The 230686-nt window shown below is 57.8% G+C and carries 188 protein-coding genes, 6 tRNA genes and 5 pseudogenes (2 of these 199 only partly in view); 97 read left to right on the forward strand and 102 right to left on the reverse strand.

All coding sequences use genetic code 11. The features are described from left to right. The 7 genes from ACVBEG_RS17555 to ACVBEG_RS17585 form a co-directional block, all read left to right on the forward strand. Nucleotides 1-511, forward strand: the 3' portion of a protein-coding gene (locus ACVBEG_RS17555; protein ID WP_322178349.1) for a DMT family transporter. It extends 416 nt beyond the left edge of the window; 511 of the gene's 927 nt are visible here — the last part of the coding sequence; its start codon lies off the left edge, out of view; its stop codon occupies nucleotides 509-511. A gap of 184 nt (nucleotides 512-695) precedes the next feature. Then, nucleotides 696-3614 (forward strand): monovalent cation/H+ antiporter subunit A, encoded by a 2919-nt coding sequence (locus ACVBEG_RS17560; RefSeq protein ID WP_447108151.1) that lies wholly within the window; start codon nucleotides 696-698, stop codon nucleotides 3612-3614. Beyond that, the gene (locus ACVBEG_RS17565) at nucleotides 3614-3958 is read left to right on the forward strand and encodes a Na+/H+ antiporter subunit C (protein WP_219061377.1); all 345 of its coding nucleotides are present in this window, start codon (nucleotides 3614-3616) and stop codon (nucleotides 3956-3958) included. Before ACVBEG_RS17560 ends, ACVBEG_RS17565 begins: the two co-directional genes overlap by 1 nt. Further along, nucleotides 3955-5634 (forward strand): monovalent cation/H+ antiporter subunit D, encoded by a 1680-nt coding sequence (locus tag ACVBEG_RS17570; RefSeq protein WP_322217123.1) that lies wholly within the window; start codon nucleotides 3955-3957, stop codon nucleotides 5632-5634. Before ACVBEG_RS17565 ends, ACVBEG_RS17570 begins: the two co-directional genes overlap by 4 nt. Continuing rightward, complete coding sequence (locus ACVBEG_RS17575) at nucleotides 5631-6119, forward strand: Na+/H+ antiporter subunit E (RefSeq protein ID WP_330200838.1); 489 nt, start codon at nucleotides 5631-5633, stop codon at nucleotides 6117-6119. The genes ACVBEG_RS17570 and ACVBEG_RS17575 overlap by 4 nt, the downstream gene beginning before the upstream one ends. Further along, complete coding sequence (locus ACVBEG_RS17580; protein ID WP_322178345.1) at nucleotides 6116-6394, forward strand: K+/H+ antiporter subunit F; 279 nt, start codon at nucleotides 6116-6118, stop codon at nucleotides 6392-6394. Before ACVBEG_RS17575 ends, ACVBEG_RS17580 begins: the two co-directional genes overlap by 4 nt. Then, entirely contained in the window at nucleotides 6391-6768 is a 378-nt protein-coding gene (locus tag ACVBEG_RS17585) for a Na+/H+ antiporter subunit G (RefSeq protein ID WP_322178344.1), read from the forward strand. Before ACVBEG_RS17580 ends, ACVBEG_RS17585 begins: the two co-directional genes overlap by 4 nt. A 25-nt stretch (nucleotides 6769-6793) precedes the next feature. On the opposite strand, the pseudogene ACVBEG_RS17590 reads toward ACVBEG_RS17585, so the two are convergent. Together ACVBEG_RS17590 and ACVBEG_RS17595 are read right to left on the reverse strand one after the other, a co-directional pair. Continuing rightward, nucleotides 6794-7449, reverse strand: a pseudogene (locus ACVBEG_RS17590) (glycine betaine ABC transporter substrate-binding protein); the annotation flags it as partial. 137 nt (nucleotides 7450-7586) lie between these two features. Next, nucleotides 7587-8054, reverse strand: coding sequence for a hypothetical protein (locus ACVBEG_RS17595; protein ID WP_322178343.1), 468 nt, complete (start codon nucleotides 8052-8054; stop codon nucleotides 7587-7589). 537 nt (nucleotides 8055-8591) lie between these two features. Here ACVBEG_RS17595 and ACVBEG_RS17600 point away from each other — a divergent pair. Both ACVBEG_RS17600 and ACVBEG_RS17605 read left to right on the forward strand, forming a co-directional pair. Continuing rightward, nucleotides 8592-8822, forward strand: coding sequence for a hypothetical protein (locus ACVBEG_RS17600; RefSeq protein WP_322178342.1), 231 nt, complete (start codon nucleotides 8592-8594; stop codon nucleotides 8820-8822). Between the two features lie 195 nt (nucleotides 8823-9017). After that, entirely contained in the window at nucleotides 9018-9254 is a 237-nt protein-coding gene (locus ACVBEG_RS17605; protein WP_322178341.1) for a DUF2789 domain-containing protein, read from the forward strand. A gap of 25 nt (nucleotides 9255-9279) precedes the next feature. Here ACVBEG_RS17605 and ACVBEG_RS17610 read toward each other — a convergent pair whose 3' ends face one another. The 15 genes from ACVBEG_RS17610 to ACVBEG_RS17680 form a co-directional block, all read right to left on the reverse strand. Further along, on the reverse strand, nucleotides 9280-9468 hold the full coding sequence (locus tag ACVBEG_RS17610; RefSeq protein WP_322178340.1) for a hypothetical protein: 189 nt from the start codon (nucleotides 9466-9468) through the stop codon (nucleotides 9280-9282). A 153-nt stretch (nucleotides 9469-9621) separates the two neighbouring features. Beyond that, entirely contained in the window at nucleotides 9622-11100 is a 1479-nt protein-coding gene (locus ACVBEG_RS17615; protein WP_322178339.1) for a T6SS phospholipase effector Tle1-like catalytic domain-containing protein, read from the reverse strand. 322 nt (nucleotides 11101-11422) lie between these two features. Next, on the reverse strand, nucleotides 11423-13120 hold the full coding sequence (locus tag ACVBEG_RS17620; protein WP_407074571.1) for a methyl-accepting chemotaxis protein: 1698 nt from the start codon (nucleotides 13118-13120) through the stop codon (nucleotides 11423-11425). A gap of 131 nt (nucleotides 13121-13251) precedes the next feature. After that, the gene (locus ACVBEG_RS17625) at nucleotides 13252-13656 is read right to left on the reverse strand and encodes a TraR/DksA family transcriptional regulator (RefSeq protein WP_219061387.1); all 405 of its coding nucleotides are present in this window, start codon (nucleotides 13654-13656) and stop codon (nucleotides 13252-13254) included. A gap of 266 nt (nucleotides 13657-13922) precedes the next feature. Then, nucleotides 13923-14945, reverse strand: a complete 1023-nt coding sequence (locus ACVBEG_RS17630) for an ABC transporter permease (RefSeq protein ID WP_322178337.1) — start codon at nucleotides 14943-14945, stop codon at nucleotides 13923-13925. A 41-nt stretch (nucleotides 14946-14986) separates the two neighbouring features. Then, entirely contained in the window at nucleotides 14987-16558 is a 1572-nt protein-coding gene (locus tag ACVBEG_RS17635; protein WP_447108152.1) for a sugar ABC transporter ATP-binding protein, read from the reverse strand. A 53-nt stretch (nucleotides 16559-16611) separates the two neighbouring features. Beyond that, nucleotides 16612-17538 carry a sugar ABC transporter substrate-binding protein gene (locus ACVBEG_RS17640; RefSeq protein ID WP_322178335.1) on the reverse strand — a complete coding sequence of 309 codons (927 nt, stop codon included), beginning with the start codon at nucleotides 17536-17538 and terminating at the stop codon, nucleotides 16612-16614. Nucleotides 17539-17672: 134 nt separating this feature from the next. Next, nucleotides 17673-18698, reverse strand: coding sequence for a Gfo/Idh/MocA family protein (locus ACVBEG_RS17645; RefSeq protein ID WP_322178334.1), 1026 nt, complete (start codon nucleotides 18696-18698; stop codon nucleotides 17673-17675). Nucleotides 18699-18845: 147 nt separating this feature from the next. Beyond that, nucleotides 18846-19856: a Gfo/Idh/MocA family protein gene (locus ACVBEG_RS17650; RefSeq protein WP_322178333.1), complete on the reverse strand. Its 1011-nt coding sequence runs from the start codon at nucleotides 19854-19856 to the stop codon at nucleotides 18846-18848. A 43-nt stretch (nucleotides 19857-19899) separates the two neighbouring features. After that, the gene (iolD, locus tag ACVBEG_RS17655) at nucleotides 19900-21837 is read right to left on the reverse strand and encodes a 3D-(3,5/4)-trihydroxycyclohexane-1,2-dione acylhydrolase (decyclizing) (RefSeq protein ID WP_322178332.1); all 1938 of its coding nucleotides are present in this window, start codon (nucleotides 21835-21837) and stop codon (nucleotides 19900-19902) included. 59 nt (nucleotides 21838-21896) lie between these two features. Further along, the gene (locus ACVBEG_RS17660; protein ID WP_322217136.1) at nucleotides 21897-22709 is read right to left on the reverse strand and encodes a TIM barrel protein; all 813 of its coding nucleotides are present in this window, start codon (nucleotides 22707-22709) and stop codon (nucleotides 21897-21899) included. A 36-nt stretch (nucleotides 22710-22745) separates the two neighbouring features. Continuing rightward, nucleotides 22746-24248: a CoA-acylating methylmalonate-semialdehyde dehydrogenase gene (locus tag ACVBEG_RS17665; protein WP_322178330.1), complete on the reverse strand. Its 1503-nt coding sequence runs from the start codon at nucleotides 24246-24248 to the stop codon at nucleotides 22746-22748. 43 nt (nucleotides 24249-24291) lie between these two features. Then, entirely contained in the window at nucleotides 24292-25101 is an 810-nt protein-coding gene (iolB, locus tag ACVBEG_RS17670; protein WP_322178329.1) for a 5-deoxy-glucuronate isomerase, read from the reverse strand. Next, on the reverse strand, nucleotides 25098-26033 hold the full coding sequence (gene iolE, locus ACVBEG_RS17675) for a myo-inosose-2 dehydratase (protein WP_322178328.1): 936 nt from the start codon (nucleotides 26031-26033) through the stop codon (nucleotides 25098-25100). Before iolE ends, iolB begins: the two co-directional genes overlap by 4 nt. Nucleotides 26034-26085: 52 nt before the next feature. Then, on the reverse strand, nucleotides 26086-28023 hold the full coding sequence (locus ACVBEG_RS17680; protein WP_323565723.1) for a bifunctional 5-dehydro-2-deoxygluconokinase/5-dehydro-2-deoxyphosphogluconate aldolase: 1938 nt from the start codon (nucleotides 28021-28023) through the stop codon (nucleotides 26086-26088). A gap of 287 nt (nucleotides 28024-28310) precedes the next feature. Between ACVBEG_RS17680 and ACVBEG_RS17685 the strand changes: the two genes are divergently transcribed. From ACVBEG_RS17685 to ACVBEG_RS17700, 4 genes and pseudogenes are all read left to right on the forward strand, one after another. Beyond that, complete coding sequence (locus ACVBEG_RS17685; protein WP_322178326.1) at nucleotides 28311-29219, forward strand: MurR/RpiR family transcriptional regulator; 909 nt, start codon at nucleotides 28311-28313, stop codon at nucleotides 29217-29219. Nucleotides 29220-29463: 244 nt separating this feature from the next. Further along, a pseudogene (locus ACVBEG_RS17690) lies at nucleotides 29464-30237 on the forward strand (PAS domain-containing protein); the annotation flags it as partial. A 108-nt stretch (nucleotides 30238-30345) separates the two neighbouring features. Beyond that, nucleotides 30346-30783, forward strand: a pseudogene (locus ACVBEG_RS17695) (methyl-accepting chemotaxis protein); the annotation flags it as partial. A 187-nt stretch (nucleotides 30784-30970) separates the two neighbouring features. Further along, nucleotides 30971-31477, forward strand: coding sequence for a DUF4142 domain-containing protein (locus ACVBEG_RS17700; RefSeq protein WP_322178324.1), 507 nt, complete (start codon nucleotides 30971-30973; stop codon nucleotides 31475-31477). A gap of 51 nt (nucleotides 31478-31528) precedes the next feature. Here the strand turns inward: ACVBEG_RS17700 and ACVBEG_RS17705 are convergent, their stop codons facing one another. The 13 genes from ACVBEG_RS17705 to ACVBEG_RS17765 all read right to left on the reverse strand — a co-directional run bounded on the left by ACVBEG_RS17705 (nucleotide 31529) and on the right by ACVBEG_RS17765 (nucleotide 45341). After that, nucleotides 31529-32176, reverse strand: a complete 648-nt coding sequence (locus ACVBEG_RS17705; protein WP_322178323.1) for a CGNR zinc finger domain-containing protein — start codon at nucleotides 32174-32176, stop codon at nucleotides 31529-31531. Between the two features lie 100 nt (nucleotides 32177-32276). Then, nucleotides 32277-32888: an adenylyl-sulfate kinase gene (cysC, locus tag ACVBEG_RS17710; RefSeq protein ID WP_322178322.1), complete on the reverse strand. Its 612-nt coding sequence runs from the start codon at nucleotides 32886-32888 to the stop codon at nucleotides 32277-32279. Nucleotides 32889-32930: 42 nt separating this feature from the next. Further along, nucleotides 32931-34139, reverse strand: coding sequence for an MFS transporter (locus ACVBEG_RS17715; protein WP_447108153.1), 1209 nt, complete (start codon nucleotides 34137-34139; stop codon nucleotides 32931-32933). A 47-nt stretch (nucleotides 34140-34186) separates the two neighbouring features. Then, complete coding sequence (locus ACVBEG_RS17720; protein WP_322178320.1) at nucleotides 34187-35011, reverse strand: class I SAM-dependent methyltransferase; 825 nt, start codon at nucleotides 35009-35011, stop codon at nucleotides 34187-34189. A 26-nt stretch (nucleotides 35012-35037) separates the two neighbouring features. Next, nucleotides 35038-36162: a hypothetical protein gene (locus ACVBEG_RS17725; protein ID WP_322178319.1), complete on the reverse strand. Its 1125-nt coding sequence runs from the start codon at nucleotides 36160-36162 to the stop codon at nucleotides 35038-35040. 26 nt (nucleotides 36163-36188) lie between these two features. Next, on the reverse strand, nucleotides 36189-36914 hold the full coding sequence (locus tag ACVBEG_RS17730; protein ID WP_322178318.1) for an SDR family NAD(P)-dependent oxidoreductase: 726 nt from the start codon (nucleotides 36912-36914) through the stop codon (nucleotides 36189-36191). Nucleotides 36915-36924: 10 nt separating this feature from the next. Beyond that, a complete protein-coding gene (locus tag ACVBEG_RS17735; protein WP_322178317.1) occupies nucleotides 36925-37653 on the reverse strand; it encodes a sulfotransferase-like domain-containing protein in 729 nt (242 codons plus the stop codon). Continuing rightward, nucleotides 37650-38900 carry a transaldolase family protein gene (locus tag ACVBEG_RS17740; protein ID WP_447108154.1) on the reverse strand — a complete coding sequence of 417 codons (1251 nt, stop codon included), beginning with the start codon at nucleotides 38898-38900 and terminating at the stop codon, nucleotides 37650-37652. Before ACVBEG_RS17740 ends, ACVBEG_RS17735 begins: the two co-directional genes overlap by 4 nt. Nucleotides 38901-38931: 31 nt before the next feature. Continuing rightward, the gene (locus ACVBEG_RS17745; RefSeq protein ID WP_322178315.1) at nucleotides 38932-39657 is read right to left on the reverse strand and encodes an HAD family hydrolase; all 726 of its coding nucleotides are present in this window, start codon (nucleotides 39655-39657) and stop codon (nucleotides 38932-38934) included. A gap of 340 nt (nucleotides 39658-39997) precedes the next feature. Further along, complete coding sequence (locus ACVBEG_RS17750; protein WP_443696475.1) at nucleotides 39998-42073, reverse strand: TonB-dependent siderophore receptor; 2076 nt, start codon at nucleotides 42071-42073, stop codon at nucleotides 39998-40000. Nucleotides 42074-42362: 289 nt separating this feature from the next. Continuing rightward, on the reverse strand, nucleotides 42363-42680 hold the full coding sequence (locus ACVBEG_RS17755; RefSeq protein WP_322178314.1) for an AtuA-related protein: 318 nt from the start codon (nucleotides 42678-42680) through the stop codon (nucleotides 42363-42365). Beyond that, complete coding sequence (locus tag ACVBEG_RS17760) at nucleotides 42677-44041, reverse strand: acyclic terpene utilization AtuA family protein (RefSeq protein ID WP_443690874.1); 1365 nt, start codon at nucleotides 44039-44041, stop codon at nucleotides 42677-42679. The genes ACVBEG_RS17755 and ACVBEG_RS17760 overlap by 4 nt, the downstream gene beginning before the upstream one ends. 1 nt (nucleotide 44042) lies before the next feature. Next, nucleotides 44043-45341 carry a CitMHS family transporter gene (locus ACVBEG_RS17765; protein WP_322183067.1) on the reverse strand — a complete coding sequence of 433 codons (1299 nt, stop codon included), beginning with the start codon at nucleotides 45339-45341 and terminating at the stop codon, nucleotides 44043-44045. Between the two features lie 133 nt (nucleotides 45342-45474). Here ACVBEG_RS17765 and ACVBEG_RS17770 point away from each other — a divergent pair, with 133 nt between their 5' ends. The 5 genes from ACVBEG_RS17770 (at nucleotide 45475) to efeO (ACVBEG_RS17790) (ending at nucleotide 50818) form a co-directional block, all read left to right on the forward strand. Beyond that, nucleotides 45475-46380 (forward strand): LysR family transcriptional regulator, encoded by a 906-nt coding sequence (locus ACVBEG_RS17770; RefSeq protein ID WP_447108155.1) that lies wholly within the window; start codon nucleotides 45475-45477, stop codon nucleotides 46378-46380. Between the two features lie 154 nt (nucleotides 46381-46534). Then, complete coding sequence (efeU, locus tag ACVBEG_RS17775) at nucleotides 46535-47392, forward strand: iron uptake transporter permease EfeU (RefSeq protein WP_322178311.1); 858 nt, start codon at nucleotides 46535-46537, stop codon at nucleotides 47390-47392. 8 nt (nucleotides 47393-47400) lie between these two features. After that, entirely contained in the window at nucleotides 47401-48609 is a 1209-nt protein-coding gene (gene efeO, locus ACVBEG_RS17780) for an iron uptake system protein EfeO (protein ID WP_322178310.1), read from the forward strand. Nucleotides 48610-48653: 44 nt separating this feature from the next. Continuing rightward, nucleotides 48654-49964: an iron uptake transporter deferrochelatase/peroxidase subunit gene (efeB, locus tag ACVBEG_RS17785; protein WP_323565721.1), complete on the forward strand. Its 1311-nt coding sequence runs from the start codon at nucleotides 48654-48656 to the stop codon at nucleotides 49962-49964. A gap of 29 nt (nucleotides 49965-49993) precedes the next feature. Continuing rightward, nucleotides 49994-50818, forward strand: coding sequence for an iron uptake system protein EfeO (gene efeO, locus ACVBEG_RS17790; RefSeq protein WP_322178308.1), 825 nt, complete (start codon nucleotides 49994-49996; stop codon nucleotides 50816-50818). 76 nt (nucleotides 50819-50894) lie between these two features. On the opposite strand, the gene ACVBEG_RS17795 is transcribed toward efeO (ACVBEG_RS17790), so the two are convergent. From ACVBEG_RS17795 to ACVBEG_RS17805, 3 genes are read right to left on the reverse strand one after another with little or no spacing between them, the layout of a single operon-like run. Beyond that, nucleotides 50895-51662 carry a molybdopterin-dependent oxidoreductase gene (locus ACVBEG_RS17795; RefSeq protein ID WP_322178307.1) on the reverse strand — a complete coding sequence of 256 codons (768 nt, stop codon included), beginning with the start codon at nucleotides 51660-51662 and terminating at the stop codon, nucleotides 50895-50897. Then, nucleotides 51655-52263: a cytochrome b/b6 domain-containing protein gene (locus ACVBEG_RS17800; RefSeq protein WP_322178306.1), complete on the reverse strand. Its 609-nt coding sequence runs from the start codon at nucleotides 52261-52263 to the stop codon at nucleotides 51655-51657. Before ACVBEG_RS17800 ends, ACVBEG_RS17795 begins: the two co-directional genes overlap by 8 nt. A gap of 43 nt (nucleotides 52264-52306) precedes the next feature. Further along, nucleotides 52307-52912: a hypothetical protein gene (locus tag ACVBEG_RS17805; RefSeq protein WP_322178305.1), complete on the reverse strand. Its 606-nt coding sequence runs from the start codon at nucleotides 52910-52912 to the stop codon at nucleotides 52307-52309. A 215-nt stretch (nucleotides 52913-53127) separates the two neighbouring features. On the opposite strand from ACVBEG_RS17805, the gene ACVBEG_RS17810 reads away from it, so the two are divergent. Continuing rightward, entirely contained in the window at nucleotides 53128-53823 is a 696-nt protein-coding gene (locus ACVBEG_RS17810; protein WP_322178304.1) for a heavy metal response regulator transcription factor, read from the forward strand. Next, entirely contained in the window at nucleotides 53796-55199 is a 1404-nt protein-coding gene (locus ACVBEG_RS17815; RefSeq protein WP_330200827.1) for a heavy metal sensor histidine kinase, read from the forward strand. The genes ACVBEG_RS17810 and ACVBEG_RS17815 overlap by 28 nt, the downstream gene beginning before the upstream one ends. A gap of 6 nt (nucleotides 55200-55205) precedes the next feature. Here the strand turns inward: ACVBEG_RS17815 and ACVBEG_RS17820 are convergent, their stop codons facing one another. Beyond that, on the reverse strand, nucleotides 55206-55874 hold the full coding sequence (locus ACVBEG_RS17820; RefSeq protein ID WP_322178302.1) for a polysaccharide lyase family 7 protein: 669 nt from the start codon (nucleotides 55872-55874) through the stop codon (nucleotides 55206-55208). A gap of 554 nt (nucleotides 55875-56428) precedes the next feature. Here ACVBEG_RS17820 and ACVBEG_RS17825 point away from each other — a divergent pair. The 6 genes from ACVBEG_RS17825 to ACVBEG_RS17850 all read left to right on the forward strand — a co-directional run bounded on the left by ACVBEG_RS17825 (nucleotide 56429) and on the right by ACVBEG_RS17850 (nucleotide 62402). After that, the gene (locus ACVBEG_RS17825) at nucleotides 56429-56881 is read left to right on the forward strand and encodes a MarR family winged helix-turn-helix transcriptional regulator (RefSeq protein ID WP_322178301.1); all 453 of its coding nucleotides are present in this window, start codon (nucleotides 56429-56431) and stop codon (nucleotides 56879-56881) included. Next, entirely contained in the window at nucleotides 56878-58962 is a 2085-nt protein-coding gene (locus ACVBEG_RS17830; protein ID WP_322178300.1) for an FUSC family protein, read from the forward strand. Before ACVBEG_RS17825 ends, ACVBEG_RS17830 begins: the two co-directional genes overlap by 4 nt. Continuing rightward, on the forward strand, nucleotides 58959-59168 hold the full coding sequence (locus tag ACVBEG_RS17835) for a DUF1656 domain-containing protein (protein ID WP_219061446.1): 210 nt from the start codon (nucleotides 58959-58961) through the stop codon (nucleotides 59166-59168). Before ACVBEG_RS17830 ends, ACVBEG_RS17835 begins: the two co-directional genes overlap by 4 nt. After that, a complete protein-coding gene (locus ACVBEG_RS17840) occupies nucleotides 59165-60055 on the forward strand; it encodes an efflux RND transporter periplasmic adaptor subunit (protein ID WP_322178299.1) in 891 nt (296 codons plus the stop codon). The genes ACVBEG_RS17835 and ACVBEG_RS17840 overlap by 4 nt, the downstream gene beginning before the upstream one ends. Next, nucleotides 60052-61491 (forward strand): efflux transporter outer membrane subunit, encoded by a 1440-nt coding sequence (locus ACVBEG_RS17845; protein WP_322178298.1) that lies wholly within the window; start codon nucleotides 60052-60054, stop codon nucleotides 61489-61491. Before ACVBEG_RS17840 ends, ACVBEG_RS17845 begins: the two co-directional genes overlap by 4 nt. 89 nt (nucleotides 61492-61580) lie before the next feature. Further along, complete coding sequence (locus ACVBEG_RS17850; RefSeq protein WP_322217171.1) at nucleotides 61581-62402, forward strand: aldo/keto reductase; 822 nt, start codon at nucleotides 61581-61583, stop codon at nucleotides 62400-62402. Between the two features lie 103 nt (nucleotides 62403-62505). Here the strand turns inward: ACVBEG_RS17850 and ACVBEG_RS17855 are convergent, their stop codons facing one another. The 3 genes and pseudogenes from ACVBEG_RS17855 to ACVBEG_RS17865 form a co-directional block, all read right to left on the reverse strand. Beyond that, a complete protein-coding gene (locus tag ACVBEG_RS17855; RefSeq protein WP_447108156.1) occupies nucleotides 62506-62790 on the reverse strand; it encodes a hypothetical protein in 285 nt (94 codons plus the stop codon). A gap of 22 nt (nucleotides 62791-62812) precedes the next feature. Beyond that, a pseudogene (locus tag ACVBEG_RS17860) lies at nucleotides 62813-63084 on the reverse strand (hypothetical protein); the annotation flags it as partial. Nucleotides 63085-63133: 49 nt separating this feature from the next. Next, a complete protein-coding gene (locus ACVBEG_RS17865) occupies nucleotides 63134-64222 on the reverse strand; it encodes a hypothetical protein (RefSeq protein ID WP_447108157.1) in 1089 nt (362 codons plus the stop codon). A 1341-nt stretch (nucleotides 64223-65563) separates the two neighbouring features. Here ACVBEG_RS17865 and ACVBEG_RS17870 point away from each other — a divergent pair. The 3 genes and pseudogenes from ACVBEG_RS17870 to ACVBEG_RS17880 all read left to right on the forward strand — a co-directional run. Continuing rightward, nucleotides 65564-65674, forward strand: a pseudogene (locus ACVBEG_RS17870) (hypothetical protein); the annotation flags it as partial. 228 nt (nucleotides 65675-65902) lie between these two features. Next, nucleotides 65903-66607, forward strand: a complete 705-nt coding sequence (locus tag ACVBEG_RS17875; protein ID WP_407074577.1) for a methyl-accepting chemotaxis protein — start codon at nucleotides 65903-65905, stop codon at nucleotides 66605-66607. Between the two features lie 101 nt (nucleotides 66608-66708). Further along, the gene (locus ACVBEG_RS17880) at nucleotides 66709-67728 is read left to right on the forward strand and encodes a transporter (RefSeq protein ID WP_322178293.1); all 1020 of its coding nucleotides are present in this window, start codon (nucleotides 66709-66711) and stop codon (nucleotides 67726-67728) included. A 45-nt stretch (nucleotides 67729-67773) separates the two neighbouring features. Here the strand turns inward: ACVBEG_RS17880 and ACVBEG_RS17885 are convergent, their stop codons facing one another. Both ACVBEG_RS17885 and ACVBEG_RS17890 read right to left on the reverse strand, forming a co-directional pair. After that, complete coding sequence (locus ACVBEG_RS17885; RefSeq protein WP_447108158.1) at nucleotides 67774-68970, reverse strand: HlyD family secretion protein; 1197 nt, start codon at nucleotides 68968-68970, stop codon at nucleotides 67774-67776. Continuing rightward, nucleotides 68967-70634 carry an MFS transporter gene (locus tag ACVBEG_RS17890; RefSeq protein WP_322178291.1) on the reverse strand — a complete coding sequence of 556 codons (1668 nt, stop codon included), beginning with the start codon at nucleotides 70632-70634 and terminating at the stop codon, nucleotides 68967-68969. The genes ACVBEG_RS17885 and ACVBEG_RS17890 overlap by 4 nt, the downstream gene beginning before the upstream one ends. Nucleotides 70635-70962: 328 nt before the next feature. On the opposite strand from ACVBEG_RS17890, the gene egtB reads away from it, so the two are divergent. From egtB to ACVBEG_RS17905, 3 genes are all read left to right on the forward strand, one after another. Continuing rightward, the gene (egtB, locus tag ACVBEG_RS17895) at nucleotides 70963-73110 is read left to right on the forward strand and encodes an ergothioneine biosynthesis protein EgtB (protein WP_443690369.1); all 2148 of its coding nucleotides are present in this window, start codon (nucleotides 70963-70965) and stop codon (nucleotides 73108-73110) included. A 156-nt stretch (nucleotides 73111-73266) separates the two neighbouring features. Beyond that, nucleotides 73267-74346 (forward strand): enoyl-CoA hydratase/isomerase family protein, encoded by a 1080-nt coding sequence (locus tag ACVBEG_RS17900; protein WP_323565845.1) that lies wholly within the window; start codon nucleotides 73267-73269, stop codon nucleotides 74344-74346. A 3-nt stretch (nucleotides 74347-74349) separates the two neighbouring features. Further along, entirely contained in the window at nucleotides 74350-75501 is a 1152-nt protein-coding gene (locus ACVBEG_RS17905) for an acyl-CoA dehydrogenase family protein (protein ID WP_323565846.1), read from the forward strand. A gap of 81 nt (nucleotides 75502-75582) precedes the next feature. On the opposite strand, the gene ACVBEG_RS17910 is transcribed toward ACVBEG_RS17905, so the two are convergent. The 4 genes from ACVBEG_RS17910 to ACVBEG_RS17925 form a co-directional block, all read right to left on the reverse strand. Beyond that, a complete protein-coding gene (locus ACVBEG_RS17910; protein WP_447108159.1) occupies nucleotides 75583-76422 on the reverse strand; it encodes a hypothetical protein in 840 nt (279 codons plus the stop codon). Between the two features lie 56 nt (nucleotides 76423-76478). Further along, nucleotides 76479-78827, reverse strand: a complete 2349-nt coding sequence (locus ACVBEG_RS17915; protein ID WP_447108160.1) for a dermonecrotic toxin domain-containing protein — start codon at nucleotides 78825-78827, stop codon at nucleotides 76479-76481. Nucleotides 78828-78944: 117 nt separating this feature from the next. After that, nucleotides 78945-80849, reverse strand: a complete 1905-nt coding sequence (locus ACVBEG_RS17920) for a hypothetical protein (RefSeq protein ID WP_447108161.1) — start codon at nucleotides 80847-80849, stop codon at nucleotides 78945-78947. A 144-nt stretch (nucleotides 80850-80993) separates the two neighbouring features. After that, a complete protein-coding gene (locus ACVBEG_RS17925) occupies nucleotides 80994-81554 on the reverse strand; it encodes an NADPH-dependent FMN reductase (protein WP_322178286.1) in 561 nt (186 codons plus the stop codon). A 316-nt stretch (nucleotides 81555-81870) separates the two neighbouring features. Between ACVBEG_RS17925 and ACVBEG_RS17930 the strand changes: the two genes are divergently transcribed. Next, nucleotides 81871-82083 (forward strand): hypothetical protein, encoded by a 213-nt coding sequence (locus tag ACVBEG_RS17930; RefSeq protein WP_219061461.1) that lies wholly within the window; start codon nucleotides 81871-81873, stop codon nucleotides 82081-82083. 201 nt (nucleotides 82084-82284) lie between these two features. On the opposite strand, the gene ACVBEG_RS17935 is transcribed toward ACVBEG_RS17930, so the two are convergent. The 4 genes from ACVBEG_RS17935 to ACVBEG_RS17950 form a co-directional block, all read right to left on the reverse strand. Next, on the reverse strand, nucleotides 82285-82839 hold the full coding sequence (locus ACVBEG_RS17935; RefSeq protein ID WP_322178285.1) for a GNAT family N-acetyltransferase: 555 nt from the start codon (nucleotides 82837-82839) through the stop codon (nucleotides 82285-82287). A gap of 28 nt (nucleotides 82840-82867) precedes the next feature. Next, nucleotides 82868-83626 (reverse strand): DNA polymerase III subunit epsilon, encoded by a 759-nt coding sequence (gene dnaQ / locus ACVBEG_RS17940; RefSeq protein ID WP_219061463.1) that lies wholly within the window; start codon nucleotides 83624-83626, stop codon nucleotides 82868-82870. Then, complete coding sequence (gene rnhA, locus ACVBEG_RS17945; protein WP_407074572.1) at nucleotides 83619-84086, reverse strand: ribonuclease HI; 468 nt, start codon at nucleotides 84084-84086, stop codon at nucleotides 83619-83621. Before rnhA ends, dnaQ begins: the two co-directional genes overlap by 8 nt. Nucleotides 84087-84157: 71 nt before the next feature. Next, on the reverse strand, nucleotides 84158-84916 hold the full coding sequence (locus ACVBEG_RS17950; RefSeq protein ID WP_322178284.1) for a class I SAM-dependent methyltransferase: 759 nt from the start codon (nucleotides 84914-84916) through the stop codon (nucleotides 84158-84160). 82 nt (nucleotides 84917-84998) lie between these two features. Here ACVBEG_RS17950 and gloB point away from each other — a divergent pair, with 82 nt between their 5' ends. The 8 genes from gloB to fabI all read left to right on the forward strand — a co-directional run bounded on the left by gloB (nucleotide 84999) and on the right by fabI (nucleotide 95647). Then, complete coding sequence (gloB, locus tag ACVBEG_RS17955; protein ID WP_323565848.1) at nucleotides 84999-85778, forward strand: hydroxyacylglutathione hydrolase; 780 nt, start codon at nucleotides 84999-85001, stop codon at nucleotides 85776-85778. 99 nt (nucleotides 85779-85877) lie between these two features. After that, a complete protein-coding gene (locus tag ACVBEG_RS17960; RefSeq protein WP_322178282.1) occupies nucleotides 85878-87311 on the forward strand; it encodes a lytic transglycosylase domain-containing protein in 1434 nt (477 codons plus the stop codon). Nucleotides 87312-87449: 138 nt separating this feature from the next. Continuing rightward, on the forward strand, nucleotides 87450-89276 hold the full coding sequence (locus tag ACVBEG_RS17965) for an extracellular solute-binding protein (protein WP_322178281.1): 1827 nt from the start codon (nucleotides 87450-87452) through the stop codon (nucleotides 89274-89276). Then, a complete protein-coding gene (locus ACVBEG_RS17970; RefSeq protein ID WP_322178280.1) occupies nucleotides 89273-91126 on the forward strand; it encodes an extracellular solute-binding protein in 1854 nt (617 codons plus the stop codon). Before ACVBEG_RS17965 ends, ACVBEG_RS17970 begins: the two co-directional genes overlap by 4 nt. A gap of 1 nt (nucleotide 91127) precedes the next feature. Next, nucleotides 91128-92201, forward strand: a complete 1074-nt coding sequence (locus tag ACVBEG_RS17975) for a microcin C ABC transporter permease YejB (RefSeq protein ID WP_322178279.1) — start codon at nucleotides 91128-91130, stop codon at nucleotides 92199-92201. Between the two features lies 1 nt (nucleotide 92202). Continuing rightward, complete coding sequence (locus ACVBEG_RS17980) at nucleotides 92203-93222, forward strand: ABC transporter permease (RefSeq protein ID WP_322178278.1); 1020 nt, start codon at nucleotides 92203-92205, stop codon at nucleotides 93220-93222. Nucleotide 93223: 1 nt separating this feature from the next. After that, the gene (locus ACVBEG_RS17985; protein ID WP_322178277.1) at nucleotides 93224-94834 is read left to right on the forward strand and encodes an ABC transporter ATP-binding protein; all 1611 of its coding nucleotides are present in this window, start codon (nucleotides 93224-93226) and stop codon (nucleotides 94832-94834) included. Nucleotides 94835-94852: 18 nt separating this feature from the next. Further along, complete coding sequence (gene fabI, locus ACVBEG_RS17990; protein ID WP_219061472.1) at nucleotides 94853-95647, forward strand: enoyl-ACP reductase FabI; 795 nt, start codon at nucleotides 94853-94855, stop codon at nucleotides 95645-95647. 164 nt (nucleotides 95648-95811) lie between these two features. Here fabI and ACVBEG_RS17995 read toward each other — a convergent pair whose 3' ends face one another. The 10 genes from ACVBEG_RS17995 to ACVBEG_RS18040 all read right to left on the reverse strand — a co-directional run bounded on the left by ACVBEG_RS17995 (nucleotide 95812) and on the right by ACVBEG_RS18040 (nucleotide 105041). Further along, complete coding sequence (locus ACVBEG_RS17995) at nucleotides 95812-97683, reverse strand: SurA N-terminal domain-containing protein (protein ID WP_322217201.1); 1872 nt, start codon at nucleotides 97681-97683, stop codon at nucleotides 95812-95814. Between the two features lie 97 nt (nucleotides 97684-97780). Then, nucleotides 97781-97857: transfer RNA gene (locus tag ACVBEG_RS18000), tRNA-Asp, on the reverse strand. A gap of 53 nt (nucleotides 97858-97910) precedes the next feature. Further along, a complete protein-coding gene (locus tag ACVBEG_RS18005) occupies nucleotides 97911-98183 on the reverse strand; it encodes an HU family DNA-binding protein (RefSeq protein ID WP_002552737.1) in 273 nt (90 codons plus the stop codon). Nucleotides 98184-98322: 139 nt separating this feature from the next. After that, nucleotides 98323-100719, reverse strand: coding sequence for an endopeptidase La (lon, locus tag ACVBEG_RS18010; RefSeq protein ID WP_322217203.1), 2397 nt, complete (start codon nucleotides 100717-100719; stop codon nucleotides 98323-98325). 156 nt (nucleotides 100720-100875) lie between these two features. After that, entirely contained in the window at nucleotides 100876-102159 is a 1284-nt protein-coding gene (gene clpX / locus ACVBEG_RS18015) for an ATP-dependent Clp protease ATP-binding subunit ClpX (RefSeq protein ID WP_322178273.1), read from the reverse strand. Between the two features lie 105 nt (nucleotides 102160-102264). Beyond that, entirely contained in the window at nucleotides 102265-102906 is a 642-nt protein-coding gene (gene clpP / locus ACVBEG_RS18020; protein WP_322178272.1) for an ATP-dependent Clp endopeptidase proteolytic subunit ClpP, read from the reverse strand. A gap of 91 nt (nucleotides 102907-102997) precedes the next feature. Next, entirely contained in the window at nucleotides 102998-104308 is a 1311-nt protein-coding gene (gene tig / locus ACVBEG_RS18025; protein ID WP_322178271.1) for a trigger factor, read from the reverse strand. A 390-nt stretch (nucleotides 104309-104698) separates the two neighbouring features. Continuing rightward, nucleotides 104699-104783, reverse strand: a tRNA-Leu gene (locus tag ACVBEG_RS18030). A gap of 56 nt (nucleotides 104784-104839) precedes the next feature. Beyond that, a tRNA-His gene (locus ACVBEG_RS18035) sits at nucleotides 104840-104915 on the reverse strand. Between the two features lie 49 nt (nucleotides 104916-104964). Then, nucleotides 104965-105041 (reverse strand) — tRNA-Arg (locus ACVBEG_RS18040). Between the two features lie 280 nt (nucleotides 105042-105321). Here ACVBEG_RS18040 and folD point away from each other — a divergent pair. Further along, entirely contained in the window at nucleotides 105322-106176 is an 855-nt protein-coding gene (folD, locus tag ACVBEG_RS18045) for a bifunctional methylenetetrahydrofolate dehydrogenase/methenyltetrahydrofolate cyclohydrolase FolD (protein WP_322178270.1), read from the forward strand. A gap of 60 nt (nucleotides 106177-106236) precedes the next feature. Here the strand turns inward: folD and cysS are convergent, their stop codons facing one another. Both cysS and ACVBEG_RS18055 read right to left on the reverse strand, forming a co-directional pair. Then, nucleotides 106237-107619, reverse strand: coding sequence for a cysteine--tRNA ligase (gene cysS, locus ACVBEG_RS18050; protein ID WP_330200811.1), 1383 nt, complete (start codon nucleotides 107617-107619; stop codon nucleotides 106237-106239). Nucleotides 107620-107628: 9 nt separating this feature from the next. Then, nucleotides 107629-109326 (reverse strand): glutamine--tRNA ligase/YqeY domain fusion protein, encoded by a 1698-nt coding sequence (locus tag ACVBEG_RS18055; RefSeq protein ID WP_322178268.1) that lies wholly within the window; start codon nucleotides 109324-109326, stop codon nucleotides 107629-107631. Nucleotides 109327-109458: 132 nt separating this feature from the next. On the opposite strand from ACVBEG_RS18055, the gene ACVBEG_RS18060 reads away from it, so the two are divergent. Then, nucleotides 109459-109959, forward strand: a complete 501-nt coding sequence (locus tag ACVBEG_RS18060; protein ID WP_322178267.1) for a peptidylprolyl isomerase — start codon at nucleotides 109459-109461, stop codon at nucleotides 109957-109959. Then, nucleotides 109956-110699 (forward strand): UDP-2,3-diacylglucosamine diphosphatase, encoded by a 744-nt coding sequence (gene lpxH, locus ACVBEG_RS18065; protein WP_322178266.1) that lies wholly within the window; start codon nucleotides 109956-109958, stop codon nucleotides 110697-110699. Before ACVBEG_RS18060 ends, lpxH begins: the two co-directional genes overlap by 4 nt. Nucleotides 110700-110778: 79 nt before the next feature. On the opposite strand, the gene ACVBEG_RS18070 is transcribed toward lpxH, so the two are convergent. From ACVBEG_RS18070 to miaE, 5 genes are all read right to left on the reverse strand, one after another. Next, nucleotides 110779-112311: a DHA2 family efflux MFS transporter permease subunit gene (locus ACVBEG_RS18070; protein ID WP_447108162.1), complete on the reverse strand. Its 1533-nt coding sequence runs from the start codon at nucleotides 112309-112311 to the stop codon at nucleotides 110779-110781. A 63-nt stretch (nucleotides 112312-112374) separates the two neighbouring features. Then, complete coding sequence (locus ACVBEG_RS18075; protein WP_322217215.1) at nucleotides 112375-113607, reverse strand: HlyD family efflux transporter periplasmic adaptor subunit; 1233 nt, start codon at nucleotides 113605-113607, stop codon at nucleotides 112375-112377. 15 nt (nucleotides 113608-113622) lie between these two features. Further along, complete coding sequence (locus ACVBEG_RS18080; RefSeq protein WP_447108163.1) at nucleotides 113623-115092, reverse strand: efflux transporter outer membrane subunit; 1470 nt, start codon at nucleotides 115090-115092, stop codon at nucleotides 113623-113625. Then, a complete protein-coding gene (locus tag ACVBEG_RS18085; protein WP_322178262.1) occupies nucleotides 115089-115577 on the reverse strand; it encodes a MarR family winged helix-turn-helix transcriptional regulator in 489 nt (162 codons plus the stop codon). The genes ACVBEG_RS18080 and ACVBEG_RS18085 overlap by 4 nt, the downstream gene beginning before the upstream one ends. A 249-nt stretch (nucleotides 115578-115826) precedes the next feature. Then, nucleotides 115827-116441: a tRNA-(ms[2]io[6]A)-hydroxylase gene (gene miaE, locus ACVBEG_RS18090; protein ID WP_407074573.1), complete on the reverse strand. Its 615-nt coding sequence runs from the start codon at nucleotides 116439-116441 to the stop codon at nucleotides 115827-115829. 242 nt (nucleotides 116442-116683) lie between these two features. On the opposite strand from miaE, the gene ACVBEG_RS18095 reads away from it, so the two are divergent. After that, nucleotides 116684-117547 (forward strand): universal stress protein, encoded by an 864-nt coding sequence (locus ACVBEG_RS18095; RefSeq protein ID WP_322178260.1) that lies wholly within the window; start codon nucleotides 116684-116686, stop codon nucleotides 117545-117547. 47 nt (nucleotides 117548-117594) lie between these two features. Here ACVBEG_RS18095 and ACVBEG_RS18100 read toward each other — a convergent pair whose 3' ends face one another. Further along, entirely contained in the window at nucleotides 117595-118068 is a 474-nt protein-coding gene (locus ACVBEG_RS18100) for a DUF1289 domain-containing protein (protein ID WP_219061501.1), read from the reverse strand. Nucleotides 118069-118473: 405 nt separating this feature from the next. Here ACVBEG_RS18100 and acnB point away from each other — a divergent pair, with 405 nt between their 5' ends. Next, the gene (gene acnB, locus ACVBEG_RS18105; RefSeq protein ID WP_322178259.1) at nucleotides 118474-121074 is read left to right on the forward strand and encodes a bifunctional aconitate hydratase 2/2-methylisocitrate dehydratase; all 2601 of its coding nucleotides are present in this window, start codon (nucleotides 118474-118476) and stop codon (nucleotides 121072-121074) included. Between the two features lie 133 nt (nucleotides 121075-121207). Here acnB and ACVBEG_RS18110 read toward each other — a convergent pair whose 3' ends face one another. Then, complete coding sequence (locus ACVBEG_RS18110) at nucleotides 121208-126070, reverse strand: NAD-glutamate dehydrogenase (RefSeq protein WP_322178258.1); 4863 nt, start codon at nucleotides 126068-126070, stop codon at nucleotides 121208-121210. 499 nt (nucleotides 126071-126569) lie between these two features. Then, on the reverse strand, nucleotides 126570-126788 hold the full coding sequence (locus ACVBEG_RS18115; protein WP_257604287.1) for an alkylphosphonate utilization protein: 219 nt from the start codon (nucleotides 126786-126788) through the stop codon (nucleotides 126570-126572). Between the two features lie 173 nt (nucleotides 126789-126961). Here ACVBEG_RS18115 and ACVBEG_RS18120 point away from each other — a divergent pair, with 173 nt between their 5' ends. The 12 genes from ACVBEG_RS18120 (at nucleotide 126962) to ACVBEG_RS18175 (ending at nucleotide 141460) form a co-directional block, all read left to right on the forward strand. After that, nucleotides 126962-127321, forward strand: coding sequence for a hypothetical protein (locus ACVBEG_RS18120; protein ID WP_322178257.1), 360 nt, complete (start codon nucleotides 126962-126964; stop codon nucleotides 127319-127321). Nucleotides 127322-127365: 44 nt separating this feature from the next. Then, nucleotides 127366-128115: an amidohydrolase family protein gene (locus tag ACVBEG_RS18125; RefSeq protein ID WP_322217218.1), complete on the forward strand. Its 750-nt coding sequence runs from the start codon at nucleotides 127366-127368 to the stop codon at nucleotides 128113-128115. A gap of 220 nt (nucleotides 128116-128335) precedes the next feature. After that, the gene (locus tag ACVBEG_RS18130) at nucleotides 128336-129295 is read left to right on the forward strand and encodes an AAA family ATPase (RefSeq protein ID WP_219061506.1); all 960 of its coding nucleotides are present in this window, start codon (nucleotides 128336-128338) and stop codon (nucleotides 129293-129295) included. 4 nt (nucleotides 129296-129299) lie between these two features. Next, nucleotides 129300-130244, forward strand: coding sequence for a DUF58 domain-containing protein (locus tag ACVBEG_RS18135; protein ID WP_322178255.1), 945 nt, complete (start codon nucleotides 129300-129302; stop codon nucleotides 130242-130244). Next, nucleotides 130241-130735, forward strand: coding sequence for a DUF4381 domain-containing protein (locus ACVBEG_RS18140; protein ID WP_322178254.1), 495 nt, complete (start codon nucleotides 130241-130243; stop codon nucleotides 130733-130735). The genes ACVBEG_RS18135 and ACVBEG_RS18140 overlap by 4 nt, the downstream gene beginning before the upstream one ends. After that, nucleotides 130728-131798 (forward strand): vWA domain-containing protein, encoded by a 1071-nt coding sequence (locus ACVBEG_RS18145; RefSeq protein ID WP_322178253.1) that lies wholly within the window; start codon nucleotides 130728-130730, stop codon nucleotides 131796-131798. The genes ACVBEG_RS18140 and ACVBEG_RS18145 overlap by 8 nt, the downstream gene beginning before the upstream one ends. Further along, nucleotides 131795-133534, forward strand: a complete 1740-nt coding sequence (locus tag ACVBEG_RS18150) for a vWA domain-containing protein (RefSeq protein WP_330200805.1) — start codon at nucleotides 131795-131797, stop codon at nucleotides 133532-133534. The genes ACVBEG_RS18145 and ACVBEG_RS18150 overlap by 4 nt, the downstream gene beginning before the upstream one ends. Then, a complete protein-coding gene (locus ACVBEG_RS18155; protein WP_330200804.1) occupies nucleotides 133531-135198 on the forward strand; it encodes a BatD family protein in 1668 nt (555 codons plus the stop codon). Before ACVBEG_RS18150 ends, ACVBEG_RS18155 begins: the two co-directional genes overlap by 4 nt. A 94-nt stretch (nucleotides 135199-135292) precedes the next feature. After that, nucleotides 135293-136537 (forward strand): exonuclease SbcCD subunit D C-terminal domain-containing protein, encoded by a 1245-nt coding sequence (locus tag ACVBEG_RS18160; protein WP_322178250.1) that lies wholly within the window; start codon nucleotides 135293-135295, stop codon nucleotides 136535-136537. Continuing rightward, nucleotides 136534-140190, forward strand: a complete 3657-nt coding sequence (locus ACVBEG_RS18165; protein WP_447108164.1) for an AAA family ATPase — start codon at nucleotides 136534-136536, stop codon at nucleotides 140188-140190. The genes ACVBEG_RS18160 and ACVBEG_RS18165 overlap by 4 nt, the downstream gene beginning before the upstream one ends. A 118-nt stretch (nucleotides 140191-140308) precedes the next feature. Then, nucleotides 140309-140821 carry a peptidylprolyl isomerase gene (locus ACVBEG_RS18170; protein WP_322217232.1) on the forward strand — a complete coding sequence of 171 codons (513 nt, stop codon included), beginning with the start codon at nucleotides 140309-140311 and terminating at the stop codon, nucleotides 140819-140821. Nucleotides 140822-140830: 9 nt separating this feature from the next. Continuing rightward, nucleotides 140831-141460 carry a glutathione S-transferase gene (locus tag ACVBEG_RS18175; RefSeq protein ID WP_416194624.1) on the forward strand — a complete coding sequence of 210 codons (630 nt, stop codon included), beginning with the start codon at nucleotides 140831-140833 and terminating at the stop codon, nucleotides 141458-141460. 1358 nt (nucleotides 141461-142818) lie between these two features. On the opposite strand, the gene ACVBEG_RS18180 is transcribed toward ACVBEG_RS18175, so the two are convergent. The 6 genes from ACVBEG_RS18180 to ACVBEG_RS18205 form a co-directional block, all read right to left on the reverse strand. After that, nucleotides 142819-143811 carry a tetratricopeptide repeat protein gene (locus ACVBEG_RS18180; protein WP_322217237.1) on the reverse strand — a complete coding sequence of 331 codons (993 nt, stop codon included), beginning with the start codon at nucleotides 143809-143811 and terminating at the stop codon, nucleotides 142819-142821. Beyond that, nucleotides 143796-144722 (reverse strand): hypothetical protein, encoded by a 927-nt coding sequence (locus ACVBEG_RS18185; RefSeq protein WP_447108165.1) that lies wholly within the window; start codon nucleotides 144720-144722, stop codon nucleotides 143796-143798. Before ACVBEG_RS18185 ends, ACVBEG_RS18180 begins: the two co-directional genes overlap by 16 nt. An 84-nt stretch (nucleotides 144723-144806) precedes the next feature. Next, a complete protein-coding gene (locus tag ACVBEG_RS18190; RefSeq protein WP_447108166.1) occupies nucleotides 144807-147116 on the reverse strand; it encodes a LysM peptidoglycan-binding domain-containing protein in 2310 nt (769 codons plus the stop codon). Beyond that, entirely contained in the window at nucleotides 147113-147934 is an 822-nt protein-coding gene (locus tag ACVBEG_RS18195; protein WP_447108167.1) for a hypothetical protein, read from the reverse strand. The genes ACVBEG_RS18190 and ACVBEG_RS18195 overlap by 4 nt, the downstream gene beginning before the upstream one ends. A 221-nt stretch (nucleotides 147935-148155) precedes the next feature. Then, nucleotides 148156-149325, reverse strand: coding sequence for a patatin-like phospholipase family protein (locus tag ACVBEG_RS18200; protein WP_322178243.1), 1170 nt, complete (start codon nucleotides 149323-149325; stop codon nucleotides 148156-148158). A 54-nt stretch (nucleotides 149326-149379) separates the two neighbouring features. Continuing rightward, on the reverse strand, nucleotides 149380-150312 hold the full coding sequence (locus ACVBEG_RS18205) for a lipid A biosynthesis lauroyl acyltransferase (RefSeq protein ID WP_322178242.1): 933 nt from the start codon (nucleotides 150310-150312) through the stop codon (nucleotides 149380-149382). Nucleotides 150313-150445: 133 nt separating this feature from the next. On the opposite strand from ACVBEG_RS18205, the gene minC reads away from it, so the two are divergent. The 7 genes from minC (at nucleotide 150446) to ACVBEG_RS18240 (ending at nucleotide 157163) form a co-directional block, all read left to right on the forward strand. Further along, nucleotides 150446-151186 carry a septum site-determining protein MinC gene (minC, locus tag ACVBEG_RS18210; protein WP_322178241.1) on the forward strand — a complete coding sequence of 247 codons (741 nt, stop codon included), beginning with the start codon at nucleotides 150446-150448 and terminating at the stop codon, nucleotides 151184-151186. A 201-nt stretch (nucleotides 151187-151387) separates the two neighbouring features. Then, nucleotides 151388-152203 carry a septum site-determining protein MinD gene (gene minD, locus ACVBEG_RS18215; RefSeq protein WP_219061520.1) on the forward strand — a complete coding sequence of 272 codons (816 nt, stop codon included), beginning with the start codon at nucleotides 151388-151390 and terminating at the stop codon, nucleotides 152201-152203. Continuing rightward, a complete protein-coding gene (gene minE / locus ACVBEG_RS18220; protein ID WP_219061521.1) occupies nucleotides 152200-152454 on the forward strand; it encodes a cell division topological specificity factor MinE in 255 nt (84 codons plus the stop codon). Before minD ends, minE begins: the two co-directional genes overlap by 4 nt. 93 nt (nucleotides 152455-152547) lie before the next feature. Further along, nucleotides 152548-153183: an RluA family pseudouridine synthase gene (locus ACVBEG_RS18225; RefSeq protein ID WP_322178240.1), complete on the forward strand. Its 636-nt coding sequence runs from the start codon at nucleotides 152548-152550 to the stop codon at nucleotides 153181-153183. A 99-nt stretch (nucleotides 153184-153282) separates the two neighbouring features. Then, nucleotides 153283-154572 (forward strand): M18 family aminopeptidase, encoded by a 1290-nt coding sequence (locus ACVBEG_RS18230; protein ID WP_322178239.1) that lies wholly within the window; start codon nucleotides 153283-153285, stop codon nucleotides 154570-154572. Between the two features lie 104 nt (nucleotides 154573-154676). Next, a complete protein-coding gene (locus tag ACVBEG_RS18235; RefSeq protein WP_322178238.1) occupies nucleotides 154677-154841 on the forward strand; it encodes a hypothetical protein in 165 nt (54 codons plus the stop codon). Nucleotides 154842-154979: 138 nt separating this feature from the next. Further along, the gene (locus ACVBEG_RS18240) at nucleotides 154980-157163 is read left to right on the forward strand and encodes a mechanosensitive ion channel domain-containing protein (protein WP_447108168.1); all 2184 of its coding nucleotides are present in this window, start codon (nucleotides 154980-154982) and stop codon (nucleotides 157161-157163) included. 36 nt (nucleotides 157164-157199) lie between these two features. Here the strand turns inward: ACVBEG_RS18240 and ACVBEG_RS18245 are convergent, their stop codons facing one another. Further along, nucleotides 157200-157916, reverse strand: coding sequence for a UTRA domain-containing protein (locus ACVBEG_RS18245; protein WP_322178236.1), 717 nt, complete (start codon nucleotides 157914-157916; stop codon nucleotides 157200-157202). 363 nt (nucleotides 157917-158279) lie between these two features. Here ACVBEG_RS18245 and ACVBEG_RS18250 point away from each other — a divergent pair, with 363 nt between their 5' ends. The 6 genes from ACVBEG_RS18250 (at nucleotide 158280) to ACVBEG_RS18275 (ending at nucleotide 163574) form a co-directional block, all read left to right on the forward strand. Beyond that, nucleotides 158280-159347 carry an ABC transporter substrate-binding protein gene (locus ACVBEG_RS18250; protein ID WP_322178235.1) on the forward strand — a complete coding sequence of 356 codons (1068 nt, stop codon included), beginning with the start codon at nucleotides 158280-158282 and terminating at the stop codon, nucleotides 159345-159347. A 91-nt stretch (nucleotides 159348-159438) separates the two neighbouring features. Continuing rightward, nucleotides 159439-160245: an alkaline phosphatase family protein gene (locus ACVBEG_RS18255; RefSeq protein ID WP_322178234.1), complete on the forward strand. Its 807-nt coding sequence runs from the start codon at nucleotides 159439-159441 to the stop codon at nucleotides 160243-160245. Next, nucleotides 160242-161087, forward strand: coding sequence for an ABC transporter permease (locus ACVBEG_RS18260; RefSeq protein WP_443690646.1), 846 nt, complete (start codon nucleotides 160242-160244; stop codon nucleotides 161085-161087). The genes ACVBEG_RS18255 and ACVBEG_RS18260 overlap by 4 nt, the downstream gene beginning before the upstream one ends. Next, nucleotides 161074-161874: an ABC transporter permease gene (locus ACVBEG_RS18265; RefSeq protein ID WP_219061530.1), complete on the forward strand. Its 801-nt coding sequence runs from the start codon at nucleotides 161074-161076 to the stop codon at nucleotides 161872-161874. The genes ACVBEG_RS18260 and ACVBEG_RS18265 overlap by 14 nt, the downstream gene beginning before the upstream one ends. Further along, nucleotides 161871-162860 carry an ABC transporter ATP-binding protein gene (locus tag ACVBEG_RS18270; RefSeq protein ID WP_322178232.1) on the forward strand — a complete coding sequence of 330 codons (990 nt, stop codon included), beginning with the start codon at nucleotides 161871-161873 and terminating at the stop codon, nucleotides 162858-162860. Before ACVBEG_RS18265 ends, ACVBEG_RS18270 begins: the two co-directional genes overlap by 4 nt. Nucleotides 162861-162920: 60 nt before the next feature. Then, a complete protein-coding gene (locus ACVBEG_RS18275; protein ID WP_322178231.1) occupies nucleotides 162921-163574 on the forward strand; it encodes an HAD family hydrolase in 654 nt (217 codons plus the stop codon). A 58-nt stretch (nucleotides 163575-163632) separates the two neighbouring features. On the opposite strand, the gene ACVBEG_RS18280 is transcribed toward ACVBEG_RS18275, so the two are convergent. Next, nucleotides 163633-164595 (reverse strand): zinc-binding dehydrogenase, encoded by a 963-nt coding sequence (locus ACVBEG_RS18280; protein WP_322217254.1) that lies wholly within the window; start codon nucleotides 164593-164595, stop codon nucleotides 163633-163635. A gap of 139 nt (nucleotides 164596-164734) precedes the next feature. On the opposite strand from ACVBEG_RS18280, the gene ACVBEG_RS18285 reads away from it, so the two are divergent. Both ACVBEG_RS18285 and ACVBEG_RS18290 read left to right on the forward strand, forming a co-directional pair. Further along, nucleotides 164735-166813: a carboxy terminal-processing peptidase gene (locus ACVBEG_RS18285; protein WP_330200797.1), complete on the forward strand. Its 2079-nt coding sequence runs from the start codon at nucleotides 164735-164737 to the stop codon at nucleotides 166811-166813. 144 nt (nucleotides 166814-166957) lie between these two features. After that, the gene (locus ACVBEG_RS18290; protein ID WP_322217257.1) at nucleotides 166958-168730 is read left to right on the forward strand and encodes a bifunctional diguanylate cyclase/phosphodiesterase; all 1773 of its coding nucleotides are present in this window, start codon (nucleotides 166958-166960) and stop codon (nucleotides 168728-168730) included. An 8-nt stretch (nucleotides 168731-168738) separates the two neighbouring features. Here ACVBEG_RS18290 and ACVBEG_RS18295 read toward each other — a convergent pair whose 3' ends face one another. The 5 genes from ACVBEG_RS18295 to ACVBEG_RS18315 form a co-directional block, all read right to left on the reverse strand. Next, the gene (locus ACVBEG_RS18295; protein WP_322217258.1) at nucleotides 168739-169203 is read right to left on the reverse strand and encodes a sel1 repeat family protein; all 465 of its coding nucleotides are present in this window, start codon (nucleotides 169201-169203) and stop codon (nucleotides 168739-168741) included. Then, a complete protein-coding gene (locus ACVBEG_RS18300; RefSeq protein ID WP_219061537.1) occupies nucleotides 169200-169565 on the reverse strand; it encodes a hypothetical protein in 366 nt (121 codons plus the stop codon). Before ACVBEG_RS18300 ends, ACVBEG_RS18295 begins: the two co-directional genes overlap by 4 nt. Further along, nucleotides 169562-169900 (reverse strand): helix-turn-helix domain-containing protein, encoded by a 339-nt coding sequence (locus tag ACVBEG_RS18305; protein WP_322178226.1) that lies wholly within the window; start codon nucleotides 169898-169900, stop codon nucleotides 169562-169564. The genes ACVBEG_RS18300 and ACVBEG_RS18305 overlap by 4 nt, the downstream gene beginning before the upstream one ends. A gap of 144 nt (nucleotides 169901-170044) precedes the next feature. Next, nucleotides 170045-170497 carry a YkvA family protein gene (locus ACVBEG_RS18310; protein WP_322178225.1) on the reverse strand — a complete coding sequence of 151 codons (453 nt, stop codon included), beginning with the start codon at nucleotides 170495-170497 and terminating at the stop codon, nucleotides 170045-170047. A gap of 371 nt (nucleotides 170498-170868) precedes the next feature. Beyond that, nucleotides 170869-171603 carry an FKBP-type peptidyl-prolyl cis-trans isomerase gene (locus tag ACVBEG_RS18315; RefSeq protein ID WP_219061540.1) on the reverse strand — a complete coding sequence of 245 codons (735 nt, stop codon included), beginning with the start codon at nucleotides 171601-171603 and terminating at the stop codon, nucleotides 170869-170871. Nucleotides 171604-172386: 783 nt separating this feature from the next. Between ACVBEG_RS18315 and arnB the strand changes: the two genes are divergently transcribed. The 5 genes from arnB (at nucleotide 172387) to ACVBEG_RS18340 (ending at nucleotide 179948) form a co-directional block, all read left to right on the forward strand. Beyond that, nucleotides 172387-173535: a UDP-4-amino-4-deoxy-L-arabinose aminotransferase gene (arnB, locus tag ACVBEG_RS18320; protein ID WP_322178224.1), complete on the forward strand. Its 1149-nt coding sequence runs from the start codon at nucleotides 172387-172389 to the stop codon at nucleotides 173533-173535. Beyond that, nucleotides 173532-174548: an undecaprenyl-phosphate 4-deoxy-4-formamido-L-arabinose transferase gene (arnC, locus tag ACVBEG_RS18325; protein ID WP_443691991.1), complete on the forward strand. Its 1017-nt coding sequence runs from the start codon at nucleotides 173532-173534 to the stop codon at nucleotides 174546-174548. Before arnB ends, arnC begins: the two co-directional genes overlap by 4 nt. Then, nucleotides 174545-176536 carry a bifunctional UDP-4-amino-4-deoxy-L-arabinose formyltransferase/UDP-glucuronic acid oxidase ArnA gene (gene arnA, locus ACVBEG_RS18330; RefSeq protein ID WP_322178222.1) on the forward strand — a complete coding sequence of 664 codons (1992 nt, stop codon included), beginning with the start codon at nucleotides 174545-174547 and terminating at the stop codon, nucleotides 176534-176536. Before arnC ends, arnA begins: the two co-directional genes overlap by 4 nt. A gap of 247 nt (nucleotides 176537-176783) precedes the next feature. After that, the gene (arnT, locus tag ACVBEG_RS18335; protein WP_322180511.1) at nucleotides 176784-178433 is read left to right on the forward strand and encodes a lipid IV(A) 4-amino-4-deoxy-L-arabinosyltransferase; all 1650 of its coding nucleotides are present in this window, start codon (nucleotides 176784-176786) and stop codon (nucleotides 178431-178433) included. Nucleotides 178434-178577: 144 nt separating this feature from the next. Beyond that, nucleotides 178578-179948 (forward strand): UDP-glucose dehydrogenase family protein, encoded by a 1371-nt coding sequence (locus tag ACVBEG_RS18340; RefSeq protein WP_322180513.1) that lies wholly within the window; start codon nucleotides 178578-178580, stop codon nucleotides 179946-179948. Between the two features lie 251 nt (nucleotides 179949-180199). Here the strand turns inward: ACVBEG_RS18340 and ACVBEG_RS18345 are convergent, their stop codons facing one another. Then, nucleotides 180200-180799 (reverse strand): phosphatase PAP2 family protein, encoded by a 600-nt coding sequence (locus tag ACVBEG_RS18345; protein ID WP_322217260.1) that lies wholly within the window; start codon nucleotides 180797-180799, stop codon nucleotides 180200-180202. A 487-nt stretch (nucleotides 180800-181286) separates the two neighbouring features. On the opposite strand from ACVBEG_RS18345, the gene ACVBEG_RS18350 reads away from it, so the two are divergent. Beyond that, nucleotides 181287-182837, forward strand: coding sequence for an ArnT family glycosyltransferase (locus tag ACVBEG_RS18350; RefSeq protein ID WP_447108169.1), 1551 nt, complete (start codon nucleotides 181287-181289; stop codon nucleotides 182835-182837). 271 nt (nucleotides 182838-183108) lie between these two features. Here ACVBEG_RS18350 and ACVBEG_RS18355 read toward each other — a convergent pair. After that, nucleotides 183109-183185, reverse strand: a tRNA-Asp gene (locus ACVBEG_RS18355). A 19-nt stretch (nucleotides 183186-183204) separates the two neighbouring features. Then, a tRNA-Val gene (locus ACVBEG_RS18360) sits at nucleotides 183205-183280 on the reverse strand. A gap of 161 nt (nucleotides 183281-183441) precedes the next feature. Between ACVBEG_RS18360 and rdgC the strand changes: the two genes are divergently transcribed. The 3 genes from rdgC (at nucleotide 183442) to sugE (ending at nucleotide 185836) form a co-directional block, all read left to right on the forward strand. After that, nucleotides 183442-184362, forward strand: a complete 921-nt coding sequence (gene rdgC, locus ACVBEG_RS18365; protein WP_219061542.1) for a recombination-associated protein RdgC — start codon at nucleotides 183442-183444, stop codon at nucleotides 184360-184362. Nucleotides 184363-184430: 68 nt separating this feature from the next. Next, the gene (locus ACVBEG_RS18370) at nucleotides 184431-185396 is read left to right on the forward strand and encodes a bile acid:sodium symporter family protein (protein WP_322180519.1); all 966 of its coding nucleotides are present in this window, start codon (nucleotides 184431-184433) and stop codon (nucleotides 185394-185396) included. A 125-nt stretch (nucleotides 185397-185521) separates the two neighbouring features. Next, nucleotides 185522-185836, forward strand: coding sequence for a quaternary ammonium compound efflux SMR transporter SugE (gene sugE / locus ACVBEG_RS18375; RefSeq protein ID WP_322180521.1), 315 nt, complete (start codon nucleotides 185522-185524; stop codon nucleotides 185834-185836). Between the two features lie 21 nt (nucleotides 185837-185857). Here sugE and ACVBEG_RS18380 read toward each other — a convergent pair whose 3' ends face one another. Further along, entirely contained in the window at nucleotides 185858-187729 is a 1872-nt protein-coding gene (locus ACVBEG_RS18380; RefSeq protein WP_447108170.1) for an MFS transporter, read from the reverse strand. 138 nt (nucleotides 187730-187867) lie between these two features. Continuing rightward, nucleotides 187868-189046 (reverse strand): TDT family transporter, encoded by a 1179-nt coding sequence (locus ACVBEG_RS18385; protein WP_322180525.1) that lies wholly within the window; start codon nucleotides 189044-189046, stop codon nucleotides 187868-187870. Nucleotides 189047-189315: 269 nt separating this feature from the next. Here ACVBEG_RS18385 and ACVBEG_RS18390 point away from each other — a divergent pair, with 269 nt between their 5' ends. The 4 genes from ACVBEG_RS18390 (at nucleotide 189316) to ACVBEG_RS18405 (ending at nucleotide 197110) form a co-directional block, all read left to right on the forward strand. Continuing rightward, the gene (locus ACVBEG_RS18390) at nucleotides 189316-192792 is read left to right on the forward strand and encodes a hybrid sensor histidine kinase/response regulator (RefSeq protein ID WP_447108171.1); all 3477 of its coding nucleotides are present in this window, start codon (nucleotides 189316-189318) and stop codon (nucleotides 192790-192792) included. A gap of 89 nt (nucleotides 192793-192881) precedes the next feature. Beyond that, nucleotides 192882-193550, forward strand: coding sequence for an ABC transporter ATP-binding protein (locus ACVBEG_RS18395; protein WP_322217272.1), 669 nt, complete (start codon nucleotides 192882-192884; stop codon nucleotides 193548-193550). A 1-nt stretch (nucleotide 193551) separates the two neighbouring features. Further along, nucleotides 193552-196032 carry an FtsX-like permease family protein gene (locus ACVBEG_RS18400; protein WP_447108172.1) on the forward strand — a complete coding sequence of 827 codons (2481 nt, stop codon included), beginning with the start codon at nucleotides 193552-193554 and terminating at the stop codon, nucleotides 196030-196032. Then, a complete protein-coding gene (locus tag ACVBEG_RS18405) occupies nucleotides 196022-197110 on the forward strand; it encodes a lipocalin-like domain-containing protein (RefSeq protein WP_447108173.1) in 1089 nt (362 codons plus the stop codon). The genes ACVBEG_RS18400 and ACVBEG_RS18405 overlap by 11 nt, the downstream gene beginning before the upstream one ends. A gap of 90 nt (nucleotides 197111-197200) precedes the next feature. Here the strand turns inward: ACVBEG_RS18405 and ACVBEG_RS18410 are convergent, their stop codons facing one another. Beyond that, nucleotides 197201-201826, reverse strand: coding sequence for an NEL-type E3 ubiquitin ligase domain-containing protein (locus ACVBEG_RS18410; protein WP_447108174.1), 4626 nt, complete (start codon nucleotides 201824-201826; stop codon nucleotides 197201-197203). A 243-nt stretch (nucleotides 201827-202069) separates the two neighbouring features. Here ACVBEG_RS18410 and ACVBEG_RS18415 point away from each other — a divergent pair, with 243 nt between their 5' ends. Further along, nucleotides 202070-202648, forward strand: coding sequence for a DUF4337 domain-containing protein (locus ACVBEG_RS18415; protein ID WP_322180538.1), 579 nt, complete (start codon nucleotides 202070-202072; stop codon nucleotides 202646-202648). A gap of 121 nt (nucleotides 202649-202769) precedes the next feature. Here ACVBEG_RS18415 and ACVBEG_RS18420 read toward each other — a convergent pair whose 3' ends face one another. Beyond that, complete coding sequence (locus tag ACVBEG_RS18420) at nucleotides 202770-203006, reverse strand: hypothetical protein (RefSeq protein WP_322180540.1); 237 nt, start codon at nucleotides 203004-203006, stop codon at nucleotides 202770-202772. A gap of 579 nt (nucleotides 203007-203585) precedes the next feature. On the opposite strand from ACVBEG_RS18420, the gene ACVBEG_RS18425 reads away from it, so the two are divergent. The 4 genes from ACVBEG_RS18425 to ACVBEG_RS18440 all read left to right on the forward strand — a co-directional run bounded on the left by ACVBEG_RS18425 (nucleotide 203586) and on the right by ACVBEG_RS18440 (nucleotide 208669). Next, a complete protein-coding gene (locus ACVBEG_RS18425; protein WP_447108175.1) occupies nucleotides 203586-205358 on the forward strand; it encodes an N-acetylglutaminylglutamine amidotransferase in 1773 nt (590 codons plus the stop codon). A 3-nt stretch (nucleotides 205359-205361) separates the two neighbouring features. Continuing rightward, nucleotides 205362-207110 carry an N-acetylglutaminylglutamine synthetase gene (gene ngg, locus ACVBEG_RS18430; RefSeq protein WP_443690846.1) on the forward strand — a complete coding sequence of 583 codons (1749 nt, stop codon included), beginning with the start codon at nucleotides 205362-205364 and terminating at the stop codon, nucleotides 207108-207110. A 25-nt stretch (nucleotides 207111-207135) separates the two neighbouring features. Next, nucleotides 207136-208332 carry an osmoprotectant NAGGN system M42 family peptidase gene (locus tag ACVBEG_RS18435; RefSeq protein WP_322180692.1) on the forward strand — a complete coding sequence of 399 codons (1197 nt, stop codon included), beginning with the start codon at nucleotides 207136-207138 and terminating at the stop codon, nucleotides 208330-208332. A gap of 109 nt (nucleotides 208333-208441) precedes the next feature. Then, complete coding sequence (locus ACVBEG_RS18440) at nucleotides 208442-208669, forward strand: YheU family protein (protein WP_322180694.1); 228 nt, start codon at nucleotides 208442-208444, stop codon at nucleotides 208667-208669. A 6-nt stretch (nucleotides 208670-208675) separates the two neighbouring features. On the opposite strand, the gene csrA is transcribed toward ACVBEG_RS18440, so the two are convergent. The 4 genes from csrA to ACVBEG_RS18460 form a co-directional block, all read right to left on the reverse strand. Next, on the reverse strand, nucleotides 208676-208870 hold the full coding sequence (csrA, locus tag ACVBEG_RS18445; RefSeq protein WP_322180696.1) for a carbon storage regulator CsrA: 195 nt from the start codon (nucleotides 208868-208870) through the stop codon (nucleotides 208676-208678). Between the two features lie 178 nt (nucleotides 208871-209048). Then, entirely contained in the window at nucleotides 209049-209381 is a 333-nt protein-coding gene (locus ACVBEG_RS18450; protein WP_322180698.1) for a YnfA family protein, read from the reverse strand. Nucleotides 209382-209480: 99 nt separating this feature from the next. After that, a complete protein-coding gene (locus tag ACVBEG_RS18455; protein WP_322180700.1) occupies nucleotides 209481-210296 on the reverse strand; it encodes an SDR family oxidoreductase in 816 nt (271 codons plus the stop codon). Between the two features lie 106 nt (nucleotides 210297-210402). After that, entirely contained in the window at nucleotides 210403-210780 is a 378-nt protein-coding gene (locus ACVBEG_RS18460) for a DUF2784 domain-containing protein (protein WP_322217357.1), read from the reverse strand. A 146-nt stretch (nucleotides 210781-210926) separates the two neighbouring features. On the opposite strand from ACVBEG_RS18460, the gene ACVBEG_RS18465 reads away from it, so the two are divergent. Beyond that, complete coding sequence (locus ACVBEG_RS18465) at nucleotides 210927-211085, forward strand: DUF3309 family protein (protein ID WP_322180704.1); 159 nt, start codon at nucleotides 210927-210929, stop codon at nucleotides 211083-211085. Nucleotides 211086-211207: 122 nt separating this feature from the next. Here ACVBEG_RS18465 and ACVBEG_RS18470 read toward each other — a convergent pair whose 3' ends face one another. The 3 genes from ACVBEG_RS18470 to ACVBEG_RS18480 form a co-directional block, all read right to left on the reverse strand. Then, nucleotides 211208-212866, reverse strand: coding sequence for a cation acetate symporter (locus ACVBEG_RS18470; RefSeq protein WP_322180706.1), 1659 nt, complete (start codon nucleotides 212864-212866; stop codon nucleotides 211208-211210). Beyond that, complete coding sequence (locus ACVBEG_RS18475) at nucleotides 212863-213174, reverse strand: DUF485 domain-containing protein (RefSeq protein ID WP_322180708.1); 312 nt, start codon at nucleotides 213172-213174, stop codon at nucleotides 212863-212865. The genes ACVBEG_RS18470 and ACVBEG_RS18475 overlap by 4 nt, the downstream gene beginning before the upstream one ends. A 252-nt stretch (nucleotides 213175-213426) precedes the next feature. Further along, nucleotides 213427-214281, reverse strand: a complete 855-nt coding sequence (locus ACVBEG_RS18480) for a glycine betaine ABC transporter substrate-binding protein (RefSeq protein ID WP_322180710.1) — start codon at nucleotides 214279-214281, stop codon at nucleotides 213427-213429. Between the two features lie 369 nt (nucleotides 214282-214650). Here ACVBEG_RS18480 and ACVBEG_RS18485 point away from each other — a divergent pair, with 369 nt between their 5' ends. Further along, nucleotides 214651-216204: a glycoside hydrolase family 17 protein gene (locus ACVBEG_RS18485; RefSeq protein WP_322180712.1), complete on the forward strand. Its 1554-nt coding sequence runs from the start codon at nucleotides 214651-214653 to the stop codon at nucleotides 216202-216204. A gap of 572 nt (nucleotides 216205-216776) precedes the next feature. Here ACVBEG_RS18485 and ACVBEG_RS18490 read toward each other — a convergent pair. Next, the gene (locus ACVBEG_RS18490; protein ID WP_322180714.1) at nucleotides 216777-217148 is read right to left on the reverse strand and encodes a hypothetical protein; all 372 of its coding nucleotides are present in this window, start codon (nucleotides 217146-217148) and stop codon (nucleotides 216777-216779) included. Nucleotides 217149-217387: 239 nt separating this feature from the next. On the opposite strand from ACVBEG_RS18490, the gene ACVBEG_RS18495 reads away from it, so the two are divergent. The 3 genes from ACVBEG_RS18495 to ACVBEG_RS18505 all read left to right on the forward strand — a co-directional run bounded on the left by ACVBEG_RS18495 (nucleotide 217388) and on the right by ACVBEG_RS18505 (nucleotide 220552). Next, the gene (locus ACVBEG_RS18495; protein WP_322180716.1) at nucleotides 217388-218686 is read left to right on the forward strand and encodes a serine/threonine protein kinase; all 1299 of its coding nucleotides are present in this window, start codon (nucleotides 217388-217390) and stop codon (nucleotides 218684-218686) included. Beyond that, nucleotides 218679-219482: an MlaA family lipoprotein gene (locus ACVBEG_RS18500; protein WP_322180718.1), complete on the forward strand. Its 804-nt coding sequence runs from the start codon at nucleotides 218679-218681 to the stop codon at nucleotides 219480-219482. The genes ACVBEG_RS18495 and ACVBEG_RS18500 overlap by 8 nt, the downstream gene beginning before the upstream one ends. Nucleotides 219483-219697: 215 nt before the next feature. After that, nucleotides 219698-220552 carry a pirin family protein gene (locus ACVBEG_RS18505; protein ID WP_322180720.1) on the forward strand — a complete coding sequence of 285 codons (855 nt, stop codon included), beginning with the start codon at nucleotides 219698-219700 and terminating at the stop codon, nucleotides 220550-220552. 126 nt (nucleotides 220553-220678) lie between these two features. Here the strand turns inward: ACVBEG_RS18505 and ACVBEG_RS18510 are convergent, their stop codons facing one another. From ACVBEG_RS18510 to ACVBEG_RS18540, 7 genes are all read right to left on the reverse strand, one after another. After that, nucleotides 220679-220861 (reverse strand): hypothetical protein, encoded by a 183-nt coding sequence (locus tag ACVBEG_RS18510; RefSeq protein ID WP_322180722.1) that lies wholly within the window; start codon nucleotides 220859-220861, stop codon nucleotides 220679-220681. A 169-nt stretch (nucleotides 220862-221030) separates the two neighbouring features. Next, nucleotides 221031-222197: a lactonase family protein gene (locus ACVBEG_RS18515; RefSeq protein WP_322180724.1), complete on the reverse strand. Its 1167-nt coding sequence runs from the start codon at nucleotides 222195-222197 to the stop codon at nucleotides 221031-221033. Nucleotides 222198-222308: 111 nt separating this feature from the next. Continuing rightward, nucleotides 222309-224738, reverse strand: coding sequence for a glucose/quinate/shikimate family membrane-bound PQQ-dependent dehydrogenase (locus ACVBEG_RS18520; protein WP_322180726.1), 2430 nt, complete (start codon nucleotides 224736-224738; stop codon nucleotides 222309-222311). A 92-nt stretch (nucleotides 224739-224830) separates the two neighbouring features. Continuing rightward, nucleotides 224831-225145 (reverse strand): DUF5629 family protein, encoded by a 315-nt coding sequence (locus ACVBEG_RS18525; RefSeq protein WP_322180728.1) that lies wholly within the window; start codon nucleotides 225143-225145, stop codon nucleotides 224831-224833. Nucleotides 225146-225250: 105 nt separating this feature from the next. Next, nucleotides 225251-226834: an aldehyde dehydrogenase (NADP(+)) gene (locus ACVBEG_RS18530; RefSeq protein WP_447108176.1), complete on the reverse strand. Its 1584-nt coding sequence runs from the start codon at nucleotides 226832-226834 to the stop codon at nucleotides 225251-225253. Nucleotides 226835-226846: 12 nt separating this feature from the next. After that, entirely contained in the window at nucleotides 226847-227839 is a 993-nt protein-coding gene (gene araD1 / locus ACVBEG_RS18535; protein WP_447108177.1) for an AraD1 family protein, read from the reverse strand. A gap of 25 nt (nucleotides 227840-227864) precedes the next feature. After that, a complete protein-coding gene (locus ACVBEG_RS18540) occupies nucleotides 227865-229202 on the reverse strand; it encodes an MFS transporter (protein WP_322180734.1) in 1338 nt (445 codons plus the stop codon). Between the two features lie 196 nt (nucleotides 229203-229398). On the opposite strand from ACVBEG_RS18540, the gene ACVBEG_RS18545 reads away from it, so the two are divergent. Further along, nucleotides 229399-230686, forward strand: partial view of an IlvD/Edd family dehydratase gene (locus ACVBEG_RS18545; protein ID WP_447108178.1) — the 5' portion only. The gene runs 455 nt beyond the window's last position; 1288 of the gene's 1743 nt are visible here — the first part of the coding sequence; it begins with the start codon at nucleotides 229399-229401; the stop codon falls past the right edge of the window.

The raw sequence follows: 230686 nt of genomic DNA on the forward strand, positions 1-230686 counted from the left end.
GCTGCTGTCCGGGCCCAATGGCGCCTCGCTGAATTTCAGCCCCGGTGAAATAGCCACCGTGGTCAGCGCTGTGGCAATTGCCGGCGAAATTATTCTGATCGGCGCCTACGCTGGCAAAGTCGACGTGCGTCGAGTAACGGTAGTGCAACTGGCAACCGCCTCGGTATTGTCGTTTCTGATGGTCGTCCCGACCGGAGAGCCACTTCCACCGTTCTCATGGTTGCTGGTGATCAGCGCGGTGGGCCTCGGGGCCGCCAGCGCGGCGATTCAAGTCGCAATGAACTGGGCGCAGAAAACCGTTTCGCCGACCCGTGCCACCGTGATCTATGCCGGTGAGCCGGTATGGGCCGGAATTGCCGGGCGTCTGGCCGGTGAACGCTTACCCGCCATCGCCTTGCTCGGTGCGGCATTAATCGTTGCAGGGGTCATTGTCAGCGAACTTAAAGTGCGGGCCAAGGCGGCAGTGAAAGACGAAAAAGATCGAGGTGAGGTGTTGAGCGAGGCCGATTGAGCCCAGCAACACCGAGTGCCTTCATTCGCGAAAGCGACAGCCCCGTCACAATAAATCCCTCGTAAAACCGGGCCCCCAACTACCCTTGCCTTTAGCCTTTGTAGGATTCTGCCACAGCTTGCGAGTTGGTGATCTGGGACCTGACACGTATGATTCCAGATAATTCCCAGCAGATTAGAAACCTATGTCCCTGATAGTTCTACTGCTTTTGCCTTTTATCGGCAGCTGTCTCGCGGCCCTTTTGCCGCACAACGCGCGTAATACCGAGTCCATCCTCGCAGGTCTGGTGAGTCTGATAGGCGCGATCCAGGTCGCCCTGTGGTACCCGCAGATCGCTGACGGCGGTGTGATTCGCCAGGAATTCTTCTGGTTACCAAGCCTGGGCCTGAATTTCGTTCTGCGAATGGATGGTTTTGCCTGGTTGTTTTCCATGCTGGTGTTGGGCATCGGTGCGCTGGTGTCCTTGTATGCACGTTATTACATGTCACCCGACGACCCGGTACCGCGCTTTTTCGCCTTTTTCCTAGCGTTCATGGGTGCCATGCTGGGCCTGGTGATCTCCGGCAATCTGATCCAGATCGTATTTTTCTGGGAGCTGACCAGTCTTTTCTCCTTCTTGCTAATCGGCTACTGGCACCATCGCGCCGATGCCCGCCGAGGCGCCTACATGGCGCTGGTGGTCACCGGAGCTGGCGGCCTCGCCTTATTGGTGGGGGTCATGCTGCTCGGCCATGTGGTCGGCAGTTACGACCTGGACAAGGTACTGGCGGCGGGTGACGTAATTCGCGCCCACGCCCTGTACCCGGTGTTGCTGCCGTTGATACTGATTGGCGCCTTGAGCAAGAGCGCGCAGTTCCCTTTTCACTTCTGGCTGCCCCACGCCATGGCCGCCCCAACCCCGGTTTCGGCCTACCTGCACTCAGCGACCATGGTCAAGGCCGGGGTATTTTTACTGGCGCGTTTCTGGCCGGTATTGTCTGGCACTGAAGAATGGTTCTGGATCGTCGGCGGGGCCGGCGCCTGCACGTTGCTGTTGGGTGCCTACACAGCGATTTTCCAGACCGACCTCAAGGGCCTGCTGGCCTATTCGACCATCAGCCATCTGGGGCTGATCACCCTGCTACTTGGCCTGAACAGTCCATTGGCCGCCGTGGCGGCGGTGTTCCATATTCTCAATCACGCCACCTTCAAGGCCTCGCTGTTCATGGCCGCCGGGATCATCGACCATGAAAGCGGTACCCGCGATATTCGGCGGCTCAGCGGCCTGATCAAGATGATGCCGTATACCGCCACCCTGGCCATGGTCGCCAGTGCGTCAATGGCCGGGATTCCGCTGCTGAACGGCTTTCTTTCCAAGGAAATGTTCTTCGCCGAGACCGTGTTCATCTCTTCTACCGCGTGGGTCGAGATGGCTCTGCCTGTCATCGCGACCATTGCCGGGAGCTTCAGCGTCGTCTATGCGCTGCGCTTTACCGTGGATGTATTTTTCGGTCCGAAAGCCACCGACCTGCCCCATGCACCTCACGAACCGCCACGCTGGATGCGCGCACCGGTGGAGCTACTGGTGCTGGTCTGCCTGATCGTCGGCATCTTCCCCGCACAGTCCGTGGGCCCGCTGTTGGCCACTGCAGCACGGCCGGTCGTGGGGGGCACGCTGCCCGAATACAACCTGGCGATCTGGCATGGCTGGAATACGCCGATGATCATGAGCCTGCTGGCCATGGTCGGCGGAATCGTGCTGTACCTATTGTTGCGCCCGGCCTTCAAACAGGAGCGATTTACCGGTGCGCCCCTGGTCTCCCGCCTCAATGGCAAGCATCTGTTCGAGCGCAGCCTGGTATTGATGGTGCGTTGCGCACGGCGTTTCGCGCGAAAGATCAGCACCCGCCGCCTGCAGGCCCAGCTATTTCTGCTGGTCCTGGTCGCATTCGTTGGCGGACTGATTCCGCTCTACCACAGTGGCCTGACCTGGGGTGATAGACCAAAGATTCCAGGCTCAGCGGTGTTCGTAACGCTGTGGCTGATTGCGATTGCCTGCGCACTCGGCGCCGCGTGGCAGGCCAAATATCACCGTCTCGCGGCACTGACCATGGTCAGCGTCTGCGGATTGATGATCTGCATCACCTTCGTCTGGTTCTCTGCCCCGGACCTGGCTCTGACCCAGTTGGTGGTGGAGGTGGTCACCACCGCGCTGATTCTGCTGGGCCTGCGCTGGCTGCCACGACGCAACGAAAACGTCGCGCCACTGCCGAGCACCCTCAGCCAGGCTCGGGCACGTCGTCTGCGTGACTTGCTACTGGCGGTGATGGTCGGTGGCGGCATGGCGCTGCTGTCTTATGCGATGCTGACTCGGCCAACGCCCAATACGATTTCCTCGTTCTATCTCAGCCGCGCCCTCCCTCAAGGCGGCGGCAGCAACGTGGTGAACGTGATGCTGGTGGACTTCCGTGGCTTCGATACCTTGGGCGAAATCACTGTATTGGCGGCCGTCGCCCTGACGATATTTGCGCTACTGAGGCGCTTCCGCCCCCCTAAAGAAAGCATTCCGCTGCCCGCTCAGCAACGCTTGCTGGCGCGTGACGTGGTCACCGACCTGGTTAATCCGCGCAGCGCCAGTGACACCGCACTGGGCTTCATGATGGTGCCAGCGGTGTTGGTACGCTTGCTGTTGCCGATTGCCTTGGTGATTTCAATGTATCTGTTCATGCGCGGGCATAATCTGCCAGGCGGCGGATTCGTCGCTGGGCTGGTGATGTCCGTGGCCTTCATTCTTCAATACATGGTGGCGGGAACGCAGTGGGTCGAAGCGCAAATGAGCCTGCGTCCACTGCGCTGGATGGGCATCGGAATGTTGTTTGCGATGTTCACCGGGCTGGGTTCGATGGCACTCGGCTACCCGTTCATGACCACCCATACCGCGCACCTGCAGTTGCCGCTGCTGGGCGATATCCACTTCGCCAGTGCGCTGTTCTTCGATATCGGCGTGTACGCCGTGGTGGTCGGCTCGACGCTGCTGATCCTCACTGCTTTGGCTCACCAATCGGTGCGAAGCCATCGTCCGACCTCGCTGCCCAAGCCCATAGCAACGCAAGGAGCCGTCTGATGGAAGAAGTCATCGCAATCGCCATCGGTGTACTGGTTGCCTCGGGCGTCTGGCTGATCCTGCGACCTCGAACCTTTCAAGTGGTGATGGGGCTGTGCTTGCTGTCCTACGGGGTCAACCTGTTCATCTTCAGCATGGGCAGCCTGTTTATTGGCAAGGAACCGATCATCAAGGACGGAGTGCCGCAAGACTTGCTCAATTACACCGACCCCCTGCCGCAAGCCCTGGTCTTGACGGCGATTGTCATCAGCTTCGCCATGACCGCTCTGTTTCTGGTACTGCTACTGGCCTCGCGGGGCCTGACCGGCACCGACCATGTGGATGGTCGGGAGCCTAAAGAATGACGTTGATGAATCAACTGATCGTCGCCCCCATTCTGCTCCCCCTGCTGACCGCCGCCCTGATGTTGATGCTCGGCGAAAAGCATCGTCCGTTGAAAGCCCGAATCAACCTGCTCTCCACCTTACTTGGGCTGGCGATCTCGATCAGTTTATTGATATGGGTCCAGCAGGCAGGTACCACGGGCTCTATCGGCGTATACCTGCCGGGTAACTGGGAAGCGCCCTTTGGCATCGTGCTGGTGGTCGATCATCTTTCCGCGCTGATGCTGGTGCTGACCGGGATCATCGGTGTCTGTGCGCTGCTCTTCGCCCTGGCCCGCTGGGACCGGGCCGGCGCCAGCTTTCACGCCTTGTTCCAGATCCAGCTGTTGGGCCTTTACGGGGCCTTCCTGACCGCTGACCTGTTCAACCTGTTCGTATTCTTCGAAGTGCTGTTGGCCGCGTCTTATGGCCTGATGCTCCACGGTTCGGGACGCGCACGGGTCTCAGCGGGCCTGCATTACATCACCATCAACCTGGTGGCCTCGTCGTTGTTCCTGATTGGAGCGGCACTGATTTATGGCGTGACCGGCACCTTGAATATGGCCGATCTGGCAATAAAGATCCCGTTAGTGCCCGAATCCGATCGCGGCCTGTTGCATGCTGGCGCCGCGATTCTTGCCACGGCGTTCCTCGCCAAGGCAGGCATGTGGCCGCTGAATTTCTGGCTGGTGCCGGCCTACTCGGCAGCCAGCGCCCCTGTGGCAGCGATGTTCGCGATCATGACCAAAGTCGGTGTCTATACCCTGTTGCGGCTCTGGACCCTGCTATTCTCGGGGCAAGCAGGCGCCTCAGCTTTTTTTGGCGGCGACTGGCTGATCTACGGCGGCATGGCGACGATTTTCACGGCAGCCGTAACGATTCTGGCCGCGCAACGCCTGGAACGCCTGGGCAGTCTGAGCATTCTGGTGTCGGCAGGTATCCTGCTGTCGGCCATCGGCTTTGCCCAACCCAGCCTGACCGCTGGCGCACTGTTCTATCTGGTCAGCTCGACCCTGACTCTCAGCGCCCTGTTTCTGCTGGCCGAACTGATAGAGCGCTCGCGCTCAGAGAACGAAATCCCCCTCTTTGAAGACGCGGAGCGGCCTCGTCCGCTGGAATCGTTGCAGCCACTGCCGGGTATAAACCTCGACGAGGAACAGAAAGCCGTGGTGGGTCAGGTGATCCCGAGGACCATGGCCTTCCTTGGGCTGAGCTTCATCGCTTGCGCCTTATTGATCATTGGCATGCCGCCTCTGTCCGGCTTTATTGGCAAGCTGACGTTGCTCAGCGCTTTGCTCAATCCACTCGGGCTGGATGTGGCCAAGGACGAATCGATTTCAGGTGCCAGTTGGGTCCTGATCAGCCTGTTGATCTTCTCCGGACTGGCCTCGCTGATCGCCTTTTCTCGCGTCGGCATTCAGCGTTTCTGGGCTCCGAGGGAGCGACCTTCGCCTAAGCTGCGCCGCAATGAGTGCCTGCCCATCCTGATCCTGTTGGGTTTGTGCATTGCGCTCACGTTCAAAGCCGAGCCGCTGCTGCGCTACACCCAGGACACTGCGGCGGCCCTGCATGATCCGCAGCAATACGTGCTGTCAGTCATGGCCACCCGCCCACTGCCCGGCCCGACCACGGCTGCTGCCCAGCAGGTGCAGCCATGAAGCGCCTGTTCCCTGCCCCGTTGCTATCGCTGGCGCTCTGGTTGCTCTGGCTGGTACTGAACCTGTCTCTCAGCCCCGGCAATCTGTTGCTCGGCGCATTGCTTGGGGTTGTCGCCCCCTTGCTGATGAAGCCGTTGCGCCCTCTGCCGGTACGGATTCGCAGGCCTGGCGTGATGCTGAAATTGTTCCTGCGGGTGGGATGCGACGTGGTGTCATCGAACATTGCCGTGAGCTGGACGGTGTGGAACGCTAAACGACGACCACCCCGCTCAGCGTTCGTCAAAGTGCCGCTTGACCTGCGTGATGCCAATGGCCTGGCGGCCCTGTCGATGATCACCACGGTCATTCCGGGCACGGTGTGGTCCGAACTGGCCCTGGACCGTAGCGTGTTGCTGATGCATGTGTTCGATCTGAACGATGAGGCGCAGTTCATCGAACACTTCAAGCACTGTTACGAACGCCCGCTGATGGAGATTTTCCAATGAGTGCCCTGCTCTCCAACGCCATTTTGCTCAGCCTGTTCATCTTTGTGATGGCGATGGTGCTGACCTTTATTAGGCTGTTCAAGGGCCCGTCTGCGCAGGATCGGGTCCTCGCTCTGGACTACCTGTACATCATTGCCATGTTGATGATGCTGGTGCTGGGCATCCGCTACGCCAGCGACATGTACTTCGAGGCCGCGCTGTTGATTGCGCTGTTCGGCTTCGTCGCCTCCTTCGCGCTGGCGAAGTTCCTGCTGCGCGGCGAGGTGATCGAGTGAATTCGCTCAGCGTGCTGCCATTCTGGGTCGAGATCATCACTGCGGCGCTATTAGTCGCCAGCAGCCTGTTCGCCCTGACCGGCGCTCTCGGTCTGCTGCGCATGAAAGATTTCTTTCAGCGCATGCACCCACCCGCACTAGCGTCCACCTTGGGCGCATGGTGTGTAGCGCTGGCGTCGATCATCTATTTTTCGGCGCTGAAATCCGAACCGGTGATTCACGCCTGGTTGATCCCGGTACTGCTGTCTATCACTGTGCCGGTCACGACCCTGTTGCTGGCCCGCACCGGACTGTTCCGCAAACGCATGGCGGGGGATGACGTACCGCCAGAGGTCAGTGGCGATCGCAACGAAGGTGATCCGGGCGGTAACTGATGGGCGGCATTTCAGCTATGCCGCCTCATTTCAAGCTGGCGCTGACCTTGGTCGCAATGTCTTCGGGCAGCCAGGCCTTCCAGACATCCGGGTGTTCCTTGAGGAACACTTGGGTAACATCCCGTGGGGCCAGGTGTTTTTCGCTCATGTCCGCCAACGCCTTGTTCAGCGGACCCATTGGCAGATCAACCTTCTCGAAGAACGCTACCGGTTGCGGATAGTGCCGCTTAAACGGTCTGGAAACCCCGATGCTCAGCGTAGACCGAAGAACGTCGGCTGCGGATTGAGATTTTTCGCATCGGTCAGGGTTTCCCAAGCGGATGCATCAAAGGCCGGCTCCTGAAGTTGAATCAATTTGTAGCGGCCCAACAGCGGCGTCGGCGACCAGTAATAGAACAATACCGGCCGGACTCGTTTCATGGACGAGGAGATTTCGGCATCCCGTGCTGCGCCCGACCCGCTTTGAAAATTCACATAGCTTTTCTCGAGCCCATACGCCTTGAGCTTCTAGCCGTTGACCACGCCAGAAGTCCAACCCATTGGGCTGTTCAAAATTCGCCCTTTGCCCGGTAACTCGGGGTCTTTGAACACATCTTTGTACCGAGGCAAATCCGACACACTACGCAGCTAGGGCGCCATCGGCTTGATACCGCGCTCAGCGTCGCCCGTGATGACGTATTCGGTTCCCATGGTTTCAAAATACTCTGTCAGCAGATCGGCGCAGAGGTTCCTTTTCGACGGAGCCCGGCTTCGAGGGGTTGCCTTATACGGTGCACACTCGTTCATTCGCGAGCAAAACGCAGCGTCTTGTTCTCGTATTATTCACTGGCCTTGAATGTCAGCTCACCCTTGCGCCATTTCGCGGCTTTGCCGGTAACGGCTTTCAGGGTCTTGCTCAACGTACCTTGCAACTGCTCGTTGGCGGCAAAGACCGTAACCACGGCACGGCCTTCCTTGAACACAATACCGTGGCCATCAGGCGTATTAACGTAGGCGTAATCACCCAGACCATAGACGGTCAACTTGATATCTCGAAACTTCAGTTCTAACTTACCGCCTTCACGGCTGGGCAATACTGCCGCACGAAAGTGATCGCCTACTTTGAGTTCCAGACGCTGCTTGTCGTCTACCACCAACGCGGTTTCGGTATCAATTTCAGCGATGTAGATGCCTTCGGCGGTTTGCTCGGTGACATAGACAAAACGGGATTGGAATTGCTTGACTAGCTTGGCACGAAGATCGCCAAGCACGAATAATGCGTGCATATCCAGATTACTTACTGCCAATGACGAGTCCTCTAACTTGAAAATTATCTTGCCCGACAACGTTCGAGCACCACACAAAACGGGTTGGATATAGCTATTTTCCGCCCCTGTTCGTCGCACAAAAAATATTGACTGACCTTGATCCAGTCTCCCTGACGTTTCGAGGAAGATTGTCAACTTGGAGCCTAGGCGTCTGCCAACAACCCGGCACAGAATATTAATGGATAACCGACTCGGCGTCTCGCCACCTGGGCGTCCAGCCTTGCAGGAAATCGCGCTTTCGGTTGCCAGAGAATAGCAGGCAACGTATTCAGGAATAAAAATACGATTCTACCGGTTAGCCCCCCCTACAGGGTATATACCTTTCGTCCGGCGACGACGCGGAGAGCAGAAATCCACTCGTTAACGTCCGACTCCCGATAACCTGTCATTCGTCATCGTGAGAACTAAACCCCGCCTGTCCACCTCAACAACTGCCATACTCGCCAACATCAAAAAAAACAGACGATACGCCTGCGTGCCGTAGCGTATTCACTCGTCATCCATGGGAAGGTAATAGTGATTGAATTTGATATTGGCGAGTTCTTCATCTGGGGCGAAGCCAAAGAAGTCGACGGCGAGTTCCAGGCTGTAATCGTGATGCGCGCCAAAGAAGCAAAAAACGCAATCAGCTACCACCAAGTCGAAAAAGACCGGTGGTTTAAAACAGCAGATGTTGCTGCGACTGCCGCAAAAGACGCTGCCAAAGCCTTGAAAGAAGCGGTCGATGCGGGTGCTTTGAGCCTCTAGCTCACTGCAGTCGGGAGGGCCAGTACTCGCCGGTTACCTTTGCTGGCCATCGGCGCTCAGGATCGAGTGTAAAAAGAATCTGTCACTGCCCGCTTATCCCGTCGAACTCTTGCCGAGCGCGGGCCTCAGATACGTTGCCACCGCTTTATTAACGGCTTCCACCACTGCACGGGTTTTTCCCGTCAAGGAGATCACATGGAATTGACTACGCCTACGCTGGCCACCCTCTTCGAACAACTGGGCCTTGAGTCCGACCCGGCCAGTATCGATGCATTCGTCTCCAGCCACTTTCTGCCAGAAAACATCAAGCTCTCCGAGGCCGAATTCTGGACACCGCAACAGGCGCGATTCCTGAAAGAAGAATTGCGCGAAGACGCCGAATGGTCGCTCGTTGTAGATGAACTCAATGAGCGGCTGCATTTGACCAAGTAGCACCCATACCGCATCCACACCATGATCAGGCCGCTATCGACAATTGAGCGGCCCATGCCGCGCGGCACTCTTCTGCTTCGCTGCGGGAGGAAAAAGCGGTTCCGCGCCGCTCCCCATTGAGCAGCACCACCCAACAAACGCGACGCCCCTGAGCACGCATTGAAGGCGGAACCCCTGTACCTATCATCACGGCGACATCGACTTTGCTGTGCATGAGCATTCTCCCCGGATTTAACAAGCAACCTAACGATATCGCCATCATAGAGACTTGCCCCGCCGGGAAAAAGCTATCGCCCGCATAGCTTCGTTACATAACCGGTAACAAAATCCCAGCACGGACCCTTCGCCCAGCGCCCTCGCTGATACCTCATCGGGGATAACCGGGCTGACTGACGTGGGGGTGATGAACACGCCCGCCAGGCTGTGGTGCATGGACGAAAACAGCGCCACTCAGACTGCCACCACTACCGACTGCGGCGTTCCAGTGAGCGGAGCGATGGATATAGCGCTGACGCAACATGCGCCGTTCACTTTCATCGAGCGTGTCGGGGCCGCCCTTGGCGTAGGCAATCAGCTTTTGCGCAACCACTTGCAACTCGGGTACAAGCCTCAACTCGGGGGTGTCAGGTATCGGCCCCAGAGGCACCCCTTCGGCACAGGCCAGCGCGTGCATCACGCGTAAATAGACCCTGGAAAGATGACCGAATACGCGACGTTCCAGACTCACAGCGGCCAGGATCGTTTTAACGCCGACCTTGTTACTGCCTGCGCCGGGATAGCTTTCACAACACTCGACGCGCAACGAAGCGCCTACATCCAGAGGATCGAGCCATTGACTGGCATCAATCGCCTGCAGATCCAAATCGCTTTCCAGCCAGGCACCGCTGGCGTGGCAGTGCGTATCGAGGCTTACGATGCTTCGGCGCGGCCGGGTCAGAAATAGCTTTTCCCGCACCTGCGGATGATAGCCACCGCCAACGTCCGAGTGCGCCCCAGGCACCACGACCTCCTTCGACCAATCCGGGGCGACGCTGTTCAAGGCGAAGTTACGCCGCAACTCGTCGCCGGCGACCAGGTGCAACACCTGCTGTGCCGACCTGGGAGGCAGATAGAGATTGACCCCACGGTTCGCGGCGTCCCGCACATTACCCCAATCTTCGATACTACCTATGGCCGCGACGGTGTCGAACAAGCCTATCACTTTCAATTTCACGCTTGCGTTATGCCAGGCGAAATCTTCACTCCATGGGATTTGCCTCTGATCGAGTAAGGGGCCAAGGGCGCCTTTTGCCTGCTTCAATACTTCATTGGCAAAGTGCCGGGCGGCTGCGGCACCGCGACTGAAGCCGAAAAGATCGAGTTCCAGCCCATCGATAACGCACCCTGGGTTCTCGGCCTTGAAAGCGTCAAGGACGGTACCAAGCTTTTTAACGCCCTTGGCAACCTTGGCGATGACACCCGTGCTGCCACGCCCGAAACTTTGGCCCGCCCACACTGAATCGCACTTACCGGACGTTGTGCCGATACCGCTTATATAAATCGGCCAGCACGCAGCCCCTCCATTCTTCGTCGCGCTTACCTTGAACTGCTGACAATACAGTTCATACAACCTGGCCACATTACTTAAATCATTGCTGTAACTACTGGCAGGCTGGGTATGGCGCCCCGCGCACTCTCTGATGTGTGAGTTATTTATCACGACCTGCGCACGGCAACGAGCCGCGATGTAGCTATTGACCCGATTGTTGCCTGTCCCGTCGAAAAACAGACCGATACGCAGCGTAACACGGTGCATTTCCGGGGCAGCGCTGCCCGCAGCCTGCTGGGTTGTCTTTATCCCGCTCATGGTATTTTCGCCCTGTATGGCACAACTGGAAGCCAGCCTGCTTAAATCAATAAATACTTCTGATTTAAAACAGCTTGCTCAGCCATACACAGACGTCAAGGCACTCAGGACGATTTCAGAATCGTCCCACACACCACAGAGAAGTTAGAGAGTCTATTAACTAATAAGTCTTACAACGAAGACTAATAGAGCCCATTAAGCGACATAAACGACTGCATTCACTTGAATGAAACCATCAAAGACCCGTCATCAACGGCAGACGTATTTCGAAGGCGATTCCTGGCCTTTGGGAGGTGGAATCGCCGGAGTACTCGGAAAGGTTTTACCCGCGTTTGGGTTGCGGTAGACCTTCGGGTTTGTAGCCCAGGCGCAGGCCACCCCAATGGCGCCCCTTGACCATGATCGGCACTGACAGGTCGTGCATCAGTTCGCCGGTATCGCGGGTGTAAGTTTGCAGCAGTACCGGCTGTTGATGGCTGCCACAACGAATACCCGTGCGGTCATCGAACTTGCGCTTGGTGCGGTTCTGCACCGTGTCGAGCTTGATGTCGCCGGTCAACGGCTGACTGAAGACCTTGTTATGCGTCGGCACGTAGCCTTGCTGCGTACAGGCAATGGCGAAGACCAGGCCCTCATGGCTCGGCAAGATCGGCTCCAGGATCGACGGCAGCACCTGATCGGTGTAACGATCAAATCGCGTCTGGAACTTGCTCGGCGACGTCTTGGGAATCAATTGATAACTGCGATCGAACAGGTCCTCGAGGCTGATGCGGTTCTGCTCGATATCCGCTTCGAATTGCGCAGAAATCTGACGGGCACCTTCGCGGGCAAGGTCATAGATACGCTGGTGATAATCGTCCAGCCCTACCTGGGCCAGGCGCTCACTGATGCTCTCTGCCTGCCCCTCCATCTGCACCGCGGCGCTGGCCAGTTGTCGAGTCTGCTCATCACTGATCGCCAAATCACTGCGCATTTGCTCGACAGCAGTAAACAAACCGCTCAGTTGCTCCTGATTGTTCTGTGCACCCGCAGCAATCCCGTTGACTTGCGCTTCTACCCCGGCCGCCAGGCGAGCGATGTTTTCCAAATGCTTGCCGGTGTGTTCGACCTGCTCCACGCCGCTGTCCAGATCAGTGGACAGCTGTCTGATTTGCTCCACCACTTGTCCGGTGCGCTGCTGAATATCAGCCACCATCTGCCCGACTTCCTCGGTGGCACTGGCGGTGCGACCGGCCAGACCGCGCACCTCGTCAGCGACCACGGCAAAGCCACGCCCGTGCTCGCCGGCACGGGCAGCTTCGATGGCAGCATTGAGCGCCAGCAGGTTGGTCTGACTGGCAATCGACTGAATAACCAGAGTGACACGCTGAATTTCTTCGCTGCGCTGGCTGAGGGCTTCAATCAGTTCACGGCTGCCAATGGCACGTTTGCTCAGTTGGTGCATGCGGGTGATGGATTCCGCCAGTACGGTGCGCCCGGCATCACTGCTCTGTCTGGCCTCGCTGGCCGCCGTGAGCGCTTGCTGGCTGAGCTGGGAGGTCGCCTGCTCGGTAGTGATCATCACATCGGCGCTGCTGACGATCTGCTCAGCGGCATCGAGCTGCGACTGAATCCTGGCCGCCAACTGGCGTACGGAAAAGGCCACGCCTGCCGCAGAGAGCGCGTTATGGCTGGTGGTGCGGGACAAGTCGCGGGTCAATTGGGCGATATCAGTGCCGCTGTTCTGAGCCACGACCGAAGTAGGCTCACGGGTCAGCAAGCGCGGCAGCCAGATCAGTAATACTGCCACTGGCAAGCACACGTAGACCGACAAACCGCTGAAGGCCATCGCCAGCAACAACAGGCACAGCGCCAGACTCTGCAATAACGGTGCGAGCCAGCGTGTTTTTTTGAGGGGGGTCAGTTCAGGGGACTGAGCCTGCGACGCAAGCGTCCCTACGAGAAATCCGTCTCCAGCCATGCTTATCACCCACCTGTACTTATCGTTATTTGTCTGCATTAAACGCCAGACAACAACCATTAGCCATGAGTCGTTAGTGCTAGATCGACAGGTAATATTGAACGGATGAAGACGTGCTCAGACGGATAGAACAACAGGCGCAACTCTACCGGGGCATTTGAATGCCCCTATAAAGCAAACGCCAGAATCGATCAGGCCTGACGTTGGTGCTTGTCGATTTGCTCGTGACGTTCTTGAGCTTCGATGCAGTACTTAGTGGTAGGGCTAATCAGCAGGCGCTTGAGGCCAATCGCCTCGCCGCTGTCTTCGCACCAGCCAAAGCTGTCGTTGCCAATTCGTTCAAGGGCCATTTCCAGCTGCGGAAGCATGCGCTGATCACGATCGATCACGTTGACCAACCAGTGACGCTCTTCTTCGACCGACGCCGCATCAGCAGGATCGGAAGGCGTGTCCAGGCTTTCGATAGCAATACGACTCTGCTCGATTCGCGCGTGGATCTCGACTTTCATGCCTTGCAGCAGCTCGACGAAGAAAGCATGCTGCTCGGCATTCATGTAGTCATCGGCCGGCATCGCCAGCAACTTGTCCTTTGTCATTGATTTCTCTATAAAAAATACGTGCATTAAGGCGAATTAAGGAGCGGTTCAGCGTTGCCGAAAAAGCGCCATCGTCTCCAAGGGCCACCTGACACTCAATTTATGAGGGGCGGCAGTCTAAGGCCGGCGTGTTGACTCAGCAACATAATTGACGCGGATTTGCTCAACTAGTCGCGTAAGGCAACAGAAAAGGGCCCAGAAGGGCCCGTTCGTCGGCGAAAGCACTGTACCTGACACACCACTGCGCCCCGTTCGCCAGTACTGACTCAGCGCTTTATTTTGCGTTTGTTGCGGTATTGGTCGATCACCACGGCGACCACGATGATCATTCCCTTGATGATGTCCTGGATGTAAGCGTCGACGCCGACGAACGTGAATCCGCTGGCCATGACCCCCAGGATCAAGGCACCGATCACGGTCCCGGTGATGCGCCCCACGCCACCGGCCAGGCTGGTGCCGCCGATCACCGCAGCAGCGATTGCGTCCAGCTCGTAAGACATGCCCATACCGGCCTGCCCCGTTGCCGCACGCGCCGAAGCCACCACCCCCGCCAGCCCGGCCAACAAGCCCGCGATGCTGTAGACGATGATCAAGTGCCGTTTGACGTTGATCCCCGACGTTCGCGCCGCCTGCATGTTGCCGCCAATAGCGTAGGTATATTTGCCGTATTTGGTATAGCGCAGGGCGATGTGGAAAATCACCGCGACTACCAGGAAAATGATGACCGGCATCGCCCCCTGACCGATGGAGGTGTACGGATCTGACAGCATGCTCACCGGCTGGCCTGACGTGTAGAAGCGCGCCACACCGCGAGCCGACACCATCATGCCCAGGGTCGCAATGAACGGCGGAATCCCGCTGAGGGCAATGATACTGCCGTTGATCGCCCCAGCCAGCAGCCCCACCCCCAGACCCGCTATCACCGGGATCCACACCGGCAAATCGGTGAGCGATGGAAACACGGCTCGGGCAAAGTCCGAGGTTTGCGCCAGACTGGCGGCGATCATTGCCGACAGCGCCAGAACCGAACCCGAGGACAAATCGATACCAGTGGTAATGATGACCTGAGTCACGCCGATGGCCAGCAAGCCAATGATCGACACTTGCAGGATCATCAACACCAGACGCTGAGAGTTAAAGAGAAAACTCTGATCGCGAACGATCCAGCCAAACACCTCAAAGACCAGGCCGATACCGATCAGCACCAGAAAAATGCTCAATTCGGTGGGCAAGCGCCGCTTCGATTTGACCGCCGCTACGGTGGGTTTATTGTCCAGAATCGCGTTCATTGCGGTTAATCCTCATGTTCTGCTGTGTGCTGACCGGCCCGCTAGTGAACAGAATGGCCAGAGGCGAGGTGCATCACTCGCTCCTGGGTCGCCTCGCTGCGGTCGAGTACGCCCATCATCTCGCCCTCATGCATGACCATGACCCGGTCACTCATACCCAGAACTTCGGGCAACTCCGAGGAAATCATGATCACCGCCATGCCTTCGCTGGCCAGATAGGAAATCAATCGATAGATCTCCACCTTGGCGCCGACATCGATGCCACGGGTCGGCTCATCAAGGATCAGCACCCGTGGATTGGTCATCAGCCAGCGTGCAAGCAGGGCCTTTTGCTGGTTGCCACCCGATAAGGTGTCGATGCACTGCTCCAGCGACGGAGTTTTCACCCGCAGTTTCTTGCACATGTCTTCGCACAAGGTGCGCAGGGCTTTTTGCTGGATAAACCCCCCGCCGGCATAGTGCGGCAACACCGCCATTTCCATGTTTTCCAGCACTGACAGACAGGGGAACAGGCCGCTGAGCTTGCGATCCTCGGTCAACAGGCCGAAGCCTTTTTCGATGGCCAGGTGCGGATCACTGATACGTACGCTGACCCCGTCAAGCTGAATATCACCACCGTCACTGGGGGTAATACCAAAAATGGTTTCTGCGATATTGGTCCGCCCGGACCCCATCAGCCCGGCGATTCCCATAATTTCGCCCGCGTGCAGATCAAACGAAACACCCTGGAATACCCCATCCAGACGCAGATCGCGCACTGACATCAGCAGGTCGCCAATCGGTTTTTCACGTACCGGAAACAACTGGGTCAGTTCACGACCGACCATCATGGAAATCAGGCTGTCACCATCCATGCTGTCAGCACGCTGCAGGCCGATATAGGCGCCATCGCGAAACACCGCCACTTCATCGGCAATGCTGAAGACCTCGTTCATTTTATGGGTGATATAGATGATGCCCTTACCCTGCGCCTTGAGGTCGGCAATGATCGAGAACAGGTGGGCGACTTCCTTGTCGGTAATAGCCGACGTCGGCTCGTCCATTATCAGAATGTCGGAGTCGTAGGACACCGCCTTGGCGATCTCCACCATCTGCCTCTCGGCGATGCTCAGGTTGCCCACCAACTCCTCCGGATCGAGGTTGATGCGCAAACGCTCTAGCAATACGGCGGTACAGCGGAACATCTCCCGGTGATCGATCATGCGCAGGCCATTGAGCTGCTCACGGCCGATCCAGATGTTTTCGGCGATGCTCATGTGCGGCATCAAGTTGAGTTCCTGATGGATCATCGCGATCCCGGCCTGCAACGCGGCCAGCGGTGTGTCGAAACTGACGGGGTTGCCACGCAGGCGCAGCTCGCCGTCGTCGGGCTGGTAGATCCCGGCGACGATCTTCATCAAGGTGGATTTACCGGCTCCGTTCTCGCCCATCAACGCCAACACCGAACCGGGGCGCACACGCAGTTGCACATTGGACAGGGCCAACACGCCGGGGAAGCTTTTGCTGACGTTGATGATTTCCAACAGATAGGGCACATCGGCAGTATCGGTCGCAGCAGCGCCAGCCGATCGATCGGTCCTGGCGGTACTCGAAGCAGTAGCTGAAGCGAACATGTGACAGGCTCCTCAAGCGACATTATTATTTTTGGGAAGAAGAAAAAGAGCTGCTATTTGAACGAATCGACATTTTCCGGGGTGATCAAGCGATAGGGTACCCAGACAGCGTGTTCCACGGGTTCGTGCCTGGCCATTTTCACCGCGGTGTCGATCGAGCCATCGGCCTGGCCCTTGGCATCCTGGAACACCGACATGGTCAGCGTCCCTTTCTTCACCGCGTGCAAGCCATCAGGCGCGCCGTCGATACCTGCGATCAAGACCGAACCCTGTTCAACGCCAGCCTGTTTGAGTGCCATGGAAGCGCCAATCGCCATTTCGTCATTGTTGGCGACAACCGCATCGAACTTTTTGCCCTGAGTAATCCAGTCGTTGGTCAGGTCCATGCCCTTCTGGCGCAGCCACGTGCCGGTCTGCTCTTGGGTAATTTTGATGTCCGGGTAGTTGGCGAGCACTTCTTTAACGCCTTTGGTGCGGTTCTGAGTAGAGTTGTTCGCCAGATCCCCCAGCAGGATCACAATATTGCCTTTGCCCCCCATCTTGTCGGCCAGGTACTGCATCTGCATCTGACCGGCCTCTTGGTCATTGGAGGCAACCGTGACCACGCCCTTGGGCAGGTTCAGATCATCGGGTCTGCGGTTGACATAAACCAGCGGGATACCGGCCTTGACCGCGGCGGCGGTAATTTTTTGGGTGGCGGCGGTGTCCACCGGGTTGACCACAATCGCGTCGACTTTTTGGCTGATGAAGTTCTCGACCTGACTCAACTGCTTGACCACATCGCTGCGGGCGTCTTCGAATTGCAAGTTGACGCCGCCTGGCATGGACCTGGCTTTCTTGTCCATTGACTCGCGCAAGTAGGTTAGCCAGGTATCGTCGAACTGCGACATGCTCACGCCAATTTTCAGATCGGCCAAAGCGGCCCCGCTACTGAGCATCAGCGCCAAGGCAAGAGAGGTGAAGCGAATCCTGGTCTTCATGATCGGTCTGTCTCCAACTGTTGCTTTTGTTTTATGGATAACCTGGAAACGACTCTATTGGAAAATAATTTCTATATCAATTAATTTTAGAATATTTTTCTATTTTTATTTTAACTGCAGAAGTAACCGGACTATCAAACCGATAGATCCACCACCCTCCCCTGTTCAGCACTTAAACGGGCTGCATCCAGCACTACTGCCGACGCCACCGCATCACGCGGATCGACCGGGTTTGCCCCCCTGCCCCCAACTGCGTCCTGTAGCTGGCGATAAAACGCGTCCCAGCAACCGCGCTCGGAGGGGATGCGCTCGCGCTGCTCGCCTTGCTCGAACCACCCCCAGCGTCGATGCTCCTCGACGCCCCAGCTGTCGCCTTCACTTTTGGGTGACAGACCGGCCAGCAAGGCCGCTTCCTGCCCGTCCAGACCTTCGACGCTGTAACAGCCTGCTGATCCACTGACCCGGAAGCGCGGCCCAGGGCAGTTCTGCAAACAGCTGCCCCACAGGTGCGAAACCACACCACTGGCATGGGTTAGAGAAACAAAAAAAGCATGATCGAGCGGTGTGTCCCGGGTGGCGAAATCCAGCTCGGCATAGACCCGTGATACCGGCCCAAACAACAACAGCGCCTGGTCCACCAGATGGCTACCCAGATCACGCAGCATCCCACCACCACTCACCTTGCCCACCGATTTAGGCGAGTAACGTTCGACCCTGGATTCGAATCGGCTGATTTCGCCCAACACGCCGTTGTCGATCAGTTTGCGCACCGTAAGGAAGTCGGAATCCCAACGTCGGTTCTGATAAACGCTAAGCAACACGCCTTTCTCCTCGGCGGCCAGGACCAATTCGCAAGCCTGCGTGGCATCGCTGACAAAGGGTTTGTCGCTGACCACCGCCACGCCCAGTTCAATAGCCTCAAGGATCAGCGCCTTGCGCGATGCCAATGGCGTGGAAATCACCACGGCATCGACCCCTGCGGAGACCAGATCGGCGAGGCTGTCGAACGCCACCACTTTTGGGTGATCCTGCGTCAGTTCCCGACGACGCTCTGGCGAACGGGTAACCACGCCGACAAACGTCGCACCGGGCAAACTGGCGATCAAAGGCGCGTGAAAATAGCGCCCACCCTTGCCATATCCCACTAATCCAATGCGCATCGGGCACTCCTGTTGTCTGGTGTTTCAAATTCAAATTTCTGGGGGTTTGTACCAACGTCTTCGCGGATAAGACTGCGCGTCCCGATTGCTCCTACAGAAGATTGAATTTCCTTCCGTGCGTGCCGATTCATTCGCGAAAGCCTTCTATCAGGCATAAAAAGCAGGGCGCTCCGGCAAGCTCACCGGGACGATAGCACCGCTGCTCTGCGCTTCGATGCACGCATCAGCGGTGACCGCCGCCGCATAGCCATCCCAAGCTGACGGCCCCCCGACCTGGCCTGCCTGTACGCCATCGATAAACGCCTGCAATTCGACGTCATAGGCGGCGATGAAGCGGTCCTTCCAGTCCATCAAGATCGAGGTGGAGAGCTTCGCCCCGCTACGCAGTTGCACTTGCGAAGGCTCCGGCAATCGGGCGATCCCGGTTTCACCCACGACTTCGCACTGGATGTCATAACCGTATTGGCAATTAACGAACACTTCGACATCAATGCGTGTGCCTTTGGCGGTTTCCAGCAGAACGATCTGCGGGTCCTTAAGGTGAGCGAAGGCCTTGCCAGACTTGCGTGGGAACACCACCTGCACTGACACATAGTCATCATTGAGCAACCAGCGCAGCACGTCGATCTCATGGATCAAGGTGTCGGTGATTGCCATGTCCGTCTTGTAATTCTCGCCGACAGTCGGGTTGCGGTGAGCACAGTGCAGCATCAAGGGTTCGCCGATCTGGCCACTGTCGATCACTGCTTTGAGGGCGCGATAGCCTTCATCGTAAGGGCGCATGAAGCCAACCTGAACCAGTCGTTTGCCGTGGGCGATTTCGGCCTCGACGATCCGCCGACAGCCCTCAGCGGTCACCGCCAGTGGCTTCTCGCAGAATACCGGCTTGCCAGCGGCAATCGCTGCCAGCACAAACGCTTCATGGCTCGGCCCCCAGGAGGTGACCAGCACCGCTTCGACTTCCGGCGACTGGATCAGTGTGTGCCCGTCGGCATATACCTCGGCAGTCAGGTTCAGGTCGCGGGCGACCTTGGCGGCCTGTTCCAGATTGATATCGGTCAGGGCCACGACCTGACTGCCCAGCAGGGTCTGGCTGCAGCGCCGGATATGGTCCTGGCCGATTGCCCCGGTGCCGATTACGCCTAATTTCAATGCCATGTCAGTACTCTCTTGGATGTGTTTCAGGTCGCTGGAGGGGTTCTCAGTATTTGCGGGCTTTCGCCAACTCTTTATTCAGCTTTTCGAAGACCTGGGCCGTCGAGCCTTTGGTCGACACTTCGGCCACCCCCACCCGCCACCAGGACAGGTATTTGTGGATCATGGTCTTGGGCAGGACCTTGATATCAATCAGCGTCGACACGGTTTGTTTCTGCGCATCGATCAGTGCCGCTTCCAGCTCAGAAAGGGTATTCACCTTGTAGGTCTTGCAGCCGTAGGCCGCAGCGCTCATGGCGAAATCCACAGGCACGAATTCGCCATCGAGCTTGCCGGTTTCCGGGTTACGGAAACGGAATTCGGTGCCAAAGCTGTCCATCCCGTGTTCCATTTGCAGGTTGTTGATGCAGCCGAAGGTCATATTGTCGAGCAGGATGACGTTGACCTTGCGTCGCTCCTGAATCGACGTGGCCAGCTCGGAGTGCAGCATCATGTAAGAGCCGTCGCCGACCAGTGCATAGACCTCTCGCTGGGGCTCGGCCAGCTTGACCCCCAACGCGGCATTGACCTCGTAGCCCATGCACGAATAGCCGTATTCGACGTGGTAGGTGTTAACCCCGGTGCTGCGCCACGCCCGTTGCAGATCCCCTGGCAAACTGCCCGCCGCAGCAACGATCACCGCGTCGCTGGGCAGGTTCTGATTCAGCACGCCCAGCACCCGACTTTGGGTCAGGCAAGACCCGGTCAGCTCGATAAATTCGCGCAACACCGCAGGGTCGAGATGGTCGTTGATTTCCGGGACGAAATCTTGAGTCTGGTATTCGACCGCGTAGAGACGGTTCACTTCGGCCTCCAACTGCGCCCGCGCCTGTTGTGGCTGGTCACCCCAGGCCGAGCGATAGCCGCTTTGTTCCAGCGCTTCGGTCAGCGCCTCCAGTGCCACTTTGGCGTCGGCCAGCACCTGCACCCCATCCAGTTTCTGCGCATCAAACGCACTGACGTTGAGGTTGAGGAACTGCACCTCGGGATTCTGGAACAACCATTTGGATGCGGTGGTGAAATCGCTGTAACGGGTGCCCACGCCGATGATCACGTCAGCCTCCTTGGCCAACAGGTTGGCGGCCAACGAACCGGTCTCGCCCAAGCCACCGAGGTTCAGCCTATGCGCCGAGACGATGGCGCTTTTGCCGGCCTGGGTTTCGGCGAACGGAATATCAAAGCGTTCGGCAAACGCCTGCAACGCCTCGGCCGCACCGGAGTAACGCACCCCGCCGCCGCACACCAGCAACGGTTTACGTTTGCCTTTGAGCAACGCCAATGCATCGCCGAGCATGGCATCGCTGGCCGGGCGACGGTCGATGCGGTGCACACGCTTTTGCAGGAAGCTGTCAGGGTAGTCATAGGCTTCGGCCTGTACATCCTGAGGCAGCGCGAGGGTGACGGCGCCGGTTTCAGCAGGATCAGTCAGCACGCGCATAGCATTGAGCGCCGCGCTCATCAATTGCTCGGGACGGTTGATCCGGTCCCAATATTTGCTCACTGCCTTGAACGCATCATTGGTGCTGATGCTCAGATCGTGAAACTGCTCAATCTGTTGCAGCACCGGGTCTGGCTGACGGCTGGCGTAGACATCGCCCGGCAACAGCAGCAGCGGGATGCGATTGGCGGTAGCCGTGGCGGCCGCAGTCAGCATGTTCGCTGCCCCCGGCCCCACCGATGACGAACACGCGTAGATCTTGCGCCGCAGGTTCTGTTTGGCGAAACCAATGGCTGCGTGGCACATGCCCTGTTCATTGCGGCCCTGATGGACGATCAACTGGCCGCTATCCTGCTCTAACGCCTGGCCGATGCCCAGCACATTGCCGTGCCCAAAGATGGTGAAAATCCCGGCGACGAATTTACTCTGAACCCCGTCGACTTCGACGTACTGGTTATCAAGAAACTTCACCAGCGCCTGGGCCATGGTTAAACGTGTGGTCTTCATGCTTGATTCCCTCGCGATCTACTGTGGGAGCAGGCTTGCCTGCGATGAGGTCAGCACAATCACCGCTGCAAGTAAGCCATGCTCGCCGAGACCGCCTGCTGGATGTCGGTCAGTTCATGCACGCTGTTGGCGAACGGTTCGAAGGACAAATGCCCGGCATAACCGTCTCCGAGCAAACGCTCGATCTGGGCGGCGTTGCCGAGAATGTCCGCCTCGCCGACCAGCACCCGATGCCCGTCACGAATGCTCGCCAGCGGCACTGCGTCATCTTCGACCCCTGAGATGTGCACCAGTCCGGTCAAGTCGGCAAAAAATTCTTGTTCACCCGCCAGATGGTGGTGAAAGGTGTCGTGTACCAGACGAAACACATCCAGCCCGCCGACCGCCTTGATCGCATCCACCGCTTGACGCTTGCGGCGCAACGAACACTCTTCAAAACCCAGCGGTTCGACGAACCCAAGAATGCCGTACTCGCGCAGGATCGGCGCCAGTGCGCTCAACGCCGTGCGCAAACCCGCAGCGCGCTCAGCAGCGTTGCGCTGATCGGCGCGGTCGTTCGACGGGCAGAGCACCACTGCTTCGGCCCCACACTCACGGGCATAGGCCGCCAGCTTCAGTGCCTGGGCACGGCGTTGGTCATTCCACACATCGAAGGGGTAAAGGGCATTGATCGACAACACGCGAATACCCTGTGCGGCGCACAGATCGCGGACGGTCTGTGGAGCAGTTCCGTCCTCGATCTCGATGCCTTTAAGGTCATTGCGAATTTCAATGGCATCGGCTTTCAAGGTCACTGCCAGCGCAACGAAATCCGCCAGTGACAAGCGTGGGGCAACCATACGGTTCAAGGCAAAACGCAGGGGATGGTTCATTGTTCTTGTTCTCCAAAATGTCCACGCGCACACGATTTATTTAGCGGTCGGCATACTGAATTCGGGGCCGTTGGCGATGCTGTCGGGCCAGCGCTGCATTACGCTTTTGTAGCGGCTATAGAAACGCATGCCTTCTTCGCCATAGGCGTGGTGATCGCCGAACAGCGAGCGCTTCCAGCCGCCAAACGAATGCCAGGCCATGGGCACGGGGATAGGCACATTGATACCGACCATGCCAACCTTGATCGTGCGGGCGAATGCGCGAGCAATGCCGCCGTCACGGGTGAAGCACGACACGCCGTTGCCAAATTCATGGGCATTGATCAGCGCCACCGCGCTGGCGAAATCTGCTACGCGGACGATGCCGAGCACCGGACCGAAAATTTCTTCTTTATAGATGCTCATTTCAGGCGTGACGTTATCGAACAGTGTGGCGCCGACAAAAAAGCCCTGTTCGGCGCCCGGCACCGTGAAGTGGCGTCCATCGACGAGCAGTTGCGCGCCCTGCGCCACACCCTGATCAATGAAGCCCTCGACCTTGGCCTTGTGCACGTCGGTCACCAGCGGGCCCATGTCGATGTCGCTCTGCATGCCGTTGCCGACCTTGAGCTGATCAATACGTGGCAGCAGCTTTTCAATCAGACGATCACCCACATCACCCACCGCCACCGCAATGGAAATCGCCATGCAGCGCTCGCCCGCCGAACCGTAAGCCGCGCCGATCAGTGCGTCGGCCGCTTGGTCCAGGTCGGCGTCAGGCATAACGATCATGTGGTTCTTGGCCCCGCCCAAGGCTTGTACACGCTTGCCCCGGGAAGTCCCTTGTTGGTAGATGTACTCGGCAATCGGCGTCGAGCCGACGAAAGAAATCGCCTCGATGTCCGGGTGTTGCAGCAAGCCGTCAACCGCCACCTTGTCGCCCTGCACCACGTTGAACACACCATCAGGCAGACCCGCTTCGGTGAGCAATCGCGCCATCAACAGGCTGGCCGACGGATCGCGTTCGGAAGGTTTTAGAATGAAAGCGTTGCCGGTAACCAGCGCCATGGGAATCATCCACAGCGGCACCATCACCGGAAAGTTGAACGGTGTGACCCCGGCACAAACGCCGAGTGGCTGACGCAGGTTCCAGTTGTCGATGCCGCCACCGATGTTGTCACTGAAGTCGGTTTTCAACAGGCTCGGCGCACCGCAGGCGAACTCGACGATTTCGATCCCGCGCGTCACTTCGCCCTTGGCGTCGGAGAACACCTTGCCATGTTCGCGGCTAATGATTTCCGCCAGCTCGTCGTGGTGCTGATCGAGCAGCTCCTTGAACTTGAACATCACCCGCGCACGGCGCAGGGACGACTGATCGGCCCAGGCCGGGAACGCCGCCAGCGCAGCAGCGACGGCCTCGTCCACGGTTTTCAAGGTTGCCAGCGCGACCCGTGCCTGCACGCTGCCGGTCGCCGGATTGAACACGTTGCTGTAGCGCTCGCTGGCGCCTTCTTGCACCTTGCCATTGATGTAATGGCCGATAACCGGGGACTCGCTCATGCCGCTGCTCCTCGCACTCAATTCAAACACTAAAAAAACAGAATCAAAGATCCAGCAGCCAGCTGTGCTGGGGATCGTTATGAAATTGCCAGGCGCGCTTCGGCCCGGCCATTACGTTCAGGTAATAGGACTCGTAGCCATACGGCACACTGACCGGGTGATAGCCCTTGGGCACGGTCACCAGATCGTTGTTTTCCACGGCCATCGACTGATCAAGGCTGCGATCATCGGTGTACACGCGCTGGAACACGAAACCCTGAGGTGGGTTGATCTGGTGGTAATAGGTTTCTTCCAGAAAACTTTCGTGCGGCAGGTCGTCCTGATCGTGTTTGTGCGGTGGATAACTCGACGAATGCCCGGACGGTGTGCGCACTTCCACCACCAGCAATGAATGCGCTGGCTCAGTATCGGGAAGGATGTCGCAGACATAACGGGTATTGGCCGCCTTGCCCCGCGTGCTGCGTTTCATGCTGCCGGGAGTGATCAAGCGCGCAGACAGATTTTTCGTGACATCGCCAGGGGCTGCGCAGACCGCGACCTGCACAGCGCTGAGCGCGGTTATTTGGGCTTGGCTATGGGGCGGCAGGTACACCGCGAACGGCGATTTATCTTCGAAGACCGACTTGCGATCTCCGATGTTTTCCCACTGAAAACCACCCTGCCCCGGCGCCTCACCCTTGATGCTAACCCGCCCGCTGAGCAGGACCAGACACAGTTCTTTGTCCCCGGCACTGACTGGCAGACTTTCGCCGACCGTCAGACGATAGGCGGCGAAGCCCACGTACTCCAAAACTCCAGCACCGAGTTCGACCAGGGTGCGGCCTTCAGGCTTGCTTTTGACCAACAGGCTCATTGTCCGGCGCTCCTTTTCTGAGCATGGGTCAGCAGACCGCGCAACGTTTCGTAGCCTTTTTTTGCGTAGGCGTAACTCGGCGCGACAGCCGGATCCTGCTCCGCCTCGACCACCAGCCAGCCGCTGTAGTCCGCAGCCAACAGCACGTCGAGCAACGCTGCGAAGTCGATATCGCCATCCCCCGGCACGGTGAATGTGCCGTTGATGATGCAGTCGGGGAAGCTCCACAGGTTGTTGCGCGCCAGTTGCACGACCGGCTTGCGCACGTCCTTGAAGTGCACATGGCAGATGCGCTGGAGGTGTGTTGTCAGCACCTGCAACGGCTCGCCTCCGCCCATATAGCAATGACCCGAATCGAACAACAGCCCGACTTCATTGCCGGTCAAGGCCATCAATTTATCGATGTCCTGCGGCGATTCGACGTAGGCACCCATGTGGTGGTGATAGGCCAGGCGTACACCTTGGGACAGGGTGAAACGTGCCAACTCGGTGAGTTTGTCGGCGTATTCCTGCCAGGCCTGATCGCTGTGAAAGCGCGGTCGTTCAACCAGCGGGATGCGCTGGCCTTGAATCGAGTCGGCGACCTCGCCGTACACTAAAACGTTGGCGCCGTTTTCGGCGAGCAACTGAACATGACCGGCAATGGCCTCGATTTCCTCCGCAACAGAACGTCGGGCCAGACGGCTGGAATACCAACCGGACACCAGTGCCAGATCGTAAGGACGCAGTACATCGCCGACACCCTTGGCGTCCTTGGGGAACTTGCCGTTGAGTTCGAAGCCTTCGTAGCCGATCTCCTTGCCTTCGCTGAGGGCCGTGCTTAAAGGTGTTTCGCCACCGAGGGCTGGCAGGTCATCGTTGCTCCAGGAGATCGGGTTGATGCCAATCCGGATCGCTGAAGGGCCGGTGGGAGAGAGCGCGGAAACGGGCATGGCTGCACCTTTTTTGTTTTCAACGGACAGGTTTCAAATCACAGCGGCGACGTCAGGTACGAGCCTCACGCCAGGACTCGATTAAGAACACGAAGGTGCTTTGCACGCGGCTGATCAAGGTCGCGTCATCGATTTCGCCAGCCATCCAGGCCCGACTCGGCGCCTGAAAGATCGTCCGCCCCACGGCAAAACCCCGGCAACTACTGCTGTGGCGAGCTTGCTTGAAGCCATTTGCCAACGCTTCGACAGGCGCGTTCAAGCCCAGCAACACCACTCCTCGGCAATAAGGATCACGCTCACGGATCAACTCATCGAGTTGCTGCCAGACCTCGGCGGTCTGCGCTTCGATCTTCCACCAGGCGGGGAAAATGCCCAGGTTGTACAGGCGTTTCAGCGCGCGATAGAGCACATCGGGATGGCGGGACGGGTGATCTTTGGGCGGAATTATTTCCAGTAGCAGCTCATGCCCGCTGACGTGTGCGGCCTGGTACAGCCCCATGAGCTGTGCCTCTTGCTCCAGACGCAACAGCGGCTCGTCATCGGGATGAAATTGCACCAGGCACTTGATGATGTGTTCCTGAGGCCAGCTCAGCAGATTGCTGCCGATGGAGCGACCATGTTCGAACATCAGCGGCCGTGAGCCCTGCACCTCCACTGGGCGGGCGACCCACCAGCCTCGACCGGTAGCGGCGTTTAGTGAATCCTGCCCAAAACGCTGATCAGCCAACACCCCGACATCGGCGTCGATGCCCCGCTGTTTCAAATCAATTTCGACCCGCTCCACTGCCTGAATAAATAGCTGTTTGAGCTGACTGATGCTGCTCAGGTCACGACCCGCCTTCTGGGCCAGTTCCACCAGTTGCCCACGATGATCGAAGGCAAAGATAAACAGCTGCTTCCATTGTTTACGCGGCACGCTGACTTGATGCAGGCGCTGCAGCATCGGGTCCTGGTCCGGGCGAGTAATCGGCACCGGGCTGTTGAACAGATAATCAAGTTCCGCCGGGGTCGGCATGGCGGGTGCGCAGGCATGCCGGGACACCACCAGACCACCGCAGGCATTGGCCAACTGGCAGCAACGCTCGTCGCTGGCATCGTTCAGCCAACCACTCAGATAACCCGACATGAAAGCGTCGCCAGCCCCCAGAACGTTCAGTACTTCAACCCGCACGCCGGGGTAGATCGCGCCATCTTCGAGGCAGGCCGGAATTACCCCGTGAATCACCGTACAGCCTTGCGGGCCGAGCTTGACCACCAGTGTCGCGGCAGTCAGTCCACGCACCGTGCGCAACGCACTGAGCAGGTCGCTGCAACCGCCAGCCATCAAAAACTCTTCTTCGGTACCGACGATCAGGTCGAAGCGCGGCAGAATTCGCTGCACATGCCGGCTGACCTTTTGATCAGCGACGAACCGGGTTTCGCCATCGGCTTTGCTTGCCAAACCCCACAACACCGGGCGGTAGTCGATATCGAGGATGCGTTTGACGTTGTGTTTTTCGGCGTAATCAAGTGCCTCGCTGCTGGCCTTGAATACCTGATCGGTGGAGAAATGGGTGCCGGTGATCAACAGCGCTTTACTGGAAGCAATCAGCGTTTCACTGATGTCCTCGCTGCGCAGCGCCATGTCTGCGCAGTTTTCGCGATAGAACACCAAAGGAAAGGTTTCGCGGTCCTTGAGACCCAGCAGAACCAGGGCGGTCAAGCGTTCCGGATCGACCTTGACCCCGCTGACGTCACACCCTTCCCGGACCAGTGACTCGAGAAGGAAGCGGCCCATATGGTCGTCGCCGACCCGGCTGAGCATGGCGGATTTGAGCCCCAAACGAGCCGTACCGAATGCGATGTTCGCCGACGAGCCACCGAGGTATTTGGCAAAACTGCTGACATCTTCCAACCGTGCACCGACCTGCTGCGCGTAAAGATCGACGCCGAGGCGTCCGAGGCAAATCAGATCCAGTTGACGCCCACTGGCAAAACGAGTCTGGCCCATGCTGGCTCCTGTTATTTTTATCAGCCTGCGTTGCGCGCCGAGGTTGCGCGAAACGCTCTTGGTGGGTGCAGACTAGAACGTCTGTCGACGCCGATCAATATTTATTCTATAAATTTTTTATTTAGAATGTTTTTTCCAATGCGCGTTAGTGTAAGGGCACTTCGTGCTAAACAGACGAGGATATAACTCACAACCCCTGTAAACTGCACAGTCTATTGTCAGGGGCACAGAGCCGGTTCTTTCGGCGCGCAATGCCTTATAAGAGCAAGCCAGAAGGATTGAATCGTATGCCCAGCACTGATCAGCACGCCTTGCCCGAAAACAGCGCCGACATGCCTCCAGCGAACGCCAAAAGTCTGCTCAAGCTGATCACCACTGAATACGAAAACTTGCCGCGTCAGCTCAAGCGCATTGCGGCCTACATGAGCCAGCAAAGCGACCGAATCATGGTCGACCGCATCAGCGATATCGCCCGCGAATGCGAAGTGCATCCGTCGGCCATCGTGCGGTTTTCCCAGCGGTTCGGTTTCAGTGGCTTCAGCGAAATGCAGGCGCTGTTTCGCGAGGCCTATACCCACAAGACCACTCCGGTTCAGAACTACCAGCAGCGCATCCGCAGCATGATCGCCAACAAGTCACAGAAAGCCAGCGGCGGCGACCTGGCACGTGACTGTGTGAATGCCACGCTGTCCGGGCTGGAGCGTCTGGGCGCAGAACTGGATGATGAAGCCTTCGATAAAGCGGTTGATCTGGTGGTCAACGCCGACAATATCTATGTGGTTGGTGTGCGTCGGTCCTTCGCGGTCGCCGATTACTTGGTGTACAACCTGCAGCACACCAACAAGCGCATCCACCTGATCTCAGGCCTGGGCGGCAGCTATCGCGAGCAAATGCGCAGCGTGCGCGCCAACGACCTGGTCATCGCCATCAGCTTCACCCCCTATGGCAAAGAAACCCAACACTGCCTGCGTATTGCCCAGCACAATCAAGCCAAGACCCTGATCATCACCGACAGCAACCTCTCCCCTCTGGCCAAACGCGCCAACGCAATACTGCTGGTCAACGAAGGCAGCTCCTTCGCCTTTCGCTCCCTGAGCGCAACGCTGTGCTTGTGCCAGGCGTTGTTCATCGCCGTGGCTTATCGGCTGGAGTTGAAAGTCGATCAGATACATGAGCAGGTAGGGTTTGAGGATTAGGCTCGAGCAACGGCCGACAGGTTCAGGGCGCACTTTATTCACGACCCCTCCAAAACAAAAGCATGCAATTCAAATGACTATAAGCTGTACAAAAATAAAATTTCGTACAACTAATTACAGCTTTTTAGACCAAAATACGTATGATGGCCTTCTAGCATAACCCCATGTAAGAGGGCTTCTGTTCGCCACATTGGCTACGGACCAGGCGCTTTTACCCATGCCTTTTTCCTGAGCCAGGTGCAGCATGCTATTTTCCTCACGTAAAAAAACTATACATGACTTGCAGCAAATCATTGCCCAGCAAGCCAGTCTGCTGCAGGCCATCGACCGCTCCATGGCGGTCATCGAGTTCGACTTGAATGGCACCGTGCTCAGCGCCAACGACAACTTTCTCAATACCCTGCGTTATCGACGAGAGAGTGTGATCGGTAAAGAACACCGATTGTTCTGCACTTACGAGTACGGTCACAGCGACGAATACACGCAGCTGTGGTCACGTCTGCGGGCGGGGGATTTCGTGTCCTCGACTTTTCGCCGCGTCGCAGGCGATGGGCAACCTGTCTGGCTCGAAGCCAGTTATAACCCGGTCAAGGACGCCATGGGCAAGGTGGTAAAAGTCGTAAAATATGCCCTGGACGTCACTCAGAAAGTCCAATTGGAAGCTGAGGCGCGAAACAAGCTTCAGGCCATCGACCGCTCCATGGCAGTGATCGAGTTCGATCTGGATGGACGCATTCTCGCCGCCAATGGAAACTTTCTGAAACTGGTGGGCTACACCCTGACTGAACTGCTAGGTCAGCATCACCGAATGCTGTGCCCGCCCGAACTGATCAACAGTGATGAGTACGCGAATTTCTGGCGATGCTTGAACACGGGTGAGTTTTTCAGTGGCCAGTTCAAGCGGGTTGGCAGGCGCGGCCAGACCCTCTGGATGGAGGCCAGTTACAACCCGGTATACGACGCCAGCGGCAAATTGTGGAAGGTGGTCAAATTCGCCTCCGATATCACCGCACGCGTCGAACAACATGAACAGGATGCGCGTAGCGCCGCGCAGGCATTTCACATTTCGGTCGAGACACAAAAAGTCACCGAGCAAGGCTCACAAGTGATTCAGCAGGCCGCCAGTGAGATGCGCCAGATATCCCTGAATATCGAAAATTCCTCCCGGATCATCACCCAGTTGGGTGAACGCTCGGACCAGATCAGCGCCATCGTCAATACCATCCGCAGCATCGCCGACCAAACCAATTTGCTGGCCCTCAATGCAGCCATTGAAGCCGCTCGGGCTGGAGATCAGGGTCGAGGATTCGCAGTGGTTGCCGACGAAGTCCGGCAACTGGCAGGGCGTACCAGTCGCTCCACCGCAGAAATATCAGACATGATTCAGGTGATCCAGAGCGAAACCCAGTTGGCCATAGACAGCATGAACAATACACGGGCCACCGCAGCCAAAGGTGTGGAACTGGCGGATCAGGCCGGCTCGGTCATTGTGCAAATCAGCGACGGTACAAGCCATGCCGTGGATGCAGTGAGGATGTTTGCTCATCAGGATGTGGCGCGCTGAAAACAAGCGCTTCAGCACCACTGAACAGCTCCGCTCATCGGTTGCTTATCTCATTCGTTAAACCTTTTAGGGTCCATGACTTCAAATCCTTTGTGAGGTGCCAAGACCTCGCCGCAGCACGCATTCATAGCGCGTGATCGGTTAGCCTTACCGAGCCTTGTTGTTTATCCGTCTGAGGTACTCAAGCATGAAGCGCTATTCTTCTATCCTTCGAGTGACCGGTTTTGCTCTGTTGTTCGGTATGGCCTGCGCGCCTGCCTATGCGGCTTACCCGGCGGTCTTTGTTGACCATGCCTCGGCCAAAAGCATGGCAGTAATCCAGACCAGCCAACTGGCGCTGGAAAAAAGCCAATCCGAGGATGTGAAAAACTTTGCTCAACTGATGATTAAGGACCACACCGACGCCAACCAGAAACTGGCCACCGTCGCTAAAGCATTGAAGGTACCGTTGGCGCGCGAAACCGAGCTGATGGATCGCACCAAGAACATGATTCTTCAGTACCGCGGTGCGTCGTTCGACAACGCCTACGTCAGCAACCAGGTGAAGGCGCATGAGGCCATCATCCAGTTGTTTGAAGATGAAGTAAGAACATCGCAGACGCCAGCACTCACTGCCTTCGCCAAAGAGACATTAATCACGTTGCAGGAGCACCTGAAAATGGCGAAACAGCTCCAGGCTAAATACAACGAGTGAACTCAACCCGCTGCACGCGCCTCACAGGCAAACCAAGCACTCCACATGGCCCTACTCAACAGGCTCATACGCGGTCGAAGCCCTTTTCGCCTTCTCTCGACTGCCGCAGATACTCATCTGGCACCAGCGTCGACGACCATTTTTCGAGGTATCGAGAAACAGCCAGTCGCAGGCAAGGGTTGAACAGAGCTTGAGCCGGGCCAACTCTGGAGATGTTAATAATGAGGCTGCCTGCACCGCCAAGCGACCGATCAGGCTTGCTATCACTTCTTCCAGCGTGTGGCTACGACACCACACCCATGTCGTAGCGCCCTCCACCAACGCCAATTGACGGTAAGGCGCTGCATCTACCAAGGCTTTATTAAGGGAATCAAGGGCTGCGGGAGTTATCCGGTGCCCCTCGGCAATAGGGAAAAATAACCCATATAGCTGTTCGCGAAACGCGATCATCTGCTGATAAGCATTGTTCTGCTGATAAGACGAAGCCGGGATCAATGCCAGAAGATGGTCGCGTTCAGCCGTACTGATCAAGTTCGCATGCTGAAACCAATAAATGACGTCCTCCAGGGTCAACAAGCTTTCGGCAACTTCGCCCAATGACGTTCCTGGTCGGCGGCCATTGCAACTGTTTAAAAAATCCAGCACCGCCATACCCCCCACCAAGCGAAGCGAATGTATGCTCATAAGACGAAGAGGCATGGCGAACTCCTGTCACTGTTTAAAAAACAATAATGACAGAGAAAAACGGCTTGCCAATTATTTTAGACGGGGCGTTCCAATGTGATGCCGAACGGTTCGGTCAGCCCCGCAGACGCGTGCACATCCATGACACGATGATATCCACTGCCTCCTCGACGGTCACACAATCAGACGGTATATACAGTTCAGGGCATACCGGCGCCTCATAAGGGGAGTCGATCCCTGTGAAGTCACGGAGTTGCCCGTTCCTGGCTTTGCGATACAGCCCTTTAGGGTCCCGCGCCTCGACCACGCTCAAGGGCGCATCGACAAACACTTCGACGAATCGATCATTGCCAATGATCGAGCGAGCGTGATGACGTGAGACCGAGGTCGGTGAGATCAGCGCCACAATCACCATTAATCCCGCATTGACCATGAGTGCAGCAACTTCGGCAACACGACGAATATTCTCAGCGCGGTCATCCAGGGTAAATCCCAAATCTTTGCACAGACCGGTCCTGAGCGAATCACCGTCGAGAACGCAAGAGGGGCAACCGGCGGACTGCAGCACGCTGTACAACGCACCGGCAATAGTCGACTTTCCTGAAGCCGACAAGCCGGTTAACCACACGACAACGGAGGCCTGTTTGAAGTCGGTAATGTCAGGCTCGCTAACGGTGGAAGAAAAAAAGTTAAACGTCGAAGTCGAGCCCACGCACTGAGTTTTCATGAAGCACCGTCCCTGGTTTAGAGGCCACTCATTGGTAATGGATCAGTCGCTTTGGCGCACGTTAGGCAGCATGGCGACCACCACCAGTTGCACCAACAGAAATATTGAAATGAACATGTAAAGGGGGGCGAACGAGCCCAGTACATCTTTGCAAACCCCACCCAGAAAGTTGCCGCACACCCCGCCTAGTCCAATCAGCACATTGGCGATCCCGAACGCTTGGGTCAGACGACTGACACCCACGATCTGGCCGATATACGTAGGCACCAGGCCGAAAACCGGATAGAACGCCAGGGCAAAAAGAAAGCCGGCAACATAAAAATAGCCCTCACTGTTGAAGTGATAGACGCAGAGGCTCGCCACACAGGCGCTGGTGAAACACAGGATCAACGCCAGACGAGCGCCGATTCGATCAGCGATCCAGCCCACCAGAAAGCCGGCCGCCATACCCACCGCTCCAATAGTCGACCAGACCAGGCCTGCGGTGGAGGCGGAGATGCCGAGTTCCTCGCGCATGAACGGGGCCAGGTAGGTTTGAAAGGGCAGCAGAGTCAGGCCATTGAGAAAAGCAACCAGCCACATCAAATAGAGGGAGCCGCTCAGCCATTCCTGATCGCTCGGCTCGACAACCGATTCCTTACTCGACGGAATGGCCGGTGATGGCGTGTTGCGCAGTAAGAAGTAAGCCAGGACGCATAACCCCAAGGACACCAGGCCAGCGGTCAGCCAGATATTTCGCCAACCACCCTGCAAGGTGAGTGAGCTGACCAGCAAACCGTTAATGAACACCCCGTAACTGGTGCCACTGGAAATCAGCCCCATGACGCGCGCGCGCTTGTTGGCCGAGAAGCTTTTGGTCACGATCTCTGCCAGCGGGATATAGGCCGATGCTGAACAGCCGCCGAGCAGTATCAACAACGCACCCGACAACCAGATGTTGTTGCTCATGGCCAGACCCAATAGCGACAGGGCTGTGACGAGGGTCGAATAGAGGCTTATTTTCCACCCCTGGAAAAATCTCCCGAGGTAGCTGGTCAGAACCGAAAAGCTCAAAAACCCTACCTGCGCGCCCCCGGTTATCAGGCCCACGGCGGTATAGCCGAACCCCAGGTCACGGCGCATATCGACCACCAGACTGGCGAACAGGTACACGCCAAAACCATAAGTGCTGGCGACAAAACCTGTCAGCACGATTGCCAGAACGACCCCATTGACGCCCGGAGCCCGTGCATCTATCGCGTAGGTTGTCATTGATCTTTCCTCTCGAAGTTGATGTTCTGCCGACGATTGAATGCCTGTTACAGCGCGATGGCCGTATGAACAATGAAATCGCTGTTCATGGCATCGTAAATCGGTTTGAAATCACCGTAGGATCGGGGCTGACTGAACGCTGCCTGCGCTATTTCATCGCTCAGTTGCTGGGGAAGAATGGGGTAAACCCGCAACCGGAAAGTGGCGCTATCACTGAAGGTGTACACGAACTCGCAAACATGGTCGTTCACCTCGCCGACGCTCACATGAGCGGTTTTACCGCAGTAGTAATACCGACCAGACGTCTTGAACTTACCAGCCCGTATAGCCTGAAAGTTGCGCTGATCAATGATCAGCAAACCACCCGGGTTCAATAGACTTCTGAAACGCTGAAGCACCTGATGTCGCGCCGTGTCATCGAACACGTGACACAGCGAGCTACCCAGACAGACCACGGCATCGAATTTACCCAGGACCTCGCTGTCCAGCTCCAGCCAATCGGATTGGCGAATAGGAATACTCAAACCATGCCGACGAAAATTGACTTCAGCGCGCTTGACCATCGTCGGGCTGCCGTCACAGGCCACCACATGAAACCCCGCCTTGCGCAACTGCACCGCGTGAAAACCGCTGCCCGTGGAGACATCCAACACCTTGAAAGCACCCGCCTTGCGCAGCAGATCGATGAAAAAAGTGCCCTCACCTTCGGATCGCTTTTGCCAATCGATCAACTCGTCCCAGCGACTGACAAAGTCATCGTCGTATTGATGAGCATAATCGGCGTCGGGATAGGCGCCGGAACCTGCTTTGGCTTTGGCGTCGGGAGCGTTAGTGCTGGCAGCATCATCATCTGTCACGGTAAACGTGGACATGGCTTGATTCCTTTCAAGGGGGGCGGTTACCAGGCTCTATCAGCGTAGGCTTTGTATTTGTGTGCCAGCTCGACGGACCACTGGCGTGCATCGTGAAGTTCCATTTTGGGCATGGAGAAGCCCAGCAGCGTCTCCATAACGGCCATCTGTTCCGACTCGAACGTCACACTGGCGTCGGCTTTTATCGATTCGATACCGTCTTGGCGTTGACAGCTTCGGTTGATCTCAATGGCGTCAGCCCGGGAAACACCGCGGGGCAGTGAAAGCTGCACCCGACCCAGGCCAATTCTCACTGGATAACCACCCGGCAGGCCGTTTGGGCCGGGCGCGTGTGCTTCCACTTCGTCAGTGGAGAGAATATTGCTGATTACCGTGACCGCCGAGGCTGCTGTCAGAAACTGTCCCGCTACCCCTCCCAAGCGCCGAAAGTCCGTACGGACACACCGGAAAATCTCGGCATCCTGGAATTTCCCCGTCTGGTCGACACCCTTGATGCGGTAGGACAACGTGTAGTTGGCCTCACTCGGCAAACCACCGCGGGGCACGTAATGACTAAAGTAATGCTGTGCGATGAGTTTGACCTGGACCTGATCCGCGGTGCACTCGTCGAGTTTGGCGATCGCTGAACGTATCGCCGGGACAAGATTGGCTACATTGCCTATGCCGACATCGGGTGCCATGCCGACCTTGTCCAGCACGACGTTGACCGCATCGGGAAACGCAGCATTGATGGTCACTGACCTGACACAGGACTGTTTCACCGCACGCATCAAGTCGTATGCGGGCACGAGGTGCATCGGTAGCCAGGGGCCAAACTGCGCTTGATCCAAGGCAACGAAAAAAGGCGTGGGCAGCTCGGTGATTATTCGCCATGACTGCAAGGTCGCGCAGTTGACGATGATATCGGGCCTGATCTGAGCGATGGATGCGGCCGTCCTGGAGATATCGCACAGATCCATCTCGATGGGAGTGATTGAACTGACCACGCCCAGTTGCAATGCACCGAGACGTATCAGGTTGCACAACCCCGTGGTTTTCTCCAGATTCCGGCTAGCAACGTAAACGTGAAACGTGTCACGCGGGGCCAGAATCTGCAGGATCTGCAGACACAAATTGCCACCCCCGACGATGAGTAATTTTTTCCTGTGCATGGCCGTCTCCTGTTGTTTTTTATTCGCTATCGAGGGTAGGCGCCGTTATCCACAGCAACGATTTTCCCGGTCAGGTGCCGGCTTTTTTCTGACAGCAAAAAAACGATCACATCGGCCACGCCAGCGGGAGTGATCGGGTCTTTGATCACCTCTTGGCGCTCGTATTCTTCTCGTCGGTAATCGGGGATCATGGCGTGAATTGCCGTTTCGCGAACCAGGGCCGGCGAGACGGCATTCACCCGGATGTAAGGAGCGAAGTTCCAGGCGTTGGCTTTGGTCAAGCCGATCACCCCTGCTTTGGTAGCACCGTATAACGCATCACAACTGCCGACCTCTCCCGCCACCGAAGTGATGTTGACGATACTGCGAAATGCTTTGGATTCCATTTCCCCTTCTGCAAAGTCTTTGGACAGGTACACCAGAGCTTTAAGATTGACAGTCCAGATTTCGTCGATTTCGCTATCGGTATAGTGATAAACACTTTTGCCGTGATACAGCCCCGCGTTATTGATCAGCGCGTACAGCGACGTGTGCTTCTTATACAAACCAGGAATGAACGATTTGATCGTGGTGAATTTGGAAAAATCCGCGAACTGAATCTCCAGCTGCTCACACCCGACTTCCGCGGCCAGGCACTCAAGCCCGCCCCGGTCCTTGTCTGCGGCAATCACGTAGAAACCTTCGGTAATGCATGCCTTGACCGTCGCTTTGCCAATGCCATTAGCGGCACCGGTGATCACTACCTTTTTCATCAGGATTACCTCAGTGGGTGAACTGATTCATGCGTTCATAAAACGGCCGGTGATAGTCGTAATACGCCATTAATCGAGGGATACGTTTTAGCGCGTCAGCATCAAAGTCCGAGGCCGGGGTCGCGGTTATCCCCGTGCTGTTTTCAGCGTCCTCATGCCAGCGCCTCCACGGTAGCCATTGGGGTGGGCAGGCCTTATTCCAGTTGAGGGCCTGAGGCAAATACTCAATTTTCAGGTGCTCGCACAACCTGCGTACTGTCGCCTCGGGGTTGCGGGCCAGGTCATCGGCATTGATGACGTAGGGGATTTTTCCGGTGAGTCTGGTCACCTCACAGAACACTTCATAAAGTGCTTTATGCCCAATGGCACTGAGGGGCATCTCCGGAAAAATAGCGAAATGCGAAAGAATTGAACGACCCGGCTCGCGAATAATGAATATGTTCTCTTGCTCGATCAAAAACTCCCGGTCTGTCTTTAGCTCACGGAGGCAGTGGTAGCACATGTCTTTATGGAAGACGTGGCTGCGCTCGCGTGCCGAACGCAATAGCGCTTTGATCGCGACATAGGTTGTGGGCAGCCCGCAATCGAGGTTGTCCGAAGGGATCGCGGAGTGGTCATCGAAAGCCATATGCGCAAAGGGTTCGTGAAACACTTCAAAATCCCTGCGTTCGATAAACACACGCTCCAGCACAGTTGAGCGTGATCGAGGGTGAGCCCAGAGCGCGATCATTTTGTTCATGCTGAAGCTCGCAACAAAACAGCCTGATCGGCGGTCTGTCCGGACCGAGACACGGCTCCGGTGAAAGGCACGCTCATCGGCAGCGCCTGGCTCGCCCCCTGGATGAAGTCCGACAGCCGCTGATGTGCAAAAACGGCTTCACTATGAGCGCAGATAAATGCCGGGTGACGGGCAAAATCGCGGGCAGCGATAGACTCTTCAAAACGAGCATCGCGGAAATAAGGGATCTTCATCAACTTATGGAGAACCGCGCGAGGGACGCGCGAAGCCGAAGGTTGTACCGAACAACCGATGTTTTCGCGCTGCACCAGAAACTCAATAGTTTCCGGCGTCAGCGTGTAGCAGGTTTCACGCTCCCCGGTTTTTTCCAGGTGCCAGCAACGACTGATTTCGCCGGGCATACGGTCAACCTTGATGCTGGAGATCAACAGTCGGGCCGGACTATTGGACCGCAACAAAAGGGCCTGAATAGCGTGATAAATCGCTATTTCTGCCCAGCGCTTATCCACAGGCGTTAGCTCAATCCCGCGCTCACGGGCTTGCGTGTCCAAGAGTGACTCGGCGCCAAACCGGCCGATCATGAATGTAATCACGTAGCGTGCGCCGCTCACGTCCGTACCGTTGTGCAAAGCAGCTGCCTGACCCAGACGAATGGCCCTCAGGCAGGCAGCAAACTGCGAAACGGTGAAACAAAACGTGTTGTTGATTGAGCACCCTTGCGCGACCAGTTGCTCAATGGCGTCGTAACCGGCCTGGCTACCCGGAACCTTAATCATTACATTGGGGGCGATTTTCGTCAGTGCCAGCCCCTGCTGGACCATACGTTCGGCGCAATGAATGTCATTGACGTCGACCTGAGCCGAGAACCAACCCTGGCGGTGCCAGGTTTGTTGCCACAACGGGTTCAACAAAGATGCACCTTGGGCAATCAACTCGGTATAGAGCCTGTCCTGAACGTGCGCGGCGCTGAGTGTCTGACTCAGTGCCTGAATGCGCGGCACCCACATTGACGATTCGTCGATAATAGCGGCGGTGACCAGCCGGGGGTTAGTGGTCACGCCACTGACCCCAGACGGACTGCAGGAAAACAGCTCAGGTAACAATTCATTGATGTAATCGCTAACAGTCGGATAGCGGTGCAATAACTGTTGTTTGAACGCCGAGTAGCCTGTTGGAGAAGAGTCCCACCACACTTCGGAGTTGGCATTAAAACTTTTTAGAAGGCGAACAAAATCCCGGTCGTCCATGCTAATGATCTCCTTCGTTATCGAAATGGATTCACGCCATCAAGCCATGCAGTTGATTCATTCTGGAAAAGGTCACGGCACCCGCCTTTTTCAGTTCGGGATGTCGATCAGGAGGACCGAACCCCAACACCCGTATCCCGGCAGCCACCGCGGCCTGAACACCGGGAATGCTGTCTTCTATGACCAATGCCCGATCAGGATTGACGCTGTTGCTCAGACACGCTGTCTGAAAAACCAGCGGATCAGGCTTCCAGGTACCCACGTCGTAACAGCTGAAGACCTTGCCTTCAAACCAGGGCCACAAGCGGGTCAATTTCAAACACTGTTCGATCTTCGAACGCGGTGCGCTAGAGGCCACACACAGGCGAGTATTGAGGCTCGACACCAGATCAATAATGCCTTCTGTGGCCTGCAAATCGGTTGTATAGAGACTTAAGGCCTGCTCCCTGAGCACGGTTTCAAAATAGAGTGGCAGCACGGTCGAATACTCATCCTGAAGTTCATCAAGACACGTATTGATCTTGCGCCCTCTAAAACGTCGGATGCAGTCGTTGATCTCCAGCGGAGGCCACTCGGGACGTCTATCGAGCAGGTGGGCATTGAATAACTTTGCCAATACGCTGAGGGTAATTTCTTCGCTCTGGACCAACACGCCGTCGCAATCAAAGATGATCAGGTCAGGCAGGTTTTCAATAGGTAAGGCGTCAATAATGCAAGGGGTTGGAGTGATGTCTTGAGCATGACCGTAAGTGTGCATGTCCATCCCCGTTGACCGTCAGCCAATGTAACCGTTTAGAAACACAGATTGGATCCAATATTAAAACCTGTCAAAGGTGTTTTAGTGGCTCTTTAAGCACGAATATGAATTAAAAATATATTTTAATTCCCATTATTCAATTAATTTGATTAAGCCACTGATATATAAAGCATTTAGCTTGGCGCGGAAAACTTCCAATTACCCATATGAATAGCATGGATATCGTAAAACACTCGTTCGCTTATGATTTATATCCCCGTATACGGTCTTAACGTTCAAAATAATTCATATACGACATGATCCACGGCCGTCTGCATGAATAGCCGGCCTGCTGCTTCGGTCAGAAATCCAGCGTGGCGCGAGCAATCAGCTGGCGAGGTTCGCCAATGACGATGGCTGGCGAACCGAGACCACTGCTGGACACGTAATAGCGTTCGTCGAACACGTTTTTCAGGTTGAGCTGCAGCGTCAGGTCACGGTCTTTAATCTTCATTTTGTAGCTGACAAACGCATCGGCCACGGTCGAAGACGGCAAGTAATACTCGATGCCAGCACCATCGTTCACCCCCCAGCGGCTGGCGTAACGGGCGCCCGCTCCAGCACGCAAGTCGCCCACACCGACATGGCCAAAGTCTCGGGTCAGGTACGCCGCCGCGGTGTGTTTCGACACACCGTCCAGGGGAGCACCTTCCAGGATCGGGTCTTTGAGCACCTCGGTGTCGGTGTACGCGTAGCTGCCAGTGATGCTCCAGAACTCGTCGAGCTGGCCGGTGATGTCTGCTTCAAGGCCACGGGACCGCACCTCGCCGGAGACCCGGGTGCAGATTTCAGTGCCGCAGGCTTCGCTGGTCTGCACGTTCTTCTTGTTGATCGTGAACAGCGCTACCGTAGTGGTGATCGCGTCATTTTCAAACTTGGTGCCAAACTCGTAAGCCTTGCCTTCTTCAGGTGGCAAGTCACCAATCGGCGTGGCGATCGAGGTGTTGGGGCGAAACGATTCGGTGTAGCTGCCGTACACCGACCAGTCAGGCTGAATCAGGTACACCAGCCCTACACGCGGCACGACGTTGCTGTCCTTGACGTCGGCACCGACCACAAACGGTCGGCCCTTGCCGGTGATTTCATCGAATGCGTCGTAGCGCAGGCCACCTTGGACAATCCAGTGCTCGCCCAGGTGCATCGAGTCCTGCACGAAGAACGCATGGGTTTGCAGATGGTCACTCTGGTCACTGTTTGCTGCGCTGACCTTGCTAGGCAGCGGCGCCATGCCATACACCGGGGCGTTGTAGTTGAAGTCGGCACTGGCGGTGTTACGCAGCAGATCACCCAGATCCCGCTGGTTATTCATGTAGTCGGCGCCAATCAATACTTCGTGCAGCGTATCGCCCCAGTACAACTTGCCCAAGGTATTGACGGTGGCGGTATGGGCCGCCTGCACCGCATCGCGGGTCGCATCGGCGCGCCGGGTCACCAGACCGGTGTCGTTATTGGCCGACATGAACCGCGATTGATTGTCGTTGTAATAGTTGCGGCTGTAGCCGTAACCGGTATTGAGCGTCCAGCTGTCGTTCAGGCGATGCTCCATACGCAGGTCCACCGAATCCGAACGCCCGGCGGTGACGTTGAAGGGTTCGTCCAGGCGTCGATTGCGCGGGATGTCGAGCACCTTGCCGGTTTTCGGATTGATCTGCGTGCCTCGGTCGAATGGCACCGAATATTCCATGTGTTCGTAGGCGATAGAGACCTTGGTGTCCTCGCCATACCAGGCCAGCGACGGCGCAATCACTGTCTGATCGATGCTGCCGAAATTGCGCCAGTAATCGACGTTCTGTTTGTCGGCGATCAACCGGTAGGCCAGACCGCTATCGCCCAATGGCCCGGTGAGATCTATCTGCTCGCCTCCGCCACCAAAGCTGGAGCCGAATGCAGAGATCGAGTGAGCGGCTTCCAGCTGTGGCTTTTTGGTCACCACGTTGATGATCCCACCGGGGTCCTGCACGCCATACAACATCGACGCGGGGCCTTTTAGTACCTCGATACGCTCGGTGGTGGGCGTGAAATTACGCGCCTGCACTGATTGCATGCCGTCGCGCATGATCGAGTTGTCCCGGTTGGTGCCGAAACCGCGTTTCTGGATCGCGTCCTGAGTGCCGCCCAGGGTGTTGCCCTGTTTGACCCCGCTGACGGCATTGATCGCTTCGTCCAGACTCGCCGGCTGGCGGTCTTCGATGACCCGGTTGGTGACCACATTTACCGATTGCGGGACCTCCACCAGGCGCTCATCGGTGCGGGTAGCGACCGTGGCGCGCCGTGCCTGATAGCTTGTGCGGCTGCGCTCAAGTTCCTCGGCTTCGAGCGATTGAGCCTTGGCATCGATGTTGACCGCCTCAAGCTGCATCTCCTCGGCAAAGGCCATCGGCGCACTCAAGGCGCACAGCGTGACTGTCGCCGTGTACAGATTGCGCAGTCGATACGACAGAGGCGCAACCGCTGTCGACACGGGCACATAACAACCGGCTTGATGCTTTGTCATGAATAAACCAGAACTCTCGAATAGTGCTTTCGTTACATGGTAACGAATCTTATTCTCATTACTGATTTACTGAAACGTTTTATCCCACTGAATTCCAAAATATTTTCTGATGATCACATCAATGCAAGTCATCCCCCCCTGCAGGAGCTGTGACTCAGATAAACCCGCCGCTCTAAACCTCCATGTCCAGCAACGCTGCCCCTAGCGCCTTCCCATGGGCATCCAGTGCCAGGGACCGGGTCACGCCGCCGCGCAGGATGCCGGGCAGGACGAAGTTCAGGGCATGGACATTGGGCAACTCATAGCGCCGAACGGGGCCTGCCGCCGGGTCGAGCAACTCGGCAAACCAGGCCGTGACGCGCTCGACGCTTAGCGCCTGACACAGGTGTGGATAGTCTTCGGCACGGTAGGCGATTACCGAAATATTTGAGGTGTCGCCTTTGTCGCCGGTACGGGAATGCGCCAACTCTCGCAGCTTGACGGTACTCATAAGGCATCCTCCAAATGGATTCGTGGGGTGACTGCATCACGGGGCAGGTACAGCGACGCAACTGCCACCACCTGACGAACGCTTTTGCTTGCCCCGCCACCGCCGCAAGGACCGTTGGTGTACAACGTTTCTACTTCATTGCCGACTCGCACCGCTTCGGCCCGATCAGTACAGCGCGCGGCCACCCGCAAACGCACTTCCCACGGTTCGCTGCTCGTACGTGAACCTAGCCCGGCCCCGTGCAGTGCATCGACGCCAATCAGTTCGGCGCGCACTTCGTCGTAGATCACGCCGGTCAGTTTCAACCGTTCGAGCACAACCTCACGGGCCAACTGTGCCCGGGCCACAGCCCCCGGCCCGCCATACGCGATCTGCCCTTCGCCGATCCAGCCATCGAGATAGCCCACCGACACCTTCAAGGTTTCAGGCCTTGGGTGCCCGTCTGCCCCTGCAATACGCACCCGGTCAACGCCCTCGGTGCTGAAGCTGACCGCAGAAAAATCAGCACTGACATCCGGCGTCAGGTACGCCGCAGGGTCGTGCACTTCATAGATCAGTTGTTCGGTGCAGGTGGCGGTGTCAATGCGGCCGCCCGTGCCCGACACTTTGCTGATCACTGCCTGCCCCAAAGCATCCACCTCGGCCAGCGGGAAGCCGAGCCGCGCCAGATCAGGAACATCCTTGTAACCGGGATCGGCAAAGTACCCGCCGCTGATCTGTCCGGCGCATTCGAGCAGATGCCCGACCAATGTGCCGCGACCCAACAAGGCCCAATCATCTTCAGCCCAGCCAAACTCGAACAACTGCGGTGCGAGGAACAACGATGGATCGGCAACCCTGCCAGTAATCACCACATCGGCGTCGGCCCGCAGCGCGTCGACGATGCCTGAAGCGCCCAGATAAGCATTGGCCGAGATCAGTCGTTCACCCAGCGAGCCCAGGCTTGCACCGTTGTCGAGTAACAAGGAAGGATCGGCCTGCAACGCATCGAGCACATCATCGCCGGTCAGAGCGGCGACTTTCAGGCTGTTCAACCCCAGCTCCGCAGCGATCCGCCTGACCTCACGAGCGGCCGCCATTGGGTTGGCGGCGCCCATGTTAGTGATCAGGCGCAAGCGCCGGCGATTGCCATCAATGCCACGACCGACAAAAGGCAGCACCCGGCGCATACGCTCGCTCAGCAAAGGGTCGTAACCCGCCTCTGGATCAGCCAGACGGGCCTGCTGTGCCAGAGCAATAGTGCGTTCGGCCAGGCATTCAAAGACCAGATAATCCAGATCGCCCTGCTCGGCCAGTTCCACGGCCGGCTCAATGCGGTCACCCGAGTAACCGGCGCCAGAGCCAATGCGTAAGGTTTTCATGTCAGAAGACTCCCAGGAGCAACGCAGTCAGGGTCATTAACACCGACGCGGCGAACATAAAGGGGATGGTGAAACGCTGGTGATCGGCCAACTCGATCTTGCACAGGCCGACCAACAGAAAGGTCGCCGGCGTCAGCGGGCTGACTGGGAACCCGGTGGTATGTACGCCGAGCAACGAGGCCTGAGCCACCTGCAGCGGGTTGACGCCCAGCGCCTTGCCGACTTCAGCGATCACCGGCATCACACCGAAATAGAACGAGTCTGGATCGAACAGCAGGCTCAATGGCATGGACAGAAAGCCCACTACCGCCGGGATCAAATGACCGTGGCCAGCCGGGATCTGTGCCACCGCCACTTCAGCCATCGCTTTGAGCATGCCACTGCCCTGCATGATCCCGGTGAACACCCCGGCTGCCAGGAGGATGCTGGCCATGGTCAAGGCCGTTTTGGCGTGCGCATCGACGCGCTCCCGCTGGGCGTCGACGTTTGGGTAGTTGATGCACAGCGCCAATACGGTACCGAGCATGAACATCACCACTGGGTCGACCCAGCCAGCAATCATCACGCCCATCACCAACACGGTCAGCAGCAGATTGAGCCAGAACAACCGTGGCCGACGCAGCCCTTCTTCTTCCGCGCTGAGGGTACGCTGGGGAACCACATCAACCGTGACGCCAGCGCCAAGGCCAAGGCCAAGCCGACGCTCTTCGCGGCGACCAAGCAGCCAGGCGCAGGTGAAGACAAACACCAAACCCACGATCTGCACCGGAATCAGAGGTTGAAACAGGTCCGATACCGGCACATGCAACGCCGCCGAGGAGCGCAGCACCGGGCCGGTCCAGGGCAGGAAGTTAACCCCGGCCGCCATCGCCGTGACGCACGCAAGGATGCGCCGGTCCATGCCGAGACGGTTATAGAGAGGGAGCATGGCCGGGATAGTCACCAGAAAAGTGACCGCCCCCGAACCATCCAGGTGCACCAACAACGCCAGTAACGCGGTGCCGGTCACGATCCGTGTCGGTCGCGTCCCTACCGTGTGCAGGATCCGATCAATGATGGGATCAAGCATCCCGGCGTCCGTCATCACCCCAAAGAACAAGATGGCGAACACGAACATGCCCACCACCGGGGCCACGTTCTTGATGCCGGTAATGATGAAGGCACTGGTTTCCAGGCCGAAGCCGCCGATCAATGCAGCAATGATCGGCAACGCAATAAGTGCAACCAGTGGCGAGAGGCGTTTGCTCATTACAGCGGTGAGCAAACAGAGGATGGTGATAACACCGAGCGTGGCGAGCATGGGCAGGGTCCTGTGTGTCATTCCTGACCGCCTGGGGCAGTGGAATGAACCGTTGTTGTTTTCAACGAGTATTGAAAATCGGGGTAATCTTTGTAAATTGAAATGTTCACCGCATCTCGTTCGGAAAAACAGAATGAAGAACTCAATTCAGCATATCCGTGCCTTTCTCGCCGTGGCCCATAGCGGCAGCTTTGCCAAGGCGGCAGTCGCCTTGCATCTGTCGCCTTCGGCGCTAACCGTGCAGATTCAACAACTCGAAGACTGGCTGGGGGTGACACTGCTCGAGCGCAGTCCGCGTCAGGTCAGCCTCACGGCGGCCGGGCAGAAGACCTTGGGGCCGATGGAAAAACTACTATTGGACCTGGACAACATTGTTGCCGGCTCGCGGGATTTGGCGGCGCTACGCCGAGGTGTGGTGACCATCGCGGCCCTGCCCTCGATCTGCTCAGGCGCACTGCCTCCAGTACTGAAGCTGTTTCGCGAACAGTTTCCCGGGGTCGAGATACGCCTGCGCGATGTGGTAGCGCAACGTATCGACGCACTTGTGCGTGATGGCGAAGTCGATTTCGGTCTTGGGGTGCGAGCCCGGCTGGGACACGGCCTGGACTTTGAGGTGGTGATGGTGGATCGGTTGTGCCTGTTTATCCCAAGCGATCATCCGCTGGCATCACGCCAATCAGTAAGTCTCTCGGCGCTGACAGGTCAGCCGATGATCCTCACCGGACGCGACAGCAGCGTGCGCGAACGGGTGGAGCAGCTGTTCGCCGAAGAGGGTCTGCACCTGATACCAGGCCTGGAAGCCAACTATATGTCGACAGTGCTGGCCTTGGTCCGCCAAGGACTGGGGATGACCCTGCTGCCGGAGTCCGCCGACGATGGCCGTGGCGATCTGGCGCGTGTGCCAGTCGATCACCCTGGTGTCAGCCGAGAAATCGGCCTTATCACCCGCGCAAGTCAAAGCCTGAGCCCGGCGCCACAGCGGTTTGTAGAGCTGATGAGGTCGGTGCTGGATCAATCAGACCCACTGCCCACGACCTGAACCTAACCTGTACGAGCCTGCAAAAAATCCGAAACTTGAAAAAAATGATATTCTCATTCGGTAATGAGTATCATTATGTTGCAGATTCTCAAACGCGCAACAGCCTCCGTTGCGCATCTGGTTACACGCCCAGCAGCTCTTATTTTGGTGACACATGCTCGTTCCTTTTTTGATCATGCTGCGCGAAGGGATTGAAGCCGCGCTCATCGTTGGCATCATTGCCAGCTACCTGAAACAGACCGGCCGCGGAGAATGGATGCCCGCCGTGTGGATCGGTGTTTTTCTCGCGGCAGCCTTGGCGCTCCTGGTCGGGGGCGGCCTGGAATTGGTCAGCGCCGAATTCCCGCAAAAACAGCAGGAGTTGTTCGAAGGCGTGATCGGCCTGGTGGCCGTGGGCATTCTCAGTTCGATGGTGTTCTGGATGCGCAAGGTCGCACGCTCCATCAAGCACTCATTGCACGCCTCTCTCGATGCCGCACTTGCCACCTCGAAAAATCAGGTTTACGCGCTGATCGCCATGGTGTTTTTCGCCGTCGCCCGTGAAGGGCTGGAGACTGTTTTTTTCCTGCTGGCGGTGTTCCAGCAGAGTGAGGGGACGGCAGCCCCGATGGGGGCCCTGCTCGGCCTGATCCTGGCCATCGGCGTGGGGTTTGCCATTTACAGCGGCAGCATGCGCCTGAATCTGGGCATGTTCTTCCGCTGGACCGGCCTGTTCATTCTGGTGGTCGCCGCCGGGATTCTCTCTACGTCGGTGCAAGCGCTGCATGAGGCCGGACTGTGGAATCACCTGCAAACAGTCGTGTTCGACATCAGCGCAGCGCTGCCAATGGACGGCCCATTAGGCTCGGTATTGGCCGGCATGTTTGGTTATCAAGATTCTCCGACCGTCAGCACCCTGAGCGTCTACCTGATCTACCTGATCGGCGCATTGGTGTTGTTCTTCCTGCCAGCGCCGGGGACTCAATCGGCTAAACCCGTGCTTCGCCAATCATCTTCCGCTACGAACGAATAAGGGTACCCATGTCGAATCTTCCCTCTGGGCTTCCTGAAAAAGCCAGGTCTCATAACGTCTTGCGATTGGCCGTAGTCGGCTCCGTGATCATCATGATCGCGGCCGGCGGGCTGTTCTACTATGCCTCCCGCGCTGCGATGCAAAAGCGCCAGGCTAATAACAGTGCCGAGACCCTCGTCAGCATTCATGCCCACAGCTGTGAGCCGAATGCGTTGACGGTACCTGCTGGACGCACCGCCTTTCGTATCGTCAACCGCTCCGAACGTGCCGTTGAGTGGGAAATCCTCGACGGTGTACTGGTGGTCGAGGAGCGCGAAAATATCGCGCCGGGGCTGAGCCAGGTGATCAATGCCAACCTGATGCCGGGCGACTACACCATCACCTGCGGCCTGCTGAGCAACCCACGCGGCACCCTGCATGTGACCCCCACCGCTGAATCCGACGCCAGCGCAAAGGCCCGGCCATCGATGGTCGCGTTTATCGGACCACTGTCCGAATACCGCGTTTATTTGAGCAGCCAGAGTTCAGCGCTGATCAAGGCCGTTACCGCCTTGCAACAGGCCATCGACGTAGCTGACCTGGATCAGGCACAAGCGGCTTACCTGCAGGCCCGAGTCGTCTATCAGCGGATTGCACCTGCCGCACAGCGCTTTGCCGATCTGGATAACGCCATCAACGCTCGTGCTGATTACTACGAAAAACGCGAACAAGACCCGGGCTTCAATGGCTTCCATCGCATTGAGTACGCCTTGTTCGATCAGCACAAAGTCGATGGCCTGGCGCTGACGGTGCAGCGTCTGCAAACCGACGTCACTGGCCTCAAGCAACAATTGATGGCGCAAACCATGGCCCCCGAGCAACTGGTTGGCATCATTACCCACAACATGCGCTCCCTGGCCGAAGTCCGCAGCAACGGCGAAGAAGAGCGCTACAGCCGTGCTGACCTGAGCGGTTTTGCCGCCAATCTGGAAGGTACACGCAAAGTCATCGACCTGTTGCGTCCGCTGCTGGCCAAGACAGCTGGCGAGCTGCTGCAAAGGATCGATGCGGCTTCAACGGCCTTTGGCGCTGAACTCGACAGCTTGAAAACCGAGAGCGGCTACCGCCCCTACGATCAAGTCGCGAATGGGCAGCGCCAACAGATAGCAGACAGCGCCAAAGCATTGGCCGACGCACTCGATGGAATCGATCCAGCCTTAGGCCTCAAGGGCCTCTAAGCAGTGTCCTTTCAGACCCGTAATAGAACGAAGACCTCATCACTATGAAAGATTCAGATATGTCCAACGCCCCGCTTTCAGCCCAACGTCGCCGCGTGCTTCTGGGACTCGGCGCGGCGGGTGCAGCATTGGCGGGTAGCAGCCTGAGCAGCAACGTTTTGGCGGCGTCCCAGGCGCAAGTCACCGAAGCGCCGCACAGCGAAAAGACCCAGGACCGTAACCTGTTCCATGGCCGTCACCAGACGGGCATTGTCACGCCTCGCCCGGCTGCGGGCATGCTCGTATCGTTCGACGTACTGGCTGCCGACCGCGAAGATCTGGAGCGTCTGTTCCGCACGCTGAACGAGCGTATTGCGTTCCTGATGACAGGAGGCGTCGTGCCGCAGGTCGATCCGAAATTGCCACCGGTGGATTCGGGCATCCTCGGTCCGGTGGTGACGCCGGACAACCTGACCATCACCGTGTCGGTCGGTGAGTCGCTGTTCGACGAGCGTTTCGGCCTGGCGTCGGTCAAGCCCACGCGCCTGATCCGGATGATTGGCTTCCCTAATGACGCGCTGGAGCCTGACCGCTGCCACGGTGACTTGAGCATTCAGTTCTGCTCCAACACCCCCGACAGCAATATTCACGCCCTGCGTGACATCGTCAAAAATCTGCCCGACTTGTTGTTGGTGCGCTGGAAGCAGGAAGGCACCGTGCCGGCTCAGGCCCCCGTCAAACCCGGGCAGCCCGCAGAGAGTGCACGTAACTTCCTCGGTTTCCGCGACGGTTCAGCCAACCCCGATTCCAACGATCAAAAAGCCATGGACTACCTGGTCTGGGTTCAACCCGGCAGCGATGAGCCCGCATGGGCTGTCAGCGGTAGCTATCAGGCAGTGCGGATCATCCGTAACTTCGTCGAGCGCTGGGACCGGACGCCGCTGCAGGAACAGCAAGCGATCTTTGGCCGGGTCAAGACCACCGGCGCGCCGATGGATGGCAAGCAGGAGACCGACGTGCCGAACTACGCTGCCGATCCCCACGGCAAGCAGACTCGCCTGGACTCACATATCAGGATGGCCAACCCACGCACCGCCGACACTGAACGCAACCGGATTTTGCGCCGCCCGTTCAACTACTCCAATGGCGTGAGCAAGAACGGTCAGCTCGACATGGGCCTGTTGTTCATCTGCTACCAGTCCGATCTGGAAAAAGGCTTTATCACCGTGCAAACCCGCCTCAATGGCGAACCTCTGGAGGAGTACCTGAAGCCCATTGGCGGTGGCTACTTCTTCACGTTGCCCGGTGTCGTCGGCGATCAGGATTACCTCGGTCGGTCGCTGCTTGCCGCCTCCACACCGACGAAAACGCTTTGACCCACACTAATTTCACCCGGAAAAGTCCCATGAAAAAGTCGCCTCTCGTTGTGATGCTTACCTTTGGCTTGCTCCAGACTCCCTTGGCCGCCTTCGCCGCGACAGCGCCGCTGGACCTGGTGGGACCGATCTCGGACTACAAAATCTACGTCACCGAACAGCTTGATGAGCTGGGTAGCCACACCCAACAGTTCACCGATGCCGTGAAAAAAGGCGACCTGGCCACCGCCAAAAAACTGTATGCGCCGACTCGCGTTTATTACGAGTCCGTTGAGCCCATCGCCGAGTTGTTCAGCGACCTGGATGCCTCCATCGATTCACGCGTTGATGACCACGAAAAAGGCGTGACCGCTGAAGACTTCACCGGTTTCCATCGCATCGAATACAGCCTGTTCTCCGAGAACAGCACCCAGGGCCTGGGCGAACTGGCCGATAAACTCAACGGCGATGTCAAAGACCTGCAAACACGCGTTGCCGGCCTGACCTTCCCACCTGAAAAAGTGGTTGGCGGTGCGGCAGTGCTGCTCGAAGAAGTCGCTGCCACCAAGATTTCCGGTGAAGAAGACCGTTACAGCCACACTGACCTGTATGACTTCCAGGGCAACATCGACGGCGCCAAAAAAATCGTCGACCTGTTCCGCCCGCAGATCGAAAAGCAGGACACGGTGTTTGCCGCCAAAGTCGACAAGAACTTTGCGACGGTCAACAAGATCCTGGCCAAATACAAAACCAAAGACGGTGGCTACGAGACGTATGACAAAGTCAGTGCAAATGACCGCAAGGCACTGATTGGCCCGGTCAACACCCTGGCTGAAGACCTGTCCACCTTGCGTGGCAAGCTGGGTCTGAACTGAGTGAAAAGCAGCTTCAGTATCCAGGAATCCTGAAGCTGCTCCCCTGAAGGCTGCGATCAACTGTGCAGCGGTTGCTTTAACTCCCGCTAAACCAGTTATAGCCCTGGTCTTCCCAGTACCCGCCCGGGTATTCATTGGTCACGAAGAGTTCGACGATGTGCTTGGGATTCTTGAACCCCAACTTGGTCGGCACCCGCACACGCAATGGATAACCATAATCCGGTGGCAGTGCTACTTGGCCGAAATCCAGCGCCAGCAAAGTTTGTGGATGCAGCGCGGTCGGCATGTCCAGGCTTGAGTAGTATTTGTCAGCACATTTGAACCCGACGAATTTTGCCGTGGTGTCCGCGCCAATGTGTTCCAGAAACGTGCGCAAAGGGACCCCGCCCCATTGGCCAATCGCGCTCCAGCCCTCGACGCAGATCAGCCGCGTGATGTCGGTGCGTTGCGGCAGCTTGCGCAAGTTTTCCAGGGTCCAGGGTTGCGTGTCACGCACCAACCCGGACACCGCCAGACGGTACGTGGAAAGATCGACCTCGGGCACATTGTATTCAGGGTAGAACGCATTGAACGGGAACGGACTGGTGACCTTTGCCAGATCGTAGGTCGGCGCCAGACGTTGACCGCTGAACAGCCAGGCCTGAACCCGGTCGTTCCAGCGCGACATGGCCCACAAAGTTTTATCCACAGCATCGTCACTCTCCAGGTTGCAGCCCGTGAGCATCGACATTGCACCGATCGTCAGCCCGGCGCGCAGAAACGAGCGCCGTTGAATATTGATCAATTGGGTCTGCTGCGCCGGTTCCAGGCGCAAACCAGGTGGCCGCTGTTTGGGTTCAGTCATTGGAATTCTCCCGAGTACCACCGGTAATCATCGGCACAAATGTACGTGGCACCAGCAGTACCAACACCAAATGGACGACGACGAATGCACCGATCCCGGCCATGGCGCCAAAATGCACGAAACGAGCGAAGTCGTACCCGCCCAGCAAGCTACACAGCACCTGCAACTGGACCGGCTTCCAGATCGACAGCCCGGACAAGACCACCAGCACGCCCAGCGCCAACACCAGCCAATACGACAACCGTTGCACGGCGTTGTAGCGCCCCTGTTGGTGAGCCAGACGCAAGCGCAGGGCATCCCCCAGATCACGCCTCACCGCGTCCACTGAAATCGGTAACAAATCGCGTTTGAAGTGCTGACTGAACACGCCGTACAACACGTATGCCAGGCCGTTGATCACCAGCAGCCACATCACTGCCAGATGCCAAGCGATGGAACCACCGAGCCAACCGCCCAGAGTTATCTCGCGGGGGAAGCGGAAAGAGAATAAAGGTGAAGCGTTGTAGATGCCCCAGCCGCTCATGAACATGCCAACCATGCCCAGCGCGTTGAGCCAATGCGTAAGCCGCACTGGCCAGGGATGGATATGTCGAGTGCTCATGGCGGTCTCCTGTGGTGTCTGAATCCGACGCCCTCGCTCTGCGTTACATCGGTGGCGTGAAACCATCCTTGCCCACGGCAATACCGCGCGCGGATTTACCGTCATCGGCCGGGAACAGAACGATCTTGGCACCGGCTTTCAGTGCGCTGCGCTCGCCAGGTTGAACGTAGGCGATCGGCACGTCTTCTGGCACGACCAGCTGTTTTTCGCCGCCCTTATAGAGCACGGTCAAGGTGCGACCATTGGTTTTTGCCAGCGTACCAACCGTGCCGTTGGTCATGGTGCCGGTACTGCCGTCGGCATTTTCCCAACCGTAGTGGCCTTCACCGCTGCCTTTGAGGCTAGCTTCGAACACGGTAACTTCCAATGCTTTCAACGTGCCATCAGCCTGCGGTGTGGCCGCCGAACCGATAAAGCTGTCAGTTTTGATCGAATCCAGGCTGGTTTTTGAAATCAAGCGAATCGTCGTCTTGTCGGTCAAGCCGATGCTCTGATGTTGACCGGCACGGTTGGTGAAATTCAACGTATCAGCCTGGAGGCTATCAACAGTGCCGCGCATGGGCTTGACCACTGGCATGTCGGCGGCCTGGGTCATGACTGCGGCGCTGAGCAGAAGCAAGCCGAACGTTGTGGACAGTGCATTCTTCATGTCGATACCTGGTTGAGTGAGTTAGCAGCCATCATCACCCTGGAACCCGCACGGCAGCATGACCGCCGAATGACATTTTTGTCATTCGGCGCAGGTAGATCGCGCATGACAAAAATGTCACCGACACCCTCATGGCACTTGGTTAAACTCCAACCCTGCCCAACGCTCCTCGTTGGAAACGCTCCAGCCTGTGTGAAGAACATGGAGACCCAACGGTGCACATCCTGCTCATCGAAGACGACACCAAGACCGGCGAGTACCTGAAAAAGGGCCTTGGCGAGTCGGGTTATAAAGTCGACTGGACCCAACACGGCACCGATGGCCTGCACATGGCCCTCGAACAGCGCTATGACTTGATCGTGCTCGATGTGATGCTGCCAGGCATCGATGGCTGGCAGATTATCGAAGTGCTGCGCGCCAAACAGGATGTGCCCGTGCTGTTCCTCACTGCGCGCGATCAATTGCAGGATCGCATTCGTGGCCTGGAGCTGGGCGCCGACGACTATCTGGTAAAACCGTTTTCCTTCACTGAGTTGCTGCTGCGCATCCGCACCGTGCTGCGTCGGGGCGTGGTCCGCGAGCCGGATCATTTTCATATCGCCGACTTGGAGCTGGACCTGCTGCGACGCAGGGTGACCCGCCAGCAACAGGTGATCGTCCTGACCAACAAGGAATTCGCGCTGTTGCATCTGCTGCTGCGCCGCGAAGGCGATGTACTGTCCAGGGCACAGATCGCCTCGGAGGTCTGGGACATGAACTTCGACAGCGACACCAATGTGGTCGATGTCGCGATCAAACGTCTGCGCAGCAAGATCGACCTGCCCTACCCGGTCAAACTCATCCATACCGTGCGCGGCATCGGTTACGTCTGCGAGGTGCGGCCATGCGGTCCCGACGCCCGCCATCCCTGACCCTGCGCACCACACTCGCATTCGCCCTGGTGGCGATGCTCACCGTGGCTGGCGCCGGCCTGTATCTTTACGTATCGATAGAACGGACCGTGATGCAGCGCAGCGACCATGCCGTGCTGGCCCGGCTCGATCATTTTCGCAAACTGCTGCGCTACGACCTGACCCTCGACAAACTTGAGAGCAGTCCGCAACTGTTCGAAAACATGCTCGACAGCGAAGAAGACATTTTCATCATCGGTGAACCGGGCAAGCCCCCGGTGATTTCGGTCAATCCGTCGCACGCGCCGCTGCCACAGGTACCGGTGGTCGGCCAGGATCAAGCCCTCAACGACACCGACCTGCGCAGTGGGATGAGCCTGGAAGGCGTGCCCTTGCGCGCCGCATCCGTGCAGGCGCTGTCGGGCAACACCGAGGTGCACCTGCTGGCCGCGCATGTAATGGTCAAGGAAATGGCCATGCTCGCCAGTTTCAGACAGCGCATCTACGTGGCCATGACCCTGGCTTTCGTCATCGCCGCGCTGCTCGGTTATCTGTTGTTACGCCGTGGTTTACGCCCGTTGCGGCGAATGGCGGCACACGCGGCAGACATCACCCCGGCGACGCTCGACAGCCACAGAGGTAGCCGCCTGGACAGCCACGACACACCCGTGGAGCTGCATCAACTCAGCGACGCTTTCAACGCCATGCTTGATCGCCTGGCCGACGGTTATCAGCGGCTGATGCAGTTTTCCGCAGACCTGGCCCATGAGATTCGCACACCTGTCGGCTCACTGATGGGGCATTGTCAGGTTGCGTTGCGCCAGACCCGCAGCGTGGATGAATACCAAGCGTTGCTGGCCTCGAATCTTGAGGAGTTGGAGCGGATTTCCCGACTGGTCGAGAGCATCCTGTTCCTCGCCCGGGCTGATGACGCACAAGCCGTGCTCGAACGTCAGCCACTGAATCTGGAAGACGAACTGCAGCGCGTCGCCGGTTATTTCGAAGGGTTGGCAGAAGAGCGTCAATTGCGCATCCAGACTTCTGGCGGCGGGACCTTGAACGCCGACCCGATCCTTCTGCGGCGGGCGTTGAGCAATCTGGTGGCCAATGCCATTCGCTACGCCGATGCGGACAGCGAGATTCTGGTGCGCGTCGACAGGCGCGATAGCGAATGGCTGATCCAGGTGGAGAATCAGGGTCCGGTGCTGGCGCCTGCGGCCTTGACCCGGTTGTTCGACCGTTTCTACCGCGGCGACGCTTCACGCCATCAACGCTCCGACTCCAATGGTCTGGGGTTGGCCATTGTCGCCGCGATCATGCATCTGCATGGCGGACGCGTCACCGTCGCGCAACCGGTTGCCGCACCGATTCGGTTTACCCTGGTCTTTCCGGCTTGACCCCACTCAAGCCTTCTTGTCATGGGTAATTGTCAGCTTGTAGAACGTCGCCGCCCCGCCTTCAGTGGTGTAGCCCGTATTGTCCTGAACGTAGACGCCTGCCTTGAAGTACAAAAGCCGGGTGCTCCAGGATGAATCCAGAGCTGCGGTCCAGACATGGTCGAATGCGTTGACGGTCAGGTTGCCGTTGGGCGTCAGGTGAATGGTGTAGGTGAAGCGCTGATTCATCGGCACCTGTTCGGCAATGATGATGACCTCAGGCTCCACGCCGGGTGCGCGTCGAAACTTGACAACGATGTTGCCGGTCTTGAGCTTTTCCTTGTACTGGTATTCGAGCTTGAGCAACGGCTCCGCGCTTTGGTAACAATGAATCTGACCAATCACGATTTTGCCCGTCGAGGGTACCTGACTGACCAACAGCGCGGCACGCAGGACGTTGTCTGCCTGGGGAAATTTCCAGTTGCTGACGCTGCCATCGGCCTTGGTCTCGCGCAGTTCGGTCCGGGGATATATCGCATTTTCAGTTCTGGAGCCGGTTACCGGCACCCAAAAGAACAAGGTGTCCCCCGAGCGGAAGTAACCATCCTGATAACCACCCACCAGTGTTGGCGTATCAATGGTGACGGCGGGAGGACCGACAGGGACGGAGAGGTTCCAGGTAGCGAGATCGATCATTCAAGACTCGAAGGGGTGCGGCTTGCGCACCAGCAAGGACGGATCGTTAAAGGTGGTGTGCAACCACCCAGCGGTGTTGTCCTTGCTATCGGCTGAATCGATGATTGTTGAAATTCAATCGCCGACCTAATGACGTCAAAAAACAGGCGATCCGCTGTAAGGCCACTATTACGGCATCATTTGATGACGACATCAGGATGAATAAAAGGTTCACCACAGACTGCATTAACAAAGGCGCCAGGTCCGAAACCTTGCGTCATTTTTTTGAATAAAAGCGCGATAAAGGCGCCCAATACCGTTTTTTATTACCGACAAACGGTAGTCATCTATTCAAACTCCACTGCTTTTTTTGCCAGTGAAAAGCTCTGCATCGGGCATCTTGCGTGTGGAAGGGAATGGTCACAGAGTCATGGAGATGGGCACTCACGGACTTCAGCCATGTGTGATTGCCTGGACAAGCAAGATGACGGTTGACGGCGCTGCAACAGTGTTACAAACTATTTATAGTTAGCAAGCTAATAATGTGATTTCAAACTATTATCACTGGCAACGCCATGACTCTCGATATTCTCCAAATGAGCATCAGCCGCGGCATCGTGGCAGCGTCCCGTCACTGGCGGCGCATCTGTCACACGACGCTCGTCGACTACGGCATCTCCGAAGCGTGCGCGATGCCTTTGTTGATGATTCTGCGCTTGGGCGACGGCGTGCGCCAAGTGACAGTGGCCCAGGCCGCCGGGATGGAAAGTCCATCGCTAGTGCGTTTGCTTGATCAATTATGTGCAGCTGACGTGGTCTGTCGCACCGAAGATCCCACAGACCGCCGCGCCAAATCCTTGAGCCTGACCGAGAATGGCCGCGCGCTGGCGTTGTCGATTGAAAATGAGTTGATTCGTCTGCGCAGGGACGTGCTCAAAAATGTCGACGTCGCGGATCTCGAAGCCACCCTGCGGGTGCTGAAGGCATTTGAAGATGCCGGCCATCACAGCACGGTATGGGCATCTTGAGCGGTTTTTTTACCGGGGTACCGCCGGCACGTGACTGGTTCTATGGCGTGCGTACCTTCGCCGCCTCAATGATCGCGTTGTATATCGCATTGATCATGGAAATGCCTCGGCCTTATTGGGCCATGGCCACGGTCTATATCGTTTCCAGTCCCTTTGTTGGCCCGACCAGTTCCAAGGCGCTCTACAGGGCGCTGGGGACCTTTGTCGGCGCGGCGGCGGCCGTTTTTTTCGTGCCATTGTTCGTGCAGACCCCGTTCTTGCTGGCCATCGTGATCGCTCTCTGGACCGGGACCTTGCTGTTCCTCTCGCTGCACCTGCGCACGGCCAACAGTTACGCGCTGATGCTCGCGGGCTACACCCTGCCGCTGATTGCCTTTCCGGTTGTGGATAACCCGCTGACAGTGTTCGACATTGCGGTGTCACGCACTGAGGAGATTGTCCTCGGGATCGTCTGTGCCGCCGTGGTGGGCGGCATGTTCTGGCCGCGCCGGCTGGCGCCCGTGATGCTGGGGGCGGCTGACAACTGGTTTGCCGACGCCAGCGCTTACAGTGAGCTATTTTTGGCGCGCACCCTGGCCCCGGAAGACATCGGCCGCCTTCGCACCTCGATGGTTGCTACTTTCAATACGCTGGAACTGATGATCGGTCAGTTACCTCACGAAGGTGCGCGCCCTCAGACAATGCGCAACAGTAAAGAATTGCGTGGACGGATGATTCACCTGTTGCCGGTTGTCGATGCATTGAACGACGCCCTTTTGGCACTGGAAAAACGCACACCCGAACAGGCCGAACGCCTCGCGCCGCTGCTGGCAGAGACCTGCGCCTGGTTGCATAGCACCCGTGAGGGCGCGCCGGTCGAACATTGGCAAGCGCTACGCGATCATCTGGAGCGCTTGCAACCCAGCTCGACGCAGCTGGATGATCGGCATCAGTTGCTACTGTCCAACGCCCTCTACCGACTCGGCGAATGGATCGATCTGTGGCAGGACTGTCGCAGCCTGCAACATGCGTTGCGCACTGACGACCAGTCCTCGTGGCGCGCGGTCTATCGGCACTGGCGGCTGGGCCGGCTGACGCCGTTTTTTGATCGCGGCTTGATGCTGTATTCGGTGTTTTCCAGCGTCACCGCAATCATCGTCGCGTCAGTGTTGTGGATTCTGTTGGGCTGGACCGATGGCGGCAGCGCGGTGATTCTGGCTGCGGTGGCGTGCAGCTTCTTCGCCGCCATGGACGACCCCGCACCGCAGATCTATCGCTTCTTTTTCTGGACCGCAATGTCGGTGCTGTTCGCCAGTCTCTATCTGTTCCTGGTGCTGCCCAACCTGCATGACTTCCCGATGCTGGTGCTGGCCTTCGCCATCCCCTTCATCGTCATCGGCACCTTGACCGTGCAGCCCCGCTTCTACTTGGGGACCTTGCTGACCATCGTCAATACGTCCTCATTCATCAGCATTCAGGGCGCCTACGACGCCGACTTCCTGGCCTTCGTCAACACCAACCTGGCGGGGCCAGTGGGGCTGTTATTCGCGTTTGTCTGGACCCTGGTGGTACGCCCCTTCGGCGTTGAATTAGCCGCCAAGCGCCTGACCCGCTTCAGTTGGCACGATATTGTCACCCTGAGCCAGCCGGCGACACTGGCCGAGCATCGGCGCATGGGCGTGCAGATGCTCGACCGCCTGATGCAGCATTTACCGCGCCTGACCATCACCGCTCAGGACACCGGGGTTGCCCTGCGCGAACTGCAGGTCGCCCTCAACTTGCTGGATTTGCAGGCGTATATCCATCGGGTACACGCAGTCCCCCAAGCGCTGCTACAGCAGGTGATCGATGAGGTCGGCGTTTATTTTCAGGCCTGCCTCAACGCCCGCCAACGCTTGCCCGCGCCCAAAGGTCTGTTGATGACCATGGACCGCGCACGGCGCTCATTGACCGCGCAATGGATGGACGACGATCCAACCCGCACTCACCTGCTGCATGCGTTGAGTGGCCTGCGCCTGGCGCTGCTGCCTGGCGTCGAAATAATGGCCACCGGTGAGGCCAAAGAACAACCGCCCTATGGCATCGACGGAGCGCCTTTATGATCGGTGATCTGGATATCAGCGGGGTGATCGTGCCCACGCTGATGGTACTGATGGGCATCACGTATTTGCTTTATCTAGTGGTGCACGCACTGCTGACACGCGCCCACTTCTATCGCCTGGTCTGGCACCGGGCATTGTTCAACGTAGGTCTATACGCTGTGTTGCTCGGCGCTGTGGATACTCTCAGTCGATACCTGATGAAATGAAAAAACCCTTACTGACATTGGGCCGAGTGGTCCTGACCCTGCTTATCGTGACCTTCGCCACTGTCGTGGTCTGGCGCATGGTGATGTATTACATGTTTGCGCCCTGGACCCGCGACGGTCGTATTCGCGCCGACGTGGTGCAGATTGCCCCAGACGTTTCCGGCCTGATTCAGAAGGTCGAGGTGACCGACAACCAGGTGGTGACCAAGGGCCAAGTCCTGTTCACCATCGACCAGGACCGCTTTCGTCTGGCCCTGCGTCAGGCCAAGGCGACGGCGGCCGAACGCCAGGAAACCTATGAACAGGCCCGTCGTGAAAACAAACGCAACCGGGGCCTGGGCAATCTGGTTGCCCAGGAACAACTCGAAGAAAGTCAGTCTCGCGAAGCGCGTGCATTGTCGGCCTTGAGCGAGTCACAGGTTGCGGTCGATGCCGCACAACTGAACCTGGACCGCTCGGTGATCCGCAGCCCGGTGGACGGTTACCTCAACGACCGCGCACCGCGTTCGCAGGAGTTTGTCACCGCTGGCCGCGCCGTTCTGTCGGTGGTCGACGGCACCTCGTTCCATATCGACGGCTACTTTGAAGAAACCAAGCTGTCTGGTATCCACATCGGCCAGGCTGTGGATATCCGCGTGATCGGTGATAGCGCACGCTTGCGCGGTCATGTGCAGAGCATCGTCGCCGCTATCGAAGACCGTGATCGCAGCAGCGGCACCAACCTGCTACCCAACGTCAACCCGGCGTTCAGCTGGGTGCGGCTGGCACAACGGATTCCCGTGCGAATCGCCTTCGACAGCGTGCCGGATGACTTTCGCATGATCGCCGGGCGTACCGCGACGGTGTCGATCATCGAGGACGCTCACCCTCGGGAGACCGCGCAATGAAACAAGGCGCACGTCTGGCGACCGTAGCCCTGGGTTTGCTGTTGTCCGCCTGCCAGATGGTGGGGCCGGACTATCATCTGCCCAAGGATGCCGCACTGAACCGCCCGGATTTGCAGGGCAAAATCGCGGGTCAGGGTGCCAATGCGATGTCAGCGCCGGTACCGGCAGATTGGTGGCGACTGTATCAGGACCCTCGGCTCGATGAGCTGGTACGTCAGGCCATGGCCTCCAACACCGACCTGCGGGTAGCGGCCGCCAATCTGGCCCGGGCCCGAATGCAAGTGGAGGAAGCCCAGTCTTTGGGGGGATTCCACAGCGGGGTAAAAATGGGCGCACAACGCTTGCAGGAATCGGGTGAAGCCTTTCTGTTAGCCGATAAAGTGCCCGTGGCCAATGTCGGCGACATCGGCATCAGCACCTCTTACCAGTTCGATCTGTTCGGCACCCTGCAGCGCGGCATCGAAGGCGCACAAGCCAGTGCCGATGCGACCCAAGCCGCAGCGGACACCGCGCGCATCACCCTGGTGGCCGACGTAGTACGCGCCTACACCCAGGTCTGCGCCGCCAATGAAGAGCAGAACATCGCCCTGCATTCGCTGGACCTGCAACAGCAAAGCCTGACCATGACCCAGCGCCTGCGCGACGCGGGGCGCGGGGATGAAACCCAAGTCACCCGCTCACAAACCCAATTCAAATCCCTGCGCGCCGAATTGCCCCGCTACAACGCCGCCCGTCAAGCCGGACTGTTCCGCTTGTCGATGCTGCTGGCCAAACCGCTGGCACAACTGCCTGCTGGCGTGACGACATGCGCTGAACTGCCCCACATCGCGCAGCTCATGCCCGTCGGCGACGGTGCCGCATTGCTCAAACGCCGGCCTGATATTCGTCAGGCCGAGCGTCGACTGGCAGCCGCCACCGCAGAGATTGGTGTCGCCACCGGCGCGCTGTACCCGGACATCAGCATCGGCGCGAGCATTGGCACCGTTGGTATTCTGAGTAACCTCGGCCAACCGGCCACTAATCGCTGGGGCTTTGGGCCCTTGCTGAGCTGGACGGTGCCATCGAACGGCTCCCGTGCGCGGATCCATGAAGCCGAAGCCTCGACCCAAGCCGCACTGGCGCATTTCGATGGCGTGGTGCTCAACGCGATCCGCGAAGCCCAGACCGGTCTGGCGCAATACACCGCCTTGCTGGAGCGGCGTGAGGCGCTGGCCGACGCCGAACAGTCGGCCCGGCAAGCGGCCGATCAGACTCACCGTTTCTTCCAGGCTGGCCGCGCCTCGTTCCTTGCCGACCTCCAGGCTACACGCACCTATACTGATGTTCGTGCCCAATTGGCTTCGGCTAACACCCAAGTCGCCATGGGCCAGATCGATCTGTTTTTGGCTTTAGGTGGGGGTTGGGAGAATGGCCGTACGGCGGTGGTGAATAAATGACCGATATCACCGCTTTTCCCGGTCCGGTTTGAACCTGCTCGTCATCCTGCTGCCAGAATAGATATCACCCACTGATTGTAGGAGATTACATGCAAACCCTCGAATTGGCTGGCGCATCCGTCCCCGTCATCGGCCAGGGCACCTGGCACATGGGCGAAGATCCGCATCAACGAAAACATGAAGTGGCCGCGTTGCGTTTGGGCATCGAACACGGCATGACCCTGATCGATACCGCTGAAATGTACGCAGAAGGCGGTGCCGAGGAAGTGGTCGGTGAGGCCATCGCCGGGCAGCGCGACCGCGTGTTTCTGGTGAGCAAGGTTTACCCACACAACGCAAGCCGCACCGGCATAGTAGAGGCGTGTGAACGAAGCTTGCGACGCCTCGGCACAGAACACATCAACCTGTACCTGCTGCACTGGCCCGGCCAACACCCACTGGAAGAAACCGTCGAAGCCTTCGAACGCCTGCGCGAAGCCGGCAAAATCGGTGGCTGGGGCGTCTCCAATTTCGACGTCACCGACATGGCGCACTTGGCCAACCCGGCCTGCGCGACCAATCAGGTGCTCTACAACCTCGAACAACGCGGCATCGAATTCGATCTACTGCCCTGGGCGCAGATCCACCTCATGCCGCTGATGGCCTACTGCCCCATCGCTCAGGCCGGGCACCTGCTGAAAAACCCGGTGCTGCAAGACATCGCTGCCCGGCATGACGCCACCCCCGCGCAGATCTGCCTGGCCTGGGTGCTGCGCAATAAAGGCGTCATCGCGATTCCCAAAGCCGTCAAGCCCGAGCACATACGCCTCAACGCTGCTGCCGCACAATTGACCCTGACCGCAGAAGACCTGCACGCCATCGACAGCGCTTGGCCTGCGCCCACTCGCAAGCGGGTGCTGGCGATGGTGTGAGCCGCTGCTTAAGCGGTCACGGACACACCCGACTATCCGCCGAACAGCCTCATCAGCGTGCGGCGGATTACCACGGGAGGAAGCACTACGCCATTGGGCGCGATCAGCTTCTTGGTAGCCCCCCCGCGATATCAGTATTGTCTGGCCGCGAAGGGATCATCGCCAGTTGCACTTTGACGTTATTCTCTTTATGAGCCCTCCAGCGCTTGAGGCTCGCCTCAAACGCTGGCGACTGCGCAGCATTGCCATAAACATCGGCCGGTTTTAGTTTGGTGGCGTTCAATTTCCCCAAGCGGCCAATGGTCGTATTGAGGCGACTTCTTTCTGCTGCAAGGCGGGTTGTTGTATGACTTGAGCCCTCATCGAAACTACGTGCATTACTGCTCACGGGCGTATTTGCATATCGCAGTGTCCTCAATGGATTCACAACCGAGGTCCCAGAGAATGGAAGACTTTTCGCCATCACTGAACGTCACCGGCATGAAATGCTGCTGTTTCCCATGATGCCGATAAGGCTCGCCACCCATACGTCCAAGCCCAAAACCGAACAGCAGCCAGCCGTAGGGAAACTTCCTCGGACGGCAATCAGAATGATTTCGTCATGATGGCTAACAAACGCCTGGGTTTCGGTACCCCCGATCAATTCCGGGTCGGTGTAGAAGTGCAGCCTGGCCGGATGCTCCTAATTAAAAGGGGGGGTCTCGAACTTAAAAGCACTTTCTATGCACAATTTAAGGACCCACTCCATCATAGTCTTTACGGGTAATCCACATTGCTTGAAAGGTGCTGAGCGAAGCGAGTATAGAACCACCAATCCAAACGCTGTATTTACGTTCAGGTGGTGCAACAACCTTAATTTTCATGGTGGCAGGTGCTAGCGCGACGATTTCCTTTTGCAGCCTTTCAGCCATGCCCGAAAACATTGTAGAGCCGCCAGTTAAAATGATATTGCTATAAAGATCTTTTCGAATATCAACATCGCACTTCATGATGCTGTTATAAACCACCTCATGAATTCCTGCGAATTTGAATCCAGTCAGTGAAGGTTTAAACAACACCTCCGGGCACCGGAAACGTTCGTCACCCACAGTGATTTCTTGGCCATCTGCCAGTTCATACGATTCCTGAAGACTGCTGGAGGTCGCTGCGCCTTCCATTTCAGCCTCAAAATCCATTGCGACGTAACACAGCTTTTCTTTGATCTCCTGAACAATTGAAGACTCTGCCGTTGTGGCAAAAGAGTAGCTGCGTTCTGACAGTATTTTAACCAGGTAGGCCGTCAGGTTTCGCCCTCCAATGTCCGTCCGCAAGACTGCGTGAGGTAAAGCATAGCCTTCGTAAATCGGAACAGCATGAGTAACGCTATCGCCCACCTCCAAAACTATCCCCGTTGTACGTCCTGAGGCATACAGAGCCAAAACCGCTTGAATCGAGACATAACAAGCGCGGCAATTAAATACCTCAAATAATATTTTAACCATTTTCTCCCGGCTACTACGTGGGTTAAGCGGCGGCTCCGTCAAGAGTATGTCATGCTCGGCAGGTTTCACTTTTAATACGTTGTCAAATACATGGTGTAGAATGAGCTCGAAATCGTCCCAGTCAGTGATGAAGCCATACTTTACCGGCCAGCTAAGTTTCAATGTATCTTTTTTAGCTAGCGCTTCCTCACCCACGTACACTGCCTTTTGGTTTGCATCAGCCGATTCTGGCCTGCCTACTACGGTGGGAAATACCGCTGGACTGGCGTCACCGGCGAAACCTACCTTCATCGTGCTACTGCCAATATCAATAACTATCGCGCAGACTTCTTCACTCATGATGTATTGCTCCTATTATTCAATAACAGCGGGCAGTCGCAATGATATTTGCATTAGCCCCAGTGATTGAGCGCATGGTCGTCATCATGCTGCCCGTTGCTCACGTACAGTTTCTCCAATAAGGTTTTTTCCGTCTACTGTCATATATGACAGTGATCTATTCTCTTTTCGAATACTTTCTTATCTTTTTATAGTCATATTTATGAATGCTTTCGAGCATTCCGAATTCCGTGATCTGATCTACCGCGGCCAGCGACCCGTCCGGTGGAAGCTTGAGTTAGGGAAACTCTGAAAAAGGTTTCCAAATATGGTTCATCTAAAAAAGCCGGTATTTCCGATATTTCAGTGAATTACTTTATTTCTGAGCGCTTGACGCACGATTTTCCGGCAAAAAGAAGGGCCTACTTCAGACCTTCCCTAGCAGGGTAAACACGCCGCGCTGATCAATCGCTTAAACGAAGATTTTATTCGCCACAAGAAGGAAAAATATGGCCTTCCGTTGGCGGTCTGGAGGGCGTGCGAGGTTCAGGATAGTTATTGCCGCTGCGAATTTTCTTGAAAAGTCGTACCGGGGGCGGAAAGAGATTGGCCGCAGCGTACTGTTCATCCGAACGAAAAACCGCATTACTCAAGAAACCCCGGCGTCCGCCGACCTCTAGGTACGACCTTCAAGTTCGGGGCAATCCCGGCCTTGAAGAACAGGGATGTCTTTGCCGCACCCGTTCCCACGTGGAATGCCTTCTTCTTGGCCATGAGAGACCCCCCATGTTCTTGCAAAAATCGCTGAGAGCCCAGATTCTGGCGTTGCTCGGTGGCAGCCTGTTGGCGATCCTGCTGATCGCGCTGGCCTGTTTTCATTTCCTCTCCAATAGCGTGCAGAACTACAAAGGCCTGATCGACGGGCCGTTGCACACATCCCAACTGATCGATGAGGCCAACCTCCAATTCAAAATTCAGGTACAGGAATGGAAGAACGTCCTGCTGCGTGGTAAGGAACCGGCAGAGCTGAATAAATACTGGGGACAATTCGAGGAGCGCCAACGTGAGGTGCAAGACATCCTTGGGCGCCTCGCCAACCAGACGCCCCCCGAGTTGAAAACCCGGATCGAGAAACTGCGCGAAGCCCATCAAGTGCTGGGCACCGCGTACCAGAAAGGCCGCGATGCATTTATAGCCTCTAACGGCGACCCTGTTGTAGGTGATACGGCAGTCAAAGGCATGGATCGGCCCGCCAGTGAACAAATGAGTGAGCTGGTCGCCCAATTACGCGAGCAGGGCAGCCAACAATCCGAGCACATCAGCGCAGACGCAAACCAAACAATTCTCCTGGGTATTGCGGTGATGCTGGTGTCCGGGCTGTTGATCGGACTGCTGAGCCTGTGGCTGGTCAATCGCAATCTGATCGATCCAGTTCGACGATTGATCGAATACGTCGCCCAGCTCAGCCAAGGTAAATTCGGTGACCGCGTCAGCACCGAGCGTCAGGATGAGCTAGGCCGTCTGGCCGTGGCCGCCAACACGCTTCGAGACTTTCTGGCAGAGACCTTCAACCGTTTGAAGGTCAGCGCTACGGACCTGGATAGCGCCAGCAGTGAGTTGAATGCGATTGCACAACTGATCGCTCAGGGCACCAACGAGCAGTTCGAGCGCACCGATCAGGTCGCCACGGCCATGAACGAAATGTCCGCCACCGCGCAAGAAGTGGCTCGACACGCAGAGCAGGCCGCCACTGCGGCAGACGCCGCCGACCACAGCGCCCAGCAAGGCGAACAGGTCATGCAGACAACCATTGCCGCGATTACTCACATGCGTGGCGAGATATCCAATACAGCCTCGGTCATCCGTCAGTTGGAAACCGACAGCGGAAGAATTGGTAAAGTACTCGAAGTCATTCGCGGTATCGCCGAGCAGACCAACCTGTTAGCCCTGAACGCGGCCATTGAAGCGGCGCGCGCCGGCGATGCAGGACGCGGGTTTGCCGTTGTCGCCGATGAAGTCCGCAGCCTGGCACAGCGCACCGCTGCCTCAACTGCCGAAATCAATCAAATCATCCACACCGTACAGACTGGCGCCCTCGACGCAGTGAAAGCGATTGAGGGTGGCCAGTCTCGCAGCGAAGAAAGCGTCGAGCAGGTCACCGAAGCAGGCCATATGCTGCATCGCATCACCGAAGCGGTCGAGGCGATCCGCGACATGAACCGACAGATCGCCACGGCGGCCGAAGAGCAAACCTCGGTCGCCGAAGATATCTCGCGCAATCTGGTAGAGATTACCCAAATCGCCAGCGCCAATCAGGACAATGTAAAACGCACCGAAACGGCCAGCCGTAACCTGCACAGCGTGTCGGGTCAGTTGAATGAGGTGACAGCACGGCTGAGTGCCTGAGACACCGATTGAACTGTAACAAAACTGTCAAAACAGATTGCCATGATGCGGTTTTAGCAATCCTGCGTCCCTGACAGGCGTATTCAGGTCAGCGAGCATCCATGAACAACAGCATCGTGCACGATCATCAGGATTCAGACTTGTTCGGCTTGATCTATGGGTTTCGTTTCCTCCCCGGTGAGCGGGGCCGGGAAATCGATTCGGCCGCCGCCCTGGAGTGCCTGCACACTCCGGGCGACCCCGAAGAATTCATCTGGCTGCACCTGAACCTGGCCCATGCAGGCTGCCAACGCTGGATGAAATCGCATCTGGAGCTACCGGAAGAGTTTTTCGAAGCCCTGCATGAAGGGTCGCGCTCGACACGCATCGAACACATCGACTCGTCGCTACTGGCAGTGGTCAACGATGTGGTGTTCAACTTCGGCATGGTGTCTTCAGACATCTCTACCTTGTGGGTCTGCACCCGCAGCCACATGATGATCAGCGTCCGCTTGCAGCCTCTGCATTCGGTAGACAGGCTGCGTCACTCGGTAAAACGCGGGGAGTTTTTCCGCTCGCCGCTGGAGCTTCTCGTGCATTTGCTGCGCGATCAAGGCGAAGTCCTCGAACAGATTGTGAGGAAAACCACGGTCAGCGTCGATCAAATCGAAGACCAACTGTTGTCTTCACGCCTGAGCGATAACCGCGCAGACCTGGGTGCAATGCGCCGGGTGCTGGTGCGCCTGCATCGGCTATTGGCCCTGGAACCCCGGTCCCTGTTGCGCCTGCTCAACCGCCCACCGGCCTGGTTCCAGAAAGAAGACGTGCAAGAGCTGCGTAAATCCACCGATGAATCCGCACTGGTGATCAGCGATCTCACCGCGCTGGGCGAGAGGATCAAGCTGCTGCAGGAAGAAATCGCCGCCAAGCTCAACGAGCAGAGCAGCCGCACCCTGTTCACCTTGACCGTGGTCACCGTGCTGGCGCTGCCGATCAATATCATCGCCGGCTTCTTCGGGATGAACGTCGGCGGCATTCCACTGGCCACTGACCCCGAAGGCTTTTGGGTACTGGTGGCGTTGGTCGCGACGTTCACCCTGCTCGCGGGTCGCTGGGCCTTTCGCAAACGCGACGACTACTGAAGCGCGCAAGCATTCAGCGCACGGCTCGCGCCAAGAGCCGTTCACTCAGCGGCGTTGATCGGCTCGTTCCGGGGCTGAATCGTCATCAACCTGATCAGGCGGTACTTCGCCGCTCTGGCGGGTGTCGATGCTCACCACCACTGACATCCCCGGTCGCAAGCGTTTGGCCTGGGGTTGATCGGGGTCAACGACGATCCGCACCGGTATCCGCTGGGCAATCTTGACGAAGTTCCCCGTGGCATTGTCCGCGGGTAGCAGGCTGAACTCCGAGCCAGCGGCGGGCGAGATTCGCTGTACCCTGCCCTGCATCTTCTGATGGTCGAGGGCGTCGACGCTGAAGGTTACCGGCTGACCGAGACGTACGTTGGCCATCTGGGTTTCTTTCATATTGGCGATGATCCACAGCCGATCCGGCACCAGCGCCATCAGTTGCGCCCCCGAATTGACGTAAGCGCCCAACCGCACGCCGATCTGCCCCAACTGACCATCACGCGGGGCTGTAACCCGCGTGTTGGACAGGTCGATACGCGCCAGTTCGATGGCGGCCTCGGCATTGGCCACCGACGCTTCCAGCGAGCCACGATTGACGATCACGGTTTGCAGATCCTGGCGGGAAATCTCCAGCGAAGCTTGCGCCTCGGCGACGGCGGCGACAGCTTGGGCATTGTCTGCGCGGCTCAGGTCCAGGTCGCGCCTGGACACTGAGCCATCGGCGACCAAATCCTCGTTACGGCGCAAATCAGCGGCGGTCTTGCGGCCCTGGGCAATAGTGTTGGCCAGAGCGGCCTGTCGCAGGAGGATGGTCGCTTCGGCACTGCGACGCTGCTGCAGGTTGTTGGCCCGCGCCGCTTTCTGCACCGCCAGTTGGGCCAGCGCCTGATCCAGGTGCTGCTTGTAGATCCGATCATCGAGACGCACCAACACATCGCCAGCCTTGACGAACTGGAAGTCCTGCACGGGCACCTCATACACATACCCGCTGAGCTGAGGCCCGATGATCGTCACCTGCCCCCTGACCAACGCGTTTTCCGTACTCTCGATGGCACTGCTGAACGGCGGTAGTTGCCAGGCGTAAAGCACGATCAATATGCCGATGAGCGCAATCGAGCCAAATATCAATGAAGAGAAAATCCGTACCCGCAACGGACGCGGCTGAGTACTCGGCGGTTCCGTGACGGGCGCCGGCGGTGGGCCTGAAGAGGCCGCTGGTGTGGCGTTTGCCGGAGTATTGGGCTCAGTCATGAAAGTTCAGCGCCACTGGAGGGGTCGGAGGACGTCGTTGTCGGGGCAGGAGCAATTTTTTCGGTGGTCATCTTCAGCCAGAGACTGCGCAGGAAAATCCAGATAAGGGTCAGCACCGCGATCAGCGCGATCATCATGAATACATCGTTGTAGGCGAGAACATTTGCCTCTCGGGTCGCCGCCGCTGCAAGGGTGCGAATCCCCTGGTTGGTACGCAGCGACGGGTCGGCAATGGCGGAGGCATAACTGCCACTGGCGATTTGCAGGCTCGATTGCACCTGGGCATTGATCAACGTCAGGTGTTCGACGATGTGACTGGAGTGAAATTTCTCGCGCACAACCTGCAGCGTGCCCAACGCCGCCGACCCGATCAGCCCGCCAAGGCTTTGGGTGATACCGAACAACACCGAAAAGCTCACCAGATTACGCGGGTTGCCAATCACCCCGCTCATCCCCTGTACCAGGGTCGGACCGAGGAAAAAGGTACCCCCGAAGGCCAGCAGAAACTGGCTCAGGTACATGTTCTCGGGCCGGGTCAGATTGGTCGAGCTGCTGTCCATCCAGGCACCCACGGCCATTGTCGCCAGCGAAATGATCACCGGTTTGAACAGGTGCTGCGGATCGATGGTCAGCGCACTGGCCGCCAGCCCCACCACGCTGCCCAGCAACATCACCAGATACAGGCTGTGCATCTGCTGGCTGCTCATGTTCAACACTTGCAAAAAGCCCACCGCGCCGATGGACTGTTCCGACAACACGATACGAATCAACATCACGGCCAAACCCAGACGAAGGATTCGGCCGCTGCCCAGCCAGCGAGTGATCAGCAAGGGGTTGGTGCGGTTATGTTCGATCGCCAAGCCAGCAAAGACCAGGGCGATCGATGCAGCCGAGGCGATACCGATCCATGGCGCCTCAAGCCACCAGTCAATCCGTCCCAACGACAGCACGGCGCACAATAAGGCAAAGCCGCTGGCGAGCAGGCCGAAGGTGAGAAAGTCGAGTGTTTCAAACGCCTTGAACCGGTCGCCCGGGGGCAGTTTCAGCAGGAGCACGCAGCCCAGCGAGAGCAACGCCATGCCCAGTTCAAAGAGATAAAGGCCGCGCCATTCGGCGATTTGCAACAGGTCTTCGGACACCAGTCGCGCCAGAGGAATCGCCAGCTGCGAAGTGCCCAGGCCAAGGACCAGCGCCTTCATTCGCCATTTCTGCGGGAAGGCCTGGATCATGTAGTACAGCCCCAACGAACTGAGTGCCGCGCCGACCATACCGTGGGCCGCACGCACGGCCACCGCCGACCCCAGGTCGTTGACGAACAGGTGCGCGAACGTCACCAGCGCATACAACACCAAAAATACTTCAGTGAATGCACGCAAGCCAAACTGCTGGCGAAACTTCACCAACAGCAGGTTCATCGACACGTTGGTCATGACATACGCGGCGGGCAGCCAGGCAATTTCCGCAGTCGTCGCACCCAGAGCGCCTTGCAGGTACGGTAGATTGGCAACCACCAGTGCATTACCCAGACCGCCGGTCAACGCAACGATCACACCGACGATTGCAAACGCCCAACGTTTGCCCGTCGAGTGCAACGGCGTGGACGGGGAGCCAGGCAGTACCGGGCGCTCGTGGGGCGCCCAATGGCGAGGGGTGTACTCGTTCATCGAGTGGACCTGATGGAGTATCTCCTCAAATGTTCATGAACCGAGCGAGTCCAGATCAGTAAAGCGCGCGGTCAAGGCGTAGTAAACCGTAGGACAGGAGTTCTTGCCAGCGTTGGGTGAAACCGATTGAAACGAGCCTTGGACTCGCTGATTTCAAGCGGACAGGAATACCCGGCAGCCTTTTATATTCCGCGATCCGACATTCGGTTTGAACATTACGCGCGCACTGCACATCACAGTTATTACCCCTGTCAGGGTGACCTTCAAAGCCGAAGGTGTACAGGGCTGAACAACGTGCCAGCCATTGAACTGCCAAAGAGAGGACCTGATGATCAGCACCTCAAGCGAGCGACGTAATATCCCCACCGGTAACGCACGTCTCAAGCGCTATCTGTCTATTCGACGCAGGACCGAGAACCTGATCGCACCACTGAGTGCCGAGGACATGGTCGTTCAGTCAATGCCTGACGCAAGCCCGACAAAATGGCACATGGCGCATACCACGTGGTTCTTTGAAACGTTTCTGCTGGCCGAGAACGTTGTCGACTACCGCCCTTTCGATCCGGCATTCGGTTACCTGTTCAACTCGTATTACGAAGCCGTCGGCCCGCGTCATCCCCGACCGCAGCGCGGGCTGATGACACGTCCGAGCGTGGACAGAGTACTGGACTACCGCAAGCATGTGGACGAACACATGCGCACGCTGCTTGAGGCAGACATAACCACCGCCACTGCCGATTTGCTTGAGCTGGGTCTGGCCCATGAGGAACAACATCAAGAGTTGTTGCTGATGGACATCTTGCACCTGTTCAGCACCTCCTCGCTCAAGCCGGCCTATGACCCACGTTGGCCCAAAGACCTTCCCGGGCGGCGCGGCCGGTTCAAGCCGCTCAAGGGGGGGCTGACGGAAATCGGCCACAAGGGCCAAGGCTTTGCCTTTGACAATGAAGGCCCCCGACACACCACCTACCTGCAACCGTTCGAAATCAGCGACCGCCTGGTGACCAACGGCGAATGGCTGGCGTTCATGGCGGACGGTGGCTATACCCAAGCCGGGCTATGGCTATCGGACGGCTGGGCCGCGGCCCAGGAACATGGCTGGAATGCCCCACTTTATTGGCAATACGACGCGCCCGGCTGGCGCCAGCTGACCTTGCGCGGGCTGGAAGCCATTGACCCGACAGCGCCAGTGATCAACATCAGCTATTACGAAGCGGCCGCCTTTGCCCACTGGGCTGATGCGCGCCTGCCAACAGAGGCCGAATGGGAAGCTGCCGCAGAGGCCGGACTGCTGGAGCAGGTGGATGACGTCGCCTGGCAATGGACGCAAAGTGCCTACAGCGCCTACCCGGGGTTTCGTCCGGCTGCTGGCGCGGTGGGCGAGTACAACGGCAAATTCATGATCAACCTGATGGTCCTTCGCGGCGGGGCCAGTGTCACCGCCCCTGGCCACACCCGCACGACCTACCGCAACTTTTTCCACCCGGAAAAGCGCTGGATGTTTTCCGGCCTGCGCCTGGCCCGTGATGCCCGCCAGCCTGGCGCAGTGAACAGCCACGACAGCGAGTTCGCCCGCGACGTGATTGCCGGGTTGTCGGCGTCGGTGAAAAGTCTGTCGCCCAAGTATTTCTATGACGCTGCTGGCTCCGAGCTGTTCGAGGCCATTTGCGAGACCGCCGAGTACTACCCGACCCGCGCTGAAACCGCCCTGTTGACTCACGTGGCCCAACAGCTTGCCAGTACCATTCCAGACGGTGCAGCGCTGGTGGAGTTCGGCAGTGGCGCCTGCGAAAAAACCCGTCTGTTGCTCGATGCAGCGCCGCAGCTTGCGCTGTATGTACCGATCGACATCAGCGCCAACGCATTAAAGAAGGCCGCCGTACGACTGAGGAAACGCTACCCGCACTTGAACATCGTGCCTCAGATTGACGATTTCAGCCGCGCCCTGCAATTGCCGACCGAGGTAGCCGGGCACACCTGTGTGGGATTTTTCCCCGGCTCGACCATTGGTAACTTCACTCACGATCAAGCCGTGAAGTTTCTGCGTTCAGCCCGGACCTTGTTGGGCGATCAGGCACATTTCATCGTTGGAGTGGATCTGCTCAAAGAGGCCGACATTCTGGTGGCCGCTTACGACGATGCCGACGGTGTCACCGCGCGTTTCAACAAGAATCTGTTGACCCGTATCAACCGCGAACTCGACGGCGACTTCAACGTCGAGGCCTTCGACCATCTGGCGCTGTGGAACGAAACCGAGGAGCGCATGGAAATGCATTTGGTGAGCCGCCGCGAACATGTAGTCAAGGTCGCTGGACACACGTTCCACTTCAACGCTGGCGAACGCCTGCACACCGAGAATTCACACAAGTTCAGCATCGAATCATTCACCGCGCTTGCGGCGGACGCCAACTGGTCGGTGAGTGCTTTCTGGGTGAGCGAAGCCCCCCAAGTGGCGCTGTTCAGTTTGAAGGCTTGAGGCCTATTTGGCATGTCCTCTCTTTGGCCCATGCAAAAATGCCCAACCGCACTGCAGTATTCTCGATTGTCATTTGCAAATTTGCACTGGTAGCATCCGTGGGTCATTTCTCGCACCAGATGAGAAGCAGAACAATAAAGCAGCAGGGAGATAGCCATGACTGCCCAGGAATTACCCGTTGGAACTGGCAACGCTGTACTCGCCACGGTGCGTAACCATATCGGCCATTTGACCCTCAACCGCCCCGCTGGCTTGAATGCCCTCTCCCTGGACATGGTCCGCATCCTGCAAAAACAGCTCGATGCCTGGGCTCAGGACGATGAGGTGTACGCCGTGGTCTTACGCGGCAGCGGCGACAAGGCCTTCTGCGCCGGTGGCGATATCCGTTCGTTGTACGACAGCCACAAAAATGGCCTGACTGTGCATCTGGACTTTTTCGTCGAGGAGTACGCCCTCGACCTGGCCATCCACCGCTACCGTAAACCCGTGTTGGCGCTGATGGATGGCTATGTGCTTGGCGGCGGAATGGGCCTGGCTCAAGGCGCCGACTTGCGGGTGGTCACCGAACGCAGCCGACTGGCGATGCCGGAAGTCGCCATCGGCTACTTCCCGGACGTGGGCGGCAGTTATTTCCTGTCGCGGGTACAGGGCGAGCTGGGGGTTTACCTTGGCGTCACCGGCGTACAGATTCGTGCGGCGGACGCACTGTATTGCGGGTTGGCCGACTGGTACCTGAACAGCGAAGTTTTACCGCAGTTGGACCAGCAACTGGACAGCCTGCTGTGGAATGACAACGCACTGAAGGATTTACAAAACCTGCTGGCAAAAAACGCCGTGCAGCAATTGCCCGATGCCCCGCTGGAAAAACTGCGTCCGGTCATCGACCATTTCTTCAGCCAGCCGAACGTGCAGAGCATCATCGAACAACTGCGTGAAGTCACCGTGGCTAACAGCCACGACTGGGCGATGAGTACGGCTGCCTTGATGGAAAGTCGCTCGCCGCTGGCGATGTCGGTCACCCTGGAAATGCTGCGTCGAGGTCGCCATTTACCACTTGAAGCCTGCTTCGCTCTGGAGCTGCACCTCGATCGCCAGTGGTTCAAGCGCGGCGACCTGATCGAAGGGGTCCGCGCACTGATTGTCGACAAAGATAAAAATCCACAGTGGAACCCACCCACCGTGCAGGCGCTCAGTGCCGAGCATGTCCAAAGCTTCTTTAACGGCCATGAGGGCTAAGCCATGCACGACCTCGAACTGACAGAAGAACAGGTAATGATTCGCGACATGGCGCGCGACTTCGCCCGTAATGAAATCGCACCCTATGCCCAGGCATGGGAAAAAGCCGGCTGGATCGATGACGCCCTGGTCGCCAAAATGGGCGAACTGGGCCTGTTGGGCATGGTGGTCCCGGAAGAATGGGGCGGCACTTATGTCGATTACGTCGCCTACGCCCTGGCCGTGGAAGAGATTTCCGCAGGCGATGGCGCGACAGGTGCGCTCATGAGTATTCACAACTCGGTGGGCTGTGGCCCGGTGCTCAACTACGGCACCGAGGCGCAAAAGCAGACGTGGCTGGCCGAGCTGGCAAGCGGTCAGGCCATCGGCTGCTTTGCCCTGACCGAGCCTCAGGCGGGCTCCGAAGCACACAACCTGCGGACCCGTGCTGAGTTGCAGGGCGACGAATGGGTCATCAATGGCGCCAAGCAGTTCGTCAGCAACGGCAAACGCGCCAAACTGGCCATTGTTTTCGCCGTGACCGATCCCGAATTGGGCAAGAAAGGCCTGTCGGCGTTTCTGGTACCAACCGACACTGCGGGCTTCGTGGTAGACCGTACCGAACACAAGATGGGCATTCGCGCATCAGACACCTGCGCCGTGACCTTGAGCAATTGCCGCGTTCCCGCCGCCAATCTGCTGGGTGAGCGTGGCAAGGGCCTGGCCATTGCCCTGTCCAACCTTGAAGGCGGACGCATCGGCATTGCCGCACAGGCACTGGGCATCGCCCGCGCCGCGTTCGAAGCCGCATTGGCGTATGCACGTGAGCGGGTGCAGTTCGACAAGCCGATCATCGAGCACCAAAGCGTCTCGAATATGCTCGCCGACATGCACACCCAACTCAACGCTGCACGCCTGCTGATCCTCCACGCGGCGCGCCTGCGCAGCGCGGGCAAACCCTGCTTGTCGGAAGCGTCACAAGCCAAGCTGTTCGCGTCGGAAATGGCTGAGAAAGTCTGCTCCAAGGCGATGCAGATCCATGGCGGCTATGGCTACCTGGAAGACTACCCGGTGGAACGCTATTACCGGGATGCGCGGATCACCCAAATCTACGAAGGTTCCAGTGAAATCCAGCGCCTGGTCATCGCCCGTGAGTTGCGGCACTACACGATTTGATTCGCCGGTATAAGAGCTAAGACGAGCCGCTTTAAAAAGCGGCTCTTTTTCAATGCAGCCTCGATGCACCCGACAAGCGAGTCAAGCGGCGAAGCGTTGGCGCCCCAACAACGTGACGAGAAGGCCCAAAGAGTCAGCATTTCCCAGGATGATTTCGCTGCGTTTTTCAGCATCGGCCAGAAAAACCGGGCGAGCGTCTGCCAGGGTTGTCTGTCCGGTGATGTTCAGAACGAATTGCTTACCCTCCCCTTCATCATTGATGTCTTGCCACTGGCCATTTTTAAAGTGCTTGAACAGCTGACTGATGGGGGTCCGATGCGAAAGATAGCGGTGATGCAACTCCTCCAGATCGGATTTGATCCGAATCTGGTCCGGCGTATCGATGGCCAACAAATCGAGGAAAGGGGCCGTGGCCTCCAGGTAAGCGATGTCGTGCGTGTCATTGCTCAGGTGAGACAGTTCGTGGATGAGTGCAGCCGCTCGATAGTGGGACCTCAGATTGAAACCCGCGCTGCCAACGGCTGAAGGCTTGAGGTGATATTTCGACGCTTCAAAAAACTGCTCGCTCAGGTAGATACGCTGGAGTGGATCAGCTTTTAGCGTGAACGCGACAGTGGTTTCGTACCCTGCCCGATTCACCCCCAAGACAAAACGGGGTGAAGAATAAGGTGCCAACGAGGCATCCATCACGGCGTTGAACAAGCCCGTTGTCGACTTTTTGATTGCATCGACAAGTCCGGCACTCGGCGTCTGTACACCGAAGAACTCACCAATGATTGTGTTGACCTGTGCATTGAGCGGTGCAGCGGGCGTTCGCACGTTCAGATTTTCCAGGCAGGTCTCGATATAGCGTTTGGTTTGCAGATGGGCGCGACCAATCCTGCGCGCGTGGTCTCGATACCCCAGACGTATCGCAGGCATTCCACTGGCCAGAACGTCGAACTCATGATTGACCGCTGCGTCGATCTCACTCGGGGTTAAAGCATCAGGAGATTTAGGCCGAGTAAGAAGCCCGCCTCCCCCCTCAACCCCCAACGCACATTGAGTTCCCATTGCTGATGGTCATTGAGTTTCAGGTTCGGCCCGACATTGTCACCACTGACAATGTGCCAGGCCCCCTCATCCTGCATCTGTACCTGATAGACCTTGCCAGCGACAGCCGCATACTTTTTCAGCGTCAAGGGCGCCTGGTAAAGGTTGTACAGCTCATCTTTCATCAAATCGCTCAATGCGATATCGGACACTTCGAACGCCTGCAAACGGACTTTTACGTCTGGGGGCAATTGGGCATTTCGCCAAGAGAATCCCAGCGGCGCGTCAAGGTCACTCAGCACCTCAGAGGCTGAATCGTCGACCTCCAGCGCCTTCAAGGCTGAATGTTTGGCCGACACAAAAATGGCCAAAGCAGCGGTAAACTCCGACACTGCCTCGCCCCAGTGTCGACTGGCGGCCGAGGTGGCTGATGAGTGAAACAACGATAGCCCTTGCCAGCCAGCAGCCATCAGGCCGAGATCGCCGGGCAGAAAAATAAGGACTTGCTCGGCCTGAAGCGTCATCAGGTACGTGAGCGACTCCCAATCAGCCTGGGCAGTAGTGACTGTCTGCGTTTTCGCTATTTCCTTGAATACGCTAACGGCATCACGGAACAGATACTGCAAAACATTGCCCTCAACAGGTTCGCTGTCCAGGGTGATAGGCCCCAATGAAAACATTGGGAAATCCGTATAGAACTCGGTACTCCACACCGGAGGCAGAAGGAAGCTGTGATGGCCATAACGCGTTTGCACGTCGGGCGTGACACGCTGCATGAGCTGAGTTTGCAGGCTGCTTGATGTACGTATGTCCTGCAGCAGGCTGGCGTTGTCGGCGTACTCCTTGAAGCAAAAATTCTGGTTAAAAATCGAATAAAGGATCACCGGCCCCTGAGATGGGTCCTTTGGGCCTATGACGTAAAAGCCGGGCACACTGTCCGCCATGGCGCCCGCCTGCGCGATCAGTCGAAGCGGACACAGGATAATGTCCTCTTCATGTACAGTTTGCCGGGCAAGACTATCGGGCATCTCCATGAGGCCCTCGATGTAATCGTAGGCGCTGGCACTGAGCTGCCCTTCAAGCTTTTTCTGAACAGCAGTTTCGATCATCAGCGCTGGCAACTGCTTGAAAAATAAACGTCTGCGAAGGCTGTAGTCTGAATGACTGCTGTCCAGCTTTTGCGTCAGCAGTTTTTGATAATGTGCTCCCACATCCAACGTGTGGATCAACCCACTCAGGTAGGCGGGCGTCAACAGAACGGTAGCCAGGCTCTCTTCAGCAGAACTCACCGCCAGGCTCGCCCCCTGGATCGTCGAAAAATGATTAAGCGAGTATTCGGTCAATGTTTCGGTGTTGACATCGGTCACTGCGGGCAAAAAAGAAGGCGTCTGTCCCGTGCCCACCGGGGCTCCAACGTATCGCGTAAGGGTTATTCGCAAGGTGTCCGGGTCAAATGACTGGCCGGGGAAGTCGATACTCAGCTGGTCGAGTATTTTTTCGCGGGCGTACGCCTTTAGATACGGAATGCCGAATAGAAAATCATTGATCGGATCACCGACCCGAAAGTAACGCTTGAGTACGTCGGCATAGCTCTGCAAGTCGTCAATCGAGGCTTTTTTTAACCAGGCCGGCATTTGCGCTTCGAACAGGGCACTCTGAATGGCCCCTGACATCGCATCCAGTGCTGCATCCATCTGGTCATTGGCCTGGGCAGCGGTCACGAGGTTGCTGAACAGTTTCGTCTCTAGACGGCAGTCCGTTGCGAGTTGAACCGCGTGCTCGACAGCCTTGCATTGCCGGTCCTGCTCGACCCGTTGCAACTGCTCAATGAAATGCTCATTCAGCGGAATAGTATCGATAGACAATAGATTGCCATCGGGTTGCTCCAGGTGTTTGCGGATCATGCACTTTTCAGGCTCGGGAAAAAGATCCAACCATTGCTCGCGGTGATGAGTGTTCGCCAGCTTCGCAATCAATAACCGCTTGAGACCAACAAGTGAGTCGAATCGTCGTACACCCAACAATGAAGACCAGAGCACTACACCCGTGGGGGCGAGTGAGGGTTGATGCAGCATGAAAAGGTTGGTCATCTGCACCGATGGGCGCTTCTCGTCATAGGTGCACGACAGGGCGCAGACTTCGACGATAGCGTCGCCAAATACCCGGCGCAGACTACGCACAGGGTAATCCAGTACTTGCTCAAGCATGACCTGCGCTGGCTGATCGAGGTCGTCCAGACGTCCCTTCAGGTTCAGCTCCAGGCGAAGCAGTGCTGCCGTTATCTCGCACGACAACGCCCGAGGGTCCAATCGGGAGTTGACCTGACGCAGAGCATGCGTGTGGAACCGCCTGGTCTGACGTGCCAGCGCTGCGGGAAACTGGGCATGCGCGTATTTCAGCAGATGATTGACCTACGCAGGCGTCAGCAGTGTGCTGGGGTCTGTCTGCGCAATCGTTGCCGGAGCAAGGATAATCTGATTGTCGACGTGCACATCGACTACTCGATGACCGCTCACCCGGTCGAGCAGCAGGGTGATCAGATCGACTGGGGGCATTGTCGGACTGACTGCGCCAGCTCGGGCTTCTGCCGTGTTTCTCAGCACCTCGACAGGCAATGCCTCAATGAGCTGCACGTGAACATCCTTCGCATCCAGACGGCCATCACACAGGATGGCCAACTGCCTGTTCAGCACATCGCGGGCGCAGGATTCGATACCCGGGTGCGCTTTCCAGATAAGCCGGGATGCATCATCAAGCGTCTGCATCCGCTCTAGCCAGGATGGACTGAGCGTGGCCGCCACGGCCTTGGCAGGTGGGAGTGCCAGTGGGATCGAAGGTGTCAGGCGCCATGCTTCACCGAACGTGCCCGGTACATCACGCCATCGACCACCGCCACCCAGCCGCGACAGGCGATGGTCAATCAGATGACGAATATCCAACGCATCGTCAATCATGACGGCTGCCAGATCGCGGTCTCTGCGAGGCTGATCGATAACGAAAGCCAGATTGCGGTTCTGCAAGGCGATGACCGAGTCGACTCGATCCAGAAACAAGGGCCGGTCGATGTTTTCAAACGCCAACTGCAACCTGGCCGCCGTGCGCACCCGAGCGTGATCATCCAGCGACAGGTAGTGAAGGAGTTCTGTGCGTCCTTCGCCTGTGGAGAAGTGATCGCTCAATTCCCTTCGATTTCGAAACGAACGCAGTCCCTTTCCCACTGAGTAAAGCAGCAGTTCCGACAGCGACGGCACAATCCACTCCACCAGAAATACGCCCGCCAGCTCCGACGGATCTCGATGATCAAGAGACAGTGTGAGCTTCCTGAGGCGAACCTGACCACCATCGCCCCATTGCTCAAGAGACGGATCTAACAGTGAGCTGACTCGTCGAAACTCATGAGCGTCGAGCTTAGCATCGTGCCTGCGTGCCAGCAGCGCCTGTCGGAAGCATTCGGACAACGCAGCGGCAACGTATTCACGACGCGTCTGGCCATGACCTACCGGAGACCACCAAAAATGACCCAGTCGATTATCAAAAGACGTTTTCAGTTCCTTGACCGTATCAGACAGTGCTTGTCGTTGAGGTTGCGCCTCCAGTGAGTCAAGGGTCGTACCCGACGGCCCCAGAAAGCGGTGCTCAGCGCCTTGCGGCAATTCCCGGTCGATGTACTCGTCCAGTGCCTCATCCACGAGCGACTGGACGGCCGTGACGTCTTTCATCGACGACCGCGTTGTTGACTGGATGATCTGCAGAATGTGCGTCGAAGGATCGATTGACGTCTCGGGTATTGCGGTCTTGATCTGCCCTTCCAAGCCGTATTTCAGTACCGATTGCAATGAGGGTGTTTGCTCAAAATGCTGGGCCAGCTCAACGAGTTCTTGTACTTGGTGATCGATGATCTTGAGCATCCGAAACTCAAACAACGGCTCATCGATCAATTGATTTTCGAACGCCGGCACGTCACTTGTTTGCGATCCGAAACGCTTTAGCAATTTGACCAGCAGTTGTTCCCTATCATCGAATCGCTCCAGGCCATACAGCAGGGTACTCAGGTAAACGGTGGTGTCGCTCGATGGGTAGCTGATTAACACGGCCGCAGCCAGTTCAACGTCAGTGGGCAGACCACCGGTTTTGATCACGCGGTCCAGCCGCGGTGGTATCACCGTCCCGTCCAGAGCAGAGGGACCCACCAGCGTTCGCAACCAGCGCGCTTCGTCCTCGTCTATACGTTCGGCGAGGACGGCGTCCGTCACGTCGCGGGAAAATCTTTCTTTGAGCGATTCGGTATGGAAGTACGGGCGGGAGGGGGATGTCATGGCAAGTTTCCTTTTGCGCTGAAAACCACCCCGCCGAACGAATTCCGCGACGGTGGTTGAACGTGAAAGAGAAACTTACCGAATTACCTCGCCTGCCCTGCGTTACATAATGCAAGGCAGGCGCTGACGCACCGCCTTTAGGCGTTAAACCTTCTTATGCTGCTCAACCCAGGCCGCAAACGCGTTCATGAACGTTTGCAGGAAGGGCTTGGTTTGCTCGGACACCGTACCGGCGGCATCGAAAAAAGTCCCCGCGTTGCCCAGGTAGGCTTCCGGCTGCTGCATGCACGGTACGTTAAGAAAAACCAGCGATTGACGCAAATGATGGTTGGCGCCAAAACCGCCAATGGCACCCGGCGAGGCACTGACTACTGCGCCTGGCTTGCCGTCCCAGGCACTTTTGCCATACGGACGCGAACCCACGTCGATGGCGTTTTTCAGGACACCCGGTACCGAACGGTTATATTCCGGGGTGACGAACAGCACGCCATCGGCTGCGCTGATTTGCTGGCGAAAGGCCGTGTAAGCGGCCGGAGGAGAGTCACTATCGATATCTTCGTTATATAGGGGCAAATCGCCAATTTCGACGATATTCAGCTTTAGGCTGCTGGGTGCCAACGCCACCAACGCGCGCGCGACCTTACGGTTGATTGAGTCCTTTCTCAGACTGCCAACAACAACAGCGATCGTATAGACCTGGCTCATGAAGATTTCCGCTCACTGATTAATGGAGGTGTAAGTTATAGATGAAGTCACCTATTTAGTCTGGTTTTCGGGTCCGACCATTACGATTGAACTGTTGAAAACGCCACGCACAGCCACTTGCTACCCGCAGTACCAACGGCTCAGACTATTTTTTCAGCACTGGAAAACTAGCCTGCAAAACAGCGGTCTGACAAATATAGGTGTAGCAGCTGAATCAATTCGTTCAGACTTACCTTACAAGCGGGCATCGATTGTCAGCGCGTGGTGTTAGCATGTCAGCGCAAATGAGCGGTTATCTCCAGAGGTTACAAAGCAAATGGCTTCAGTTCTCGTCCGACATTTTCATGCAAGAGATGCGGAAGGCCGCGTCTACTCGGTGCATGAATTCCAGGAATCACAGCCCGATGCGGCCAGCGGCACGGAGCCTGTTTCGACCTACCGTCTGGCCATTGGCGATCGAGTCAATCATTTGGGCGGAGATGACTTCGAGTTGCTTCAGTCCGGCGTAAAAATGACCCGCACTCCCTGATCCGGGAGCGTGCATCGTTAACTGTGCTGAATCGTCAGGTTACCTGTGCGCCGTTTTAACGCCCCGCACTGACGTGGCCGCAAGCGGCGATTCAGGTCCGTTTTTGGACATAATTAAATTGCCGCGCTTGCGCTTTCTGTAAATCCAAATCGCTACCCCCTCCCCGCACGCCCCAAGAATAACGTTCAGTAACTTCTGACGTTAGTCTTCAAACACCAAGTACCAGAAAATCGCGGCTTCCCGTGTTTCAGGGTCGATAGCCCGATACAGCATGTGATCGATGCCACCCATCACAAAACCGCAACGCTCGTAGAGCTTGCAGGCTGCCAGATTATTGTTTTGAGTTTCAAGCATAAGGCCCGGCAGGCGGTGCTTGCGGCTCCAGAACTGCGCAACATCCAGCAGTGACCTCGCCACCCCCTGGCGACGCGCCGAAGCGTCCACAGCCAGCTCGTCCACATGGGCAAAGCCATTCCAGTGAGTGCTGAGCACCACATGGCCCACTGCCCGCTCGCCTAGCCAGGCCACCAGTACCGTGCTGCCAGCAGCGTCCCGATAATGGCAAAACTCTTGGGAATCGATCCCGTAATTCTTGCGATAAGGCTCGACGGGGTCGATTTCCCAGGAGTCGACACGCTGACCAACCTGCGCCAACGCATAGCCGCTGACGGTGAAGGTGAACTCGCTGTTGAGGATGTAATCCTCGAAGCACTCATCCGCGACTCGAATGGACAGTGCCGGGTTTTCCTGAGTCATGACACCACTGCGCTATCTGAAAATGAGTTTACTGGGGAGTTTGCGCTTGAGCCTCTTGCAACTGCACCCACAACGCTGGCGCACCGGCAGATTTCGCGATTGCCGCCATGCGCACGTCGTGCTCAGCCATTTCGCTGTCGCTGGCCCGGATCACCCGCGCCGGTTGCCGATCCGCTGGCAAGCGGCGAATTTCACTGGCCGTGTTGCCCGATCCTTCTCCCGAGCCGTTGCCATCGGTCGCATTGCCTGCCAGAGACAGACTGGTCTGCCCGCCGGTCATGGTCAGATAAACGTCGGCAAGAATCTCGGCATCGAGTAAAGCGCCGTGCAATTCACGGCCGGAGTTGTCGACACCGTAACGCTTACACAGTGCATCAAGGCTGTTGCGCTGGCCAGGATGACGCTCCCGGGCCATCGCCAAGGTGTCGAGGATGGTGCAATGCTGAGTAATATCAGCCTTGTCACGCTGCCCCATCAGGGCGAATTCGTTGTTAATGAAGCCGACGTCGAACGCTGCGTTGTGGATGATCAGCTGCGCGCCCTTGATGAACTCGAAAAACTCTTCCGAGACCTCATTGAAGCGCGGCTTGCCCACCAGAAACTCGTTGGTGATGCCGTGGACCCCAATGGCGCCCTCATCACTCTCGCGATCCGGTTGCAGGTACACGTGGAAATGCCGCCCGGTCAGGCGGCGGCCGATCAACTCCACGCAACCGATCTCGATGACCCGGTGGCCATCGGTAACGGGCATACCGGTGGTTTCGGTATCGAGTACGACACTACGCATGTTTGATGCCTCTCACTTCCTCTACACCGCGGTTGGCCAACTGATCGGCGCGCTCGTTGCCGTCATGGCCGGTGTGCCCACGTACCCACTTCCAGGTCACGGTATGGCGATTGACTTGCTCATCGAGCAACTGCCACAAGTCGGCATTTTTCACCGGTTGTTTAGCCGCGGTTTTCCAGCCGCGTTTCTTCCAGTTGACCAGCCACTCCTTCATGCCCTTCATGACATATTCGGAGTCGGTAACAACCAGTACGTTGCAGTGCCGTTTGAGTTCTTCAAGACCACGAATGGCCGCGGTCAGCTCCATCCGATTGTTGGTGGTATTGGCCTCGCCACCCCACAGTTCTTTTTCGACCCCCTTGCATACCAACAAGGCGCCCCAACCGCCAGGGCCAGGATTACCTTTACAGGCGCCGTCGGTGAATATTTCAACGCTTTCGCTCACTACAACCGTTTCCATCAAACCTTCCATCGAGCTTTCCACCGAACTTTCATCGACAAACCATCAACCGGCTTGTCTTGCGTAACGCTTTACGGCTGCGGATTGCGCCGATTGACCTTGGCCATCGGCAATGGCAGCAGTTTGCCCATGGTCTCACGCCGCACCTGACGCACAGGACGCAGACCGACCACGATCTTGCGTGCAACCAGTAAGTAGAAGCCGCCGCCGGGACTTTGCCAACCGTCGCCGAGGCGTTCCAGCCCGGCCAGTCGTGCTTGCCAGGCCGCTGAAGCAAGCGGCGGACGATAGCACCCGAAGCGTCGTTTCTCCAGCGCAAAGCCCAGCAGGTTCAACCAGTCCACCACCCGCGACGGCGAAATGCAGCGGGCCTTGCGCAGGGCATCATGAGCGAAAACATGCCGCAGCCCCCAGGCGCTCCACGGGTTGATCCCGATAATCAAAAGATGTCCACCGGGGCGCACACTGCTGGCCGCTTCACGCAGCAAACCGTGAGGCGACAGACAGAAATCCAGACCATGCTGCATGACCACAACGTCGGCGGCGTGCTCGCTCAGGGGCCAGGCCTGTTCTTCACAGACGATTTCCACGCCGGGCAAAGGTGCACCCAGACGTACGTTACGCTGGACCTGTTTAGCCGCTGGCGGCGCTTCGGCAGAAGGGCCGTAATGCACCAGGTAGCCGCCAAAAAAACGGCCCAGCTCATCTTCGAGCACCCGCCGCTCCTCCTCCAGCAGCAGTTGCCCTACCGGTCCGGACAACCACTCACGGGCTGAGCTGATCAGCGCAAGCCATTCAGAATCAGCCTGGGCGAAAGCTTTATCAGTCATTTCTGTTCTCCATGAGGGCACTCGCGTAGAACCTCTATAGACCCTAAGATGCACCATTGTTTCCCGCTTAGCGAACTGCGCCATGATACAGATTGATGCCCTGCCCGCTTTCACTGACAACTACATTTGGTTGTTACAAAACACTGCCAGCCGGTGCTGTGCGGTGGTCGATCCTGGCGATGCTGCACCGGTTCTGGCCTGGCTGGAACAGCATCCGGGTTGGCAGCTCAGCGACATTCTGGTCACCCACCACCATTTCGATCATGTGGGCGGCGTCGAGCAACTGAAAAAAGCCACTGGTGCCCGGGTACTGGGTCCTGCGGCCGAAAACATCCCGGCGCGAGATGTCGCGCTTAACGACAACGACCCGATCAGCGTACTCGGCCTGACCTTTGCTGTGTACGCTGTGCCCGGTCATACCCTGGGCCATATCGCGTTCTACCACGACGACCCGACCACGCCGTTACTGTTTTGCGGCGACACGCTGTTCGCGGCAGGTTGTGGCCGACTGTTTGAAGGCACACCCGAGCAAATGCATCAGTCATTGAGCCGTCTGGCGGCGCTGCCGGACAGCACACTGGTGTATTGCACACATGAGTACACCCTGAGCAATCTGCGCTTCGCCCAAGCGGTAGAACCGGGTAATTGCGACATCGCCGAACGCTTCGCCCAAGTGAGCCAATGGCGCAGCGAAAACCGGATCAGCCTACCTTCAAATTTAGCGCTGGAACGACGCACTAACCCATTCATTCGGACCCATGAAAGATCCGTTAAAGAAAAAGCAGACGAACGGACTGGCACGGACAATCAGTCGCCAAGTGCTATTTTTGCTAGCTTGCGTGCTTGGAAAGATAAGTTCTAAGCACCGTCTTGATCAGCATAGAAATTCTGAAAGGTTGACCGTTGGCTGGCTGGTTCCTAGAATCGCCCGACATTTTCGCCTGGAACTACCCCCCAGCCAATGTCGTCATCCATACGCAAAGTCATCAATTCAGACGCATTGACCCGACTGGTCCAGGCTATCGCCGTGGCCCTGAGCGCTACGCTGGCCGGCTGTCAGACCACCAGCCAAATCGACTCTGTCAGTACCCATCACGCGCCGAATCTTGCCGCCGGCATCAAGCAAAAACCGATTTTTCTCAGTGACAAACCGACCCCACTAGTACCTCAGGATGTCTGGGAGCGGATGCGTCAGGGCTTCCAGTTGCAAGAAGGCAACGGTCAGAACCCACGTATCGATCAACAACGTCTATGGTTCGCCAACAATCCATCCTTTCTGGAAAACGCTGGCGAACGCGGCAGCCTCTACATGCATTACATCGTAGAGCGCCTCGAAGAACGCAACATGCCGCTGGAACTGGCCTTGCTTCCGGTAATCGAAAGCGCCTACAACCCCCTGGCCTATTCACGCAGCGACGCGGTAGGCCTGTGGCAGTTCATTCCATCGACCGGGCGTTACTTCAACCTTCGTCAGACCAGCTTTTACGACGGCCGCCGCGACATTACCGCCTCGACCATCGCCGCCCTGGACTACCTGACACGCCTGCACGATATGTTCAACGGTGACTGGCTTTTGGCGCTTGCTGCCTATAACGCTGGCGAAGGTACCGTCAGCCGGGCCATCGAACGCAACCAGAAACTTGGCCTGCCCACTGATTACTGGAACCTGCCACTGCCGCAGGAAACTCAGGATTACGTGCCCAAGTTCCTCGCACTGTCCCAAGTGGTGCTCGCACCGGAAGCCTACGGCGTCAACCTCAATCCGATTGCCAACCAGCCCTACTTCCAAGTCGTTGAACTCAACCAGCGCATGGACCTGTCAAAGGTCGCCGCCATGGCGGATATCGACGAAGACGAGCTTTTCCAGCTTAACCCGGCGTTCAAGAAACGCATGACCGTCGACGGTCCACAGCATTTGCTGGTGCCAACCGCCAAGGCACAGTTGCTGACCGCCAGCCTGTCGAACATGAAACCTCAGGAACTGGCGGGCTGGCAACAATACCGCGTGCGCACTGGCGACACGCTGGCCAGCCGCGACAAACCCACGCGAAGCCGCAACTACAGGGTGAAAAAGGGCGATAACCTGGTAGCCATCGCCAAAGCCAACAAAGTTGAGGTCAAAGACCTGCAGCACTGGAACCAACTGTCCGGGCGAAACCTGAAAGTCGGGCAGACCCTGGTCATGCAGGACATGATCAGCCCCAAGGGTAAAGGCAAAAGCAAAGGCAAAAGCAGCGACAAGAAGTCGACCCAGTACACGATACGCAAAGGCGATTCGATGTACATGGTGGCCAAACGTTTCAACGTCGAGATGGAGCATCTCCAACGCTTGAACCCACGTAGCGGCCATGCCCTCAAACCAGGCCAGACCCTGACCGTGTATCAGGCCCCTTGAGATCCACTGGCTTGCACCCCTGAATAACCAGACGGGATACGCAGCAAAGGGCCACCCTGGAGGTGGCCTTTTTCCAACGGATACAAGCTGTTACTGTACCGACCAAGAAGCCCAAGCCTCCTGGATCGAATCTCTGACTTGATACGCCTCCTCCTGTTATTCACCTTGGTCTTGAGCTTTTCCGCAGGCGCAACCATCAGCGAAAGCCATGGTTACGCGCAGTTCGGTGTGCTCAAGTACCCAGCCAGCTTTACCCATTTCGACTGGGTCAATCCCGAGGCGCCGAAAGGCGGTACCTTGCGGATGATGGCATTTGGCACTTTCGATACGCTCAACCCTTACACGTTCAAGGGCAGCAGTCCGATTTCGACGCCAAATTTTCTGCAATACGGGGTCAACGAGCTCAACGAACCGTTGATGGTCGGCACCGGTCAGTACGACCCGTCCGGTGATGAGCCGACCTCCAGCTACGGCCTGATCGCGCAAACCGTCGAATACAGCGAAGACCGCAGTTGGGTGGTCTTCAACCTGCGCCCGCAGGCGCGTTTCCATGATGGCAAACCAATCACCGCGTATGACGTGGCGTTCTCCTATCGGTTACTGCTCAAGGAAGGTCATCCGCAATACCGCACTGCCCTGCAGGAAGTGCAGCGGGTCGACATTCTTGGTCGCCATCGCATCCGCTTCGTCTTCAAGCGTGCCGGCAACCCCTTGCTCATCCTGCGTCTCGGCGAACTGCCGGTATTGCCGCAGCACTACTGGAAAGATCGCGATTTCAAAGCCACCACCTTCGAACCACCCGTGGGCAGTGGTCCTTACCGGATTACCAAGGTGCAACCCGGACGGCAACTGGTGTTTGAGCGGGTCAAGGACTGGTGGGGCAAAGATCTGGCGGTGAACCGTGGCAAGTACAACTTCGATCGGGTCAACGTGGAGTTCTACCGCGACAGCGATGTGGCATTCGAAGCATTCAAGGCTGGTGAGTTCGACATCTACATCGAGCATCAGGCCAAAAACTGGTCCAACGGATACAACTTTCCGGCGATCGCCCGTGGCGACGTGATCAAAGCGCAGATCCCGCACAAGATTCCAACCCAGACCCAAGGGCTGTTCATGAACTCCCGGCGCGGCACCTTCTCGGACGTCAAGGTGCGCGAAGCGCTGGGGCTGATGTTCAATTTCGAGTGGACCAATCGCGCGCTATTCAGTGACGCCTACACCCGCTCGGCGAGCTACTACCCTAACAGCGAGTTCTCAGCCACCGGCCTGCCGTCAGGTCACGAGTGGCTGATGCTGTCGCCCTGGCGTGATCAGTTGCCGCCGAACCTGTTCACCCAGCCGTTTAGTGTGTCTAAAACCGAGGGGGGTGATATTCCCCGGGAAACCCTGCGCAAAGCGCTCGGGCTGTTTGCCGAAGCGGGCTGGAAGTTGTCGGATCAGCGGTTACTCAATCGCAACGGGCAGCCCTTGCGCTTCGAAATATTGCTGGTCAATCCCAACCTTGAGCGGATTCTGCAGCCTTACATTGAGGACCTCTCTCGCCTCGGGATCGACGCTCGCTTACGGACGGTAGATCGCGCCCAATACAAGCAGCGCCTGGACCAGTTCGATTTCGATATGATCTTGATGACCTTGAACCAGAGCCTCAGCCCCGGTCTTGAGCAATGGCAGTACTTTCACTCCAGTCAGGCTGGAATCAAAGGCAGCAAGAATTACGCAGGCGTATCCAGCCCGGTGGTCGACAGCCTGCTCGATCAATTGCTGGCGGCACAATCACGCGACGAACAAATCGCCGCAGCCCGTGCCTTGGACCGGGTGTTGCTTTGGCAGCAGTACTGCATCCCAAACTGGTACCTCGATTATCATCGCCTGGCGTACCGCAACCGGTTCGCCCAGGTCACCACCCCAACCTACACTCTGGGTTTGCGTGCGTGGTGGCTCAAGCCTTCGGAGAAAACCCAATGATTGCTATGCGCTCCCTGCTGATGCGGGCCAGCGGCATGTTGCTGATGGGCGTGGCCTGCATAGCCCTGGCCGCCCCCGAACACGCAGTGACCCTGTACAACGAGGCGCCGAAATACCCCGCCAATTTCAAACATTTCGATTACGTCAATCAGGACGCGCCCAAGGGCGGCAGCTTTCGTCAGGCCGGCTTTGGCAGTTTCGACAGCCTCAACCCCTTTATCAATAAAGGCGTGCCAGCTGACGACATCGGCATGATTTACGACACCCTGACCCGCCATAGTCTGGATGAGCCCTTTACCGAATACGGCCTGATTGCCGGCAAAATCGAAAAAGCGCCGGACAATAGCTGGGTGCGCTTCTATTTGCGCCCCGAAGCCCACTTCCACGATGGTCACCCCATCCGTGCCGAAGACGTGGTATTCAGCTTCCAGACCCTGATCAAGAACGGTGCCCCGATGTATCGCGGCTACTATGCAGACGTTGATCAGGTCATCGCCGAAGACCCTCTGCGCGTGCTGTTCAAGTTCAAAAGCAGCAACAACCGCGAGTTGCCACTGATCCTCGGCCAACTGCCGGTCCTGCCCAAGCACTGGTGGGAAAATCGCGACTTCGCCAAAGGCAATCTGGAAATCCCGTTAGGCAGCGGCCCGTACAAGGTGGCCGAAGTCAAAGCCGGGCGCTCGATCCGTTACGAACGGGTCAAGGACTACTGGGGCAAAGACCTGCCGGTTAACCGTGGTTTTTACAACTTCGACACCCTGTCCATCGATTACTATCGAGACAATACCGTTGCCCTTGAAGCACTCAAAGCCGGGCAATTCGATTATTGGCTCGAAACCAGCGCCAAGAACTGGGCCACGGCTTACAACACGCCTGCCGTCAACGCCGGTCGGTTGATCAAGGAAGAAATCCCCAACGGCAACCCTACCGGCATGCAGGGGTTTGTCTTCAACCTGCGGCGTCCGATATTTCAAGACGTGCGGGTGCGTGAAGCATTGAACCTGCTGCTGGATTTCCAGTGGACCAACAAGCAACTGTTCAATGGCGCCTACACCCGGACCAAAAGCTACTTCGATAATTCGGACATGGCCTCCAGCGGCTTGCCGAGTAAAGACGAACTGGCCGTACTCGAGCCGTTGCGCGGCACCATTCCTGACCGGGTGTTCACTGACGAGTTCAAGCTGCCGGTCACCGATGCCAGCGGCATGATTCGCCCACAACAGCGTAAAGCCTTTCAGCTGCTGCAAGAGGCCGGCTGGAGGATCGTCGGCGACAAGATGGTCGACGCCCAAGGCAAGCCAGTGACCCTCGAGTTCTTGTTGGCGCAGACCGAATTCGAACGCATCCTGCTGCCTTTCAAGCGCAACCTCAGCGACCTCGGCATCGATCTGGTGCTGCGTCGGGTCGATGTCTCGCAATACGTAAACCGCCTGCGTTCGCGTGACTTCGACCTGATTGTCAGCGGCTTTCCGCAATCCAGTTCACCGGGCAACGAACAACGCGAGTATTGGCACTCCTCCAGCGCCGAGAAGCCGGGCAGCCGCAATTTCATCGGACTCAAAGACCCGGCCATCGATAGCCTGGTCGACGGACTGATCGATGCCGACTCGCGGCAAAGCCTGATCACCCACGCCCGTGCGCTGGACCGTGTGCTGCTTTGGGGCTACTACGTGATCCCCAACTGGCACATCAAAACCTGGCGTGTGGCGTACTGGGACCATATCGGTCATCCCAAGGTGACACCGCTGTTCGACGTCGCTACCTCGACCTGGTGGATAAAACCCGACGCCAAACCGGCCAACCCTGCACAACCCCCTGAGCAAGCCGAGCCGGCGAGCGTGGAGCAATAAGATGCTGGCTTATATTTTTCGGCGTTTGCTGCTGATCATTCCGACGTTGTTCGGCATTTTGCTGATCAATTTCGTGATCATCCAGGCAGCGCCCGGCGGTCCGGTGGAGCAGATGATCGCCAAGATCGAGGGCTTCGATGGCGCAACCAGTCGCATTGCGGGCGGTGGCGCAGAGGTGTCGGTGGCAGGCTCCAGTTATCGCGGTGCGCAAGGGCTTGATCCAGCGCTGGTGAAGGAAATCGAGCACCTGTATGGCTTCGACAAGTCAGCACCCGAACGCCTGTGGATCATGATCAAGAACTACGCAACGCTGGATTTTGGCGACAGTTTTTTCCGCGATGCCAAAGTGATCGATCTGATTATCGAGAAGATGCCGGTGTCCATTTCCCTTGGACTGTGGAGCACCTTAATCATGTACCTGGTATCGATCCCGCTGGGGATTGCCAAGGCGACACGTCACGGTAGCCACTTCGATGTCTGGACCAGCTCGGCGATCATCGTCGGGTACGCCATTCCGGCCTTTCTGTTTGCCATCCTGCTGATCGTGGTGTTCGCTGGCGGTAGCTATTTCGACTGGTTCCCCTTGCGCGGCCTGACCTCGAACAACTTCTCCGAGCTGAGCTGGGGCGGTAAAGTGTTCGATTACTTCTGGCACCTGACGTTGCCCGTCACCGCACTGGTGATCGGCAACTTCGCGACCATGACCCTGCTGACCAAAAACAGCTTTCTCGACGAGATCGGCAAGCAGTACGTCATCACCGCCAAAGCCAAGGGCCTGAGCCAGCATCGTGTGCTGTACGGCCATGTGTTTCGTAACGCCATGCTGTTGGTGATCGCGGGGTTCCCTTCGGCCTTTATCAGCATCTTCTTCACCGGCTCGCTGCTGGTGGAAGTGATCTTCTCCCTCGACGGCTTGGGCTTGATGAGTTTCGAGGCGGCCATCAACCGCGACTATCCGGTGGTCTTCGGTACTTTGTTTCTTTTTACCCTGCTCGGGCTGGTGGTGAAATTGATCGGTGACATCACGTATACGCTGGTCGATCCACGTATCGACTTCGAAAGCAGGGAGAATTGACATGACCCTCTCCCCTCTCAATCGCCGACGCTTCGAGCGCTTCAAGGCCAACAAGCGCGGATGGTGGTCACTGTGGTTGTTCCTGGTTCTGTTCGGCCTGAGCCTGGGCGCCGAACTGATCGCCAACGACAAGCCGCTGGCCGTGCACTATGACGGCGAGTGGTATTTCCCGGTATTCAAGCGCTATCCCGAAACGGTCTTCGGCGGCGAATTTCCGCTGGAAGCCAATTACAAAAGCCCCTACATCAAGGAACTGCTGGCAGCGAAGGACGGCTGGACCCTGTGGGCACCGATCCCCTACAGCTACCAGAGCATCAATTACGACCTGAAAGTCCCGGCCCCTGGCCCGCCGTCGCGGGAGAACTACTTCGGCACCGACGATCAGGGCCGCGATGTGTTGGCACGGGTCATCTATGGCTTCCGCATTTCCGTGCTGTTTGCACTGACCTTGACCGTACTCAGTTCGATCATTGGCGTCATCGCGGGCGCCCTGCAGGGTTTTTATGGTGGTTGGGTGGATCTGCTGGGGCAACGTTTCCTGGAAGTCTGGTCCGGGCTGCCGGTGTTGTACCTGCTGATCATTCTGGCCAGCTTCGTCCAGCCTAATTTCTGGTGGCTGCTGGGCATCATGCTGCTGTTTTCATGGATGAGCCTGGTGGACGTGGTACGCGCCGAGTTCTTGCGGGGGCGCAACCTGGAATATGTGCGCGCCGCACGGGCCCTGGGCATGCAAAACGGGGCGATCATGTACCGCCACATCCTGCCCAACGCCATGGTCTCGACCATGACCTTCATGCCGTTCATTCTCACGGGCGCTATCGGCACCCTGACCGCCCTGGACTTCCTCGGTTTCGGCTTGCCAGCAGGCTCCCCGTCGCTGGGTGAATTGGTGGCCCAAGGCAAATCCAACCTCCAGGCCCCTTGGCTTGGGATCAGCGCCTTTGCCGTGCTGGCCCTGATGCTCAGCCTTCTCGTGTTCATTGGCGAATCCGCCCGCGACGCTTTCGACCCAAGGAAATGAGATGAACAAGGACAATTTGATCGAAGTCCGCGATCTCGCCGTCGAGTTCGTTACCGGCGAGCAGGTCCATCGCGTGGTCGAAGGCATCAGCTTCGATATCCGCCGGGGCGAAACCCTGGCGCTGGTCGGCGAAAGCGGTTCTGGCAAATCAGTCATCGCGCACTCGTTTCTGCGCCTGCTGCCCTACCCGCTGGCGCGCCATCCCAGCGGGACCATCTACTACGCCGGGCACGACCTGCTGACGCTGAGCGAAAAAAGGTTGCGCGCGATCCGTGGCAACCGGATCGCCATGGTTTTCCAGGAGCCGATGACCTCACTTAACCCGCTGCAGTCCATTGAGAAGCAAATCAATGAAGTCCTCGGTCTGCATAAAGGCTTGCAGGGCAAGGAAGCCACCCTGCGCACACTGGAGCTGCTTGAGCTGGTGGGTATAACCGAGCCCGAGAAACGACTCAAAGCTCTGCCACACGAGCTCTCAGGCGGCCAGCGACAGCGTGTGATGATCGCCATGGCCTTGGCCAACGAGCCTGAACTGCTGATCGCCGACGAACCGACCACCGCACTCGACGTGACGGTACAGCTGAAAATCCTCAAATTGCTCACCGAACTGCAGGCCCGACTGGGCATGGCGCTGCTCCTGATCAGCCACGATCTGAACCTGGTTCGGAGAATTGCACATCGGGTATGTGTCATGCAGCACGGTCGCATCGTCGAACAAGCGTCATGTGAGGAGCTGTTCCGTTCACCTCAGCATCCGTACACACAAGAATTGCTGGGTGCCGAGCCCAGTGGCGGCCCGGTGGACAACGTTGCTGGCGCGCCGCTGCTCGAAGTCGATGACTTGCGGGTGTGGTTTCCGATCAAGAAAGGCCTGTTCAAAAAAACCGTCGATCATGTCAAAGCAGTCGATGGCATCACCTTCAGCCTGCCCCAAGGGCATACCTTGGGGATTGTCGGTGAAAGCGGCTCGGGCAAATCGACGCTGGGTCTGGCGATTCTTCGGCTGATAGGTAGCAAGGGCGCCATACGGTTTCAAGGCAAAACGCTAGACTGCCTGACGCAAAAGGAGATTCGTCCGCTGCGTCGGCAAATGCAGGTGGTGTTTCAGGACCCTTTCGGCAGCCTGAGCCCCCGCATGTGCGTAGGCGAAATTGTGGGTGAGGGCCTGCGTATCCATGGCATGGGCACAGAGGCTGAACAGGAACTCGCCATCATCGAAGCGCTCAAGGAGGTAGGCCTGGACCCGGAAACCCGGTACCGCTACCCTCACGAATTTTCCGGCGGGCAACGGCAGAGAATCGCCATTGCCCGGGCATTAGTGTTAAAACCGGCGCTGATTGTGCTGGACGAGCCCACCTCGGCGCTCGACCGGACCGTTCAGCGCCAAGTGGTGGAGCTACTGCGCTCACTGCAAAAAAAGTACAACCTGACCTATTTGTTTATCAGCCATGACCTGGCGGTAGTCAAAGCGCTTAGCCACCAGCTTATGGTGGTCAAGCAGGGGAAAGTCGTTGAACAGGGTGCGGCGCGCAGCATTTTTGCCGCACCGCAACATACCTATACACAGCAGCTGCTGGAAGCCGCCTTTTTGGCACCGGTAGCTGTCGATTAACCTGAAGAGGAACAACACATGGGTTTTCTCGCCGGTAAGCGCGTCCTGATCGTCGGTGTCGCTAGCAAACTGTCCATCGCATCCGGCATCGCTGCCGCCATGCATCGCGAGGGCGCAGAGCTGGCCTTCACGTATCAGAACGACAAACTGAAAGGTCGTGTCGAAGAGTTCGCAGCAGGTTGGGGCTCAGGCCCGGAACTGTGCTTCCCTTGCGACGTGGCCAGCGACGAAGAGATCGCCAAGGTCTTCGAAGAACTGGGCAAGAAGTGGGATGGCCTGGACGTGATCGTTCACTCGGTTGGCTTCGCCCCTGGCGACCAGCTTGACGGTGACTTCACCCAAGCGACAACACGCGAAGGTTTCCGCATCGCTCACGACATCAGCGCCTACAGCTTCGTCGCATTGGCCAAGGCCGGTCGCGAAATGATGAAAGGCCGCAACGGCAGCCTGCTGACCCTGTCCTACCTGGGTGCAGAGCGCACCATGCCTAACTACAACGTGATGGGCATGGCCAAGGCCAGCCTGGAAGCCGGTGTACGTTACCTGGCCGGTAGCCTTGGCCCGGAAGGCACACGAGTGAACGCAGTATCGGCTGGCCCGATCCGCACCCTCGCCGCCTCCGGCATCAAGAACTTCCGCAAAATGCTCGCTGCCAACGAAGCGCAAACACCGCTGCGTCGCAACGTGACCATCGATGAAGTCGGCAACGCCGGCGCGTTCCTGTGCTCGGACCTCGCGTCCGGCATCAGCGGCGAGATCATGTACGTCGACGGCGGCTTCAACACCACCGCGATGGGCAACCTCGAAGAGTAAAAACTCAACGCGCGGCACCCAAAAAGCCCGCCGTTCTCACGAACGGCGGGCTTTTTGTGTTCGGCCCTACGGGAGTTGCGAAAGCGTCTGTTCAGGCACAAAAAACTTCAGACAAAAAAAGGCCACTCATTGAGCGGCCTTCTTTTTTGTCGCGGGATCAGACGTCAGTAACGGGTGATCTTCGCTTTGCTTTGCAGCTGTGCGCGGTAAGCAGCGAAATCCTGCTGACCGGCACGCGAGGCGAGGAAGCGACGGTACTGGGCCTTCTCATCGGCTGTCGGTGCTGCGGCTTCGTTGACACCATTAAGGCGCACCACCACGAAGCTGCCATCAGCCAACGTCAGGCTGGTGTAGGACGGCTTGTCCTTGCCTTGAGGCTTGGGCATGCGGAACAACGCCTGCAGAACCACCGGATCGATGCCTTCCTGACTGCGGGTGACCGCTTCCAGGACTTTCCAGCTTTGACCGTTCTGCTTCGCAGCGAGAGCGATCTTGCCATCGCGCAGACCTGCAACCAGCTCGGCACCTTTGGTCTTGACCGCTTCGGTGGCGTGATTCTTGATCAGCTGCGCACGAATGCTGCTGGCAACGCTTTCAAGTGGCAGCTGCTCTGGCTGACGGTGTTCCTTCATCCGTACGACCACAACCGTTTCCGGATCAAGTTCCAGCGGAGCACTGTTGGAGCCTTCTTCAAGCACTTCCGGGCTGAACGCGGCCTGGATCACTGCACGGTTGGAGGTCAGGCCTTCACCGCCCTCTCGACCAAATGGCGCAGTGGTTTGCACTTTCAGTTTCAGTTCTTGAGCTGGCTGCACCAGATCGGACGCTTCGAACGCCGAATCTTCAAGCTGCTTGGTCACGTCAACGAAACGCTGCTCGACCTGCTGGCTTTTCAATTCGTGGGTGAGCTTGTCTTTCAAGCTGGCGAAGCTCGGCACCGACGGTGCTTCAACGCCCAACAACTTGATCAAGTGCCAACCGTAGTCGCTGCGTACCGGACCCGAGACCTGATCTTTCTTCAGGTCATACAGCGCCTTTTCGAAAGCCGGATCATAGACACCCTTGCCCGCGTAACCCAAGTCACCGCCTTTGCTGGACGAACCCGGGTCCTGGGAAAACTCCTTGGCCAGGGCCGCGAAATCCTCACCTTTGGCCAAGCGCTGTTGAATCTCTTCAACCTTCGCTTTGGCCTGAGCTTCGTTCAGTTTGTCATTCACTTCGATCAGAATGTGCGCAGCACGACGCTGCTCGGCAAGGTTGCCGATTTCTTTCTGATAAGCCGCCTGCAAATCGGCGTCTTTGACTTCAACCTGATCAAAGAAAGAAGACTTCTTCAATTCGATGTAGTCGAGTACGACCTGCTCCGGGCTCATGAACTCTTTGGCGTGTTCGTCGTAATGCGCTTTGACTTCATCGTCGGTCACTTTCGCGGCCGCAGTGTCCGCTTTGAATGTCAGCGTGGCGAAATCGCGAGTCTGTTTTTCCAGACGAGCGAACGCATCAACCTGAGCATCGGTCACGAAAGCGCTACCTGCCAAACCGGCACGCAACTGACCAATGAGCATTTCCTGAGTCAGCATTTGGCGGAATTGCAAACGGCTGAAGCCCAGTTGACGAATCACCTGATCGAAACGGTCAGCGCTGAATTTGCCGTCTACCTGAAATTCAGGTGTCTGCAAAATCTGCTGATCCAGAGCCGCTTCGGAGAAAGCAAATTTCGAATCGGCTGCACCTTGCAGCAACAACTTGCGATCAACCAGCCCTTTCAAGGCTGCGTCGTGCAACATTTTGTCATCCAGCAGCGCAGGATCGAAATCCTTGCCCAACTGCTGAATAAGCTGACGGCGTTGCATATCGACCGCCTGACTCAGCTCGTTTGTCGTGATTTCTTCACCATTGACCTTGGCAGCATCCTGACTCGTGCTGGTGGCCCTGAAAATGGCGTCAAAACCGGTCAAGGCCATCAATGCCACGATGACCCCAATGATCGTCTTGGCAATCCAGCCTTGGGAATTGTCCCTGATATTTTGCAGCATGCGTCCCCCAGAACGGTTGTAAAGATTAACCAACCGCGGAGCGTGGGTGGAATCCGGATAGAAGAAAGGCGCATCCGAGGATGCGCCTTCTCGTAACTGGCGGAGCGGACGGGACTCGAACCCGCGACCCCCGGCGTGACAGGCCGGTATTCTAACCGACTGAACTACCGCTCCGCTGCCAGGACAAGAATGACCAGGTCCTGGATGGGCAAAGGCTTGAAAGAAACTTAGTTAACAGCTTCTTTCAGGGCTTTACCGGCTTTGAAACCTGGTTTTTTAGCTGCTGCGATTTCCAGCGTCTTGCCGGTCTGCGGGTTACGACCGATACGAGCAGGACGATCTGTTACGGAGAAAGTACCAAACCCTACCAATACCACAGAGTCGCCAGCCTTCAGAGCGCCAGTGACGGATTCGATTACTGCGTCCAGCGCACGGCCAGCAGCAGCTTTCGGGATATCAGCAGATGCAGCGATAGCATCAATCAGTTCCGACTTGTTCACTCTAAGTCCCCTTATATCTATTGAGTATGTTTCTAAGTTTTTTGGTGTAGACAAAAACGAGTGCTGAATGACGAACAGACACTTTAAGAGCCGCTTTATAACAAGGGCTCTAAAAAGCTGTCAAGGAAGGTCATTCAGGCTAATGCGTGCTGATTCTCTCCTTAGAGTCAGTCTCGCGCTTTTCGTCCTTCGCAACCATCTCCGGGGCCACATCCGGCAAGGGCTCCGGCGCGTATTGCAGCGCAATTTGCAGGACCTCGTCAATCCATTTAACCGGTTTAATCTGCAGGTCCCGTTTGATATTGTCCGGAATCTCTTTCAAGTCCCGTACGTTTTCTTCAGGAATGATCACCGTTTTGATTCCGCCACGGTGCGCCGCAAGCAGTTTTTCCTTCAAACCACCGATGGCCAGAACCTGCCCCCGCAGGGTGATTTCACCGGTCATTGCCACGTCAGCACGGACCGGGATCTGTGTTAGCGCTGAAACAAGGGCCGTGCACATACCTACGCCAGCGCTAGGGCCGTCTTTCGGGGTGGCTCCTTCTGGCATATGGATATGAACGTCACGCTTCTCATGGAAGTCCACGGGGATTCCCAGGCTTTTCGCACGACTGCGCACAACGGTCAGGGCAGCGGTGATGGATTCGACCATCACATCACCCAGCGAACCGGTCTTGATCAACTGGCCTTTGCCAGGCACCACGGCCGCTTCGATGGTCAACAATTCGCCGCCCACCGACGTCCACGCCAAGCCTGTCACCTGTCCGATTTGATCCTGTTGCTCGGCCAAACCGTAGCTGAATTTGCGCACACCCAGGAAATGCTCAAGCATTTCCGCAGTAACGCGGACCTGGAAGCGTTTTTCCAGCGAGTGTTCCTTCACCGCCTTGCGACAGATCTTGGCGATTTGCCGCTCCAGACTCCGCACACCCGCTTCACGGGTGTAGTAGCGGACGATGTCGCGAATTGCTTCCTCGTCTATCTCAACCTCGCCTTTTTTCAAGCCGTTGGCCTGAATCTGTTTTGGCGACAGGTATTTGATCGCGATGTTGATTTTTTCGTCTTCGGTATAGCCAGGCAGCCGGATGACTTCCATCCGGTCCAGCAATGCCGCAGGAATGTTCATCGAGTTCGCGGTGCACAGGAACATCACGTCGGAAAGGTCGTAATCGACTTCCAGGTAATGGTCGTTAAAGTTGTGGTTCTGCTCAGGGTCGAGCACTTCCAGCAATGCAGAGGCCGGATCGCCGCGCATATCACTGCCCATCTTGTCGATTTCGTCGAGCAAAAACAGCGGGTTGCGCACGCCCACTTTCGTCATCTTTTGTATCAATCTTCCCGGCATGGAACCGATATATGTCCGGCGATGACCGCGAATTTCCGCTTCATCACGCACACCACCGAGGGCCATACGCACGAACTTGCGGTTAGTCGCATTGGCAATCGACTCTGCGAGAGACGTTTTACCCACACCCGGCGGACCTACCAGGCACAAAACCGGACCGCGAATTTTCTTCACGCGTTTTTGCACGGCGAGGTATTCAAGGATGCGTTCCTTGACCTCATCAAGACCATAGTGGTCGGCATCAAGAATGTCTTCAGCACGAACCAAGTCCAGACGCACCTTGCTCTGAGCCTTCCACGGCACTTGCACCAACCAGTCGATGTAGGTACGCACCACGGTCGCTTCAGCCGACATCGGCGACATCTGCTTGAGCTTGTTCAGCTCAGCCAGCGCTTTGGTCAAGGCGTCCTTAGGCAAGCCGGCAGCGTCAATGCGCTTTTTCAGCTCTTCGATTTCGTTGTGACCTTCGTCACTGTCACCCAGCTCTTTCTGAATGGCCTTCATCTGCTCATTCAGGTAGTACTCGCGCTGGCTGCGCTCCATCTGCTTTTTGACGCGGCCGCGAATGCGCTTCTCGACCTGCAACAGATCAATTTCGGCATCCAGCAAAGCCAATACGTGTTCTACCCGTGCAGGCAGGTCGACGATTTCGAGAATGGCCTGCTTCTGCTCGATTTTCAGCGCCATGTGCGCGGCCATGGTATCGACCAGGCGGCCCGGCTCATCAATGCTATTGAGAGATGACAAGACTTCAGCCGGGACTTTTTTGCCCAACTGCACATACTGCTCGAACTGGGCCAGCAAGCTGCGCACGAACACTTCAGATTCGCGATCAGGGGCATCGACCTCGTCAATCAAGGTCACTTCAGCGCGGCAATGGCCATCGACCTCAATGAAACGTTCGACAGCGCCACGCTGCTCGCCTTCGACCAACACCTTAACGGTGCCATCAGGCAACTTGAGCAGCTGCAACACGGTTGCAACGGTGCCGACGCTATAAAGAGCCTCTTCACCTGGATCGTCGTCTGCAGGGTTTCTTTGCGCGAGCAACAGAATCTGCTTATCCCCAGACATCGCGGCCTCGAGGGCTTCGATAGATTTCTCGCGCCCCACAAACAGCGGGATAACCATGTGCGGATAAACCACGACATCGCGCAATGGCAGGAGAGGCAATTCTATGGTTGTCTTCATGATTTCGCCTCTACGGCGGCCATAAGGCCGGAACATATGGAAGTTAGCTTGAGGTCAAGATGGGGGTAGCGTCTTAAAAAAACAAGCTCTGGCGCAGGAAAAGCAGAAGGGGCCCGAAGGCCCCTTCTTTATTACCTGTCAACGCAGCAGCTTCACTTACGCGTCTGGGGCAGCCTTGGCAACCGGCTCGCTGTTTTCGTAAATCAACAACGGCTTGGACGTGCCCTCGATGACGCTCTCATCGATCACCACCTTGCTCACCTCGGACTGCGAGGGGATCTCGTACATGGTGTCGAGCAGAACACCTTCGAGAATGGAACGCAGACCGCGAGCGCCTGTTTTGCGCTCAAGTGCGCGTTTGGCGATCGATTTCAGTGCATCAGCACGGAACTCGAGTTCCACACCTTCCATTTCGAACAGTTTTGCATACTGCTTGGTCAGCGCGTTTTTCGGCTCGGTGAGAATCTGCATCAAAGCAGCCTCATCCAATTCGTCCAACGTCGCCAGAACAGGTAGACGGCCAACAAACTCTGGAATCAGACCGAACTTGACCAGATCGTCAGGCTCAACCTCACGCAGCGATTCGCCAACCTTCTTGCCTTCGTCCTTGCTGCGTACTTCGGCATTGAAGCCGATGCCGCCGCGAGTGGAGCGGCTCTGAATAACCTTTTCGAGGCCCGAGAAAGCGCCACCGCAGATAAACAGGATGTTACGCGTGTCCACCTGCAGGAATTCCTGCTGTGGATGCTTGCGACCCCCTTGAGGAGGAACGGAAGCCACGGTGCCTTCAATCAGCTTCAGCAAGGCTTGCTGCACACCCTCGCCGGAAACATCGCGGGTAATCGAAGGGTTGTCGGATTTGCGCGAAATCTTGTCGATTTCATCGATGTAGACAATGCCCATCTGGGCTTTTTCTACGTCGTAGTCACATTTCTGCAACAGTTTCTGAATGATGTTTTCCACGTCCTCCCCCACATAACCAGCTTCGGTCAGGGTGGTGGCGTCCGCGATGGTGAACGGCACATTGAGCAAACGAGCCAATGTTTCAGCGAGCAGCGTCTTGCCGGAGCCGGTTGGGCCAATCAGCAGGATGTTGCTTTTACCGAGTTCAACATCATCATTCTTCTTGTCGCGCTGGTTCAGACGCTTGTAGTGGTTGTACACCGCTACTGCCAGAACCTTTTTTGCACGTTCTTGACCAATCACATACTGATCAAGGATACCGCTGATTTCTTTAGGCGATGGTAATTTATGCGCGCTGCTTTCGGCCTGGGCTTCTTGCACCTCCTCTCGGATGATGTCGTTGCACAGGTCGACGCATTCGTCGCAGATAAAAACCGAGGGGCCGGCAATCAATTTGCGCACTTCATGCTGGCTTTTGCCACAGAAGGAGCAATAGAGCAATTTGCCGTTGTCCTCGCCGTTGCGGGTGTCAGTCATTCGATCGATCCAATCCGGTAGGCTTGCAACACAAGATGAAGGCTATTGCGGGCTTTTTCAAGTCCGCAGGTGGTCAGTTGTTCCAACCACCTACGATTGAGCTGCTTAGCGAGCCATTTGACGCTGAGTAAGAACCTGATCGATCAAACCGTATTCAGCAGCGCGCCCGGCGCCCATGAAGTTATCCCGATTGGTGTCTTGCTCGATGGTCTCAATCGTTTGCCCGGTGTGGTATGCGAGAATTTCATTCAAGCGAGCACGAATGGACAGGATTTCCTTGGCATGGATATCAATATCCGATGCCTGCCCCTGAAAGCCGCCCAGTGGCTGGTGAATCATCATTCGCGAGTTTGGCAGGCAGTAACGCTTTTTAGCGGCGCCGCCAGCCAGCAGGAAAGCACCCATGCTGCAGGCCTGACCGATGCAAATGGTCGACACGTCTGGCTTGATGAACTGCATGGTGTCGTAGATCGACATGCCCGCAGTCACCGAACCGCCTGGTGAGTTGATGTAGAGATGGATGTCCTTGTCCGGGTTTTCGGCTTCAAGGAACAACAGCTGCGCCGCAATCAGGTTGGCCATGTAGTCTTCTACTGGACCTACCAGAAAGATCACCCGCTCCTTGAGGAGGCGCGAGTAGATGTCATAGGCGCGTTCGCCACGGGCGGACTGCTCGATAACCATCGGGACCAGGCCGCCAGCGGCCTGGATGTCAGAGTTCTGCTGAATATAAGAATTGCGGGACATGTCTCGCATTCACTCCCAAATAGTCATTTCTTGAATACACATAAGCCAGCGCGAAGGCTGGCTTATGGGTGTTTTCGAACGAGAGAAAAAATCAGTCGGCGTGTGGAGCTTCTACCGGCTTGACTGCTTCTTCGTAAGAGACCGATTTGTCGGTCACGCTAGCTTTCTGCAAAACAGTATCCACAACTTGCTCTTCCAGCACAACCGAACGCACTTCGTTCAGTTGCTGGTCGTTCTTGTAGTACCAGGACACGACCTGCTCAGGCTCTTGGTAAGCCGATGCCATCTCTTGGATCATCTCGCGAACACGGGCATCATCAGGCTTGAGGTCGAACTGCTTGACCACTTCAGCAACGATCAGGCCCAGCTCTACACGGCGCTTGGCTTGTTCTTCGAACAGCTCGGCTGGCAGTTGATCCGGCTTGATGTTGCCGCCAAACTGCTGAACAGCCTGCACGCGCAGACGGTTCACTTCGTTTTCGAGCAGTGCTTTAGGCACCTCGATCGGGTTGGAGGCCAGCAAGCCGTCCATCACCTGATTCTTGACCTTGGACTTGATCGCCTGACGCAGCTCACGGTCCATGTTCTTGCGAACTTCGGTGCGGAAACCGTCGATACCCGTTTCCTTGATGCCGAACTGAGTGAAGAACTCTTCGTTCAGCTCAGGCAATTTAGGCTCGGAAACAGTGTTGACCGTCACGGTGAACTCGGCGGCCTTATTGGCCAGCTCCAGGTTCTGGTAGTTTTCCGGGAAGGTCAGGTTCAGAACACGCTCTTCGCCGGCTTTAGCGCCAACCAGACCGTCTTCGAAGCCAGGGATCATACGACCGGAACCCAGAACCAGCTGAGTACCTTTGGCAGAGCCACCAGCAAACACTTCGCCATCAACCTTGCCAACGAAATCGATGTTCAGTTGATCTTCGTTCTGAGCGGCACGCTCAGTGACTTCGAAACGAACATTTTGCTTGCGCAGGATTTCCAGCATTTTGTCCAGATCGGCGTCAGCCACGTCTGCACTCAGACGCTCGACAGCGATGGACTCGAAGCCTGCAACCGTGAATTCCGGGAATACTTCGAAAGTAGCCACGTATTCCAGGTCTTTACCTTTTTCAAAGGTTTTTGGCTCTACAGAAGGTGCGCCAGCTGGATTGAGCTTCTGCTCAACCACTGCTTCGTAAAACGTTGCCTGAATCAGATCGCCCAGCGCTTCCTGACGAGCGCCATCTTCATAACGCTGACGGATCACGCTCATAGGCACTTTGCCAGGACGGAAGCCTGGGATCTTAGCTTTACGGGCAGTCTGCTGCAGACGCTTGTTGACTTCAGTCTCGATGCGTTCGGCAGGCACGCCAATGGTCATGCGGCGCTCAAGAGCGGAAGTATTTTCAACAGAAACTTGCATGGATATTCCTCGTTGCACAGACGTTAGCCGGCCGTTTCCGACCCCAGAATCAAGGGCATGCATTCTAGTGGGTCAAACTCAAGAAGTCACCCCACTGAAAAGGGTAAGTAAGCAGCATGAAATCAAGCAGCCGGCAGGGGGGCGACGACGCCCATTGCGAACGATTGACGCAAGGCAGCAAGCGACGCGTCTGGCACACCCTATATAAGGAACCCCTGATGCGTCGCCAGCTCTCTGCATCAACCAAAAATCGCTGAACGCCAGAGAAAACAGGCGAAGCGAGTGGTCGCGCCGGGCGAAACTTTCAATATTCCGAAACAAAAAAAAGCCGCACTAGGCGGCTTTCTGTTGCTTTATGAATGCTGCGGGCATTTCACAAAGCTTGTATCTTGGTGCGGACGGAGAGACTCGAACTCTCACACCTTTCGGCGCTGGAACCTAAATCCAGTGTGTCTACCAATTCCACCACGTCCGCGCTTCAAGCCTTTAAAGCAAAGGCGCCGGATTTTTAAGTCAGGCGCCTTTCGAATATGGGGTGGACGAAGGGGATCGAACCCTCGACAACGGGAGTCACAATCCCGTGCTCTACCAACTGAGCTACGCCCACCATATAGCGTGTGACCGATGAAACATTACTTGTGCCAAAGTTGCCTAAATGGCGCACCCGGCAGGACTCGAACCTGCGACCATCCGCTTAGAAGGCGGATGCTCTATCCAACTGAGCTACGGGCGCTTATTTAATCTGTATTCATTAACCGATTACAAATTAAGAGCTTCAGTCACGCTGAGCCAATCTACAACTCTGCCCGACGTTCTTAACCAGTGCTAGGCTGTGCCCGACAAGTGCGACGAATCTTATAGACGAGCCCCGAGGTCGTCAACTCTTTTTCGAAAAAAATTCAGTTAGATAAAGGAGTTAGAGGAATATACAGACCAAGCGCCTTTGCCCTCGCGCCATGGCATGCGAGAATGCGCGCTCTTTTTCAATCCCTTTCGATGGTTAATCACGCGTCATGACAGCAAAACTAATCGACGGTAAAGCGATCGCAGCCGGCCTGCGCCAGCAGATCGCTAAACGTGTCACCGAGCGTCGCGAACAGGGCCTGCGTACACCGGGCCTCGCGGTGATTCTGGTTGGCAACGACCCCGCGTCCCAGGTTTATGTCTCGCACAAGCGTAAAGACTGTGAAGAAGTCGGCTTCAATTCCAAAGCCTATGACTTGCCTACCGACACCTCGCAGGATGAGCTGACCGACCTGATCGATCGCCTCAACGACGATCCAAATATCGACGGCATTCTGGTGCAACTGCCACTGCCCGCGCATCTGGATGCCTCAAAATTGCTGGAGCGCATTCGCCCGGACAAGGACGTGGACGGCTTCCATCCTTATAACGTCGGTCGGCTGGCGCAACGCATCCCCCTGCTGCGCCCCTGCACCCCCAAGGGCATCATGGCCTTGCTGGAAAGCACCGGTGTCGATCTTTACGGGATGGATGCCGTCATCGTTGGCGCCAGTAACATCGTCGGACGTCCGATGGCGATGGAGTTGTTGCTGGCCGGCTGTACGGTCACTGTCACGCACCGATTCACCCGCGACCTGCCAGGCCATATCGGCCGTGCTGATCTCGTGGTTGTCGCTGCCGGCAAGCCCGGCCTGGTCAAAGGCGAGTGGATCAAGGAAGGCGCGATCGTGATCGACGTCGGCATCAATCGTCAGGCAGACGGCAAGCTGGTCGGTGACGTGGTGTATGAAACCGCCCTGCCCCGCGCCGGCTGGATCACCCCGGTACCGGGCGGCGTTGGCCCGATGACCCGTGCCTGCCTACTGGAAAACACCTTGTACGCCGCGGAAACCCTGCACGTCTGAGTGCGCGGGATCAGGCATAAAAAACGGCACCCTCGGGTGCCGTTTTTTATGGTTCAACAGTCAGTCCGCCAGACGCCAGGTCGTTCCACCCTTGCCGTCTTCCAACACCACCCCCATCGCGGTGAGTTGGTCGCGAATGCGATCCGATTCGGCCCAGTCCTTGTTGGCACGAGCGCTTAATCGGGCCTGGATCAGCGCTTCGACTTCAACCGCATCGACCCGACCCTCTGCTCCTGCACGCAAAAAGTCATCCGCCTCAAGCTGCAAAACACCCAACACACTGGCCAATTCTTTCAGACGTGCCGCCAAGCCCGCAGCTGCCGCCAGATCGGTGTCACGCAGACGGTTGATTTCGCGCACCATCTCGAACAGCACCGCGCAGGCTTCCGGCGTGCCAAAGTCGTCGTTCATCGCCGCGGAGAAACGTTCGACGAACGCTTCGCCACCGGCAGGCGCTACGGCAGGCAAGCCTTTAAGGGCGTGATAGAAACGTTCCAACGCGCCCTTGGACTCTTTCAGGCTGTCTTCGGAGTAGTTGATCGAGCTGCGGTAATGGCTGGACACCAACAGATAGCGCACCACTTCCGGCTGGTATTTCTCCAGCACGTCGCGAATGGTGAAGAAGTTGTTCAAGGACTTGGACATCTTCTCGCCATTGATGCGGATCATGCCGCAGTGCATCCAGGCGTTGGCGTACGGCTTGCCCGTGGCCGCCTCGCTCTGGGCGATTTCGTTTTCATGGTGCGGGAACTCGAGATCGTTGCCGCCGCCATGAATATCGAAGGTCTCGCCCAGGCAGCAAGTCGACATCACCGAACATTCAATGTGCCAGCCCGGACGCCCAGCGCCCCACGGCGAATCCCAGCTTGGCTCGCCCGGCTTGACGCCCTTCCATAGCACGAAGTCCAGCGGATCATCCTTGGACTCATCCACTTCGATCCGCGCACCGATGCGCAGGTCTTCGATTTTCTTGCGCGACAGCTTGCCGTAACCCACAAACTTGCCGACGCGGTAATACACGTCGCCGTTGCCCGGGGCGTACGCATAACCTTTGTCGATCAAGGTCTGGATCATGGCGTGCATGCCCGCGATATGATCGGTCGCGCGCGGCTCCATGTCCGGCGGCAGAATGTTCAGCCGCGCCTCGTCCTCGTGCATCGCATCGATCATGCGTGCGGTGAGCGCCTCGAATGACTCGCCGTTTTCACGCGCACGATTGATGATCTTGTCGTCGATATCGGTGATGTTGCGTACATAGGTCAAGTCATACCCGCTGAAGCGCAACCAGCGAGTGACCAGATCGAACGCAACCATGCTGCGGCCGTGCCCAAGGTGGCAGAAGTCATATACGGTCATGCCGCACACGTACATCCGCACCTTGTTGCCGTCCAGAGGCTTGAAGACTTCTTTGCTCTTGGTGAGCGTGTTGTAAATTGAGAGCACGATGATTCCTTAGCTCTGACCCCATGAGTCACGCAGCGTCACAGTACGGTTAAACACTGGCTGACCGGGTTTCGAGTCCTTGATGTCCGCGCAGAAATAACCTTCGCGCTCGAACTGGAAACGGTCTTCCGGCTGCGCTTGCGCCAATGACGGCTCAGCACGGCAACCCGTGAGCACTTGCAGGGAATCAGGGTTGATGTTGTCCAGGAAGCTGTCGCCGTCTTCCGCTTTGTCCGGGCTCGGCGAGCGGAACAGACGATCGTACAAACGTACTTCGCACTCGAGGCTTGCCGCTGCCGGCACCCAATGCACCACGCCTTTGACCTTGCGCCCTTCAGGGTTTTTACCCAGGGTTTCCGGATCGTACGAGCAACGCAGTTCGACGATGTTGCCGTCGGCGTCCTTGATCGCTTCGTCGGCGCGAATCACGTAACTGCCACGCAGGCGCACTTCGCCGTTGGGCTCGAGACGCTTGTAGCCTTTTGGCGGCTCTTCCATGAAGTCATCACGGTCGATGTAGATTTCGCGCGCAAACGGCAGTTCACGTACACCCATGTCTTCTTTCGGGTGACGCGCCAACTCGAGCTTCTCGACCTGGCCTTCCGGGTAGTTGGTGATCACGACTTTCAGCGGACGCAGCACGCACATGGCACGTGGTGCGCTGTGGTCGAGGTCATCACGGATGCTGAATTCGAGCATGGCGAAATCGACAACGCCATCGGAACGGTTGGTGCCGACCATCTCGCAGAAGTTACGGATCGAGCCCGCAGTGTAGCCGCGACGACGGAACCCCGACAAAGTCGACATGCGCGGGTCATCCCAGCCATGCACATGCTTCTCGTCGACCAGTTGCTTGAGCTTGCGCTTGCTGGTGACGGTGTAGCTCAGGTTGAGACGCGAGAACTCGTACTGACGCGGATGGCTCGGCACTGGAAGGTTGTCCAGGAACCAGTCGTACAGCGGGCGATGGCCTTCGAATTCAAGGGTGCAGATCGAGTGGGTAATGCCTTCGATGGCGTCCGACTGACCGTGGGTGAAGTCATAGTTCGGGTAGATGCACCACTTATCGCCGGTCTGATGGTGATGCGCATGGCGAATGCGGTACAGGATCGGGTCGCGCAGGTTCATGTTCGGCGAAGCCATGTCGATCTTGGCCCGCAGTACACGCTCACCGTCTTTGAACTCGCCAGCCTTCATCCGGGCGAACAGGTCCAGGTTTTCCTCGACGCTACGCTCACGGAACGGGCTGTTCTTGCCAGGCTCGATCAAGTTACCGCGGTATTCCTTGGACTGCTCGGGGCTCAGGTCGCAGACGAACGCCTTGCCAGCCTTGATCAGTATGATGGCCCACTCATGCAATTGATCGAAGTATTGCGAGGCATAACGCACTTCGCCGGCCCACTCGAAACCCAGCCACTTCACATCGCTTTCGATGGCGTCGATGTATTCCTGGTCTTCCTTGGCCGGGTTGGTGTCATCGAAACGCAGGTGCGTTACGCCACCGAACTCCTGAGCCAGACCGAAGTTCACGCAGATCGCCTTGGCGTGGCCGATGTGCAGGTAACCGTTGGGCTCAGGCGGGAAACGGGTCACGATCTGGGTGTGCTTGCCAGAGTCCAGGTCTGCCTGCACGATTGCGCGCAGGAAATTGGTCGGGACAGCAGGACCTGCCTTGGAATTCGCAGTGGAGTCAGTGGGCTTGCTCATAGGATCCTTGAACGTACAAGTGCGCGGCCAGGGTAGGCCGACTAAATCAAAGCGCTTATCATAGCCGAAGCTGTCAAGGTGTTGCGACCAGCGCGCGCGCCTTCCACGAATTCAAAACGAGTGATTTTTAAAATGTCCAAAGTCAAACTGAGCACGAACCACGGCGACATCGTCCTGCAACTGAACGCCGATAAAGCGCCGGAAACCGTAGCCAACTTTGTGCAGTACGTTAAAGAAGGCCATTACGACAACACTATATTCCATCGTGTGATCAGCAATTTCATGATCCAGGGCGGCGGTTTCGAGCCGGGCATGGCACAAAAGAAAACCCGCGCCACGATCAAAAACGAAGCCAACAACGGCCTTTCCAACCGAAAAGGCACCGTGGCCATGGCCCGCACCATGGAGCCGCATTCGGCGTCCTCGCAGTTCTTCATCAACGTGGGCGACAACGATTTCCTTGACCACACTGCACCGACCGTTCAAGGCTGGGGCTACACCGTCTTTGGTGAAGTGGTAGAGGGTATGGACACGGTCGAGAAGATCAAAGGCGTGGCGACCACCATGAAAGCCGGTCATCAGGACGTGCCCGCCGAAGACGTGATCATCGTGAAAGCCGAGATCATTGAGTGATATTGCTGATCTCTGATCTGCACCTGGAAGAGCAGCGGCCGGACATCACCCGGGCGTTTCTGGAATTACTCGACGGCCGGGCCCGCACGGCCGAGTCGCTGTACATCCTCGGGGACTTTTTCGAGGCATGGATCGGCGATGACGCCATGTCGCCGTTCCAACTGTCTATCTGCCAAGCCCTGCGCGCACTGAGCGACAGCGGCACGCTGGTGTTCCTGATGCACGGCAATCGCGATTTCATGATCGGTAAGGCGTTCTGCAAGGCGGCGGGTTGCACCTTGTTGAAGGACCCAAGCGTGGTCCAGCTCAATGGCGAGCCTGTGCTGCTGATGCATGGTGACAGCCTGTGTACCCGCGACGAAGCCTACATGCGCATGCGCCGTTACCTGCGCAACCCGCTGACCTTATGGGTTTTGCGTCATTTGCCCTTGGGCACGCGGCACAAACTGGCGCGCAAACTGCGCAGCGAAAGTCGCGCACAGACCCGCATGAAAGCCAACGACATCGTCGACGTTACGCCCGAGGAAATCCCACGGATCATGGCGCAATACGGTGTGCGCACGCTGATCCACGGTCACACCCATCGTCCGGCGATCCATAAACTGCTGATCGGCAACGATGCGGCGAAGCGGATTGTCCTGGGGGATTGGGATCGTCAGGGCTGGGCGTTGCAGGTGGATGAACAGGGGTTTCAGTTGGCGGCGTTTGATTTTGTGCCGGTACCGGCGCTGACTCACTGACACCATCGCGGCGGGACGCGTAGTTGCCAGCCCGCCACCATGAATTTTCGGAGAACCACAGACCTGCTTCTGGTGACCCTCAATGCCCCGCCGGCGGTCCCGCCTTCGCCGTAAACGGAGGCTTGGCCATCCACACCAGTACGATCAAGCCCATAAAAGCCCAGCCCAGCATGTGGAAGTAGTCGACGGTCGACATCATGTACGCCTGACTGTTGAGCATCCCCTCGAGTTGCGCGTAGGCCTGACTGCCCGCCCCGCCCAGATTGTTCAGCGCGTCGCGGGTCGCGGGCTCATAGGTGCTGATGTTTTCGCTCAAATAGGCATGGTGCTGATTCGCCCGCCGAATCCAGATCCAGGTGGTGAGCGATGCGGCAAAACTCCCTCCCAGGTTCCGCAGAAACGTCGCCAGCCCCGAGCCATCGGCGATCTGGTCAGGCGGCAAGTCAGACAGCAAGATGGTCAACGTCGGCATGAAGAACAACGCCACGCCAGCCCCCATGAAGAGTTGCACCAGCGCGATATGCTCAAAATCGACCTGACTGGTGAAATCGGCGCGCATGAAGCAGCTCAGCCCTATCGCAAAAAACGCCAGCCCGGCCAGCAGTCGCAGGTCGAATTTGTGCGCGTATTTTCCGACAAAGGGCGACATCAACACCGGCAGAATACCAATGGGCGCCACCGCCAGCCCGGCATAGGTCGGGGTATAGCCCATCTGTGTCTGCAGCCATTGCGGCAGTAGCAGGTTGATGCCGAAGAATCCGGCATAGCCCCCCACCAGGGTGATGGTACCGATGCGGAAGTTGCGAAAGGCGAACAGGCGCAAATTGACGATGGGGTGCCGGTCGGTCATTTCCCAAATGATGAATATTGCCAGGAAGACCACTGAAATGACGGTGCCTATCACGATGAAGCTGGACGCGAACCAGTCCAGATCATTGCCCTTGTCGAGCACGATTTGCAACGCACCTACACCCACGATCAACGTCAACAGGCCGACGTAATCCATGGGTTGTCGGCTGGTAACCACCGGCCGCGTACGCATTTGTGTGCGCACAACGAACGCAGCGAACAGACCGATTGGAATGTTGATGAAGAAAATCCATGGCCAGCTGTAGCTGTCGGTGATCCATCCACCAAGGATCGGCCCGGCAATGGGCGCCACCACCGTGACCATCGCCAGCAATGCCAGCGCCATCCCCCTTTTTGCCGGGGGATAAACCGCAATCAGCAGCGTTTGGGTCATGGGGTACAGCGGACCGGCGACCACCCCTTGCAGCACGCGAAAACCCACCAGCTCTGGCATCGACTGGGAAATCCCGCACAAAAACGACGCCATCACGAATAGCACGGTGGCCCAGATAAACAGTTTTACCTCGCCCACCCGGCGGCTGAGCCAACCGGTCAGCGGCAAGGCAATCGCGTTACTGACCGCAAACGAGGTGATGACCCACGTGCCCTGCTCCGAACTCACCCCCAGATTACCGGAGATGGTCGGCAAAGCGACGTTGGCGATGGTGGTGTCGAGCACCTGCATAAAGGTCGCCAGCGACAGGCCGATGGTGCACATCAACAAACTGGGCGGCGTAAAAGAGGCCGGGGCGGTCGAGCTCATCGCGAATCCTTTAACACTTGAACGTTGCTCCAGCCACAGGGCCGGAGCGGACGGATTGGCGAATCAGCGCTGAACCGTTCTGCTGTTGTTGGCGCTGTTATCGTGGATCAAACGCGTGATCAGGGCGTCGGCGTCGGCCAGTTGTTCTTCGTAGATATGGGTACTGAACGAGGCCTTCTGCGGCGGTTGCTGTGCCAGTACCGGGCCGCTCTGATCGTGCAGGTTGACGTTGGCCACGGTCGACAGGCCAATACGCAACGGATGCTCTTTCAACTGCTCGGCGTTGATGTGAATCCGCACCGGCACGCGCTGCACGATCTTGATCCAGTTACCGGTGGCGTTCTGCGCCGGCAGCAAGGCAAACGCGCCACCCGTGCCGGCACCCAGGCTGTCAACCGTGCCGCTGAACTTCACATCACTGCCGTACAGGTCAGATTCAATGTCCACCGACTGACCGATGCGCATTTTGCCCAGCTGGGTTTCTTTGAAGTTGGCATCGATCCACAGCTGATCCAGAGGAATCACCGCCATCAACGCGGTGCCGGGTTGAACCCGCTGGCCCAACTGCACGGTACGCTTGGCTACGTAGCCGGTGACCGGGGCAATCAAGGTGCTGCGGGCGTTACCCAAGTAAGCCTGACGCAACTGCGCGGCAGCTGCTTTCACATCCGGGTGCGAGGACACCACCGTGTCGTCCACCAGCGCGGAGCTGGTAGCCAATTGCTGCTGGACGTTGTTCAACGCATTTTGCGCGGTCGTCAGGTCGTCGCGAGCATGGGACAACTCTTCCAGAGAGATCGCCCCGCCTGCGGCAAGATTCTTGCGGCGGTTGTAGTTGTCCTGGGCTTTCTGCACCTCGGCCCGTTGCGCGGCCAGCTGGGCCCTCATCCCGTCGACATTACTGTAAAGGCCGCGCACCTGGCGCACCGTCTTGCCCAGATTGGCTTCGGCGCTTTGCAGGCTGACTTCGGCATCGCTCGGGTCGAACTGGATAAGCACCTGGCCCTCTCGAACCAGATCGCCATCGTCGGCGCCGATGCTCACCACCGTCCCGGTGACCAGCGGGGTAATGACCACCACGTTGCCGTTTACGTAGGCGTCATCAGTGCTTTCGTTCCAGCGCCCGTAGATTTCATACCAGCCCCAGATACCGAGACCGCCGAGGATCACCAGCATCAGGACCACCAGCAGCCAGATCTTGCGCTTGCGCGGGTTCTGATCCCGATCTTTGTTCTGAACTTCGTTCTGAGCTTTTGGGTCGTGTACAGACGTCTTTTCGGTAGCGGCAGTAGCCATGACGATTACCTTGAGTTATTCAGTCAGCGAAGCGGTTGATGGGGTGTTCAGGCCTTGGCTTTCGCCTTGAAAGCCTCCGCCCAGTGCCTGCATCAACTGGATCGACAAATCGATTCGTTCGGCGTTGAGATCCGCCAGTTGGCGTTGTGACTGGAGCAATTGCTGTTCAATGCTCAGCACATCGAGGTAGTTGCCTATCCCCGAGCCAAATCGCTGGACCACCGTGTTGTAGGAGTCTTGAGCGATGTCGGTGGCGCGCTGTTTGGCGTCGATCTGACCACCGATGGCACGCAGTTGAGAGAGCGTGTCGCTGACATCACCCAACGCCCGAACCAGGCTTTTGTTGTACTGCGCGACGGCCAGGTCGTAATCGGCATCGCGAGCATCAAGATCGGCGCGCAGGCGTCCGCCGTCGAACAACGGCAAGGACACGGCAGGCGCGATATTGAAGAAGCGGCTGGCCGAACCGAACAGCGCGTCACCCAGCAAAGACTCGGTGCCTGCGGCAGCGCTCAGGTTCAGGTTTGGGTAAAAGCGGGTTTTGCCAGCGACAATACTTTTGCTCGCGGCTTCCACCCGCCAACGCGCGGCCACCAGATCGGAACGACGCCCGAGCAGCTCAGCTGGCAGCGCCGACGGCAAGGCAACTGCACTGGGCTGGAGAACCTTAGGACGGGCGATCTCTTCACCCCGGTCCGGCCCTTTGCCCAGCAACACCGCCAAGGCTATTTTCGCGCTACGCAGACGTTTTGCGGCATTGATCAGTTGTTCTTCAGAACTGGCTTCGAGACTTTGGGTCTGCTGGAACTGATAGCGACTGTCGATCCCGGACTTCAGACGACGGTCACCCAGTTCAAGCATTTGTTGGGTGCGTTTCAAGTCGTCAGCCGCCAGATCATGAACCACATGGGCCTGACCAAGGTCGCTGTAGGCGCGGGCAACGTCGGCCGCGAGGGTCAGTTGCGCGGCTTGCTGATCGACTTCGGCGGCACGTGCCTGGCCAAGTGCAGCTTCCCACGTGGCGCGTTGACCGCCCCACAGGTCGAAGGTGTAATTGAAATTCACACCCAGATTACGCACGGTAGAGTAGGTACCACCCTCGCCTGTCGGGCTCTGATCGCGAGCCAGACGTGAACGACTGATACCCCCCTCGGCATCAACGGTCGGCATCCGTGCAGCGTCGGTGGCATACGCCGCGGCGCTGGCCTGATGCGCCCGGGCACTGGCAACTTGCATGTCTGGGCTGTCGCGCAATGCTTCACTGATCAGACCATCGAGTTGCGGGTCACCGAGGCTTTTCCACCAATCGCTTTTCGGCCAGACGGCGGGCGACAACGTCACGCCATCGAGCGCCTGCGCGGCCTGGAGGTTTTTCGCATCCAGGCGTGTGCCTTCGGGGCCAAGACCACGGTAACTGGCGCACCCGGCCAGGCTCATGGCGAGAAACACCAGACTCACTGAGGTCCGCAGAGTCAGGTTACTCATTTCCCACCTGTCGCTTTAACGCCTAGACGGGCAATAGTGATCTGATCATCGGCCGCCACCAGCACCTTGGTCAGTATCTGCTCAAGGCTCTGCAATTCGGCCGGTTCGAGCGCACCCAACAGGTCGTTCATGGCCTCGGCACCGATCTGCGGAAGGCGGTCCGAAAGCGTTTTCCCCTCTTCGGTCAACGCCAGATGTACCTGGCGCCGATCAGTGTCCGAGCGGGTGCGGGTGATCAGTTCTTTTTGTTCAAGGCGGTCCAGCATGCGAGTCATTGAGCCACTGTCGAGGGACAGGTGACGGCACAGGTCGGCCGGGGTGTCGGCAGAAAACTGGGCAATGATAACCAACACTTTAAACTGCGATGCGGTCACACCGTACGGCACCAGATGCGTGTCCAGCAGGCGATCTTTGAGCGCGTTCATGCGCCCGATCAACAGACCCATGAGACCGGAGTTGAAGTTGTCAGACGTGAAATGCTTCATCGAACCACCAAAAAGCTGCCTAGGCAGAGAGCTGGCGAAATACTACTGCCTAGGCAGCGAATGTCAATGCATTAATTAGCAAGCTTGCTAGTTGGACGGACAACAGCCGTTTTTATAACCCTATCGAACAACAGATGGACCTGGACACCCGCAGCGCATCCATCGGCAAAGTCGTGGCCGTCAAAAGCCGCGAAAGCGCGCCGCGGGCCTATTCACACAGAACGTTGTGCGACTGTAGGCTGAGGAGCTTTAATCTCGGGGCTGAGGGCTCGGAATACCACTGTGAAAGCGGAACTCGACATCGGGACTGTCGATGAGGCTGGCTTCGAGTACCCTGACTTTTTCGACGGTCCGCTCAACGTCAGCAGCTTCACCGTATTGATAGGCCAGCTTGAGGTAACCCTGGAAATGCCGGGCTTCACTTTTCAGCAACCCATCATAGAAGCGGCCCAGCTCTTCATCCAGATACGGCACCAGGGCTTCGAAACGCTCACAGCTTCGGGCTTCGATAAACGCACCCACCACCAGCGTATCGACCAGTTTGACGGGCTCATGGGTCCGCACCGCTGCTCTCAGCCCAGAGGCATAACGACTGGCTGACAATGCGCGCCATTCGATTTTGCGCTTTTTCATCAGCCGCAAGACCTGTTCATGGTGCACCAACTCCTCACGGGCGAGGCGCGACATCATCATGACCAAGTCAGGATACGAACCGTATTTGGCGATCATGCTCATGGCAGTGCTGGCGGCCTTGAATTCACAGTTCTTGTGATCGAGGAGCATCTTTTCCTGATTGGCCAACGCCGCCTCAATCCAGCCCGCGGGGGTCCTGCACCCTAGAAACTCATGGATTTCAGGCAGCACGGGCGCCCTCGAAACCTTGGTTACAGGATGTGAAGCGTCGATTTCAGGGTTCAGTTGCATAGGCTCACAGCACGGCTGGGTGGGCAAAACGCAGCATTATACGAGGGCAGAGCGAATGAACCAGCGCCTTGCAGCAGATTTGACCTGATCTGGATCAACAACCCAGTCAGCGGACTGCAACTATAGTTGTAGCTAAACAGCCGCCGTGAAAATAGTCAGTCGCATCTAGGGAGATCCAACTCATGCAAGCCGTTCGCAGCATCCTCGTGATAATCGAGCCTCAACATGCCGAAAGCCTGGCCCTTAAACGCGCCAAACTGATCGCAGGGGTGACTGGCGCACATCTGCATTTGCTGGTCTGCGACAAAAAACATGATCACTCGGCCCTGCTCAGCGTTCTCACGACCGGGTTGATCAGCGAAGGCTTCAGCGTTACCGCCGAGCAAGAGTGGAACGAGACGCTGCATCAAACCATCATTGATGCTCAGCTGGAAAAAGGGTGTGGCCTGGTCATCAAGCAGCACTTCCCCGATAACCCGCTGAAAAAAGCGTTGCTGACTCCCGATGACTGGAAATTGCTGCGGCTATGCCCAAGCCCGGTGCTGATGGTCAAAACCTCGACGCCGTGGACTGGCGGGGTGGTTCTGGCGGCGGTTGATGTCGGTAATTCTGACGGTGAGCACCGTGCCCTGCACTTCAACATCGTTGATCACGGCTTCCAGATTGCCGCGCTGGCCAAGGCGCAATTGCATGTCATCACCGCGCACCCTTCACCCATGCTGTCAGCCGCCGATCCGGTGTTTCAGCTCAAAGAAAGCATCGAAGCGCGCTACCGGGATCAATGCCGGGCGTTTCAGGCCGAGTTCGATGTCGATGACGCCCACCTGCACATCGCCGAAGGCCCGGCCGACGTGCTGATCCCTTATACCGCGCGCAAACTCAACGCGGTCGTCACCGTGATCGGCACTGTGGCGCGCACGGGTATTTCCGGCGCACTGATCGGCAACACCGCCGAAGTGGTGCTCGATTCACTGGAAACCGATGTGTTAGTGCTGAAAACCGAAGAAATCATTGCTCATCTGGAAGAGCTGGCGGCCAAGGGCTGATAGCGTTTGTGCCCGTTACATCGCCTTCGCGAATGGCTTGAAGCGATTTACCTGACGCCAAACGCATCCTTGAGAAAACCCGGGGCGATGTACCGTTCGTAATGGGCTTCTGACAGCAGAAAAAACTCGCGATCAATCGCATCGCGCAGTTCTGGCAGGGCCCAACTACGAAACTCCGGCATCAGCACCACCCCATACGCATCAAGCTGACTGATAACCCGCGCACCGCGGGCAATCAGTTGGTAGGCCCAGCAATAGGCCGACTGATGTGGCACAAAGCGGATTTTGCGTTTTTCCAGCTGCTGACGCAGCTTGGCAGCGTCGAACACTTCAAGCTTGGCGGTCATGACCTGGACGAGCAGTTGTTCCAGGCGCAGCCAGACCGCACGCTTTTCATCCTCGTTGTAACCATTCCAGTTGATTACTTCGTGGTGGAATCGCTTGCAACCACGGCACACCAGATCCCCATAAACAGTAGAACAGAGGCCGATGCAGGGAGTCTTGATGGTTTGATTGGACATGGTCGAGAGGACGGCAACAGGCAAAACAAGCGCGCATGTTAGCCCTTTGTCTAACGAGGGTCACCCCTGAACATGCAGGGTCTAACTTACCTTTACCCGATTTTTGCCGTAGAATCATCGAGCCTTTTAAGGCGCCAATGTCCGTTAGAAGCTGTTTTCAAAGCGTCACGAGCACAGTCAAGTAACCCAGCAGTCCGGTGTTGATGCAGGTATTTCTCTTCGAAAAATTCTGTGTCGACACTCATCAGCCGTCCTGCAGGCGTAAAACTTTGAAAACAGCTTCTGTAAGAAATTACCGACTCCCCGGCCAAATGGCTCAAAAAGCCTAAAAAGCGCATGGGTGCGGATAATTTTCTGGATGAGCGTCCCGGACACCCATTTGGGACCACTGATGAGGGTAATACTGTGCTTGAAGCCTACCGTAAACACATCGAAGAGCGTGCCGCCCAGGGTATCGTGCCCCAGCCGCTTAACGCCGAACAAACCGCAGGCCTGATCGAGCTGCTGAAAAATCCCCCGGCTGGCGAAGAAGCTTTCCTTGTCGACCTGATTACAAATCGCGTTCCACCAGGCGTTGACGAAGCTGCATACGTCAAAGCTGGCTTCCTGTCCGCTCTGGCCAAAGGTGAAGCCACCTCTCCGCTGATCGACAAAAAGCGTGCTGTTGAACTGTTGGGCACCATGCAAGGTGGCTACAACATCGTCACCCTGGTTGACCTGCTGGACAACGCTGAATTGGCGCCAGTCGCTGCCAAAGAACTCAAGCACACCCTGCTGATGTTCGACGCGTTCCACGACGTGGCTGAAAAAGCCAAGAACGGCAACGTTCATGCTAAAGGTGTTCTGCAATCCTGGGCCGACGGCGAGTGGTTCCAGAAGCGCCCTGTTCTGGACGACAAAATCAGCCTACGCGTGTTCAAGGTCACCGGCGAAACCAACACCGACGACCTGTCCCCTGCACCTGATGCCTGGTCCCGTCCTGACATCCCGCTGCACGCCCTGGCCATGTTGAAAATGGCCCGTGACGGCATCGTGCCTGATGAACAAGGCGTGACTGGCCCGATGAAGCAGATCGAAACCATGCGCGGCCAAGGTTTCCCTATCGCCTACGTCGGTGACGTGGTCGGTACCGGTTCTTCGCGTAAATCAGCCACCAACTCGGTGCTGTGGTTCTTCGGCGACGACGTTCCTTTCGTACCGAACAAGCGCTCCGGCGGCTTCTGCTTCGGTAACAAGATCGCTCCAATCTTCTACAACACCATGGAAGATGCCGGCGCTCTGCCGATCGAATTCGACGTTTCCCTGATGAACATGGGCGACGTGATCGACCTTTACCCGCATGCCGGTAAAGTCACCAAGCACAACAGCGAAGAAGTCCTGGCCACCTTCGAAATGAAGACCCCGGTACTGCTCGACGAAGTTCGTGCTGGCGGCCGTATCCCACTGATCATTGGCCGTGGCCTGACCGAAAAAGCCCGTACCGAACTGGGTCTGCCACCTTCGACCCTGTTCAAGCTGCCTGAACAACCGGCTGCCAGCACCAAGGGTTTCACCCTGGCGCAGAAAATGGTCGGCAAGGCATGCGGCGTCGCCGGCGTTCGTCCAGGCACGTACTGCGAGCCGAAGATGACCACCGTCGGTTCCCAGGACACGACTGGCCCGATGACCCGCGACGAATTGAAAGACCTGGCTTGCCTGGGTTTCTCTACCGATCTGGTCATGCAGTCTTTCTGCCACACCGCGGCATATCCAAAGCCGATCGACGTCAAGACTCACCACACCCTGCCTGACTTCATCATGACCCGCGGCGGTGTTTCCCTGCGTCCGGGCGATGGCATCATCCACAGCTGGCTGAACCGTATGCTGCTGCCGGACACCGTCGGTACCGGTGGTGACTCGCACACCCGTTTCCCAATGGGGATTTCTTTCCCGGCCGGTTCCGGTCTGGTCGCGTTCGCTGCTGCCACGGGCGTTATGCCGTTGGACATGCCGGAATCGATCCTGGTCCGCTTCAAAGGCAAAATGCAACCTGGCGTCACCCTGCGTGACCTCGTTCACGCCATTCCTTACTACGCGATTCAGGCTGGCCTGCTGACCGTAGAGAAGAAAGGCAAGAAAAACGCATTCTCCGGTCGCATCCTGGAAATCGAAGGCCTCGACAACCTGAGCATCGAACAGGCTTTCGAGCTGTCCGACGCCTCTGCCGAGCGTTCCGCTGCCGGTTGCACCATCAAGCTGTCGAAAGAGTCGATCGCCGAGTACCTGAAGTCCAACATTACCCTGCTGCGCTGGATGATCGGCGAAGGCTACGGCGATGCTCGTACTCTGGAACGTCGTGCTCAAGCGATGGAAGCCTGGGTTGCCAACCCTGAGCTGATGGTTGCCGATGCTGACGCCGAATACGCCGAAACCATCGAAATCGACCTGGCTGACATCAAAGAGCCTGTGCTCTGCGCGCCAAACGACCCGGACGACGCCCGTCTGCTTTCCAGCGTTGCTGGCGAGAAGATCGACGAAGTATTCATCGGTTCGTGCATGACCAACATCGGTCACTTCCGCGCTGCAGGCAAACTGCTGCAGAAAGTTGAAGGTTCGCTGCCAACCCGTCTGTGGCTGTCGCCTCCGACCAAAATGGACGCGCACCAGTTGACCGAAGAAGGCTACTACGGCATCTACGGCAAAGCTGGCGCACGCATGGAAATGCCAGGTTGCTCGTTGTGCATGGGTAACCAGGCACGCGTTGAACCTAACGCTACCGTGGTGTCCACGTCGACCCGTAACTTCCCCAACCGTCTGGGTGATGGCGCGAACGTTTACCTGGCCTCGGCCGAGTTGGCGTCTGTTGCATCGATCCTGGGTCGCCTGCCGACCGTTGAGGAATACATGGCCTACGCGAAAGAAATCGACACCATGGCAGCGGACGTTTACCGCTACCTGAGTTTCGACCAGATCGCCGAGTTCCGTGAAGCTGCAGCGAACGCCAACATCCCGGTCGTTCAAGCGTAACGAAACACCGCGTTGAAAAAACCCCGTCCTGGTGACGGGGTTTTTTTTGCCTTCAATACTGTCAGAGTCAGAAAACAAAAAAGCCCCACATCTCGCGATGCAGGGCCCTTTGTTACCGCTTCAACTCACACCATCAAACCACAACCGCCTGACCACTCATCGCCAAATCCAGCAACTCACGGTTGGCGACGGCATACATCGCGTAGTCAGTTCCGCTGGCCGCACGCAGCTCAACCAGCATTGCCCGCCAGCGCTCGACCATTGGCAGGTGCTGTTCAAGCCACAATGTCAGGCGCGCTTCGACATCCGCCGGAGCATCCGGCATCTGCAGGACCGACACAGTGATCGCCCGTTGCTGCCAGTCGATGTCGTCACGGAAGGCTTCACGTGCCAGGGCCTGCCAGTTGTTTTCCACCGGCAGGTTGCTGATCTGTTGCAAGTACCAAGTCACGTCCAGCGCGCTGCCCACGGCGAAGTAAGCCTTGGCCACATCGGCAGCGTTCTGCCCGGTGACATCCGACGCTTCGATGATTGGCAACAGCGTGTACAAGTGGCTGGTGCCTGCGACCATGCGCGCCAGCAACTCGGGTACGCCGGCTTCGACATACGTTTGATAACGAGCCTGCCAGACTTCCCGGGTCGGGCCTTCCAACAGCTCGTCAAGCTTGAGACCCAACGCCGCGATGTGCGGACCGAAGTGTGCGACGTCGCGTCCAGCATCCAGTTCGTTGCGACGGCTACGCAGGAACCAGCGCGTGGCGCGACGACCCAGACGCATCAGCTCGTCCATCAGGGCTAACTGGATTTCGGCCGGAACCTTGTAATCCAGGGCCTCGATCTGCCGGAACCAGTGCGGCAGGTGGAAGATGTCCCGCACGATCACGTAAGCGCCCGCCACATTGGCCGCACTCATGCCAGTGGACTCTTTGAGCCGCTGAACGAAGGTGATGCCCATATGGTTGACCAGGTCGTTGGCGATCTGGGTGCTGACGATTTCGCGCTTGAGGCGGTGACGACGCATGGCCTCGGAGAACTTGGCGGCCAGCGAAGGCGGGAATGCCGTCTCCATGTCGCGCACCAGATAATCGTCATCTGGAACGCGGGACCCGAGCAGCGATTCCTTGAGGTCGATTTTGCTATAAGAGATCAGCACCGACAGTTCGGCACGGGTCAGGCCATGGCCCGCCCCAGTCCGCTCGGCCAACTGCTCTTCGGTCGGAAGGAACTCGATGGCACGGTCCAGCTTGCCACGCGCTTCCAGATCGCTCATCAGACGCTTGTATTCAGCGATCCGCTCATAAGCGCGACGCGCGGCCAGGGACAAGGCCTGCGTCTGCTTATAGTTGTTGCCCAGCACCAGGCTGCCGACTTCGTCGGTCATGCTTTCGAGCAGCAGGTTTCGCTGCTTCTCAGTCATGTCACCGGCCTGAACGACTTCGTTGAGCAGAATCTTGATATTCACTTCGTGGTCGGAGCAATCCACACCACCGGCGTTGTCGATGAAGTCGGTATTGGAGCCGCCGCCATTGAGGCCGAACTCGACCCGACCCAATTGGGTCATGCCCAGGTTGCCGCCCTCGCCCACTACTTTACAGCGCAGTTCATTGCCGTTCACACGCAGCGCATCGTTGGCCTTGTCGCCGACATCGGCGTGGCTTTCTTCGCTGGATTTGACGTACGTACCGATACCTCCGTTCCACAGCAGATCCACCGGCGCCTTGAGCAGCGCATTGAGCAACTCGGTCGGGGTCAGCTTGTCGGCCGTGATGTCGAAGCGTTCTTTCATCTGTGGGCTGATGGCGATGCTTTTCGCACTGCGCGAGAAGATCCCGCCGCCTTCGGACATGATGCTGGCGTCGTAGTCGCTCCAGGCCGAACGCGGCAGATCAAACAAGCGCTGGCGCTCGATGAAACTGTTGGCCGGCTCAGGATTCGGATCGATGAAGATGTGCAGGTGGTTGAACGCAGCAACCAGCAGCAGCTTGTCGGACATCAACAAGCCGTTGCCGAACACGTCACCGGCCATATCACCGATACCGATCACACTGATGCTGTCTTGCTGGACGTTGATGTCGCGTTCACGGAAGTGACGCTGCACACCGACCCACGCGCCTTTAGCGGTGATGCCCATTTTTTTGTGGTCGTAACCGGCCGAACCACCCGAGGCGAAAGCATCGCCGAGCCAGAAGCCGTAATCGATGGCAATCCCGTTGGCGATATCAGAGAACGTTGCGGTACCTTTGTCAGCTGCAACGACGAGGTACGGATCATCCTCGTCATGCCGTACCACATTGGTCGGCGGCACCAGGCCACCGTCCTTGAGGTTGTCGGTGATGTCCAGCAAACCGGAAATGAAGATTTTGTAGCAGGTGATCGCTTCAGCCTGAGTCTCGTCACGGCTGCCGCCAATCAACGGCAGGCGACGCGGAATGAAGCCACCTTTGGCGCCCACTGGCACGATGACCGAGTTCTTCACTTGCTGGGCTTTTACCAGACCCAACACTTCGGTGCGGAAGTCTTCCTCACGGTCCGACCAGCGCAAGCCACCACGAGCGACGTTGCCGAAGCGCAGGTGCACACCTTCGACCCGTGGCGAATAGACGAAGATCTCGAATTTTGGCACCGGCTTGGGCAGCTCGGGAATCAGGCGCGGGTTGAACTTGAAGCTGAAGTAGCTTTTGTTCTGACCGTTGGCGTCCGGTTGGTAGAAGTTGGTCCGTAAGGTAGCTTTGATCAGGTCCAGGTAACGACGCAGGATGCGGTCTTCGTTGAGCACCTGAACGTTGTCCAGTGCCGCCAGAATCGCTTGTTCCAGGCGCTGCTGCTTGTCTTCCAAGTCGTCGGAAGTCAGTTTTCGCGCCAGATAGAAGCGCGTTTTGAACAACCGCGTCAGCTCGCGAGCGATATCGGTGTGGTTGTTCAGGGTGCTGGCGATATAACCCAGATCAAAGCCCAGACGAATCTGCTTCATGTAACGGGCATAAGCACGCAGCAACGCGACATCGCGCCACGGCAGACCCGCCGTCAACACCAGACGGTTGAACGCATCATTTTCGGCATCGCCGCTCACGATATGTACGAACGCATCTTGCAGCGTGTCATTGAGTTGCTGAATGTCGAGGTTCAGGCCTTCACCCGCCGTAAAGGCAAAGTCGTGAATCCAGAACTCGCGGCCATTTTTTCGAAGCAGGCGATAAGGGAACTCACCCAGCACGCGCAGGCCAAGGTTCTCCAGAATCGGCAGGACGTCGGACAAGGCCAGCGGGGTATCGGCGTGGTACAGCTTGCAATGCAGTTGCTGCTTACCGGCTTGCGCCAGCGGCTGGTAGAAGCTCATCACCAACGGATTGGCTTCAGTCAGGCTGAGCAAATGCTGCATGTCGACCACGGCCGAATGCGCAGCAAAGCGCTCACGGTAACCGGCCGGAAAACCTTTAGGGTAGTCGGACAGCACATTGGTGCCGTGGGCTTCGCCGAAGCTTTCGATAACGAGGCTGGAGTAATCGTCCTGCCAAGACCGGCAAGCCTGTACCACTTCGTTTTCCAGCTGCTGTGCGTCGATGTCGAGACGGCTTTTCGGGTCCACTCGCAGGATCAACTGCACGCGCGCCAATACTGACTCGGAGAAGAAGGTCCAGAATTCGCAATCGCTGGCCTTCAAGCGATCCATCAGTACTTGCTGGATTTTCTGCCGGACTTCGGTGGAATAAACGTCGCGCGGCACATAGGCCAGGCAGTAGCAGAACCGGCCATACGGGTCCTTGCGCAGGAACACGCGAATCTTGTTGCGCTCCTGGATCTGGACGATGGACATCACGGTGCTGAACAACTCGTCCACCGGGGTCTGGAACAGATCATCACGCGGCAGCACTTCCACCACCTGCGCCAATTCCTTGCCCAGATGCGCCTTGGCATCGAAACCGGAGCGACGCTCGACTTCGGCAACCTTGCGGCGAATGTAAGGGATCTGACGCACGCTCTCGCCGTACACCGATGAGGTGTACAGGCCCATGAAGCGGCATTCCTTGATCACTTTGCCGGTAGCATCGATCTTGCGGATCGACACGTAATCCGGGTACGCCGGGCGATGCACCCGGCTTGGGTGTGCGGCCTTGGCGAACGACAGCAACATCGGCTCTTGCAGATAATTCACTGCGTAGTCTTCGATGTGCAGGTCTTCTTTGGTCAGCCCTGCGCGCAGCAGCTTGGTCAGACCGAGGAAGGACGACTCGTCATACACGAGATAGCCGCCGCCATTGTCATTACGGACTTCGAACTCTTCGTAGCCAAGGAAGGTGAAGTGGTTGTCCACCAGCCATTGCAGGAAGACCTTGACCTCGGACTTCTCGCCTTCTTCAACGGCAAACTCAAGGGTGTCGATACCGGCCAGCAGCTCGTTGATCTTGACCTTCATCGGTTCGAAGTCAGCGACCGCGATCCGTACTTCATCCAGCACTTGCTCGAGTTCACGAACCAGCACATTCATTTCGGCAACATTGGCGCAGCGATCAATCTCCAGGTACATCAGAGACTCTTCCAGGATGTCCTCGCCGTGAGAACCCTTGGGCAACAACTCCAGCAATTCGCCCTTGCTGCCGCGACGCACGCTCAGCACGGTGGTTTGCAGGGTGTGAATGCTGTAACCGCGACGGTTCAGCTCGGTACGGACCGAGTCCACCAAAAACGGTAGATCGTGATGCAGAACCTCGACCGCGGTGTGGGTCGACTGCCAGCCATGGCGCTCGTAATCAGGGTTGTAGACCCGCACTTGCGGATGAATATGTTCGAAACGTTCAAGCAGTCGCCAGGCAGACAAGGTGCAACCGGCCAGGTCGGATAGCCGGCGCTGGGTCAGTTCATCAAGGGAAATAATGCCGAAGAATTGCTCAGCGAACAGCGCCACTTGTGGCAGTGCCTGTTCACTGATGTGCTGCGCCAGTGCCGCTTGCAGTTGATGCTGGAAGTCGGACTTGCTGGCTGCGGTGAAGAACGCCATCTGTGGTACTCCGCTTGGGCTTTTTATTGATAGAAGCGTCGCATCCCGTTCAGGGAATCGCCATCACGCGTGCTGAGTTTCAAACAAACGCAGCACAGCATGACAGGGTAATGAAGCTAAAGAACAAACGCTCGTCACGATCGGGTAGTCACATTCATTTTCCCGAGAGTGAACTCGGTGAAGAAAATGGGCATCTACAAAAACGACTGCCCGGGCGGGCTGTGTCTTTAGAGGTGTCCATCCTGCTGCGAAGCTTAACGATAGCGGGCCCGACCCTGCTTGCGGTGCTGCGACATATTCGGTCATCGGCACGTAACAGGCGCGCGAAATCCCCTCTAAATAGAGGTCGACACCGAATCAGGTGTTCTTGAATGATCAAGGGAAGGCATTGCCGAGACTGAGAAGAGGATCACAGCCAGCCGGATAAAGCGGGGGATTGTGGATAAAACGTCACGGGGTGCGATTGCGCACCCCTGGACAAGCAGCCGATGATCAGGGATCAGGCTTTTTTCAAGAACTCGGTACGCAATACCAAGCCTTTGACTTTCTCGACCTTGCATTCAACTTCATCTTCGTTATCGGTCAGGCGAATGCCCTTGACCATGGTGCCACGCTTGAGCGTGACCGAAGTGCCTTTGACTTTAAGGTCCTTGATCAGCGTCACTGAGTCGCCGTCGGCCAGTTGGGTACCATTGCTGTCTCTAACAATCAGGGTCATATCGAGTAAACATTCTTAAGCATTACGAAGGTGTAATGGCCCGCATTATAGCCCCTGCCCCGCCCAATAAAAACCTAGCAGGCCACTGGGACATAGCGTGTAATTAACCGACAAACAATCGCCGAGACTGGCAAAATCAAATTTTGTCTGCCTCGATAGATCAGGAAACCATCATGCAAATCAACGCGACCGCCCTCATCGTCAACCCTTGCGATGACGAATACGACGATATGGCCTTGTTCTGCTGCCACGGGGAAACAGGCGATCTGTTCTCGCTGACCCGCTTCCCTGACGAGAATCAGGTGGAGATCACAGTCGGTGACGACAAGACACTGACCCTGGAAAACTTGAAAGTCACCTTCAGCGCCGAACGCCTGCTGGTTGAAATCGACCCCGCCGACGCTGAGCAGCTCGAGGGTCATGTCACCTATGAAATTCGTCACACAACACCGGCGGACGAGTTGCGTGATGTCCAGGAAACCTTGCAGATCATTCTGGAAGACATCGGTACCTACGTCAGCGAAATTGCCTGAACCCCATCGCTTGATCGTCAACCGACACTAAGACGGGAACAGTCATGACCCCATCGATTTTCGATGCCCACTGCCACATCATCGATTCGCGCTTTCCCCTGGTGCCCAACAACGGTTATCTGCCCGAACCTTTTACCGTCGAGGATTACCTGGCCCAAACCCGGCCACTGGGCGTCACCGGCGGTGCGGTGGTGTCCGGTTCTTTCCAGGGCTTCGATCAAGGTTATCTGCTCGACGCCCTGCATCGACTAGGGTCAGGCTTCGTCGGCGTGACCCAATTGCCAGGCCGCGTGACTAACGCCGAACTGCAAACCCTGAATGGCTTTGGGGTGCGCGCACTGCGCTTTAACCTCAAGCGTGGCGGTTCGGAGCAACTGGACCAGCTTGAAGCGCTGGCCCATCGCGTGCACGAGCAAGTGGGATGGCACTCTGAGCTGTACATCGACTCCCGTGAGTTGCCCGAGATTGAACAACGCCTGCTGCAATTGCCGGCGATCAGCATTGATCATCTGGGTTTGAGCAAAGAGGGTCTGCCCAGCGTCCTGCGTCTGGCCGAAAAAGGCGTACGTATCAAGGCCTGCGGTTTTGGTCGGGTGGACTTCCCGGCAGCCTCGACACTAAAAGACATTTTCGCCGCCAACCCCCACGCCCTGATGTTCGGCACCGACCTGCCCTCCACTCGTGCGCCACGGCCGTTTGCAGCGAGCGATATCGAACTGCTGATCGATGCAGTGGGCGAACAAGGCGCACGGCTGGCGCTGTGGGACAATGCGACGGCATTTTATCGGGTGTAAGTACTGCGGAAGGCCGTGATGGAGATTTATCCAGCAGCAATCTCCTACACAGCTTAAACACGACACGTCAGACAATTCCGATATTTACGCAGGTTAAATCCGACAATCCCGGAAAAAAGCCCATAGCCGTTAGTCGGCACAGCCCCGGATGGATTAAAGTAACACCCCCAACCTCAGCGTCGTTTGACGCTGTCGGTCACCCTGCCAGGAACAGTCAACGATGGAACATCGTGAAGCGCTGATTGCGCTGCGAACCTTTCTCTCAACGCAGATTCTCGGCCAGGAAAAACTGATCGAGCGGCTGTTGATTGCCCTGCTCGCTGACGGCCACATGCTGGTCGAGGGCGCACCGGGTCTGGCCAAGACCAAAGCGATCAAGGAACTGGCCGAAGGCGTCGAAGCACAATTCCACCGCATTCAATTCACCCCTGACTTGCTGCCTGCCGACATCACCGGCACCGAGATCTATCGTCCGGAAACGGGCAGCTTCGTCTTCCAACAGGGGCCGATCTTCCACAATCTGGTGCTCGCCGACGAAATCAACCGGGCCCCGGCCAAGGTTCAGTCAGCCTTGCTGGAGGCCATGGCCGAACGTCAGGTCAGTGTCGGGCGCAGCACCTATGAACTGTCGCCGCTATTTCTGGTGATGGCGACGCAGAACCCCATCGAGCAGGAGGGCACCTATCCGCTGCCCGAGGCCCAGCTCGACCGCTTCCTGATGCACGTCAAAATCGGCTTCCCGGACGCGGCAGTCGAACGCAAGATCCTTCAGCAAGCTCGCGGCGAAGCACTTAATGGTGAAACCAAGCCAGAACGCCGGGTCAGCCAGCAGGCGATTTTCGCTGCACGCAAGGAAATCCTCGGGCTGTATATGGCCGATGCGGTGGAGGAATACCTGGTACAGCTGGTGATGGCCACGCGCACACCCGCCAAGTTCGACCCGGAAATGGCCGACTGGATTGCTTACGGCGCCAGCCCGCGTGGCTCGATTGCCCTGGACCGCTGCGCACGGGCTCATGCCTGGCTGGCTGGCCGGGATTTCGTCAGCCCCGAAGATATTCAGGCGGTGCTGTTCGACGTGTTGCGCCACCGTATTATTCTGTCGTTCGAAGCGGAAGCCGCCGGTATCGATCAGGACCGCGTGATCCAGCGCATCCTCGACGTCGTGGCTGTCGCCTGACCCCATGCAACCCCAACCGATTGCCGAACCGGGAATTCGCGTCAGCCTCGCTGAGCTGATCGAGATGCGCCATCGCGTGCGCGAAGTGCAGTTGTTTTCCACCCCGAGCCAGCGCAGCCCGTTGATCGGCCTGCACCACTCGAAGCTGCGCGGGCGTGGCGTGGACTTCGATCAGGTGCGGGTTTACCAGGCTGGCGACGACGTGCGCACCATCGACTGGCGTGTCACCGCCCGCACCCAGGAGCCGCACACCAAGCTGTTCCATGAAGAGCGCGAACGTCCCATCTTCATTCTGGTGGAACAAAGCCGTCGGCTGTTTTTCGGGTCGGGCCTGATGTTCAAATCGGTCCTCGCCGCTCAGGCTGCGGCACTCATCGGCTGGGCCGCCCTGAGCCATAACGACCGGGTCGGCGGTCTGGTGTTCGGCGACAACGAGCACTATGAGATCAAACCCCGGCGCAGCAAGCAGAGCCTGTTGCAGTTGCTCAACCGGCTGGTGCGGGTCAATCAATCACTGCACACCGAAATTCCCGCCGACCGTGACGCTTTTGGCACCGCCCTGCGCCGCGCCCGTGAAGTGCTGCGCCCCGGCAGCCTGGTGATCGTGATCTGCGATGAGCGGGCGCTGTCCGATGCGGCCGAGCAGCAACTGAGTCTGCTGTCCAGGCATTGCGATCTGCTGCTGTTGCCGCTGTCCGACCCACTGGATCACGCTTTGCCGGCAGCCGGCCTGTTACGCTTCTCCGAACGCGGCGCGCAGTTGGAACTCGACACCCTCAAACCAGACTTGCGCCAGGCCTATCGTGCTCAAGGCGAAGCCCGCGTTGCACACTGGGAATTACTCGCGCAAAAACTGCGTGTGCCATTGATGCCACTGAGCACACAGAGCGAAATGGTCGAGCAGCTGCGCGAATACCTGAATCCCCAGCGTCCCGGTAAACAACCATGAATAACCTGGAGCAATTGCAACCGCTGATCCCTCCCGCGGCGGTCAGCCTCTGGCCACCGGCGCCGGGCTGGTGGCTGCTTTTGTTCTTACTTCCAGTGGCGGCGTGGTGGCTGTGGCGTTTGCGTCGTTACTGGCCCGGCAAGCGCCCGGTCAGCCGTGCCGAGCAACCCCTGGATCCGTTGAGGGTCGCGGCCCTGGAAGAACTCGCCGGACTGCCCAAGCCTTACGACGGAGCACCTGCTGGCGCCTGGCTGCAGCAAATCAACGCGTTGCTCAAGCGCCTGTGCCGCAACCACTATCCCTACAGCCAAAGTCACACCTTGAACGGCCGCAAGTGGCTGGCCTTTCTCGACAACCGGTGTCCCGCTGCGGGCCTGACCCGCTGGATGGTGCTGGTCGAAGGCGCGTACAAACCGGAGTGCAAACTCGATGACAAAGCTATCACCGGCCTGAATCAGGCGGTCGACACCTGGATTCGCAAACATGTTTGAGTTCGCCTGGCCGTGGGTCTTCGCCCTGCTGCCTCTGCCCTGGCTGATGAGGATACTGTTGCCTGTGGCAGACAGCGGTGAAGCAGCACTCGAGGTCAGTTTTCTCAGCGAGCTGGAAGGTCTGGCCGGACGTCGGGCACGGACCAGTTTGCCTGGGTGGCGGCAACAGGCACCACTCATTCTGCTATGGCTGTTATTGCTGATGGCCGCTGCCCGTCCAGAGTGGCTGGGTGAGCCGCTGCCAATTGCTGCCAGTGGCCGCGACTTGTTAGTGGCCGTTGATGTCTCCGGTTCCATGGACTACCCCGACATGCACTGGAACGGCGATGAGGTCAGCCGCTTGACCCTGGTCAAAAATTTGCTGGGAGACTTTCTCGAAAGTCGTGAAGGTGATCGTGTTGGCCTGATCCTGTTTGGCAGCAAGGCCTATCTTCAGTCACCTCTGACCTTCGACCGACACACCGTGCGTATCTGGCTGGATGAAGCACGGATTGGCATCGCCGGAAAAAACACAGCCATCGGCGACGCCATCGGCCTGGGTCTCAAGCGTCTGCGTCTGCGCCCGGCACAAAGCCGGGTGTTGGTGCTGGTCACTGACGGCGCCAACAACGGCGGCGAAATCGATCCGCTGACCGCCGCGCGCCTGGCCGCCAATGAAGGGGTCAAAATCTACCCGATTGGCATCGGTGCCGACCCGGAACAAGGCGCAACGCTAGGCATGCCGGGATTGAACCCGAGCCTGGACCTGGACGAGCCCACCCTTAAACACATTGCCGACATCACCGGGGGCACATATTTTCGTGCCCGCGACGGCCAACAATTGCAAAAAATCAGACAAACACTCGATACCCTGGAGCCGGTCGCCCAACAGCCTACCCAAGCACGCTCGACCCAGGCGTTGTATCACTGGCCGCTGGCCGGCGCGCTGCTATTGAGTATGCTGTTGGTTATCCGCGAACGCTTTCCGAACAACCTGCTGCAACGCTTCTTCAAGCAGAAAGTTTTTCTGCCGTCGAATGAGCAATGGCGTCAGCGACTCAAGCGTTTGCGGAGGCGTCGATGATCACATTCTGGCCGCACTGGCTCAGGCCTTGGTGGTTGCTGCTACTACCGCTGCTGGGCTGGTTGCTGTGGCAACTCTGGCACCGACAAAAACGTGCAGGACGCTGGCAGATGATCTTGCCTGTGGCTTTCCACGCGGTACTGCTCGGAGGCGGCAGTGGTCGAGACAGCAAATTGCCGTGGGTTGCGCTGGGCCTGGCCTGGACCCTCGCCGTGCTGGCGTTGCTCGGACCGAGTTGGCAGCACGTCGAGCAATCCAGCCAGAAGCCCGCCGACCCGTTGGTCGTGTTGCTCGAGTTGACCCCGGAAATGCTCGCCACCGACACTCCGCCGACTCGCCTGGAGCAGGCGCGACGTAAACTGCTCGACCTGTTGCAGAGCCGCAGCGATTCGCAAACGGCGATCATCGTCTATGCCGGTAGTGCTCACACCTTGGTGCCGCTGTCTGACGACCTGACCACCAGTCGCAACCTGCTCGACGCGCTCAAGCCCTCTATCATGCCTGAAGCCGGCCACCGCGCCGATCTGGCGGTAACCAACGCACTTGCCCTACTTAAGCAAAGTGCGCAGGGCCAAGGGCGCTTGCTGTTGATCGGCTCGTCACTCGGCGAACAGGAACGCCAAGGCATCCGCGAGGCTTTGAGCCGACAGTCTAACCCGCTGCTGATCCTCGGCGTTGGCACCGCCGACGGTGCGCCGGTCATGCAGGAAAAAGGGGGCTTTCTCAGAGACCCACAAGGCGCGATCCTCCTGCCTCGCCTGGACAGCCCAAGCCTGAAAGACTTCGCCAACCAGATCGACGGGCGCTATCGTCAGGCCTCCCTGGATGACTCCGACCTGCGAGGACTGGGCCTGTTCGACAGTCCGCAAAGCCTGCGCAGCGATGGCCAGACCGTGCATCTGGACAGCTGGGACGATCAGGGTCCGTGGCTGCTGCTGCCACTATTATTGCTCGCGGCCTGCGCCGGGCGCCGAGGCTGGTTGTTGTGCCTGCCGCTGTTATTCATGCTTCCACAGCCCAGCTATGCTTTCGAGTTCAACGACCTGTGGTTGCGGCCCGACCAGCAGGGCCAGCGCCTGCTCGAACAAGGTCGGCCTGCCGAAGCTGCACAACACTTCAAGGACAGCCAATGGCAAGGTCTGGCGCTGTACCAGGCCGGCGACTACGCCAGTGCCGCTCAGCGATTTGCTGAAGGCAACAACGCCGCCGACCACTATAATCGCGGCAATGCGCTGGCCAGGGCTGGCGAACTGGAAGCCGCGCTGGATGCCTATGAACAGGCCCTGGAACGCCAGCCCGATTTGCAACCGGCTTTGAAAAACAAGGCGCTGGTCGAGCGTTTGCTGGAACAGGACAAGCAGCAACAGGCCTCCAACCCCAACAAGCCGGACGGCAGCAAAAAAGACGACATCGGCGAAAGTCCACAAGCTGGCGCGGCGACAGCACCGCAGAATCCAAATCAGCCGCTACCCCCATCAGGCGACGACAGCAGCGCCAATAACAACACCGTCACCAGCAACCCGAACAGCCCGGCTGGCGGCAACGACGTACCTGGCTCACAACTGGGCGATGAAAACACCACCCGACCACCGATAAAACCCGCCGACACCGCCCTCGACGGAGAACGACGACAAGCTCTGGAACAATGGTTGCGACAGATCCCGGACGATCCCGGCGAATTGTTGCGACGTAAATTCTGGTATGAACAGCAACAGCGTCAGGAACAAACCCGATGAGTCGCCCGTACACTTTATTGATCAGCCTCATGCTAGGTCTTATGACGCTGTCGGCTCAGGCTGCAGAGCTGGTGGCCAGCGTCGATCGCGCACGCCTGAACTCCGGCGAAACCGTAGAGCTGACCCTGGAATCCAATGACGTCACGTTGTTCGGCAAACCCGATCTGACCGTGCTGGAGGTTAACTTCGACGTACACGGCACGCGGCAGATCAACCACCTGACCACCCTGGACGGCGGCGCTCAAGCCACCACCCGCTGGATCATTACCCTGCTGCCGAAGCAGAACGGCACCGTGGTCATCCCCTCGTTGCAACTGGGCGAGCTGAAAAGTCAGCCGATCACATTGCAAGTGGTACAAAGCGAAGCCCAGGACCAAGAGACGCTGGCGCCCGTGTTCATCGACGCCAGCCTCGATCAGGAAAACGTCTACGTTCAAGCTCAGGTCGTGCTGACCCTGCGCGTCTATCACTCGGTCGCACTGTTCGATGACAGCAACCTGACGCCTCTGCAGATCCCGGATGCACGGATCGAAAAACTCGGTGATTCGCGCACCTATGAAAAACTGATCAATGGCATTCGCCACGGTGTCATTGAGATACGCTATGCGATTTATCCACAGCACAGCGGTGAGTTGCTGATTCCCGCGCAAGTCTTCAGTGCAACGTTGGTGCAGGACGCTCAAGCCCAGAATCAGGGACAGGCTCAGGGTGTCAACCCGACGGGGCCGAAGCCAGGCAAGCAGGTGCACGTCAGCTCCGCCGAAATCCCCCTGTGGATAAAACCCCAGCCCACCGACTACCCTGCCGACGCCCCATGGTTGCCCGCACGCAGCGTGAGCCTGAGCGAAGCCTGGAACCCGGAACCGGAACCGGAACACATCCTGCTCGGCGACTCCCTGACCCGTAGCCTGACGATCCGCGCCGAAGGCTTGTCGAGCGCGCAACTGACGCCACTGCCCAGCACCGACGTCAGCGGCCTGCGTCGCTACCCCGACCAACCTCAACTGGCCAACCTGACCAGCGAGCGGGGCCTGATCGGCAGCCGCGAAGAACGTGAAGCCCTGGTGCCTACACGCACAGGCGCAATCGACTTACCGGCAGTGGACGTGGTCTGGTGGAACACCCTTGACGATCATCTGGAACACAGCAGTCTCCCCGCACGCACCCTTCAGGTGGTGAATAACCCGAGTCTGTCTCTGAACACTCCGGTGAGCACCGATGCGAACGGCATGACCATCGCAGGGCAATCGTTGTGGCCATGGCAACTGAGTACATTACTTCTGGCCTGCACTACCCTGCTCGGCTTTGGCCTATGGTGGCGCGCGCGTTGGCAACCGGCAGTGTCGCGGGTTGTGCAAGCGGGTCCGAGCCCACGCACCGTACTTGATGAACTCAAACGTGCCAGTCTGTCCAACGATCCGCAGGCGACCCGCCAGGCGCTGGATGCCTGGGCCCGCCAACAACCGGAAACCCTGGCCGACATGGCTGCACGTTTCGTACCCTTGTCCGACGCCCTCGACGGCCTGAACGGCGCGCTGTACAGCGAGGCAGGCCAGTACTGGCAAGGTGAAGAACTGTGGCGCGCCGTGCGTACATTGCCAGCAGGTGAGCGGGTTCAGAATCCGGCCACCGACACCAGCCTGCCGCCGCTGTACCCGAAATAATTTTGAATATCTGCGGTTTTTATTCGATCTTCATTGACTGACCCGGCCTCTTCGCGGACAAGTCCGCTCCTATCAGGCTGTACAAGGATTCCCCATGCGTTTGTTCCACACCTCCGACTGGCACCTTGGCCAGAACCTGCATGGCCAGGAGCGAGACTTCGAACACGCCTGCTTTCTGACTTGGCTGCTGGGCCGCCTGGTCGACCGCCAGCCTGACGTACTGTTGATCGCGGGGGACATTTTCGACACCGTCAACCCGCCAGTCAAAGCCCAGGAGCGCCTGTACGACTTCATCGTCAACGCTCACGAACAGCTGCCGCTGCTGACCATTGTGATGATCGCTGGCAACCACGACTCCGGCTCGCGCATCGAACTGCCCGCACCACTGATGCGCCGTTTGCGCACCCATGCCCTGGGACGGGTGTTATGGCTCGATGACGGACAACTGGATGCCGAGCGCCTGCTGCTGCCGTTACCCAAGGCCAGCGGCGAAATCGGCGCCTGGTGCCTGGCGCTGCCCTTTCTTCGGCCCGCCGAAGTCACGGGCGCCACCCTGGGCGACGACTACTTGCGTGGTATTGGTCGGGTCCATGAACTGCTGATCGAAGCCGCCAACCTCAAGCGCCAGCCGGGACAGGCATTGATCGCCATCAGCCACGCGCACATGGCCGGCGGCTCGGTGTCCGAAGACTCTGAACGCAGCCTGATCATCGGCAACGCCGAGGCCCTGCCCGCCAGCCTGTTCGGTCCGAGCATCACCTACGTTGCCCTTGGCCACTTGCACAAGCCGCAGAAGGTTAACGGTGAAGATCGCATCCGCTACAGCGGCTCGCCGATCCCGCTATCGTTTTCGGAGATCGGCTATCAGCATCAGATTCTCGAAATCAATTGCGACGGCGATCAGTTGATCAGCGTCGAACCCTGCTTGATTCCTCGCGCAGTCAATCTGCAACGCGTCGGTCCTGCACCTATGGCGGAGTTATTGGTGCAACTGGCGTCCTTGCCAAATATCGATCTGCTGGCTGACATCGAACGCCAACCCTGGCTGGAGGTTCGGGTGCGCCTCGACGAACCGCAACCGGACCTTCGCCAGCAAATCGAAACCGTGCTGCAGGGCAAGGCCGTGCGTTTGGTGCGCATCGCCACCGAATATGCGGGCAACGGCGGCGCCGAGGGCGATGACAGCGGCAACGGCCTGATCGACCTTGACCAACTCAGCCCCCTGGAACTGTTCAGCCGCGCCTGGCAGGACAGCTACGGCAGCGAGGTCGACGAACAAACCCTCAAGGATTTCGCCACGCTCTTGCAGGACGTACAACTGGAAAGCGAACAGCCATGAAAATTCTCGCCATTCGCCTGAAAAACCTTGCCTCCCTCGCGGGTCCGTTTGAGCTGGATTTCACCGCTGAACCATTGGCCAGTGCTGGCTTGTTCGCCATCACTGGACCGACCGGGGCCGGCAAAAGCACCCTGCTCGACGCGCTGTGCCTGGCGTTATTTGGCGCCATCCCACGGCTGAGCAATGTCGGTCAGTCCAAAGTGCCGGAAATCGACGGTGATATCAGCACCAACGACCCGCGCACCTTGCTGCGGCGCGGCACTGGCAGCGGCTACGCCGAAGTGGATTTCGTCGGCATCGACAGCCGTCGTTACCGTGCCCGCTGGGAAACCAACCGCGCACGGGACAACGCCAGCAAAAAACTCCAGGCAAGCCGCCAGACCCTGACCGATCTGGACAGCGAACAGGTGTTGAGCAGCCAGAACAAAACCGAATACAAAACCATGCTCGAAGCGCGCCTGGGCCTGAACTTCGAACAGTTCACCCGCGCCGTCATGCTGGCGCAAAGCGAGTTCAGCGCCTTCCTCAAGGCCGATGACAAAGAGCGCAGCGAGCTTCTGGAAAAGCTCACTGACACTGCGATCTACAGCCAACTGGGCCGGCGCGCCTACAGCAAGAGCAAGGAAGCGGAAAAGGTCCATGAAGATCTGAAAGCACTGGCCACCGGTGTAACACCGCTAGCGCCAGAGGCCCGCGCCGAACTCGACCAGCGTTTCAACGAAGCCCAACAACAGCTGAAAACTCAGCAAGTGCAACTCAAGCAACTCGAGCTTCAGCACCACTGGCTCAAGGCCCTGCATCAGTTGCAGGACGAACAGCAAAGCGCTGCCGAACAACTGCAACAGGCCCAATTGCAGTGGGACGGCCAGAGCGCCGAACGTCTGAAGCTGGCCCAACTGGAACACCTCGCGCCGCAACGTCACCCGTTCGCTCGCCAGGCCGAACTGAATGCCCAGCTCAGCCCGCTGGTGGCGCAGATTCAGCAACATCGACAGCTGCAGATCGAACGTCAAGCCCAGCAGACACAGCTTGAGAAAACCCAGGTCGATGCCCACGCAGCGTTGCTCAACGCTCAGCAGCAGCAGACCGACGCCACACCGCTGTTACGTCAAGCCTTCGAAACCCAAAGCACCGTCGCGCGCTTGATCGACGAACTGAACCAGACCACTGAACTCAAACAACAGGCGGAGCAACAGTGCATTCAGGGACAAAGCGCCCTGCAAGGCCTGCTCGACCAGCAACACCAAGTAGCCGAGCGCCTGCAGCGAATTGCCGGACAGCTTGAGCAGAGCAGCGCATTGGCTCCGCTCAGCGAAGCCTGGAATGCCTACCGCGAACGCCTGAAGCAAGTGATGCAGATCGGCAGCCGCTTGAAACAGGGCCAAATCGAGTTGCCGCAGCTTGAGCAGCGTGCCGCCAGCGTCAGCCAACATCTCACCGAGCAACGTAGCGCCCTGGAGCTGCTGTACCACGAAGCCGGTGCCGAAGCGCATGCCGTCGCTGAGCAAATCCAGATCCTCGGCAGCCTGCTGCAAGACAATCGCAAACAGCAACGGGCCTTCGAAGACCTTGCGCGTTTATGGACCGAGCAGCAGGAACTCGACACGCGTTCGCTGGCGCTTGCACGGAAACAGCAGCATGCCCAGCAACAGCGCGAGCACCTCAACCGCGAGGGGATTCAGGCCAAGGATGAACTCGAGGTCGCCGAGCAAACCCTGGCAGTCACTCAGCAACTGCTGGAGCGCCAGCGCCTGGCTCGCAGCGCCAGCGTTGAAGAATTGCGCGAACAATTGCAGGACGATCAACCGTGCCCGGTGTGTGGCAGTCGCGAGCATCCGTATCATCAGCCCGAAGCCCTGCTGCAAAGCCTGACCCGGCATGACGAAAGCGAAGAAGCCAACGCCCTGAAAGCCGTGGACACACTGAAGGAAAAATTGATCGACCTGCGTACCAGCGTCAGTGGGTTGATCGCTCAGCAAAAAGAATTCCTGCACCAACAGGAACAACTGACCACACAGCAACGCGCCTTGACCCCGAGTCTCGAGGCTCATCCGCTCAGCACCCGACTCCTGGAGCAGGACGCGGCCAAGCGCGACGGCTGGCTGAGCCAGCAGTTAAGTCAGCTGTCTCAAAACATCACCCAAGATGAACAGCGCCAGAGCGCATTGCTCAAACTGCAACAAGACGCCGGGCGCCTGCAGCAACAACTGCAAAGCGCCACAGAAGCCAGCCAGACCGCTACTCAACATGTGGCCGAACAGCGGCGCCAACTGGCCAGCGACCATGAGCGGCTGGAAGAAGAACTGGCGGCTTTCACCCCACTGCTGCCCGCCGACATCCTCAATGGCTTGCGCAACGAAGCCGCAGCGACGGTCATGCAGCTCGATCAGCAAGTGACCCAGCGCCTGGACCAGTTGGAGCAGCAACGCGATGAGCTGCTTGAGCAGAGTGGACGTCAGCAAAAAATCGAGCATGAGCAGTTCCAGCAACACGCCCGCGCCAAGCACCTGGAAGACCTGCAGCAACGTTTTGCCGCCCTCACCCAGCAGCAGCACACCAGCCAGCAAACGCTCGCTGAACTGCTGGGTGGCCAAGCCGGTGAACAGCGCAGCGCTGAACGTTGGCAGCAACAACTGGAACACGCCGTCGAACAGGCGCGTCACGTCGAAAGCGCAGCAGGCCAAGCGTTGCAGGACGTACGCAGCCAACTGATCGAACTCGCCGCCGAACTCAAAGCCAGGCAGGAACGCCTGCAAAGCCTGGAGCAAGAGCGCAGCGAGCTGAGCGCCAGGATTGCAGAATGGCGCAGCCTCCATAGCGAGCTGGATGACAGTGCTCTCGAACAGTTACTGAGCATCGACGATGAACACGTCAGCCAACTGCGCCAACGCCTGCAGCACAGTGAAAAAGCCATCGAGCAAGCCAAGGTCCTGCTGCACGAACGCGAACAGCGTCTGCACAGCCATCAAGCGCAAGCCAATGGCTACCTTGACGCCGAGCAACTGGACAGCGCCTTGAGCGAGCTGCAGGGGCTGTGCGCCGCCAGCGAACACCTCAATGCCGACCTGCGCGCCCAACAAGCCGACGATCAACGCCGCCAAGACGCCAATCAAGCGTTGGCGCAACAGATTGCCGACGCCTATGCCCAGTATCAACGCTGGGCGCGCTTGGCCACGCTGATCGGTTCGGCCGAAGGCGACAAGTTCCGCAAGATCGCTCAGGCCTACAACCTTGACCTGCTGGTTCACCATGCCAACGCACAGCTGCGGCAACTGGTGCGCCGTTATCGCCTGAAGCGCGGCGGCAGCATGTTGGGCTTGCTGGTGATGGATACCGAAATGGGCGATGAACTGCGCTCGGTACATTCGTTGTCCGGTGGAGAGACCTTCCTCGTGTCGTTGGCCCTGGCCCTGGGCCTGGCGTCAATGGCATCGAGCACGCTGAAAATCGAATCTCTGTTCATCGACGAGGGCTTCGGCAGCCTCGATCCGGAGTCCCTACAACTGGCCATGGATGCCCTCGACGGCTTGCAAGCCCAGGGGCGCAAGGTTGGGGTGATTTCCCACGTGCAGGAAATGCATGAGCGAATCCCCGTGCAGATTCAGGTGCGGCGCCAAGGCAATGGTTTGAGTACGATTGAGGTCAGCAATTGATAAACCGACAGGCAGCCCCCATTTTCTGTGTCAGACAAAACTGCCAAGCGGAATTTCTGTACCCTACACACCCACGGCGCGACCCGTTGCGCCACCTCAAATGAGAAGGTAACTACCCGTGTCCAATCCAAAAGTATTTTTCGACATCACCGCCAACGACGAGCCAATGGGTCGCATCGTGATGGAACTTCGCGAAGACGTGGCACCGAAAACCGCTGAGAACTTCCGTGCCCTGTGCACCGGAGAGAAAGGCGACGGCCTGCACTACAAGGGCTCCTCGTTCCACCGTGTGATCAAAGACTTCATGCTGCAAGGCGGTGACTTCACTAACCACAACGGCACCGGCGGCAAGTCGATCTACGGCGAAAAGTTCAAGGACGAGAACTTCACCCTGAAGCACACCGAGCCAGGCGACCTGTCCATGGCCAACGCAGGCCCGAACACCAACGGCAGCCAGTTCTTCATCACCACCATCGTCACCAGCTGGCTGGATGGCAAACACGTGGTATTCGGTAAAGTCATCGAAGGCATGGACGTTGTGAGGGCCATTGAAGCACTGGGCTCGCAATCAGGCAAAACCAGCAAAAAAGTCGTGATCGCCGACTGCGGCCAACTGCCTGCCGAAGCGTAAAGAGACCCGTTGCTGAGCGCAGTGAACACCGCGACGCCGATTCTTTACTCTTTCCGGCGCTGCCCCTACGCCATGCGTGCGCGCATGGCGTTGTTTTACGCGGGCTGCGCACTGGACATTCGCGAAGTCAGCCTCAAAGAAAAGCCGCCGCACATGCTTGCCTGTTCACCCAAAGGCACTGTGCCCGTCCTGATCTGTGAGGGAGGACGCGTGATCGACGAGAGTCTGGGCATCATGCGCTGGGCACTGGCGCTCAACGACCCCGATGACTGGCTGCTGGCAAATGACCCGCAGGCCCAGAGCGACATCGGGGCATTGATCGAAGAAAACGATCACGTCTTCAAGCACCATCTGGATCACTACAAATACGCGGTCCGCCATCCTGAACACTCGCAGGAACACTACCGCGACCTGGGTGCACTGTTTTTGCAAAAGCTCGAAAAACGCCTGCTACAACGGACCTTCCTGGCCGCTGAGCACGTGACCCTGGCCGACATCGCCCTGGCGCCCTTCGTGCGGCAGTTCTGCTACGTCGACCCCGACTGGTTCTGGCAAAGCCCCTACCCTCGCCTACAGGCCTGGTTACAGCGCTTTCTCGCGTCAGAGCTGTTCATGGGTGTGATGACCAAGCCGGTCTGACACATGGCCAACGCCCTTTACTTAGCCGACAAGTATCGCTTCATCGTCTTCAGAGTGGTTACCTTCGCCATATGAGCGCACTCAGGACACCAATGGCCATTACGTATGATTGACAGATTGGTGTGCCAGCCATGCCCTCGTTCGCACAACCAGTGCATTTTTGTGTGGCAGTTCTCGTATTTGGTGGACAGGCATTTCCCACCTCTTGCTCGCGCGGCCTGATGGGCATCGTCGAGGCTTAGCCTGCTCTTTGGACACCGTTTGCACCAACCACCCTGTCTGATAGTCCCCATCGGGGCAAGCCAGCGATGTCCGTTCTGGCATTGCCATTGAAGCTTTATTTGGGCATTTACATACTCAGTGGACAGGCATGTTCCTCCTTTTGCCGCGGCTGCCCGATGCGCGTCATCAAGGGTGAGTGTCTTCGCCTTCAGGTGGCATGTCACACACCAGCTGCCATGCAAGGCGCTCGCCCCCAACCTCATCCACTCATGCCCGGCATCGCAACGAAAGCGATAATGATGCTTTACGCCCAGGTACTTCTGGTCAAGACAGACTCCGCCATGGCGTTCTGCCACTTCACGCAACCGTGACAGTCCGTCCACCCCCTTTTCATGGATAAGCCTGGGCTGGATCGCGCACTCATGACACCACGCGCCGCCCATGATATTGACACCTAGGGACTCCCACACGTGCCCTTGGGCACAGCGAAAACCATACCGTTGACGGGTACTGGTGTAAGCATCAGCCAAACATACCCCGCCGTGCTGCGCAGCGATCTGCTGCAAACGGGTCAGTCCGTCGGAGAACCCCTTGAGGTTTCTGGCCTTGTCTCGCTTGCAGAGGCTGCAATCAGGGTGTAAGCCCATGGTCGAAGATTTACGTTGCCACGTGTGCCCCTGCGAACAACGAAAGTTATGGGGCACGCCATCACCCAGCCACTGCTCATCCAGCCACGTCACCCCGGCCTCCAGGGCAATGGCGCGGACCCGCTCCGTAAAGCGATCCTGAATACACGCCTGACAACTCTCCTGGCTTCGGCTCATCCGTCTCGGGGTCTTGAGAAAAACATGCCCTTTAGAACAAACAAAACGATGCAACTCGTTCCAGCCCAGCCACGTACTTTCCAGGCACCCTAACTGCTGTCGGTCAGCGGCGGCACGCAAGGATTCGGTTTGATCGAGGACAGGGTGTTTGGCCGTTGACATGGCAGTGCGTCGCCTACAAAAAAGTTCGGAAGAACTGCAAGATGCGGCGACACAGGAATGGTTTCAATGAGGGGGATACAGGTAGGGAGTTGTCTTGCGAAGTTTGAGGATGGGTCCTACGTGCATTGGCGTGAGAGCGTCCAGCCGGCATCAATATCCGTACCTAGGCGGGAATCTCGACAGCGACGGATGGGTTTTCGCCCACTCTTTGGCGTAGGCTTTGCCGGCGTCTATTTGTTCGGGGGTCATTTTGGCGGCGACACTTGGCAGTACTTGCCCTCCGTAGCCGGGCGATGACGGCCTTCTACCGGGGTCCGCTTCTGCCATGAGCAGTGTCAGACCATAGGCTTTTACCATATCAAGCGGGTAGCCGACTTCGTCGGGCATATGAGCAGTCCACGCGGCGTAACTAGACATAGAACCAAAGTGACCGGCCTCGGCTGCTTTTTCTGTCCAATAACCAGCACCTTTGAGATCTCCAAATTTTTGCAGTAAATCGGCATAGCTACTCATACCCGGCGCATAGCCACTTTCCGCCGAGGCCCGGTACCATTTCTCGATTTCCTTTTTCCGGTTGCCGGGGATCAGAAAAGTGCCAACACCTTCTTTATATAAAGAGCCGAGCCATTCCTGCGCATCAGGGAAGCCGGACTCCGCTGCTTTGACTAACCAATCAAAATGACCGCTTATCATGAAAAGTTGCTGCATGGCCTCACCATCCCCCTGAGCGGCTCTTTCTTTGGCCAGTGAGCGAGCGCTTTCCAGCCACTCTTGAGGTGTTTTTATATCAGGCGGACAATTTTCCATGATGTGGCAAAGGTCATCACCTTTATCGGACAATCGCATCATTGAGTAGATATCGCCTTTTTCGGCGGCGGCTTCGTACAGCTCCTGAGCTCTCGGCGTTATAACTTTTTGGTTCCGCCTAAGAATTTCAGCCAAGTAATACTGTGAATCCGTGTCCCCAGCCTCGGCTGATATTTCAAGGAAGGGGCTTGCCTTTGCACTCTTGATCATATTTAAGAAAAATAGACCTTGGCTGCGTGCCTCTTCTTGCTCTGGTGTCAATTGAGCCCAGGCGCAATGACTGAACAGCAACAGCAGGCCGGTTAGTTTCACTGCAACAATCAATATCTTGGCCATGGTGCCAGCTCCGTCCCTGCATCTGGGTTCCAGAATTTTGTCTGTGATGCAAAATCACAGGCAGTGTCCATCGCCTCGCCCAATCGACGTCTCGCTTTTCTATAACGTTCCTGCATGATTCTATCTTCTATTTTTTCACCAGCATTTGCCGCCATGAAATTACTCATCCGGTATACATTTTCACAATAAATAAACTTGGGATTATCCGGTTTATTAAAGGATGAAAAACGCAGCACTGCTTTGCCAAACCGCTCTTGCGCCGAGGCCAGGCTTTCATAGCCGATCGTGTTATATGCGCTTGCCGTGGCATTCTCATGGATGGAAGTTAAAATGATTTCGATCGCGTGCTGCTGCAATAAATGGCATTGCTGCGCTGTATACCTCACCGTCCTTGTGCCACCCATATCGCCCTGCGCTTCTACTTCAAACGCCCTTGGCCTTTGAAGTAGCGTATCCAGCAGCGACCCCAACCCCTCTGGCGTCAAGGTTGAATACCACCGCCTCAATTCCTGATCGTCTTGTTTATCAAAAATCTCGTGAGCCATCGGCCCCGCCCGCCCGCCAGCCTTTATCACGTCATACATCCGACTCACAACGTTATACCCCCTCAAAAAAGCCCACTGCATGTCCACGCCGACCGCACTGAGCAGTTGCAGTTTGCTGAAGTACGCGAAGGCCTCCGGTTGTACCCAGACCATTTTCTTATAGTTGTTTTCAACCAGGGCTTTATTGAAGATATCCAGGATCTGAATAATGGCCTTGTAGCCCACGACGAAGTTGAAGGCGCCTTGCACGCCGGGGCCGGCAATGATGGCGGCGTTCATGCGCAGGATCACGTAGCCGTTTTGCAGGGACAGGTTAAGCCCGGCCTTGGTGCCGACACCCAATGCGGCGGAGGCGTCGATGCCCAAGGTGGCGAGTTCCAGCCAACCGTCATTATCGACGTGTTTCTTGAAGATCGGGTGGCGCAGGGTCAGCAGGTCGTCGGGCGGAGTTCAGAGCAGTGAGCCATTGATTTTGACCCCACCTTGTACGCCAGCGAACAGGTTGAACTGTCCGCCGAGGAGGTCGTCGTGGCGGATGTGGGGTCTCAGGCCGGTCTCCGCTCGGCTGAGGCGGCGCTCCGCGTCGCGGCCGGTGTCGAGGCCCAGGTCGTCGTTTTCCTGTTTGTTCGGCCCCACGCGCAGGTTGGCGCTGAGCATCATCGAGGCGCCGGCGAAGCCCCAGGCCTTGATGCTGCCGGTCAGGCAAAACTTTCCGAACGTGACGATACCGTCTGCGACTTTCTGGCCTTGGTCGTCGTTTTCGTTTTTGTAGCTCAGCGTTTTCGGTGTCGCCTCGGCCCTCCCTGGCAGCTCAAACGAGGCCACATCAACTTCGCCCTGCGCCCGATTGACGTCCAGCGTCACGTTGGCCGACGCGCCCAGGCCTTTTTTCAGGCTGACGCTGGGGTCTAGTGTTTGAGTGGCGAGTTGCACGTTGCTCTGGGCCGGGGTCAAGCAGCGGATCAAGCGCGCCTGCGGGCTGTTATCGAATAAGCGCAATGGGCCGAGGATGCTTTTTTTGAACAGGATCTGTTCAAGGTCTTTGCCCCAGGCATCGAAGGTGGCGTCGTCGCGCAGGTTCTCGATGTAGATTTTTTCGGTTTTGATGTAGCGCTTGAACGTTTCGGGCTGGAAGAAGCCGTTGCGGTCGAACCAGCCGGCCTGGATTTCAACGGGCCGAGCGTCGTTCATTCTCAGCCAGGAGGTGAACAGATCCGGGTCGGCACTGGTATTGCCCGCAGTCACTCTGACGGTGGGATCTTTGGCTTGGGCCAGTGCTTTGTTCAGGTCGTCCTTGAGCAGGTCGCGGGTGCTTTGGTTGAGGTGGTTGAGTACGTCGGTGAGGCTCAAGTGACGCAGGCGCGTGCGCTCGGTGGGCACGCTGATTTCTCGCAACGGAAAGTTAGTGCGTACCAGTCGTTGTTGCGGTTTTGGCGCAAAGGTCTCGGGGTTCCAGAGCAGGTGGCGTAGGGGTTTTGAGCGTTTGACGAAATCTTCGGCTTTTTTCTTCAGCGCCTGTTCTTGGGCTTCGAGTGCCTGCCACTGCACGGCTTCCGTGGTGAACAGGCTGCTCGGAGGCTGTTGTTTGGCGACATTGACCCAATTGTCGAATGATTTTTCGACGTGTTGATCCAGGGCTGCTTTTTGCCTGAGCCAGGCGTGGTATTTCTCGTACTCCTCGAACCCGTGCTGAATATCCCCGTTGTCGCCTTGCAGAGCGTATTCGGGCAAGGCCAGGCCGTAGGCGGCGGCTTCGAGAAGGGTTTTTACCAGTTCGGAATAATGAAACTTTCCTGTCGAATTCCGTACCCATTGCGCAATGTCCAGTCGCGGTGAAGTGAGGTCACGAGTCGCACTATCAATCTCTGTGAGCAGTTGGGCCTGCTCTCGGGAGAATTGCTCGATTTCTTGCTGGCTGAAATGAGGTTTGCCGAGGTCCACCAGAATCTGGCGCTGTTTGAGATAACGCTGGATGATCTCGCGAGCTTTCATCGCCTCGGCGCTGTACAGATGACCGTCTTCAAAGCTATAGCCGCGTTCGAGGCCGATTTTATGGCCCTTGGCATCGAGTGCAGCCAGTTCGCGGCGTAACGGCAGGGCGGCCTGTTGCTGTTGGTTGACGTGTCTGAGCTGCTCAACCGTGAGACTCGGTACGTGTTTGACGTCCTGCAAGCCCTCTTCGCGTATCCCCAGACGTCCGAGGTCGCGCCCTGTCTGGCCCAACTCATGCTCGATTTCGAGATACCGCTGGCTGTCTTGGGCATCCAGAAAACTGTTGGTTTTGGGTTCGAGAAAAGGCTCCAGCAGGCCCGCGTCATTCAGGGCGTTGATCCGTGAGTCGGGATTAGTGGTCAGCAGCTTCTTTTGTAGACTATCGGCAGCGGCGACCAGCGTATTCAGGGTGTGTTCGCGCAACAGCCAGAAGCGTTCCTGACCGACTTCATAAATAACGTCGGCGTAATGGGTGTCTCGCGTGCACGGCTGCTCGCCGCAGAAATTGACGGTGCAGTGTTCAGGCGGCGCGGCAACGGGGTCGAGGTGCAACACCTCCAGAGCGCTGGTGTCGGGTGCGAGCGCCGGGTTGTCCGCCACGCGCGCGTTGGTGGTGTCCGGCACATTCAATGTCCACCCCGTGCGGATGTAGTTCGGATTGTTGATAAAGGGATTGAGACGTCGTAATTCGTCAACACCGCTGTTCAATCGCTGCGCGAGACCGCTGAGGGTGTCGCCTTCCTGGACGGTATAAATGTGAGTGGTCATGGCTGTAATCCCTGTAGCAGTTGCTCGACCCGACGCTGTGGCCGTTCGCGCGAGGTGAGGATCGGGAGCAGGTCTTCGCGCTCACGCACGTCGCCGTGGGTGATTAGCGCAGAGAGCTGCAACAGGTCACGGTCGATACCGATGCCGTGCTTCACGAAGAAATTGAGGTTGCTGACTGCGCGAGGCAGTTCATGATCTGGCACCTGGGCAAAGTGCTGTGGGTTCTGCCGTAGCCAGTGCAGCCAGCGGATGTCCTTGTAGGTCGAGTACAGGGTGTCGGGGAAAACGAGGGGGTATTCGCAGGGCCCTGTGGCGGGTGTTTCGGCTTTCCAGACATGCCACTGACGTGATGCGGGATTAACGCCAGGAACCGGGGTGTAAACCTCACTCCACGGCCCGAACAGGCAGGCGTGTTGCCGGGTGTTTTCCATTGCCAGCGCGGCCCAGATAGCGGGGTCGTGAATCGACAATACGTTCGTCGGGATCATGCTCAGCAATGTTCGGGCATGCGCCAGTGCCTGCGCCGGGTCGGTGCAGGTCAAGGCCGTGCCTGCGGGGCGTTGATGACACACCTCCGCCAGCCCGTCGATGCACACTGTGTTGACCAAAAACCAGGAGGGCCCTTGGGCCATGTGCGCCTGAAACGGCGTGCCGAACCACAGCCGGTCAACGCTGTACTGCGCGCCTTGCTGCATCAGTACCTTCCATGCGTCAGGCGCGTGGGCGGCTTCGATAAGGAACGCTATCTTCTGCCCCTGTTCCAGACGAGGGCCGTTCAGGGTGGGACGCTCAAGAAACCGGATGATCGCGTCAGACATAAGCCGTCCTTTGATAGGTCTGCCAGAAAGGGCGAAACATGCAGTGGATGACGAACGGGTTCAATGCGGGGGGATACGAAGGAGACGTTTCCGGTATGGCTTGAGGACAAGTCCTACATCAACGACGGGGGGGGGGGTGGGTAACGCCTGTAGCATTTGCTGCCAGTCTGGACTCTGCCGGGGCCGATTTGAACGGCGAAAGCGCCCGCAGGGGCGCGTCCTCAAGCCAGCCTTAAAAACCGCTTCAACTGGTCACTCTGGGCCAGGGCATCGCGTCGGCCCAGTTCGATCAACTCACTGCAATACCCGGTTTCGAACAACAGGTAACTCAGCACACCGGCGCCGCTGGTTTTAGTCGCGCCCGGGCCGCGCAGGAACATGCGCAAGGCGGCCGGCAACTCGTGCCGATGACGTGCGGCGATTTCGTCCAGCGGCTGGCTGGGCGCGATCACCAGCACGTCGACCGGTGCCAGACCCAACCTGCGTACTGGCTGTTGCAGAGCCAACAAATGACTCAATTCATTGAGACGTTCCAGCAATTCGATGTCGCTTTCCAGGCTGTCGATAAAGGTGCTGTTTAGCATATGCCCGCCAATCTGAGCCAGACTCGGCTGCGCGCCCCGTGTTGGCCGGTGCAGCGGAGCTTTCGCTTCGACACTGCGCGGGTTGCCGCTGACCCCGACCACCAGCACCCGATTCGCCCCCAAGTGCAACGCCGGGCTGATCGGTGCTGATTGACGTACAGCTCCGTCGCCAAAATACTCCTGCTCGATCTTGATCGGCGCGAACAGCAAGGGGATCGCTGAGCTGGCAAGTAAATGATCGACCGTCAGTTGTGCTGGCAAGCCGATACGCCGATGACGCAGCCAGGAGTCGATGGAGTCCTTACCTTGATAAAAGGTCACGGCTTGTCCCGACTCATAACCAAACGCTGTTACTGCCACGGCACGCAGATGCTGGGCTTCGATGGCATGCTCGATACCGCTCAGGTCCATACGGGCGTTGAGCAGGTCACGCAAGGGCGAGCTGTTGAGCAACGCCACGGGGACTCGCGAGCCAATCCCCATCAGATGGTGGCCGACGAAGCGGCCGGCTTGATGGACCACCCCCGCCCAATCGCTACGCAGCACCTGATGACTGCGAAAGCCCTGCCAGAACTCGGTCAATTGGTGAACGGCGGCGCAGAAGTGCGAAGCACCGCTGGCCAACTTGACGGCATTGATGGCCCCGGCCGAGGTGCCGACGATCACCGGAAAGGGATTTGGAGCACCGGCAGGCAACAAATCAGCTATCCCGGCCAGTACGCCGACCTGATAAGCCGCCCGTGCACCGCCACCGGAAAGAATCAGCCCGGTGATCGGCTCTGCGGAAGAGATTTCAGCGGCACTCATGACCGATTTTCTATGGCACGTGAACGCATTTTTTAATTTTCAGCCTGTTTAGTGTCAGCCACGCGTCTTATACAGCTTTGGCTCGCCCGCTGGTCGGCTTTTAAAGCGTCGATGCGCCCATAAGTACTGGGACGGACACTCGATGATGGCGCGTTCGACCCACTGATTGATCCGCAGACAATCGGCCTCGTCGCTTTCGCCGGGAAAATCGCTCAGCGGTGGATGAATCACCAGTCGATAACCACTGCCATCAGCGAGGCGTTGCTGGGTAAACGGCACCACTTGAGCGCGACCCAGCTTAGCGAACTTGCTGGTGGCGGTCACGGTCGCCGCCTGAATCCCAAACAGTGGCACGAACACGCTCTGCTTGGCGCCGTAATCCTGATCCGGCGCGTACCAGATGGCCCGGCCAGCGCGTAGCAGCTTGAGCATGCCACGCACGTCTTCACGCTCGATAGCGAGAGAGTCCAGATTATGGCGTTCACGGCCGCGACGCTGGATGAAGTCGAACAGCGGGTTTTTGTGCTCGCGGTACATGCCATCAATGGTGTGCTGCTGACCGAGCAAGGCCGCGCCGATTTCCAGCGTGGTGAAGTGCAGTGCCATGAGAATCACGCCCTGCCCCTCCAACTGCGCCTGTTTGAGGTGCTGCAGTCCTTCGATATGGGCCAGTTTGGCCAGCCTCTGGCGCGACCACCACCAGCTCATGGCCATCTCAAAAAACGCGATGCCAGTAGACGCGAAATTTTCCTTGAGCAGCTGTTTACGCTCGGCTTTCGACAGATGGGGGAAGCACAGCTCCAGGTTGCGCGACGCAATACGCCGTCGGTCACCGGCAAAACGATACATCACCGCACCCAGCGCCCGACCAACGGCTATCAGCGTGCGAAACGGCAACTGAACGATCAGCCAGAGCAGCCCCAGCCCCAGCCATAGCGGCCAGAAACGCGGTAGAAGAAAACGAGCTCGAAAACGCGGGCGATCCATTACAGCTTCCGTAAAGATAAGGGCCGCGCATTCTACATCGGTTCGGCAACATCGGTTCGGCTTGGCTTGCGACTCGCGAGCGTTCTCGTTATAAGTCTCGGCACTTTTAGCGACAAGCTGCTTTGTGCCGACCATGAGCCAAATCGAATTGCAAGACCAGGATCCTGTGTTCCAGCTGAAGGGCAGCATGCTTGCCATTACCGTGCTTGAGCTGGCCCGAAACAATCTTGAAAGCCTTGATCGCCAGTTGGCGGCCAAGGTTGCCCTCGCGCCGAACTTCTTCAGCAACACCCCTCTGGTGCTGGCTCTGGACAAACTGCCCGCTGGCGAAGGCGCGGTCGACCTGCCGGCCTTGATGCGTGTGTGCCGGCAACACGGCCTGCGCACGCTGGCGATTCGTGCCAACCGCATCGAAGACATCGCTGCCGCCATTGCTATTGACCTGCCGGTACTGCCCCCTTCGGGTGCCCGGGAGCGTCCGCTGGAACCGGTCGAAGGCGATGCAGCGAAGAAAAAAGCGGAAAAGCCACCTGAGCCAACCCTAAAACCGACCAAAATCATCACCTCTCCCGTGCGTGGCGGTCAGCAGATTTATGCCCAGGGCTGCGACCTTGTGGTCATCGCCCCGGTCAGTCCCGGTGCGGAACTTCTGGCCGATGGCAACATCCATGTATACGGCCCTATGCGCGGAAGAGCATTGGCCGGGATCAAAGGTGATACCAAGGCACGGATTTTTTGCCAACAGTTGGGCGCTGAACTGGTCTCGATCGCCGGGCAATACAAGGTTTCAGAAGACCTGCGCAGAGATCCGCTGTGGGGGGCCGGGGTACAGGTCAGCCTGTCCGGTGAAGTGTTGAACATCACCCGTCTTTAACGGATACTGCCGCCATTTTAAAGCATCCCTGATTCGTCGCGAAAACGTAGCAAAAGAAGTCGGAAGTCGAGAAAGCCAAGGTTTCCCAATGGTTAAACCTCTGATTCAGGGGTTCTCGATTTCCAGCATTGCTCGACTGTTGCCGTTTCAAGGGATGCCCTTCAGGGACTAACTGTCCTTTTCCTCTAGGGGTGAAACACCTTGGCCAAGATTCTCGTGGTTACATCCGGCAAGGGTGGTGTGGGTAAGACCACCACCAGCGCCGCTATCGGTACCGGTCTCGCTTTGCGCGGCCACAGAACAGTGATCGTCGACTTCGACGTCGGCTTGCGTAATCTTGACTTGATCATGGGCTGCGAACGCCGCGTGGTTTACGACTTCGTCAACGTCGTGAACGGTGAAGCAACCCTCACCCAGGCACTGATCAAAGACAAACGACTGGAAAATCTTTACGTGCTGGCCGCAAGCCAGACCCGTGATAAAGACGCCCTGACTCAGGACGGCGTTGAAAAGATTTTGATGGAACTCAAGGAAACCTTCGAATATGTGGTCTGCGATTCCCCTGCGGGCATCGAGAAAGGCGCGCATCTGGCGATGTATTTCGCCGACGAAGCAATCGTTGTGACCAACCCGGAAGTGTCTTCGGTACGTGACTCGGACCGCATGCTCGGCTTGCTGGCGAGCAAGTCCCGTCGCGCAGAAAAAGGCGAAGACCCGATCAAGGAACACCTGTTGCTGACCCGCTACAACCCAGAGCGTGTCACCAAGGGCGAAATGCTTGGCGTCGAAGACGTCGAAGAGATCCTTGCAATCCGCCTGCTGGGCGTGATTCCTGAGTCCCAGGCAGTCTTGAAAGCCTCTAACCAGGGTATCCCGGTCATCCTTGACGACCAGAGCGACGCCGGTCAGGCGTACAGCGATGCCGTGGATCGCTTGCTGGGCAAGGAAGTTGCACACCGGTTCATCGATGTGCAGAAAAAGGGATGGTTTCAGCGAGTCTTTGGAGGCCGTGAATGAATATTTTTGACTTCTTTCGTGACCGTAAGAAGGAAAGTACAGCTTCGGTAGCGAAAGAGCGTCTACAGATCATCGTGGCGCACGAACGAGGCCAACGCAGCACCCCGGATTACCTGCCGGCTTTGCAAAAAGAGCTGGTTGAAGTCATCCGTAAATACGTCAACATCGAGTCTGAACAAGTGCATGTCGCGCTGGAAAACCAGGGCAGCTGCTCGATCCTCGAACTCAATATCACCCTGCCAGATCGTTGATCCGGCGGGTGCCTGCGGCGGTATCTCGGACCTTTTGAAAAAAAGGTCTGAATACCGCCGTTGGCGTTTCCAGCGTTTCGAGGCCCGTTGCACATGCCGTTGTCGAACATCCGCATCATTCACCAGGACGCTGGCGTTCTGGTGGTCGATAAACCGACCCTGCTGCTTTCCGTTCCCGGCCGTGCCGAGGACAACAAGGATTGCCTGATTACCCGCCTGCAGGAAAACGGTTACCCCGAGGCCCGCATTGTCCATCGCCTGGACTGGGAAACCTCCGGCATCATCCTGCTGGCCCGCGATGCCGATACGCATCGCGAGCTGTCACGGCAGTTTCACGACCGTGAAACCGAAAAAGCCTACACCGCTCTGTGCTGGGGTCAGCCGGAACTGGACAGTGGCAGTATCGATTTGCCGCTGCGCTACGACCCCCCTACCAAACCCCGGCACGTGGTCGATCACGAATTCGGCAAGCACGCACTGACATTCTGGAAAGTGCTGGAACGCTGCGGTGATTACTGCCGTGTCGAGTTGACGCCGATTACCGGTCGCTCACACCAATTGCGCGTGCACATGCTGTCCATCGGCCACCCGTTGTTGGGCGACGGGCTGTACGCACACCCGCAAGCGCTGGCTGCTTACCCACGCCTGTGCCTGCACGCCAGCATGCTCAGCTTCACTCACCCACAATCGGGTGAGCGCATGCGCTTCGAGTGCCCTGCGCCGTTTTGATTGCGTGCAATCCGAACCGGACGCACATGCAAATCCCCACAAGGTCGGCGTCAGTCACAAGATACGGTAAACTCGCGCCACTGCTGTCTGGAGTAACTTATGCGCGAAGAGTTGAACCAAGGCCTGATCGATTTCCTCAAGGCCTCCCCCACCCCCTTTCATGCCACCGCAAGCCTTGTTCAACGCCTGGAAGCGGCCGGTTACCTACGTCTGGATGAACGCGAAACATGGGCCACCGAGGCCGGTGGGCGCTATTACGTCACCCGCAATGATTCGTCGATTGTCGCTTTCAAACTGGGCCGTCTATCGCCCTTGAGCGGCGGCATCCGTCTGGTCGGTGCCCATACCGATAGCCCGTGCCTGCGGGTCAAGCCGCAGCCCGAGATACAGCGCCAGGGTTTCTGGCAGCTGGGTGTCGAAGTCTACGGTGGCGCCCTGCTTGCGCCTTGGTTCGACCGTGATTTGTCGTTGGCCGGGCGTGTCACCTTCCGCCGTGATGGCAAGGTCGAAAGCCAACTGATCGATTTCAAACTGCCCATCGCCGTGATCCCGAATCTGGCGATCCACTTGAACCGCACGGCCAATGAAGGTTGGGCGATCAACGCCCAGAACGAGTTACCGCCCATTCTGGCGCAGGTGGCAGGCGATGAGCGTGTAGATTTCCGTGCACTGCTGACCGATCAATTGGCCCGCGAACACGGTTTGAATGCTGATGTGGTACTCGATTACGAGCTGAGCTTTTACGACACCCAAAGCGCTGCGATCGTCGGCCTGCATGGTGATTTTATCGCCGGCGCACGCCTGGATAACCTGCTGTCGTGCTTCGCCGGTGTAAACGCCTTGCTCACTGCCGAAACCGATGAGACCTGCCTGCTGATCTGCACTGATCACGAAGAAGTTGGCTCCAGCTCCGCCTGCGGTGCAGACGGTCCGATGCTGGAACAAGTGCTTCAACGCCTGCTACCTGAAGGCGAAGATTATGTGCGGACCATTCAAAAGTCGTTGCTGATCTCGGCCGACAACGCCCACGGCGTCCACCCGAACTACGCTGACAAGCACGACGCCAATCACGGCCCGAAACTCAACGCAGGCCCGGTAATCAAGGTCAACAGTAACCAGCGCTACGCAACCAACAGCGAAACCGCCGGTTTCTTCCGCCATTTGTGCATGGCCGAAGAGGTTCCGGTGCAAAGTTTTGTGGTGCGCAGCGACATGGCCTGCGGTTCGACCACCGGCCCGATCACAGCCAGCCACCTGGGGGTGCGCACCGTCGATATCGGCCTGCCTACCTTCGCCATGCACTCGATCCGTGAACTGGCAGGCAGCCAGGATCTGGCGCATTTGGTGAAAGTGCTTACCGCGTTCTACGCCAGCCACGAACTGCCTTGATCCAGTCCATCGTCTTCGCGGACTTGCCTGCGAAGACGATCACTTGGTCCATCTGCAAAAACCCACCTAGACTGACACTACCGAACCAGACAGGTGCAGTGCTCATGGATCCGTTCCACTCCATGCTAATACCGATAGTCGCCGGCATGCTCATGCTGTGTGTGGGTTTCTCTTACCAGGAGCGAGGTGTTGGTGTGTTCTTACTCTGGCTGGGCATGGTCTGCATCCTCGGGACGGTGGTTTACAAACTCCTCGAAAAACTGGTGTAAGCCGCTCGGCGTATGGCGTGCATAACCGCAAGCTGTCTATACAATGGCGCTCGCCAAGCCCACGCGTCACTCGTACACTCGCCAGTCATTGCCTGATGATACCGGGCGTTTTTGTGCTGATTCGAGGTTCACCGCCCAGTGCCTGTTTTTGTCCGCCTGCTCGCTCTCCCGCGCCTTTTTCTGATCTGTCTGTTGGCCCTGATACCCATTAGCGCGGCTCAGGCCCTAAGCCTGCCGGGTTCACTAGGTGGCTCACAGAAAGGCCAACCGCAAGCACAGGAACCTCTTGGTCAATCGCTGGATGAAGTGATCAAGACCCTGGAAAACGATCAACAACGCACCAAACTTCTCGACGACCTGAAAAAACTCCGCGACACCACCAAGAAAGCTCAACCGACCGCCGAAGAAGGCGTGCTTGGATTGATCGGAAGCACCCTGTCCGGTTTCGAGAAGCAATTCAGCGGTGATGACAGTCCGATTCAGCGCTGGTCCGACGAACTGACCCTGGCGCAGGAAGAGCTGTTGGGGCTGATGCTGCCCGCCAATCAATGGTTGCCGGTCATCTTCGGTTTCGCCCTGGTGATGCTGCTCTGGAGCCTGCTGGCTGCCGTGCTGATCTGGCTCAGCCATCGGGTGCGCCTGCGCTTTGGTCTGTCAGAAGAGCTGCCACAACACCCTCGTACCTGGGACATGCTGCGTTTTGCCCTGCGCAAACTGGGGCCGTGGCTGGTGGCCCTGGTTATCACCGTGTACTTGAGCTATTCCCTGCCCTCTTCGCTGGGCAAGGATTTGGCCATGGTGCTGGCGTATGCCTTGGTGGTTGGCACCTTATTCTCGGCCATTTGCGTGATTGCCTTTTCCCTTGTCGACGGCCCCCACCGCCGCCGAGCGCTGTATATCCTGCGTCATCAGGCGTTTCGCCCACTGTGGCTGATTGGGAGTTTTGCCGCCTTCGGCCAGGCCTTGAGCGACCCGCGCCTGATCGCCAGTCTTGGCGAACACCTGGCGCACACCGCCGCAACCCTGGCTAACGTGCTGGCCGCGATCTCCACGGGGCTGTTCATCCTGCGATTCCGCCGCCCCATCGGCCACTTGATCCGCAACCAGCCGCTGTCCCGTCGCCTGACCCGGCGCGCCTTGAGCGACAGCCTCTACATCCTGGGCTCGTTCTGGTATGTGCCGGCATTGATGCTGGTGGCGGTGTCATTGTTCGCCACGTTCTTCTCTGCTGGCGATACCAGTACCGCCCTGCGTCAGGCCTTGATCTGCGCGGTATTGCTGGTGCTGTGCATGGTCATCAATGGCCTGGTGCGCCGTCATGCGCAACGGCCGTACCATGGACAAAAACGTCATGCGCTGTATTCGGACAGACTGAGAAACTTCTTCTATACCCTGGCGCATCTGCTGGTCTGGTTGCTGTTCATCGAACTGGGCCTTCGCGTGTGGGGCTTGTCGCTGATTCGTTTCGCCGAAGGTGACGGCCACGAAGTCAGCATCAAGCTGTTCAGCCTGGGCGCAACATTGCTGTTCGCCTGGCTGGTGTGGATCCTCGGTGACACCGCCGTGCATCATGCCTTGACCCGGTCACGCAAAGGCCTGGCCAATGCCAGGGCGCAAACCATGATGCCGCTGATCCGCAATGTGCTGTTCGTGGCGATATTCATCATCGCCCTGATCGTCGCACTGGCGAACATGGGCATGAACGTGACCCCTCTGCTGGCCGGTGCCGGGGTTATCGGCCTGGCCATTGGTTTCGGCGCGCAGTCATTGGTGGCGGATTTGATCACCGGCCTGTTCATCATCATCGAAGACTCGCTGGCCATCGACGACTACGTCGACGTCGGCGGGCATTTGGGCACGGTCGAAGGTTTGACCATCCGCACGGTGCGCTTGAGGGATATCGATGGCATCGTCCACACCATTCCGTTCAGCGAGATCAAAAGCATCCAGAACTACTCGCGGGAGTTCGGCTATGCGATTTTCCGCATTGCGATTCCGTTCAGCATGAACATCGACGACGCGATCAAACTGGTTCGTGAGGTCGGGCATAAAATGCACAGTGACCCGCTGGAGCGACGCAACATTTGGTCGCCGCTGGAGATTCAGGGGGTCGAAAGTTTCGAATCCGGCAGCGCAGTCCTGCGGGCGCGCTTCAAGACTGCTCCGATCAAACAGTGGGAAGTTTCGCGCGCCTTCAACTTGTCGCTTAAACGCCATCTGGATGAAGCCGGACTCGATTTGGCAACCCCACGTTTAAGCGTACAGGTGAGCACCGGCGGCGGTAGCGTGATTGGCGTTGGAGCGGCCAAGGAAAAGCAATGATCGCGACCACACTGGGCGTGACGACATGATCGCGCCCTACCCCGGCACCACCGCACTCACATGAATCGCATCATGGCGCCAATACTCAAGGTCGCAGTCGATCAGACGGCCTTGCTGATCATAGTTGACCCGGGCAATGCGCAGGCCCGGGCTGCCAACGGACACTTTCAATGCCGCTGCCGCCTCGACCTGCAAGGCCGTCGGCACCATCTCGAAACGCACCTGGCCATACCGCAAGCCATAACGGCTGGCGTATAACTCGGTCAGCGACTGACTCAGATCGACATCCAGTATCTGGGGAAAGTATTCCGGATTGAGATAGTGCTCCACGTACAACACCAGTCGCTGATCAATGCGTCGCGCGCGGCAGATCTGGATCACGCTGGACAATGCTGGCAACTGCAACCAGGCACATACCGCCGCCGACGCAGGCTGCAGACGCGCTGAAATCACCTCCGTCGAAGGCACTCGTCCCTGCGCACTGACCATGGCGTGAAAATGGCTGCGGCGCATCAAATCGTAAGCCAGGCGCGGCGGCGAGATAAACCAGCCACGTCGCTCCTCGCGATAAACCAGACCCCGTGCCTCCAACTGCAACAACGCTTCACGCACGGTGATCCGCGTGGTACCGAACAACTCACTGAGTTTGCGCTCGGCGGGCAGCTTACTACTGGCCGGCAACAAGCCGTGCTCGATCTGTTCCTGCAAGGCCAGACCGATGGCTGTCACCGCCTTTGGTGCATCTTCGCGCATCAACGTTACCTATCTGGACTAGTCCAGCGCTGTTTAAGAGCAGGACCGAGCATGAATATCGCTCCTGTGAGTATCGGTCAGCCTAGACAAAGCACATGACTGATCGATGACAAAGCTGCCGAGGGACGGCCTGATACGGTTGTTCCAGATCAACAAAACCGATGAATATCAATATTTTAGCCATGGTCTACGCTTACCTTGGACTGACCTCCCTTAGCTGATGATTACCCTTGCAGGAGTGATGCCGACATCAAAGTGTCATTCAGCAGGCTTAAATTGGCTCAGGTATTGCTGACCTAGACCAACCCAACCGCACTAACGTCGATAAAAACGTAGCGTTGAAAACGCCCAAAGGAGCTTCGGATGAAACATCTTTTCCTGGCATCACTGTTAGGTTCGACCATTGCCCTGTGCACAGCCGCCATGGCTGCTGATACCGACTTGAAAACCCTGGAGGCCGCGGCCAAGACGGAAGGTGCGGTCAACAGCGTCGGCATGCCCGATAACTGGGCCAACTGGAAAGGCACCTGGGACGACCTGCTGAAAAACTACGGCCTCACGCATATCGACACCGACATGAGTTCGGCCCAGGAAGTCGCTAAATTCGCTGCGGAGAAAGACAACGCCAGCGCGGATATCGGCGATGTGGGTGCAGCCTTCGGTCCTATCGCAGTAAAACAGGGCGTGACCCAGCCGTACAAGCCAAGCACCTGGGCTCAAATCCCGGATTGGGCGAAAGACAAAGACGGTAACTGGGCACTGGCCTACACCGGCACCATCGCGTTCATCATCAACAAAAAATTGCTCCACGGCTCCGACGCCCCCAAAACCTGGGCTGACCTGGAGAAAGGCAAATACAAGGTCTCCATCGGTGACGTGAGCACCGCCGCCCAGGCCGCCAACGGCGTGCTGGCTGCTGCCATTTCCAAAGGTGGCGATGAAAAGAATATTGAACCGGCACTGTTGATGTTCGCCGAAATCGCCAAACAGGGGCGTCTGTCGCTGTCCAACCCGACAATCGCCACGATGGAAAAAGGCGAAATCGAAGTGGGCGTGGTCTGGGATTTCAATGGCCTGAGCTACCGCGACAAGATGGTCAATCCTGACGATTATGAAGTGCTGATCCCCTCCGATGGTTCGGTGATTTCCGGCTATACCACCATCATCAACAAATACGCCAAACACCCGAACGCCGCCAAACTGGCTCGCGAATACATCTTCAGCGATGCCGGCCAGACCAACCTGGCGCGGGGCAATGCCCGTCCGATTCGTGCTGAACACATCACCCTGCCGGCTGACGTACAAGCCAAGCTGCTGCCTAACGAGCAGTACAAACACGTGAAGCCGATTGCCGACGCGGATGCCTGGGAAAAAACCTCGAAAAGCCTGCCGAAAAAGTGGAACGAACAAGTCATCATCGAAATGAAATAAGCGTTATTTGAGGGAAAAACGGGTTCGCCCGTTTTTCCCTCTTTGGACCATTTTTTCTGATTGTGTACAACGCTTCTGGAGCTCATCCGTTATGAGGCACAACGTCATCCTGGTCGTGCTCGATGGTCTTAACTACCAAGTCGCCCGACATGCCATGGGACACCTTCAGGCATACGCAGGTGCAGGACGCGCCGCCCTGTACAGACTGGAATGCGAGCTACCTTCGCTGTCCAGACCGCTGTACGAGTGCATCCTTACCGGCGTGAAACCGATCGACAGCGGTATCGTGCACAACAACGTCACGCGCCTGTCGAATCAGCGCAGCGTGTTCCACTATGCCACCGACGCTGGTCTCAGCACTGCCGCAGCGGCTTATCACTGGGTCAGCGAACTGTATAACCGCTCACCGTTCGTTGCCGCCCGCGACCGCCACACTGACGACGCACACCTGCCGATCCAGCATGGACACTTCTACTATGCGGATCACTATCCGGATTCACACCTGTTCGCTGATGCCGAAAGCCTACGTCTGCGCCATGCGCCGAACTTCATGCTGGTACACCCCATGAACATTGACGACGCCGGGCACAAGCACGGCCTCGATACCCCGCAATACCGCAACAGTGCGCGCTCTGCCGACATCATCCTCGCCGATTACCTGCAAGGCTGGCTCGACACCGGTTACCAGGTGCTAGTGACCGCTGACCACGGCATGAACAACGACCGTTCCCACAATGGCTTACTCCCGGAAGAACGCGAAGTTCCGCTGTTCGTGTTCGGCGATGCCTTCAGTTTCGATAGCAATGCCCAACCGAAACAGACCGATCTGTGTGGCACGGTCTGCGAACTGCTCGGCGTCCCTCACGACAAGCCAGTGTGCCGGGAGTTGTTGAAGTGAACTCAATCACCCGAGGCAAATGGCTGGCGGCCCTGTGTCTGCTGCCCTTCTCCGTGTTTTTCATCGTATTCCAGATCGCCCCGCTGGCCTGGGTCGTGATCCACAGCCTGCAATCGGAAGACAACGGCTGGGGCCTGGCTAATTTTACTGAAGTGTTCAGCTCCCGGTTCTACCTGCAAGCGATCCAGCACAGCCTGGAGATCAGCTTCTGGTCCAGCGTGTTCGGAATCATCATTGCCGTGCTGGGCAGTTACTCCCTGCGTCGGGTCGACTCGCGACTGCGTAACTTCGTCAACGCCTTCGCCAACATGACCAGCAACTTCGCCGGTGTGCCGCTGGCCTTCGCCTTCATCATCCTGCTGGGATTCAACGGCAGTATCACAATCATGCTCAAGCAAGCCGGGATCATTGAGGACTTCAACCTGTATTCGAAAACCGGGCTGATCATCCTCTATACCTACTTCCAGATTCCATTGGGTGTGCTGCTGCTCTACCCGGCCTTCGACGCCCTGCGCGAAGACTGGCGCGAATCCGCTGCCTTGCTCGGGGCCGACAGCTGGCAGTTCTGGCGGTATATCGGCCTGCCAGTGCTGACCCCGGCGCTGATCGGTACTTTCGTGATTCTGCTGGCCAATGCCCTCGGCGCCTACGCCACCGTGTACGCCCTGACCACAGGCAACTTCAACGTGCTGCCCATCCGTATTGCCGCCATGGTTTCAGGCGACATCAGCCTCGACCCGAATATGGCCAGCGCCCTGGCCGTAGTGTTGGTGGGCCTGATGACCCTGGTGACCCTCGTGCACCAGTGGCTTTTGAAGAGGAGCTACCATGTCTCGCGCTGAACCGGGCTCCGCCGTCCTCTACCACCGCGTCGTGGTGTACCTGCTGTTCATCATTCTGTTGCTGCCACTGGCAGGGACGCTGATCTACTCCATTGCCACCAGTTGGTCGGCAACCATTCTGCCCAGCGGGTTTACCGTCAAATGGTATGTCGAACTGTGGAGCGACCCGCGTTTCCTCCACGCATTCGGCCAGTCACTGCTGGTATGTGTCGGCTCCCTGGTGCTGTCAGTGGTCCTGATCCTGCCACTGCTGTTCGTCGTGCATTACCATTTCCCCAAGCTTGATGCGCTGATGAATATCCTGATCCTGCTGCCCTTCGCCGTGCCTCCCGTGGTGTCATCCGTCGGGCTGTTGCAGCTCTATGGGTCCGGGCCTTTCGCGATGGTCGGCACGCCGTGGATTCTGATCGGCTGCTACTTCACCGTGGCGCTGCCGTTTATGTACCGGGCGATTACCAACAACCTGCAAGCGATTAACCTGCGCGACCTGATGGACGCTGCGCAACTGCTCGGTGCCAGCACCTGGCAGGCCGCGTTCCTGGTGGTGCTGCCAAACTTGCGCAAAGGCCTGATGGTCGCGTTATTGCTGTCGTTCTCCTTCCTGTTCGGTGAGTTCGTGTTCGCCAACATCCTGGTCGGTACGCGCTACGAAACCCTGCAGGTCTACCTGAACAACATGCGCAACAGCAGCGGTCACTTCACCAGTGCGCTGGTGGTTTCCTACTTCTTCTTTGTGCTGGTGCTGACCTGGGCGGCCAATTTAATGAACAAGGACAAAAGCCAATGAGCTTCGTCAGCGTCGATCACCTGCAAAAGAGCTACGCCGGCACCGCCGTGTTCAGCGACATCAACTGCGACATCAGGAAAGGCGAGTTCGTGACACTGCTCGGCCCTTCCGGGTGCGGCAAATCCACCCTGTTGCGCTGTATTGCCGGCCTGACCGCGGTTGATGGCGGCAAGATCCTGCTCGACGGCCAGGACATTGTCCCGCTCAGCCCGCAGAAGCGCGGCATCGGCATGGTGTTCCAGAGCTATGCGCTGTTCCCCAACATGACCGTCGAACAAAACATCGCGTTCGGCCTGCGCATGCAAAAGGTCAACGCCGACGACAGCCGCACGCGAGTCGCCGAAGTGCTGAAACTGGTCGAACTGAACGACTTCGCCGCACGCTACCCGCACCAACTGTCTGGTGGCCAGTGCCAACGGGTTGCGCTGGCGCGCTCGCTGGTGACCCGGCCACGCCTGCTGTTGCTCGATGAACCGCTGTCGGCGCTGGATGCACGGATTCGTAAACACCTGCGCGAACAGATTCGTCAGATCCAGCGTGAATTGGGACTGACGACGATTTTCGTGACCCACGATCAGGAAGAAGCGCTGACCATGTCAGACCGGATCTTCCTGATGAACCAGGGCCGGATCGTCCAAAGCGGCGATGCTGAAACCCTGTACACCGCGCCGATCGACGTGTTTGCCGCCGGCTTTATCGGCAACTACAACCTGCTCGACGCCGACAGCGCCAGCCGCTTGCTGCAACGGCCGATCAACAGCCGTCTGGCGATTCGTCCGGAAGCCATCGAGCTGAGCCTGACCGGCGACCTCGACGGCGAAGTGCGCAGCCACAGCCTGTTGGGCAACGTGATCCGTTACCGGATCGAAGCCCGAGGCGTGGAACTGGTGGTCGACGTACTGAACCGTTCAGCGGCTGATTTGCACCCCAATGGACGTCGAGTGGCCTTGGCTATCGATCCGTCGGCGCTGTGTGAAGTAGCCTAAGCGACAACCGCAGAACCTGTAGAGGTTACGAAGGCTGCAAAATTTCAGAGGACAGCAGTAATGGCGTTAGCGATTTTTGATTTGGACGAAACCTTGATCCACGGCGACTGTGCCAGCTTGTGGAGCGAACAAATGGGTCGACTCGGCTGGGTGGACGCTGAGTCGTTCATGCGCCGTAACAATGAACTGATGGCCGCGTACAGCGCAGGCGAACTGGCGATGGAGGAGTACATGACCTTCAGCCTGGAGCCCATGGCCGGTCGCACGCCGGAAGAAGTCGCGCACCTGGTAGGTCCTTGGGTCGAAGACGTGATCGAACCGATCATCTTCAGCGAGGCCTGCCGGGCCATCGCCGCCCATCGAGCGGCCGGTGACCGGATTTTAGTGATATCGGCGTCAGGCACGCACCTGGTCAAACCCATCGCCGAACGACTGGGCATCGACGAAGTACTGGGGATCGAACTGGAGGTCAAACATGGCGTCTACAGCGGCGCGACATTGGGCGTACTGACCTACCGCGAAGGCAAGGTCACGCGCTTGCTGGAGTGGTTGCAAAACGAAGGCGAGACGCTGGAAGGCTCCAGTTTCTACTCGGATTCACGCAATGACCTGGCGCTGCTGCTCAAGGTCCAATACCCCCGCGTCGTCAACCCGGACCCGGTACTGCGCGAGCATGCAGAAAAGGCCAGCTGGCCGATTCATAGCTGGAAGTGATGGCTGAATAAGCGGCCTGGTTGGCAGGCCGCTTAAGCGAACGACTTCACACCATGTGTCAGACCAGACTTTCGTCGATCACCAACACCAGTTTGCCTGACACCTGATTGGTCGCCAGCTCGGCGAAGGCAGATTCGGCGTCTTTGATCGGGAACGTTCTGGCCAGTTGCGGCTTGAGGCGTCCTTCGACAAACAACGGCCACACGTGCTGACTCAGATCACTGAGCAAATCCGCTTTGAATTGATCATCACGGCTACGCAGGGTCGAACCCAGTATCTGCACACGCTTGACCAGCACTTGCGCCAGGTCCAGTTGCGCTTCACGCCCGCCCATCAGACCGATCAGTACCAATCGCCCATCAACGTTCAGCACTTTGATGTTCAAGGCCGCGTAGTTGGCACCCACCGGATCAAGAATGACATCGAACGGACCGAGGTCTTTCAGGCTTTCCAGGTTGTCGCTGCGCACAACCCCACCCTGAGCCCCCAGCGCTTCGCAATACGCCAGACGTTCGGCAGAGCCGACGCTCACCCATACCGGGTTGCCGAACGCCTTGCAAAGCTGAATGCCAGCTGAACCAACACCACTTGCCCCGGCGTGCAGCAATACCTTTTCACCCGGCTTCAATGCAGCCAGTTGAAACAGATTCAACCATGCAGTGGCGTACACCTCGGGGATACCTGCCGCTTCCGGCAAAGACATGCCCTCGGGAACCGGCAGCACATGCCGTCCGTCGACTACGACCTCTTCAGCCATGCCACCACCTGCGAGCAATGCGCAGACTCTGTCCCCTACGTGCCAGGACGAACCCGAACCGACTTCGCTGATCACCCCGGAGCACTCCATCCCGAGGGTTTTACTGGCTCCCGGCGGTGGCGGATACAGCCCGGCCCGCTGCAATAAATCCGCACGATTGAGACCCGCCGCAGCGATCCGAATGCGTACTTGCCCTACATCACATGTCAGGCCGGGTTGTTCAAGCCATTCCACATGTCCGTCAACGCCTTGCAATGCCTTCACAGTGCCTCCATAGTAAGTCTGGACTGAGCCGGTGCTATAGACGCACGGGCTTTTTGCATTATGCGACCGGATCCGACGGAACCGGCGACTTCAAAGACGGCCTAATATGCGTTATCAATTGTCCCCGCGTCGAATCAGCATGAAGCATTTTTTCCCCAGCACCGCGCTTGCCTTTTTCATTGGCCTCAGCGTGTTGCCGCTGTCCGCCAATACGTTCGCAGCCAATAGCTGGGATAACCTTCAGCCAGATCGCGAAGAGGTCATTGCCAGTCTTAACGTTGTAGAGTTGCTCAAAAGGCATCACTACAGCAAACCGCCGCTGGACGACAAGCGTTCGGTCATCATCTACGAGAGCTATCTGAAGCTGCTGGACCCGTCCCGTAGCTACTTTATGGCCGGTGATATTACCGAATTCGACAAATGGCGCACGCAGTTCGACGATTTTCTCAAGAGCGGCGACCTGAATCCCGGCTTCACCATCTACAAGCGCTATCTGGATCGCGTCAAATCGCGCCTGAATTTTGCCTTGGCAGAACTGGACAAGGGCGTCGGCAAGTTCGATTTCACCGCCCAGGAAACCTTGCTCGTAGAGCGCAAGGATGCCCCGTGGGCCAAGAGTACTGCCGAGCTGGACGATCTGTGGCGCAAACGCGTCAAGGATGAAGTCCTGCGGTTGAGGATTGCCGGCAAGGAACCCAAAGCGATTCAAGAGCTGCTGACCAAGCGCTACAAGAATCAGCTGTCGCGTCTGGAGCAGACCCGCAGCGAAGATGTGTTCCAGGCCTATATCAACACTTTCGCCATGTCTTACGATCCGCACACCAACTACCTGTCGCCTGACAGTGCGGAAAACTTCGACATCAACATGAGCCTGTCGCTGGAAGGCATCGGCGCCGTGTTGCAGAGCGATAACGACAACGTCAAGATCGTGCGCCTGGTTCCGGCTGGCCCTGCCGCCAAAACCAAGCAAGTTGCCCCGGCGGACAAGATAATCGGCGTTGCCCAGGCCGACAAAGAGATGGTCGACGTGATCGGCTGGCGCCTGGACGAGGTGGTTAAACTGATTCGCGGGCCTAAAGGCTCAATCGTGCGCCTGGAAGTGATTCCGGCCAGCAATGCGCCTAATGACCAGACCAGCAAAATCGTCGCGATCACCCGCGAAGCGGTCAAGCTTGAAGAGCAGGCGGCGAAGAAGTCGATCCTCAACCTCAAGCAGGATGGCCACGACTACAAACTCGGCGTCATCGAAATTCCGGCGTTCTATCTGGACTTCAAGGCCTATCGTGCAGGCGATCCAGAATACAAGAGCACCACACGTGACGTGAAGAAACTGCTGACTGAACTGCAAGCCGACAAAGTCGATGGTGTTGTCATCGACCTGCGTAACAACGGCGGCGGTTCGTTGCAGGAAGCCACGGAGTTGACCAGCCTGTTCATCGACAAAGGCCCTACCGTGCTGGTTCGCAACAGCGACGGCAAGGTCGATGTCCTTGAAGATGAAGCCAAAGGTGCTTTCTACAAAGGCCCGATGGCGTTGCTGGTCAACCGTCTGTCTGCCTCGGCCTCCGAGATTTTCGCCGGCGCTATGCAGGACTATCACCGCGCGTTGATCATCGGTGGCCAGACCTTCGGTAAAGGCACCGTACAAACCATTCAGCCGCTCAACCATGGCGAACTGAAACTGACGCTGGCCAAGTTCTACCGGGTTTCCGGCCAGAGCACCCAGCACCAGGGTGTACTGCCAGACATCGCGTACCCGTCGATCATCGACACCAAGGAAATCGGCGAGAGCGCGCTGCCCGAAGCCATGTCGTATGACACCATCAGACCGGCCATCAAGCCTGTCGTCGATCCGTTCAAACCGTTCCTCGCGCAACTCAAGACGCGGCATGATGAGCGCTCGTCGAAGGACCCGGAGTTCGTCTTCATCGAGAACCGCTTGCTCCTGGCGCAAAAGCTGATGGCAGAAAAAACGGTTAGCCTCAACGAAGCCGAGCGTCGCGCTCAACACACCGACATCGAAGGCAAGCAGTTGGCTCTGGAAAACACCCGCCGCAAGGCCAAAGGTGAAGAGCCGCTCAAAGAGCTGAAGAAAGAAGATGAGGACGCGCTGCCAGCAGAAGACAAGACCAAACCCGAGGATGACGCCTACCTGGCCGAAACCGGGCGCATCCTGCTCGACTACCTGAGTTTGAACGCCGCTATCGCAAAAAAGTAAAAAGGCAGGATGGATGATCGTAAAATGCTGGCCATTTAGTGCTCTCTAGTGGCATTCAGTCATCAAACAGTCATCAATCTGTCGTGGAATAGAGGGGCTGAGCGCTATTGCGCTTAGCCCCTTTTTTTTTACGCAGAGATCACCATGACCGTCACTGAACAGCTGAGCGCACTGAGTTCAATTCTGGCTCAACGCGATTTGCACAGCTTGTTCCAACCGATACTGTCGCTGTCGGACCGCCGGATTCTCGGCTATGAAGCCTTGACCCGAGGCCCGTCCAACAGCCCCCTGCATTCGCCCATCAGCTTGTTCGCAGTGGCCCGCCAAGCTGGGCGGCTCAGCGAGCTGGAACTGGCTGCGCGAGAATGTGCCTGTCGACGTTTCAGCGAACAGAAACTTGAGGGCAAGCTGTTCCTCAACGTTTCGCCTGAGTCGCTGCTGGAACCGGCTCACCCGCCAGGTCGTACCCTGGAATTGCTGAACGCCTACGGCATTTCTCCCAGCCAGGTGGTGATCGAGCTGACCGAGCAGACACCCACTGAAGATTTCGAGCTGCTGTACAACGCACTGCATCACTACCGGGACATGGGCTTTTCCATCGCCATGGACGACTTGGGTGCGGGATATTCCAGCCTGCGCCTGTGGTCGGAGTTGCGCCCAGACTACGTAAAAATTGATCGACACTTTATCGACGGCATTCATCAGGATGCGGTCAAGCGCGAGTTCGTCGGTTCCATGCTGCAGATGGCCAAGGCCTCCAGAGCGATTGTGATCGCTGAAGGCATTGAACTGCCGGAAGAGCTCGCGGTGCTGATCGACATGGGCGTGGATCTGGTTCAGGGCTATCTGCTCTGTCGCCCGCAAGAACATCCACCGCGTGATGCCCGCGCGCTGTTACCCAAGCTCGATCCGACGGTACCGGCGTTGAACGAAGACGCCTGCGACCTGAGCGCTCTGCTCAACGAACAACCCGCAGTCAATCAGTCCACACCGACCGCCGCCGTCCTTGAGTACTTTCGCAAACAAGCCAACCTCAACTCCCTGGCAGTGCTGGACGAGCAGTCGCAACCCTGCGGTATCGTGCATCGGCACTCATTGTCCGAGGCTCTGCTAAAGCCTTTCGCTACCGACCTGTTCGCGCGCAAACCGATCAGCCGCCTGATGAGCGACGACTTTCTTGCTGTCGAGCTGAACCAGTCCTTGCAGCAGGTCAGCCGCCTGCTGACCAGTCGCGCCCGGCAGCGTATTGAAGAGGACTTCATCATCACCCTCAATGGCTGCTACTTGGGTCTTGGGCGGGTGATTGACGTGCTGAAACTGATCACTGAACTGAAAATACAGCAAGCTCGCTACGCTAACCCGCTGACTTTATTGCCCGGAAACGTGCCGATCCAGCAATGCCTGACCCGCCTGCTGCAACAGGGCCAGGAGTCAATGATCTGCTACGTGGATATCGACAGTTTCAAGCCGTTCAACGATATCTACGGCTACGGACGTGGCGACGAAGTATTGCTCTGCCTGGCGCAGTGCCTGAACGACCGGATCGACCCGAGCCGCGACTTTGTCGGACACATTGGCGGTGATGATTTCTTGATGGTCCTGGGCTCCGAAGACTGGCGCAAACGCCTGAATCTTTTGCTAGATGATTTTCAGAATCAGTGTCGGCGCTTCTATCGAGCCGAGCATCTGGAGTCGGGCTGTTTCACTGCCCTCAATCGTCAGGGCCAGCGCCAGGACTTCGCACTGTTATCGCTGTCCATAGGCGTCGTCCACCTGCACCCCGATGCCTGTGCGGATCTGGATGCCAGTCAACTCGCAGAAATGGCGTCACAAGCCAAGCACCACGCAAAGAACGTTGCAGGCCCCAGCGTGCACGTCATCGACACACTGGACTGCGAAGCATTTTTGGCACGCTAAATACCCAACTACCAGGTATGGGCCTGAAACGCTTTGGCACGATCCAGATCGGGGGGTAAGCCGGGGCCGCCCTGTTGGTACAACTGCGACAGTTTGATGGCCGCCAGTGGATGCCTGGCCTCGACTGCCATGCCCCACCATTGAGCGGCATCCACAGCATCAGGGGCCTTGCGTGTGTCACCCGCCAGGCTCAACACGCCGAGCTGGTAAGCCGACTTGCCATCACCCCCCAACGCGGCCAGACGCAACAGACGCACGCCTTCCTCGCGAGCACCCAAACCTTGACCGCGAAACGTCAGGATATGGCCGTAGAAGCTCTGAGCGCCAACATCTCCCAGATTCGCCATACGCGAGAATTGACCTTCGAGCCATTGCCAGCCTCGAGGTTGTTGCACGAACCACGACCAATGGAATAACCGCCGAGCCAGCAAGTAGCTCAATCGTGCTCGTAAACGCCACAGACTTGGATTCACACGCTCTCCGGATAGCTGTATTCAAAGACCCGCGCCACTTCAGAAGCATGCCATGACGCTGCGGCTACGCCGTCGGAAGGGCCCGAGAATCGCCCAAGCCGTTCGACGCATTCAAAGAAGCCAGTACGCGGCAAACGACTCGCGCCCTGACTGATCACCAACGAACTACGCAACGGCTGTTCGGCGCGAGCATCCAACGCTGCCAAGTGTTCAAGTGCGGCAGTAAGGGTAAGCATCGCGGGGCTGGGAAGTTGCAACCGCTCGAGTAAAGCACGGTAGGTCAATAGATGCCGTTGCCGGCGCGCCTGATCCAGCTCAGTCAACAGCCCTTCCCAGTGCAGACGGCTGATGCGCACACTCATGACTCACCCCCCCAGCCAGGGACACCCAATTCCCAGGCCAGGCTTCGGCGAATGGCCGCATCCGGCAATCGCTCGCCACTTTCGATCAAGTCCAGATACGACGGACTTATCCCGACTGCACGCGCCAACTGCGCAACTTCCAGGCCTTTGGCGGCGCGCAAGGCACCCAACTGATCAAAGCCGGGATGATCGACAGGCGCGACCTCAGGCGGTTGCGGCGAGTGTTGAACGGTTGTGTCCGAGATCCCGGCCGCTTTGAGCAGAGCCTGATACTGAGCCCAAGGCAAAACTGCGTACTCTGGCTCTCCATCACGTGTAATTATCTGAAGATCCATACAAACCCCCTGTAGGACTACAACACTTTGCGAGTAGGCTTTTTCCCTGTGTTGATATCTTAACAGCGGACAGAGGCACCTTGCGTCCTCTGAATCGACAAGCGACCGCTCAAGACAACGATAACCCCCATAAATCCGGGCGCTTCAGGGTTTGCGATGCTCTAGCACCAGGAGCTCCGGTGTTGCGGGCAATCGTTCGACGACGACAAGTTTCTCCGGTGCCTGCCTGGCTCGCCACGCTCGAAAGGCATTCAGCTCACTTTCCAGGCTTTTCATGACCCAAGCCAGCACTGCGATGTCATCGAGCATGCCGATCCCGGGTATCCAGTCCGGCACGGCATCGAACGGGCTGAGGAAATACATCAACCCCGCCACCACCGAGAGCATCGCCTTGGGGCTGACAGCTCGGTACTCACCGCGCCAATAGGCCAGGCACAGGGCCTGCAGCAAGCGCAGGTCATCCTTGAGCTTACCCAAACGGTCACCCTGCCTAGCGCCCTTGCGTGCAACAGCAAAGATCAAGGCTGGCAAACGCCCACGACTGAGCAAGCGCTGAGCCATGGGTAAAAAACGAATCAAATTCCAAGGTGTTTTCATGATCGCTCCCAACGGAGGTTGCAACAGGTGTCACCACTATGCTGCACAAAATGTTATCCACACAAGTTGTGGATAACCTTGTGAACAGACCCTATTTTCAGGCCTGAGACGCCCGCGCTGTAGGGCTTTGGCTCAAATCGGGCGTTTTTTACTCACATTAAAAATACGACAAATTCGTTGACTTGGGGCCTGACTGAAGTTACCCCCACCGCATTGCAGGGGGTCGCAATCGATCGTCCTACAATCTGCCAGCAATAGTCAGTCCGCTAATGGTATTACGACTGCGTCAGAGGGGATCCGTTCGCGTCCAAACGCCACAAACAACAACGCCCCGTCAAAGCGGGGCGTTGTGCTCAAACCAGTGCGCTCAATTACTTGGCGGCTGGCTCTTCAGGAGCTTCTGCTGCTGCAGCGGCAGGATCCTTGATAGCCAACAGTTCCAGATCGAAGACCAGAACGGAGTTGGCAGGGATCGTCGGGCTTGGGCTTTGCGCGCCGTAAGCCAGGTCACTAGGGATGTAGAGTTTGATTTTCTCGCCAACGTGCATCAGTTGCAGGCCTTCAACCCAGCCAGGGATCACGCCGCTTACCGGCAGATCAATCGGGCTGCCGCGTTCAACGGAGCTGTCGAAGACTTTGCCGTCAGTTAGCTTGCCTTCGTAGTGAACAGTCACTACGTCGGTCGGCTTAGGCTGAGGGCCATCGGCTTTCTTGATGATTTCGTATTGCAGACCGGAAGCGGTGGTGGTCACTTCTTTACGCTTGCCGTTCTCTGCCAGGAATTTCTTGCCGGCGGCTGCCGACTCTTCGCTCATTTTGGCCATACGCTCTTCAGCCCGCTTTTGCAGGGCAGCAAAGGCTTCGACCAGCTCATCATCCTTGAGCTTCTGTTCTTTTTTGCCGACGGCGTCTTCGATGCCTTGGGCTACCGCTTTGGAGTCCAGATCATCCATACCTTCCTGAGCCAGGCTTTTGCCCATGTTCAAGCCGATACCGTAAGAAGCTTTTTGCGCCGGGGTTTTCAGCTCTACGTTGGTATGCGAGTCACAACCCGCGAGTACCAGACCTACCAGGGCTACCGCCGCCGCCAACCGATGCTGTTTCATACTAATTCCTTGTTCATGCGCCAATAGGGCAAACGAGTAAAGCCGCGAGCTTATCAGGCTGCCGCGATCAATGGCTACCGGCATGAGAGGCAGAAAAGTCAGATAAGTTCAGGTATCCAAACGTTTTCTTGCACCGAGTGCATGTCGTACAGCATTGGTTCAGCTGCGCAGCAAGAGCCTATTCGCCGAGCCTGATTTTTTTCGCGACCTACAACCTGGACGAAACGCTGAACAGGGCGTTGTTCATAGCGGGTTTTATTCAAATAAGACCCGCCCCGACTTGGCCCTGTGTCGACTCACCTCAAGAACACAACAGCACTGGACACTATGAATGCTCAGGACTGGCCGTCAGTGCTGAATAAAAAGCAATTGCACTTACATAACCCCGACGCTCCAGGGCTGGCGACTCGACGCGCATACGGACCAACGCCATGACGAGCAAACTCGACCCTGCATTTGTAAGCCGATATTTCTTGCAAAAAACTCACTGATTTCATACCGTTAGTCTTGGGGAACCTATTATCTTTGCGTTTGGCACTACGAGTAGATGTTACTGAGTGACTTTGCGGAAATCCCACCTTCAAAAGCAACTTGATGACGTGATAGACGTGTGTATATACCTCGACCGCAAGCACGCTTCTAAATCCACGCTCGCCCGTTGGGTGCTCAACAGCTACGTCTGATGAGCGTGCAAGCGATTTCAATGAAGTAAATGCAGAGTTCGGCTTTCTGCATAAGTTGTTAGTATATGTACATAAGACACGCTGCCCACGTAGGAATGCCATGAGCCAGAGCTTTCTCCCCTTTTCCCGCCCGAGTATCGGTGACGAAGAAATTGCCGCCGTCGAGCAGGTTTTACGCTCCGGCTGGATTACCACAGGCCCGAAAAACCAGGAGCTTGAACAGCAATTTGCCGAACGCGTGGGCTGTCGTCACGCCGTCGCACTCTCGTCCGCCACCGGCGCGATGCATGTCACGTTGCTCGCCCTGGGCATTGGCCCTGGCGATGAGGTGATTACCCCGTCGCAAACCTGGGTGTCCACCGCCAACATGATCTGCCTGCTCGGCGCGACCCCGGTTTTCGTGGACGTCGACCGCGATACCCTGATGACTGACCTCGCCGCCATCGAAGCCGCCATCACCCCGCGTACCAAAGCCATCATCCCGGTGCATTACGCCGGGGCCGCCTTTGATCTGGACCCCCTCTACGCACTGGCCGAGCGTCACGGCATCATGGTGATCGAAGATGCCGCTCACGCAGCGGGCACTCTTTACCGGGGACGTGCGGTCGGCGCGCAAGGCACTGCCATTTTCTCGTTCCACGCGATCAAAAACATGACCTGCGCCGAAGGCGCGATGTTCGTCAGCGATGACGAGAACCTCGCCAACCGGGTCCGCATGCTCAAGTTTCACGGGCTCGGCGTGGACGCCTACGACCGCATGACCCATGGCCGCAAACCGCAGGCGATGGTCATTGAGCCAGGGTTCAAGTACAACCTGGCCGACATGAACGCCGCCATTGCCCTGGTGCAGCTCAAGCGCCTCGACGAGATCAATGCCAAACGCGAGGTCCTGGCCCAGGCCTACCTCAAGCGCCTGGCAGACTTGCCGGTCCAGCCGCTTCTGCTGCCAAGCTATCCGCAGCAGCATGCCTGGCACCTGTTCATTCTGCGCATCGATGCCGAGCGCTGTGGCCTGGACCGCGAGGCGTTCATGAAAGGCTTGCAGGAGCAGAACATTGGCACCGGCATTCATTTTATCGCCACCCACCTGCACACCTATTACCGCAAGCAGTTCCCGTCGGTCCAGTTGCCCAACACCGAATGGAACTCGGCACGCCTGTGCTCGATCCCGCTGTTTCCCGACATGACCCTCGACGACGTCGAGCGCGTTGCGTGTGCTATTGAAACCACTCTGGAACGAAGCCTGTGAAACCTTATCCGATTCAGTGCGTTTCGATCGTCATCCCGGTCTACAACGAAGAGCAGAGCCTGCCTGAGTTGTTGCGCCGCACCGAAGCGGCCTGTGCACAGTTGCACCATGAATTCGAAATCGTTTTGGTCGACGACGGCAGCCGCGACAACTCTGCGCAAATCCTTCAGGACGCCTCGGAGCGTGAAGGCAGCTCCATTGTCGCGGTGATCCTCAATCGCAACTATGGCCAGCACGCGGCCATCATGGCCGGCTTCGAGCAATGCAAAGGCGATGTCGTCATCACTCTGGACGCCGACCTGCAAAACCCGCCGGAAGAAATTCCGCGCCTGGTTGCCCAGGCCGAGCTCGGCTACGACGTGGTGGGCACCGTGCGCAACAACCGTCAGGATTCAGCCTGGCGTCGTTGGCCGTCGCGCTTGATCAATCTGGCCGTGCAACGCTCCACCGGCGTGGCCATGAGCGACTATGGCTGCATGCTGCGGGCGTATCGACGCACGATCGTCGACGCCATGCTGGCCTGCCGCGAGCGCAGTACGTTCATCCCGATTCTGGCCAACAGCTTCGCCCGCCACACCACCGAGGTGCTCGTCCCGCACGCCGAGCGCGAACATGGTGATTCGAAATACAGCCCGATGCGCCTGATCAACCTGATGTTCGACTTGATCACCTGCATGACCACCACGCCCTTGCGCCTGCTGAGCATCCTCGGCTTCAGCATGGCCTTTCTCGGCGTGCTGTTCGCCGTGTTGCTCATCGGTTTGCGCCTGATTTTCGGCGCCACCTGGGCTGGCCACGGCACCTTTGTTTTGTTTGCTGTGCTGTTCGTGTTCACCGGCGGCCAGTTCATCGGCATGGGACTGTTGGGCGAATACCTGGGCCGCATGTACAGCGATGTCCGGGCCCGCCCGCGTTTTTTCATCGAAAAAGTGCTGCGCAGCCCGCCCGCGACGTCCGCTGTAAATGCTAACAGCTCACACCCGTCTTCATCTTCCACTCAGGTCACGTTATGAATCCTAAAGCTGTCGTCTTTGCCTATCACGATATTGGTTGTGCTGGCATCGAAGCCTTGCTCAACGCAGGCTATGAAATCGCTGCCGTGTTTACCCATGCCGACGACCCGAAGGAAAACACCTTCTACGGTTCCGTCGCGCAACTGTGTGCACGCAAAGGCATTCCGGTGCACGCCCCGGAAGATGCCAACCATCCTCTGTGGATTGAGCGGATCAGCAAACTCAACGTCGACTACCTGTTCTCCTTTTATTACCGCCACCTGCTGGGCGAGCAATTGCTGGCCTGCGCGAGCAAAGGCGCCTTCAACCTGCACGGCTCCCTGCTCCCGCATTATCGCGGCCGCGCCCCAGCCAACTGGGTCCTGGTGAATGGCGAAACCGAAACCGGCGTGACCCTGCACCGCATGGTCAAGCGCGCCGATGCCGGCGCTATCCTGGCTCAACAGCGTGTGGCCATCGAACGTGCCGACACCGCCCTGACCCTGCACACCAAGTTGCGCAACGCCGCTGCCAACTTGTTGCGCGACGCATTGCCGCTGCTGGCCCAGGGCAAGTTGACTGAAACCGCCCAGGACGACACCCAAGCGTCCTACTTCGGACGCCGCACCCCGGCCGATGGCCTGCTGGACTGGAAGCGCCCGGCCGAACAGCTGTTCAACCTGGTGCGCGCCGTGACCCAGCCTTACCCTGGTGCTTTCTGCCCGGTTGGCGAACACAAACTGATCGTCTGGAGCGCCGACGTCGTTGCCGGCAATGAAGGCATCGCCCCAGGCCGAGTGATCAGTTCCGATCCCCTGCGCATCGCCTGTGGCGAAGACTCCCTGGTGATCACCGCCGGTCAGCGTGGCGACGCCGGGCTCTACCTCAGCGGCCCGCAACTGGCCCGCGAACTGGGTCTGGTCGAAGGCTCGCGCATGGTCGGCAGCGAGTCGGCACGTGCCGTGCGTCGCACCCGTGTTCTGATCCTCGGCGTCAACGGCTTTATCGGTAACCACCTGTCCGAGCGCCTGCTGCAAGACGACCGCTACGAAATCTATGGCATGGACATCGGTTCCGACGCCATCGACCGCCTGCGCAGCCACCCGAACTTCCACTTCGTCGAAGGCGACATCAGCATCCACTCCGAGTGGATCGAATATCACATCAAAAAATGTGATGTCGTGCTGCCGCTGGTGGCCATCGCCACCCCGATCGAATACACCCGCAACCCGCTGCGCGTGTTCGAACTCGACTTCGAAGAAAACCTGAAGACCGTGCGTTACTGCGTGAAATACAACAAGCGCGTGATCTTCCCGTCAACCTCCGAAGTGTACGGGATGTGTACCGACCCGAATTTCGACGAAGACACCTCGAACCTCATCGTCGGCCCGATCAACAAGCAGCGCTGGATCTACTCGGTCTCCAAGCAATTGCTCGACCGGGTAATCTGGGCTTATGGTCAGAAAGGCCTGCGCTTCACCCTGTTCCGTCCGTTCAACTGGATGGGCCCACGCCTGGACCGTCTGGACTCGGCGCGGATCGGCAGCTCGCGTGCCATCACCCAACTGATCCTGCACCTGGTGGAAGGTACCCCGATTCGTCTGGTCGACGGCGGCGCACAAAAACGCTGCTTCACCGACGTGGCTGACGGCATCGAAGCCCTGGCACGCATCATCGAAAACCGCGATGACAAGTGCAACGGCCAGATCATCAACATCGGCAACCCGGACAACGAAGCCAGCATCCGCCAGCTGGGCGAAGAACTGCTGCGTCAGTTCGAAGCTCACCCACTGCGCTCGAACTTCCCTCCTTTCGCCGGTTTCCGTGACGTCGAAAGCCAGTCGTTCTATGGCACCGGCTATCAGGACGTGACCCACCGCAAGCCAAGCATCGATAACGCTCGCCGCCTGATCGACTGGACCCCAACCATCGAACTGAGCGAAACCATCGGCAAGACCCTCGACTTCTTCCTGCGTGAAGCAATGCTCGAAATCGCGGATAAACGCTGAGGTTACTCTTCAACATCAAGCAGGAAAGCATGAGGCGCCATTTATGGCGCCTCATGCCCTTTAGTGACGGGTTGGACTATCAGTGCTGGAACTTCGACTCATTCAGTCCAGCGCTGAACGTCTTCAGCCTACATCCCTAAGTACAAGGATTTCTCATGGGCGACTATTTCCGTCAATTGCTGACTGTGGCACATCAGCAAACCAGGCTCTTTCAAACCAGGAGCCACTGGCAGGGAGCTCAACGGTCATGATTAAACGCTGGGGCATACCTCTTCTGTTACTCGCCTTTGGCCTGTTTTATCTGCTGCCATTGCCCTTTCACGGCCTCTGGATTCCAGACGAAACCCGCTATGCACAAGCCAGCCAGGAAATGCTCCTGAGCGGCAACTGGGCGGCGCCACACTTCATGGGCCTGCGCTACTTTGAGAAGCCCGCCGCCGGCTATTGGATGATCGCCATCGGCCAAGCGGTGTTTGGAGAAAACCTGTTCGGCGTGCGCATCGCCTCGGCCCTGAGCCTGGGGCTGAGTACCCTGCTGACTTACCTGATGGCTCGTCGCCTGTGGAATACCCCGCGCAAGAGCTTCACCTGCGCCACGATATACATGAGCTTTGGCCTGATCGTCGGACAGGCCGGCTACGCCAACCTTGATCCGCAGTTCACACTATGGGTCAACCTCAGCCTGGTGGCCTTGTGGTATGCCATCGACAGTACCGCACAGCGGGTAAAACTGGCCGCCTGGGCGGTACTCGGACTGGCCTGCGGCATGGGCTTCATGACCAAGGGCTTCCTGGCCTTCCTGCTACCCGTACTGATCGCCCTGCCGTACATGATATGGCAGCGTCGACTCACTGAAATGATGCGCTATGGCTTGTTAGCCGTGCTGGTCGCCGTACTGGTCTCGCTGCCCTGGGTGCTGACCGTACACATGCGCGAACCCGACTTCTGGTCATTCTTTTTCTGGCACGAACACATCCGCCGATTTGCCGGAGACGATGCGCAACACGCTCAACCCTGGTGGTTCTACTTACCGTTACTGATAGTCTCCAGCCTGCCTTGGGCACTGGCGCTGCCCGGGACTTTCAAGCATGCATGGCAGACAAAAAGCCAGCCAAAAATCGCATTTCTGTTGCTCTGGCTGGTGTTGCCACTGGCTTTTTTCAGCCTGAGCCGAGGAAAGCTACCCACCTACATCATGCCGTGCCTGCTGCCCTTAGCACTGCTGATCGGCCACACGCTGACCGGCTGGCTTGAGCAAGCCAGAACGGGGATAATCCGCGCTAACGGGCTGCTGAACCTGGCCCTTGGCCTGATTACGCTACTAACGGTGACTTACCTGCAATTCAAGCAGCCCATCTATGACAATGAGCCGCTTCATCTGACTTTTGTGCTCATTGCACTAGGGATATGGAGCATCGCCAACGCCCTGCAAGTCGCCAGACCATCGACCCTTTTTCTGGCGCCCGCAGTCGGGATGCTGGCGCTGGTCGCCTTGCTGCCTGCAGCACTGCCCAACACAATTATCTACAACAAGACACCTGACGTATTCATCTCCGAGCATGCCCAGGCACTTCGCGAGACCCGCTCGCTCTTGAGCAATGAGCTGGGGGCAGCCTCTGCCTTGGCTTGGCATACCGCACGCCCGGACATAACGTTGTACAACACCGTCGGTGAGACCCAATATGGTTTCACCTACCCTGACGCCAAGGGCCGCGCCGTGACATTAAGTACTGTCCAGCAATGGATGACCCAGGCTCGTCAGAAAGGCTCGGTCGGCGTGGTTATGCGGGTCAAAGATGACGGCGAAAGGCATGAAGTCGATCTACTGCCCAAAGATGGGAAGCGTTATGAACAGGGCAACATCGTGATTTTTATCTTTGCCCAAACGACACCATGACTGTATCCATTGCCGGAAGCCCGTTCTAACGCCTTCAATGACCATTTCCCAGTATTAAAGACGCGCTGAATGACCTTGGTCATTCCGCGCGTGATGACTATTAAATTACGACGCACACGCGGCAACAAACCTTAGGAACTGCGCATGAAAATCAGTGTATTCGGTAGTGGTTATGTCGGTCTCGTGCAAGCGACGGTGCTCGCCGAGGTCGGTCATGATGTCATCTGTATGGACATCGATGAGAACAAGGTCAAGCAGCTTTCCCAAGGCCAGGTAAACATCTTCGAGCCTGGGCTGGCCAATCTTGTTCGGGATAACCTTGAGAGCAAGCGCCTGCATTTCACCAGCGACGAAAAGCTCGCGGTCGAACATGGCGAAGTCTTGTTCATTGCTGTCGGGACACCCTCCGGCGACGATGGCTCGGCAGACCTCAGTTACGTTTTTTCTGTCGGCGATGCGATCGTCAGGCATCGGGTCACCCCCCTGATCATCGTCGAAAAATCCACGGTACCCGTCGGCACCGGCGACGCGTTGCGTGCTCATATCGAAAAAGCCCTGGCGGGACGCCCGCTGGAGTTCGATATCGTCTCCAACCCTGAATTCCTTAAAGAAGGCTCTGCGGTTACCGACTGCCGTAAACCGGACCGCATCGTGATCGGTTGCGAACGTGAAGAAGTGCGTGAGGTCATGCGCGACCTGTATGCGCCGTTCAACCGCAACCACGACCGCATCATGTTCATGGACCTGCGCAGTGCCGAGCTGACCAAGTACGCCGCCAACTGCATGCTGGCGACCAAGATCAGCTTTATCAACCAGATCGCCGAACTGGCCGAGCACCTCGGCGCCGATATTGAATCGGTACGTCTAGGCATCGGCGCCGACTCGCGCATTGGTTACGACTTCATCTATGCGGGCTGCGGTTATGGTGGTTCGTGCTTCCCTAAGGACATGCGCGCCCTGATCCACAGTGCCGACCAGGCTAACTGCTCCAACGATCTGTTGCAGGCAGTCGAAGCGATCAACGAGCGACAGAAGCACAAACTGTTCGATCGGCTCAACGCCTTCTACAAAGGAGACCTCAAAGGCAAGACCTTCGCCTTGTGGGGCCTGGCTTTCAAGCCCAACACCGACGACATGCGCGACGCCCCCAGTCGTGTCCTGCTGGAAGCCTTGTGGGCTGCTGGAGCAAATGTGCGCGCCTATGACCCGGAAGCCATGCAGCAAACCCAACTGCTCTATGGTGACCATCCGGGCCTTGCCCTCATGGGCACGCTGGAATCAGCACTCAGTGGCGCGGATGCGCTGGTCATCTGCACTGAGTGGCAGCTATTCAAGGCGCCCGACTTCGATGAAATTCACAAGCGCCTGAAAGCACCGGTAATTTTCGACGGCCGCAACCTGTATGACGCCGAACGCATGGCTCAAAAAGGCTTTACGTACTTCCCGATGGGCCGAGGCGAGTCATGCAACCTGCCAATCCCGCAACAAAAATGGGATTCCAGCAATCCTCTCTGATTGATTGATCCAGATGCCAGAGCCCTTGTACAAAAGCTCTGGCATCGTTGATCAAGTATTCAGCTATCTAACCCTGAAAAAGTTGACTCTTATTGATGAATAACCTTCTGTTCAAGGGAGGGTTATTCAAAACGTTCTATACGACACATGGACGAACTTAGCGAAGCCCCATCGTTGGTTGCCGAACCCTCTCCAACCTTGCAACGCCTCAACGTAGAATTATCTGTTCAGGCATAAACATCAGCCACTGATCAAGCCTGAACCCATCCTTTATTGATCGCAAAAGCGAACAGGCGCCGATACAGTCCTTCCAACCCCTGCAGCAGTTGCTGTTTGACCTGACCAACGCTTAGCCCTGTGATGACAACCCAACTACTGACGATGGCCACAAGAAAGGCGCCAATGATATCGAATGGAAAATGCACGCCCAGGTAAACACGGGAGGCCCCCACAACGACACCGATCAACACAAGTAAAGCACCGACATTGCGCAAGGCGCTCCAGATAAGTGCCAGCCCCACCGAGAAAAACACCACGGCGTGGTCGCTGGGGAAGGAAGATTCCGCGTCATGGCCCATGAACGTATGCCCCAACTGAATCATAAATGGCCGAGGGTGCATCCAGGCGGCGGCAATCAACTGATTGCAACTCAGGGCAACCAGCAAACTCAGCGTGGCAACCAATACCGCCGCACGGCGTTGCGGGCCTCCCCAGAGCCAAAATCCTGCCAGTAACAAGGGAACACCATAAATCAGCCACTGCGCGACGATAATGGCCACCCACAGCATCCCGGGGGCAGGATCTGCACCAGCATTGATCATTAAAAAAAGTGAACGATTCAATGCTTCCATGTTGCGAGCCACCCTATAAGCAAATTACAAACAGACTATCAATACCCCCCAAACAAAGACCGAACACGTCTAGACACCGACCTCATCAGGAAACTTAAACAGCACCTGGCCATTGAGTTCTGCCGCGCAGCGTTACGAGCACATCGATAACAACATTGCGCACTCATCCGCAAACGCTTCAGTTCAATAACCTCTGAGAGTTTAGATATGCCGCCGTGAAAAAAGAGTGAACGCACTGTAAAGGGAAACGTCGGCCTGAGAAAAGACCGCACTCTCAGCGAGCCCCTGACCACGAGATTAACGGAAATAACATCCACACGAGCATCAACCGCCCATCCGCCATAAAAGTTGGCCGAATTATGCTTTTTTTTTGCCATCCCGACACCAATTTGACAAACCACCCTATAACATTGACGCGCCTTGTCGTGCCGTACGACAAGGCCCGAAATTCCAGGGGGCACTCGGTCGCGTTATGGAAATTATAAGAATGAAGTTTTGGAGAAGCGACAGGGGAGCATTGACACTGTTGCTCGCTGTATCGGCACTGATTCTGTTGCTGGGGCTCGGAGCAAGGGAACTCTGGGGCGCTGAAACCCGCTGGGCTAACATCGCCTTACAGATGATACAAACAGGCAACTATTTCGACCCCTACCTCAAAGGCGCACCCTATTACGACAAACCACTGCCCTCTTATTGGCTGATCACCGCCACGGCAAGTTTGATGGGCGGCCTGAACCACTGGTCATTACGACTGACGTCAGTGATTAGCGCCTGGCTAAGTATCTGGTTGGTCTATCTCATTGGTGAACGCCTCTTCCGCAAAGGCACCGGACTGATCGCCGGCTGGCTGCTGGCGACGACGTTCTTTTTCATCTTCTGGGCACGGGTAGCCACGGCCGATGTTCTTACCGTGTGCGGCGTGCTCGCGGCCGTCTGGTGGTATTGGCGCGGCCCGGATGACACTCGCCTGAGTCGCTACATAGTGTTCTTTGTATTGCTGGCGCTCACGTCCCTGCTCAAAGGCCTGATTGGTTTCATCCTGCCAGGGCTTATGCTGTTGCCGCACGTGCTCAGCGAGGGGCGCTGGAAGCGTCATCTCAACTGGCGCTTGTGCCTGGCGCTAGTGATCGCAGGCGCGCTCTATATGGTGCCATTCATGCTGTCGCACCTGTATGGCACGCCCAGCTACGCCGAGAGCGGCCTGGGCCTGGTCTTCAGGGAGAACGTAGTACGGTTTTTCCACCCGTTCGATAATATCGGCCCGATCTATACCTACCTGCTCTACCTGCCGATCTATACCCTGCCTTGGGCGCCGTGCTGGATACTTGGCCTGTGGCTGGCTCTGCGCAACTGGAAGCAGATCGAACCAAACACCCGCTGGCTGATCTGGGGCCTGGGCTTGCTGTTTGTGTTCTTCACTGCCAGCGGCAGTCGGCGCAGCTACTACGTATTACCTCTGGTGCCATTCGCACAGCTGCTGTCAGCCTGGTGGGTGACCCGACACATGGCCGAACGACGGGCGGCTGGCAAAATCAGCGGTCCAGGCTGGACGAAGGGCATCGCAGCTGCGGCGGTGACACTCTTGCTGGTGCTGGGCATTATCTACCCCTGGACCAACGGTGGTGGCGGCGTCATGCAGTTCACCGCAGACATAAAGGCGCAAGCCAGCAAAAGTGCGCCCTGGAGTCAGTGGCGCATGGTGCTGGTCGAGGTCGACAATAAACTGCCGATGTACCTGCAAAATAAAGGCGCACCTTTTTACTATGTTCCGGAAAGCGAGGATTTTCCGCGCGACGGTAACAGCGCCGCATTCATGGCATGGCTAGAGAAGAAAAGCGGCGAGACATGGGACCCGCAGCACACGATCATCATCACCCAGTATCACGATATTCATCAGCTGCCTCTTGGCTACCTGGCCGCCGACCATCAGGTAATTACCACTAAGCCGAATAACGGCGCCCGACTGTTCCATGTCCGCGAATCCGGCAGCGTTGCTTTTGTCCCGGGAACATCTGCCGCAGACGCACCCCTGCCGTGATCGAAAACGACCGCGACATCGGACTCACCAAAGGAGTGAACGATCAACGCAATTAGCCCGCCGATGGATTTCGGAAGTCTACCGGCCTGGAGCGGAGGTAGACTTTGTCGACGCGGGCACAGGGACACCCCTGATTGCTGGCTCCCGATGATAATCGGGAGCACAACCCCAAGCTTCAGCGATTAGTTTTGGGTATTTAGAAAGCAAAAAAAAGCGACCCTAAGGTCGCTTTTTGTTGCTTCAAGGAGTTCAAGGGCCTTGAAGCTTAATATGGCGCAGCGGACGGGACTCGAACCCGCGACCCCCGGCGTGACAGGCCGGTATTCTAACCGACTGAACTACCGCTGCGCGTAACACTGAGAAGGATTGGTGGGTGATGACGGGATCGAACCGCCGACCCGCTGCTTGTAAGGCAGCTGCTCTCCCAGCTGAGCTAATCACCCTTCACTCTCGGTGTGGCGCGCATTCTATATAGCGACCCTATCTCTGGCAAGCACTTTTTTAAATAATTTTTATAATCCTGCCAAAGGCTTAGCACAGGGTTGGCCGCAGAGGCCGAGGAGCGAATAATGCCCCCACTTTGTACAAAGGAGAGATTCACCCCATGTGGTTCAAAAACCTGCTTATCTATCGCCTGACCCAAGATCTGCCTTTTGATGCCGAGGCGCTGGAAACCGCATTGGCGACCAAACAGGCTCGCCCTTGTGCCAGCCAGGAGTTGACCACTTACGGTTTCGTCGCACCGTTCGGTAAAGGTGAGGACGCTCCTCTGGTTCACGTCAGTCAGGACTTCCTGCTGATTGCCGCACGCAAGGAAGAACGCATTCTGCCTGGCAGCGTGGTGCGTGATGCATTAAAGGAAAAGATCGAAGAGATCGAAGCCGAACAAATGCGCAAGGTCTATAAGAAGGAGCGTGATCAGATCAAGGATGAAATCATCCAGGCCTTTCTGCCCCGCGCCTTTATTCGTCGCTCGGCGACCTTTGCTGCCATCGCGCCGAAACAGGGTCTGATTCTGGTTAACGCCTCCAGCCCGAAACGCGCCGAAGACCTGCTCTCCACCCTGCGTGAAGTGATCGGTTCGCTGCCGGTACGCCCACTGACGGTGAAAGTCGCGCCAAGTGCAACCATGACCGAATGGGTCAAGTCCCAGAAAGCGGCTGACCACTTCTTCGTCCTCGACGAGTGTGAACTGCGTGATACCCATGAAGATGGCGGCATCGTGCGCTGCAAGCGTCAGGATTTGACCAGCGATGAAATCCAGCTGCACTTGAGCACCGGCAAGGTGGTCACCCAGCTGTCGTTGGCCTGGCAGGACAAGCTGTCCTTCGTGCTGGACGACAAGATGGTGGTCAAACGCCTGAAATTCGAAGACCTGCTGCAAGATCAGGCCGAACAGGACGGTGGCGAGGAAGCCCTTGGCCAACTGGACGCCAGCTTCACCTTGATGATGCTGACCTTCGGCGAATTCCTGCCTGAGCTGTTTGAAGCGTTGGGCGGCGAAGAACTGCCACAGGGCATCTAAGCCATCAGCTGTCATGCGCTACCCGTTGCGGTAGCGCATTTCCCCTCTAATAAAAAAAGGAACAAGCCATGCGTGCGCTGGCTGCGTTGAGTCGCTTTGTCGGGAATACCTTCGCCTATTGGGTGCTGCTGTTTGCAGTGTTGGCGTTTGCGCTGCCCGAATGGTTTATCGGTTTAAAAAGCGCCATCGTGCCGCTCCTGGGCCTGGTCATGTTCGGCATGGGCCTGACGCTCAAGCTCGATGATTTTTCTGAAGTCGCTCGCCATCCATGGCGTGTGGCCTTAGGGGTGGTCGCGCATTTCGTGATCATGCCCGGCGTCGCCTGGCTGCTGTGCCAGGCGTTTCATCTGCCCGCGGAGATCGCTGTGGGCGTGATTCTGGTGGGTTGCTGCCCGAGCGGCACCTCCTCCAACGTCATGACCTGGCTGGCCCGTGGCGACCTGGCGTTGTCGGTCGCTATCGCCGCAGTGACCACCCTCCTCGCCCCGCTGCTGACACCCGCGTTGATCTGGTTGCTGGCCTCGGCCTGGTTGCCGGTGTCTTTCATGGACATGTTCTGGTCGATTCTGCAGTTGGTCTTGTTGCCAATCGTGCTTGGCGTTGTCGCACAACGCGTGCTCGGCCATCGAGTCAAAGCGGCGGTGGACGTCTTGCCGCTGGTATCCGTGGTCAGCATCGTATTGATCGTCGCAGCGGTGGTTGCCGCCAGCCAGGCGAAAATCGCTGAGTCAGGCCTGTTGATCATGGCGGTGGTGATGTTGCACAACAGCTTCGGCTTTGTGCTCGGCTATTTCACCGGCAAGCTGTTCAAGCTGCCGCTGGCGCAGCGCAAATCCCTGGCACTGGAAGTCGGCATGCAAAACTCCGGGCTGGGCGCTGCATTGGCCAGCGCCCATTTCTCGCCGCTGGCCGCCGTGCCCAGCGCGCTGTTCAGCGTCTGGCACAACATTTCCGGCGCCTTGCTTTCTACGTATTTCCGGCGCATGAGTGAAAAAGCGGACCGAGAACTCGCCACTCGGTCCGTTACCGACTAGCCACTTTATCGATACCTGACTTGCCCCCGAATCGTTTATGTGCAAAATACTGCGCACAGCCAGGACGACCTGACTGGTCCATCAGGAAAAACGATTCGGGGACGACCCCTTTATAGGAGGTCATCATGTCTTGGATCATTCTGTTTTTCGCCGGTCTGTTCGAAGTCGGTTGGGCCGTCGGCCTGAAATACACCGAAGGCTTCACCCGCCCTTTGCCTACAGCCCTCACCGTCGCGGCCATGTTGGTCAGTTTGGGCCTGCTCGGTCTGGCCATGAAAGAACTGCCGCTGGGCACTGCCTACGCGATATGGACCGGTGTCGGTGCGATAGGCACCGTGATCGCCGGGATCATTCTGTTCGGTGAGTCCACGGCGCTGTTCCGCCTGGCCAGTGTGGGCTTGATTCTGTGTGGACTGGTGGGGCTCAAGCTGAGTGCTTGAGGTTGCACTACGCCAGATCAACTACCGAACGGTGCCCCGCAACTCCGCAACTCGCGCCTGCAAACTCGCTGGTAACGCCGCCTCCATTGCCACGGCGGGCCCGGCCACCACGGTGATGCGCGACCACAGCCGACGAAAGACTCCCTTGTTCGGATCTCGGCTGAAGAAACTACCCCACAAGCCCTGCAAGGCCAGTGGAATCACTGGCACTGGGGTGTCTTGCAGAATCCGGCTCAGGCCACCTTTAAATTCATTGATCTCCCCGTCAGCAGTCAGCTTGCCTTCAGGGAAGATGCACACCAGCTCACCATTTTTCAGGTATTCAGCAATTTTTTTGAAGGCCTGATCGTAGATCGCCAGGTCTTCGTTGCGCCCGGCAATCGGGATGGTGCCAGCGGTGCGGAAAATGAAGTTGAGCACCGGCAGGTTGTAGATCTTGTAATACATCACGAACCGAATCGGCCGCCGCACAGCCCCGCCAATCAACAGCGCATCGACAAAGGACACATGGTTGCAGACCAGCAGCGCCGCACCTTCTTCCGGAATCAGCTCCAGGTTGCGATGCTCGACGCGGTACATGGAATGGCCGAGCAGCCAGATCATGAACCGCATGGTGAACTCGGGCACGATCTTGAAGATGTAGGCATTCACCGCGATGTTCATCAGCGAGATCACCAGGAACAGCTGCGGAATCGACAGTTTGACCACACTGAGAAGCACGATCGAGACGATGGCCGACACCACCATGAACAGCGCATTGAGGATATTGTTGGACGCGATGACCCGCGAACGCTCGTTCTCGACGGTGCGCGACTGGATCAGTGCGTACAGCGGCACGATATAGAAGCCGCCAAAAACACCGATGCCCAGCACATCGCTCAGCACCCACCACGCCTGACCATAAGACAGCACCGTCAGCCAGTCATTGGCCTGAACGTTTTGTGGAAAGCCGCCCGAATGCCACCACAGCAGCAGCCCGAACACGGTCAGGCCCATCGAGCCGAACGGCACCAGACCGATCTCTACCTTGCGCCCGGACAACCGCTCGCACAGCATCGAACCCAGTGCGATGCCGATGGAGAACACGGTGAGAATCAGCGTGACCACGGTCTCGTCGCCATACAGCCACTCTTTGGCGTAGGCCGGAATTTGCGTCAGGTAAATCGCGCCGACGAACCAGAACCAGGAGTTGCCGACAATCGAGCGTGACACGGCCGGCGTCTGACCCAGTCCCAAACGCAAGGTGGCCCAGGATTGACTGAAGATATTCCAGTTCAGGCGCATTTCCGGCGAAGCCGCCGCTGCGCGCGGGATGCTGCGACTGGCGATATAACCCAGACACGCCACCAGCAAGATCGCTGTCGCAACGATCGGCGCGTAGTGCGCGGAAGACATCATGATCCCGGCGCCGATGGTACCGGCCAGAATCGCCAGGAAGGTGCCCATTTCCACCAGCCCGTTGCCACCGACCAATTCATCCTCATGCAAGTGCTGCGGCAGGATCGAGTACTTCACCGGCCCGAACAACGCCGAGTGCGTCCCCATGGCGAACAACGCCAGCAACATCATCCACAGGTGGTTGAGCATGAACCCCGCCGCGCCCACCAGCATGATCGCGATTTCGCCCAGTTTGATCAGGCGGATCAAGGCATCCTTGGCGTATTTCTCGCCAAACTGACCCGCCAATGCCGAGAACAAAAAGAACGGCAGAATGAACAACAGCGCACACAGGTTGACCCAAATCGAGCGATCGCCGTCGATGCTCAGCTTATAGAGAATGGCGAGGATCAATGATTGCTTGAGGATATTGTCGTTGAAAGCCCCGAGGGACTGGGTGATGAAAAACGGCAGAAACCGCCGTTTTCCCAGCAAACTGAATTGCGACTGACTCATCGTCCGTGTACTCGAATAGCGCCGGGGTCGGCTTTTTAATTGGAGTGTCTATGTCGACTCCGAGCCACATTGGAAACGTTACGCAAGCAGATGTCGATAGGACGCGTCTGGTTTGATCGTCTCCCACGTCTTTAATACTCACTTGACCCCAGCACCCAACCCCGCAATACAAGGTGAAACGAACAGCTCTCCTTTATAGGCACCACACACGGTCCGACTCATGACGATCAGCCACAATATCGCCAGACAGCACACCAACGCACAACCGGCCAGCGAGAAGAATGTCAGGTGCAGCCTTGCTGCAAGCTTTAGGGTCGCCAATGCGTAGACACCCAATGGAAAGGTGAATCCCCACCAGCCGAGGTTGAACGGGATGCCGGTGCGCAGGTAGCGCACGGTAATAAGCACGGCCATCAGCATCCACCACAAGCCGAATCCCCACAGTGTGATACCCGCCACCAACCCGATACCATCCGCCATCTCTCCGAGCCCGGGCAAACCGTTGGCCGCAAAAATCGCCGGTGCGTCTGCGCCCATCAACAACATGCCCAACGCTCCGGTGCCAATCGGACCCAACGCCAGCCAACTCGAAGCGGCCATGTTTTCGTGGGGCAATTTATGCAGGGCCATGCGCAACAACAGAATGGACAGGATGCTGAACGCTACGGGTACCGAGAACGCCCACAACACGTAGCTGGTGATCAGCACGCCGAATTGCGCGGAGGCGTCGGTCAGATGGGGTGCCAGCAGACCACCACTGGCTGCCGCCACCTCAGCCGCGACCACGGGTAACAACCACACGGCCGTCATCTGGTCGATACTGTGCTCCTGACGCGTAAACATCATGAACGGAATGGCCACCCCGCAGGCCAGCGCCATAGCCACGTCCAGCCACCACAGCGTCTCGGCAATAGGCACTATAGCTCCGCCCCATCGAGGTAGGCCGAAGAATAGAAAGCCGTTGATAATGGTCGCCAGCCCCATGGGGATGGTGCCGAAAAACATCGACACCGTAGAGTGCCCAAACACTCGCCGCGCCTCATTGAAAAACAGCACCCAGCGCGCCATATACACGAGACTGAAGAGCACGAAGAGCGCGATATTGAACAGCCACAACCCCTCGGCCAACAGGTGCAAACCCGGGATCTGCACGGGCAATTGCCCCAGCGTCAGGGCCAGAATGCCGGTACCCATGGTCGCGGCGAACCAATTCGGGGTGAATTGGCGAATCACTTCTCGCGGATGACTCAGCGTGTTCAACGGCAGATTACGTTGGTTGGCAACGGCGTATGGCGCAGGCGTATCAAGGCAAGGCATGCTCTTCTCCAGTCCTCCTATGAGGTGAAATGAGCTTATAGTTCGATTGCATATCTATATAACGGGTAATTTCTCTATAGGTCATCTATTTTACCTATATGCAACACCGCAGACCTCGTCCTGCGGCACCAGGCCGCGCCAAGACCTTGGTCGGCACTGACGAACCCTGAACATCATGCGAGACTGTCCAGCCGGAGCAGGATCGCTTCCGGTCGGTCATTTTTTAACGAGCGCTGTTGAGAGCTATCTAGCGCTACCTGGAGTTTTACATGTCGCTGTCCAGTGGGCTGATTGCTGCAGTCGCCCTGACCTATATGGCCGTTATGTTCGCCATCGCCTTTTATGGCGATCGACGCAGTGCGCCTCTATCGCCACGCCTGCGGGCTTGGGTCTACAGCCTGTCGCTGGCGGTGTACTGCACCAGCTGGACATTTTTTGGCGCCGTGGGCCAAGCGGCCGAGCAACTCTGGTCGTTCCTGCCGATCTATCTGGGCCCGATATTACTGCTGACGCTGGCGCCTTGGGTGCTGCAGAAGATGGTGATGATCAGCAAACAAGAGAACATCACGTCTATCGCTGACTTCATCGCCGCACGCTATGGCAAGTCGCAATCGTTGGCAGTGGTGGTTGCACTGATCTGTATGGTCGGTGTTTTACCGTACATTGCCTTGCAGCTCAAAGGCATCGTCCTGGGGGTGAACCTGCTGATCGGTGCAGTCGCCGAATCCACGGGCACCCGCGCCCAGGACACCGCACTCATCGTCTCGCTGATCCTGGCACTGTTCACCATCTTGTTTGGCACTCGCAACCTCGACGCTACCGAACACCACCGCGGCATGGTGCTGGCAATTGCCTTCGAAGCACTGGTCAAACTGTTCGCGTTTCTCGCAGTGGGCGCGTTCGTCACCTTCGGCCTGTACGACGGTTTCGATGACCTGTTCAGTCAGGCAATGATCGCCCCTCGCCTGGAAGAGTACTGGAAGGAAACCGTCAACTGGCCGTCGATGGTGGTTCAAACCGGCGTAGCGATGATGGCCATAGTGTGTCTGCCACGGCAGTTTCACGTGACCGTTGTCGAGAACATCGAGCCGCAGGATCTCAGGCTGGCCCGGTGGGTTTTTCCGACGTACCTGTCCCTGGCAGCGCTGTTTGTGGTGCCCATCGCCCTGGCCGGACAAATGCTGCTGCCCAGTTCGGTGCTGCCCGATTCGTTCGTGATCAGCCTGCCGTTGGCCCAAGCCCACCCGGCGCTGGCCCTGCTGGCGTTTATCGGTGGCGCCTCCGCTGCCACCGGCATGGTGATCGTCGCCAGCGTTGCACTGTCGACCATGGTCTCCAACGATATGCTGCTGCCGTGGCTGTTGCGCCGCAAAACCGCAGAGCGCCCATTTGAGGTGTTCCGTCACTGGATGCTGTCGGTACGTCGGATCAGCATCGTGGTGATTCTGTTGCTGGCTTACGTCTGCTACCGGTTGCTCGGCTCAACGGCGAGCCTGGCAACCATCGGCCAAATCGCCTTCGCCGCCATCACTCAACTGGCCCCAGCCATGCTCGGCGCGCTGTACTGGAAACAAGCCAACCGCCGAGGCGTATTCGCTGGCCTGGCAGCCGGCACCTTTATTTGGTTTTACACCTTGGTGTTGCCCATTGCGGCCAACAGCCTGGGCTGGGCGCTCACTCTGTTCCCAGGGCTGGCCTGGCTGCACGGTAACCCATTGCACTTACCGATTACCCCGCTGACACAGGGCGTGGTGCTGTCGCTTGCCGGTAACTTCACCCTGTTCGCCTGGGTGTCGGTGCTGTCACGCACACGGGTTTCCGAACACTGGCAGGCTGGACGTTTCATTGGTCAGGAAATCAGCGCGCGCCCCAGCAACCGTTCGTTGCTGGCAGTGCAGATCGAGGACTTATTGAGCCTGTCGGCGCGCTTCGTGGGTGAGGAGCGCGCGCGGCAGAGTTTTATTCGTTTCGCCTATCGTCAGGGCAAGGGCTTCAGCCCGAACCAGAACGCCGACGGGGAGTGGATAGCCCACACCGAGCGCTTGCTGGCTGGTGTGCTCGGCGCGTCCTCGACCCGCGCTGTGGTCAAGGCCGCCATCGAAGGCCGGGAGATGCAGCTCGAAGACGTGGTGCGCATCGCCGACGAAGCCTCCGAAGTCCTGCAATTCAACCGGGCGCTGCTGCAAGGGGCCATTGAAAACATCACCCAAGGCATCAGCGTGGTCGACCAATCGCTGAAACTGGTGGCCTGGAATCATCGTTATCTGGAACTGTTCAATTACCCGGATGGCCTGATCAGCGTTGGCCGACCAATCGCCGACATCATCCGCTATAACGCCGAACGTGGTCTGTGCGGTCCCGGTGAAGCCGAAGTGCATGTGGCGCGTCGGCTGCACTGGATGCGCCAGGGTCGAGCCCATACCTCAGAGCGATTGTTCCCCAATGGACGCGTCATCGAGCTGATTGGCAACCCGATGCCCGGTGGTGGTTTCGTCATGAGCTTCACCGACATCACCGCGTTCCGTGAAGCCGAGCAGGCGCTCAAAGGCGCCAATGAAAGCCTTGAACAACGCGTCGCCGAGCGTACCCATGAGTTGTCACAACTGAACGTGGCGCTGACCGAGGCCAAGGGTACCGCGGAAACCGCCAACCAGTCGAAGACCCGCTTTCTTGCAGCGGTCAGCCATGACTTGATGCAGCCGTTGAATGCGGCGCGACTGTTCTCGGCAGCCCTGTCCCACCAGGAAGACGAGATCTCCAGCGAGGCCCAGCAACTGGTGCATCATCTGGACAGCTCGCTGCGCTCCGCAGAAGACCTGATCAGCGACCTGCTGGACATTTCTCGCCTGGAAAACGGAAAAATCACACCCAATCCCCAGCCGTTTCCCCTGAGTGCGCTGTTCGACACCCTCGGCGCCGAGTTCAAGGCACTGGCCCAGGAACAAGGTTTGAAATTCCGGGTACGCGGCAGCAACGTGCGGATCGACAGCGACATAAAGTTATTGCGACGGATTCTGCAAAACTTCCTGACCAACGCTTTCCGCTACGGCAAGGGTCCGATACTGCTAGGCGTAAGGCGTCGAGGCGCGCAGCTGTGCCTTGAAGTCTGGGACCGCGGCCCAGGTATTCCGGAAGACAAACGTCAGGTGATCTTCGAAGAGTTCAAACGCCTGGACAGCCATCAGACCCGTGCCGAAAAAGGCCTGGGCCTCGGGCTGGCCATTGCCGACGGACTTTGCCGCGTATTGGGTCATGAACTGCAAGTACGCTCCTGGCCGGGTAAAGGCAGCGTGTTCAGCGTCACTGTGCCCCTGGCCACTCATCAAATGCCATTGGCCGCCAGTCCTGCCGAGCCCAAGTCCCACCAGCCACTGAGCGGTACCCAGGTACTGTGCGTCGACAACGAAGACAGCATTTTGATCGGGATGAACAGCTTGCTCACGCGTTGGGGATGTCAGGTGTGGACGGCGCGCAATCGCAGTGAGTGCGAAGCCCTGCTGGGCAAAGGCGTGCATCCGCAGCTGGCGCTGGTGGACTATCACCTGGATGAGGGTGATACCGGCGCCGCGCTGATGGCCTGGTTGCGCACGCGACTGGGTGAGCCGGTACCCGGCGTGGTAATCAGCGCGGACGGTCGACCTGAACTGATCGCGCAGATCCACGCTGCCGGCCTCGATTACCTGTCGAAACCGGTCAAACCGGCGGCGCTGCGGGCATTGTTGAGTCGGCATGTCAGTTTGAGCTGAATCCAAAAAGGGGGCAGCGTAATCTGCCTGACACATGATGGCGGACACCCGCTATTCTTTGCCTACCCCTTTGTCAGGCGAGTGACTTCATGCTTCAGGTGCAAGGCGTGTTCAAGAGCTACGCGACGCCACAAGGCCCGCTGGCGGTGTTACAAGGGGTCGATTTACAGCTCGAACACGGCAGCAGTCTGGCACTGATGGGAGAGTCGGGTAGCGGTAAAAGCACCCTGCTGCACCTGGTGGCCGGGCTGGACCAGATCGATCGCGGCAGTATCCGCGCCGGCAGGCATCGTCTGGATCAAATGAGCGAAGCACAGCTTGCCCATTGGCGGCGCACCGAGATCGGCCTGGTGTTTCAACAGTTCAACCTGATCAGCAGTCTGTCAGTCGACGACAATCTGGCGTTCCAGGCGCGCCTGGCCGGACGTTATGATCCGTCCTGGCAAGCACAGCTGATCGAGCGGCTGGGACTCGGCGCGCTGCTCAAGCGCTACCCGGAACAGCTGTCCGGCGGCCAGCAACAGCGGGTTGCCATCGGCCGCGCGCTGGCCTCGCGTCCAGGCCTGCTGTTGGCCGATGAGCCCACGGGCAATCTGGACGAAGCCACCAGCGATGAAGTCCTGCAACTGCTCCTGGACCTGCTGAAAAACACCCCGACCAGTTTATTGATGGTCACCCACAGCCCGCGAGTAGCGGCTCGATTGGCAAGCAGAGTGGTACTGCATCGCGGGCGACTGGCCGATGTCGGCGAGCGCTGAGATGCGCGTATTTTATTGGACATTACACGCCCTGCTCAGCCATTGGCGTCAGCACCCGGTGCAGTTTTTCAGCGTGCTGACCGGGCTGTGGCTGGCGACCAGCCTGTTGACCGGCGTGCAAGCGCTGAACAGTCAGGCGCGGGAAAGTTACGCCCGTGCCAGCCAGTTGATCGGTGGCGAACCCCAAGCCAGTCTGAGCGCACCGAATGGCGCGTCCTTCTCTCAGGAGGTGTTTGTCAGTCTGCGCCGCGCGGGTTGGCCGGTGTCTCCAGTGCTGCAAGCACGCCTCTCGCTCAAGGGGCATGACGATCAGCGCCTGCAATTGATGGGCATCGAACCGGTGTCGCTGCCAGGCGGTTCGGCGGTGGCCGGGCAAGCCCTGGACATGGCGCAGATCGTTGGATTTTTCAGCCCGCCGGGCAGCACCTGGATCGCCCCGCAAACCCTGCAGGTCTTGGGTTATCACGAAGGTGACCAACCCCTGACCGAGAATGGGCTGGCCTTGCCACCGCTGCACAGTCAGGCCGACATGGCCCCGGGGTTACTGCTGGTGGATATCAGCTTCGCCCAACACCTGCTGGGCATGCCTGACCAAGTCTCGCGGCTGTTGTTGCCTAAAGACTTTGCGGCCACACAACCGGCATTGCCTGCTGAACTGGTCGGGCAACTGGTGCTCAAGAGCAGCGGTGAAGAAAACAACTTGTCGCGCCTGACCGAGAGTTTTCATTTAAACCTCGATGCACTGGGCTTTCTGTCGTTCGTGGTCGGTTTATTTATCGTGCATGCCGCCATTGGCTTGGCACTCGAGCAGCGGCGCGGACTGCTCAGGACTCTGCGCGCCTGCGGTGTCAGCGCCCGTATGTTAATCCTCAGCCTGGGCGTGGAGCTGGGTGGCCTGGCCTTGCTGGGAGGCCTCGCCGGGGTCGTCAGCGGTTACTTCCTGGCCAGCCTGTTGTTACCCGATGTCGCCGCCAGCCTGCGGGGCCTGTACGGCGCCGAAGTGGCCGGACAATTGAGCTTGAGCCCGTTCTGGTGGGCCAGTGGTGTGGGTTTGAGTCTATTCGGTGCATTGCTGGCCGGGGCCAGCAGCTTGTTGCGTGCAGCGCGGTTGCCACTGCTGGCCCTAGCCAACGCACAGGCCTGGCATCAAGCCTATGCTCGCTGGTTGCGACGCCAGGCGTGGGTGGCGGCCATCGCAGGCGTGACGGCGTTGTTGGCCTTGTTATTGGGTGACAGCCTGGCCAGCGGTTTTGTGCTGATGGCCGCCCTGATGCTGGGCGCGGCACTGAGCCTGCCGGTGCTCCTCAATGCGCTGCTTAAAGCCTTACTGGGCCGCAGTCGTTCGGTATTGGGCCAGTGGTTTCTTGCCGATTGCCGCCAGCAGTTACCGGCGTTGAGCCTGGCTCTGATGGCGCTGTTGTTGGCCCTGGCCGCCAATATCGGTGCGGGCAGCATGACCTCGGGATTTCGCCAGACATTCAATAACTGGCTGGAACAACGGCTGACCGCAGAGCTATACCTCAACCCACAGAACCCGGCCCAGGCACGTAGCCTCCAGGCCTGGCTCAACGAGCAGCCACAGGTGCAGGCCGTGTTACCCACCTGGCAGGTCTCGATCCAGCTACAGGGCTGGCCTGCGGATGTAGTCGGCGTGATCGACCACCCGACCTACCGTCAGCACTGGCCGTTGCTGGACACTCAGGCGGACGATCCCTGGGATCAACTGGCCCGGGACGACACCCTGATGCTCAGCGAGCAACTGGCACGCAGGCTCAAGGTTCAGGTCGGCGATCAATTGACGATTCCCACACCACAAGGTCAGTGGTCGCCGCGCATCGTCGCGATCTACGCCGACTACGGCAATCCCAAGGGCCATCTGCTGGTCAACGCTCAACACCTGCTGCGCTATTGGCCGCAGTTGTCGCCCAATCGCTTCAATCTGCGCATCGCCCCTGTGTCGGTGCCGCCGCTGGTGCGCGAACTTCAGTCGCGCTTTGCCCTGGAAGACAGTCGCATCGTCGATCAAAGTCGGCTCAAGGGCTGGTCCACACAGGTCTTCGAACGCACCTTCGCCGCCACTGCCGCGCTCAATAGCCTGACACTGGGGGTCGCGGGAGTGGCGTTGTTCATCAGCCTGCTGACCCAAAGCCAGAGTCGGCTCGGACAACTGGCGCCGCTGTGGGCACTGGGCGTGACCCGACGCCAACTGATGCTGCTCAATCTGGGACAAACCTGGCTACTGGCAGTGCTAACGCTGTCACTCGCATTGCCATTGGGTCTCCTGCTGGCCTGGTGCCTGGACGCGGTGATCAATGTGCAAGCCTTTGGCTGGCGCTTGCCGTTGCAGGTGTTCCCTGCCCAACTGGTGCAGTTGATGGGGCTGGCCCTGCTGGCGACCTTGCTGGCCTCGGCGTGGCCGTTGATCAAGCTGTATCGCAGTCGCCCGGCCGACCTGCTGAGGACCTTTGCCAATGAGGATTAGATGGCTATGGCTATGGCTATGGCTCTTGCTCGGCACCCTGCTCTTGAGTGCCTGCGATGATCAAAAGCCGCCTGCCGATGGTTTTGCCGGGCTGGGTAACCAGGCCTCGACGTTTGCTCGGGTCGTCCCGGGCAAGGTGTTCAGTTTTCCTCGGGATCACGGCCCCCACGACGGTTTCCGCATCGAGTGGTGGTACGTTACCGCCAACCTCAAGGATGACCAGGGCCGGACCTTCGGCGTGCAATGGACGTTGTTTCGCAACGCGCTGAAAGCCAATACCCAGGTGCAGGGCTGGAGCAATCAAACGATCTGGATGGGCCATGCCGCAGTGACCTCGGCCAGCCGGCACTATGCCGCCGAACGTTACGCCCGCGGCGGCGTCGAGCAGGCCGGGGTTAACGCCTCGCCGTTCAAGGCGTGGATCGATGACTGGACATTCGACAGCCAGTCAGGCCTCGAAAACCCGCTGGCAAACATGCAACTGCACGCCCGTGGACAGAATTTCAGTTATCGACTGCAACTGACAACCAGCCAGCCGCTGGTGCTGCAAGGCGAGCAAGGTTTCAGTCAGAAGTCAGAACAGGGCCAAGCCTCGTATTACTACAGCCAGCCATTTTTCCAAGCTAAGGGCACCGTCGAAATAGACGGCAAGACGTATCAGGTAGCGGGCCCCGCCTGGCTGGACCGTGAGTGGAGCAGCCAGCCACTGACCGCCAATCAAACGGGCTGGGACTGGTTTTCCATGCACCTGGACAGCGGCGAACAACTGATGCTGTACCGGATGCGGCAGAAAAACGGCGAGCCGTATCTGACAGGCACCTGGATCAGCGCTGACGGCCAGACACAGGTATTGAAGGGGCCAGAGATCCAGCTCACGCCACTGACCTCGAGTGACGTCGCCGGGCACGCGCTGCCAACCCGCTGGGGAGTGAAAATCCCCGAAAAACACCTCGACATCACCACAACCGCGCTAAACCCCAATGCCTGGATGAACCTGCGCATCCCGTACTGGGAAGGCCCGGTGCAGTTGAGCGGAAGTCATTCGGGCACCGGGTATCTGGAAATGACCGGGTATTAAGTCGAGCGAGGGCTCACACCCGACACTTCCCGACAGCCGAAGGCACTTTGGCTGCCGGGCAGTCTGCGGGAGACGATCAAATGACCGTGATCAAATGCCTTCCAACGTCCACCGCTCCAGCAAGGTCAACTCGCTCAACACGCGCCGCTCTTCTTCCTCTCGCTCCTGGCGCAAGGCATTCACCTGATTGAGATACTCACCCTCCATTGCCGGGGGTGCCGCTGTGAGGTCTTCGAGTCGGAGATCGAAAGCCGCCAGTCGTTCCTCGAACCGAGCCGCATAGTGCTGGTGCAAGTAATCGCTCCAGAAGCGCTTCTGGATCATCGAGTCAACGTACTCAAGCGCCTGTTCACGCTGCAAAACGGTGCCTTCGGCGCTGATGATCGCATCCTCGCTCACCCCCGCTATCCGCCGATAATTCATGCCGTGGGGCTGTGCAGGCAAACCCAGCCGGTCAGCCAGATCCGTTCGATAAGCCAAACGTACCTCGGCTTCATCGACGAGCAATCTCATGCTCTTCCTGGTGGCGATATCTTTCTCGGCGATTGCTTCGACGGCCTCGAGACGAAACAGACTCTTACCCAGCTTGAACAAAACACCGCCTTTGCCTTCCTCGGGCACGTTCAACAGGGCATTTCGGCTGTAGACCTCCACCTGAACATCGCTGAACAGCAAGCGCGCACCGTCTGTGCAGGTTTCACAACCTTGTGCAGCTCGCGCATTCAGAGTGCCTCGCAACTCAGCGTCTTCTGCCGCAGCCTCCAGCACCCCAAGTACTTCAATGGTCAGTTCTTCACGGACCCGGTTGAAATCCTCGCTGCCTCGCAATTGTTGAATCAGCGATAGCAGGTCGGGGGCATCGTTGGTCTCCTCAACCCGTTGCCACGCGAGCTCGATTCGGCTGTTCAGTGAATCACTTCCCGGCACTTGCCAGAGATGCACACCCTCCGCGGCCTGCGGATCTGGAGTCGGTGGCTCCGAGTCTGAAGATTCAGGAGCGGAGAATAGATCGTCCGAAGCCTCAGACTCCGAGGGCGACGAGCGACGTGAGTGAAGCGCCCTGATGTCGTCCGGATAATCCGCAAGCAACGAATATCGCTGATTCCAGCCACTGTCATTGACCCATGCGGTCTGCAGATCGTCATGGGAAATCGGATTCCCGTAGGCCCTGACAGTCAAATGTTGGTTGCTGTGGCGTTGGTTCTGCAAAATATGATCGGGTAAATGCACGATCTGGTTATCGGATATGTCGAGTTCCTGCAGTGGAATGTCCTCGACCCACTGCGGCCATTCGGTCAACCCCATCGACTCAAGGGCTAACACGTCCAGTCTCAATCCGCTGCTACCGGCAAAGCTGCCCAATGTATTGCCCGACAGATCCAGCGTCAGCAACCGAGGCATAGCAACGAATATATCCATGGCCTGCTGATTGATCACCATGTCCTGACAAGCTATGGACACATAATTCAGTTGGGCGAACCCGGTCAGCCCCGCAGGCACACGTGAAAGCCCGCCGTTAGTAATAGACAGCTCTTTTAGCCCTGTAAATTTGCTCAAGAACACATCGAACTGCTCGGCATCAGCCGTCACATTGCTTAGGATGATTTCTTCGATTTTGCTGTAGTAATCCGGCAGATCCGGCAGATCGGAGAGGTCAGGCAAGGTAACGGAATCGAGACTAAACGTAGTGCGCGGCTCTGGCATGACGGCTATCACATGCTCGCTGTAGCGCCAGGCACGAGAAAGTTCGTCTGCGATTCGCCCTCTTGTTTGACGTTCCAGCGCAGTCAGCAGCGGATTGGACTCCGAAATATCGACCCAGCCGTCCAGCGCATTGCGCAAAGTGCCAAATGCTTGAATCTGCTCATTCAAACGCGCGCTGACCCGCGCTACATCTCGGCCGGCCAACCGGTCGACGTGGCCCGCATCAGCGCTTTCAGGATAAAACGTGCGCAGTCTTTCGCTGAGCGCCTCTGCGCTCTCTTGCTGGTACACAACAGCCGCTGCCATCGCCCCACGTCCACTCAACAGGTAGCCGATTCGGCTATTGGATAGACGGGACGGCACAGTGAAGCTCTGTTTGGCGCGCGATTGGCCGAGAACCCTGGCCGCGTGATCACGTTGACCCATGGCGACTGCGGCCAAACGCTCTCTGAACTGGCTGACGTTCCAGACGCCGGACACGCCAATCGACTCGCGGGCCGAGTCCGGCAACGCCTGCATGACCGCCGTAAAAAAATCAGCAGGCGCGTGTAGCTCGTTGCCCTCGCTGTCATGAGCCTGATAAGTCTTGCCACGCTTGACCAGCGTTTTAACCTGCGATGCCGTCGGGCTGCCGACACGATTAAGCAACTCGCCGCCCGTCGAGCCATGTCGGACCTCGATCATCAGGTCTGTCGGCCAGCCCGGCAGTTTTTCAAGCGAGATCAGCGCGAGCTTTAGGGTGTCTGGGTGCGCACTGCCCGAGGCAAGGAAAAAACCTTCATAGGCACGGTTCAGTTGTGTTTCCCGTACATAAACACGGGCTTGTCCCGCCAGTCGCGAAGGAATGCGTTGCTGCCCGGTCATCTGCGCAATTTCGGTCGCATTAGCCTCGACAATGATCTCCTTGGCGGCTGCCGTTGTAATGCTCGGAAAGTCCCGTTTGATCACATTGATGAGCGGATCGGCGGAGGCCTCGCTAGCCTGATACTGCGCGTTGAATATTGCGGGCAAGTCCTCGTGCGCACCGGACTGCACCAACTCTTGGTCCAGTCGAAACCGTTTTATGGTGTCCGCCAACTGTGGTGTCGGGGCCTGGTTTCCCAGGTGGATCCTGCGCAGCAGCGTTTCATCGGTCCCTGTGAGTGCCAGAATGTGCTCGGCTGTTTTTTCGGAAAAGGAATCTACCGAATACCCCAACCGCTTGAATAACGTGTTGATCTGCCAGCTGTGCGGGCTTTCGCCCTCGACCCGCCATGCGCCTGCGCCGTTATGTTCAAGGAGGGGCGAATACGTTTCGACATAGACCGGGGGCTTGAGCCGCCAGGTGTTGATCGCCGGATCAAGCGCTATCCGATAGAGTTTGTCGTTCAATGGCAGGTAGTCCTTGCCCTCAAGCGTGATGCGCCCTTCGGCATCCGCCGCGACCCAATCAGGCAGCAGTACGTCAGACTCAAACGGCTTGAGGTCAACCTTCCACAGACGGCTCTGACCATTGGCCAGTTTTACTTCGATCAGCGTGTCGATAAAGGCCGAACCTTCAACGGCCGGCACGTGGGACGCCCCGCTCGCCCCCAACGCAACGATCAAGGCGGCATTGCTTGCCACACCAAAAAGGTGCGCCAGCGCTTCCTCGACTTCCGCATGATTCCAGGCCTCGACACCTTCGAATAACTCGTTGAACAGCTGCGCGCCGGCGACCACCATCATGATTTCGCCCACACCCGGAACGAAAAAGGCCGCGAGATTCAGGACACTCAAACCAATGCTCAGAAACTCATCGTAGAAGGCCAGGCTGCTCTTGAAATCCTCATCGTCGGTGCGCACCACCAAGTAGCGCGCATCATCGAGCACTTGTTGCAGTTGCTGACGGTAAAGGGTCAAGAACAGGTTACCCACCAACGGCGTTTCGCCGAAGCTCAGGGTGGCATTTTTATCCAGCGTTTGCGTCCAGATGGCACTTGGACTGGGGAACATTCTCTTGATCAAGGACGTGCCAACTGCGCCCTTCTGCAGAACAGGGTCTGGGGTGAAGACGCGGTAAGGCAGCGAAGGGAAAAGACGTGTGTTCAGGGCTTTGAAAAAAGCTGGCCGCTGCCGTTGAGTGATAAAACGACTGAAGAACTGCTGATAATCCGCTGACCCCAAACGCTCGGTCAGCGCCTTGGCGAAATCAGCAGTTGAGGCGTACTCCTTCAACGGGTGCAGGGGGTCTCCCGGGATATACGCCACGCAGGGCAACGCCTTTCCATCCTCATGGCTTCGATCCGCGCTGATCACCACTATTTTATGGATCGGCGTCTCGAACAGGGTCAATCGTACGACACTCGGCAGTGACGCCTCCGAGCGCTGAGCGGCCACCTGCAACATCATCTGATGGGCGCTTTCGCTGATATCCCCTTTGATGCGCGCGACAGTGATTTCAACCGATAGCGCATCCCGCTCACTGACCAGGAACAGCGCTCGACGATTAGCACGTACCGCCACAGGGTTTTCATCCAGCCCGGTGTAGGGCTGAAATACCGAATCGAGGTGATCCTGATAGAGTTGCCCCAGGTTCAGATTGCGACAGGCACGGGCGAACTGTTCAGGGGTAATAGGCAGACGCTCTCCAGAGTGCTCATTGAGGAATACGCCAGAGCCTGTTTTGAAGGCGCCGTCTTTACCCTCGTGCGCTTCGAAGTTTTGCAGCGCAGCTTCGAGCAGACTGCTGCTGGATGTTCTGTAGTCGACGTTGAGGTTAAAGAATATCGCGGTGCGCACATCGACTTTCACGTTGAACCAGTCTTGCAACGCCTTGGTCAACAAAGGCTCGGCGAATGTGTCAATGCTCTGCAGTTCCTCAAGCACCTCGGCGACCCGCGTTCTCGAAAAACTACTGACTGCCATTTGCACCCGCAGGGTTTCACGTAGCGTGGGGTCTGCCTCTTTTAGCCAGGCGGGGGTATTGCTCTTGATGAAATGGAGGTTGGGTTGAACTGGATTTTTAGCGTTTGAACGAGGTGAAACAGTCATAAAACACAACCTGCTGGCATGAATAGGACTGACCACGTTATGCATTCGAAAGGTTTAACTGAGGTACACAATTAGCACCGACGAAATCAGCCCTTCTGTTTTGCATAACCGTGTGGGAATTGGCTAAACGCAGAGGGTGTGCTCTGGGTCGAAAAAATAGTGCCCGGCACGTCGAGAAATAGCGCCTTCGATGATGACTACCTTTACACTTCACCACTTATCCACTCCCAAAGACCAACGTCCATGTCTGAAGACTTCGAAGTCCCCAGTCCGCACGAACATCACCTGAAACACGTCAACGAACACGCCCATGCCAGCGGCGACAATTTCGCGGGCAAGATAGCGGTGATGACGGCGATTATGGCGACCCTCGGCGCATTGCTCAGCTATCAGGCCGGCTCCACGGAGAGCGAAGCGGCCATGGACAAAAACAACGCCGCGATCAAGAAAACCGAAGCGTCCAACCTGTGGAATTACTACCAGGCTAAATCCAGCCGGCAAAACCTCTCTGAACTGGCGATCCATATCCCCGGCCTCGATGCCGCGCATTACACCGCCGAAGCCCTGCGCTATAAAAATGAGAAAGAAATCGTGCGCAAGAACGCCGAGGCCCTCGAAACAGAGGCTCGAGAGTGGGATGAAAAGTCAGAGTTGGCACTGCATCAGCATCACCGCTGGGCGCAGGCGATGACTGCGATTCAGATCGCTATTTCGCTGGCGGCGATTACCTTGTTGACGCGCAAGGAGTGGCTCAAAAAGGTGGCGTACAGCGCAGTGGGTGTCAGTGTCGTGCTGGGCACACTGGCGTGGTTCCATATTTAAGTCGGACCAGAGTCCCTTCTTATCGTCGGCCACGGCAAAGGCCGATTCAATCATCGAGCCGTCCACCCCGCCAGCAAGAACAGCTGCTGGCGGCATGAGCCCTGTCATCAAACGTTCGGTTTCAGCGACCAAGCCAGGTGAACGCGAGATCAATACCGTGTCGCAAGGCCTCGCCGAAGGTGCGCCACTCGCCCATTTCCTCGCCGAGCTTTACCCTGTCATTGCCAGCCTTGAGCCAAATAGTAATTCCGATAGGCGCCATACTTTTTGGATCTCCCCAAATGAAGTCAATCTTTGCTTGCTCTCCGTTCGGATGGATATAGTCCACGGGATAAGGTCTTTCCACAACCAAATGCATGGCAATCTCCTTGAGCCGGCCCCGCGCCGGAATACACAAATAGACCATGAATTGAAATCACGCCACTCCGCGAAGTCCCCCTCTGCCCCATAAAAACAAGGTCCCCCCCCAAAAAACCGGGGCCAGAGTAGTGGAGCTTGTCGATTAATTTTCCGATGCATGTGACGCCCTATCCCCCTACGTCATTTCCAGGCGCTTTCTTATACCTGTCGCGCCCGGGAGCGTTGATGGCCCTGCGCGGCAGCGAGGTCGACCCGCGACAGCGAAACGCCCGAACCTGTCGGATACACGTCGATGAAAACGTCCGGGAAAAGCTCCCGACCAAAGCCACACGGGAAATTTTATTGAACGATCGGGCTCTGCATGCACTCGAAAAAGTCAGACCACTTACGGCGGCGCGCTCTGATGATGCGCTTGCGCCGGAGGGGACGGGTGAAAGATCAGAGCACTATGTCCGTTCCAAAACAGGACCTGAAACAGGCTGTGTGAAAACGACTGCGCTCGGCATGAAGCACCGCGGTGGTACGTGCCAAGCACCCATAGCCTTGGAGGGTCCGGAACACATAGGGTTTATGCACCATGTGCGGATTAGCTGGAGAGTTACGTTTCGACCATCAACCGGCAGACATCGCGGCGGTTGAACGAATCACCCATCATTTGGCCCCTCGCGGCCCGGACGCCTGGGGTTTTCATAGCCAGGGGCCTATCGCTCTTGGTCACCGTCGACTGAAAATCATGGACCTGTCCGAAGGCTCGGCGCAGCCCATGGTCGACAATCAGCTGGGGCTGGCGCTGGCGTTCAACGGTGCCATCTACAATTTCCCGGAACTGCGCGCTGAACTGGAAGCACTCGGTTATCCGTTTTATTCCGGCGGCGACACCGAAGTGCTGCTCAAGGGCTATCACGCCTGGGGCGTCGATCTGCTGCCCAAACTCAACGGCATGTTCGCCTTTGCCATCTGGGAACGTGACACCCAGACCTTGTTTATGGCGCGCGACCGACTGGGCGTAAAGCCGCTCTACCTGTCACACACCGACAAGCGCCTGCGGTTTGCCTCATCGTTGCCTGCACTGCTCAAAGGCGGCGATATCAGCCCGATGCTCGACCCGGTCGCCCTGAACCACTACCTGAATTTCCACGCCGTGGTTCCAGCGCCGCGCACCCTGCTCGCGGGCATTGCAAAACTGCCACCTGCCAGCTGGATGCGCATCGACGCCAGCGGCAAGACCGAGCAGAAAGTCTGGTGGCATCTGCCCTATGGCCCGCGCGCCGATGAAGCGAATCTGACCCTCGAAGACTGGACTGACCGGGTGCTGGACAGCACCCGTGATGCGGTGGCGATTCGTCAACGTGCAGCGGTGGATGTCGGCGTTCTGCTGTCTGGCGGCGTCGACTCCAGCCTGCTGGTCGGCCTGCTGCGGGAAGTCGGGGTCAAGGAGCTGTCGACCTTTTCCATCGGTTTTGAGGATGCCGGCGGCGAACGCGGTGACGAATTTCAGTATTCGGATCTGATCGCCAAACACTACGGCACTCAACATCACCAGTTGCGCATCAACGAAAGCGAAATCATCGAGCAGTTGCCTGCGGCGTTCCGTGCCATGAGCGAACCGATGGTCAGCCATGACTGCATTGCCTTCTATCTGCTCTCGCGAGAGGTGGCCAGGCACTGCAAAGTGGTGCAGAGCGGGCAAGGTGCCGATGAGCTGTTCGCCGGGTATCACTGGTACCCACAAGTGGACGGCGCCAGCGACCCTTATGCGGCCTATCGCGCAGCGTTCTTCGACCGCACGTATGACGAATACGCCGCCACCGTGCAGCCCCAGTGGCTGACCGCCAATGACGCAGCTGGCGACTTTGTCCGCGAGCATTTCGCCCAACCTGGGGCCGACGCCGCTGTGGATAAAGCACTGCGTCTGGACAGCACGATCATGCTGGTCGATGACCCGGTGAAACGTGTCGACAACATGACCATGGCCTGGGGTCTGGAAGCGCGTACGCCGTTTCTCGACTATCGCCTGGTCGAACTGTCGGCCCGAGTACCGGGGCGCTTCAAGTTGCCCGATGGCGGCAAGCAGGTACTCAAAGAAGCGGCGCGAAGGGTGATCCCGGCCGAAGTGATCGACCGCAAAAAAGGCTATTTCCCGGTGCCGGGGCTCAAGCATTTGCAGGGCGACACGCTGAATTGGGTACGCGACCTATTGCTCGACCCGAGTCAGGACCGAGGCCTGTTCAACCCGGCCATGCTCGACAAACTGCTGACCGATCCCGAGGGCGAATTGCCCCCCTTGCGCGGCTCCAAGCTATGGCAGCTCGCAGCGCTGAACCTGTGGCTCAGCGAACAAGGACTTTGATCGATGAAACACAATGCTTCGGCTTTTAGCCAACGCCTGTTGCGCGGCCAGGCGCCCTCTTATGAGCGCCTGCAAGCACGCTTCGCGGAAGACGGCAGCGAGCCTGACGCCCAACCTCTGGCCCTGCATTGCGGCTGGGGCCGGCTGCTGATCGGGCACACCTATCCTGACCCGGCGACGCTGGCTGACGACTTGCTCAATGAGAAGCTCGGCGAGCGTGACATCGCCCTGTATGTCGCGGCGCCCCAGCAGGTGCTGGCGCAATCGCCACAACAGCTGTTCCTCGACCCGTCCGATACCTTGCGCCTGTGGTTCAGCGATTACCGTCCGGCACAGCGGGTGTTTCGGGGTTTTCGTATTCGCCGTGCGCAGAACGATGCGGATTGGCAGTCGATTAACAACCTGTACCTGGCGCGGGGCATGCTGCCCATCGCCCCTGCCCTGCTGACCCCGCGCCATCAAGGTGGGCCGGTGTACTGGATTGCCGAAGATGAGAGCAGCAATGCCGTGATCGGCAGCGTGATGGGCCTCAACCATCAAAAAGCCTTTCATGACCCGGAGAACGGCAGCAGCCTGTGGTGCCTGGCCGTTGACCCGCAATGCACCCGGCCGGGTGTGGGCGAAGTGTTGGTGCGGCATTTGATCGAGCACTTCATGAGCCGTGGCTTGAGCTACCTTGATCTCTCGGTGCTGCATGACAACCTGCAAGCCAAAAACCTGTACGCCAAGCTTGGTTTCCGCAACCTGCCGACCTTCGCCATCAAACGCAAGAACGGTATCAATGAATCCTTGTTTCTCGGGCCAGGACCACAAGCAGACTTCAACCCGTATGCGCGGATCATCGTCGAAGAGGCCCATCGACGTGGTATCGACGTACAGGTCGATGACGTCGACGCCGGCCTGTTCACCCTCAGTCATGGCGGACGTCGTGTGCGCTGCCGTGAATCCCTGAGTGACCTGACCAGCGCCGTCAGCATGACCCTGTGTCAGGACAAGAGCATGACCCACCATGCACTCAAGGCCGCAGGCTTGAATTTGCCGGCCCAGCAATTGGCAGGCAACGTCGATGACAATCTGGATTTTCTGAACGAACACGGGCAGATCGTGGTCAAGCCGCTCGATGGTGAACAGGGTCATGGCGTCGCCGTGGACCTGCGCACGATTGAAGACCTCCAGAATGCCATCGAGCGCGCCCGCCCGTTCGACAGCCGGGTGTTACTCGAGAGCTATCACCCGGGACTGGACCTGCGCATCGTGGTGATTGGCTTCGAGGTGGTGGCAGCCGCTGTCCGCAGACCAGCCGAAGTCATCGGTGATGGTCACCATGCAATTGGCGCGCTGATAGAAGCGCAGAGCCGACGTCGTGAGGCCGCTACATCGGGAGAAAGCCGTATTCCGCAAGATGAAGAAACCCAACGCACAGTGCGCGACGCAGGGTTCGACTACAACACCGTGTTACCACCGGGTCAGCGCTTGGCGGTCCGACGCACCGCCAATTTACACACCGGCGGTTGCCTGGAAGACGTCACGGCAATCCTGCACCCCGTACTCGCCGATGCGGCCGTACGTGCGGCTCGAGCGCTGGACATTCCGGTGGTGGGCCTGGATTTGATGGTGCCCGCTGCCGACCAGCCGGAGTACGTGTTTATCGAAGCCAATGAACGGGTCGGCCTGGCAAACCATGAACCGCAACCGACCGCCGAACGTTTCGTCGACCTGCTGTTTCCACACAGCCTGCCGGCACACAGCTAACCGCATCGCTTCAGGAGCGCCCCTCATGACCCCTGCAAAAATCCTCGAACCGGATCTGAATTACCTGCAGAAAGTCCTGCTGGAAATGCTCGCGATCCCCAGCCCAACCGGGTTCACCGACACCATCGTGCGCTACGTCGCCGAACGCCTGGAAGAGCTGGGCATTCCCTTTGAACTGACCCGACGCGGGACCATTCGCGCCACCTTGAAGGGCAAGCAAAATAGTCCCGACCGTGCCGTCTCCGCACACCTAGACACCATCGGCGCCAGCGTACGAGCGGTGCAAGACAATGGGCGTCTGTCCCTCGCACCGATAGGGTGCTGGTCGAGCCGTTTCGCCGAAGGCAGCCGGGTCAGCGTATTCACGGACACCGGGGTGATACGCGGCAGTGTCCTGCCCTTGATGGCGTCAGGGCATGCGTTCAACACGGCGGTGGATGAAATGCCGATCAGTTGGGACCATGTCGAGCTGCGTCTGGATGCCTACAGCACCACCCGTGCCGACTGCGAATCGCTGGGCATCGGCATCGGCGACTTCGTCGCGTTCGACCCCCTGCCAGAGTTTACTGAAAGCGGGCATATCAGCGCGCGACACCTGGACGACAAGGCTGGCGTCGCGGCCCTGCTGGCTGCACTTAAAGCAATTGTCGACAGTGGCGCCGAGCCGTTGATCGACTGCCATCCGTTGTTCACCATCACCGAAGAAACCGGTACCGGCGCGGCAGGCGTGCTGCCGTGGGATGTCAGTGAGTTCGTCGGGATCGATATTGCCCCGGTCGCCCCAGGTCAGCATTCCAGCGAACATGCAGTGAGTGTCGCGATGCAGGACTCAGGAGGCCCTTACGACTACCACTTGTCACGGCACCTGTTGCGCCTGGGAGCCGAGAACGAACTGCCGGTACGCCGGGATTTATTCCGCTACTACTTCAGCGATGCGCACTCTGCCGTCACGGCCGGGCATGACATTCGCACCGCCCTGCTCGCCTTCGGCTGTGATGCGACCCATGGGTATGAACGCACCCACATCGACAGCCTCAGTGCCCTGAGCCGTCTGCTGGGCGCCTACATGCTCAGCCCGCCGGTGTTCGCCAGCGATGCACAGCCGGCGAAAGGGTCGCTGGAGCGTTTCAGCCATCAGCTCGAACATGATGCCCAGATGGAATCCGACACCCGGGTACCGGCTGTAGAGAGCTTGATCGGTCAGCGCACCGAGGAGGTTTGAGGCATAGGGCGGTGGGAAACCTCCTGCCGCCCGGATGGAAGCATCGTCCTGGGATGTAGCCTGCTGACCTCAACCGCGCTAGCATCGCGGGAATTCATGCGAGAACCCCATGCTGATCCCCTACGACCAACTTGAAGCCGACACCCTTACCCGTCTGATCGAAGATTTCGTCACCCGTGACGGCACCGACAATGGCGACGAGACACCGCTGGAAACCCGCGTGCTGAGGGTGCGTCATGCCTTGGGCAAGGGTCGGGCGGTGATCGTATTCGAACCGGAAAGCCAGCAGTGCCAACTGATGCTCAAACACGACGTGCCCAAGGAATGGTTCGACTGATACCGGTCACGCCGTGGGCTCCGGCTCTTGCTCCGCCAAACGACTGGCGATGCGTCTGAAGACTTCCGCTCGATTGATTTTGATGTGCTTGGGTGCGGTAATTCCCAGCCGGACCTGATTGCCGTTCACGCTCAGAATTTGCACGGTGATGTCATCACCAATTGAAAAGGTCTCTCCAACTTCTCGCGTCAATATAAGCATTTTCCCTGCCCTCTTTTGTTACAAAGAGCAAAGACTGCACGGCGAAATCGGCCTCTTCAATGCATCTGCAGTAAATCAGTAATGCCCTTCATTCCGGCCAGACCGATCCTACGGAATAGGGCCACATGGCGATCAAAACCATAGGAGAAGTCAGCAACGCAGACAGGTTTTGGGTTTCTCAGGCGTTAGAAAATCGTGGGCCGAACAAGATGATGCTGGCGCCGATTACGCAGAGTGCGGCGCCCAGCCAATCGGACGTCAGTGGCCGAACCCGCTCGATCAGCCCCAGCCAACCAATGGATGCAACGATATAAATACCACCATAAGCCGCATAGGCACGTCCGGCGTATGTGGCTTCGATTCGGGTCAACAGCAACGCAAACAGTGTCAGGCTGAGCAGCGCCGGCAGCACCCATAACACGCTCTTGCCCATGCGTAACCACATCCAGAATGCATAGCAACCGGCGATCTCGAACAACGCCGCAAGAAAAAACCACAGATAGTTGAGCACGTCGGCATCTCGTCAAGGTTGCTGGGGCAGATGCCGGCAACCCTAACTGCATGCTGGAGGCGGAGCAAGCCTTCGCGAAAACAGTGGCATGCGATCTACTTACTCGCGACCCGGCTTTGCCTTGGCGCGCATTTTTTCGGCCATGGAAATCATCTCGTCGTAGAGCATCTGCGGATTCTTCTGTTTCAGCTGCCAGGCCATGCGTCCTTGCTCGTGGGGCAGGATCATGAATTCGCCTTGGGCGACATGCTCAAAGATGTAGTCGGCAATATCGCTGGCGGTGATTGGCGAGCTTTCCAGCAGTTTGCCAACCTGGGCTTTCATCGCCGGGGTTGGACCACGGAAAGAATCGAGCAGGTTAGTCTGAAAAAACGACGGGCATACCACGTGAACACTGACTTCCTGTTGATGCAGTTCGACCAGCAGGCTTTCCGACAGCGCCACGACGCCGGCCTTGGCCACGTTGTAGTTGCTCATGGCCGGGCCCTGCATCAAGGCGGCCATTGACGCGATATTGATGATCTTGCCCTTGCTCGTTTCCAGCAACGGTAAAAACGCCTTGCAGCCCTTGACGACGCCCATGAGGTTGATCGCGATCTGCCAATCCCAATCCTCCAGCGACAGCTCGCTGAAAAAGCCACCGGAGGCAACGCCCGCGTTGTTGACGATAACGTCTATGCCGCCAAACTTCTCTTCGCACGCTTGGGCGAAGGCCGTCAGCTGGCTGTAATCCCGCACATCACAGCGTTGGATAAAACCGTCGCCGCCAACCTCGCGTACTGACTTAAGGGTTTCCTGCAAGCCAGGCTCATTGACGTCCGACAACGCCAACTGCCAGCCTTCACGGGCCCAGCGCAGCGCGATTTCGCGACCCAGGCCTGACCCGGCGCCGGTGATCATCATGCGATTTTGCATAGGGGAATGCCTTGTTGTTCCGGGGAAGATGAGTCGCAGTGTAGCGAAGGTCATCCCCGTAACACCTCACCATCCAATTGCTGAATACCAAGGGCAAACCCACGGCTTATAAGGCGTTGCGCTGACGCCAATGACGTCTTATCAAGCAGAAATAAACCACCCCATTGATCACCACAACCCCAGCGCCTAACCACAACTGGGTCTGCGGCGTAAGCCCCGCAGGGTAGATCAGCGGAATCAGGTAATGCTCGATAAACCCACCGCTGAAACCTTGATCACCCGCCTTCACGCGCAACTCGTTTTCCAGCGGTGTAAGCGGGCAGTACAGATGACATATCTCGACAGCCGCGCCCCATGCAACCGCCGGAAGGTGCAGTGCAATAAGCCAGCGCCAACGTATCGCCAGTAATCCACCGAACAAGGCAAAGAGAATAAACAGCACATGCATGAGGACAACGGCATCGGCGGCGATGTGATAAAGCACAGTTCTGCCCCCCCATGAAATATTACGACACAGACCACGGACTTTTTTCAAACAGCCGCAGTCGGATCATTTAAGCAGCACACACTTTACGCATTGGGCGTTAACTGCGTGAACTGCAGAAGCCACTCACCAAGAGGGAACTCGTCATGGGCATCGGCACAATTCTTATCATCATCCTGATCCTGCTGCTCGTTGGCGGCCTGCCGGTATTCCCGCACTCCAGAAACTGGGGTTATGGGCCATCGGGCATCATCGGGACTGTTTTGATCATTCTGTTAATCCTGGTCCTGCTCGGCAGGATCTAGTCCGCTGGCTGCAGAACGCCCCGCTTTATAGCGGGGTTTTTTATGGTTCAGCAAAAATAACCGTTTTCACGTCCATAAAAAAAGCAGCCCGAAGGCTGCTTTTTTCATGACATCAACAGACGTTAGTGAGCGACGGCGCCGGTGGCACCCAAGCCAGTCTGCGAGCGGACAAATTGCGGGAAGAACAAGGCACGTTCTCCCTCTGCCGCTTTGGACTTGTCGGTGATGGAGAAGAACCAGATACCGATGAACGCGATGGCGATGGAGAACAGCGCCGGGTATTCATACGGGAAGATGGCTTTCTCGTGGTGCATGATCGTTACCCAGATGGTTGGGCCAAGGATCATCAAGCCTACTGCGCTGACCAAGCCCATCCAGCCGCCAATCATGGCGCCACGGGTGGTCAAGTTTTTCCAGTACATGGACAGCAACAGGACAGGGAAGTTACAGCTTGCCGCGATGGAGAACGCCAGGCCAACCATGAACGCAATGTTCTGGTTTTCGAACAGAATGCCCAGGAAGATAGCCAGAACACCCAGTGCGAGAGTGGTGATCTTCGATACCCGAATCTCATCTTTCTCGTTGGCTTTGCCGCCCTTGATTACACTGGCATACAGGTCGTGAGACACCGCTGTTGCGCCAGCCAGGGTCAAACCTGCAACCACTGCCAGGATGGTAGCGAACGCTACCGCAGAGATGAAGCCCAGGAACAAGCTGCCACCGACTGCATCGGCCAGGTGAATCGCCGCCATGTTATTACCGCCCAACAGCGCGCCAGCAGCGTCTTTGAAGGTCGGATTGGTGCTTACCAACAGGATCGCGCCGAAGCCGATGATGAAGGTCAGGATGTAGAAGTAGCCGATGAAGCCTGTTGCGTAGAGCACCGACTTGCGAGCTTCTTTAGCGTCGCTCACGGTGAAGAAGCGCATCAGGATGTGTGGCAGGCCAGCGGTACCGAACATCAGTGCCAGACCCAGAGAGAACGCAGACACAGGGTCTTTCACCAAGCCACCCGGGCTCATGATCGCTTCACCTTTAGGGTGAACTTTGATCGCCTCGGAAAACAGGGTGTTGAAGTCGAAGTTAACGTGCTTCATGACCATGATTGCCATGAAGGTTGCACCCGACAGTAGCAACACCGCTTTGATGATCTGAACCCAGGTAGTCGCCAACATGCCGCCAAACAGGACGTACATGCACATCAGGACACCCACCAGAATCACCGCGATGTAGTAGTCCAGACCGAACAGAAGCTGAATCAGCTTGCCGGCACCGACCATTTGCGCGATCAGGTAGAACGCAACCACCACCAGAGAGCCGCAGGCAGACAGCGTGCGAATCTGGGTCTGACCTAAGCGATAGGATGCCACGTCAGCGAAGGTGTATTTACCCAGGTTACGCAGGCGCTCGGCGATCAGGAACAGAATGATCGGCCAACCCACCAGGAAGCCGATCGAGTAGATCAGGCCGTCGTAGCCGGTGGTGAACACCAGCGCGGAAATCCCCAGGAATGATGCTGCCGACATATAGTCGCCAGCAATCGCCAGACCGTTTTGCAGACCGGTAATTTTACCGCCCGCCGAGTAATAATCTGCCGCCGACTTGGTGCGTTTGGACGCCCAGTAGGTGATGCACAGGGTGAAGCCGACAAACACCACAAACATGGCAATAGCAGCAACGTTCAGCGGTTGTTTTTGCACTGCACCGGTAAGCGCTTCAGACGCCCACAGAGTCGGTGCGAACACAGCAAGGCCAAGGGCCGTTAGTAGTCGCCGGATCATTGTTGGGCCTCCTTCAGAATCGCTTTGTTCAGGTCATCAAATTCACCGTTCGCACGGTATACATAGATCCCGGTGAGGATAAACGCTGAAAGAATCAGCCCGACCCCTATCAGGATCCCCCACGTGATTGATGATTCAGGGCTGATTTTGCCCCCGAGAACCTGTGGCGCATAAGCGATTAAAAAGATAAAGCCCGCATACAACCCAAGCATGATCGCTGAAAGAATCCAAGCGAACCGCTCTCTTTTTGAGACCAGCTCCTTAAAAAGGGGGCTGTTTTGAATCGAGATGTAAATGCTGTCGTTCATTATTTTTGTCCTCGCAGCACAGATGAGTTTGAACGAATTACACTTTAGTCTGGTCCTGAGCGCACTCCAGACGACCTTAGTATTAGAACGACATTAGCTACGATGCGCGACGACGCACGCTTATTTGAATAAAGCAGGGGGATGATTAAGCGAGAGGGCGCGGATGGCGGGCAGTTATAGTCAGGCAAAAGGCCATCTTGCAGTAATGCAAGATGGCCTTTAAAGGTGCGACGTAGACGCGTTTAAGCGCTTTTACTTAGTCCACTCGGCAACACGTTCCGGGTGCTTGGCAACCCAGTCTTTCGCGGCGACTTCAGGCTTGGTGCCGTCCTGGATCGCGAGCATGACTTCACCGATTTCATCCTTGGAGTTCCAGGAGAATTTTTTCAGGAAGGCCACCACTTCAGGTGCCTTTTTCTCTAAACCCTTGCTGCCGATGCTGTTCACTGTCTCGGCTGCGCCATAAACGCCTTTTGGATCTTCAAGGAAGCGCAGTTTCCACTTGGCAAACATCCAGTGCGGAACCCAGCCAGTGACGGCAATGGACTCATGCTTTTCTTCAGCGCGGGTCAACTCGGCAATCATTGCAGCGCCGGAGCTGGCCTGCAATTTGTAGCCCTCCAGGTTGTAGTCCTTGATCGCTTGATCGGTCTTCAGCATCACGCCTGAACCGGCGTCGATGCCCACGATTTTTTTCTTGAAGGAGTCATCGGTTTTCAGGTCGGCAACACTTTGCGCTTTGACGTATTCCGGGACGATCAGACCAATTTTGGCATCTTTGAAGTTAGGACCGTAGTCGACAACCTTGTCCTTGTTCTTGGTCCAGTACTCGCCGTGCGTGACTGGCAGCCAGGCCGACAGCATCAGGTCGAGTTTACCGGTCGCAACGCCCTGCCACATGATCCCGGTCGCAACCGGCATCAGCTTGACGTCATAACCAAGCTTCTGCTTGATCACTTCAGCCGCCACATGGGTCGTGGCAACGCTGTCAGACCAACCATCGACATAGCCGATGCTAAGCGTTGATTTAGTTTCTGCAATCGCCAGCGTGGAGCTGATCGCAAGTACCAGAGCGGCACCTGCGCCAAGGATTCGTCGAATCTTCATCGTTACTTCCCCGAAAGTGCTAGGCCCGACGACATGTCGAGCATGTTTAACGTTGTTTTTAGGGACCGCAGTTCATGCCCGGCTTTGGAGCGCTGCCGCCCCTTCACGCTTCGCCTGTTCACCTGCACAGACACATTCACCGTGCTGGCACCTTGATAATCAACCTGCAGGGGGATGCCTCCTGCTCTGTCAGCGACCTCAAGGCACCGAGAAACGACATCACCAATCCATCAACGACAAACCACCCTAAATAAGTGGTCTAGTCCGCCCGAACTTTGCATGTCCCTCTTCAGGTCAGCGCCAAAGAGCTTCTCCTGCCCTGGAAAAATACAGGTAACATGCCGGCCTCAGCCCCATTACGGCCCCATCATGCCTGCGATTTCCCGCTTTCCCGTTGCACCTTATCTGTTCGCGTGTCTGCTTGGTCTGTTCGCCCTTTGCGGCTTCTGGTATGGACTGGGGAAGCCGGTGATTCTGCCGGACGCGGCCACGCCTACGCACAAATTGCAGTGCGCCTCGTACACCCCGTTCGACAAGGATCAATCCCCGTTCGACCAGCCCTTCAAACTTCGACCGGAACGGATGGATGCCGACCTGGCCCTGCTCGCCACCCGATTCCAATGCATTCGCACCTATTCCATGACCGGACTGGAAGCCATTCCGGCGCTCGCGCGCAAACACGGGCTGAAGCTGATGCTAGGCGCCTGGGTTAATGCCAATCCCGTGGACACCGCCAAGGAAGTCGATGCACTGATCGCTTCGGCCAATACCAACGCTGACGTGGTCACTGCGGTGATCGTCGGCAACGAAGCGCTGTTGCGCAAGGAAGTGACCGGCTCGCAGTTGGCGAAGCTGATTCTTCAGGTCAAGGGCCAGGTCAAACAACCGGTGACCTACGCCGACGTGTGGGAGTTCTGGCTGCAGTACCCGGAAGTCGCGCCTGCAGTGGATTTTCTGACCATCCATTTGTTGCCGTATTGGGAAGATGATCCCAAGGGCATCGACGACGCTCTGGAGCATGTCGCACAGATTCGTCAGATCTTCGGCAGTCGCTTTGCGCCCAAAGACATCGTGATCGGCGAGACCGGCTGGCCCAGCGAAGGTCGCCAGCGGGAAACCGCTGTGCCGAGCCGAGCCAACGAAGCACGATTCATTCGTGGTTTTGTCGCCATGGCCGAACAGAACGGCTGGCACTACAACCTGATAGAAGCCTTTGACCAGCCGTGGAAACGCGCCGCCGAAGGCGCGGTAGGCGGTTACTGGGGATTGTTCGATGCAGACCGCCAGGAGAAAGGCGTGCTCGCAGGCCCGGTTTCCAACCTGCCTTACTGGCCTTTCTGGCTGGCCGTCAGTGGGCTGTTATTCGCGATGACTTTGGCAGTTGCTGGCCGCGTGTCCACCACACGCGCGGCGTTGGTCTTACCGCTGCTGGCCGCGCTGGGTGCTTGCTGCGTCGGCACCTGGGGCGAGCTGGCACGGATTACTAATCGTTTTGCGGGCGAATGGGTCTGGGCCGTGCTGTTGGTTGGTTTGAATCTGCTGGTGCTGACCCATGCCGCGCTGGCGCTGTCGGCCAAAGACGGCTGGCGGGCTCGCGCATTCCTCTGGTTTGAGGCCCGCGCCGGTTGGTGGGTAACCGCCACGGGGTTCGCCGCAGCGGTGATGATGCTGGCCATGGTGTTTGACCCGCGCTACCGCAGCTTTCCCACGCCGACCCTGATACTGCCCGCCTTGTTCTATCTATTCCGGCCAGTGCGTGTTCCGCGCCGGGAAGTCGCGCTGCTGACGTTCATCGTCGGTGCCGGTGTCGCGCCGCAGTTGTTCCAGGAAGGGCTCGCCAGCCAGCAGGCATTGGGCTGGGCATTGGTCAGCCTGCTGCTGACCGCTGCGCTGTGGCGTTGTTTGCGGGTCCGTCACGCCTGAACAGGCTGGGAATGTACCCATTGTGTTACCGGCCACACAAAGGCCGGTACCCATTCGGGTAACACGGAAACAAATGCTGATGATTTTTATCGAACGCACCGATACGACTTTATTTAAGTTACTGATTTTAAAGGATTTCTATAAACTGGCACGGCTCATGCTATATCTCTTGCACAACAAAAATAAAAACAAAGCAGCAACCCAATAAAAACAATACGTATCGGCTCTGACATAACAAGAACAACACGGACAGAGACGCAGCTAACAGATTTTTTTGGAGTGGAAGGGCTTTACCGGGGTTTCGATCCCGCAACCGGGCAGAGAACAATAAAACTACCTCAGGTAGCTACCAACGGGTTGGGTCACATCAGTGATCAAAGCAAGTCAGCGCTCAAAAAAATACGTTTGCTCTTGATCCCCAATGGGATCGCACAAAACAGCAGTAAAGGGACAGGTCGCCAAAAACAAGAACAGGCCACCCTACAATAATAAAAAAAGAGCACGCAATACGATTAGAGGGGAGCTTCGGCTCCCCTCAGTGCTGTCTGGGGTTTGAGATTCTGGATGTTGAATCAACGCACAGCGCGCGGTGCTCTGACCAACCGCAACCCGGCAATCACTACGGCAAACACTGCAAGGCTCGCACTGTAGAGCACCAGCGCCGGAATCCCGAACAGCACCGCTAGCACTGCCAAACCCCATCCGGCCCGACCTGGCACACAAAAAGCGATGACCGATGTCACCAACGCCGCCCAGGCGATCACCCCGAAATGAATCATCAACCCAAGGCTCGAACGCATCTGGCATTCCCAGTTCAATGCCTCGTTGGCGCAGAGACCGACCCAGCGGGCATCCTCCATCAACGAATAACGTAAACCATAGCTGGCAGCGAGCCAGAGCGGCAGAACGATCAGCAGCACAATCAGTGGCAGACGGCGGGACATGCAATACTCCAGAAACCAACGCGGCCGAAACCGGAAACGGCGCCCAGCATAATCGCCCGACACCCGTATGCAAGGGGCTCCAGCAATAATAAGACTGGCTTTACTGTCAGTTAACGGTACAGAACGTGTATCGTCTCAAACCTATACACGGCGTTCGCTTGCAAGTACGGCACTTTGGCACTACCCCAGTGGTCATAACCTGCGTACCTCACTCAGCACTTTCCCCAAGGGATTTAGTCATGCTCCGTTTTCTGCGCTGCGCTGCCGTTTTCGGCGGCCTCATTTTGAGTGCGTCCGCTCTGGCGGTCGATGTCGACCCGACCAGTTATGGCTTCCCCCTGACCAACCCCTTCGAAGCGACCATTGCCACAACACCTGCGGACCTGCGTCCAGACCTACCGGCCGATGCCGATATCGATCAAGCCGATTACACCCTTAACTTGCGTCCTGAACGCGATTTCACGCTGCCTGACAATTTCTGGGCAGTGAAAAAACTGCGCTATCGTCTGGCCAAGCAAAATCATCCGGCTCCGTTGGTCTTTTTGATTGCGGGCACCGGCGCGCCGTACACCAGTACGCTCAACGAATTCCTGAAAAAACTGTACTACGGTGCTGGCTATAACGTCGTGCAGTTATCGTCGCCCTCCAGCTTCGACTTCATGAGTGCCGCCTCGCGCTTTGCAACACCCGGAGTTTCCAAGGACGACGCGGAAGACTTGTATCGGGTGATGCAGGCCGTGCGTGCCCAACAATCGAACGTGCAGATCACTGATTACTACCTGACCGGTTACAGCCTGGGCGCACTGGATGCAGCCTTCGTCGCCCACCTGGACGAAACCCGACGCAGCTTCAATTTCAAGCGGGTGCTGCTGCTGAATCCGCCGGTCAACCTCTACACCTCGATTACCAACCTCGACAAACTGGTACAGACTGAGGTCAAGGGCATTAATAACAGCACCACGTTCTACGAACTGGTACTGGCCAAGCTGACCCGTTACTTCAAACAGAAAGGTTACGTCGATCTTAACGACGCGGTGCTTTTTGACTTCCAGCAGTCCAAGCAGCACTTGACCAATGAACAGATGGCGATGCTGATTGGCAGCACCTTCCGTTTCTCGGTGGCCGATATCGCCTTCACCTCCGACCTGATCAACCGCCGCGGGTTGATCACCCCACCCAAATACCCGATCAGTGAAGGGACCAGCCTGACCCCGTTCTTCAAGCGTGCGCTGCAATGTGATTTCAATTGTTACATCACTGAACAGGTCATCCCGATGTGGCGTGCACGCACCGACGGCGGCAGTCTGCTGCAACTGGTGGATCAAGTGAGCCTCTACGCGCTCAAGGATTACCTGCACAACAGCTCGAAAATTGCCGTGATGCATAACGCCGACGATGTAATTCTTGGCCCTGGCGACCTCGGTTTCCTGCGCAAAACGTTTGGTGACCGCTTGACTGTTTATCCCTACGGCGGCCATTGCGGCAACATTAACTACCGCGTCAACAGCGACGCCATGCTGGAGTTCTTCCGTGGCTAAACATCTCTTGTTTATCGCTGCCCTGTTGTGCGCAGGCGTAACCCATGCGGCCGATGTCCCACCAGCGGCCCATCCCCCGATCGTTGCCAGGGTCTCCAATCCGGACGGTTTCACCGAACCGTTGAAGTCACTGAAATTCAACCCGGGCCTGGACCAGCGAGAGTTCGAACGCGCGACCCTCAACGCCCTCAACGTCTATGACCCGTTAGAGTCGTGGAACCGTCGGGTGTATCACTTCAACTATCGCTTTGATGAGTGGGTATTCCTGCCGGTGGTCAACGGCTATCGCTACATCACACCGAACTTTTTGCGCTCCGGCGTCAGTAACTTCTTCAGCAACCTGGGCGATATCCCGAACCTGTTGAACAGTCTGTTCCAGTTCAAGGGCCACCGCTCGCTGAACACTACGGGCCGATTGCTGCTCAACACCACGGTCGGCGTCGCCGGGCTGTGGGACCCCGCGACCATGATGGGCCTGCCACGTCAAAGCGAAGACTTTGGTCAAACGTTGGGCTTCTATGGCTTGCCAAGTGGTCCGTACCTGATCCTGCCAATCCTCGGGCCATCGAACCTGCGTGACACCGCGGGGCTGGTCTTCGACTTTACGGCCGAATCGCAGATCAACTTCCTCAATGTCGCCCAGGTCAGCGACAATCACCCGGAAATCTACCTGTTGCGGGCTATCGACCGGCGCTACACCAACAGCTTCCGCTATGGTCAGGCGAACTCACCGTTCGAGTACGAGAAAGTGCGCTACGTCTACACCGAAGCGCGTAAGTTGCAGATTGCCGAGTAAGCAACTGAGCAACTGAGCAAGCGTCATAAAACGGCCAGCCTGGGTAACAGGCTGGCCTTTTTATTGCCTGCTTTGTTATTGCCCATAACGATCAACTGCCGCTGACAGGGGAAAGCATCAGAATAATTGATAACCAAGGCATAAAAATCGCACCATTCCCTCAACGGGACAGGCATAACATAGTCGCCATTCCCACCTGATCAGGAGCTGCCGTGATGACTCAATTTCGCAACGTGCTGGCGATTCAAGCCGGTCAGCCTACTTCCGACGGTGCCGGCGTGCGCCTGACTCGTGTGTTCGGCGGCGAAAGCATGGAGCTGTTCGACCCGTTCCTGATGCTCGACGAGTTTGGCTCGGACAAGCCCGACGATTACATTGCCGGTTTCCCTGCGCATCCGCACCGAGGTTTCGAGACGGTCACCTATATGCTCGAAGGTCGGATGCGCCACGAGGATCATCTGGGCAACGTAGGCTTGCTCGAAGGGGGTGGTGTGCAATGGATGACGGCAGCCCGCGGGATTATCCACAGCGAAATGCCTGAGCAGGAGGAAGGTGTGATGCGCGGTTTTCAGCTGTGGCTGAACCTGCCGGCCAAGTCCAAGCTCAACCCCGCCAGCTATCAAGACATTCAACCGCAGAACATTCCCCGGTTGACCACGAAGGCTGGTGTGGAAGTGGTCGTGATCGCCGGGCAGTTCGACGACGGTCAGGTGCAACAGGCGGGTGCAGTGCAGCGCCCGGATACCGAACCGTTTTATTTCGACCTGCACATCCCCGCTGGCGCGAGCATCAGCCCGCAGATTCCACAGGGCCACCGCGTGCTGCTGTACGTTTACGAGGGCACCCTTGAACTTGCTGGTCAGCCACAAACAATCGACACCTGTCGTCTGGTACGCTTGTCTGACGTCGGTGAGTTGCAACTGCACAGCGCCTCAGGGGCAAAGGTGTTATTGATCGCAGGCAAGCCGTTGCGTGAGCCCATCGTGCAATACGGCCCGTTCGTGATGAACACCCGAGAAGAGATCGAGCAGGCATTGCGTGACTTTCGCGATGACCGCCTGACCGCCTGATCGACCGCGTAGTCGTTGGCATTGCAGAGACGGAGGATGACGCAGCATCCATAAAAATGTGGACGAATCCATTCCCCGTTATCGGTCTTATCGTTAACGGGGAATGGATTCATTGCAGAGAGGCGTTCATTGCTGGGTTTTGTGATCCAGTGCCGCGTAGAAATGGGCGCTTTGTTGCAGATATTTGGTGGTGTAGCTCTGGGTGACATTCGATTTTTTGTCGCTGATCTCGACACTGGCGCTGGCAGGCAGGGCGACAGCGGCGGAGATGGCGGATGCTGCAATGACAGAGAAGATATTGAAGTTCATGTCGTAAGCCTCGGATGTTCAGGTTGGATAACTGCCGTTTAAGGCCGTGACTCAAACTTACGCCCGGGGGTCTGATCTCAGAAATGCTTTGTACTGGTAGCCCATATCAACTCAATTAATAACAGGCTGCAGCGCCCGGAAAACGGGGCTTAAGCCTATTATTCAGGGGTTAGCGGGTGAGGAATCTGAAGTCAGAGGGTGAGTCGATGTCCATTTTTTGCACGGTTTCGCCCAAAAGACCGGTCTTGGTGTCGCGGCGGAGGATAACGATCTGGTTGCTTTTCTGATTGGCAATCAACAGAAAATGACCACTGGGGTCAATGCTGAACTCGCGCGGCTCAGTGCCCTCGACCGAGCGCCGCTGGACTTCCTTGAGCTGGCCGGTCGCCGGCGCGATGGAAAATACCACTAGCTGATTGGCCTCTCCCCGATTGGCGACATACAGAAATTTACCGTCCGCCGAGCTGTGTAGGCCTCCTGCGCTATTTTTCTGCTGCATGCTCTTGTCAGCCAGATCAATCAGCTGGGTGCGCTTGAAAACCCCGTCGTGGTAATCGAACAGCGCCACCTGCGCCGACATCTCCAATGTCAGATAGGCGTGCTTGCCGTCGTGACTGAACAACACATGGCGAGGCCCGCTGCCCGCAGGTAATTCCACCGCAGGGTTCCTGGCGGGTTGAAGGGGTTGCTTGGCCTTGCTGTCGTATCGATAGACAAACAGCTTGTCGGCCCCCAGATCGCTGGCGATCAGGTACTTGCCGTCCGGTGTCGGTACGACCGAATGCACATGGGACGACGCTTGGCGCTCTGGATCGATATGGCTGGCCGGATGGCTGCTGGTTTGCGCAACGGCGGACAGCTTGCCCGACGAATCCACCGGCACCACTGCCAGCGCGCCGCCCGGATCGGGGTGCACGGCGTAGTTGGACACGAACAGGAAGCGTCCGTCAGGGCTCAGACTGGAATGGGTCGGCTCATCGCCCTTGCTCTCGACCTGATTGATCGGTGTCACTTCATGGCTTTTACCATTGATGGCGAAGCTGCTGACCTTGCCCACGGTGTTGCGCTGACCTGGACCGTTCTCATTGACCACGAACAGGCGGCGCTGATCGTCGGAAAGCGTCAGCCAGGACGGGTTTTCGCTTTTGATCACTTGGCGCGGGTGCAGGTCGATCTTTCCACTCTGACTGTCGAACCGGTAGCGGTAGATGCCTTCACTGTTACCTTGGGTGTATGACCCCACCAGCACATCGTACTCAGTGACATTTTGCGCTAAAACGGGGAAAGCGCTGATCCCACTCACCATCACCAGCCAGGGCAGAGTTTTACGGTTCATGAGCAGTTCTCTAATTGTTGGAGGTGTTGGGCGCCCTACTTGGCCAATCGCGCTATCGCCATCGATTCTATGACAGCGCCCGTGATGCAATCGTTTTATCGCGGCGTGTTATCAAGGTTTGGGCAGCGCGAATGCCATCACGTAATCGCCCTTCCGGGTGCCGAGCGAACCATGACCGCCAGCCATAATCAGCACGTATTGGCGACCGTCTCCACCGGTGTAGGTCATGGGCGTGGCTTGACCGCCCGCTGGCAGGCGGCCCTCCCACAGTTGTTTGCCGTTGCGGATGTCATAGGCCCGCAGGTATTGATCCAGCGTACCGCCGAGGAACGACACACCACCGGCGGTGCTGATCGTGCCCCCCATGCTCGGCACACCCATGGGCAACGGAACCGGCAGCGGCGCACTGTCGCGAACTGTACCGTTCTTGTGTTTCCAGATCACTTTATGGGTGGTCAGATCAACCGCCGCAACGTAACCCCAGGCCGGTGCCTGGCACGGCAACCCCACGTGTGAAAGCAGTGGCGACAGGATCACCCCATACGGCGCTCCTTTGTTCGGCTGCACGCCTTGGGTTTCACTTTTGCGTGCAGGGCCTCCCTGCATGGCGGAGCGTGGTACCAGTGTCGAGGTGAAGGCCATGTAATTGGGCGAAAGAAAGGCAACCTGCCGCACCGGATCGACGGAGATGCCGCCCCAATTGAAGACGCCGACATTGCCTGGATAGATGATCGACCCCTGAGTCGAGGGTGGCGTGTAAATCCCGTCATAGCGCAGCGAACGAAACGTGATGCGACACAGCATCTGATCAATCGGAGTCACGCCCCACATGTCCGCTTCGCGCAAGCGCGGCGGCATCATGTTCAGCGCCGACATGGGCTGGGTTGGCGAGGTGAAGTCACCCTCCACCGCACCCTGCGGCACAGCGGTTTCCTTGATGGGCACAATGGGCGTACCGGTGCGGCGGTCGAGGACATAAATGCTGCCCTGCTTGGTCGATGCCAGCAGGGCCGGCTTGATCCCGCTCTCGGTCTTGAGGTCCATCAGTGTCGGCTGCCCGCCGACGTCCATGTCCCACAGATCATGGTGGGTGAACTGAAAGGTCCAGCGCACCTTGCCCGTGGCAATGTCCAGCGCGGTCACGCCGGCGCTGTACGGCTCAGGCTGCTGGCGATCACCGCCCCACTGATCCGGCGTATGGTTGCCCATGGGCAGGTAGAGCATGCCCAGCTTTTCGTCGACGCTCATCACCGACCACATGTTGGGCGAGTTGCGGGTGTAGGTCAGGCCGGGCAGGATTGGCTCGGTGTTGTCGGGGTTGCCGCTGTCCCAGTTCCATACCAGCTTGCCGCTGCGCACGTCGAAGGCACGAATCACCCCCGACGGCTCGTCGATGGATTCATTGTCGGTGACATGCCCGCCAATGATCACCAGATCGCGGGTGACCGCAGGTGGCGATGTAGAGTAATACCCGCCCGGGGTGAAGTCCCCGATATTGCGGGTCAGGTCGACCGAGCCTTGATCGCCAAACTCTTCGCACAGCGTGCCGTTATCCGCGTTCAGGGCGATCAGCCGGGTATCTGCGGTGGGCACAAAAATGCGCCTGGGACAGGTGTTCTTCACCGCCACGACGGCTTTGCCAGAGGGGGTTTTGCCAGAAAACGCTTTACCCTCAGGGCTTGAGGGATACGCCCCGACATCATGGTAGGCCACTCCACGACAGGTCATGTGCGCCCAACCTTTAAAGTTGGCGGCATTCTGCGTGCTGAGTTTGGGATCGAAGCGCCAGATTTCTTTGCCGGAATCCGGGTCCAGGGCAATCACCTGGCTGTGCGGAGTGCACAGATAGAGCATGCCGTTAACCTTGAGCGGGGTGTTCTCGGCAGTGGTTTCCTGCGGATCGTTGGGACCCGGCAGATCGCCAGTGCGAAAAGTCCACGCGAGTTGCAGCTGATGCGCATTGTCCGGGGTAATTTGCGCCAGAGGTGAATACCGGTCACCGAACGCACTGCGCCCGTATGACTGCCAATCGCCGTCAGGCTGCTTTGGCGCACTCTGCTGCACACCCGCATCGGCACGTGCCAACTCACCCTTGATTTCATCGTACTGCGTGTATTGACTGGCCCATGCTGCAGCACCGGCAACCAACACTGCCAGGCTCAGACTGGCAGTGGAAAACCGTTGATGTTCCGGCCTCAAAGGACGCCGAACAGCCGGCAACAACAGTACGATGCCCAGGACAAACCACAAGGACAAGCGCGGAACCAGCTGCCACCAATCCAGCCCGACTTCCCACCACGCCCACAGCGTGCTGACGAGCAGCAGCACGGCATACAGCCCAATCGCAGCACGCCGCGCCAGAATCAGCAACACCCCGCTCAACGCAAAGCCGGCCCCGGCAAGTACGTAATAAAACGACCCGCCCAACTGCGCCAGCTTGACGCCCCCGGTCACCATGACCAGTCCTAACGCCAGCAACACCGTCCCGACCAGAGTCGGTAACAGGCCCGCACGTTTCTTTATTGCACCTTGGGTGCTCATAATGGATCTCCCTATCGTTTGTGGCTCAAATCCGTTGAGCCGATGTGAAACGCAGTATAGCTGCCGTAAGAAACTCGACCCGTCGACGCGAATCAGTCCCGCCCGGAAGCGTCGTCGACGTCGACGTCTTCGTCCACATCATCATCGCTTGGCGTAAACGCGCTGAGGCACACGATCCGGTGATCAGCACTACCATCGCTGAGGGTCCAGCTCTGCAATTGCGTATCAAACGTCGCTGCCTGCACCTGCGCAAGGCTGAAACGCCAGATTTTGCGCTCGCGACCGTCTATTGCCTCAACCTCCAGATGTTCGTCGCCCAGAGAAAACTCCCAGGCATGCAGCCCGTCAATTTCCAACATGTTGGCCGTTTGCAAGGCCGCAAGCAGGGTTTGGTTAGTGCTGGTCATAACGTTCAATCGCCTGAGTTAAAGGACGAATGATAGGCCAAACGGCGGGACGTTCCCACGCACTGCCAATCTCTGTTTATGAACGACCCTGAATTCCCCACCGAATCAGCCCATCGCAGCCGTTGACGCCACCCCATCCACCAATCGCTGAATGCCCAGCGGGTTGGCGTTTTTTAGGGCGGCGGGCAGTGCGCTGTCCGGGTAGTTCTGGAAACACACCGGGCGCAGGAAACGATCGATCGCCAACGTCCCCACCGACGTCCCACGGGCATCGGAAGTCGCGGGATAAGGCCCGCCGTGCACCATCGAATCGCACACCTCGACCCCGGTCGGATAACCGTTAAGCAGGATACGGCCGACTTTCAGTTCCAGCAGCGCAGTGAGTTCGCTGAACTGCTGCAGGTCGCCCGGTTCGGCGATCAAGGTCGCGGTGAGCTGACCGTGCAAGCCGTGCAGGGCTTCGCTGAGTTGGGCTTGATCGACGACTTCCACCACCACGGTGGTCGGGCCGAATACTTCTTCCTGCAACACCGCGTCGCCGTTGAGCAACAGGCTGGCATCGGCCTTGAACAGTTGTGGCCGGGCCTGATTACCCTGCTGTTCACTGCCTGCCAGGTGCGCGATGCCAGGGTGCGCCTGCAATGCCTGCAAACCTTTGGCATAGCTGCCTAGCGTGCCCGCATTGAGCATGGTTTGCGGCGCTTGATCGTTGATCTGCGCGCTGAGCTGTTGCACGAATTCGCTGAACGCGGGCGAGCGCAGACCAATGACCAGACCGGGATTGGTGCAGAACTGACCACACCCCTGAACCACCGACGCAGCCAGTTCGCCGGCAATGCTTTCGCCGCGTGCAGCCAGGGCCTCGGGAAGGATGATCACCGGGTTAATGCTGCTCATCTCGGCGAACACTGGAATCGGTTGTGGGCGCGCTGCCGCCATGTCGCACAGGGCGCGGCCACCTTTGAGCGAGCCGGTGAAGCCCACGGCCAGAATCGCCGGATGTTTGACCAGCGCTTCACCCACGCCGGCGCCGTAGATCATGTTGAACACGCCGGCCGGCATGCCGGTCTTTTCCGCCGCGCGGATGATCGCATCAGCGACCTGTTCGGCGGTTGCCATGTGCCCGCTGTGGGCCTTGAACACCACCGGGCAACCGGCCGCGAGGGCCGAAGCGGTATCGCCACCGGCCGTCGAGAACGCCAGCGGAAAGTTACTGGCGCCGAACACGGCAACCGGGCCCAGGCCGATGCGGTACTGACGCAGGTCCGGGCGTGGCAACGGTTTGCGTTCCGGCAGCGCCTGATCGATTCGCGCACCGTAGAAATCTCCACGGCGCAGGACCTTGGCGAATAAGCGCATCTGGCCACTGGTACGTCCGCGTTCGCCCTGGATACGCCCGGCAGGCAGCGCGGTTTCACGGCAAACCATGGCAACGAAGTCATCGCCCAGCGCGTCGAGTTCATCGGCGATGGCGTCGAGGAATTCAGCCCGTTTCACTGCGCTCAATTGACGATAGATCGGGTACGCGGCAGCGGCTGCCTTGGCGGCGCTGTCGACTTCTTCGAGGGTGGCCTGATAGAAGTCGTGGGGCAGCTTTTCGCCGGTGCTGGCGTCGACGCTGTGCACGATGACCTGGCCGGCAGCGCTACGCTGACCGCCGATGTAGTTGTAACCAAGAATGTGGGACATGAACGGTGCTCCTTAAAGGGTGCCAATGGCGCCGGGCTGAAAAGCCGCTTCAGCCGGGGCGATGCCGTTGATCAACGGGGCGCCGAAGTCGGCCTGACTGATTTCGAACGTATCCCCTGGCCGAGCGCACACGCCGTCGGCAAAAGACAAGGTCGCGGTGCCGAAGAAATGAATGTGCACATCGCCCGGACGCAGGAATTGGCTGTACTTGAAGTGGTGGTATTCGAGGTTCTCGAAGCTGTGGCACATATTGGCCTCGCCACTGAGGAACTCTTTTTCCCAGAGCACCGTGCCGTCACGAAGGATCCGGCTGGTGCCCGACAGGTGTTGCGGCAGTTCGCCGACCCGTAACTCCGGGCCAAATGAACAGGCGCGTAATTTGGAGTGAGCGAGGTACAGGTAGTTCTTGCGCTCCATCACATGGTCGGAAAACTCATTGCCGATGGCGAAGCCCAGACGGTACGGCGTGTGGTCAGGACCAATCACATACAAACCGCTCAACTCCGGCTCTTCGCCAGCATCTTCAGCGAACGGCGGCAGCGGGAACGAACGCCCTGGGCGAACGACGATGCCGCCGTCGCCTTTATAGAACCATTCTGGCTGCACTCCGGCCTGGCCAGCGGTCGGTTTACCACCCTCAAGACCCCATTGAAAAATGCGCATGCTGTCGGTCAATGTCGCGTCATCAACCGTGTGCTGGTGCATTTTGTCCCGCGTCGCAGCACTGCCCAAATGCGTCAAGCCAGTACCACTAACCAGCATGTGTGCCGGATCGGGATGGTCCAGCGGTGGCAGAATGCGCAGGTCTTGCAGCAGTTGCGGGTAATCGTGATCGGTACCCAGCCCTTGGCGTTCGACCTGTTGCACCAGACTGACGCCCGCCTCAATGGCGGCCAGCGCCAGTTCGCGAACGCTGGCAGCGCCCACCACTTCGCGCACCCGCTCGCCGTCCACCACGCCAACCCGACGCTGGCCATTGCTCAATTCGAACTGTACTAAACGCATGTGCATGCTCCCTTCTTTGCAGGCTTCAAGGACGGCTGACAGGCTGAGCCCTTTGGCTTCGGGCGCTGGCAGCAAATTCGGTCGGAGCCAGAGCGTGTTTACGCTCCAGCAGGCGGTAGACGACGCCGGTCAGAAACAAGCCGAAGACCATGACGCCAGACAGGAAGTACAGGCCCGACGCAAGGTTGCCGGTGTACTCCTTCAGCGCGCCGATCACGAACGGTCCGATGTAGCCGCCGAGGTTGCCGACCGAGTTGATCAGGGCGATACCGGCCGCCGCGCTGGCCCCGGCAAAGAAGCGTCCCGGCAAGGTCCAGAACACTGCCGTGCAGGAAAACAACGCGAACGCCACCAGGCACAGGGCCGCCAGTTGCAGTACCGGCATCGTCAGCCAGGCGCTGAGAAACAGGCCAATAGCGCCGAGCACATACAGCACTGCCAGATGCCCGTAGCGGTCATTCAATCGGTCGGAGCTGCGCGGGATGATCAGCAAACCAATGATGCCGAAGATATAAGGCACCGCCGAGACGAAGCCGGTGGTCAGGTCGCTACCGCCGAACTGCTTGATCAAGGTCGGCAGCCACAAGCCCAGTCCATAGATGCTCAGGGTCACGGGCAGGTAGAACAGCGCCAGCAGTAACACTCGCTTGTCTTTAAGGGCATGCAACGGATTGCCATGGCGGGTCTGGCCGTACTCTTCCAGGTCCTTTTTCAGCTCACCGGCCAACCAGTCCTTCTCGGTCTGGTCCATCCACTTCACCTGTTTCGGACCATCCGGCAACCAGCGCAAGACCGGCCAGGTCAGCAGAATCGCCGGGGTGCCGATGACGATGAACAGCCACTGCCAGCCGTGCAGACCCAACACGCCATCCATCCCCAGCAATCCACCGGAAACCGGCCCGGTGATCATCATGGCAATGGGTTGCGACAGGATGAACAAGCCGAGGATCTTGCCGCGATGGCGAACCGGGAACCATTGGGTGATGTAGTACAGCACCCCCGGAAAGAAGCCCGCCTCCGCTGCGCCCAGCAGCAAGCGCATCACGTAGAAACTGTGCGGCCCTTGGACAAACGCCATGCCGATGGTGATCGCGCCCCAAGTGATCATGATGCGGGCGAACCAGCGGCGGGCACCGAAGCGCTCAAGCATCAGGTTGCTGGGGATCTCCAACAGAAAGTAGCCGATAAAAAACAGCCCGGCGCCCAACCCGTAGGCCGCGTCACCGATGCCCAGGTCCGCGCCCATGTGCAGCTTGGCGAAACCGACGGCAGAGCGATCCACGTAAGCAATCAGGTACAGCAGGATCAGGAAGGGAATCAGTTTCAGGGTGATGCGGCGTATAAGCCGGAGTTCCTGGCTCATGAAGGTGGTCTCCAATTGTTTTTGTTATGGAACCTCGGGGATCGCCTCTGCACCTTACAGCACTGGCAGGGTCGTCCCTCGCTGGAAATCGACTATATAGTATTACTATTTAAGCCACAACTCTTCCAAATACAGGTTTTTAGGCTTACTTTAACCAGAGAAAACGCCATTAAGTCTTACAATAAGAGTGATGATCATGTCTGATTCCGAAAAAAAACCACCCCTGCGTTCTGCCCAATGGTTTGGTACTGCCGACAAAAACGGCTTTATGTACCGCAGCTGGATGAAGAATCAGGGCATCGCCGATCATCAATTCCATGGCAAGCCCATCATTGGTATCTGCAATACCTGGTCGGAGCTGACGCCGTGCAACGCACATTTCAGGCAGATCGCCGAGCACGTCAAACGTGGGGTGATCGAAGCCGGCGGCTTCCCGGTGGAGTTCCCGGTGTTTTCCAACGGCGAATCCAACCTGCGCCCTACCGCCATGTTCACCCGTAACCTGACGAGCATGGATGTCGAAGAAGCGATCCGTGGGAACCCTATCGATGGCGTAGTGCTGCTGACCGGCTGCGATAAAACCACCCCGGCACTGCTGATGGGCGCCGCCAGTTGCGACGTGCCTGCCATCGTCGTCACCGGCGGGCCGATGCTCAACGGCAAACACAAGGGCAAGGACATCGGCTCCGGCACCGTGGTCTGGCAACTCAGCGAACAGGTAAAGGCCGGGCAGATCAGCCTCGACGACTTCCTCGCGGCTGAAGGCGGCATGTCCCGTTCGGCAGGCACCTGCAACACCATGGGCACCGCTTCGACCATGGCCTGCATGGCCGAAGCCCTCGGCACTTCCCTGCCCCATAACGCCGCGATTCCCGCCGTCGATGCACGACGCTACGTGCTCGCGCATATGTCCGGCATGCGCGCAGTAGAAATGGTCCGTGAAGACCTGCGCCTGTCAAAAATCCTGACTAAAGAAGCCTTCGAAAACGCCATTCGGGTCAACGCCGCCATCGGTGGCTCGACCAATGCGGTCATCCACTTGAAGGCAATTGCCGGACGAATCGGCGTCGAACTGGACCTCGACGACTGGACCCGCATGGGTCGCGGTATACCGACCATCGTCGATCTGCAACCCTCGGGGCGCTTCCTGATGGAAGAGTTTTACTATGCCGGCGGTCTGCCTGCAGTGTTGCGCCGCCTTGGCGAGGCCAATCTGCTGCCCAACCCGGGTGCCCTGACTGTCAACGGCAAGAGCCTGTGGGAAAACACCAAAGCCTCACCCATCTATGGTGAAGACGAGGTAATCCGCACCCTCTCCAACCCGATTCGGGCCGACGGCGGCATCTGTGTGCTGCGCGGCAACCTTGCACCACTGGGGGCCGTACTCAAACCTTCAGCCGCCAGCGCCGAATTGATGCAGCACCGTGGCCGGGCCGTGGTGTTCGAGAACTTCGACCACTACAAGGCACGGATCGACGACCCTG

The organism is Pseudomonas sp. GG8 (genome assembly GCF_052976945.1).

Coding starts and splice junctions, on each gene's coding strand:
- ACVBEG_RS17560 (WP_447108151.1), top strand. CDS start 696: ATGTCCCTGATAGTTCTACTGCTTTTGCCTTTTATCGGCAGCTGTCTC.
- ACVBEG_RS17565 (WP_219061377.1), top strand. CDS start 3,614: ATGGAAGAAGTCATCGCAATCGCCATCGGTGTACTGGTTGCCTCGGGC.
- ACVBEG_RS17570 (WP_322217123.1), top strand. CDS start 3,955: ATGACGTTGATGAATCAACTGATCGTCGCCCCCATTCTGCTCCCCCTG.
- ACVBEG_RS17575 (WP_330200838.1), top strand. CDS start 5,631: ATGAAGCGCCTGTTCCCTGCCCCGTTGCTATCGCTGGCGCTCTGGTTG.
- ACVBEG_RS17580 (WP_322178345.1), top strand. CDS start 6,116: ATGAGTGCCCTGCTCTCCAACGCCATTTTGCTCAGCCTGTTCATCTTT.
- ACVBEG_RS17605 (WP_322178341.1), top strand. CDS start 9,018: ATGGAATTGACTACGCCTACGCTGGCCACCCTCTTCGAACAACTGGGC.
- ACVBEG_RS17610 (WP_322178340.1), bottom strand. CDS start 9,468: ATGCACAGCAAAGTCGATGTCGCCGTGATGATAGGTACAGGGGTTCCG.
- ACVBEG_RS17615 (WP_322178339.1), bottom strand. CDS start 11,100: ATGAGCGGGATAAAGACAACCCAGCAGGCTGCGGGCAGCGCTGCCCCG.
- ACVBEG_RS17620 (WP_407074571.1), bottom strand. CDS start 13,120: ATGGTTGTTGTCTGGCGTTTAATGCAGACAAATAACGATAAGTACAGG.
- ACVBEG_RS17625 (WP_219061387.1), bottom strand. CDS start 13,656: ATGACAAAGGACAAGTTGCTGGCGATGCCGGCCGATGACTACATGAAT.
- ACVBEG_RS17630 (WP_322178337.1), bottom strand. CDS start 14,945: ATGAACGCGATTCTGGACAATAAACCCACCGTAGCGGCGGTCAAATCG.
- ACVBEG_RS17635 (WP_447108152.1), bottom strand. CDS start 16,558: ATGTTCGCTTCAGCTACTGCTTCGAGTACCGCCAGGACCGATCGATCG.
- ACVBEG_RS17640 (WP_322178335.1), bottom strand. CDS start 17,538: ATGAAGACCAGGATTCGCTTCACCTCTCTTGCCTTGGCGCTGATGCTC.
- ACVBEG_RS17645 (WP_322178334.1), bottom strand. CDS start 18,698: ATGCGCATTGGATTAGTGGGATATGGCAAGGGTGGGCGCTATTTTCAC.
- ACVBEG_RS17650 (WP_322178333.1), bottom strand. CDS start 19,856: ATGGCATTGAAATTAGGCGTAATCGGCACCGGGGCAATCGGCCAGGAC.
- iolD (WP_322178332.1), bottom strand. CDS start 21,837: ATGAAGACCACACGTTTAACCATGGCCCAGGCGCTGGTGAAGTTTCTT.
- ACVBEG_RS17660 (WP_322217136.1), bottom strand. CDS start 22,709: ATGAACCATCCCCTGCGTTTTGCCTTGAACCGTATGGTTGCCCCACGC.
- ACVBEG_RS17665 (WP_322178330.1), bottom strand. CDS start 24,248: ATGAGCGAGTCCCCGGTTATCGGCCATTACATCAATGGCAAGGTGCAA.
- iolB (WP_322178329.1), bottom strand. CDS start 25,101: ATGAGCCTGTTGGTCAAAAGCAAGCCTGAAGGCCGCACCCTGGTCGAA.
- iolE (WP_322178328.1), bottom strand. CDS start 26,033: ATGCCCGTTTCCGCGCTCTCTCCCACCGGCCCTTCAGCGATCCGGATT.
- ACVBEG_RS17680 (WP_323565723.1), bottom strand. CDS start 28,023: ATGGGCCAGACTCGTTTTGCCAGTGGGCGTCAACTGGATCTGATTTGC.
- ACVBEG_RS17685 (WP_322178326.1), top strand. CDS start 28,311: ATGCCCAGCACTGATCAGCACGCCTTGCCCGAAAACAGCGCCGACATG.
- ACVBEG_RS17700 (WP_322178324.1), top strand. CDS start 30,971: ATGAAGCGCTATTCTTCTATCCTTCGAGTGACCGGTTTTGCTCTGTTG.
- ACVBEG_RS17705 (WP_322178323.1), bottom strand. CDS start 32,176: ATGCCTCTTCGTCTTATGAGCATACATTCGCTTCGCTTGGTGGGGGGT.
- cysC (WP_322178322.1), bottom strand. CDS start 32,888: ATGAAAACTCAGTGCGTGGGCTCGACTTCGACGTTTAACTTTTTTTCT.
- ACVBEG_RS17715 (WP_447108153.1), bottom strand. CDS start 34,139: ATGACAACCTACGCGATAGATGCACGGGCTCCGGGCGTCAATGGGGTC.
- ACVBEG_RS17720 (WP_322178320.1), bottom strand. CDS start 35,011: ATGTCCACGTTTACCGTGACAGATGATGATGCTGCCAGCACTAACGCT.
- ACVBEG_RS17725 (WP_322178319.1), bottom strand. CDS start 36,162: ATGCACAGGAAAAAATTACTCATCGTCGGGGGTGGCAATTTGTGTCTG.
- ACVBEG_RS17730 (WP_322178318.1), bottom strand. CDS start 36,914: ATGAAAAAGGTAGTGATCACCGGTGCCGCTAATGGCATTGGCAAAGCG.
- ACVBEG_RS17735 (WP_322178317.1), bottom strand. CDS start 37,653: ATGAACAAAATGATCGCGCTCTGGGCTCACCCTCGATCACGCTCAACT.
- ACVBEG_RS17740 (WP_447108154.1), bottom strand. CDS start 38,900: ATGGACGACCGGGATTTTGTTCGCCTTCTAAAAAGTTTTAATGCCAAC.
- ACVBEG_RS17745 (WP_322178315.1), bottom strand. CDS start 39,657: ATGCACACTTACGGTCATGCTCAAGACATCACTCCAACCCCTTGCATT.
- ACVBEG_RS17750 (WP_443696475.1), bottom strand. CDS start 42,073: ATGGCCTTTGCCGAGGAGATGCAGCTTGAGGCGGTCAACATCGATGCC.
- ACVBEG_RS17755 (WP_322178314.1), bottom strand. CDS start 42,680: ATGAGTACCGTCAAGCTGCGAGAGTTGGCGCATTCCCGTACCGGCGAC.
- ACVBEG_RS17760 (WP_443690874.1), bottom strand. CDS start 44,041: ATGAAAACCTTACGCATTGGCTCTGGCGCCGGTTACTCGGGTGACCGC.
- ACVBEG_RS17765 (WP_322183067.1), bottom strand. CDS start 45,341: ATGCTCGCCACGCTCGGTGTTATCACCATCCTCTGTTTGCTCACCGCT.
- ACVBEG_RS17770 (WP_447108155.1), top strand. CDS start 45,475: ATGAAGAACTCAATTCAGCATATCCGTGCCTTTCTCGCCGTGGCCCAT.
- efeU (WP_322178311.1), top strand. CDS start 46,535: ATGCTCGTTCCTTTTTTGATCATGCTGCGCGAAGGGATTGAAGCCGCG.
- efeO (WP_322178310.1), top strand. CDS start 47,401: ATGTCGAATCTTCCCTCTGGGCTTCCTGAAAAAGCCAGGTCTCATAAC.
- efeB (WP_323565721.1), top strand. CDS start 48,654: ATGAAAGATTCAGATATGTCCAACGCCCCGCTTTCAGCCCAACGTCGC.
- efeO (WP_322178308.1), top strand. CDS start 49,994: ATGAAAAAGTCGCCTCTCGTTGTGATGCTTACCTTTGGCTTGCTCCAG.
- ACVBEG_RS17795 (WP_322178307.1), bottom strand. CDS start 51,662: ATGACTGAACCCAAACAGCGGCCACCTGGTTTGCGCCTGGAACCGGCG.
- ACVBEG_RS17800 (WP_322178306.1), bottom strand. CDS start 52,263: ATGAGCACTCGACATATCCATCCCTGGCCAGTGCGGCTTACGCATTGG.
- ACVBEG_RS17805 (WP_322178305.1), bottom strand. CDS start 52,912: ATGAAGAATGCACTGTCCACAACGTTCGGCTTGCTTCTGCTCAGCGCC.
- ACVBEG_RS17815 (WP_330200827.1), top strand. CDS start 53,796: ATGCGGTCCCGACGCCCGCCATCCCTGACCCTGCGCACCACACTCGCA.
- ACVBEG_RS17820 (WP_322178302.1), bottom strand. CDS start 55,874: ATGATCGATCTCGCTACCTGGAACCTCTCCGTCCCTGTCGGTCCTCCC.
- ACVBEG_RS17825 (WP_322178301.1), top strand. CDS start 56,429: ATGACTCTCGATATTCTCCAAATGAGCATCAGCCGCGGCATCGTGGCA.
- ACVBEG_RS17835 (WP_219061446.1), top strand. CDS start 58,959: ATGATCGGTGATCTGGATATCAGCGGGGTGATCGTGCCCACGCTGATG.
- ACVBEG_RS17840 (WP_322178299.1), top strand. CDS start 59,165: ATGAAAAAACCCTTACTGACATTGGGCCGAGTGGTCCTGACCCTGCTT.
- ACVBEG_RS17845 (WP_322178298.1), top strand. CDS start 60,052: ATGAAACAAGGCGCACGTCTGGCGACCGTAGCCCTGGGTTTGCTGTTG.
- ACVBEG_RS17850 (WP_322217171.1), top strand. CDS start 61,581: ATGCAAACCCTCGAATTGGCTGGCGCATCCGTCCCCGTCATCGGCCAG.
- ACVBEG_RS17865 (WP_447108157.1), bottom strand. CDS start 64,222: ATGAGTGAAGAAGTCTGCGCGATAGTTATTGATATTGGCAGTAGCACG.
- ACVBEG_RS17875 (WP_407074577.1), top strand. CDS start 65,903: ATGTCCGCCACCGCGCAAGAAGTGGCTCGACACGCAGAGCAGGCCGCC.
- ACVBEG_RS17880 (WP_322178293.1), top strand. CDS start 66,709: ATGAACAACAGCATCGTGCACGATCATCAGGATTCAGACTTGTTCGGC.
- ACVBEG_RS17885 (WP_447108158.1), bottom strand. CDS start 68,970: ATGACTGAGCCCAATACTCCGGCAAACGCCACACCAGCGGCCTCTTCA.
- ACVBEG_RS17890 (WP_322178291.1), bottom strand. CDS start 70,634: ATGAACGAGTACACCCCTCGCCATTGGGCGCCCCACGAGCGCCCGGTA.
- egtB (WP_443690369.1), top strand. CDS start 70,963: ATGATCAGCACCTCAAGCGAGCGACGTAATATCCCCACCGGTAACGCA.
- ACVBEG_RS17900 (WP_323565845.1), top strand. CDS start 73,267: ATGACTGCCCAGGAATTACCCGTTGGAACTGGCAACGCTGTACTCGCC.
- ACVBEG_RS17905 (WP_323565846.1), top strand. CDS start 74,350: ATGCACGACCTCGAACTGACAGAAGAACAGGTAATGATTCGCGACATG.
- ACVBEG_RS17910 (WP_447108159.1), bottom strand. CDS start 76,422: ATGCCTGCGATACGTCTGGGGTATCGAGACCACGCGCGCAGGATTGGT.
- ACVBEG_RS17920 (WP_447108161.1), bottom strand. CDS start 80,849: ATGACATCCCCCTCCCGCCCGTACTTCCATACCGAATCGCTCAAAGAA.
- ACVBEG_RS17925 (WP_322178286.1), bottom strand. CDS start 81,554: ATGAGCCAGGTCTATACGATCGCTGTTGTTGTTGGCAGTCTGAGAAAG.
- ACVBEG_RS17930 (WP_219061461.1), top strand. CDS start 81,871: ATGGCTTCAGTTCTCGTCCGACATTTTCATGCAAGAGATGCGGAAGGC.
- ACVBEG_RS17935 (WP_322178285.1), bottom strand. CDS start 82,839: ATGACTCAGGAAAACCCGGCACTGTCCATTCGAGTCGCGGATGAGTGC.
- dnaQ (WP_219061463.1), bottom strand. CDS start 83,626: ATGCGTAGTGTCGTACTCGATACCGAAACCACCGGTATGCCCGTTACC.
- rnhA (WP_407074572.1), bottom strand. CDS start 84,086: ATGGAAACGGTTGTAGTGAGCGAAAGCGTTGAAATATTCACCGACGGC.
- ACVBEG_RS17950 (WP_322178284.1), bottom strand. CDS start 84,916: ATGACTGATAAAGCTTTCGCCCAGGCTGATTCTGAATGGCTTGCGCTG.
- gloB (WP_323565848.1), top strand. CDS start 84,999: ATGATACAGATTGATGCCCTGCCCGCTTTCACTGACAACTACATTTGG.
- ACVBEG_RS17960 (WP_322178282.1), top strand. CDS start 85,878: ATGTCGTCATCCATACGCAAAGTCATCAATTCAGACGCATTGACCCGA.
- ACVBEG_RS17970 (WP_322178280.1), top strand. CDS start 89,273: ATGATTGCTATGCGCTCCCTGCTGATGCGGGCCAGCGGCATGTTGCTG.
- ACVBEG_RS17975 (WP_322178279.1), top strand. CDS start 91,128: ATGCTGGCTTATATTTTTCGGCGTTTGCTGCTGATCATTCCGACGTTG.
- ACVBEG_RS17980 (WP_322178278.1), top strand. CDS start 92,203: ATGACCCTCTCCCCTCTCAATCGCCGACGCTTCGAGCGCTTCAAGGCC.
- ACVBEG_RS17985 (WP_322178277.1), top strand. CDS start 93,224: ATGAACAAGGACAATTTGATCGAAGTCCGCGATCTCGCCGTCGAGTTC.
- fabI (WP_219061472.1), top strand. CDS start 94,853: ATGGGTTTTCTCGCCGGTAAGCGCGTCCTGATCGTCGGTGTCGCTAGC.
- ACVBEG_RS17995 (WP_322217201.1), bottom strand. CDS start 97,683: ATGCTGCAAAATATCAGGGACAATTCCCAAGGCTGGATTGCCAAGACG.
- lon (WP_322217203.1), bottom strand. CDS start 100,719: ATGAAGACAACCATAGAATTGCCTCTCCTGCCATTGCGCGATGTCGTG.
- clpX (WP_322178273.1), bottom strand. CDS start 102,159: ATGACTGACACCCGCAACGGCGAGGACAACGGCAAATTGCTCTATTGC.
- clpP (WP_322178272.1), bottom strand. CDS start 102,906: ATGTCCCGCAATTCTTATATTCAGCAGAACTCTGACATCCAGGCCGCT.
- tig (WP_322178271.1), bottom strand. CDS start 104,308: ATGCAAGTTTCTGTTGAAAATACTTCCGCTCTTGAGCGCCGCATGACC.
- folD (WP_322178270.1), top strand. CDS start 105,322: ATGACAGCAAAACTAATCGACGGTAAAGCGATCGCAGCCGGCCTGCGC.
- ACVBEG_RS18055 (WP_322178268.1), bottom strand. CDS start 109,326: ATGAGCAAGCCCACTGACTCCACTGCGAATTCCAAGGCAGGTCCTGCT.
- ACVBEG_RS18060 (WP_322178267.1), top strand. CDS start 109,459: ATGTCCAAAGTCAAACTGAGCACGAACCACGGCGACATCGTCCTGCAA.
- ACVBEG_RS18070 (WP_447108162.1), bottom strand. CDS start 112,311: ATGAGCTCGACCGCCCCGGCCTCTTTTACGCCGCCCAGTTTGTTGATG.
- ACVBEG_RS18075 (WP_322217215.1), bottom strand. CDS start 113,607: ATGGCTACTGCCGCTACCGAAAAGACGTCTGTACACGACCCAAAAGCT.
- ACVBEG_RS18080 (WP_447108163.1), bottom strand. CDS start 115,092: ATGAGTAACCTGACTCTGCGGACCTCAGTGAGTCTGGTGTTTCTCGCC.
- ACVBEG_RS18085 (WP_322178262.1), bottom strand. CDS start 115,577: ATGAAGCATTTCACGTCTGACAACTTCAACTCCGGTCTCATGGGTCTG.
- ACVBEG_RS18095 (WP_322178260.1), top strand. CDS start 116,684: ATGCAAGCCGTTCGCAGCATCCTCGTGATAATCGAGCCTCAACATGCC.
- ACVBEG_RS18100 (WP_219061501.1), bottom strand. CDS start 118,068: ATGTCCAATCAAACCATCAAGACTCCCTGCATCGGCCTCTGTTCTACT.
- ACVBEG_RS18110 (WP_322178258.1), bottom strand. CDS start 126,070: ATGGCGTTCTTCACCGCAGCCAGCAAGTCCGACTTCCAGCATCAACTG.
- ACVBEG_RS18115 (WP_257604287.1), bottom strand. CDS start 126,788: ATGACCCTGATTGTTAGAGACAGCAATGGTACCCAACTGGCCGACGGC.
- ACVBEG_RS18120 (WP_322178257.1), top strand. CDS start 126,962: ATGCAAATCAACGCGACCGCCCTCATCGTCAACCCTTGCGATGACGAA.
- ACVBEG_RS18125 (WP_322217218.1), top strand. CDS start 127,366: ATGACCCCATCGATTTTCGATGCCCACTGCCACATCATCGATTCGCGC.
- ACVBEG_RS18130 (WP_219061506.1), top strand. CDS start 128,336: ATGGAACATCGTGAAGCGCTGATTGCGCTGCGAACCTTTCTCTCAACG.
- ACVBEG_RS18135 (WP_322178255.1), top strand. CDS start 129,300: ATGCAACCCCAACCGATTGCCGAACCGGGAATTCGCGTCAGCCTCGCT.
- ACVBEG_RS18140 (WP_322178254.1), top strand. CDS start 130,241: ATGAATAACCTGGAGCAATTGCAACCGCTGATCCCTCCCGCGGCGGTC.
- ACVBEG_RS18145 (WP_322178253.1), top strand. CDS start 130,728: ATGTTTGAGTTCGCCTGGCCGTGGGTCTTCGCCCTGCTGCCTCTGCCC.
- ACVBEG_RS18150 (WP_330200805.1), top strand. CDS start 131,795: ATGATCACATTCTGGCCGCACTGGCTCAGGCCTTGGTGGTTGCTGCTA.
- ACVBEG_RS18155 (WP_330200804.1), top strand. CDS start 133,531: ATGAGTCGCCCGTACACTTTATTGATCAGCCTCATGCTAGGTCTTATG.
- ACVBEG_RS18160 (WP_322178250.1), top strand. CDS start 135,293: ATGCGTTTGTTCCACACCTCCGACTGGCACCTTGGCCAGAACCTGCAT.
- ACVBEG_RS18165 (WP_447108164.1), top strand. CDS start 136,534: ATGAAAATTCTCGCCATTCGCCTGAAAAACCTTGCCTCCCTCGCGGGT.
- ACVBEG_RS18180 (WP_322217237.1), bottom strand. CDS start 143,811: ATGGCCAAGATATTGATTGTTGCAGTGAAACTAACCGGCCTGCTGTTG.
- ACVBEG_RS18190 (WP_447108166.1), bottom strand. CDS start 147,116: ATGACCACTCACATTTATACCGTCCAGGAAGGCGACACCCTCAGCGGT.
- ACVBEG_RS18195 (WP_447108167.1), bottom strand. CDS start 147,934: ATGTCTGACGCGATCATCCGGTTTCTTGAGCGTCCCACCCTGAACGGC.
- ACVBEG_RS18200 (WP_322178243.1), bottom strand. CDS start 149,325: ATGAGTGCCGCTGAAATCTCTTCCGCAGAGCCGATCACCGGGCTGATT.
- ACVBEG_RS18205 (WP_322178242.1), bottom strand. CDS start 150,312: ATGGATCGCCCGCGTTTTCGAGCTCGTTTTCTTCTACCGCGTTTCTGG.
- minC (WP_322178241.1), top strand. CDS start 150,446: ATGAGCCAAATCGAATTGCAAGACCAGGATCCTGTGTTCCAGCTGAAG.
- minE (WP_219061521.1), top strand. CDS start 152,200: ATGAATATTTTTGACTTCTTTCGTGACCGTAAGAAGGAAAGTACAGCT.
- ACVBEG_RS18225 (WP_322178240.1), top strand. CDS start 152,548: ATGCCGTTGTCGAACATCCGCATCATTCACCAGGACGCTGGCGTTCTG.
- ACVBEG_RS18230 (WP_322178239.1), top strand. CDS start 153,283: ATGCGCGAAGAGTTGAACCAAGGCCTGATCGATTTCCTCAAGGCCTCC.
- ACVBEG_RS18235 (WP_322178238.1), top strand. CDS start 154,677: ATGGATCCGTTCCACTCCATGCTAATACCGATAGTCGCCGGCATGCTC.
- ACVBEG_RS18245 (WP_322178236.1), bottom strand. CDS start 157,916: ATGCGCGAAGATGCACCAAAGGCGGTGACAGCCATCGGTCTGGCCTTG.
- ACVBEG_RS18250 (WP_322178235.1), top strand. CDS start 158,280: ATGAAACATCTTTTCCTGGCATCACTGTTAGGTTCGACCATTGCCCTG.
- ACVBEG_RS18255 (WP_322178234.1), top strand. CDS start 159,439: ATGAGGCACAACGTCATCCTGGTCGTGCTCGATGGTCTTAACTACCAA.
- ACVBEG_RS18265 (WP_219061530.1), top strand. CDS start 161,074: ATGTCTCGCGCTGAACCGGGCTCCGCCGTCCTCTACCACCGCGTCGTG.
- ACVBEG_RS18270 (WP_322178232.1), top strand. CDS start 161,871: ATGAGCTTCGTCAGCGTCGATCACCTGCAAAAGAGCTACGCCGGCACC.
- ACVBEG_RS18275 (WP_322178231.1), top strand. CDS start 162,921: ATGGCGTTAGCGATTTTTGATTTGGACGAAACCTTGATCCACGGCGAC.
- ACVBEG_RS18285 (WP_330200797.1), top strand. CDS start 164,735: ATGAAGCATTTTTTCCCCAGCACCGCGCTTGCCTTTTTCATTGGCCTC.
- ACVBEG_RS18290 (WP_322217257.1), top strand. CDS start 166,958: ATGACCGTCACTGAACAGCTGAGCGCACTGAGTTCAATTCTGGCTCAA.
- ACVBEG_RS18300 (WP_219061537.1), bottom strand. CDS start 169,565: ATGAGTGTGCGCATCAGCCGTCTGCACTGGGAAGGGCTGTTGACTGAG.
- ACVBEG_RS18305 (WP_322178226.1), bottom strand. CDS start 169,900: ATGGATCTTCAGATAATTACACGTGATGGAGAGCCAGAGTACGCAGTT.
- ACVBEG_RS18310 (WP_322178225.1), bottom strand. CDS start 170,497: ATGAAAACACCTTGGAATTTGATTCGTTTTTTACCCATGGCTCAGCGC.
- ACVBEG_RS18315 (WP_219061540.1), bottom strand. CDS start 171,603: ATGAAACAGCATCGGTTGGCGGCGGCGGTAGCCCTGGTAGGTCTGGTA.
- arnB (WP_322178224.1), top strand. CDS start 172,387: ATGAGCCAGAGCTTTCTCCCCTTTTCCCGCCCGAGTATCGGTGACGAA.
- arnA (WP_322178222.1), top strand. CDS start 174,545: ATGAATCCTAAAGCTGTCGTCTTTGCCTATCACGATATTGGTTGTGCT.
- arnT (WP_322180511.1), top strand. CDS start 176,784: ATGATTAAACGCTGGGGCATACCTCTTCTGTTACTCGCCTTTGGCCTG.
- ACVBEG_RS18340 (WP_322180513.1), top strand. CDS start 178,578: ATGAAAATCAGTGTATTCGGTAGTGGTTATGTCGGTCTCGTGCAAGCG.
- ACVBEG_RS18345 (WP_322217260.1), bottom strand. CDS start 180,799: ATGGAAGCATTGAATCGTTCACTTTTTTTAATGATCAATGCTGGTGCA.
- ACVBEG_RS18350 (WP_447108169.1), top strand. CDS start 181,287: ATGAAGTTTTGGAGAAGCGACAGGGGAGCATTGACACTGTTGCTCGCT.
- rdgC (WP_219061542.1), top strand. CDS start 183,442: ATGTGGTTCAAAAACCTGCTTATCTATCGCCTGACCCAAGATCTGCCT.
- ACVBEG_RS18370 (WP_322180519.1), top strand. CDS start 184,431: ATGCGTGCGCTGGCTGCGTTGAGTCGCTTTGTCGGGAATACCTTCGCC.
- sugE (WP_322180521.1), top strand. CDS start 185,522: ATGTCTTGGATCATTCTGTTTTTCGCCGGTCTGTTCGAAGTCGGTTGG.
- ACVBEG_RS18380 (WP_447108170.1), bottom strand. CDS start 187,729: ATGAGTCAGTCGCAATTCAGTTTGCTGGGAAAACGGCGGTTTCTGCCG.
- ACVBEG_RS18385 (WP_322180525.1), bottom strand. CDS start 189,046: ATGCCTTGCCTTGATACGCCTGCGCCATACGCCGTTGCCAACCAACGT.
- ACVBEG_RS18390 (WP_447108171.1), top strand. CDS start 189,316: ATGTCGCTGTCCAGTGGGCTGATTGCTGCAGTCGCCCTGACCTATATG.
- ACVBEG_RS18395 (WP_322217272.1), top strand. CDS start 192,882: ATGCTTCAGGTGCAAGGCGTGTTCAAGAGCTACGCGACGCCACAAGGC.
- ACVBEG_RS18400 (WP_447108172.1), top strand. CDS start 193,552: ATGCGCGTATTTTATTGGACATTACACGCCCTGCTCAGCCATTGGCGT.
- ACVBEG_RS18405 (WP_447108173.1), top strand. CDS start 196,022: ATGAGGATTAGATGGCTATGGCTATGGCTATGGCTCTTGCTCGGCACC.
- ACVBEG_RS18410 (WP_447108174.1), bottom strand. CDS start 201,826: ATGACTGTTTCACCTCGTTCAAACGCTAAAAATCCAGTTCAACCCAAC.
- ACVBEG_RS18415 (WP_322180538.1), top strand. CDS start 202,070: ATGTCTGAAGACTTCGAAGTCCCCAGTCCGCACGAACATCACCTGAAA.
- ACVBEG_RS18420 (WP_322180540.1), bottom strand. CDS start 203,006: ATGCATTTGGTTGTGGAAAGACCTTATCCCGTGGACTATATCCATCCG.
- ACVBEG_RS18425 (WP_447108175.1), top strand. CDS start 203,586: ATGTGCGGATTAGCTGGAGAGTTACGTTTCGACCATCAACCGGCAGAC.
- ngg (WP_443690846.1), top strand. CDS start 205,362: ATGAAACACAATGCTTCGGCTTTTAGCCAACGCCTGTTGCGCGGCCAG.
- ACVBEG_RS18435 (WP_322180692.1), top strand. CDS start 207,136: ATGACCCCTGCAAAAATCCTCGAACCGGATCTGAATTACCTGCAGAAA.
- ACVBEG_RS18440 (WP_322180694.1), top strand. CDS start 208,442: ATGCTGATCCCCTACGACCAACTTGAAGCCGACACCCTTACCCGTCTG.
- csrA (WP_322180696.1), bottom strand. CDS start 208,870: ATGCTTATATTGACGCGAGAAGTTGGAGAGACCTTTTCAATTGGTGAT.
- ACVBEG_RS18455 (WP_322180700.1), bottom strand. CDS start 210,296: ATGCAAAATCGCATGATGATCACCGGCGCCGGGTCAGGCCTGGGTCGC.
- ACVBEG_RS18465 (WP_322180704.1), top strand. CDS start 210,927: ATGGGCATCGGCACAATTCTTATCATCATCCTGATCCTGCTGCTCGTT.
- ACVBEG_RS18470 (WP_322180706.1), bottom strand. CDS start 212,866: ATGATCCGGCGACTACTAACGGCCCTTGGCCTTGCTGTGTTCGCACCG.
- ACVBEG_RS18475 (WP_322180708.1), bottom strand. CDS start 213,174: ATGAACGACAGCATTTACATCTCGATTCAAAACAGCCCCCTTTTTAAG.
- ACVBEG_RS18480 (WP_322180710.1), bottom strand. CDS start 214,281: ATGAAGATTCGACGAATCCTTGGCGCAGGTGCCGCTCTGGTACTTGCG.
- ACVBEG_RS18485 (WP_322180712.1), top strand. CDS start 214,651: ATGCCTGCGATTTCCCGCTTTCCCGTTGCACCTTATCTGTTCGCGTGT.
- ACVBEG_RS18490 (WP_322180714.1), bottom strand. CDS start 217,148: ATGTCCCGCCGTCTGCCACTGATTGTGCTGCTGATCGTTCTGCCGCTC.
- ACVBEG_RS18495 (WP_322180716.1), top strand. CDS start 217,388: ATGCTCCGTTTTCTGCGCTGCGCTGCCGTTTTCGGCGGCCTCATTTTG.
- ACVBEG_RS18505 (WP_322180720.1), top strand. CDS start 219,698: ATGACTCAATTTCGCAACGTGCTGGCGATTCAAGCCGGTCAGCCTACT.
- ACVBEG_RS18510 (WP_322180722.1), bottom strand. CDS start 220,861: ATGAACTTCAATATCTTCTCTGTCATTGCAGCATCCGCCATCTCCGCC.
- ACVBEG_RS18515 (WP_322180724.1), bottom strand. CDS start 222,197: ATGAACCGTAAAACTCTGCCCTGGCTGGTGATGGTGAGTGGGATCAGC.
- ACVBEG_RS18520 (WP_322180726.1), bottom strand. CDS start 224,738: ATGAGCACCCAAGGTGCAATAAAGAAACGTGCGGGCCTGTTACCGACT.
- ACVBEG_RS18525 (WP_322180728.1), bottom strand. CDS start 225,145: ATGACCAGCACTAACCAAACCCTGCTTGCGGCCTTGCAAACGGCCAAC.
- ACVBEG_RS18530 (WP_447108176.1), bottom strand. CDS start 226,834: ATGTCCCACATTCTTGGTTACAACTACATCGGCGGTCAGCGTAGCGCT.
- araD1 (WP_447108177.1), bottom strand. CDS start 227,839: ATGCGTTTAGTACAGTTCGAATTGAGCAATGGCCAGCGTCGGGTTGGC.
- ACVBEG_RS18540 (WP_322180734.1), bottom strand. CDS start 229,202: ATGAGCCAGGAACTCCGGCTTATACGCCGCATCACCCTGAAACTGATT.